Source organism: Pseudonocardia aurantiaca, from assembly GCF_039526725.1.
In the GTDB taxonomy this organism is placed as follows: domain Bacteria; phylum Actinomycetota; class Actinomycetes; order Mycobacteriales; family Pseudonocardiaceae; genus Pseudonocardia; species Pseudonocardia aurantiaca.
Genome location: NZ_BAAAJG010000010.1, coordinates 229,715 through 430,525 on the forward strand (window position 1 = coordinate 229,715; position 200,811 = coordinate 430,525).

At 71.3% G+C, this 200,811-nt stretch carries 168 protein-coding genes and 9 pseudogenes (1 of these 177 running past the window's edge); 80 read left to right on the top strand and 97 right to left on the bottom strand.

Annotated features, from left to right (window positions below):
• The 5 genes from ABD143_RS16770 to ABD143_RS16790 all read left to right on the top strand — a co-directional run.
• Positions 1 to 244 carry the 3' end of a multicopper oxidase domain-containing protein gene (locus tag ABD143_RS16770; RefSeq protein WP_343978575.1) on the top strand. 4,550 nt of this gene lie to the left of the window's left edge, so the window shows 244 of its 4,794 coding nt (coding positions 4,551-4,794); the start codon falls outside the window, past its left edge; it ends in the stop codon at positions 242 to 244.
• 124 nt (positions 245 to 368) lie between these two features.
• The gene (locus ABD143_RS16775) at positions 369 to 1,406 is read left to right on the top strand and encodes a cupin domain-containing protein (RefSeq protein WP_343978578.1); all 1,038 of its coding nucleotides are present in this window, start codon (positions 369 to 371) and stop codon (positions 1,404 to 1,406) included.
• Between the two features lies 1 nt (position 1,407).
• Positions 1,408 to 3,180, top strand: a complete 1,773-nt coding sequence (locus tag ABD143_RS16780; RefSeq protein WP_343978581.1) for a thiamine pyrophosphate-binding protein — start codon at positions 1,408 to 1,410, stop codon at positions 3,178 to 3,180.
• On the top strand, positions 3,177 to 4,718 hold the full coding sequence (locus tag ABD143_RS16785; protein WP_343978584.1) for an aldehyde dehydrogenase family protein: 1,542 nt from the start codon (positions 3,177 to 3,179) through the stop codon (positions 4,716 to 4,718). Before ABD143_RS16780 ends, ABD143_RS16785 begins: the two co-directional genes overlap by 4 nt.
• A complete protein-coding gene (locus tag ABD143_RS16790; RefSeq protein ID WP_343978587.1) occupies positions 4,715 to 6,493 on the top strand; it encodes a thiamine pyrophosphate-binding protein in 1,779 nt (592 codons plus the stop codon). The genes ABD143_RS16785 and ABD143_RS16790 overlap by 4 nt, the downstream gene beginning before the upstream one ends.
• A 403-nt stretch (positions 6,494 to 6,896) precedes the next feature.
• Here the strand turns inward: ABD143_RS16790 and ABD143_RS16795 are convergent, their stop codons facing one another.
• The 3 genes from ABD143_RS16795 to ABD143_RS16805 all read right to left on the bottom strand — a co-directional run bounded on the left by ABD143_RS16795 (position 6,897) and on the right by ABD143_RS16805 (position 10,092).
• Entirely contained in the window at positions 6,897 to 8,570 is a 1,674-nt protein-coding gene (locus ABD143_RS16795; RefSeq protein ID WP_343978590.1) for an ABC transporter permease, read from the bottom strand.
• 159 nt (positions 8,571 to 8,729) lie between these two features.
• Positions 8,730 to 9,860, bottom strand: coding sequence for an ABC transporter substrate-binding protein (locus ABD143_RS16800; protein ID WP_343978593.1), 1,131 nt, complete (start codon positions 9,858 to 9,860; stop codon positions 8,730 to 8,732).
• 64 nt (positions 9,861 to 9,924) lie between these two features.
• Positions 9,925 to 10,092, bottom strand: a complete 168-nt coding sequence (locus ABD143_RS16805) for a hypothetical protein (RefSeq protein ID WP_343978596.1) — start codon at positions 10,090 to 10,092, stop codon at positions 9,925 to 9,927.
• Between the two features lie 319 nt (positions 10,093 to 10,411).
• Between ABD143_RS16805 and ABD143_RS16810 the strand changes: the two genes are divergently transcribed.
• Positions 10,412 to 11,182 (top strand): FadR/GntR family transcriptional regulator, encoded by a 771-nt coding sequence (locus ABD143_RS16810; protein ID WP_343978599.1) that lies wholly within the window; start codon positions 10,412 to 10,414, stop codon positions 11,180 to 11,182.
• Between the two features lie 20 nt (positions 11,183 to 11,202).
• On the opposite strand, the gene phtC is transcribed toward ABD143_RS16810, so the two are convergent.
• The 6 genes from phtC to ABD143_RS16840 all read right to left on the bottom strand — a co-directional run bounded on the left by phtC (position 11,203) and on the right by ABD143_RS16840 (position 15,910).
• Positions 11,203 to 11,937 (bottom strand): 3,4-dihydroxyphthalate decarboxylase, encoded by a 735-nt coding sequence (phtC, locus tag ABD143_RS16815; RefSeq protein ID WP_343978602.1) that lies wholly within the window; start codon positions 11,935 to 11,937, stop codon positions 11,203 to 11,205.
• Complete coding sequence (locus ABD143_RS16820; protein WP_343978605.1) at positions 11,934 to 12,794, bottom strand: alpha/beta fold hydrolase; 861 nt, start codon at positions 12,792 to 12,794, stop codon at positions 11,934 to 11,936. The genes phtC and ABD143_RS16820 overlap by 4 nt, the downstream gene beginning before the upstream one ends.
• Positions 12,795 to 12,821: 27 nt before the next feature.
• Positions 12,822 to 13,655, bottom strand: a complete 834-nt coding sequence (locus ABD143_RS16825) for a 3-methyl-2-oxobutanoate hydroxymethyltransferase (protein ID WP_343978608.1) — start codon at positions 13,653 to 13,655, stop codon at positions 12,822 to 12,824.
• Positions 13,656 to 13,696: 41 nt separating this feature from the next.
• Positions 13,697 to 14,170: a hypothetical protein gene (locus ABD143_RS16830; protein ID WP_343978611.1), complete on the bottom strand. Its 474-nt coding sequence runs from the start codon at positions 14,168 to 14,170 to the stop codon at positions 13,697 to 13,699.
• 20 nt (positions 14,171 to 14,190) lie between these two features.
• On the bottom strand, positions 14,191 to 15,477 hold the full coding sequence (locus ABD143_RS16835) for an aromatic ring-hydroxylating dioxygenase subunit alpha (RefSeq protein WP_343978614.1): 1,287 nt from the start codon (positions 15,475 to 15,477) through the stop codon (positions 14,191 to 14,193).
• Positions 15,478 to 15,586: 109 nt separating this feature from the next.
• The gene (locus tag ABD143_RS16840) at positions 15,587 to 15,910 is read right to left on the bottom strand and encodes a 2Fe-2S iron-sulfur cluster-binding protein (protein ID WP_343978617.1); all 324 of its coding nucleotides are present in this window, start codon (positions 15,908 to 15,910) and stop codon (positions 15,587 to 15,589) included.
• A gap of 79 nt (positions 15,911 to 15,989) precedes the next feature.
• On the opposite strand from ABD143_RS16840, the gene ABD143_RS16845 reads away from it, so the two are divergent.
• The 7 genes from ABD143_RS16845 to ABD143_RS16875 all read left to right on the top strand — a co-directional run bounded on the left by ABD143_RS16845 (position 15,990) and on the right by ABD143_RS16875 (position 24,437).
• Positions 15,990 to 16,823 carry a 2,3-bisphosphoglycerate-dependent phosphoglycerate mutase gene (locus ABD143_RS16845; protein WP_343978620.1) on the top strand — a complete coding sequence of 278 codons (834 nt, stop codon included), beginning with the start codon at positions 15,990 to 15,992 and terminating at the stop codon, positions 16,821 to 16,823.
• A gap of 56 nt (positions 16,824 to 16,879) precedes the next feature.
• The gene (locus ABD143_RS16850; protein ID WP_343978623.1) at positions 16,880 to 17,644 is read left to right on the top strand and encodes a FadR/GntR family transcriptional regulator; all 765 of its coding nucleotides are present in this window, start codon (positions 16,880 to 16,882) and stop codon (positions 17,642 to 17,644) included.
• A gap of 133 nt (positions 17,645 to 17,777) precedes the next feature.
• Positions 17,778 to 18,911, top strand: coding sequence for a cupin domain-containing protein (locus tag ABD143_RS16855; protein WP_343978626.1), 1,134 nt, complete (start codon positions 17,778 to 17,780; stop codon positions 18,909 to 18,911).
• 106 nt (positions 18,912 to 19,017) lie between these two features.
• A complete protein-coding gene (locus tag ABD143_RS16860; RefSeq protein ID WP_343978629.1) occupies positions 19,018 to 20,619 on the top strand; it encodes an ethanolamine ammonia-lyase reactivating factor EutA in 1,602 nt (533 codons plus the stop codon).
• A 29-nt stretch (positions 20,620 to 20,648) separates the two neighbouring features.
• Complete coding sequence (locus tag ABD143_RS16865; protein WP_343978632.1) at positions 20,649 to 21,716, top strand: cupin domain-containing protein; 1,068 nt, start codon at positions 20,649 to 20,651, stop codon at positions 21,714 to 21,716.
• A gap of 1 nt (position 21,717) precedes the next feature.
• A complete protein-coding gene (locus ABD143_RS16870) occupies positions 21,718 to 22,623 on the top strand; it encodes an ATP-binding protein (protein WP_343978635.1) in 906 nt (301 codons plus the stop codon).
• A 200-nt stretch (positions 22,624 to 22,823) separates the two neighbouring features.
• Positions 22,824 to 24,437 carry an HNH endonuclease signature motif containing protein gene (locus ABD143_RS16875; RefSeq protein WP_343978638.1) on the top strand — a complete coding sequence of 538 codons (1,614 nt, stop codon included), beginning with the start codon at positions 22,824 to 22,826 and terminating at the stop codon, positions 24,435 to 24,437.
• A 53-nt stretch (positions 24,438 to 24,490) separates the two neighbouring features.
• On the opposite strand, the gene ABD143_RS16880 is transcribed toward ABD143_RS16875, so the two are convergent.
• Positions 24,491 to 24,724: a hypothetical protein gene (locus ABD143_RS16880; RefSeq protein ID WP_343978641.1), complete on the bottom strand. Its 234-nt coding sequence runs from the start codon at positions 24,722 to 24,724 to the stop codon at positions 24,491 to 24,493.
• A gap of 62 nt (positions 24,725 to 24,786) precedes the next feature.
• Here ABD143_RS16880 and ABD143_RS16885 point away from each other — a divergent pair, with 62 nt between their 5' ends.
• On the top strand, positions 24,787 to 25,161 hold the full coding sequence (locus ABD143_RS16885; RefSeq protein ID WP_343978644.1) for an acyl-CoA-like ligand-binding transcription factor: 375 nt from the start codon (positions 24,787 to 24,789) through the stop codon (positions 25,159 to 25,161).
• 129 nt (positions 25,162 to 25,290) lie between these two features.
• Positions 25,291 to 26,175, top strand: a pseudogene (locus ABD143_RS16890) (transposase).
• A gap of 24 nt (positions 26,176 to 26,199) precedes the next feature.
• On the opposite strand, the gene ABD143_RS16895 reads toward ABD143_RS16890, so the two are convergent.
• The 8 genes from ABD143_RS16895 to ABD143_RS16930 form a co-directional block, all read right to left on the bottom strand.
• Complete coding sequence (locus tag ABD143_RS16895) at positions 26,200 to 26,400, bottom strand: hypothetical protein (RefSeq protein WP_343979122.1); 201 nt, start codon at positions 26,398 to 26,400, stop codon at positions 26,200 to 26,202.
• Between the two features lie 150 nt (positions 26,401 to 26,550).
• Positions 26,551 to 27,378 carry an NAD(P)-dependent oxidoreductase gene (locus ABD143_RS16900; protein WP_343978647.1) on the bottom strand — a complete coding sequence of 276 codons (828 nt, stop codon included), beginning with the start codon at positions 27,376 to 27,378 and terminating at the stop codon, positions 26,551 to 26,553.
• Positions 27,378 to 28,706 (bottom strand): MFS transporter, encoded by a 1,329-nt coding sequence (locus ABD143_RS16905; RefSeq protein WP_343978649.1) that lies wholly within the window; start codon positions 28,704 to 28,706, stop codon positions 27,378 to 27,380. The genes ABD143_RS16900 and ABD143_RS16905 overlap by 1 nt, the downstream gene beginning before the upstream one ends.
• Before the next feature lie 53 nt (positions 28,707 to 28,759).
• Positions 28,760 to 29,926, bottom strand: a complete 1,167-nt coding sequence (locus ABD143_RS16910) for an ABC transporter ATP-binding protein (protein WP_343978652.1) — start codon at positions 29,924 to 29,926, stop codon at positions 28,760 to 28,762.
• Between the two features lie 30 nt (positions 29,927 to 29,956).
• Positions 29,957 to 31,714 (bottom strand): ABC transporter permease, encoded by a 1,758-nt coding sequence (locus ABD143_RS16915; protein ID WP_343978655.1) that lies wholly within the window; start codon positions 31,712 to 31,714, stop codon positions 29,957 to 29,959.
• A gap of 40 nt (positions 31,715 to 31,754) precedes the next feature.
• On the bottom strand, positions 31,755 to 32,861 hold the full coding sequence (locus tag ABD143_RS16920) for an ABC transporter substrate-binding protein (protein ID WP_343978658.1): 1,107 nt from the start codon (positions 32,859 to 32,861) through the stop codon (positions 31,755 to 31,757).
• A gap of 169 nt (positions 32,862 to 33,030) precedes the next feature.
• Positions 33,031 to 34,119: an ornithine cyclodeaminase family protein gene (locus tag ABD143_RS16925; protein ID WP_343978661.1), complete on the bottom strand. Its 1,089-nt coding sequence runs from the start codon at positions 34,117 to 34,119 to the stop codon at positions 33,031 to 33,033.
• 19 nt (positions 34,120 to 34,138) lie between these two features.
• Entirely contained in the window at positions 34,139 to 35,245 is a 1,107-nt protein-coding gene (locus ABD143_RS16930) for an ornithine cyclodeaminase family protein (RefSeq protein ID WP_343978664.1), read from the bottom strand.
• A gap of 82 nt (positions 35,246 to 35,327) precedes the next feature.
• Between ABD143_RS16930 and ABD143_RS16935 the strand changes: the two genes are divergently transcribed.
• Both ABD143_RS16935 and ABD143_RS16940 read left to right on the top strand, forming a co-directional pair.
• Complete coding sequence (locus tag ABD143_RS16935) at positions 35,328 to 37,724, top strand: MFS transporter (protein WP_343978667.1); 2,397 nt, start codon at positions 35,328 to 35,330, stop codon at positions 37,722 to 37,724.
• Between the two features lie 148 nt (positions 37,725 to 37,872).
• On the top strand, positions 37,873 to 38,475 hold the full coding sequence (locus tag ABD143_RS16940; RefSeq protein WP_343978670.1) for a cysteine hydrolase family protein: 603 nt from the start codon (positions 37,873 to 37,875) through the stop codon (positions 38,473 to 38,475).
• Positions 38,476 to 38,526: 51 nt separating this feature from the next.
• Here the strand turns inward: ABD143_RS16940 and ABD143_RS16945 are convergent, their stop codons facing one another.
• Positions 38,527 to 39,414, bottom strand: a complete 888-nt coding sequence (locus ABD143_RS16945) for an NAD(P)-dependent oxidoreductase (RefSeq protein WP_343978673.1) — start codon at positions 39,412 to 39,414, stop codon at positions 38,527 to 38,529.
• 187 nt (positions 39,415 to 39,601) lie between these two features.
• Between ABD143_RS16945 and ABD143_RS16950 the strand changes: the two genes are divergently transcribed.
• The gene (locus ABD143_RS16950) at positions 39,602 to 40,858 is read left to right on the top strand and encodes an NAD(P)/FAD-dependent oxidoreductase (protein WP_343978676.1); all 1,257 of its coding nucleotides are present in this window, start codon (positions 39,602 to 39,604) and stop codon (positions 40,856 to 40,858) included.
• A 90-nt stretch (positions 40,859 to 40,948) separates the two neighbouring features.
• Here the strand turns inward: ABD143_RS16950 and ABD143_RS16955 are convergent, their stop codons facing one another.
• Genes ABD143_RS16955 through ABD143_RS16970 form a run of 4 tightly spaced genes read right to left on the bottom strand, consistent with a single transcriptional unit; the run spans position 40,949 to position 44,766 of the window.
• On the bottom strand, positions 40,949 to 41,938 hold the full coding sequence (locus tag ABD143_RS16955; protein WP_343978679.1) for an ABC transporter substrate-binding protein: 990 nt from the start codon (positions 41,936 to 41,938) through the stop codon (positions 40,949 to 40,951).
• 4 nt (positions 41,939 to 41,942) lie between these two features.
• Positions 41,943 to 42,962, bottom strand: a complete 1,020-nt coding sequence (locus ABD143_RS16960) for an amidohydrolase family protein (protein ID WP_343978682.1) — start codon at positions 42,960 to 42,962, stop codon at positions 41,943 to 41,945.
• Complete coding sequence (locus ABD143_RS16965; protein ID WP_343978685.1) at positions 42,959 to 43,651, bottom strand: 4-carboxy-4-hydroxy-2-oxoadipate aldolase/oxaloacetate decarboxylase; 693 nt, start codon at positions 43,649 to 43,651, stop codon at positions 42,959 to 42,961. Before ABD143_RS16965 ends, ABD143_RS16960 begins: the two co-directional genes overlap by 4 nt.
• Positions 43,648 to 44,766 (bottom strand): zinc-dependent alcohol dehydrogenase, encoded by a 1,119-nt coding sequence (locus ABD143_RS16970; protein WP_343978688.1) that lies wholly within the window; start codon positions 44,764 to 44,766, stop codon positions 43,648 to 43,650. Before ABD143_RS16970 ends, ABD143_RS16965 begins: the two co-directional genes overlap by 4 nt.
• An 87-nt stretch (positions 44,767 to 44,853) precedes the next feature.
• Here ABD143_RS16970 and ABD143_RS16975 point away from each other — a divergent pair, with 87 nt between their 5' ends.
• Positions 44,854 to 45,801: an ABC transporter substrate-binding protein gene (locus ABD143_RS16975; protein ID WP_343978691.1), complete on the top strand. Its 948-nt coding sequence runs from the start codon at positions 44,854 to 44,856 to the stop codon at positions 45,799 to 45,801.
• Positions 45,802 to 45,835: 34 nt separating this feature from the next.
• Positions 45,836 to 46,288: an RpiB/LacA/LacB family sugar-phosphate isomerase gene (locus ABD143_RS16980; protein ID WP_343978695.1), complete on the top strand. Its 453-nt coding sequence runs from the start codon at positions 45,836 to 45,838 to the stop codon at positions 46,286 to 46,288.
• A gap of 11 nt (positions 46,289 to 46,299) precedes the next feature.
• Here ABD143_RS16980 and ABD143_RS16985 read toward each other — a convergent pair whose 3' ends face one another.
• The 6 genes from ABD143_RS16985 to ABD143_RS17010 form a co-directional block, all read right to left on the bottom strand.
• Positions 46,300 to 47,964 (bottom strand): ABC transporter permease, encoded by a 1,665-nt coding sequence (locus ABD143_RS16985; protein ID WP_343978698.1) that lies wholly within the window; start codon positions 47,962 to 47,964, stop codon positions 46,300 to 46,302.
• A 114-nt stretch (positions 47,965 to 48,078) separates the two neighbouring features.
• Positions 48,079 to 50,166: a nitric oxide reductase activation protein NorD gene (locus tag ABD143_RS16990; RefSeq protein ID WP_343978700.1), complete on the bottom strand. Its 2,088-nt coding sequence runs from the start codon at positions 50,164 to 50,166 to the stop codon at positions 48,079 to 48,081.
• Positions 50,159 to 50,980 (bottom strand): CbbQ/NirQ/NorQ/GpvN family protein, encoded by an 822-nt coding sequence (locus ABD143_RS16995; RefSeq protein WP_343978703.1) that lies wholly within the window; start codon positions 50,978 to 50,980, stop codon positions 50,159 to 50,161. The genes ABD143_RS16990 and ABD143_RS16995 overlap by 8 nt, the downstream gene beginning before the upstream one ends.
• A 43-nt stretch (positions 50,981 to 51,023) precedes the next feature.
• Positions 51,024 to 52,529 carry a hypothetical protein gene (locus ABD143_RS17000; RefSeq protein ID WP_343978705.1) on the bottom strand — a complete coding sequence of 502 codons (1,506 nt, stop codon included), beginning with the start codon at positions 52,527 to 52,529 and terminating at the stop codon, positions 51,024 to 51,026.
• Positions 52,530 to 52,578: 49 nt separating this feature from the next.
• Positions 52,579 to 53,385 carry an SDR family NAD(P)-dependent oxidoreductase gene (locus ABD143_RS17005; protein WP_343978708.1) on the bottom strand — a complete coding sequence of 269 codons (807 nt, stop codon included), beginning with the start codon at positions 53,383 to 53,385 and terminating at the stop codon, positions 52,579 to 52,581.
• A gap of 231 nt (positions 53,386 to 53,616) precedes the next feature.
• Positions 53,617 to 54,768 (bottom strand): ABC transporter substrate-binding protein, encoded by a 1,152-nt coding sequence (locus ABD143_RS17010; protein WP_343978711.1) that lies wholly within the window; start codon positions 54,766 to 54,768, stop codon positions 53,617 to 53,619.
• Between the two features lie 742 nt (positions 54,769 to 55,510).
• On the opposite strand from ABD143_RS17010, the pseudogene ABD143_RS17015 reads away from it, so the two are divergent.
• The 7 genes and pseudogenes from ABD143_RS17015 to ABD143_RS17045 form a co-directional block, all read left to right on the top strand.
• Positions 55,511 to 55,777 (top strand): annotated as a pseudogene (locus ABD143_RS17015) (solute carrier family 23 protein); the annotation flags it as partial.
• A 62-nt stretch (positions 55,778 to 55,839) separates the two neighbouring features.
• Positions 55,840 to 56,895 (top strand): annotated as a pseudogene (locus ABD143_RS17020) (xanthine dehydrogenase family protein molybdopterin-binding subunit); the annotation flags it as partial.
• Between the two features lie 21 nt (positions 56,896 to 56,916).
• Complete coding sequence (locus ABD143_RS17025; RefSeq protein WP_343978714.1) at positions 56,917 to 57,735, top strand: hydroxypyruvate isomerase family protein; 819 nt, start codon at positions 56,917 to 56,919, stop codon at positions 57,733 to 57,735.
• A complete protein-coding gene (locus ABD143_RS17030; RefSeq protein ID WP_343978717.1) occupies positions 57,732 to 58,637 on the top strand; it encodes a 2-hydroxy-3-oxopropionate reductase in 906 nt (301 codons plus the stop codon). Before ABD143_RS17025 ends, ABD143_RS17030 begins: the two co-directional genes overlap by 4 nt.
• Positions 58,638 to 58,651: 14 nt before the next feature.
• Positions 58,652 to 60,427, top strand: coding sequence for a glyoxylate carboligase (gcl, locus tag ABD143_RS17035; protein ID WP_343978720.1), 1,776 nt, complete (start codon positions 58,652 to 58,654; stop codon positions 60,425 to 60,427).
• Between the two features lie 215 nt (positions 60,428 to 60,642).
• Positions 60,643 to 61,104, top strand: a complete 462-nt coding sequence (locus ABD143_RS17040; protein ID WP_343978724.1) for a hypothetical protein — start codon at positions 60,643 to 60,645, stop codon at positions 61,102 to 61,104.
• Positions 61,085 to 61,378 (top strand): hypothetical protein, encoded by a 294-nt coding sequence (locus ABD143_RS17045; protein ID WP_343978727.1) that lies wholly within the window; start codon positions 61,085 to 61,087, stop codon positions 61,376 to 61,378. The genes ABD143_RS17040 and ABD143_RS17045 overlap by 20 nt, the downstream gene beginning before the upstream one ends.
• A gap of 50 nt (positions 61,379 to 61,428) precedes the next feature.
• On the opposite strand, the gene ABD143_RS17050 is transcribed toward ABD143_RS17045, so the two are convergent.
• The 7 genes from ABD143_RS17050 to ABD143_RS17080 all read right to left on the bottom strand — a co-directional run bounded on the left by ABD143_RS17050 (position 61,429) and on the right by ABD143_RS17080 (position 68,519).
• Positions 61,429 to 62,706 carry a YlbE family protein gene (locus tag ABD143_RS17050; RefSeq protein ID WP_343978730.1) on the bottom strand — a complete coding sequence of 426 codons (1,278 nt, stop codon included), beginning with the start codon at positions 62,704 to 62,706 and terminating at the stop codon, positions 61,429 to 61,431.
• 13 nt (positions 62,707 to 62,719) lie between these two features.
• Positions 62,720 to 64,375: an acyl-CoA synthetase FdrA gene (gene fdrA / locus ABD143_RS17055; protein WP_343978733.1), complete on the bottom strand. Its 1,656-nt coding sequence runs from the start codon at positions 64,373 to 64,375 to the stop codon at positions 62,720 to 62,722.
• Positions 64,376 to 64,471: 96 nt separating this feature from the next.
• Positions 64,472 to 65,068 carry a GTP-binding protein gene (locus ABD143_RS17060; protein WP_343978736.1) on the bottom strand — a complete coding sequence of 199 codons (597 nt, stop codon included), beginning with the start codon at positions 65,066 to 65,068 and terminating at the stop codon, positions 64,472 to 64,474.
• Entirely contained in the window at positions 65,058 to 65,489 is a 432-nt protein-coding gene (locus tag ABD143_RS17065) for a DUF742 domain-containing protein (protein WP_343978739.1), read from the bottom strand. Before ABD143_RS17065 ends, ABD143_RS17060 begins: the two co-directional genes overlap by 11 nt.
• On the bottom strand, positions 65,486 to 65,923 hold the full coding sequence (locus tag ABD143_RS17070) for a roadblock/LC7 domain-containing protein (RefSeq protein WP_343978742.1): 438 nt from the start codon (positions 65,921 to 65,923) through the stop codon (positions 65,486 to 65,488). The genes ABD143_RS17065 and ABD143_RS17070 overlap by 4 nt, the downstream gene beginning before the upstream one ends.
• Positions 65,920 to 67,971, bottom strand: a complete 2,052-nt coding sequence (locus ABD143_RS17075; protein ID WP_343978745.1) for a sensor histidine kinase — start codon at positions 67,969 to 67,971, stop codon at positions 65,920 to 65,922. The genes ABD143_RS17070 and ABD143_RS17075 overlap by 4 nt, the downstream gene beginning before the upstream one ends.
• A 113-nt stretch (positions 67,972 to 68,084) precedes the next feature.
• Positions 68,085 to 68,519 (bottom strand): hypothetical protein, encoded by a 435-nt coding sequence (locus ABD143_RS17080; protein ID WP_343978748.1) that lies wholly within the window; start codon positions 68,517 to 68,519, stop codon positions 68,085 to 68,087.
• A 710-nt stretch (positions 68,520 to 69,229) separates the two neighbouring features.
• Here ABD143_RS17080 and ABD143_RS17085 point away from each other — a divergent pair.
• From ABD143_RS17085 to ABD143_RS17110, 6 genes are all read left to right on the top strand, one after another.
• Positions 69,230 to 70,414, top strand: coding sequence for an ABC transporter substrate-binding protein (locus ABD143_RS17085; RefSeq protein ID WP_343978751.1), 1,185 nt, complete (start codon positions 69,230 to 69,232; stop codon positions 70,412 to 70,414).
• Complete coding sequence (locus tag ABD143_RS17090) at positions 70,411 to 72,522, top strand: iron ABC transporter permease (RefSeq protein ID WP_343978754.1); 2,112 nt, start codon at positions 70,411 to 70,413, stop codon at positions 72,520 to 72,522. Before ABD143_RS17085 ends, ABD143_RS17090 begins: the two co-directional genes overlap by 4 nt.
• Positions 72,523 to 72,551: 29 nt before the next feature.
• Complete coding sequence (locus ABD143_RS17095; RefSeq protein WP_343978757.1) at positions 72,552 to 73,457, top strand: siderophore-interacting protein; 906 nt, start codon at positions 72,552 to 72,554, stop codon at positions 73,455 to 73,457.
• A 574-nt stretch (positions 73,458 to 74,031) separates the two neighbouring features.
• Entirely contained in the window at positions 74,032 to 74,688 is a 657-nt protein-coding gene (locus ABD143_RS17100) for a cysteine hydrolase family protein (RefSeq protein ID WP_343979110.1), read from the top strand.
• A 17-nt stretch (positions 74,689 to 74,705) separates the two neighbouring features.
• A complete protein-coding gene (locus ABD143_RS17105; protein WP_343978760.1) occupies positions 74,706 to 74,852 on the top strand; it encodes a hypothetical protein in 147 nt (48 codons plus the stop codon).
• A gap of 20 nt (positions 74,853 to 74,872) precedes the next feature.
• The gene (locus ABD143_RS17110) at positions 74,873 to 76,273 is read left to right on the top strand and encodes a purine-cytosine permease family protein (protein ID WP_343978763.1); all 1,401 of its coding nucleotides are present in this window, start codon (positions 74,873 to 74,875) and stop codon (positions 76,271 to 76,273) included.
• Between the two features lie 68 nt (positions 76,274 to 76,341).
• On the opposite strand, the gene ABD143_RS17115 is transcribed toward ABD143_RS17110, so the two are convergent.
• A complete protein-coding gene (locus ABD143_RS17115; protein ID WP_343978766.1) occupies positions 76,342 to 77,871 on the bottom strand; it encodes a DUF294 nucleotidyltransferase-like domain-containing protein in 1,530 nt (509 codons plus the stop codon).
• Positions 77,872 to 78,160: 289 nt separating this feature from the next.
• On the opposite strand from ABD143_RS17115, the gene ABD143_RS17120 reads away from it, so the two are divergent.
• The gene (locus tag ABD143_RS17120) at positions 78,161 to 79,021 is read left to right on the top strand and encodes a hypothetical protein (protein ID WP_343978768.1); all 861 of its coding nucleotides are present in this window, start codon (positions 78,161 to 78,163) and stop codon (positions 79,019 to 79,021) included.
• Positions 79,022 to 79,215: 194 nt separating this feature from the next.
• Here ABD143_RS17120 and ABD143_RS17125 read toward each other — a convergent pair.
• Positions 79,216 to 79,338: pseudogene (locus ABD143_RS17125) on the bottom strand (hypothetical protein); the annotation flags it as partial.
• 233 nt (positions 79,339 to 79,571) lie between these two features.
• Between ABD143_RS17125 and ABD143_RS17130 the strand changes: the two are divergent.
• On the top strand, positions 79,572 to 80,699 hold the full coding sequence (locus ABD143_RS17130) for an FIST signal transduction protein (protein WP_343978771.1): 1,128 nt from the start codon (positions 79,572 to 79,574) through the stop codon (positions 80,697 to 80,699).
• Between the two features lie 18 nt (positions 80,700 to 80,717).
• On the opposite strand, the gene ABD143_RS17135 is transcribed toward ABD143_RS17130, so the two are convergent.
• Positions 80,718 to 81,569: a hypothetical protein gene (locus ABD143_RS17135; RefSeq protein ID WP_343978773.1), complete on the bottom strand. Its 852-nt coding sequence runs from the start codon at positions 81,567 to 81,569 to the stop codon at positions 80,718 to 80,720.
• Between the two features lie 674 nt (positions 81,570 to 82,243).
• On the opposite strand from ABD143_RS17135, the gene ABD143_RS17140 reads away from it, so the two are divergent.
• The 4 genes from ABD143_RS17140 to ABD143_RS17155 all read left to right on the top strand — a co-directional run bounded on the left by ABD143_RS17140 (position 82,244) and on the right by ABD143_RS17155 (position 86,026).
• Positions 82,244 to 82,549, top strand: a complete 306-nt coding sequence (locus tag ABD143_RS17140; RefSeq protein WP_343978777.1) for an STAS domain-containing protein — start codon at positions 82,244 to 82,246, stop codon at positions 82,547 to 82,549.
• A gap of 440 nt (positions 82,550 to 82,989) precedes the next feature.
• A complete protein-coding gene (locus tag ABD143_RS17145; RefSeq protein WP_343978780.1) occupies positions 82,990 to 83,253 on the top strand; it encodes a hypothetical protein in 264 nt (87 codons plus the stop codon).
• Between the two features lie 219 nt (positions 83,254 to 83,472).
• On the top strand, positions 83,473 to 85,116 hold the full coding sequence (locus ABD143_RS17150; protein ID WP_343978783.1) for a serine/threonine-protein kinase: 1,644 nt from the start codon (positions 83,473 to 83,475) through the stop codon (positions 85,114 to 85,116).
• 67 nt (positions 85,117 to 85,183) lie between these two features.
• On the top strand, positions 85,184 to 86,026 hold the full coding sequence (locus ABD143_RS17155; protein WP_343978786.1) for a hypothetical protein: 843 nt from the start codon (positions 85,184 to 85,186) through the stop codon (positions 86,024 to 86,026).
• A 272-nt stretch (positions 86,027 to 86,298) separates the two neighbouring features.
• Here the strand turns inward: ABD143_RS17155 and ABD143_RS17160 are convergent, their stop codons facing one another.
• Together ABD143_RS17160 and ABD143_RS17165 are read right to left on the bottom strand one after the other, a co-directional pair.
• On the bottom strand, positions 86,299 to 88,335 hold the full coding sequence (locus ABD143_RS17160; RefSeq protein ID WP_343978789.1) for a CocE/NonD family hydrolase: 2,037 nt from the start codon (positions 88,333 to 88,335) through the stop codon (positions 86,299 to 86,301).
• A 6-nt stretch (positions 88,336 to 88,341) separates the two neighbouring features.
• Complete coding sequence (locus ABD143_RS17165) at positions 88,342 to 89,625, bottom strand: ATP-grasp domain-containing protein (RefSeq protein ID WP_343978793.1); 1,284 nt, start codon at positions 89,623 to 89,625, stop codon at positions 88,342 to 88,344.
• A gap of 436 nt (positions 89,626 to 90,061) precedes the next feature.
• On the opposite strand from ABD143_RS17165, the gene ABD143_RS17170 reads away from it, so the two are divergent.
• The 3 genes from ABD143_RS17170 (at position 90,062) to ABD143_RS17180 (ending at position 93,412) form a co-directional block, all read left to right on the top strand.
• A complete protein-coding gene (locus tag ABD143_RS17170; RefSeq protein ID WP_343978796.1) occupies positions 90,062 to 90,235 on the top strand; it encodes a hypothetical protein in 174 nt (57 codons plus the stop codon).
• A 241-nt stretch (positions 90,236 to 90,476) separates the two neighbouring features.
• Complete coding sequence (locus tag ABD143_RS17175; protein WP_343978799.1) at positions 90,477 to 92,090, top strand: FAD-dependent oxidoreductase; 1,614 nt, start codon at positions 90,477 to 90,479, stop codon at positions 92,088 to 92,090.
• Positions 92,091 to 92,143: 53 nt separating this feature from the next.
• Positions 92,144 to 93,412, top strand: a complete 1,269-nt coding sequence (locus ABD143_RS17180) for a cytochrome P450 (protein ID WP_343978802.1) — start codon at positions 92,144 to 92,146, stop codon at positions 93,410 to 93,412.
• Positions 93,413 to 93,551: 139 nt separating this feature from the next.
• On the opposite strand, the gene ABD143_RS17185 is transcribed toward ABD143_RS17180, so the two are convergent.
• Positions 93,552 to 95,930, bottom strand: a complete 2,379-nt coding sequence (locus ABD143_RS17185) for a lysylphosphatidylglycerol synthase domain-containing protein (RefSeq protein WP_343978805.1) — start codon at positions 95,928 to 95,930, stop codon at positions 93,552 to 93,554.
• A 196-nt stretch (positions 95,931 to 96,126) separates the two neighbouring features.
• On the opposite strand from ABD143_RS17185, the gene ABD143_RS17190 reads away from it, so the two are divergent.
• The 3 genes from ABD143_RS17190 to glgX all read left to right on the top strand — a co-directional run bounded on the left by ABD143_RS17190 (position 96,127) and on the right by glgX (position 102,241).
• Positions 96,127 to 97,206: a lysylphosphatidylglycerol synthase transmembrane domain-containing protein gene (locus tag ABD143_RS17190; protein WP_343978808.1), complete on the top strand. Its 1,080-nt coding sequence runs from the start codon at positions 96,127 to 96,129 to the stop codon at positions 97,204 to 97,206.
• A 197-nt stretch (positions 97,207 to 97,403) separates the two neighbouring features.
• Positions 97,404 to 100,118: an MGH1-like glycoside hydrolase domain-containing protein gene (locus ABD143_RS17195; RefSeq protein WP_343978811.1), complete on the top strand. Its 2,715-nt coding sequence runs from the start codon at positions 97,404 to 97,406 to the stop codon at positions 100,116 to 100,118.
• Between the two features lie 5 nt (positions 100,119 to 100,123).
• Complete coding sequence (gene glgX, locus ABD143_RS17200) at positions 100,124 to 102,241, top strand: glycogen debranching protein GlgX (protein ID WP_343978814.1); 2,118 nt, start codon at positions 100,124 to 100,126, stop codon at positions 102,239 to 102,241.
• 238 nt (positions 102,242 to 102,479) lie between these two features.
• On the opposite strand, the gene ABD143_RS17205 is transcribed toward glgX, so the two are convergent.
• The 4 genes and pseudogenes from ABD143_RS17205 to ABD143_RS17220 form a co-directional block, all read right to left on the bottom strand.
• A complete protein-coding gene (locus ABD143_RS17205) occupies positions 102,480 to 103,625 on the bottom strand; it encodes an RNA polymerase sigma factor (protein ID WP_343978817.1) in 1,146 nt (381 codons plus the stop codon).
• 26 nt (positions 103,626 to 103,651) lie between these two features.
• Complete coding sequence (locus tag ABD143_RS17210; protein WP_343978820.1) at positions 103,652 to 104,059, bottom strand: YciI family protein; 408 nt, start codon at positions 104,057 to 104,059, stop codon at positions 103,652 to 103,654.
• A gap of 318 nt (positions 104,060 to 104,377) precedes the next feature.
• On the bottom strand, positions 104,378 to 104,812 hold the full coding sequence (locus ABD143_RS17215) for a histidine kinase (RefSeq protein ID WP_343979113.1): 435 nt from the start codon (positions 104,810 to 104,812) through the stop codon (positions 104,378 to 104,380).
• Between the two features lie 54 nt (positions 104,813 to 104,866).
• Positions 104,867 to 105,109: pseudogene (locus ABD143_RS17220) on the bottom strand (GAF domain-containing protein); the annotation flags it as partial.
• 194 nt (positions 105,110 to 105,303) lie between these two features.
• Here ABD143_RS17220 and ABD143_RS17225 point away from each other — a divergent pair.
• Both ABD143_RS17225 and ABD143_RS17230 read left to right on the top strand, forming a co-directional pair.
• Positions 105,304 to 106,290 (top strand): polyphosphate kinase 2 family protein, encoded by a 987-nt coding sequence (locus tag ABD143_RS17225; protein WP_343978823.1) that lies wholly within the window; start codon positions 105,304 to 105,306, stop codon positions 106,288 to 106,290.
• A gap of 34 nt (positions 106,291 to 106,324) precedes the next feature.
• On the top strand, positions 106,325 to 106,657 hold the full coding sequence (locus ABD143_RS17230) for an electron transfer flavoprotein subunit alpha/FixB family protein (protein WP_343978826.1): 333 nt from the start codon (positions 106,325 to 106,327) through the stop codon (positions 106,655 to 106,657).
• Between the two features lie 411 nt (positions 106,658 to 107,068).
• Here the strand turns inward: ABD143_RS17230 and ABD143_RS17235 are convergent, their stop codons facing one another.
• A complete protein-coding gene (locus ABD143_RS17235) occupies positions 107,069 to 108,217 on the bottom strand; it encodes a CapA family protein (protein WP_343978829.1) in 1,149 nt (382 codons plus the stop codon).
• Between the two features lie 170 nt (positions 108,218 to 108,387).
• Between ABD143_RS17235 and ABD143_RS17240 the strand changes: the two genes are divergently transcribed.
• The 4 genes from ABD143_RS17240 (at position 108,388) to ABD143_RS17255 (ending at position 112,511) form a co-directional block, all read left to right on the top strand.
• Positions 108,388 to 109,257, top strand: coding sequence for an alpha/beta fold hydrolase (locus tag ABD143_RS17240; protein ID WP_343978832.1), 870 nt, complete (start codon positions 108,388 to 108,390; stop codon positions 109,255 to 109,257).
• Positions 109,258 to 109,362: 105 nt separating this feature from the next.
• A complete protein-coding gene (locus tag ABD143_RS17245; protein ID WP_343978835.1) occupies positions 109,363 to 110,532 on the top strand; it encodes a CaiB/BaiF CoA transferase family protein in 1,170 nt (389 codons plus the stop codon).
• A gap of 195 nt (positions 110,533 to 110,727) precedes the next feature.
• Positions 110,728 to 111,624: an LLM class F420-dependent oxidoreductase gene (locus ABD143_RS17250; protein WP_343978838.1), complete on the top strand. Its 897-nt coding sequence runs from the start codon at positions 110,728 to 110,730 to the stop codon at positions 111,622 to 111,624.
• Positions 111,621 to 112,511, top strand: coding sequence for an acyl-CoA thioesterase (locus ABD143_RS17255; protein ID WP_343978841.1), 891 nt, complete (start codon positions 111,621 to 111,623; stop codon positions 112,509 to 112,511). Before ABD143_RS17250 ends, ABD143_RS17255 begins: the two co-directional genes overlap by 4 nt.
• 13 nt (positions 112,512 to 112,524) lie before the next feature.
• On the opposite strand, the gene ABD143_RS17260 is transcribed toward ABD143_RS17255, so the two are convergent.
• Positions 112,525 to 113,304: an SDR family NAD(P)-dependent oxidoreductase gene (locus tag ABD143_RS17260; protein WP_343978844.1), complete on the bottom strand. Its 780-nt coding sequence runs from the start codon at positions 113,302 to 113,304 to the stop codon at positions 112,525 to 112,527.
• Positions 113,305 to 113,386: 82 nt separating this feature from the next.
• On the opposite strand from ABD143_RS17260, the gene ABD143_RS17265 reads away from it, so the two are divergent.
• The 3 genes from ABD143_RS17265 to ABD143_RS17275 all read left to right on the top strand — a co-directional run bounded on the left by ABD143_RS17265 (position 113,387) and on the right by ABD143_RS17275 (position 117,321).
• A complete protein-coding gene (locus ABD143_RS17265; RefSeq protein WP_343978847.1) occupies positions 113,387 to 115,711 on the top strand; it encodes an acyl-CoA dehydrogenase family protein in 2,325 nt (774 codons plus the stop codon).
• Between the two features lie 130 nt (positions 115,712 to 115,841).
• Positions 115,842 to 116,561: an enoyl-CoA hydratase-related protein gene (locus ABD143_RS17270; RefSeq protein ID WP_343978850.1), complete on the top strand. Its 720-nt coding sequence runs from the start codon at positions 115,842 to 115,844 to the stop codon at positions 116,559 to 116,561.
• A gap of 58 nt (positions 116,562 to 116,619) precedes the next feature.
• Positions 116,620 to 117,321 carry a TetR/AcrR family transcriptional regulator gene (locus ABD143_RS17275; RefSeq protein ID WP_343978854.1) on the top strand — a complete coding sequence of 234 codons (702 nt, stop codon included), beginning with the start codon at positions 116,620 to 116,622 and terminating at the stop codon, positions 117,319 to 117,321.
• 1 nt (position 117,322) lies between these two features.
• Here ABD143_RS17275 and ABD143_RS17280 read toward each other — a convergent pair whose 3' ends face one another.
• A complete protein-coding gene (locus tag ABD143_RS17280) occupies positions 117,323 to 118,231 on the bottom strand; it encodes a hydroxymethylglutaryl-CoA lyase (protein WP_343978857.1) in 909 nt (302 codons plus the stop codon).
• Positions 118,232 to 118,355: 124 nt separating this feature from the next.
• Here ABD143_RS17280 and ABD143_RS17285 point away from each other — a divergent pair, with 124 nt between their 5' ends.
• The 4 genes and pseudogenes from ABD143_RS17285 to ABD143_RS17295 all read left to right on the top strand — a co-directional run bounded on the left by ABD143_RS17285 (position 118,356) and on the right by ABD143_RS17295 (position 121,387).
• Positions 118,356 to 119,378, top strand: coding sequence for an LLM class flavin-dependent oxidoreductase (locus ABD143_RS17285; RefSeq protein WP_343978860.1), 1,023 nt, complete (start codon positions 118,356 to 118,358; stop codon positions 119,376 to 119,378).
• 20 nt (positions 119,379 to 119,398) lie between these two features.
• Positions 119,399 to 119,542 (top strand): annotated as a pseudogene (locus tag ABD143_RS38215) (acetyl-CoA C-acetyltransferase); the annotation flags it as partial.
• Between the two features lie 275 nt (positions 119,543 to 119,817).
• Positions 119,818 to 120,345 carry a flavin reductase family protein gene (locus ABD143_RS17290; RefSeq protein ID WP_343978863.1) on the top strand — a complete coding sequence of 176 codons (528 nt, stop codon included), beginning with the start codon at positions 119,818 to 119,820 and terminating at the stop codon, positions 120,343 to 120,345.
• A 1-nt stretch (position 120,346) separates the two neighbouring features.
• A complete protein-coding gene (locus ABD143_RS17295) occupies positions 120,347 to 121,387 on the top strand; it encodes an LLM class F420-dependent oxidoreductase (RefSeq protein WP_343978866.1) in 1,041 nt (346 codons plus the stop codon).
• A gap of 10 nt (positions 121,388 to 121,397) precedes the next feature.
• Here ABD143_RS17295 and ABD143_RS17300 read toward each other — a convergent pair whose 3' ends face one another.
• From ABD143_RS17300 to ABD143_RS17310, 3 genes are read right to left on the bottom strand one after another with little or no spacing between them, the layout of a single operon-like run.
• Complete coding sequence (locus ABD143_RS17300) at positions 121,398 to 124,151, bottom strand: ABC transporter permease subunit (RefSeq protein WP_343978869.1); 2,754 nt, start codon at positions 124,149 to 124,151, stop codon at positions 121,398 to 121,400.
• Between the two features lie 34 nt (positions 124,152 to 124,185).
• Positions 124,186 to 124,935, bottom strand: a complete 750-nt coding sequence (locus tag ABD143_RS17305) for an ABC transporter ATP-binding protein (protein WP_343978872.1) — start codon at positions 124,933 to 124,935, stop codon at positions 124,186 to 124,188.
• A complete protein-coding gene (locus ABD143_RS17310; RefSeq protein ID WP_343978875.1) occupies positions 124,932 to 125,693 on the bottom strand; it encodes an SDR family NAD(P)-dependent oxidoreductase in 762 nt (253 codons plus the stop codon). Before ABD143_RS17310 ends, ABD143_RS17305 begins: the two co-directional genes overlap by 4 nt.
• Before the next feature lie 281 nt (positions 125,694 to 125,974).
• Between ABD143_RS17310 and ABD143_RS17315 the strand changes: the two genes are divergently transcribed.
• The gene (locus ABD143_RS17315; protein ID WP_343978878.1) at positions 125,975 to 127,177 is read left to right on the top strand and encodes an ABC transporter substrate-binding protein; all 1,203 of its coding nucleotides are present in this window, start codon (positions 125,975 to 125,977) and stop codon (positions 127,175 to 127,177) included.
• Positions 127,178 to 127,195: 18 nt separating this feature from the next.
• On the opposite strand, the gene ABD143_RS17320 is transcribed toward ABD143_RS17315, so the two are convergent.
• From ABD143_RS17320 to ABD143_RS17355, 8 genes are all read right to left on the bottom strand, one after another.
• The gene (locus ABD143_RS17320) at positions 127,196 to 127,570 is read right to left on the bottom strand and encodes a RidA family protein (RefSeq protein ID WP_343978881.1); all 375 of its coding nucleotides are present in this window, start codon (positions 127,568 to 127,570) and stop codon (positions 127,196 to 127,198) included.
• Positions 127,567 to 128,724, bottom strand: a complete 1,158-nt coding sequence (locus ABD143_RS17325; RefSeq protein ID WP_343978884.1) for a CaiB/BaiF CoA transferase family protein — start codon at positions 128,722 to 128,724, stop codon at positions 127,567 to 127,569. The genes ABD143_RS17320 and ABD143_RS17325 overlap by 4 nt, the downstream gene beginning before the upstream one ends.
• Positions 128,721 to 130,286, bottom strand: a complete 1,566-nt coding sequence (locus tag ABD143_RS17330; protein ID WP_343978887.1) for a class I adenylate-forming enzyme family protein — start codon at positions 130,284 to 130,286, stop codon at positions 128,721 to 128,723. Before ABD143_RS17330 ends, ABD143_RS17325 begins: the two co-directional genes overlap by 4 nt.
• Before the next feature lie 166 nt (positions 130,287 to 130,452).
• A complete protein-coding gene (locus ABD143_RS17335) occupies positions 130,453 to 131,640 on the bottom strand; it encodes a cytochrome P450 (RefSeq protein ID WP_343978890.1) in 1,188 nt (395 codons plus the stop codon).
• Between the two features lie 11 nt (positions 131,641 to 131,651).
• The gene (locus tag ABD143_RS17340; RefSeq protein ID WP_343978893.1) at positions 131,652 to 131,882 is read right to left on the bottom strand and encodes an FAD-binding protein; all 231 of its coding nucleotides are present in this window, start codon (positions 131,880 to 131,882) and stop codon (positions 131,652 to 131,654) included.
• 24 nt (positions 131,883 to 131,906) lie between these two features.
• Positions 131,907 to 133,016 (bottom strand): NDMA-dependent alcohol dehydrogenase, encoded by a 1,110-nt coding sequence (locus ABD143_RS17345; RefSeq protein ID WP_343978896.1) that lies wholly within the window; start codon positions 133,014 to 133,016, stop codon positions 131,907 to 131,909.
• Positions 133,013 to 134,434, bottom strand: a complete 1,422-nt coding sequence (locus ABD143_RS17350) for an aldehyde dehydrogenase family protein (RefSeq protein WP_343978899.1) — start codon at positions 134,432 to 134,434, stop codon at positions 133,013 to 133,015. Before ABD143_RS17350 ends, ABD143_RS17345 begins: the two co-directional genes overlap by 4 nt.
• The gene (locus tag ABD143_RS17355) at positions 134,431 to 135,645 is read right to left on the bottom strand and encodes a cytochrome P450 (RefSeq protein ID WP_343978902.1); all 1,215 of its coding nucleotides are present in this window, start codon (positions 135,643 to 135,645) and stop codon (positions 134,431 to 134,433) included. Before ABD143_RS17355 ends, ABD143_RS17350 begins: the two co-directional genes overlap by 4 nt.
• Before the next feature lie 194 nt (positions 135,646 to 135,839).
• Here ABD143_RS17355 and ABD143_RS17360 point away from each other — a divergent pair, with 194 nt between their 5' ends.
• Positions 135,840 to 137,279, top strand: a complete 1,440-nt coding sequence (locus ABD143_RS17360) for a phosphotransferase (RefSeq protein ID WP_343978905.1) — start codon at positions 135,840 to 135,842, stop codon at positions 137,277 to 137,279.
• 49 nt (positions 137,280 to 137,328) lie between these two features.
• Here ABD143_RS17360 and ABD143_RS17365 read toward each other — a convergent pair whose 3' ends face one another.
• The 4 genes from ABD143_RS17365 to ABD143_RS17380 are packed head-to-tail and all read right to left on the bottom strand — an operon-like array spanning position 137,329 to position 141,203.
• Positions 137,329 to 137,961, bottom strand: a complete 633-nt coding sequence (locus ABD143_RS17365; RefSeq protein ID WP_343978908.1) for an EthD domain-containing protein — start codon at positions 137,959 to 137,961, stop codon at positions 137,329 to 137,331.
• 26 nt (positions 137,962 to 137,987) lie between these two features.
• Positions 137,988 to 138,581 carry a VOC family protein gene (locus ABD143_RS17370; protein WP_343978911.1) on the bottom strand — a complete coding sequence of 198 codons (594 nt, stop codon included), beginning with the start codon at positions 138,579 to 138,581 and terminating at the stop codon, positions 137,988 to 137,990.
• A 14-nt stretch (positions 138,582 to 138,595) separates the two neighbouring features.
• Positions 138,596 to 139,507, bottom strand: a complete 912-nt coding sequence (locus tag ABD143_RS17375) for an acyl-CoA thioesterase (protein ID WP_343978914.1) — start codon at positions 139,505 to 139,507, stop codon at positions 138,596 to 138,598.
• A 7-nt stretch (positions 139,508 to 139,514) separates the two neighbouring features.
• Entirely contained in the window at positions 139,515 to 141,203 is a 1,689-nt protein-coding gene (locus tag ABD143_RS17380; RefSeq protein WP_343978917.1) for an FAD-dependent oxidoreductase, read from the bottom strand.
• A 95-nt stretch (positions 141,204 to 141,298) separates the two neighbouring features.
• Here ABD143_RS17380 and ABD143_RS17385 point away from each other — a divergent pair, with 95 nt between their 5' ends.
• Positions 141,299 to 142,840 carry an AMP-binding protein gene (locus ABD143_RS17385; protein ID WP_343978925.1) on the top strand — a complete coding sequence of 514 codons (1,542 nt, stop codon included), beginning with the start codon at positions 141,299 to 141,301 and terminating at the stop codon, positions 142,838 to 142,840.
• Between the two features lie 109 nt (positions 142,841 to 142,949).
• Here ABD143_RS17385 and ABD143_RS17390 read toward each other — a convergent pair whose 3' ends face one another.
• Together ABD143_RS17390 and ABD143_RS17395 are read right to left on the bottom strand one after the other, a co-directional pair.
• Entirely contained in the window at positions 142,950 to 143,987 is a 1,038-nt protein-coding gene (locus ABD143_RS17390) for an LLM class flavin-dependent oxidoreductase (RefSeq protein WP_343978928.1), read from the bottom strand.
• Between the two features lie 99 nt (positions 143,988 to 144,086).
• Positions 144,087 to 146,078: an alpha-ketoacid dehydrogenase subunit alpha/beta gene (locus ABD143_RS17395; protein WP_343978931.1), complete on the bottom strand. Its 1,992-nt coding sequence runs from the start codon at positions 146,076 to 146,078 to the stop codon at positions 144,087 to 144,089.
• Between the two features lie 132 nt (positions 146,079 to 146,210).
• Between ABD143_RS17395 and ABD143_RS17400 the strand changes: the two genes are divergently transcribed.
• From ABD143_RS17400 to ABD143_RS17410, 3 genes are read left to right on the top strand one after another with little or no spacing between them, the layout of a single operon-like run.
• Positions 146,211 to 148,184, top strand: coding sequence for an oxidoreductase (locus ABD143_RS17400; protein ID WP_343978934.1), 1,974 nt, complete (start codon positions 146,211 to 146,213; stop codon positions 148,182 to 148,184).
• Between the two features lie 22 nt (positions 148,185 to 148,206).
• The gene (locus ABD143_RS17405; RefSeq protein WP_343978937.1) at positions 148,207 to 148,653 is read left to right on the top strand and encodes an SRPBCC family protein; all 447 of its coding nucleotides are present in this window, start codon (positions 148,207 to 148,209) and stop codon (positions 148,651 to 148,653) included.
• Positions 148,650 to 149,102: a nuclear transport factor 2 family protein gene (locus ABD143_RS17410; protein ID WP_343978940.1), complete on the top strand. Its 453-nt coding sequence runs from the start codon at positions 148,650 to 148,652 to the stop codon at positions 149,100 to 149,102. The genes ABD143_RS17405 and ABD143_RS17410 overlap by 4 nt, the downstream gene beginning before the upstream one ends.
• On the opposite strand, the gene ABD143_RS17415 is transcribed toward ABD143_RS17410, so the two are convergent.
• Genes ABD143_RS17415 through ABD143_RS17425 form a run of 3 tightly spaced genes read right to left on the bottom strand, consistent with a single transcriptional unit; the run spans position 149,103 to position 152,425 of the window.
• Positions 149,103 to 150,281, bottom strand: coding sequence for an alpha/beta hydrolase (locus ABD143_RS17415; protein ID WP_343978943.1), 1,179 nt, complete (start codon positions 150,279 to 150,281; stop codon positions 149,103 to 149,105).
• A gap of 39 nt (positions 150,282 to 150,320) precedes the next feature.
• Positions 150,321 to 151,127, bottom strand: a complete 807-nt coding sequence (locus ABD143_RS17420) for an SDR family NAD(P)-dependent oxidoreductase (RefSeq protein ID WP_343978946.1) — start codon at positions 151,125 to 151,127, stop codon at positions 150,321 to 150,323.
• Positions 151,128 to 151,180: 53 nt separating this feature from the next.
• On the bottom strand, positions 151,181 to 152,425 hold the full coding sequence (locus ABD143_RS17425) for a CaiB/BaiF CoA transferase family protein (protein ID WP_343978949.1): 1,245 nt from the start codon (positions 152,423 to 152,425) through the stop codon (positions 151,181 to 151,183).
• 230 nt (positions 152,426 to 152,655) lie between these two features.
• On the opposite strand from ABD143_RS17425, the gene ABD143_RS17430 reads away from it, so the two are divergent.
• Complete coding sequence (locus ABD143_RS17430; RefSeq protein WP_343978952.1) at positions 152,656 to 154,665, top strand: oxidoreductase; 2,010 nt, start codon at positions 152,656 to 152,658, stop codon at positions 154,663 to 154,665.
• Between the two features lie 61 nt (positions 154,666 to 154,726).
• Here ABD143_RS17430 and ABD143_RS38220 read toward each other — a convergent pair.
• Together ABD143_RS38220 and ABD143_RS17435 are read right to left on the bottom strand one after the other, a co-directional pair.
• Positions 154,727 to 154,861, bottom strand: a pseudogene (locus tag ABD143_RS38220) (pyridoxamine 5'-phosphate oxidase family protein); the annotation flags it as partial.
• 34 nt (positions 154,862 to 154,895) lie between these two features.
• The gene (locus ABD143_RS17435; RefSeq protein ID WP_343978955.1) at positions 154,896 to 155,090 is read right to left on the bottom strand and encodes a ferredoxin; all 195 of its coding nucleotides are present in this window, start codon (positions 155,088 to 155,090) and stop codon (positions 154,896 to 154,898) included.
• Positions 155,091 to 155,273: 183 nt separating this feature from the next.
• Between ABD143_RS17435 and ABD143_RS17440 the strand changes: the two genes are divergently transcribed.
• The 3 genes from ABD143_RS17440 to ABD143_RS17450 all read left to right on the top strand — a co-directional run bounded on the left by ABD143_RS17440 (position 155,274) and on the right by ABD143_RS17450 (position 158,338).
• The gene (locus tag ABD143_RS17440) at positions 155,274 to 156,830 is read left to right on the top strand and encodes an AMP-binding protein (RefSeq protein WP_343978958.1); all 1,557 of its coding nucleotides are present in this window, start codon (positions 155,274 to 155,276) and stop codon (positions 156,828 to 156,830) included.
• Positions 156,827 to 157,591, top strand: a complete 765-nt coding sequence (locus ABD143_RS17445) for an enoyl-CoA hydratase-related protein (RefSeq protein WP_343978962.1) — start codon at positions 156,827 to 156,829, stop codon at positions 157,589 to 157,591. Before ABD143_RS17440 ends, ABD143_RS17445 begins: the two co-directional genes overlap by 4 nt.
• Positions 157,592 to 157,684: 93 nt before the next feature.
• Positions 157,685 to 158,338, top strand: a complete 654-nt coding sequence (locus tag ABD143_RS17450) for an MFS transporter (protein ID WP_343978965.1) — start codon at positions 157,685 to 157,687, stop codon at positions 158,336 to 158,338.
• On the opposite strand, the gene ABD143_RS17455 is transcribed toward ABD143_RS17450, so the two are convergent.
• The 8 genes and pseudogenes from ABD143_RS17455 to ABD143_RS17490 form a co-directional block, all read right to left on the bottom strand.
• Positions 158,330 to 158,887, bottom strand: a complete 558-nt coding sequence (locus ABD143_RS17455; protein ID WP_343978968.1) for a hypothetical protein — start codon at positions 158,885 to 158,887, stop codon at positions 158,330 to 158,332. The two genes, ABD143_RS17450 and ABD143_RS17455, sit on opposite strands and share 9 nt — an antisense overlap.
• A 13-nt stretch (positions 158,888 to 158,900) precedes the next feature.
• On the bottom strand, positions 158,901 to 159,767 hold the full coding sequence (locus ABD143_RS17460) for an alpha/beta fold hydrolase (protein ID WP_343978971.1): 867 nt from the start codon (positions 159,765 to 159,767) through the stop codon (positions 158,901 to 158,903).
• A 29-nt stretch (positions 159,768 to 159,796) separates the two neighbouring features.
• Positions 159,797 to 160,195, bottom strand: a complete 399-nt coding sequence (locus ABD143_RS17465; protein ID WP_343978974.1) for a hypothetical protein — start codon at positions 160,193 to 160,195, stop codon at positions 159,797 to 159,799.
• Between the two features lie 211 nt (positions 160,196 to 160,406).
• Entirely contained in the window at positions 160,407 to 160,598 is a 192-nt protein-coding gene (locus ABD143_RS17470) for a CocE/NonD family hydrolase C-terminal non-catalytic domain-containing protein (RefSeq protein WP_343978978.1), read from the bottom strand.
• Between the two features lie 122 nt (positions 160,599 to 160,720).
• Positions 160,721 to 161,833, bottom strand: a complete 1,113-nt coding sequence (locus tag ABD143_RS17475; protein ID WP_343978981.1) for a hypothetical protein — start codon at positions 161,831 to 161,833, stop codon at positions 160,721 to 160,723.
• 71 nt (positions 161,834 to 161,904) lie between these two features.
• On the bottom strand, positions 161,905 to 162,348 hold the full coding sequence (locus ABD143_RS17480) for a hypothetical protein (RefSeq protein WP_343978983.1): 444 nt from the start codon (positions 162,346 to 162,348) through the stop codon (positions 161,905 to 161,907).
• 70 nt (positions 162,349 to 162,418) lie between these two features.
• A pseudogene (locus ABD143_RS17485) lies at positions 162,419 to 162,553 on the bottom strand (transposase); the annotation flags it as partial.
• A complete protein-coding gene (locus ABD143_RS17490) occupies positions 162,502 to 162,843 on the bottom strand; it encodes a CoA transferase (RefSeq protein ID WP_343979115.1) in 342 nt (113 codons plus the stop codon). The pseudogene ABD143_RS17485 and the gene ABD143_RS17490, both read right to left, overlap by 52 nt.
• On the opposite strand from ABD143_RS17490, the gene ABD143_RS17495 reads away from it, so the two are divergent.
• Positions 162,742 to 163,554, top strand: a complete 813-nt coding sequence (locus tag ABD143_RS17495) for a LysR substrate-binding domain-containing protein (protein WP_343978986.1) — start codon at positions 162,742 to 162,744, stop codon at positions 163,552 to 163,554. The two genes, ABD143_RS17490 and ABD143_RS17495, sit on opposite strands and share 102 nt — an antisense overlap.
• A 36-nt stretch (positions 163,555 to 163,590) precedes the next feature.
• Here ABD143_RS17495 and ABD143_RS17500 read toward each other — a convergent pair whose 3' ends face one another.
• The 3 genes from ABD143_RS17500 to ABD143_RS17510 are packed head-to-tail and all read right to left on the bottom strand — an operon-like array spanning position 163,591 to position 166,351.
• A complete protein-coding gene (locus tag ABD143_RS17500) occupies positions 163,591 to 164,412 on the bottom strand; it encodes a 2-keto-4-pentenoate hydratase (protein ID WP_343978989.1) in 822 nt (273 codons plus the stop codon).
• Positions 164,409 to 165,440, bottom strand: a complete 1,032-nt coding sequence (gene dmpG / locus ABD143_RS17505; RefSeq protein WP_343978992.1) for a 4-hydroxy-2-oxovalerate aldolase — start codon at positions 165,438 to 165,440, stop codon at positions 164,409 to 164,411. Before dmpG ends, ABD143_RS17500 begins: the two co-directional genes overlap by 4 nt.
• The gene (locus tag ABD143_RS17510; RefSeq protein WP_343978995.1) at positions 165,437 to 166,351 is read right to left on the bottom strand and encodes an acetaldehyde dehydrogenase (acetylating); all 915 of its coding nucleotides are present in this window, start codon (positions 166,349 to 166,351) and stop codon (positions 165,437 to 165,439) included. Before ABD143_RS17510 ends, dmpG begins: the two co-directional genes overlap by 4 nt.
• 40 nt (positions 166,352 to 166,391) lie before the next feature.
• Here ABD143_RS17510 and ABD143_RS17515 point away from each other — a divergent pair, with 40 nt between their 5' ends.
• Entirely contained in the window at positions 166,392 to 167,159 is a 768-nt protein-coding gene (locus tag ABD143_RS17515; protein ID WP_343978998.1) for an IclR family transcriptional regulator, read from the top strand.
• 12 nt (positions 167,160 to 167,171) lie between these two features.
• On the opposite strand, the gene ABD143_RS17520 is transcribed toward ABD143_RS17515, so the two are convergent.
• A complete protein-coding gene (locus ABD143_RS17520; protein ID WP_343979001.1) occupies positions 167,172 to 168,215 on the bottom strand; it encodes a LacI family DNA-binding transcriptional regulator in 1,044 nt (347 codons plus the stop codon).
• Between the two features lie 150 nt (positions 168,216 to 168,365).
• Between ABD143_RS17520 and ABD143_RS17525 the strand changes: the two genes are divergently transcribed.
• From ABD143_RS17525 to ABD143_RS17555, 7 genes are all read left to right on the top strand, one after another.
• Complete coding sequence (locus ABD143_RS17525; protein ID WP_343979004.1) at positions 168,366 to 169,937, top strand: sodium:solute symporter family protein; 1,572 nt, start codon at positions 168,366 to 168,368, stop codon at positions 169,935 to 169,937.
• The gene (locus ABD143_RS17530) at positions 169,930 to 171,204 is read left to right on the top strand and encodes an AGE family epimerase/isomerase (RefSeq protein ID WP_343979007.1); all 1,275 of its coding nucleotides are present in this window, start codon (positions 169,930 to 169,932) and stop codon (positions 171,202 to 171,204) included. The genes ABD143_RS17525 and ABD143_RS17530 overlap by 8 nt, the downstream gene beginning before the upstream one ends.
• Positions 171,201 to 171,956, top strand: a complete 756-nt coding sequence (locus tag ABD143_RS17535) for a glucosamine-6-phosphate deaminase (protein WP_343979010.1) — start codon at positions 171,201 to 171,203, stop codon at positions 171,954 to 171,956. Before ABD143_RS17530 ends, ABD143_RS17535 begins: the two co-directional genes overlap by 4 nt.
• The gene (locus tag ABD143_RS17540) at positions 171,949 to 172,707 is read left to right on the top strand and encodes a sugar isomerase domain-containing protein (RefSeq protein WP_343979013.1); all 759 of its coding nucleotides are present in this window, start codon (positions 171,949 to 171,951) and stop codon (positions 172,705 to 172,707) included. The genes ABD143_RS17535 and ABD143_RS17540 overlap by 8 nt, the downstream gene beginning before the upstream one ends.
• Entirely contained in the window at positions 172,704 to 173,858 is a 1,155-nt protein-coding gene (locus tag ABD143_RS17545) for an N-acetylglucosamine-6-phosphate deacetylase (RefSeq protein WP_343979016.1), read from the top strand. The genes ABD143_RS17540 and ABD143_RS17545 overlap by 4 nt, the downstream gene beginning before the upstream one ends.
• Positions 173,855 to 175,150: a hypothetical protein gene (locus ABD143_RS17550; RefSeq protein ID WP_343979019.1), complete on the top strand. Its 1,296-nt coding sequence runs from the start codon at positions 173,855 to 173,857 to the stop codon at positions 175,148 to 175,150. The genes ABD143_RS17545 and ABD143_RS17550 overlap by 4 nt, the downstream gene beginning before the upstream one ends.
• Before the next feature lie 144 nt (positions 175,151 to 175,294).
• On the top strand, positions 175,295 to 175,888 hold the full coding sequence (locus ABD143_RS17555) for a hypothetical protein (RefSeq protein WP_343979022.1): 594 nt from the start codon (positions 175,295 to 175,297) through the stop codon (positions 175,886 to 175,888).
• Between the two features lie 238 nt (positions 175,889 to 176,126).
• On the opposite strand, the gene ABD143_RS17560 is transcribed toward ABD143_RS17555, so the two are convergent.
• The 3 genes and pseudogenes from ABD143_RS17560 to ABD143_RS17570 form a co-directional block, all read right to left on the bottom strand.
• A complete protein-coding gene (locus ABD143_RS17560) occupies positions 176,127 to 176,393 on the bottom strand; it encodes a hypothetical protein (protein WP_343979025.1) in 267 nt (88 codons plus the stop codon).
• A 122-nt stretch (positions 176,394 to 176,515) separates the two neighbouring features.
• On the bottom strand, positions 176,516 to 176,644 hold the full coding sequence (locus ABD143_RS17565; protein WP_343979125.1) for a hypothetical protein: 129 nt from the start codon (positions 176,642 to 176,644) through the stop codon (positions 176,516 to 176,518).
• Positions 176,645 to 176,742: 98 nt separating this feature from the next.
• Positions 176,743 to 176,961 (bottom strand): annotated as a pseudogene (locus tag ABD143_RS17570) (WhiB family transcriptional regulator); the annotation flags it as partial.
• Positions 176,962 to 177,536: 575 nt separating this feature from the next.
• On the opposite strand from ABD143_RS17570, the gene ABD143_RS17575 reads away from it, so the two are divergent.
• Complete coding sequence (locus ABD143_RS17575) at positions 177,537 to 178,304, top strand: sigma-70 family RNA polymerase sigma factor (protein WP_343979028.1); 768 nt, start codon at positions 177,537 to 177,539, stop codon at positions 178,302 to 178,304.
• A gap of 398 nt (positions 178,305 to 178,702) precedes the next feature.
• The gene (locus ABD143_RS17580) at positions 178,703 to 181,468 is read left to right on the top strand and encodes a helix-turn-helix transcriptional regulator (RefSeq protein WP_379659843.1); all 2,766 of its coding nucleotides are present in this window, start codon (positions 178,703 to 178,705) and stop codon (positions 181,466 to 181,468) included.
• A gap of 386 nt (positions 181,469 to 181,854) precedes the next feature.
• Here ABD143_RS17580 and ABD143_RS17585 read toward each other — a convergent pair whose 3' ends face one another.
• From ABD143_RS17585 to ABD143_RS17620, 8 genes are all read right to left on the bottom strand, one after another.
• Positions 181,855 to 182,022 carry a hypothetical protein gene (locus ABD143_RS17585; protein WP_343979031.1) on the bottom strand — a complete coding sequence of 56 codons (168 nt, stop codon included), beginning with the start codon at positions 182,020 to 182,022 and terminating at the stop codon, positions 181,855 to 181,857.
• A gap of 28 nt (positions 182,023 to 182,050) precedes the next feature.
• A complete protein-coding gene (abc-f, locus tag ABD143_RS17590; RefSeq protein WP_343979034.1) occupies positions 182,051 to 183,688 on the bottom strand; it encodes a ribosomal protection-like ABC-F family protein in 1,638 nt (545 codons plus the stop codon).
• Between the two features lie 215 nt (positions 183,689 to 183,903).
• Positions 183,904 to 184,308, bottom strand: coding sequence for a hypothetical protein (locus ABD143_RS17595; RefSeq protein WP_343979037.1), 405 nt, complete (start codon positions 184,306 to 184,308; stop codon positions 183,904 to 183,906).
• Positions 184,305 to 184,583 (bottom strand): hypothetical protein, encoded by a 279-nt coding sequence (locus ABD143_RS17600; RefSeq protein ID WP_343979040.1) that lies wholly within the window; start codon positions 184,581 to 184,583, stop codon positions 184,305 to 184,307. Before ABD143_RS17600 ends, ABD143_RS17595 begins: the two co-directional genes overlap by 4 nt.
• Positions 184,584 to 184,688: 105 nt before the next feature.
• Positions 184,689 to 185,714: an alpha/beta fold hydrolase gene (locus tag ABD143_RS17605; protein ID WP_343979043.1), complete on the bottom strand. Its 1,026-nt coding sequence runs from the start codon at positions 185,712 to 185,714 to the stop codon at positions 184,689 to 184,691.
• Positions 185,715 to 185,788: 74 nt separating this feature from the next.
• On the bottom strand, positions 185,789 to 186,070 hold the full coding sequence (locus ABD143_RS17610; protein WP_343979046.1) for a VOC family protein: 282 nt from the start codon (positions 186,068 to 186,070) through the stop codon (positions 185,789 to 185,791).
• 21 nt (positions 186,071 to 186,091) lie between these two features.
• Positions 186,092 to 186,328, bottom strand: a complete 237-nt coding sequence (locus ABD143_RS17615) for a hypothetical protein (protein ID WP_343979049.1) — start codon at positions 186,326 to 186,328, stop codon at positions 186,092 to 186,094.
• Between the two features lie 68 nt (positions 186,329 to 186,396).
• A complete protein-coding gene (locus tag ABD143_RS17620) occupies positions 186,397 to 187,155 on the bottom strand; it encodes an FAD-dependent oxidoreductase (RefSeq protein WP_343979119.1) in 759 nt (252 codons plus the stop codon).
• On the opposite strand from ABD143_RS17620, the gene ABD143_RS17625 reads away from it, so the two are divergent.
• On the top strand, positions 187,039 to 187,293 hold the full coding sequence (locus tag ABD143_RS17625) for a hypothetical protein (protein ID WP_343979128.1): 255 nt from the start codon (positions 187,039 to 187,041) through the stop codon (positions 187,291 to 187,293). The genes ABD143_RS17620 and ABD143_RS17625 overlap by 117 nt on opposite strands.
• Before the next feature lie 28 nt (positions 187,294 to 187,321).
• On the opposite strand, the gene ABD143_RS17630 is transcribed toward ABD143_RS17625, so the two are convergent.
• From ABD143_RS17630 to ABD143_RS17640, 3 genes are all read right to left on the bottom strand, one after another.
• A complete protein-coding gene (locus ABD143_RS17630) occupies positions 187,322 to 187,528 on the bottom strand; it encodes a hypothetical protein (protein ID WP_343979052.1) in 207 nt (68 codons plus the stop codon).
• Positions 187,528 to 187,776 carry a hypothetical protein gene (locus ABD143_RS17635; RefSeq protein WP_343979055.1) on the bottom strand — a complete coding sequence of 83 codons (249 nt, stop codon included), beginning with the start codon at positions 187,774 to 187,776 and terminating at the stop codon, positions 187,528 to 187,530. Before ABD143_RS17635 ends, ABD143_RS17630 begins: the two co-directional genes overlap by 1 nt.
• Before the next feature lie 88 nt (positions 187,777 to 187,864).
• A complete protein-coding gene (locus ABD143_RS17640; protein WP_343979058.1) occupies positions 187,865 to 200,773 on the bottom strand; it encodes a preprotein translocase subunit SecA in 12,909 nt (4,302 codons plus the stop codon).
• Between the last annotated feature and the right edge of the window lie 38 nt (positions 200,774 to 200,811).

Here is a 200,811-nt window from a genome sequence, read left to right on the forward strand (position 1 = left end):
AGCCTGCGACAAACCTCGCAACCACACCTTCACACTCCACGGCCTGGAGTGGAGGACCGCACCCTGGCTTCCCGAGTCGCCATACGGCTCGGCCCTGTCAGGTCTCAGCGCCGACACCACACACGACCTGGCGATCACGCCCGTCCATCCCGGAGACCACGCGTTCCGAAGCGGCGCATTCCGCTGGTCCGTCGAGCAAGGGATGTGGGGAAGCCTGCGAATCGAGGACGACCCCGCCCCGTGACCACCACAACCGGACATATAGGCCATACCCCCAGGGCGGTGGGGGACCCGGGTTGAAAGCTTGACAAGAAAGGTATGACTGATAGACCATTGCCTTCGAATGCTCTCGGCCGAAGGAGAATCCGGTGGGCGAAGACGGACGCGTGTTCGTACGTGGTCTCGAATCCGACAAGTACGAACTGGAGGCATTCCGACAACGCCAACTCGGACGGCGGCGGGTCCGGGACGAGACCGTCGTGGTCGACAGCGACAAGGGCGTCGCGCACTCCAGCGGCACCAAGCATGCACGCACGCACTGGCGGATCGGGCCGGGCGACGAGGAGTTCCTCACCCAGACCCTGCAGGTGCACTTCGTCGAGATCGACGGGCACGGCAGCAACAAGGGCCACGGGCACCAGAACGAGGCCGCCTTCTACATCCTCGAGGGCGCCGGCTACGAGATCCACGACGACCAGCGCTACGACTGGAAGAAAGACGACCTCGTCTTCGTCCACACCGACTCCGTGCACCGCCACTTCAACCCCTATGACGAGAAGGCTGTCGCGCTCGTCGTCAAGGCCAAGTGCACATGGATGTTCATGGGCCTGCTCCAGCAGGGCAGCGGTGGCCCGATCGAGCGCGAGGCGCAGTTCGGCCCCCGCGAGGACTGGTCGGCCATCTGGACGCCCGGGGTGCTCGACCGGCAGAAGGTGATCGGCGTCGAGGACACCGTCTGGGAGGACACCGAGCTCGGGCGGGTCCGCATCCTCACCAGCCCGCGCACCGACCACGCACGCCTGTTCAGCGTCGACGCGTTCGAATGGGCTGTCGACGCGGGCGGGAGGACGCCGCGCTACTGGAAGATGGCCGACGAGGTGCTCTACGCCCTGGACGGTGACGGGTACTCGCTGCACTGGGAGGTGCAGGCGGAGATCGCGGAGAAGTACTACGCCCACATCGCGCTCGAGCCGACCAGGCACGACTTCCGCAAGGGCGACGTGATCTACGTCCCGCAGAACACCGTCGCGCAGCACTTCGCCGCTGACGGCACGCCGCTGCGCATGCTGAGCTTCCAGAACCGGCTGCTCAAGCTCCTGGGTTACGACGCCGTCAAGATCCTTCCCGACGTACCGGCCGCCACGAGCGTCGACGCCTCGGCAGCGCTGGCCTCGGCGGGCGACTGAGATGCAGCTCGGCAACAGAACCGACGTCGAACTCCCGGTCGGGGTGGCGGAAGCGCCCGCCGCCTACGGCAGCGATCTCGTGGTGGACCTGCTGCGGGCGCTCGGGACCCGCTACGTACCGCTGAACCCCGGCTCGTCGTTCCGCGGCCTGCACGACTCGCTCGTCAACCACGGCGGCAACCGCGATCCCCAGCTGCTGCTCTGCGTGCACGAGGAGATCGCTGTCGCGCTCGCCCACGGCTACGCGAAGGGCTCCGGCCAGGTGGGTGTGGCGGCCGTGCACGACCTGGTCGGCCTCATGCACGCCTCAATGGCGGTCTACGACGCGTTCTGCGATCGCGCACCGGTACTGGTGCTGGGCGGCAGCGGTCCGGCCGACCCGGCCGCCCGTCGTCCGATCGACTGGGCCCACTCGGCGACCACGCAGGCCGAGCTGGTACGCGACTTCGTCACCTGGGACGCCGAGCCCGCGACGCCCGAGGCCTTCGTGACCGACGTCCTGAGGGCGCACAACCGGGCGCGGAGCAGTCCACAGGGCCCTGCCTACGTCTCGCTCGACGCCGGAGCGCAGGAGGCGCCGCTCGCCCGTCCGGTGCCGCTGCCCGACCTGACGCTGCACGCCCCTGCCCCGCCACCCGCGGCGGACGCCGACAGCGTGGAACGGGCGGTGCTGATACTCACGGAGGCGCGCTCGCCGGTGATCGTCGCCGGGTCGATGGGCTGGGACCCCGCCGCCACCGCAGTGCTGGTGGAGCTGGCCGAGCTGCTCGGGGCCGCCTACCTCGACGACCGCAACGTCGTCTCCTTCCCGACCACGCATCCGCTGAACGCCGGCGGCGACCGCACCTGGCTCGCCGAGGCCGACGTGCTGCTCGCCGTCGGGCTGCCCGACATCGGCGGGACGCTGCGCCGCGGCGGTCGTGGCCGGTCGACCGATAGCGACACCCCCGCTCCGCGCATCGTCGACGTCTCTACGGGGCATCTCGGCGACCGGTCCTGGAGCAACGCGATCGGGCCGCCCATCCCGCGCGCCGCCCAGCTCGTGGCCGACCCGCTGACCGGGGCCCGCCAGCTGCTGTCTGCGCTGCGCGGCCGGGTCGACGCCGCCAGTGCGGCAGCTCGCGGAACCCGGGTCCACGAACGGGTGCGGGCGCGCCGGGACGCCGAGGCCGAGCGGTTCCACGCGGAGCGGGACTCCACCCCCATCGCCCCGTCCCGGATGGTTGCGGAACTGTGGGCAGCGGTTCGCGAGGTTCCCCACCTGCTGTGCCTGCGCAACACGCGCAGCTGGCCGGAGGGGGTGTGGGAGCTGCCGGGTGCGGGCTCCTACCTGGGCCATTCCGGTGGCGGCGGGGTCGGCTACGGTCCCGGCGCGTTCGTCGGCGGGGCCCTGGCCGCGCGTGACCGCGGCCTGCTCGGGGTGGGGATCATCGGGGACGGTGACCTGCTGATGGCGGCGGGCGCGCTGTGGACGGCGGTGCACTACCGGATCCCGGGACTGCTCGTCATCAACGACAACGGTTCCTTCTACAACGACGAGCCGCACCAGGCCGCCGTGGCCCGTGACCGCGGACGCGAACCCGCGAACGCCTGGATCGGCATGCGGATGGCCGACCCGGCGATCGACCTGGACGCCCTGGCCGCCTCCTACGGCTGCTGGACGTCCGGGACGGTCACCGACCCCGGCGAGCTGGGCCCGAGCATCGCGAAGGCGCTGGCTGCGGCACAGGATGGAGCGATGGCAGTGGTGCACGTGCGGACGCGTCCGGCATGACCGGCGCCACCATCACATCGCGGGTGCTGGGCAGCGTCGACCGGGGCGCAGCGCCCGTGCACGCCGCGATGGCGATCGCAGGCGGCTGGTCCGCGGCCGCCTCCGGTGACCGGCTGGACTGCATCGATCCCACGACCGAGGAGGTTGTCGCCACCGTCCCGGCGGCCGGCCCCGCCGACGTCGACGAAGCCGTCCGCGCGGCCCAGGAGGCCTCACACTCCTGGCGGGCACTGCCCTGGCGACGGCGGGCCGGGCTCCTGCACGACCTGGCCGACGCGATCGAGGACGTCGCCGAACCGATCGCCCGGCTGGACGTCCTGGACAGCGGCAACCCGATCACGGGGATGCGCGGCGACGTGGTCTCGGCCGTCGCCGAGCTGCGCTACTACGCGGGACTCGCGGGCCAGACCCACGGCGAGTCCACTCCGACCGGGGCGGAGACCGTCTCCTATACCCGTCGCGAGCCCTACGGCGTCGTGGCCCGCATCGTGCCGTTCAACCATCCGTTCAAGTTCGCCACCGGCAAGTCGGCAGCGGCGCTCGCCGCCGGGAACGCCGTGATCGTCAAGCCGGGCGAGCAGACCTCGCTCTCGGCGATCGCCCTGGCCGAGATCGCCGAGGCCGTACTGCCCCCGGGTGTGCTCTCGGTTCTGACCGGCACCGGCGCGGTCGCGGGGCAGGCTCTGGTGTGCCACCCCGGCGTGCAGCGGGTGGCCTTCACCGGCTCGGTGCCGACCGGACGGCGCATCCTCGCTGCCGCGGCGCAGAACATCAGCCACGTCACCCTCGAGCTCGGCGGCAAGAACCCGCTGATCGTCTGCCCGGACGTGGACCCCGCACAGGCTGCACGCGACGCCGTCGCGAGCATGAACATCGCGCGCAGCAACGGCCAGTCGTGCGGCTCGACCTCCCGTGTCTATGTGCACGAGAGCGTGCGCAAACGGTTCACCGATGCATTGGTGGAGCGGCTCGAGGAGCTGCGGGTGGGCGATCCGCTCGACGAGGCCAACGACGCCGGTCCGCTCGCGTTCGCCGCCCACCACGCCCGCGTGCTCGAGCACATCGGGCGGGCGCGCTCCGACGGAGCGACGCTCGCCTTCGGCGGCGCACGACCGCTGGGCCTCGATCGCGGGTACTTCGTCGAACCGACGCTGTTCACCGACGTCACCGACGACATGGCGATCGCCCGGGACGAAGTCTTCGGACCCGTGATGGCCCTGCTGGGCTGGTCCGACCTCGACGACGTCGTGCGGCGCGCGAACGCGAGCGACCTCGGGCTCACCGCGAACGTCCTGACCAGGGACCTGGCGGTGGCACACCGCGTCGCGAACGAGCTCGAAGCCGGCTACGTCTACGTCAACGGGACCGGCCGACGTCCGCCCGGCTCGCCGTTCGGCGGCTGGAAACAGAGCGGCCTGGGCAAGGAGAACTCCCACGAGGAACTGCTGTCCTACACCCGCGAGAAGACCGTGACCCTGACGCTGCCCTCCGCGCTGCCGAGCTGGGCGCGCACCCGTCCGACCCGAGGTGACCGATGACCGACAGCCCCCGAGCCCACTCCCACGCCCCGTACGACAAGCCGACCTGGGGCTCCGATGTAATGGTCGACGCGCTCCGGCAGCTCGACCTGCCCTACGTCGCGCTCAACCCCGGGTCGTCGTTCCGCGGCCTGCACGACTCCCTGGTCAACTATGCGGGCGACGAGATCCAGATGATCGAGTGCCCGCACGAGAAGATCGCCGTCGGCGTCGCGCACGGCTACGCGAAGGCGACGGGACGGCCGATGGCGGTCATCCTGCACGACCTCGTGGGCCTGTTGCAGGGCACGATGGGCGTCTACTACGCCTACATCGACCGGGCACCGGTGTTGATCCTGGGCGGCTCCGGGCCGGCCGACCACACCCGTCGCCGCCCTTACATCGACTGGATCCACTCCGCGAACGTGCAGGGCCAGGTCGTGCGTGACTACACCAAGTGGGATCACGAGCCGCGGTCGATCGAGTCCGTTCCGGCGATCATCGCCCGGGCGCACCGAATCGCCACCACGGGTCCGTGCGGGCCGACGTACGTCGCACTCGACGCCGGGATGCAGGAGGACCCGCTGATCGAGCCGGTCGCGGTGGACGAGGTCGCCGCACTCGCGGCCGCGCCCGCACCGGTCGCGCCCGACCCGACCACACTGCGGGCGCTGGCCGAGGAGCTGTGTGCAGCCCATCGGCCGGTGATGGTGCTCGGCTACGCAGGCCGCGACCCTGCGTCCTTCCAGCATCTCGTCGAGCTGGCCGAGCTGGTCGGGATCGGGGCGGTCGACACGTACTGGCGGCTCAACTTCCCCACCCGCCATCCGCTCGCGGTCTACGACTCTGTCATCGACGACGCCGACTGCGTCCTTTTCGTCGACGTCAAGGACATGGTCAAGCCGACGCACCGCATCGACCGGCTCGCTCGCCGGGTCGAGTCCCGGCTCGACCCCGGCTGCCGGGTGCTCTCCCTCGGTTTCGGCGACATCGGGATCTCGTCCTGGAGCGAGGACTACGCGCAGCTGATCCCCGCGCACCAGTCGATCGTCGCCGACACGGCTGTCGCGCTGCCGCTGCTGCTCGCCGAGTGCCGGCGCCTGCTGGCGGACGAGGACGCCGGCCGGGCCGCCGCGCGGGCGGCGTGGAAGGCCGATCTCGCCGACCGCCACGAGCGCAAGCACGCCGAATGGGATGCCCGGGCCGCCGAGGCCGCGACGGAGACGCCCGTCGCCACCGCGCAGCTCGCCGCGGCGGTGTGGGAGGTCGTGCGCGAGCACGACTGGGTGCTCACGGCCGGCACCGCGTCCGAATGGGCACTGCGGCTGTGGGACTTCGATGCCCCTTACCGCCACCCCGGTCGCCAGCTCGGCACCGCAACCCAGATCGGGATCTCGCTCGGCGTCGCGTTGGCCCACAAGGGCACCGGGCGCCTCGTGGTGGACCTGCAGCCCGACGGCGACCTCATGTTCGACGTCGGCGCGCTCTGGGTGGCGAGCCGCTACCAGCTGCCGCTGCTCGTGGTCATGTTCAACAACCGGGCGTACTACAACGACTGGGAACACCAGGAGCGCCTCGCTGAGCAGCGGGGTACGCCGATCGAGCGCGCCCGGATCGGCATGGCCATCGACGAACCCGAGCCGGACTTCGCCACCGTCGCGAAGGGCTTCGGCTGGTACGCCGAGGGACCGGTCACCGACCCCGCGGCAATCACCGAAGCGGTCCGCAGGGCCGCCGCGCACGTGATGGAGTCCGGTGGGCCTGCCCTGGTGGACGTCGTCTGTCAGCCGCAGTGACCAGTACGCGGTAGCACCCGCAGAGTGACAGAACGGCTCATCCGTCCTTGGACGGATGAGCCGTTCTCGTTCGCGGGTGCGCCTTTCCGGCCGAACATCTCGCCATGCACTCGCGGGCACATCTTCACCAGCCTGCCCCGTCCCTAGCCGGGTCCCCACCCCGAGTCGCGACGATCGAACCTCGCGTCGTGCGCCGGCCGGCGCCGGTGATGCGCGCTCGCGGCCCGGGGGTTCGTACCGGAGTTCACCCTGGCCGCCACGCGACGTGACGTGCTCGAGCGACTACTCCCGCTGACATAGTTCGCGGCGTGGACGTGGGCGGCTGCGCGAGCCGCCCGCGTCCACGCCGCGGATCCTTCGTGGGTGCTGGGGTCGTGGGTGCTGGGGTCGTGGGTGCTGGGCGTCAGTCGGACCGCAGGCCGACCCGGGCGCCGACCTTGTAGGCGATCCCCACCAGAACGACGAGGATGAGCACCATGAGGACACCGAGCGCGGACAGCTCGGTGAACCGGGCGTTGGCGTACAGCTCGAAGATCAGGATCGACAGCACCTCGTTTCCCGGGCTGTAGAGCAGGATCGACGAGGAGAGCTCCCGGAACGACACGACGAAGATGTAGACCCATCCCGCGAGCATCGCCGGCGCCAGCAGGGGCAGCAGCACCCGCCGGAACGTCGCCCACCAGCCCGCCCCGCTGACCTGCGCCGACTCCTCGAGCTCCAACGAGATCGTCTGCATCCCGCTCACCGCGTAGCGCATGCCGTAGGGCATGTAGCGGGTGACGTAGGCGACGAGCAGGATGAAGATCGTGCCGTAGATCGGCAGCGGGCTGCGCAGGTAGACGAACGCGATACCGAGGCCGAGCACCAACCCGGGGATGGCGAGCGGGGAGACGGCGATGTGGTCGAGCAACTGCCTGCCGCGGATCCCCGAGCGGACGACGACCCAGGCCGCGACGGCCATCAGCGCCATCACGATCGTCGCGGCGCCCGCCCCGAGCAGGAGGGAGTTCTGCACCGCACGGCTCACCGCGGGGAGGTCGAAGATCCGCGCGAAGTTGTCGAGGCTCATCGACGCGAACGCCGCCGCCGACGGCGGCTGGTAGTAGGGCAGCAACGAGGCGTAGAGCAGCACCAGCAGGGGCGCCAGGACGGTGACGAAGAAGTAGACCAGGATCCCCGCCCCGATCACCGGCTTCCACCGACCGAGATCCATGGGCCGCGGACGGAAGCCCTTGCCGGTGATTGTCCCGCCGCCGTGCCCCGCGGACATCCGGTTGGAGACGTAGATGCCCAGCGCCGCGACCGCGAGCAGCCCGCAGGCGAGCGCGCCCGCCGCGGCGAAGTCCGTCGGGAACGACCGCAGCACCTGGTAGATCCGGCTGGTGAAGACGTAGACGCCGTTCTGCAGACCGAGCAGGGCGGGCACCTCGAAGCTTTCCAGGCTGCGCACCAGCATGATCAGGCTCGCGGCGACGGCCGCGGGGCGCACCAGCGGCATCGTCACCTTGCGGAAGGTCTGCAGGCGCGTCGCCCCGCTCACGAGCGCCGACTCCTCGAGAGACGGGTCGGTCGAGCGGAACGCCGCCACCATGAAGAGAAAGACGATGGGCGACAGGTGCAGGCCCTCGACCCAGATCATGCCCCACAGCGTGAAGATGTTGAACGCCCCTGGACCGAAGACCGGCTCGAGCATCTGGTTGATCAGCCCGATCTGCGGGCTTGCAAGGAAGATCCAGGCGATGGTGTAGAGGATCCCGGGGATGATCAGGGGGATGATCGACGCGGCGAAGAACAGCCCCTTGAACGGGACGTCGGTACGGACGTTGAAGTAGGCGAGGGCCGTCCCCACCACGAGCGACAGAGCTGCGGCGCCGACCGCGAACCCGACCGAGTTGCCCACGAGCGACCCGATCCGTTGGTCGCCGTAGGCGCGGGCGAACCCGCCGAGGCTGAAGCCGTTGTCGTCGCTGAACGCGCCCCACAGCAGGTACACCAGAGGGACGAGCCCGAGGTAGCCGACGACCACCACCGTCGCCGCCGCGATCAAGCTACGCGGGCGTAGGAGGGTCTCGCGCAACCGGACTCCGAGTGGTCGTCCGGCCCCGCCTCCCCCGGCTGCGGGCGCTCCCGGCGCCGGCTCCTTCCCGGGCCTGCTGGGCGGCGCGGTGGTGGTCACCATCGTGGTGGCTCCGATCTCTGACTGGTCGTGCGCGTGCTCGTCGGGTTTACCGGGGGGTCAGTTCGACGCGACCTGTTCGCCGCCCTGCACGAGCTGGTCGTAGCGGTCGGACCAGTTGCGGCCCTCGTCAACCAGCTTCTGGGCGTCCACCGGCTCAACCTGCAGTCCCCCGAGGGGGTCGGTGCCGTCCGGCATGACCGCGGGCGTGAGTCCGTTGTCGAGGATGAGCGCCTGGCCCTCCTCGAGGAACCAGTCCATGAACAGCATCGCGGTGCCCGGGTGCACGGCGGACCGCAGAGGTCCCCCGCCGTTGGCGCGGGCAATCACAGGCTGGACGAACGGCTGGTCGTCGACCGGCGCGCCCGCCGTACGGGCCTTCGCGGTGAGGTAGCTGTAGGAGGCCGCCACGACGCCGAACTCGCCCGCGGAGAGCAGCTCGACCTGGCCGGAGTGGCCCTTCGAGATCTTGGCCCCGTGCACCAAATCGGCGAAGTACTGGTCGATCTGGCTGTCGGACATGCCCTGCTTCTGCAGGTAGCCGTACAGGGTCATGTACCAGTCGTAGTCCCCGACCTCCAGGGAGATCAGCCCGTCGTACTTGGGGTCGGCGAGATCAAGCCAGCTCTTGGGGATCAGGTCCCCCGACACACGCTGGGTGTTCCAGGCCGGGGCGAAGATGTTGAACCGGGTCGGCGTCCACGCGTCGTACCGGAACTGTTCGTTGACCTTGTTCCGCTGCTCTCCTTCGTAGTCGCCGGTCAGGCCCTGGCCGGCGATGACCGCCATCTCGTTGGCGTTGGTCTCGACGATGTCGGCACCGGCGAAGTTCGCCGAGCTCTCCTGGAGGGTGCGCTGCAGGATGGTCTCGGAGTCCGCCCGGTAGAGCTCGACGTGGATCCCGAACTGCTGCTCGAAGGCCGGGATCACGATGTCGGCTATGTCGGCGTTGAGCGACGTGTAGATCGAGAGGGTTTTGCCCTCCTGCGCCGCGAGCTCGACGAGCCGCGCGCGGCGCTCGTCGCCGGTCATCGGGCCGACTTCGGCGTACACACCATCGGCTGCCGTGGTGCCGCCTCCCGCCGACCCGCCCCCGGACGTCGGGGAGCCACAGGCGACGGCCAGGGAGAGGGCGAGGACGGTACCTATTCCGACGAGCAGAGGTCGTCGGGACGACGGTCGGCGTGACATTGGTGTCTCCACGTGGTGGTGTCGTAACCCGGCGACCGTCGATGGCGCCGGGGTGGTGCCGCGTTCAGCTCTGCCGCGGATCGTGCGCCCGCTCGACGGTCCCGTCGCAGTCGGGCTGAACAGCCGACACGCGCTGGACGTCCGGGTCAGCGGACTTCGTGCGCATCTGCTCCAGGCCTTCTTCGGGGGAGCGCCGGCCGGCGAGCGGTTCGATGTCGTGCAGGCGCGTCATGCGGAGCAGGCCGGGGTCCTGGATCGCGAGGGAGCGCGAGGTGGCGTCGAGGTCCAGGGTGGAATGCTGGTGCCAGGCCCAGCGCGGCGGGGCAGAGAGATAGACGGGTAGTCGGCGTAGTCACGCATCCAGGACCTCCACGTCCTCCGGACCGCCCGACCAAAGAAGGGGCTAACGGCCTAACCATTCTAGCGCGGCCAACGTAGCCGCTGTCACGTCGTGCTGTAAAGCAGGGCGCGCGACTCGTTGGCGGCTCGGCCCTGCGGTCAACGTTCGCAGCCTGCGAAACCGCCGATGGGTGAGGTCTTACCATTGGCACATGCCAAAGCCGTTCGTCGCCGACGAACACCCGGCCCGGCCGGCGCGTTCCGCCGCCCCGGCCGACATCTTCAGCCGGGTGTCCGCAGGCCGCATCTCCGAGGTGATCGTGGAGCAGATCCGCGATCTGATCCGGCAGGGCCGGCTGGTGCCGGGCTCACGCTTGCCGGCCGAGCGCGAGCTCTGTGACCGGTTCGGGGTGAGCAGGGTCACCGTCCGGGAGGCCTTGCGGGTCCTGGAGGCCAGCGGGCTGGTCGACATCCGGATCGGCGTCCGCGGCGGCCCTGTCGTCACCGCGCCGAGCACGGACCGCGTCGGGGAAGGCATCACCGACCTGGTGACGATGTCGGTGTTCTCGGCCGTCGACGTGACCGAGGCGCGGCGGGTCCTCGAACTCGGCGTCATCCCGCTCGCGTGCGAGCGTGCCGATGCCGCCGACCTCGCCGCCCTCACCGAAGTCTGTGACCGCACCCAGGAGGCACTCGAGCAGGGCACCTACCGGGCCGATCTCTCCAGCGAGTTCCACTGCCTGCTCGCCGACGCCACGCACAACAAGGCGATCTCGATGCTTGCGCGCAGCTTGCGCGAGCCGATGGCCATGTCCCTCGACGAGGCCAGGACCGCCGCGCCGATCATGGGAGCGAAGGGCCTGCAGGAGCACCGGGACCTCATCGAGGCGATTCGCGCCGGGGAGGCCGACGCGGCACGGTCGATCATGGTGGACCACCTGGACCGGACCGCCTCGCGGATTGCGGGAGACCCGACGGAGTGACCGGCGCCGCGGTGGCCGCGCTACGCGCGCATCCCACCGAGCCGCCCCAGCTCGTGGCGCCAGGCGACGGAGGTGTTGAACGCCGTTCCGAGGTCGGGCAGGTCGGCCATGTCGGCGTCCGGCAGGTCGGTGAGCGTGCCGCCGGCGCCGACCACGCGCAGCGACAACCGGGCGAGCCGGTCGACACCGACCGCCTGCAGCACGGCTGACTCGACGCTCTCGCCCGCGCTGGTCAGCCCGTGCCCGCGAAGAACCACCACGGGCCTGTCCCCCATCGTGGCGACCATCTCGCCGGCGAGCCGCCGGTCGCGGATGAGAACCCCGCGCGGATAGACCGGCACCCCGCCCGCCGCCAGCCGGGTCGCCGGGATGTCGAACGCCCCGACGATCGGACGGATCGCGATCCCCGCCAGATCCGCCGCGACCACGTCGGGCGGATGCGCATGCACGACGGCGGCTACGTCGGGGCGGGTGCGCAGCACCTCCGTGTGCAGTGGCAACTCGTTCGGCGGGCCGTACCCGCCGTCCAGCTCACCCGCAGCGCCGGCCTGCCCGTCCAGGTCGACCAGCCGGATGTCCGCGCCCGTCGTGAACGCCAGCCCCCGCTCCTCCGGGCCCCGGCAACGCACCAACAGCCGCCGCTCATCGACCCGCAGGCTGACGTGCCCGAGGAACCCGTCCGCGAGCCCACGCGCGGCCAGCACCCGACAGGCGTCCGCGACCAGGGTGCGAAGCGGGGCGAGCTCCGCGCTCACCCCCGCGCCTCGCAGGCGTCGAGAAACTCCAGGATGCGGGGCGGAGCGGTCTGTGCGGTCTGCTCGGCCACCGGCACGTCCCAGTACTCCGCCCGCGGCAGGCACTCCTGCAGGTACCGGGCTGCCGACGGAGCGTGCGACTCATCCTGGCCGGGCACGATCAGCGCAGGGACCTCGAGCTGCAGCAGGTCCTCCGGCTCGGCACCCGGCACGGTGTCCCGGTCGAACATCGTGCGGGCCAGGCCGCCGACGACCACGACGTATCGATCGGGGTCGATCTTGGCGTACTCGGTGGCGAACGCGGGGTCGGTGCGGATCACGCTCACCCACGGCCCGACCCTGGGGTCGGCGGTGAAGCCCTTGTCCGAGCCCTGCACCAGGGCCACCACTTGCTCCAGGCCGTGCTCCTCGACGTAGGCCAGGTGTTTGCGGAACCGCGCGTGCTGCTTCATGCGGTACTTCACCCCGCCCGCCGGGGAGAACAGGACCATCCCGCGGACCCGGTCGGGGTGGGCGACGCCGAACGCCACGACCGTGGAGCAGCCGACGCACCCGCCCATCAGGTACGCGCTGCCGATCCCGAGGTGGTCGAGCAGGCCGCGCCCCTGGGCCACGTAGTCGGAGAACCCCACGCGCTCGACCCGGCCCCCCGAGCGGCCGGACTCACGCCGGTCGAAGGTGATGCAGGTGTAGCGCTGGCTCAGGTGGTCGAGCAGGTCCAGCCGCCGGTAGATGCCGACGGTGCGCCAGCTCTCGAGCGTCGAGTCGAAGCCCCCCGGCGAGAACATCAGCAGGGGTGGGCCGTCCCCGGCGAGCTCGTAGCGCGTGGTGATCCCGTCGACGACGGCAGTGGGCACGTGCGGTTCCTCTCGGTGGGGCGACGGTCAGGGCGCCGGTGGGACGGGGATGCCGCCGGGGAGCTGGCGGGCCGCCCGGACGTCGTCGGCGTACGCGCCGATCGCCTGCAGCGCGGTCTGCGCGACGTTGGCGTAGGTGTCGGAGGCGCCGTCGAGCGCCGACGCGGCGTACCCGATTGCCGCGTTGACCATCCGCACCCGCCCGTCGAGCCAAGGGCCGCCGCCGAAGCCGCCGAGCACCGGGATCGAGACGGCCTCGGCCACGGCGGCACCGACCACAGGCCCCGAGTTGGTGAAGTTCAGCAGGACCGCCCCCGCGTCCTCCAACCGCTTCGCTTCCGCGACGAGCTCGTCCTTGAGCTCCACGGGCACCTGGTCGGCGGCGGCCGGGATCGCCTTGTACTCGACGCCGAACCGCAGCGCTGTCTGTGGCGTGATCCCGAACTGCGCGAAGACCGGGATACCGGCGCGGGTGACCGCCTCGACAGCGTCGAGGTGGTCGGCGGCGCCGTCGAGCTTGACGAGGTCGACGCCGGCCTCCTTGACGAACCGGATCGCGGCCCGCACGGCGCTGGCGCTGCCCTCCTGCAGGGGGCCGAACGGGAAGTCGGCGCTGACCAGCGCCCGGCTCACCCCGCGCCGCACCGCCTGGGTCACGGTGAGCATCTGGTCCATCGTGATCTCGAAGGGGTTGGCGTGGCCCCACAGGTTCACGCCGACGGTGTCGCCGACCGAGACGAGGTCGACGCCGGCCCGGTCGACGATGCGGGCGATCTGGTAGTCCCACGCCACCACGCCGACGATCTTGTTTCCCTCCTGCTTCATCCGCTGGAGGGTGCGCACGGTGATCTTCTCGTCCACGTCGTCCCGTCTCTCGTCGCGTTCCTGGTCAGGTGCCCCGCTCAAGCCCGCAACGCCGTCAGCACCTCGACGACGTCGCTCTCGTCGGCGGTGGGCAGCAGCACGCGGGCGTGCGGGCGCAGCGCGGCGATGGCGTCGTCGGCCTCGTAGCCGTCACCGAGGACGAACCCCGCCGTCATCACCCCGCGCTCGAAACAGGCCCGGCCGATCGTCCGCGCGTACCGCGCGCCGGAGTCCTCGGTGGCGACCAGGAACACGGCGTCGGCACGGGCGAGCGCGTCGTCCAGCAGCGTGGGCAGGCCGTCGATGTCGCGCAGCAGCAGCCCGCCGGTGGACCCGCCCTCGCAGACGAAGAACCGGGCGTTGGCCCAACCATGCTGCGCAGCCACACGCCGGGTCACTCCCGCTGCGCCCTCGTCGAGCGCGATGATCCGCGGAGCCCGGGCAGGCGCGATCGGCCGGTCGATGCGGAAGCGCGACTCCGCCGCCGACGCCGCTCGCGCGCATTCGCTCATAAACATCGGGGCAGGCCCGGTCAGACCGACGAGATCGGCACGCCGGGCCGCACCCGGACGTCGTCGCGGCAGGCGTCGAGGAACGCCTCGGCCTGCGGCAGGACGACCGCCGCCGAGCGCACCCGGTGATGGGCCGGATCGACACCGGGCGGCGTCACACCCTCGTCGCGCAGTGCGATCACGGCCTTGCGCAGCTTCTGCCGCGCCTTGATGATGCCGCTGTCCGCGGGCACCAGCCGCTCCTTCGTGCGGTCCACGATCGGGCCCATGCTCTCCTGCAGGGACGCGTCCTGGATCGCGATGCCCTTGATCCCGGAGTAGTCCTCGCCGCGCTTCTGCGCCTCGCGGTCCATCAGATAGTCGTTGTCCATGTTGGCCGCCGGCCGGTAGGTGCCGGGGATGTTGCGGCTGTGCACCCCGTGGCCGTCGATCATCGCCTGCCGCTCTGCATCGGTCAGCGGGCGGATCGGGTGGTAGTCGAAGCTGTATGCCCAGCAGTTCTGGTCGTCGATCGGGATCCAGAAGTGGCCGTGGATCGGGTGGTCGCCGCGCGGTGGCACCATCGTGAACGCCGGCATGACCCACGGCGTGATGCGCCAGTAGTAGGTGCCCTCCTCGGCGTTTCGGCGGGCGCCGACGAACAGGCCGCCGTCGCAGTCGGCCACCTCGAAGAACGGCTTGGTGTCCTTCTGGTTGTACTCGTTGCCCTTCGCGCCCTTGAAGAGCGGATCGTTCTTCAGCCCGCCGGAGTGCAGCCAGGTGACGTGGCTGGAGTCGATGCCACCCTCGAACGCCTGCAGCCAGTTGCACTGTTGCAGCCGCTTCGACGTGTAGGTGTGCTCCGGCGGCACCAGTGCGAACTCGAACTCGGGCAGCTCGGGCTGCGTCGCAGGGTCGCCCATGTAGGTCCAGAGGACGTCGCCGATCTTGACCAGCGGGTACGCGGTGAGCTTCACGTTCTCGCAGAAGCTGCTGTTCTCGGCCTCGGACGGCACCTCGATGCACTGGCCCGTGACGTCGTACTTCCAGCCGTGGTACGGGCAGCGCAGGCCCGACTCCTCGTTGCGGCCGAACCAGAGCGAGGCGCCACGGTGCGCGCAGAACTCGTCGATCAGGCCGTACCGGCCCTGGCTGTCACGGAATGCGATGAGACGCTCGGACAGGAGTTTGACCCGCACCGGGGGACAGTCGTCCTCCGGCAGCTCCTCGGCGAGGAGCGCAGGCATCCAGTACTGCCGGAAGAGCGCGCCCATCGGCGTCCCGGGCCCGGTCAGCGTCAGGAGGTCGTTGATCTCTTTTCTGAGCACGGAGCGTCTCCCTCTTCACGTGCCGACGCGCCGCCGGGATCCGGCAAGCGAGACAGATTAGGGGCTAATGTCATACCGTTATCCCGCGACTGTCAAGCGAGCGGAGCCCTCAGGGCTGGTCCGGCGGGACGTCCACCGTCAGCCCATCGAGGTCGACCGTGACGGGGATCTGGCAGGACAACCGGCTCGTCGGCCGGCGATCCGACACACCGAGATCGAGGAGGTCCTCCTCCATCTCCCCGGGTGTCCCGACCAGGGACGCGAACTCCTCGCGCACCCAGACGTGGCAGGTGGCACAGGAGGCGTTGCCTCCGCACTCCCCGACGATGCCGGGGACCCCGTTCTTGACAGCCGCGGCCATGACCGATTCACCGACCGTCGCGTCGATGGCATGTTCCTGGCCCTCGGCGTCGACGTAGACGACCTTCGTCACGGTGTCGTGTCCTCTCCCGGAGCGGCGAGCTTAGGCTGGCCAAAGGACATCGGTCGTTTGGCCTGTCCATTAGACCATAGTGTCCACAGGAACGGCCAGACGACGGCCGGCCTGCGGCAACGAGGAGGATGACCTGCCGACACTGATCCTGCTACGACACGGCGAGAGCGACTGGAACGCGGAGAACCGGTTCACGGGCTGGGTGGACGTGGACCTCACACCACACGGCGAGGAGCAGGCGCGGCGCAGCGGCGCCATGCTGCGCGACGCGGGCCTCCTGCCGGCCGCCCTGCACACGTCCGTGCTCACCCGCGCCGTCCGCACGGGCGCGATCACGCTGCAGGCCGCAGGCCGGGCAGAAGTTCCCACCCGGCGGCACTGGCGGCTCAACGAGCGGTGCTACGGCGCCCTGCAGGGCAGGGACCGGCGAGCGGTGCGGGCCGAGTACGGCGAGAAGCAGTTCCGCGTGTGGCGCCGGTCGTACGACGGGGCGCCTCCGCCGCTGCCGCCGGGCAGCGAATGGGACGTCTCGGCCGACCCGCGCTACGCCGGCGTCCCTGTGCCACGCACCGAGAGCCTGGCCGACGTCGTCGCCCGCCTACTGCCCTACTGGACTGACGTGATCGTCCCGGACCTGCGGGAACACGGCACGGTGCTCGTCGCGGCACACAGCAACTCGCTGCGCGCCCTCATCGCGCACCTCGACCGGCTCTCCCGCGAGGAGGTGCTCGACCTGAACATCCCGACCGGGATGCCGCTCCTCTACCACCTCGGCGGCGATCTGAGGCCGCGCGTCCGCGGGGGCCGCTACCTCGACCCGGACGCCGCACGGCGGGCGGCCCTCGAGGTCGCGCGGCAGGGCCTTCCGACGGCCGGGCCGGCGGCCGAGCCGACCCGGGGCGCGCGGCTGTGACTCGCCCAAAGGTAACAAGGTCAGACCGATCGGGCGCCCGGCCGTACACTGCCATCGTGACGACACCGGGATTGCCCCCTTCCGCTGCACCCGGGGCGGGAGGCAAGGGCGACCTGCTCACCCGGGTGAGCATCGGACGCATCTCCGAAGTGATCGTCGACCAGATCCGCCTGCTCATCCGGCAGGGCGATCTGGCGGCGGGCGACCGCCTGCCGTCCGAGCGCGAGCTATGCGAACGCTTCGGCGTCAGCCGCGTCACCGTCCGGGAGGCGTTGCGCGTCCTGGAGGCGAACGGACTGGTCGAGATCCGGGTCGGCGCGCGCGGTGGCGCCTTCGTCACGGCGCCGAGCAGCCGGCTCGTCGGGGAGGGCATCGCCGACCTCATCACGCTGTCGACACTCTCCGCCGCGGAGGTCACCGAGACCCGCATCGTGCTCGAGCTCGGGATCGTGCCACTGGTGTGCGAGCGCGCGACGGAGGAGGACATCGCCGCGCTGTACGAGATCTGCGACCGCAGCGCCGCGGCACTGGAGGACGATGACTACCCGCTCTCCCTGTCCGGGGAGTGGCACACGCGCTACGCACAGGCAGCGCACAACGGTGCCGTCGCCATGCTCGTCGAGTCGCTGCACGATCCGCTGATCATGTCCCTCGAACGGGCCCGGCAGGCTGCGCCGATGCACGGCAGGCGCGGCGTGGACGAGCACCGCGCGCTGGTCGGCGCGATCGCCGCACGGGACGTCCAGCGGGCGACCGAGCTCATGCGCACCCACCTCGAGCGGACGGCGGAACGCGTCGCGACCGCCGAGCGCGGGGACTGAGTACCCCGCCTGCGTCGCACGTTCGTTGACACAGGCGAAGCAATGGGAATATGGTCTTACCATTATCGGCTATCGGCAGCGCGCTCCCAGCGCAGCCGCGGCCTGTCCCGCATCGCGATCAGGAAGGCCGCGGATGGCTAAGGACGCGCTCGTCAGCGAGAACCTGGCGAACAAATTCGCCACGGAGAAGGACTCCCCCTACACGCGCTGGGTCGCCGCGGAGGGCTTGGACATCATCGCGGCCCACTACGTGCCCAACCTGCGCACGGTCGAGCTCAAGCCGTGGGACCGGCGCGGCGGCCGCGGCGTGTTCATCAACCACGAGGCCACGCGGACGTCCAACGACTGCTACGTGTGCGAGATCCCGGCCGGCGGCAAGCTCGCGCCGCAGCGGCAGCTCTTCGAGGAGATGATCCTCGTCCTCGACGGCCACGGCTCCACCAAGGTGTGGAACGACGCCGGCGCCGAGGTCACCTTCGAGTGGCAGCCCGGCTCGTTGTTCGCGATCCCGCTCAACGCCAACCACCAGCACTTCAACGGCTCCGGCCGGCAGGCGGCCCGGTTCGTCTCCTCCACGAACCTGCCGCCGGTGCTCAACCTGTACGACGACGTCGAGTTCGTCTTCGGCACCGCCAAGGACTTCCCGAACCGCTTCAACGGCGAGCCGGACTACTTCGCGCCGAACGGCGAGCAGAAGGGTCTGCTGCTCGACACCAACTTCGTCGCCGACGCGGTGAACCTGCCGCTGATCGAGGCGAAAGAGCGCGGCGCGGGCGGCGGGCACATCCGCTTCGCGATGGCCAAGGGCTCGATGAACAGCCACATCTCGCAGTTCCCGACCGCGACGTACAAGAAGGGGCACCGGCACGGCCCCGGGGCCCACGTCATCATCCTGTCCGGCGAGGGCTACAGCCTGATGTGGCCGGAGGGCGAGGAACCGCAGCGCTACGAGTGGGGCCCGGGCACGCTCATCGTGCCGCCGAACATGTGGTTCCACCAGCACTTCAACACCGGGACCGAGCCCGGCCGCTACCTTGCGTTCAAGCACGAGGTGGTCTCGGTGCGCAACGCGCAGGGCGTGCCGAAGGCGTGGATCAGCATGCGCATCGGCGGCGACCAGATCGACTACGCCGACGAGTCCGGCTACGTCCGCGAGACCTTCCGCGAGGCGCTCGCCAAACACGGAATGCAGCCTCAAATGGAGGCTGCCTATGAGGCGGAGCTAGCCACCCTCCCGCCCGCGCCGGAGCGAGCGGTCACCGTCTGAGTGCCGCGACACGACGGTGTGCGGGTCGAGCCCCCCACGGCCCGCACACCGTCCCCGGCCGAGGGCAACCGGTCCTGCATGCCCCGGTACGGAGCAAGGGAGCACGATGACCGAGCACGGGCACGAACCCGCCCCGTCGCTGGTCTACTCGGCCTACGAGCCGGATCACGACCACGTGCACGACGACGAGGCCTTGAGCCCGCTCGAGGACAACCCGATCTGGCAGCAGGACAACGTGACCCTGCACAGCGTCGGCATGGACATCGGGTCGTCCGGCACCCAGGTCGTGTTCTCCAGGCTGCACCTGCGCCGCATCGGTGAGGAGCTGACCAGCCGCTACGTCGTGATCCGTCGCGAGACGACCTACCGCTCCCCCGTCACTCTGACGCCCTACGCGAGCGCGGAGCACATTGACGCCGAGGCGCTGGGCGGGCTCATCGACGAGGCATACGGCGCCGCGCAAGTCGACCCGGCGGTGGTCGACACCGGCGTGGTGATCCTCACCGGCGAGGCCCTGCGGCGGCGCAACGCCGAGGCGATCGCCGGCGTCCTCGCCGAGCGGGGCGGCGAACTGGTGACCGCCACCGCAGGCCATCACATGGAGGCCATGCTCGCCGCATACGGCTCGGGGGCGGCGAAAGCCTCCTACGACGGCGCAATGCGCATCCTCAACGTCGACATCGGCGGCGGGACGACCAAGCTCTCACTGCTGGACCGCGGGCGGGTCGTCGCGACGGCGGCGGTGCACGTCGGGGGCAGGCTGCAGGTGGTCGACGACGCGGGGCGGATCGTCCGGCTCGACCCGGCGGGCCGGGAGCACGCCGCACGTGCGGGCCACGCGTGGCAGCTCGGCGACCACGTCACCGCGGCCGAGATCGAGCAGGTCGCGGGGACGATGGCGGACGCGCTCGTCGCAGTCCTCACCCACGACCCGGTCCCCGCGGACGTCGCAAGTCTGCTGCTCACCGAGCCCCTCGGCGACCTCGGAGAGGTCGACGGGATCATGTTCTCCGGCGGGGTCGCCGAGTACCTCTACGGCCGCGAGACCCGCCGGTTCGGAGACCTCGGCCAGCCGCTCGGGCAGGCGATGCGCCGCAGGCTCGACTCCGGCGTCCTGCCGTTGCCGCTCCTGCCTGCGGGCGAGTGCATCCGCGCCACCGCGCTCGGCGCCTCGGAGTACAGCGTCCAGCTGAGCGGCAACACCGGCTACATCTCCGACCCGGACACCCTCCTCCCCCAGCGCAACCTGCAGGTCGTGCGGCCGGTGTACCAGCTAGGCCCGGAGGTCGACGCGTCCGCCTTGGCCGGCGCGATCCGCCGCCACCTCGTCGCGCTCGACGCCGCGGGCACCGACGCCGACGTCGCGATCGCCCTGACCTGGAGCGGGCTCCCCAGCTACGACCGGCTCCTGCCGTTCGCGACGGGTATCCGGGACGCGCTCGCAGACCGGCTCGCGCGCGGCAGGCCACTCTACGTGGTGCTGGACGGTGACGTCGCGATGACACTGGGCCGGCTGCTGCGTGCAGAGCTGGGGGTCACCGCCGAGCTGCTCGTCGTGGACGGGCTCGCCCTGCGCGACTTCGACTACATCGACATCGGCCGCGTCCGGTACCCGTCCCACACGGTGCCGGTGACGATCAAGTCGCTGGTGTTCGGCGACATGCCCGACGAAATGATCGACGACGACCTGTCGGCGATGCAGGGCTGACGTATACCAAAAGTCGGTGAGGAGTGCGCATGGCGACGAGGACGACGACCGGTGTCACCCACTACCACGTGCAGAAGAAGCGGCGGGCGGCGCTCCTGGAGGAGTGGCGGCAGTACCGCAACACCGTGGTCCGGCTCGGCGACGTGACGATGCACGACACGGCCCGCGGGATGCGCCGCGGCGTGTACGTGAGCGCCGACGGCGACCGCCCCACGCGGACGATGGACGCGCTCGCCCACGAGGTCGACCCGGGGGCCGTCTCGACGGTCCACCGCCACTCGTGGGACGCGATGCTGCTCGTCGTGGCCGGGTGGGGCTGGACGGAGATCGACGGCCGGCGCATCGACTGGGGCCCGGGCGACTCGCTGCACCTGCCCGCGTGGGCCTGGCATCGGCACGGCAACGAAGGCACGGAGACCGCACGCTTCCTGAGCTTCTCCAGCGAGCCGATGCTCGAGACGATGGGCATGGCCTTCCAGGAGGACGGCGGGCACACGCCGGTCGAGCAGCTCCCGCCGCGCCCGCCCTACGCCGCCTCGATCGACGGCGACGACCCCTACGCCCGGCGCATCCGCAGGCTCGCCAAGGACCAGGACGCCCGCCGGTCGGGCCGGCTGCACACCAGCTGGGACGACCTGGAGCTGCTGCAGACCCCGCGCGGCACCCGCACGACCTTCCTGCTCGACCGGGCCATCGGCTACCAGGCCTCCGGCATCACGATGGCGATGTTCGAGATCGGGCCCGGGCGCGGGCAGTCCATGCACCGCCACCCCGGCGAGGCCTGGCTCTACGTGCTCGAGGGCAGCGGCCACACGTTCCTCGGCACGGAGCCCGACAAGGGCGAGGTGCACCCGTGGGAGAAGGGCGACATCATCGTCGTCGACCATTTTCTGTGGCACCAGCACTTCAACGACGACCCGGAGAAGACCGCGAAGGTCGTGCGTATCCACATGTTCGACAGCCTGCTGGAGACAATGCGCATTCTGACCGACCCGCTGGTGCTCTTCGAGGAGCCGCCGGACGCGATCCGGGACGCCCAGGCCGGCGACTACTCGACGATCGAGTGGCCGCCGTTGCAGCGGCCCACGTGGCCCTGACATGCCGGCGAACGCGCTGCCGCAGGGTGTGCTGTCGGTGCACGCCCTGCCGTCGGACCACCACGACGGCCCCTGGGACCACATCATCGTCCCGTCCGGGACGAAGGAGCGGTTGCTCGCCACCGCGCTGCTGACGATGCGGCACGGCAGGCGGCTGGCCGCACTCCCGGGCCTCCCCCACGGTCTCGTCGTCATGGCCGGGCCGCCCGGAACCGGCAAGACCACCCTCGGCCGCGGCGTCGCCCAGGCCGCGGCCAGGGCACTCGCCCCGCAGGGCGCCACCACCTACATCGAGATCGACCCACACGCCTTCCCCAGCGAGATGCTCGGGGAGAGCCAGCGCGCGATCACCCGCCTCATGACCGACACGATCCCCGAGCTCGCCGCGCGGCGCCCCCACACCGTGGTGCTGGTCGACGAGGTCGAAAGCCTGGCCGTACGACGGTCGGCCGCGTCGTTCGAAACCAACCCGGTCGACGTGCACCGCGCGACGGACGCCCTGCTGGCGGGCATCGACAGCGTCGCCGAGCACCATCCCGGGGTCCTGTTCGTCACGACGACGAACTTCCCGGCGGCGATCGACGAGGCGTTCCTGTCCCGGGCGGATCTGGTGCTGCACGTCCCGCTGCCGGACGAGGTGACCATCGCCGCGATCCTGCGTGCCTCGCTCCGTGAGCTGGCCGGGCTCTGGCCGGAGGTCCGGCCGCTCGCTGAGGACGCGGCGCTGCTGGGCGAGCTCGCGTCGCGGTGCACCGGGTGGAACGGCCGACGGGTGCGCAAGCTCGTGCTCGCCGCGCTCGCCCAGCGCCTCGACGTCGCTCTCGATCCCGCGCTGCTTACCGCGACAGACCTGCTCGCCGCGGCCGACGTCGCCGGGGCCGGCCCGGCGCTGTCCGAGGCGGCCTGAGCCGGGGTTCAGGACAGCACTTCCCCATAGGCTGCGTTCTGCGGAACGCGTTCAGGTCGGCAGGGTCGGCCGGGACAGCCGGGGCTGGTCAGCCGGGAAATGTCGGTGCGTCATGACATCGTCAGAGTCGAACATGCGCTCGGCTTTGGGGGTATCTAGTGCGTCAGACGATGGTTCCGTCGCGGCTGAGCCTCGGGGAATTGGAGTCCGAGTTGTTGGGCCTGGCCGGGCACATCGCCGCGGCGCAGTGCCGGTTCCTGCAGCTGCTGGCCGAGTTCGACCGCCGCGACGGGTGGGCCGGCCCGGGCTTGCGGTCGTGCGCGCACTGGCTGTCCTGGAAGGCCGGGATGAGCCTGCGCACCGCCATCGAACAGGTCCGGGTCGCGCACGCCCTGGCGAAGCTGCCGCGGGTCACCGAGGCCTTCGCTGCCGGACGGATCTCCTACTCCAAGGTCCGCGCGATCACCCGGGTCGCCGACCACCCCGTCGACCAGCCACAACCCGAGCAGGTCGACGACGATCCGAAGATGCCCGATCAGCCGGGTCCGCGGTGGGCGCCGGCGCAGGAGGTGGAGCAGACGCTGCTGCAGGTGGCGTTGGGCGGCACCGCCAGCCACCTGGAGACGGTGGTGCGTGCGGTGCGGCGCCGCCCCGCCGACCCGGCGAAGGCCCAGGCCGCCCGGTCGCTGTCCTGGGCCTGGGCCGACGACGGCTCGCTGGTGCTGCGCGGCCGGCTCGCACCGGCCGAGGGCGCCACCTTGGTCGCCGCCATCGAAACGCTCGTCCCCGCCACCGCCACCGCCACCGCCACCGCGACCCGACCCGAGCCGCGCGAACGCCCCCCGGACTGGCAGCACCGGGCGGTCGAACACGCACCCGGCGCCGCCGCCGACCGGGTGGCCGCCCGCCGCGCCGACGCCCTGCTCACCTTGATCGACACCGCCACCGACCTCGATAGCGACGCCGATCTTGACGACCTGCACCCGGACGACCCCGACCACGGCGACGGCAGAGATATCGGCAGCGAGGCCGACGCAGCCGCCGGGGTGATCGACGCCGACACCGGTGCGTCCGTCGACGACGAGGCCAGCGCCGGCAAGGCCGGCGGGTGCGGCCAGCGTGCCCGGCCCGGCCGGGGCCGCCGCGGCGCCCAGCCCACAACCCGCCATAACCGACGCCGGCGCCACACCCCGCGGCGTCCGGTCGTCCGCCGCGGCCAAGCCAAGGTCATCGTGCACATCGACGCCGCGACCGGCACCGCTCGCATCCCCGGTGGCCCCGAACTACCTCCCGCCGCCGCCGAGCGGCTCGGCTGCGACGCCCAGGTCCAGCTGCTGCTGCCAGAGCCCCGATCCAACCGGCTCTACCTCGGCCGCACCCGCCGCCTCGCCTCCCCCGCCCAGATCGCCGCACTCACCATCCGCGACCACGGCCGCTGCCGATTCCCCGGCTGCACCCACACCCGCCACCTCCACGCCCACCACGCCCGCCCCTGGTGGGCCGGCGGCCCCACCGACCTCGACAACCTCGTTCTCGTGTGTCCGTTCCACCACCAGCTCATCCACGACCGCGGCTATCAGATCCGCTGGACCGGCCACCGCTGGCAAGCGCTGCGCCCCGACGGCACCGACGTCCCCGAGGCCGGCCGCCCGCTCGCCGGCAACCTCGACGGCCTCGTCGAGCACGCCACCCGCAGCGGCCAACTCATCACCGACCGCTCGCTCACCCCCACCTGGTACGGCGAAACCCTCGACCCCGCACCCATCCTCGACACCCTCCTCCCCCGCCACGTCCCCGCCGCCACAGCAGCCTGAACCAGCACGTTCCGCGGAACGCGTCTCGCAGCAGCAGGCGAGGCTGACGCGGTTCAGCCAGCGACGGTCGGCTGAGTCGGCCCGTGGACGTGCCCGTCGGGCCGGATCCGTAGCGGCATCCCGTCGGTCAGGCCGAGCCGTTGCCGGGCGGCCCGGCGGTGGTCGAGGAACGTGCTCGTGCGGTCGCCGCAGCGGAGGGTCAGCTCGGTGCCGGCGATCCGGAGCTCCGTGTCCCCGCAGGCGGGCAGGTTCGGGTGCAGGGATGTCGGGTGGCCGTCCGGGGTCATGAGCGGGATGTCGGGGACCCGCGCTCCGGCCGGGCTGCGCAATCGACATCGAGACCGTTGAAGTGACCTTCCGGCAGGCGCCCGCCGCTGAATCCCTCGCCGCGCTGCTGACGCGGGCCGTCGACGCCGTGGTGACCGACCCCCAGGCCTTCGCCCGGTTCGCCGACGTCGTGCTCGCCATCCCCGCACTGCGTGCGCTCTACCTGGGCATGCTCGCCGACTTCGAGGACGCGCTGCGTGACCTGATCGCCCGCCGGCTCCGGATCTCACGCCAGGGCGAACGAGCCCGGATCCTCGCCGCCGCCGCGGTCACCGGCTACTGGGTCGGACTGGAGGCCTGGATGACCATGGAGCCCCGGCCCGAGCCCGGCCCCGTGCTGCAACGCACCATGACAGTGGTCATCGAGCCGCTGACAACAGTCACAGCCGAGGGCTGAGCAAAGGCGTTCGATGATCACTGCCCGCGGCGGACACCAACCCCGGTGCGCTGCTCGGTCGCAGCGGCGGTCAATCCCAGAACGTCGATAAGAAGATCGGTGTAACTCCTGATCATGGAAGTAGCGCCGATGACTGACGTGACGGCCGAGGAGTCGGCCACTGTGGACGCCCCTGCGACTGCGGCGGGAAACCGGGCCGAGACCGGATTGGACGCGGTCGACGAGCAGCTGATCGACCGGCTGGCCAGCCGCGCCCGAGCGGGTGGGCTGCAGCCGGCCGGCGAGGGCGGGCTGCTGCAGGCGCTGACCAAGCGGCTGATGGAGTCCGCGCTCGAGGGTGAGATCACCGATCACCTCGGCTACGACCGGCACGACCCGGCCGGGCGCGACGGCGGGAACTCCCGCAACGGGCACCGCTCGAAGACGGTGCGCACCGACGTCGGGCCGGTCGAGATCGATATCCCCCGGGACCGGGACGGCAGCTTCGAACCGAAGATCGTCGCCAAACGTCAGAAGCGGCTGTCCGGAGTGGATGAGCTGGTCATCTCGCTGTCGGCGAAGGGCCTGACTACCGGCGAGGTCCAGGCCCACCTGGCCGAGGTCTACGGCGCCGAGGTATCCCGCCAGACCATCTCCACCATCACCGACAAGGTCCTCGACGGGATGGCCGAGTGGCAGAACCGGCCCCTCGACGCGAGGTCTATCCGGTGATCTTCAGGTTGTGGGAGAACGCCTGGGCCGAGTTCGTGCCATTCCTGGCGTTCGACGCCGAGATCCCGCGGGGTGGTCTGCTCGACCAACGCGATCGAGTCGATCAACGCCCGGATCCGCCGGGCGGTGAAGGCCCGCGGACACTTCCCCAACGAACAGGCCGCGCTCAAGTGTGTCTACATGGCGATCATGAGCCTGGACCCCACCGGCACCGGCCGGCGCCGGTGGATGATGCGCTGGAAACCGGCCCTCAACGCCTTCGAGATCGCCTTCGAGGGCCGCCTCGCGGCGGGACGCAAGTAACCCTGTCACCTGTAGTTACACAGTTCAGTTGACAGTCCCGGTTGATCGCCGCCGGTTGTCCGCGCGCAGGTGTGCCAGCGCGGAGTTCTTCAGGTCGGCGATGACCTGCTCGATGATGGCGTCGTCGCGGTGGGTGGCCTCGGCAGCCAGCATCGGCTCGGGGCTGTCGGTGAAGATCGCGTGGTCGCGGTAGACGGCGAACATCTCTGCCTGCCCGGCCGGCACCGTGGTCAGGTTGAGGCGCGCGCTGCTGGCCTGCCGTTGGCCTTCACGTAGGAGGCGAGGCCCGGAGCGGGCCGTCCCGAACTCACGAACCGCGCGTCGAGCGTGAGCGCCCATCGGCGAGCTCCTCCGGGCGAGATCCCGGGCCAGAGATCAGGCGTCGGGGTCGCGGTCGTCGACGATGGCCGCGATGCGCTCGACGGTGATGCCCGCCATCAGCTCGTGGACCCGGTCGGTGAGCGGCAGGTCGTAGCCGATGGTCGCGGCCACCTGCCGGGCGTTCTCGATGTCCTTGCGCCACCAGGTCAGGCGCATCTGCTCGACCTCGGCGAGGGTGCGGCTGGCCGCCGGCCCGTCCAGCACTGCGGCGCGCACCTTGGACGCGGGCACGCCGAGCCGCTGGCCCAGGAGCAGCGCCTCGTGGATGATCGCGACCTGCGCCCAGTGGCAGAGATTGTTGACGGTCTTCCCGACCTGGCCGGCCCCGAGCGGACCGAGGTGGTGCACCCCGACCGTCCACGGCTTCAGGACTGGGCGGATGCGCTCGAGCACCTCGGCGTCGCCGCCCACGAGGAGGTTGATCCGACCTGCCTCCGCGCCTCGTACGCCACCCGTGAGCGCCGCGTCGAGGACCTCGACGCCCCGGTCGCCTGCCGCCGCAGCCACCTCCGCACAGGTGTCGGGACGCACCGACGCGCTGATGAGGAGGGCGGAGCCGGGCCGGGCGCCGGCGAGCAGGCCGTCGTCACCGAGGCACACCCGGCGGACGTCCTCGTCCGACGGCACGATCACGACCACGACGTCGGCTGCCGCGGCGGCGTCCCCCAGCGTCAGGGCGGGCCGGGCGCCACCGGCCGCCAACTCCTCGACGAGCCCGCGGTCGAGATCGAACACCGTGGTCGGTGTGCCGCTCCCGACGAGGTGCTCGGCGATCGGCCGCCCCATCGCACCGAGGCCGACCACCGCAACGGAAAGGTCCATCAGTTCGCTCCTTCGGTATGGGACGTGCCCGAGGGACGGCCCGTGACGCCATCGGCTGCGGCTGGTCGCTGCGCCGCAGGCGGCTCAGGGTCGGGCTCGGGCACGGCATCAGGCACGGATGCCGACGTGTAGTCGCGGACGACGTTGGGGCGCAGCCGGAGCGCAGTCGCGACGAGCACCGGTCCGAGACCGCCGATGGTCAGGGCCGCGACCGGTCCCACCAGTCCGGCGAAGGCCCCGATGACCAGGTCCCCGAGCGCCGGCCCGCCGCGGGAGGACATCTGGTAGAAGGCGGTGACGCGGCCGCGGATCTCGTCCGGGGTGTCGACCTGCACCGCGGCGTGCCGGATCGTGGTCGCCATCGCGTCGAGAGCACCGAGCAGCAGCGCGGCGACCAGCGCGAGCGCGAACCAGCGCGACTGCGCGAGCAGGATCGCGGCGAGCCCGTAGAGCGCCGTGGCGCCCAGGACCACCCGCCCCAGCCGGTTGCTCCTCGCCACGACGCGGAAGACCAGGTACGTGGCGAGCAGCGCTCCGGCCGATGGGGCCGACGACAGCAGGCCGTATCCGGTGGGGCCGACATGGAGGATGTCGAGCGCCAGCGCGGGCAGGAGCACCCGGTAGGCGCCGAAGACGGTCGCGGACAGGTCCAGGGCCATCAGCCGGGTGACGAGCGGGCGGTGCAGCACATAACGGGCGCCCTCGGCGATCGACCCGAAGACCGACCGCGGCGGTCCGTCCTGCGTGAGCGGCGCTACCCGCAGCACGGCGAGCACACCGACGAGCACGGCGTAGGTCACCCCGTCCACCGCGTACATCAGGCCCGGCCCGGCCACCGCGATGAGGATGCCGGCAAGCGCCGGACCGACGAGGACCGCGACCTCACGGGACGGGTTGAGCAGTGCGATCGCCTGGGCGAGCTGGTGCTTGGGCACCATCGCGGGGATGAGCGCCTGGCGGGCAGGCTGGTCGAAGGTCGCCGCGGCCGTCGTGAGCAGGACGCTGACGATCACGTGCCAGGCCTGCGCCTGACCGCTGAACGTCAGGACCGCCAGCACCACCGCCACCACGAGGCTGACGACCTGCGCCCACATCAGCAGCTTGCGCCGGTCGAGCCGGTCGGCGTAGGCGCCCCCGATGGGGCTCAGCACCAGCAGCGCGACCGCCTGGCCCGCGCCGACCAGCCCGGTCTGCAGGACCGAGCCCGTCAGCGCGTAGACCTGGAATAGGTTCGCCGCGACCGTGCCCCTCGTCCCGATCTGGGACAGGACCACGCCGGCCCAGTAGAGGTTGAAGTCGCGGTTGCGGAGCACGTCCGGCACAACCACGTGCAGGGACCTCCATCGACGAGGGGGCGGTGCTGGGATCGGGGAATGCCCTGCTAGTCGACCGGGACCAGGGACAGCTGGTCGGGGTTCATGCGCAGGTAGACCGTCGTCCCCGGCTCGATGGAGACGTTCGGGTTGGAGCGGTTGCGGACCTCCGCCTTGCCGACCTTTACGACGTGGTCGACGGAATCGCCGAGGAAGGCTCGGTTGACGACCTCGCCGGTCCATTCGTTCGGCTCGGTGCCACCCGAGCCGGTGAGGCTGATCTCGACGGCCTCCGGACGGATCGAGACGATCGCCTCGCTGCCCACGGGCAGGGCGACCGCCGAGCGGACGCGCAGCCTGCCCTCCGTCGTGTCGACCGTGACGCAGTCCCCGTCGTGCCCGGCGACCCGCCCGTTGATGAAGTTGGACGTGCCGATGAACTCCGCGACGAACCGCGACCTCGGGTTGGTGTAGATCTCGCGGGGCTTCCCGAGCTGAACGACCTTGCCCTGGCGCATGACTGCGATGTGCGAGGACAGCGCCAGCGCCTCGACCTGGTCGTGCGTGACGTAGATCGAGGTGATGCCCAGCTCGCGCTGCAACCGCTTGAGCTCGAAGCGCAGCGACTCCCGCAGCTTCGCGTCGAGGTTCGACAGCGGCTCGTCGAGCAGCAGCAGGGGCGGCTGCGTGACGATGGCGCGGGCGAGGGCGAGCCGCTGCTGCTGTCCGCCGGACAGCTTGGTGGCCTGCCGGGTGGCCAGGTGGCCGAGCTCCATCACCTCGAGCACCCGGTTGACGCGCTCGGCGATCTCGGCCTTGCCCGGCCGCTGGGAGCGCTTGCGCACCTGCAGCGGAAAGCCCACGTTGTCGAAGACCGACATGTGCGGCCAGATGGCGTAGGACTGGAACACCATCCCGAGGCCGCGCTCGTTCGCGGGCATGTTCACGGTCGACGTGCCGTCGCCGGCGTGGAACATCACCCGGTCGCCGACCGAGATCCGCCCCGAGTCGGGCTTCTCCAACCCGGCGATCGAACGCAGAGTCGTGGTCTTCCCGCAGCCCGACGGGCCGAGCAGGGTGAACATCTCGCCCTGCTGGACCTCGAAGCTCACGTCGTCGACGGCGAAGACGCGCGTCTGCTCCAGGGCCTCACCGTTCGCCTTCGCCGACTTGGCCTGGCTACGGGTCTTCTTGTCGGCCTCGAACGTCTTGACGAGGTTGTCGATGGTCAGCACGTTGCCCTCCTTCGGGCGCAGTTGGTGGAGTCAGTCTTGCCGGAGGCCGACCTTCGCCCCGACCTTGTAGGCGACGGTCACGAGCACCACGAGAGTGAGCACCATGACGACACCGAGGGCAGCGAGGACCGTGAACGAGCCGTTCTCGAACTGCTCGAAGATCAGGATCGACAGCACCTCGTTGCCCGGGCTGTACAGCAGGATGGAGCTGCTCAGCTCGCGGAACGACACCGTCAGGATGTAGATGAAACCGGCGATCAGCCCGGGGCTCAGCAGCGGCAGCAGCACCCGCCGGAACGTCTGCCACCAGCTCGCACCACTGACGTGTGCCGACTCCTCGAGCTCGGCCGAGATCTGGTGCATCGACGTGATCGCGTAGCGCATCCCGTAAGGCATGTACCGGGTGCAGTAGGCGATCAGCAGGATGAACAGCGTCCCGTAGATCGGGATCGGGCTGCGCAGATACACGAACGAGATCCCGAGGCCGAGGACGAGCCCGGGGATCACGAGCGGGACGAACGCCGCATGGTCCACCAGGCCCCGGCCGGGGATCTTCGAGCGCACGACGATCCACGCCGCGACAGACATGAACAGCATGACGAGCGTGGCCGACCCGATGCCCAGGATCAGGCTGTTCTTGAGCGCGGTCCCGGCCTGCGACAGCTCGGCGAGCGCTCGGTAGTTGTCGAGCGTCATCGTGCGGAATGCCTCGGCCGAAGGCGCGACGTAGAACCTCAGCAGGGACGTGTAGATCAGCACGGCGAGCGGCGCCACCACGGTCGCCACGAAGTACAGGATGATGAGCACCCCCGCCACCGGCCGGAACCGGCCGAGATCGATCGGGCGCGGTCGGAACCCCTTGCCGGTCACGGTCTGGAAGTTCTTGCTGTCCTTGCCGACCCGGTTGCTCAGGATGACGCCGACGACCGCTATCGCGAGCAGCCCGAGCGCCAGCGCGCCCGCCCCGGCGAGGTCCGGCGGGTAGCTGCGGAGCGTGAAATAGATTTGACTGGTGAAGACGTAGATCCCGTTCTGCAGGCCGAGCAGGGCAGGCACCTCGAAGCTTTCGAGGCTCCGCACTGTCATAACCAGGATGCTCGCGACGATCGCCGGGCGGACGAGTGGAGCGGTGATCTTCCGGAACGTCGTCCAGCGGCTCGCACCGCTCATGAGCGCCGACTCCTCCAGCGACGGGTCCATGGAGCGGAACGCCGCGACCATCAGGAGGAAGACGATCGGCGAGAGATGCAGGCCCTCGACCCAGATCATCCCCCAGATGGTGAAGATGTCGAAGAAGGCGGGGCCGACGAGCGGCTCGAGGAACGCATTCAGCAGGCCGATGTCGGGACTGGCCAGGAAGATCCACGCGATGGTGTAGAGGATCCCCGGGATGATCAGCGGGATCATCGACGCCGCGAAGAACAACGGCTTGAACGGCACGTCGGTCCGCACGTTGAGGTAGGCCAGCGTGGTGCCGACGACCAGACTGAGGAGCGCCGACCCGAAGGCGAACCACAGCGAGTTCCCGATGAGCGTGCCGATCCCGTCCGCGGAGTAGACCCGCCCGAAGGCGCCGAGCGTGAAGCCGTCCGCGTCGAAGAAGGTCCCGTAGAGCAGGTAGTAGAGCGGGACGAGCGCGAGGTAGCCGATGACGGCCGCCACGCCGGCGACGATCAGCGTCTTGGGCCTGAGCAGCGAACGGCGGACCCGGGCCAGCCGGCTCGAAGCGGGCCCGGGCGGCTGCGATCGCGGCACCGTCGACGGCGGCGCCGGGGTCACTGTGGCCATGTCATCACCTCCGGTCGGGGTCGGGGAGCAGGGAACGCTGTCACGCCGAGCCGCTCCGGGTGACCTCGGCGTAGAGGTCGTCCCACTTCTTGGCGTTGTTGAGCAGCTCGGGCTCCGGCACGGTCACGATCTCGAGCCCGTCGAGGGCCTTCGCTGCCTCCGCGGTGGCGCCGATCCGGTTCGCCCCGGCGATCTTCTCCTGGCCTGCGCTGAGCTCGTAGTCCACGAACAGCATCGCCGCGCACGGGTTGACGGCGTTCTTCATCAGCCCGATCCCGTTGGGCCGGACGACGACGGGCTGGGCGGCCGCACCCTGCGCCGTCTTCCAGGCGACGTGCGCGCCCTTGTCCGCGGCGTTGTCGATGGTGTGGCTGTACGCCGAGACCGACACGGCGAACTGGCCCGCCGACAGCAACTCCCCCTGCACGGTGTGGCCCTTGGCGATCTGGGCGTTCGCGGCAACGGCCTTGAACAGGTCGAGGGCCTCCTGCTCACTGCGGCCTTGCCGGACGAGGTGCTGGTAGAGGGCGGTGAACCAGTCGACGTCGCCGATCTCCATCGACACCCGGCCCTTCCACTTCGGATCGGCGAGATCCTCGAAGCTAGTCGGCTCCTCCCCCGGCTTGACCAGGTCGGTGTTCCAGCCGATCACGAATGCGTTGAACCGGGTGGCGGTCCACCCGTCGGCTTTGCCCTCCTCGCGCACGGCGTCGCGCAACTCGCCTTCGTACGGCGACAGCAGACCCTCCTGCTGCATCACGTTCAGCTCGATCGCATTCGTGTCGACGACGTCGGTACCGTAGTAGCGGGCCGTCTGCTCCTGGAGCACGCGCTGCAGGACCGACTCCGAGTTGCCGCGGTAGACGCTGACCTCGATGTCGTAGGTGTCGGTGAATCCCTCGATCATGGCGTCCATGTCGGTGTTCGACGTGTAGGCCGAGAGCTTGCCTTCCTCCTCCGCGCACTTGACGAGCTCGTCGGTGCGCTGCTGGCCCGACAGGCCGTTGATGCGTTGGTATGTGTGGGTGGCAGCTGTGTCCTCGGGGGCGCCGTCCGCCGGGCCGGCGGTCGGCGAGCCGCCGCACGCGGCGAGGAAGAAGGCGGCCGCGGTCGAGACGGCGGCCGCGAAGGCGAGAGAGCGCGGCATCGAGTTCTCCTGCGGGGATGGCCGGCCGTAGCCGGAGGGGAGGTCGGTTCCTCAGGGGAGAAGATAACACGCATTGGTCTGACGTCATACCCTTTCGACCGACCAGCAAGTATCCAGCACGAGGACCCTGAATCGCTACGGCGATGTGCCCGCGCATGTTCGGCTCGACCTAATCGCGAATGTCCTGGAGGAACCATTCCGTCGGGAACGGCGTCCCCAGGTCCCGGTCCCGTGCCTGCCGCCATACGTGCCCTCCGACTGCCGCGAATTGCAGCCCCTGCGTCCCCGTCGTGACGAACAGCGTCACCTCGTCCGCGCCGGCGCGGGCCTGCATCCGCCCACGATGGACGTCGGTGAGGGTCGGGAAGACGCCGGTCTCCCGGCTGCCGCTTGCCGGGATGCGCGCCCGCTCGTGCGGCTGGCCCGAGACGTAGGCCGCGATGCCCCCGGCCGCCCACTGCATTCCCGGCACGGGCGTCCCGCTCGGAACGGTGTTGACGCCGAGCTGCAGTACCCGGTCGGCTCGCGCGAGCAGACCGGGCGAGAGCTCCCGGCGCGTCACGCAGGTGACGTGGGTGCCTGGGGAGAGCCATTCCGGGTCGAACGTGGGAGACATCGAGTCGGTCGCGGTCGCGACGATGCCGGCCCCCCTGACCGCCTCCTCCGGCGAGTCGACCGCACGCACGTCCAGGCCGAGATCCTCGCGCGCGGTCGCCGCGAAACGCTCCCGGTTCGCCCGCGTCGGGCTGTGCACGAGTACCGACCGCAATGTCCGCACCTGCGCGATCCCCTCGAGGTAGGTGCGCGCCATCCCGCCGGATCCGAGGAGACCGAGGGTCTCGGCCTCCGGGCGCGCCATGAGGTCCGCGCCGATGGCCGCGGCGGCGCCCACCCGCATGTGCTGCAGGTATCCGTCCTGGAGCAACGCCAGCGGCTCGCCGTCGGTGATCGCGTACAGCAGGACGATCCCCGAGTACGTCCCCGGCCGGATGCAGTACTTCTCCTGCGTCCGCCCGCCGGGCCACGAGACCACATCGGACTTCAGCCGGACGGCCACCACGCCGTAGGACCGGCTGGCGCCGGACATCGATCCCCACTGGTAGTAGTCGTCATCGCGCCCGGTCGGGGCGTACAGGTCGATCCGCGGCACATACGCCGCGTCGCCGCAGGCGAGGTCGGCGTAGCCCGTGCGCAACGCCGCGATCGCGCCTGACATGTCGAGCACAGCCGCGACGTCGGCATTGGTGAGCAGGCGCATGTCAGTTCCAGATGTCCTTTCAGTCCCGGATGTCCTGGAGGAACCAGGAGGTCGGCAGCTCGCGGCCGAGGCCCCGCTCGCGGCACTGCTCGTAGACGTGCCCTGCGACAGCGAAGAACTGGGCGCCCTGGATGTTGCCGCGCTCGGAGTAGGTGATCTCGGCGTCGTTGGTGCGCGCGCGGTCCCGGCCCGCGAGGACGTCCTCCAGGTAGACGAGTCGGGGCGCGCCGGGCCCCTGCGGCGGGCGGCGGACGCGGCCGTGCGAGTGCCTGGCCCAGACCGGGTCGCTGGGGCGGGCGGCGTAGGCAAGGAACTCGTCGGCGGGGCGCCAGGACGGCGCGGTCGCCGGAGCAGGGGCGGTGCCGAGTCGCAGCCACGCGTCGAGCCGGTCGCGCGTGCGGGCGTCGAGCCGCCCGCCGATGCAGGTCACGTGCGTGCCCGGCGCCAGCCAGTCGCCGACGATCACCTCGGCCGCGGCGTCGGTGCAGGCGGTGACGACGTCGGCGCCGCGGAATGCGTCGCGCGGTTCGTCCACCGCCACGACCTCGAGCCCGTGGCGCTCGCCCATCTCGGCGGCGTAGCGCTCGCGGTTGGCCCTCGTCGGGCTGTAGACCTGCACGCGTTCCAGCGGGCGGACGGTGAGCAGGGCCTCCAGATGCGCGCGGGCCATGCCGCCCGAGCCGAGCATGCCGAGCACCCGGGCGTCCGGGCGCGCGGCGTGTTTCGTGCCGATCGCCGAGTCGGCGCCCACCCGCATGCGCTGCAGCACTCCGTCGTTGAGCAGGGCGAGCGGCTCACCGGTGCGGGTGGACAACAGGAAGACCAGCCCGCAGAAGGTGCCCGGCGCCACGCAGTGCTTCTCCTGTGTGCGGGTGCCGCCGTACTCCACCTCGGTGAGGACGTCGGACTTCATCCGGATCGCGAAGTAACCCGACGACGCGGAGCCGCCCTCCATGGTTCCCCACTGGTAGACCGACCGGGCGTCGCCCACGGGAAAGCGCAGGTCGATCCGCGGCCGGCAGATCGCGTCCCCGGCCGCGAGGTCCTCGTAGGCCTGCTCCAGTACCGCCACGACCGCCGGCATCGTCAGGACGCTCGCTGTCGCCTCGTTGTCGATCAGCAACATTGCTCTTCCTCTTTTCTGCGTGTAGGTCATACCATTTGCCCAACGCTGGGGGAAGAGGTGAACGGGTGGAGACCATGGCGGCGTGAGCCGGCTCGTCGCGACGGCACAGGCCGCGCTCGCCCGGGTGTTCCGGTCGTTGCTCGAGGCCAACTTCCGCCGGTACTTCGCAGGCCAGGCGGTCTCGGTGATCGGCACGTGGACGCAGCGGGTCGCCCAGGACTGGCTCGTCCTGGAGCTGTCCGGCAGCGGCGTCGCGCTCGGCGTCAGCATGGTCCTGCAATTCGGACCCACGCTCCTGCTCGGTCTGTGGGGCGGCACCGTCGTCGACCGCGTCGACCGCCGCCGCCTGCTCGTCGTCACCCAGTCCGTGCAGGCGTTGCTGGCGGCACTGCTGGGCGGGCTCGCGATCGCCGGCGTCGTGCAGCTCTGGATGGTCTACGCCCTCGCGCTCGCGCTGGGCGTCGTCACCGTGCTGGACAACCCGGCGCGACAGGCGCTCGTCGGGGAGATGGTGCGGCCGGCCGACTACGTCAACGCACAGTCCCTCACCTCGACCGTGAACAACACCGGGCGGCTGGTGGGTCCGGCTGTCGCCGGCCTGCTCATCGCGACCACCGGGATCGGCGTCGCGTTCCTCGTCAACGCGGTCTCCTTCCTCGCCGTGCTCGTCGGGCTCCTGCGGATGGACCCGGGAGCGTCACGCGCCACGCGTGGCGGTCGGCGCAAGGGCAGTGCCCGCGAAGGGCTGCGTTACGTCCGGCGGACGCCCGATCTGTGGGCGACCCTGTTACTGGTCGGGGTCGTGGGACTCTTCGGACAGAACTTCCGGGTGGTCCTGCCGCTGCTCGCGCAGGACACCTTCCACGGCGGCCCGGAGGTGTACGCCTACCTCACCGCCGCACTCGGGCTGGGCGCCGTGGTCGGCGCGCTGGTCACCGCCTCTCGCGAGACGGCGACGGCCTGGGGCATGTTGTTGGCCTGCACGGCCTTCGGGGCGGTCAACGTCCTCGCGGCGGCCGCGCCGGCGTTGCCGCTTGCCTACGTCGCGATGGTCGCGCTGGGCGTCGTCAACATCGTGTTCAACACGCTCGGCCGGTCCGTCCTGCTGCTGGGCAGCGACCCGGACATGCACGGGCGGGTGCTCGCATTGCACGGTCTGGTGTTCCTCGGGACCACTCCGTTGGGCGGGCCGCTGCTGGGGTGGATCTGCGAGGCCTTCGGCGCGCGCGCGGGGTTCGTCGTCGCCGGAGCGAGCGCGCTGGTCGCGTGCGCCGCCCTGGCCCCCCGGCTCCGGGCGCAGCGCCGCCGGGCGGCAGCGCCCGCTCAGGTCCAGCAGCAATGGTATGAACATTTTCCTTTTCCTGTTACCGTGAGCGACGGACCAACGGCGGCTCCTGCGGAACCGCCGCCGACACACGCCGAACCGGCCGACGGCCGGGGAACGGGAGATCGCATGGGCAAGAAGGGACGCGTCTTCGTCCGCGGACTGACCTCGGAGACCTACGGGCTCGGCGAGTTCCGTAAGGCGCAGCTCGGCGCGGAGCGCGTGCGCGACGACACCGTGGTCGTGGACGACGCCAAGGTCGGCCACTCCGGGGACTCCGAGAAGTCGCGCACCTGGTGGCGGATCGGGCCCGGCGACGAGGAGTTCCTGACCCAGACCCTGCAGGTCCACTTCGTGGAGCTGCCCCCGCACAGCTCGAACCACGGCCACGGGCACCAGAACGAGGCCGCCTTCTACATCCTCGAGGGCGCCGGCTACGAGATCCACGACGACCAGCGCTACGACTGGAAGAAAGACGACCTCGTCTTCGTCCACACCGACTCCGTCCACCGGCACTTCAACCCCTACGACGAGACGGCCAGAGCACTCGTCGTCAAGGCGAAGTGCACGTGGATGTTCATGGGGCTGATCCAGCAGGGCCGCAGCGGCCCGATCGAGCGTGAGGACGAGTTCGGTCCGCGCGAGGACTGGTCGAGGGTCTGGACGCCCGGCGTGCTCGACCGCAAGAAGGTCGTGAGCCCGGAGGACACCGTCTGGGAGATCACACCGCTGGGCAACGTGCGCCACCTGCTGAACAAGGAGCGCAGCGATCTGCGCCAGTTCGCTGTGGACGTCTTCGAGCTCGCGATCCCGGCCGGCAGCCGCTCCGGGAAGCACTGGAAGATGGCGGACGAGGTCGACTACGTCCTCTCCGGCGAGGGCTACTCCCTGCACTGGGAGGTGCAGGAGGAGATCGCGGAGAAGTACTACGCCCGCATCGCCAAGGAGCCGACCCGGCACGAGATCAAGAAGGGCGACACGCTCTACGTCCCGCAGAACACCGTCGTGCAGCACTTCGCGGCCGACGGGTCCGAACTGCGGATGCTCGCCTCACAGAACCGCGTCTTCAAGCACCTCGGCTACGACACGGTGCACTACTTCGAGAACGCCCCGGAGTACGACGCCGCCGAACTGGGCGCATCCGCCCGGGTCTGAGCGCCGGAACACCTAGGGCGCTCATAGTGCCAAGATCGCGGGGAGCCCCACCCAGGGGCACCCCGCGATCTCGCTCCGCCATCCGTGCCATCAGCGCCATCCGCATCGTTTCGACAGCTCCCGTTGCCCGTCCCGATCGGAGTCCACGGTGAATCCTCTTGACCCCTCCCGGACCGGCGTCGTCGTCTTCGACATGCTCGAGGCCTACCGCGCCGCCATCGAGGACGCCGGTGCGGTCGAGCCGGCCCAACGGCTGATCGCGGCCTGCCGGGGCGTCGGCGTCCCCGTGTTCTACGCGCGCGCCGACCACCGCGCCGACGGGGCCGACCTCGCTCGCACCGCCACTGACACCGACCCCCGTTTCCGCCCGTGGGGCCCCGACAATCCAGTCCCGATGAAGCCGGCCCATGCGTCCGGCACGCCGGGCCTCGCGGTCCTTCGGGAGATCGCGCCTCAGCCAGGTGACTACGACGTGCCCAAGCACCGCTGGTCTGCGTTCTTCGGTACGCACCTCGAACTGTCGTTGCGGAGCCGAGACATCGACACGATCCTGCTCCTGGGCGGCTCGGTGCACGTCGGCATCGCATCGACCGCCTTCACCGCGCGCGACATGGACTTCCAGGTGACCGTCGTGAGCGACTGCTGCCACGGCTTTCCCGAACAGCGGCAGTTCTTCATGACGAAGGTCTTCCCCCGCATGTGCCACGTCTCGACGGTCGACGACGTTGTCGGGGCCCTGGCCGGTGCATAGACCAGCGGCACGGTCTGGTCACCGGGCCGCTCGCACTGGCCGCTGGTCATCTCATGCTTCGTCCTCGTACGCCGGCATCAGCCACCCGTCAGCCTGAAAGCCGCCGTCGCGCAGGACTCCCCGAGCCCTGGTCCCCTTGATCAATTCGTGAACCAGCCCGGTCAGCGGAAGGGACAGGCCCGCCTCGGTCGACGCCTCCAGGACCATCCGCATGTCCTCGTGCGCCCATGGCAGGTCGCGCGGGCGTTGCCAGGTCTCCAGCACCCACGACCGGGCACTGCTCGGGAGCAGGGCCTCGACCATCGCCGCTCGGCGCACTCCCAGCGCCTCACCGAGTTGCAGCGCTTCGACCACACTCGCGATGTTCGACCAGAGCAGCATGTTGTTCACGAGCTTCGCCGCCTGGCCGGCACCCGGGCCGCCGACGTGGACGACGTCCGAGCAGAAGGCCTGAAGTACGCCCTCGCACTCGCGCAGCGCCGTGCCCGACCCTCCCACGAGCGCCAGGAGGTCGCCCTGTCGTGCACCGTGGTCACCGCGGCACAGCGGCGCATCCAACAGCCGCGCACCGGCCACGTCGGCCGCGGCGTGCAAGGTGCGCATCAGGTCGGGCTCGACGGTGGAACAGACGAGCGTGAGGCAGTCCTTGAGTGCCGGGCGGTAGGCGCCGCCGTCGAGCACAATCCTCGCCACGGCGCGCCCCTCGACCAGGACGAGGCACACGTCCGTCCCGACCAGGTCGTCCGGACCGGCGCCGCGCTGCATGCCCGCCGCCTCGAGGTCCGCGCCCGCCTGCGGGTCCAGATCGACCCCGACCACCCGGTGGCCCATCTCGAGCAGATGTCCGGCGATGGGCCGGCCCATCTTCCCGAGCCCGACGACGCCCACGGTCCGCATCTCGGCCAGCCGTTCCCCGGTGCCGTCATGACATGGCTTCATCTCTCGTCCGCCCTCACCCGCGTCGGCTAACCGATGGCGCATAGCCTGAAGGTCTTACCATTATCCCACCGAGGTGGCAACGGGTGCCTACCGCGTCGTCCTCTGGTATAAAGGTAAGACCTTTTGCTCTACCGAAGGGAAGCTCGATGTCGTGCACGAGCCCGCGGGGGTCCCTCCGAGGCCTCCGGTGAGGACGGGCACCCTCATCGTCGGCGCGAGCCAAGCCGGCCTCCAGCTGGCCGTCTCGCTGCGCGAGCTGGGCGACACCACGCCGATCACGCTCGTCGGCGAGGAACCGCACCCGCCCTACCAGCGCCCGCCGCTGTCGAAGGAGTTCCTGTCCGGCGCGGCGGAACGCGGCTCTCTGGCGTTCCGCAAGCCGGCCTGGTACGCGGAGGCGGGGATCGAGCTCGTCACGGGCGAGCGCGTCACCGACCTGGCCTTCACCCCCGGCGGCCACCCCGGTGGCGCCGCGGTCACCACCGCAGGGCGCGAGGTGATCTTCGAGCGGCTCGCCCTCACCGTGGGGGCGGGTCCCCGGCGGTTGGCGGTAGCCGGGACCGATCTGGACGGCGTGTGCTATCTGCGCGGCCTCGATGACGCGGCACGGTTGCGGGCTCGCCTGTCCGGAGCGCGGCACGTGGTCGTCGTCGGCGGCGGTTTCATCGGCCTGGAGGCGGCGGCCGCCGCCCGCGCCCAGGGCAAGGCCGTCACCGTGGTGGAGGCGGCCGAGCGGCTGGTCTCCCGGAACGTGTCACCGGTCGTCTCGGAGTTCTGCCGGCAGGCGCACGAGCGCCGCGGCACCACGGTGCTGCTCTCGGCCACCGTCGCCGCGTTCCGCGGGGAGCGGGGCCGGGTGAGCGCAGTGGCGCTGGCCGACGGAACCGAGCTTCCCGCCGACCTCGTCGTGATCGGAGTGGGCGTGGTCCCGCGGACCGAACTGGCCGAGCGGATCGGTGTGGAGTGCGACGGCGGCATCGTGGTCGATGCCCACGCCCGGACGAACGTGCCGAGCGTCGTCGCGGCAGGTGACTGCACGGTTCGGCCGCATCCCCTGACCGGCGAAGGGAGGGTTCGGCTCGAGTCGGTCCAGAATGCGGTGGCGCAGTCCGCTGTCGCCGCCGCCACGCTGCTGGGCAGGCTCGACAATCCGCGGGCCGTGCCGTGGTTCTGGTCCAACCAGGGTGACGTGCGGCTGCAGATGGCCGGGCTCTCGACCGGCTACGACGAGCACGTGGTCCGCGGGAAGCCGGACAGCGAGCGCTTCTCCGTCCTCTACTACCGCGGGGGCCGGTTGCTGGCGGTCGACGCGGTCAACAACCCGGTCGACTACATGGTCGTGCGCAAGGCGCTCGCCCAGGGCGCCACCATCCCGCCCGACCGCGCGGCCGACACCGCAACCCCCCTGAAGAGCCTGGTCTCCGGGACCGACGTGGCTGCCTGAGAAGACGTGGCCGCCTGAGAAGACGTGGCCGCCTGAGAAGGGGAGCCGCCGGCCATGAACCCGGCCCGGCGGCTCCACCTGGGACGAGGGTCAGATGACGAAGGACTCCGTCGACTCCGGCGCGAACAGCTCGTCGGGCCGCCACAGCCGGCGCGACAGCCCCTGGTCGTGGTGGTAGCGCAGAAACGTCGCCAGCGTCTCGACGTTGGCGTCCAGCCCGTAGGACCAGTAGTCCTCGCCGAGCAGGGCCGTGGCCTGTTCCAGGTCCTGGTTGAGCCAGGGCAGCATGAAACGCAGGGCCGAGGAGTCGTAGAGGTTCGCGAACGCCTGCTGCTTGGCCTGCAGCATCGCCTTGTACAGCGACTGCGCCACCCAGGGGTGCTTCTCGTAGACGTCGCGGCGCAGTACGACGACGTGCATGATCGGGAAGATCCCGGTGGCCGCGAAGTACTCCTTCTCGGCCGCGACGACGTCGGGGAACACCCGGCGCACCCGCGCGTCGCGCGCCGCGAAGGGCGAGGGGATACGCGGGGTGCACAGCGCGTCGATCTCGCCCTCGGCCAGCATCGCCGAGAGTGTCCTGCCCTCGGGCGCGCGGCTGACCTCGATCCCGCCGAGATCGACCCCGGCCTTCTCGATGCGTCCCGGCCGCTCCTGGCCGCCGGTCACGTACCTCACCGAGTCGACGGGCACCCCGTGCCGGTCGGCCAGGATCCCCCGGGCCCACACGCCGGCCGTGAGCTGGAACTCCGGGGTGCCGACGACCTTGCCGCGCAGGTCCTCGGGCCCGGAGATCCCGGCGTCGGCGTGGCAGTAGAGGGAGCCGTGGCGGAACATGCGCGAGGTGAAGACCGGCAGCGCGACGAAGGGCGCCGGGTCGGCCTGCAGCGACAGCACGTAGGTCGAGAGCGACATCTCGGCCACCTCGAACTCCCGGTGGCGCATCATCCGGAAGAACGTCTCCTCGACGGGCAGCCGCAGGTAGGTCAGTTCGATCCCGTCAGGCCGGATCGTGCCTTCCTCGATCGCCCGGGTGCGGTCGTAGTCGCCGCAGGCGAAGGTCAGGGACAGCCGTGCCATGTTGCTACCTCCCGGCAGCTGTGAGCTGCGCGTCCAGGCGCGGGTAGACGCGCCGCACGTTGGCCTCGAAGATCTTGTGCCGCTGCTCCTCGGTCAGCTCGGCGCGGTCGACGTAGTGCTTCGTGTCGTCCCAGGGAACGCCCGTGGCCGGATCCGCACCGCGCACCGCGCCGATCATCTCGGAGGCGAACAGAACGTTGTCGGCGTCGATGACGCGCAGCAGGAGGTCGATCCCGGGCTGGTGGTACACGCAGGTGTCGAAGAAGACGTTGCGGAACAGCTCGGACGGGTCGGGACGGCCCATCCGCATCGCCAGCCCCCGGTAGCGCCCCCAGTGGTAGGGCACCGCGCCACCGCCGTGCGGTATCACGAACCGCAGCGTCGGGAAGCGCTCGAACAGATCGCCTTCGAGCAGCTGCATGAACGCCGAGGTATCGGCGTTGAGGTAATGCGCGCCGAGGGCGTGGACGCTCGGGTTGCACGAGCTGGACACGTGGATCATCGCCGGGACGTCCAGCTCCACCATCGCCTCGTACAGCGGGAACCAGTACTCGTCCGTGAGCGGCTTCGAGGTCCAGAACCCGCCCGACGGGTCGGGGTTGAGGTTGCAGCCGACGAAACTCATCGTCTCCACACACCGCCGCAGCTCCGCGACAACACCGTCGAGCGGGCCGTCCGGGGTCTGGGGCAGCTGGCAGACGCCTGCGAAGTGCTCGGGGAACAGGCCGACCACGCGGGCGATCAGGTCGTTGCACTCCCCCGCCCATGCCTGCGCGGTCGCCACGTCGGGTATGTGGTGCTCCATGCCGGCCGCCCGTGGCGAGAAGATCATCAGGTCGCCGCCGCGTTCACGCAGCAGCTTGAGCTGGTTGCCCTCGATGCTCTCGCGGATCGCGTCGTCGCTGATCGACGGGGCCGCCGGCACGAGGAGCGACGGGTCGGCGAGCGCAGCGAGCTGTCCCGCGCGGAACTCCTGGTGCCCGGCAGGCGTGGTGGTGAAATGCCCGTGACTGTCGATGATCACTGCTGCGCCGGCTCCTGGTCGAGGTAGGTCAGGCCCTTGCTCGCGAGCCTCTCGCGCATCCGGTTCACGTCGAGGCCGAGCTCTCCGCTCGCATAGCGCTCGCGCGTCGCACTCTCCTTCTCCTCGCGGGCGACGGCCGCGTCGAGCACCTGTGCCGCCCTGGCGCGGGGCACCACGACGACACCGTCGTCGTCGGCGACCACGACGTCTCCGGGCTGCACCCATTGGCCTGCGCACACCAGACCCACGTTGACGTCGCCGAGGGTCTCCTTGACCGTGCCGAAGGCACAGACGTAGCGCGACCACACGGGGAAACGCATCGCGGTCAGATCGGCGACGTCGCGGCAGCCTGCGTCGATGACCAGACCCCGCACACCGCGCGCAGCGACAGCCGTGGCGAGCAGGTCGCCGAAGTACCCGGCCTCGGACGGGGAGGTGGGAGAAACGACCAGCACGTCCCCGTCCTGGCACTGTTCCACGGCGACGTGGAGCATCCAGTTGTCCCCCGGCGGGACGCTGACGGTGACCGCCGTGCCCGCGATGCGGGCACCGGGGTAGATCGGGCGCAGGGCCGGGTCGAGCAACCCGGTGCGCCCCTGCGCCTCGTGGACGGTCGAGACGCCCAGCGCCGCGAGCCCGTCGACGAGCCCTCGGTCCGTGCGCGCGATCCCGCGGACCACCACACTCATGCCGCCACTCCCCACGGGAGCAGCGAGACGTGCACGACGTCTTCCTCGACCTCGCCGCCCACCGCGCGGATCGCCCGATCGACGTCCGCGAGCCCGAAGCTGTGGGTGCTCAGCCGCTCGAGCGGGAAGCGCCCCGAGGCGAGCTGGCCGAGGGCGAGCTCGACTGCGCGGTAGCCGTGGCCGCGGGCGCTCCTGATCGTGATGGCCTTCTCGGTGATCTTCTTGAGCGGGAAGTCGGGAAAGGCCGCCAGCTCGCCCTGCACGACCATCACGCCCTCGCGGCGCTTCAGCGCGTCGATGCCCAGCAGCACCGGAGCGGTGCCGGCGCCTGCGGTGCAGTCGAGCACCACGTCCACCCCGGAGCCGCCGGTGATCTCCATGATCCGGGTCAGCGGGTCCTCCTGCTGTACGTCGATGACCGCGTCCGCACCCAGCACCTTGGCCAGTTCGAGCCGTGCGGTGTCCCGCGTCGTCCCGGTGACGATGATCGTCGAGGCTCCGGCCTGCTTGCAGGCGACGACCTGCGACAGCCCCTGCTGGCCGGGACCCTGAATGAGCACCGTGGATGCAAAACCGACGCCGCCGGCGTTCAAGGCCCACTCGATGCCGTTGGACAGCGGCGTGACCAGGCCGGCCAGCTCGGCGGACACGCCGTCCGGAACCCGGTGCGTGACCGCGTTCCACGGCAGGTAGAGGTACTGCGAGAACCCACCCCAGAGGTGCCCCGGCTTGTCCGCGGAGGTGTAGCCGTAGCGGCGGGCGTCGGGATTGGTGCGCCAGTCGGTCAGCTCGCAGTGCCGGTACTCCCCCGCCTGGCACCAGTCGCACCGGAAGCAGCCGACGTAGTGCTCGACGAAGATCCGGTCACCTTCCGCGAGCCCCTTGCGCTCGGTGAACGCCCGCCCTGCCTTGGCGATGACCCCGACGTTCTCGTGCCCCATGATCACGGGGTCCGGGAACGGCGGCTTGGCGTACATCTTGACGTCGGTGCCGCAGATCCCGGCGACCTCGACCTTGAGCAGGGCGCCGTCCTCGGGCACGTCGGGCATGGCGAACTCGCGGAGTTCGGTGATGCCCGGGCCCGTCCTGACCGCCGCCAAGACCTGATCTGCCATTGAGTGCTCCTCCGCTCCGGGCCGTTCGCGCCGAACTCTAGCCGCCGGGCTATTGGTTTGGCCATGGTGTGGTCTAACGTTCAGACCATGCCGCCGCCGCAGCTGTTGACCGTGACGCGCACCCAGGGCAACAACGAGGCCCTCAAGACGGGCACCGTGGCCCCGCGCGACTTCCGGTTCGTCTTCGAGGAGGTTCCGGTGCTCGTCGGCGCCTTCCGGCGCATGGTCCGCGGGCTCGAGTTCGATGTGTGTGAGATGGCCCTGACGACCTATCTCGTCGCGAAGGCCAACGGCGTGCCGTTCACGGCCGTGCCCGTGTTCCTGGTGCGCGGCTTCCATCACGGCGCGATCCACCGCAGCGCAGGCTCGGACATCCGCAGCCCCAAGGACCTCGAGGGCCGCAAGGTCGGGGTGAGCCGCGGCTACACGGTCACCACCGGGGTCTGGGCGCGGGCGATCCTGCACGAGGAGTACGGCGTCGACCTCGACAAGGTGACGTGGGTGCTGTCCGGCGACGAGCACGTCCCGCAGTACCACCCGCCGGGCAACGTGGTCCCCATCGAGCCGGGGAGGACGCTGGAGGAGATGCTGAGCAGCGGTGAGCTCGCGGCGGTCGTCGGTGCAGGGATCGAAGGCCCCGACGTAACGCCGTTGATCCCCGACCCGCTGGAGGCGGGCTTCCGTGCGCTGCGGCAGGGTGGGCTCTACCCGATCAACCACCTGGTCGTGATCAAGGACGACGTGCTGCGGAGCCACCCCGATGTCGCCGTGGATGTCTTCGACGCCTTCGCCAGGGCGAAGCGGCGCTATGTCGACCTGCTGCGCACCGGCTCGGTCGAGAAACCGACGGCGACCGACCGGATGTACGCGCGGGTCATGGAGACCACAGGGGCGGACCCGCTTCCCTACGGGATCGCCCCGAACCGGGACACGCTGACCGAGCTGCTGCGGCACGCCGCGCACCAGCGGATCTTGGAGCGCCCGACGGCCATCGAGGACGTCTTCGCCCCTGCCACGCTCGATCTCGTCGGTTGATCACCCGCCGGACGCGGGTGCGGGAGGAAACGCCGTGCACATCGCGATCACCTGCGACCACAACGGCGTAGCGCTCAAGGCGCGCCTCGTCGCCTGGCTCGGCGACCACGGCCACGACGTCGACGACCGCGCACCCCATGTCGGCGCCGAGGTCGTGGACTACCCGCCGCTCTGCATCGACGTGTGCCGGCAGGTGCTCGACGGCTCCGCCGACCGGGCGATCGTCGTCGGTGGCAGCGGCCAGGGTGAGGCCATCGCCTGCAACAAGATCCGCGGCATCCGGGCCGGTCTCTGCCAGGACCTGTTCAGCACCCGCATCTCCCGCGCCAACAACGACTCCAACGTGCTCGTCCTCGGCGCCAAAATCGTGGCACCCGAGCTCGCGGAGCAGATCGTCGCGACCTGGCTCGACACACCCTTCACAGGCGGCTTGCACCAGCGCCGCCTCGACCAGATCGCCGCGCTCGAGAGGGGAGCCGACAGCTGACAGGGCGTGGGTCAGTTCGACTTCACGCCGACCTCGGCGCCGAGTCGCTGGGCGACCGCCACGATGACGCTCATGAGCACGATCATGAGCACGCCGAGGGCGGAGAGCTGCACGAAGTTGCCGTTCTCGTACTGCTCCCAGATCATGATCGAGAGCACTTCGGTGCCCGGCGAGTAGAGCAGGACCGAGCTGCCGAGCTCGCGCACCGACACCATGAACACGTAGCTCCATCCGGCGATGAGGCCGGGCATGAGCAGCGGGACGTTGATCCGCACGAACGACTTCCACCACGACGCGCCACTGACCAGTGCGGACTCCTCGAGCTCGGTGCCGATCTGGTACATCGATGCCGACGCGTAGCGCACGCCGTAAGGCAGGAACCGGGTCACGTAGGCGATCAACAGGACGAGGATCGTGCCGTAGATCGGGATCGGGAACCGCAGGTACACGAAGATCAGCGACACCCCGAGGACCAGGCCGGGGACGGCCAGGGGCAGGAAGGCGAGGTTGTCGACGATCCAGGCGCCGCGGATCCGGCTGCGCACCACCAGCCAGGCCACCAGCGCGGAGAGCACGATGACGACGGTGGCCGCGGCCAGCCCCAGGACGATCGAGTTCCACAACGCCCGGGTGGTCTGCGGGTTGTTGAAGATGTACTCGTAGTTCTCGAGCGAGGCGTTGCCGAGCGTCTCCCAGGTCGGCACCGAGTAGAAGCGCTGGGTCGAGGCGTAGACCAGCACCAGCACCGGCAGCACGATGGCGACGGTGAAGTAGGCCAGGACGAGCGCGCCGAGTGGCCGGCGCCACCGGCCGAGCGGGATCGCGCGCGGGCGGAAGCCCTTGCCGGTGACGGTCTGGAACTGCGTGGAGTTGTTCTGGTAGCGGGAGTACGCCCACACCCCGAAGCAGACGGCCAGCAGCAGCGACACCGAGTAGGCGCCCGCCTGGCCGTAGTCGGGCGGGAAGCCCTGCAGCACCTGCCAGATCCGCGAGGTGAAGACCTGGATGCCGGCCGGCGTGCCGAGGAGCGTCGGCGTCTCGAACGACTCGACGTTGCGGACGCTGAGGATCATGACCGCGGCGAGGATGGCCGGCTTGGTCAGCGGCACCGTGATCCGGCGGAACACATCGACGATCCGCCCGCCGCCGACGACCCCAGCCTCCTCAAGCGCCGGGTCCATCGACCGGAACGCGGCCACCATCAGCAGGAACGCGAGGGGGGCGCTGTCGAAGCCCTGCACGACGATCAGGCCGGGCATCGAGAAGACGTTCAGCGCCTCTGGTCCGAAGAGCGGCTCCAGCCAGGCGTTGAGGATGCCGGTACGGGGGCTGGCCAGGAAGATCCACGAGATTGTGTAGAGCAGGCCCGGCACGATCAGCGGCACGAGCGAGCCGACGAAGACCAGCCGTCGGGACGGGATGTCGGTGCGCTCGGTGAAGAACGCGAGCACGACCCCGATGACAACCGAGATCGCCGTCGCCCCGGCTGAGTAGATCAGCGTGTTGAGCGTCAGGGTGCCGAGCCCGGCCTCGGAGTACGCCACGACGAAGTTGTCGAAGGTGAGCTGCCCGTTGCGGAACATCGTGCCCCAGAGCAGGTAGCCGAGCGGGACCAGCGCCAGGTAGGCGACGATCACCGTCGTCAGGCCGAGGACCAGGAACTTGGGCTGCAGCACCGCCCGCCCCCACCGCCTCCACCGCCTCGACCGGTTGCGGCGGGCGTGCGCCGGGCCGCCGCCATCCGGACTGTCTGTCTCGGTCCGGCCTAGGACGCTTGTCATGGCGGCCCCCTAACGGGAGAGATCCTTGTAGAGCGAGACCATCCGCTGCGGCAGCTGCTCCACACTCGGGAGCAGCTCACTCGCGATCCGCGAGCCGCACATCTCGCGGACGTAGTGCTGTTCGGTGTGGTCGATGCCGAGGACCTTGACCCGGATGCCCAGGTCGGCGGCCTCCTCCAGGGCGCGGCGGGTATCGGCGACCGCGTAGGTGACGTCGGGGAACTCGTCGCCCTCCGGCGCGTAGTCGAGGTCGTAGGGCCTGCCGTCGCACACCAGCAGGAGGATCTTGGTGCTGGCCTCGTTCTTGGCGAGCTTGCGCGCGGCGTGGCGCACAGCCGGTCCGATCCGGGTCGAGTGGATCGGCTTGGCTGCGTCCAGCCGCCGGGCCACCCGCGTGGAGAACTTCTCGGCGAGGTCCTTGAGGATCACGAACTGGACGTCGCTGCGGCCCGCGCTGGAGAACCCGTACACCCCGAGCTGGTCGCCGGTGGCCGCGAGCGTCGCCAGGAGCAGCGCCATCGACTCCAGCTCGATGTCGAGTATCCGTTTGGAGCCGGCGAGCGAGAGGGGTGCCGGCGCTTGGCCTGCGCCACTGGTCACCGGCACCCGCTCGGCGGTGGAGGCGCTGAGGTCGAACAGCGCCACCATCGCGACGTCGCGCTCCATCGGCTCGCGCGAGATGTGGATGTTCGGCGACGGGGTGGCACCGGCGGCGAGGTCGGTGAGCGCCTCGAGGGCCGCGTCGATGTCGATGTCGTCGCCGGTCTTGGTGCGCCGCACCGTCTTGCGGCCCTCGTGCACCAGCCGTTCGGCCCGGCGGCGCAGCCGGGTGAGCTCGCCGCGGTGCTCGCGGACCACCCGCTGGTAGGTCTCGGTGGTGTCCTCGGGCGACGGCTGGGCGACGAGCTCCCGGACCCGGCACCAGCCGGCCCGGTAGTCCTGCCGGTAGGTGTCCCACTCCGGGTAGAGGAACGAGCGGCCGCCGACCGTGGCCAGTCGCCCCTTCGGAGGGTGGTAGTGGTGGTCGACCAGCTCGTAGTGCTCGTGCTCGCCCGGCTCGGGCCGGGAGGGCCGCTCGTCCTCACCCCGGCTCTCGCCCCAGGACGCGATCTCGGCGCCCGGCTCATCCGGGTCGCCCCCCTGGCCGCCGGGCATGAACCGGAAGATGGACGCCGATTCCATGCGGCCGGTCGTGGTCTGCGCGCTGTTCCGGAAGCCCAGGCCGTCCCGGTAACGGGGCAGCGGCACCCACGGGCTCTCCAGCTCGTCCTGGCCCTCCAGGTGGACCCTGGCCTCCCAGTGCAGCGGCACCCGCATGACCTCGGCGCGCGGCACCTCGCCCAGCGGCGCCGCGGCGGAGTAGCTCCCGCCGAGGCGCGGCAGCCGCACCAGGCGCCGGTAGATCGCCAGCGCCCACAGCACCGAGTCGGTTACCGCGGCGTCCGGGCGCTCGAGCTCCTGCGCGGCGCCCTCGATCACCCGCGCCACGCCTGCCAGCTCGGCCGGGACGTCCACCGACCGGAGGTCCTGGCCCAGCGAGCGCCTGCACAGCAGCTCGAGCGCGAGGACCTGCGGCACCGGCGTGCCGAGCTCGCCGCGCAGCTCCAGCTCCGCCCGCCGGATCGCGTCGACGTGCTCACCGAACCCGCCGTAGCGGCGGATCAGCTCCGCCTCCACCCGGATGTCCTCCAGGTCGGCGAAGATCCGCGCGGCCAGCAGCCAGTCGCTGACGTGGGCGAGGACGAACTCCAGGTCGCTCTCGCCGGCGTGCTGGTCGCGCCCGTCGGGGTCCTCCGCGCCGGCGACGTGCACGTCCGAGGGCAGGTCGCGCAGCCGGAACCGGAACGTGCCGTAGTCGTAGTGCGCCGCGCGGTGCATGAGCGCGATCCGGTACCAGTCGGCGGGCTCGACACCCTTCACCGCGTACGGCATCTCACGGGGCAGCCGGACGCGGTCGTCGGCATCGCCGACCGCTACCTCGTCCGCCGTCCTGACGAAGGTGATGCGGCTGGTGCCCGCCTCGGAGAGGGCGGCGAACACCCACTCCCAGGTCGGGACCAGCGCAGCGATCGACCGGCCGGTCGCCGGGTCAGTCATCGGCGGCGAACACGGCCGTCACCAGCTCGCGGATGGCGGTGTGCACCTCCACGTCGTCGCTGATCGCGAGGGCGACGGCGGTCTCGCAGGCCCGCCGGGCCGGCACGCCGCGGGAGATCAGCCGGCCGGCGTGGATCAGCACGCGGGTGCTCGGTCCCTCGATCATCATGTCGGTCTGGATCGCACGGACCTTGCGCCCGAGCAGTGCCAGCCGCTCGGCCACCTGGCGGTCCACCCCGGCCTCGTGGGCCACAATGTCGGTCTCCAGCGCCTCGGGCGGGAAGCCCAGCTCGATCGCGACGAACCGCTGCCGGGTGCTGTCCTTGAGGTCCTTCACCGTCGACTGGTAGCCGGGGTTGTAGGAGACGACCAGCTGAAAGTGCTCGTGCGCGGTGATCGTCTCGCCGAGCCGGGAGACCGGCAGCTCGCGGCGGTGGTCGCTCAGCGAGTGGATCACGACCATCGTGTCCTTGCGCGCCTCGACGATCTCGTCGAGGTAGCAGATGCCACCGGTGCGGGCGACCGACAGCAGCGGGCCGTCGATCCACCTGGTGTCGCCGCCCTCGAGGACGTACCGGCCGACGAGGTCACCGACGGTCAGGTCGTCGTTGCACGAGACCGTCTCCATCCGCAGCTGCTCGTCGGTCTCGGACAGGTCCCAGGACATGTACTCGAGAAACCGCGTCTTGCCGACCCCGGTGGGGCCCTTGAGCAGCACCGGCATCCGGCCCTGGTAGGCCGCTCGGAAGACCTCCACCTCGTCGGCCTGCGGGATGTAGTACGGCTTCTCGGTCCGGCTCGTCGCCACGTTCATCTTCTCCACTCCTGCCGCTCGCGCGGCCGTCCGACCGGGAGCCTCAGGCGCTCGGCTCGCCACGCAGGGCCTTCTGGACGCTGTCGACGAACTCGCCGCGCTGCTCGCGGGTGATCCAGGCGACCGGGTCGTTCGCGTAGTCCGTCCGGTAGTCGCCGGGGTGGTTGATGCCGGGGAGCGCCGGGATCCAGTCGTACTCCAGCAGATGCGGGCCGCCGAGCGAGGACGCCAGCCGGACGACGTCCGGGTCGTCGAGCGCGGTGAGCCGGCCGTCGCGGATCACGTCCTGCCACTCGCCGGTCGAGCGCTTGCGCACGGAATAGGTGCACATGAGGTTGTGCACGTGCGGGAAATGCATCGTCGGCAGGCGATGCTCCTTGGCGAACTTCAGGAAGTCCTGGTCCCAGTGCTCGGCGCCGAAGCCGAAGTGGATGACCCCGGCCATCGCGCGCTCGGGCAGGTTGGTCCAGGAGTCGGTGTAGGACCAGATGTGCTCGATGTGGCGGTAGCTCTTGGGGTTGGTGCCGATCGAGGAGTCGTTGAAGTACGCCCAGCCCTTGTACGGGAAGCCCGGGTACTTCACGTCCTTGTACCGGTCCACGACCTCGCGCCACAGCTCGCCGTAGCGGCCGCCGCCCTCGATCCTGCTGATCATCCCGCCTTCGACGTGCACCTGGATGTGCGGGAAGTACCCCGTGTGGTTGCTGGTGCCGCCGACGACGCCGTTCAGCGTGGGGAAGAGGATCTCCGCCTCGCGCTCGAACGTCTCGACCGGGTGCGCGAACCGGATGCCCTGGATCGTGGAGGCCATGATGTGGCCGGACTGCCAGGCGCCCTTCTGCCACAGCTCGCTCTGGTGCTCGGTGACCTTCCAGCCGATGTCCGTGCCCTCCGGACTGGTGATCCGCACCTCGGCGGCGTCGTCGAGCTGTTCGACGACCCGGATGTCGACCTGGCGCCACAGCTCGTCCGGCCAGCTGTGGGCGCGGGAGATGAAGTCCTCGTAGGTCCCGAAGAGCCAGTTGTTGCGGACCTTTTTGCCTGCGGCCCGTTTCCAGTGCCGGCGGCCGGCCTCGCCCGCGTACACCGCGGTGTAGTCCGGCCGGTCCTCCAGGTAGCGCTTCAGCGCGGCGGCCGAGAGGTTGAACTCCACCGACTCTTCGACCATGGGGCGCAGCCGGTCGGTGATCTCGCGCCAGCCGTCGGCCGCGCTGTAATCCTTCGTCGGGACGCCGAGGTCGGCCATGTCGATGCGGTCCACCCGCTCGGCGCCTTCCTCGAGCATGGCGCGGCGAATCGCCTCGAACACGATCTCGTTCTGGTGCGGGTAGGTGATGATGAGCAGCTTGTCGTCTGGCTGGATGTCGCCCAGACCGGAGCGTCCGTAGCGGCTGCGTACGTGGGTCCGGGCGATCGGCATCAGCTCGTCGAGGTCGTCAGTGCGCTCGGCCCGCAGGTACGCCGGGTAGCGATGGGCCGGGTATTTGAAGCCAGGAATGATCTCCGGCGCGCGAGGTCGGAAGTCGTCGATCGGCAAAGGTGCGGTCATCGAGCTCATCTCCTTGGCTTCGTGTGACGTGGGCCTGCGCTGCGGGCGTTCAGCGGCGGCCGTGGGTGCCACCATCGACGTCGAGGTTGGTGCCGGTGGTGTAGTCGACGAGGTCGGAGCAGAAGAACAGGATCGGGCCGACGTAGTCGGCGAACTCCCCGCGCCTGCGGCGCGGGATGCGGGCGGCGCTCGAGGCGGCAGAGCCACCGGTGACCACCGGCGCGGTCCCGCCCTCCTCGCCGGTGGCGCGCAGGATCGACGGGGTCTGGCCGGGGCTCACGCAGTTGACGGTGATCCCGTGCGGGCCGAGCTCGACGCCGAGCTGCACGGTCAGGCGCAGCACCGCGGCCTTCGAGGGGCCGTAGATCGTGCCGTCCTCGCGGGCCCTGGCGGCCGCCGCGCTGGCCACGTTGGCGATGCGGCCGCGACCGCGGGCCCGCATGTGCCGGGCCGCGACCTTGCAGGGCAGCAGGGTCCCGATCACGTTGACATCCAGCACATGCCTGGCCGTAGCCATGTCGAGGGTCGCGAGGGTGGCCCCGCCGTCGGCGACGGCAGCCAGGTTGACCAGGTAGTCGATCCGGCCGAACTCGTCCACCAGGCCGCCCACGGCCCGCTCCACGTCGTTCTCGTTCGTGATGTCGCCCGGGCTGACCCGCAGCCCGGGCGGGTCGCCGAGGCCGTCGGCGAACTCCTTGAGCCGGCGCTCCGATCGGCTCATCACCCCGACCGAGCCCCCCATGTGCAGGAGTTGTTCGGTGACCGCCGAGCCGATTCCGCCGGACCCACCGGTGACCAGCCCGACCGAGCCCGGTCCGAGCCCTGGCAGGACGAGCCCTGCGAAACTGACCGCCACGTCGAAGTCCTCACCTTTGGGGATGGATCGGGATGCGGTGGTGCCGGGAACGGGACGAGACGTGGGCCTAGGGCGTGTCCGGTGGATCTTGTTCGATGAGAGCCGTGATGCAGGTGGTTCCTGGCGGCGCCGCCGGATCGCCCTCATACCGGGCGTATCCGGGCGATCCGGCGGTGTCGACAGGGGCCGCCTGGGCGCGGCTATCGCGGACGAAGATCCGCCGGACACGCCCTAGCAGCCCTCGACGCAGCCGCCCGCGGTGAGCCCGTCGAGTTCCTGGTAGAGGGCCTGCCACTTGTCGGCCTCGTCGATGACGGACTCCAGGTCGATCGGGTAGACCTCGTAGCCCGGCGCGAGGGCGCCCTCGGTCACATTGGGGTTCGCGACCGTGCGGTCGTACTTGGCGATGACGCCCGCGCCCTCGTCGCTGAGCATGAACTCCGCGAACAGCAGAGCGCCCGCCGGGTTGGGCGCGGTGGCCGAGACGGCCACGCCATTGGGCCGGGCGAACACCGTCGCCGGCGGGGCGAACCAATCCATGGGCGCGCCGTCGGCCTTCCCCTGCCGGGCATTGATGTGGTACGAGGCGAGGACGATGTCGTACTCGCCGGATGCAACCATGTTGGTCACCAGGCTGTTGCCGGAGATGGCGGCCTTGCAGCCGCTCGCGGCCTTCTTGACGGTCTGGATCGCCTGGTCCTCGGACATGCCCTGCGTCTTGCCGAGGTAGCCGACCAGGGCGGCCAGCCAGTCATAGCTCTTGGCCTCCAGCACGCAGCGACCGTTGCCGAAGTTGGTCAGCACCTGCATCCAGTCCTTGGGCGCCTCGCTCGGGCTCACGAGGTTGGTGTTCCAGACCGGGGTGTAGTAGTTGACGTAGGTCCAGACCCAGGCACCGTTGTGCTCGACGGCCTCCGGCGGGTACTCCGCGACGACCGGGCTGTCGCGTATCGGCTCCAGGATGCCCTGGCGGTCGAACTGGATCAGCTCCGTCCCGTTGGAGGCGATGACGTCCGCGCCGTTGGCGTAGCCCGCCCGGACCTCCTCGGTGACGCGCTGGATGATGCCCTGGGCCGACGCCCGGTAGAAGTCGACACGGATGCCGTACTTCTGGGTGAACGCGTCGGTGAGAGCGCCGCCCTCGTCGCCGTTCATGCTGCTGTAGTTGCGGACGATGCCGCCGTCCGCCTTCGCCAATTCGACGAGTTTCTGGGTTCGCGCCTCGCCGGTCAGACCGTCGATGGCGTCGTATACCTCGTTCCAGCCGTTCGCCGCCGCCCCGGCCTCGGAGCCGCTACTCGCCGTCGGCGGGGCTCCGCAGGCCGCGAGGGCGAGTGTGAGCGGTAAGACGACGAGCCCTGCGCCACGCAACCTCAGCCTCATGGGGGGCGCCCTTCTGTCCGGCAACACTGCAGGATCACCTAATGTTTATACCTTTGTTGCCCTGGCGACAAGAGCCGGTTCGGCCCGAAGGACTTGCACCCGGTCTTTGGTTCAGGGCGCGCCAAGCCGACGTGCCGGGGTCCGGGCTCGGGCGAAGCCCGACCGCGAAGCGGCCGGAGGCCCTGGACGCCGGCGCCGCTGGGCGCACGCGGTTGAGAGCGGAGAACTCGCCGGTGGTGTGTCTCGCCTCCCTCGCGGGTGGCTCTGTCGTGGGGGCGGTGTCCCCTTCACTGCCGGATTTCCGGCAGGGGCTTCGTGTCCCTGATCTCCGACGAGGGCGTGCCTATCGAACACATCGATCCCTTCGCCGATGGCCACACCGAGCGCACCGCGAAGTCGGGAACTCCCACGCCGTCATCGGGCAGCGCCGCCCGATCCGCTGTTTCACCTGCTGAGGGTGACGATGACTCCGAGCCTGAGCTGCGATCGTGAGTCTGACCTGCACCCGGACGAGGTGGGGATGGCATGGTCGGCAGGTACGAGTTCCTGGCAACGGGCCGGCGGCTCTTCGAGCGGGCACAGCAGGGCGTTCGATGAGACCAAGGCGGTCGACGTCTCGGTGGAGACACTCCCCTATTGCAGCGTGCCCGTTGTGCGTGCGCTGGCATTGAGAATTCCGGCCCGCTGACGTCCGATTTTCCGCATTGGAAGTCTTGAAACGTCCAATCCTCGAGGTGACACAATGGGTCGATCGGTCAGCGCGCCGACTCCGCGCCGCAGACGCAACCATCCGGTCGACGAGCTCCTGCCTCCCGGCAAGCTGGCGGTGTACGGCGCCCAGCATGTGCTGGCCTTCTACGCCGGGGCGGTCATCGTGCCGATCCTGCTGGCGGGAGCCATCGGCCTCACCGACCAGCAGCTGGTGCACCTGATCAACGCTGACCTCTTCACCTGCGGCATCGCGTCGATCATCCAGTCGGTCGGCTTCTGGAAGGTCGGGGTGCGGCTGCCCCTGCTGCAGGGCGTCACCTTCACCGCCGTGTCCCCGATGATCGCGATCGGCCTCGCCGCCGGCTGCAGGCGATGCCGCTGCCACCGGAGCGGGACGCCCACGCCCCGGTGGACCTGCGCGACCTGCCCGGCGGCGTCGGCAACACCACCCACGGCGAGGGCGTCCGGCGCGGGGTCGGATACGCGGTCGGCTACAAGAACGTCGGGTTCTCCGAGGGCTACGACGACTACTCCACCGCCCGGGTCCGCCTCGAGGTGGTCGACGGCCGGCCCGCGGTCACCGTGCACACAGCGGCGGCCGAGGTCGGGCAGGGGCTGGTCACCGTCGAGCAGCAGATCTGCCGCACCGAGCTCGGGGTGGACGACGTCATGGTGCACCCCAAGGACACGAGTGTCGGTTCCGGCGGCTCGACCTCGGCGTCGCGGCAGACCTACATGACCGGCGGCGCGGTCAAGGCGGCCTGCGAGCAGGTCCGGGAACGGCTCTTCGGCCTGGCCCGGCAGCGGCTCGGCCGCGCCGCTGCCGACCTGCGACTGGAGGGCGGCAAGGTGGTCAGCGACCGGCACGGCGTGCTCTCCTCACTCGCCGACGTCCTCGGCGACGAGGCGATCGAGGAGACCGTCGAGTGGCGGCACCGGCCCACCGAGCCGGTCGACCCCGAGACCGGGCAGGGCTTCGCACACGTGCAATACGCGTTCGCCGCCCACCGCGCGGTGGTCGACGTCGACGTCGAGCTGGGCCTGGTCAAGGTCGTCGAGCTGGCGTGCACGCAGGACGTCGGGAAGGCGATCAACCCGGAGGCTGTGATCGGGCAGATCCAGGGCGGCACTGCGCAGGGCCTTGGCCTGGCGGTGATGGAGGAGATCCTGGTGAAGGGCGGGGAGATCCGGAACCCGTCGTTCACCGACTACCTGATCCCCACGATCCTGGACATGCCTCCGATGCGGATCGAGATCCTGGAGTACCCCGACCCACACGCCCCGTACGGGCTGCGCGGGGTCGGGGAGCCGCCCACGATCTCGTCCGGTCCAGCGGTCGCCGCGGCGATCCGGCAGGCGACGGGCCGGGCGCTGACCCGGGTGCCGATCCGCCCCGAGCACGTCACCGGGACTTGAGTGCGGGGGCCGCAGATGAGGATGTCCCATCAGCTGAGGTACGCGGTGAACTGCTCGATCCTGTTCACCGAACTGCCGCTCCTCGAGCGTCCGGCAGCCGCTCGCCGGGCCGTCTTCGATGCCGTCGAGTTCTGGTGGCCGTGGCCCGAGCAGCCGGTGCCCGCCGACCGCGAGGTCGACGCGTTCGTCTCCGCGGTCCGCGACGCCGGGGTGCAGGTCGTCGGCCTCAACTTCTTCGCCGGTGACCTGGCCGGCCCGGACCTCGGTGTGCTGTCGCTGCCGAAGCGCTCCGGCGAGTTCCGCGACAGCCTCGCCGTCGCCGCGGACATCGGTGAGCGGCTCGGCGTCGGCGCGTTCAACGCGCTCTACGGCAACCGGGTCGAGGACGCCAGCCCGCAGGAACAGGACGAGCTCGCCACCCAGAACCTGGTCGACGCGGCCGCGACCGTCGCCCGGATCGGTGCGACCGTGCTGGTCGAGCCGGTAAGCGGCCCGAAGCCCTACCCGCTGCGTACCGCCGCCGACGCCGTCGCGGTCGTCGACCGGGTGCGGGCCGCTGGCGGCGCGAACGTCGCGTTCCTGTGCGACCTCTACCACCTGGCCGTCAACGGTGACGACGTGGACGCGGCCATCGCCGCCTACACCAGCAACGTCGGGCACGTCCAGATCGCCGACGCACCCGGTCGCAACGAGCCGGGCACCGGTGAGTTGCCGCTGGACCGCTGGCTGAGCGGCCTGGAGCGCGCCGGCTACAGCGGCTGGGTCGCATGCGAGTACAAGCCGTCCGGCGCCAGCGCCGACGCGTTCGACTGGCTGCCCCGCGAGAGGAGAAGCGCATGACCCCGTCGAGCGCCAAGGTCGCCGTCATCGGGCTCGGGATCATGGGTGGTCCGATGGCCGCCAACCTGATCAAGGCCGGCTACGACGTCGTCGGGTACAACCGCAGCCCCGATCCGATCCGCCGGCTGCAGGACGCGGGCGGGCACGCCGCCGGCAGCGTGGCCGAAGCGGTCCGCGAGGCCGACGTCGTGATCACCATGCTGCCCGACTCCCCGGACGTCGAGGCGGTGGCGCTGGGCGAGGACGGGATCTACGCGAACGCCCGCGAAGGCACCTTGCACATCGACGCCAGCACGATCCGCCCCGACATCGCCCGCCGGCTGGCCGAGGCCGGCCGCGACCGCGGCATCCGGGTCGTCGACGCCCCGGTGAGCGGCGGCGAGCCGGGCGCGGTGGAGGGCACGCTCTCGATCATGGTGGGCGGCGACGCCGCCGACGTCGAGGACGCCCGGCCGATCCTGGACGCCGTCGGGCGCACGATCGTGCACGTCGGCCCGCATGGCGCCGGGCAGACCGTCAAGGCCGCCAACCAGCTCATCGTGGCCGGCAACATCGAGCTCGTCGCCGAGGCGATCGTGTTCCTCGAGGCCCACGGTGTGGACACCGACGCGGCATTGCAGGTGCTCGCAGGCGGGCTGGCCGGCAGCACGGTGCTCGACCGCAAGGGGCACGCCATGCTCGCCCGCGACTTCACCCCCGGTTTCCGCGTCGAACTGCACGACAAGGACCTCGGCATCCTCACCGCCGCCGCCCGCGAGGCCGGTGTGGTGATCCCCCTCGGGGCGCTCGTCGCCCAGCTCATGGCGTCGCTGAAGGCGCAGGGCGACGGCGGCCTCGACCACTCCGCGCTGCTCACGCTCGTCGAGCGGCTCTCCGGCCGGTCGTCCGGCCCTCCCAGCTGAGAAGGAGCACGCCCATGCCTCGGATGAGCGCCATCGACGCAGCCGTCGCGATCCTCGACCGCGAGGGAGTGCGCCACGCGTTCGGCCTGCCCGGCGCGGCGATCAACCCGTTCTACGCGGCGATGCGTCGGCACGGCGCCATCGACCACGTGCTCGCGCGCCACGTCGAGGGGGCCTCGCACATGGCCGAGGGCTACACCCGCGCCGCCGCCGGCAACATCGGCGTCTGCGTCGGCACGTCCGGTCCCGCCGGCACCGACATGATCACCGGGCTGTACTCGGCCGGGGCCGACTCGATCCCCATCCTGTGCATCACCGGGCAGGCGCCGGTGGCGCGGCTGCACAAGGAGGACTTCCAGGCCGTCGACATCGCCGCCATCGCCGCGCCCGTCACCAAGATGGCGATGACCGTGCTCGAACCGGCCCAGGTGCCGGGCGTGTTCGCGCAGGCGTTCCACCTGATGCGGTCCGGCCGGCCGGGTCCGGTGCTGATCGACCTGCCGTTCGACGTGCAGCTCGCCGAGATCGACTTCGACCCGGACACCTACGCGCCGCTGCCGGTCCACCGGCCCGCCGCGACCCGGGCGCAGATCGACAAGGCCCTCGACATGCTCGACCGGGCCGAGCGGCCGCTGATCGTCGCGGGCGGCGGGATCGTCAACGCCGACGCCGCCGAGCAGCTGGTCGAGCTCGCGGAGATCCTCGATGTGCCGGTCGTGCCGACGCTGATGGGCTGGGGCACGATCCCGGACGACCACCGGCTGATGGCCGGCATGGCCGGGCTGCAGACCGCGCACCGCTACGGCAACGCCACGATGCTGGCCTCGGACTTCGTGCTCGGCATCGGCAACCGGTGGGCCAACCGGCACACCGGCGGGCTCGACGTCTACCGGGCCGGGCGGACGTTCGTGCACGTCGACATCGAGCCCACCCAGATCGGCCGGGTGTTCGCCCCCGACTACGGCATCGTCTCCGACGCTCGTGCGGCGTTGGAGCTGTTCGTCACCGCGGCGCGCGAGCGGCGGGCGGCCGGGCGGCTGCCCGACCGCGGCGAGTGGGTGGCCTCGTGCCGGGAGCGGCGGCGAACGATGCAGCGGCGCACCCACTTCGACGACGTGCCGATCAAGCCGCAGCGGGTGTACGAGGAGATGAACCGGGCCTTCGGCCGGGACGTCCGCTACGTCAGCACGATCGGGCTCTCCCAGATCGCCGCGGCCCAGTTCCTGCACGTCTACGCACCGCGGCACTGGATCAACTGCGGCCAGGCGGGCCCGCTGGGCTGGACGGCCCCGGCTGCGCTCGGCGTGTGTGTCGCCGACCCGGACGCCACCGTGGTGGCGCTGTCCGGCGACTACGACTTCCAGTTCATGCTCGAGGAGCTGGCGGTCGGGGCACAGTTCAACCTGCCCTACATCCACGTCGTGGTGAACAACGCCTACCTGGGCCTGATCCGGCAGTCGCAGCGTGGCTTCGACATGGACTACTGCGTACAGCTGGCCTTCGACAACGTCAACTCCCCCGAGGTGGGCGGATACGGGGTCGATCACGTCAAGGTGGCCGAGGGCCTGGGCTGCAAGGCGATCCGGGTGATCGAGCCCGACGCGCTGCTCGGCGCGCTCGAGGATGCCAAGAAGCTGATGGCCGAGTACAGCGTGCCGGTGGTCGTCGAGGTGATCCTGGAGCGGGTCACGAACATCTCGATGGGCACCGAGATCGACGCCATCACCGAGTTCGAGGAGCTGGCCACCACCGGCGCCCACGCCCCGACCGCGATCGCGCTGCTGGACTGAGCGCGATGCGGGTGGTCGTCGGCGAGGCGCCGGTTGGCCCCGGCCGCCGATGTCCGGCGGTGCGCGAGGTGGTCCGCGCCCGAATCCAGCGACTCGCGCGCATTTATGGCGCGACTCGCGGGTGACTGCGGGAAAACCTTCCGCGAGTCGCTGGAAAATGCGCGCGAGTCGCTGAGAAAGTGCGTGTGAGTTGCTCACCCGGGGAGGAGCCTGACATGACGATCGGCGCTGCGTTCACCGAGCTGCCCGACCTCGCCTCGCGGACCCTCGGAGGCAGCGTGGTCTGGGCCAACGACGAGCTGTTCGCCGAGCGGGAGAATCTCATCCGCCCGGAGCCGCCGACGTTCTCGACGGAGAGCTTCGGGCACAAGGGCAAGGTCTACGACGGCTGGGAGACCCGCCGGCGCCGGGAGCCCGGGCACGACGAGGCCGTGGTCCGGCTGGGCGCGGCGGGCGTGGTGCACGGGGTGGTCGTCGACACCGCGTACTTCCGGGGGAACTACCCGCCGCACGTGTCGATCGAGGCCACATCCGTGGAGGGCTACCCCTCGCCCGAGGAGCTCCGTCAGGCCGGCTGGGAGACCCTCGTCGCGAAGACCGAGGCCCGCGGGGACACCGCCAACTCCTACCCCGTGGCCGACCGGCGTCGCTGGACCCATGTCCGGCTGTCCATCTGAGGAGAAGGCCGACCTCGACGACCCCGCGTCGTGGTGGGATGCCGTCCCCCGCACCCGGGTGCAGCCCGACACCCGCCACCACTACCTCGTCCACGACACCCGTCCGGCCACCCACGTCCGCCTCGACGTCTACCCCGACGGGGGGCTGGCCCGGTTGCGCATCCACGGCGCGATCACCCCTGACGCACACGCCGCGCTGGCGCGCCGCTGGTGGGATGCGCTGCCGGCGGCCCATCGAGTGGCGATCCCAGACCAGGAGCCGAGCGCGGGTTGAGCGCGGTCAGACAGGTCGGCTCCTGATCCGGTCCTGTTCGTGCGTCGACATCAGGCTGTCGGCGTGATGCCTCGAGCGTCGGCGAGGGCCTCGAGGGCCGATGTGAAGCACGGCATCGAGGCCCGGACCTTCCCGATCCCGACCATCCCGATTCCAGCCTCCTTGTGCATGACGGCCGTGGTGATCAAGGGAGCGATTCCGGTCGACACGACCTTGCGGATGTCGATTCCCACGGGCACACCCTTGAAGTCCCAGTTCGGGATCGGCATGTTCGGGTTGTGGGTGACGACGATCTCCGCCTGCTCCTCGCTGGTGGCAAGAGCTTCGGCGAAGCCGCCCTCGCCCGTGCCGACCATCTGCTGCACGGCCGGAGCCGCGACCGACACCAGGCCACCGAAGCCATAGGCCTCCACGATGGCGCTGTCGCCGGTGTCCGGGCACGCATCGGCGTCGGTGAACCCGGGGAAGTACAGCGTGTCCAGTTCCTCCTCGGGTCCGGTGAACCATCGGTCGCCGAGTCCGCTCACCCGGATCGCGAACTCCCGGCCGTTTCGCGTCATGCAGGTGACGACGCTGCCCGCATTGACCGTGGCTGCGGCGTCCAGGGTCGCCTTTCCGGATGCCATCCCGAGGGTGAGGAAGAAGTTGACGTTTCCGGCGAGGAAGTCCAGTACTGATTCGATTTGTTCCTGAGGCATCCCGACCCGCACGAGCTTCGGCGCGAGCTCTCGGAACATCAGGCTCGATGCGGCCGTGATGCGCACGTGGAAGTCGTCCCCCATGGTGACCGCCTGCGCCAGAATGGGGTTCACCGCCAGTCCGCCGTCGGGGAACAACTTCAGTGCTTCCGAGAGGCCGGCGCCGAGGACGTCGCGCATCCATACCAGGTGGTCACCCACGGCCTGGTCGTACACGCCGAAGCGCAGGACCTTGCCCTCGCCCTCGTGCATGCTCGTGTAGGCGCGGTTGCCGTCCGTGGCGTTGTCCACGACGAACACGGGGATGCTTCCGGTCAGGATGCCGCCCATCGCCCCGACTGCGCGGAAGTCGTTGTTCGGGGCGAACTGAATCTCTTCGGAGCACATCCGACGTGCCGACTCCTCGTCCTGTGCCCAGCCTTCGAACAGTGTCGCCCCGATGGCTGCGCCCTGCACCGGGTCCGGCATGTCCTCGAATGCAATCGGTGGGCCGGCGTGCAGAATGAGTCGTCCCTCCAATGCGGGAATGACGGTCTTCGCCGGTACCACGTCCACGAGTCGTGGTTGCGCGTCGATGATCCTCTGGGCGACCGCTGCATTCGCCTGGTCGATTGAACTGTATGTCGCCATGACGGGTCTCCGTTCAACTCAGGGCGTCGAGGAGTGCCTGGAGCTTGGGATCGCCACCGGCGACGGGCCTCCAGTCGTAGTGGACGACCTGCGCACCCAGGCGGAGTAAGGGATCGGCGAACTCACGCAGACCGATGTTGACGATCCGCGGCGATTCCGACAGCAGCCGACGGATCGGCTCGGGTGTGGCCGGCATGGAGACCGTCGATGCGTCACGTCGCCGCACGATCGCCGCGGCGTGACGGACCGCGGCGGCATTGCTGGGCAGCACCGCGACGCCCGCCTGTTCCAGGATCAGCGTCTGTGCACTCGAGCACTGCGGGTCCTCCTCGGTGCCGCACACCGATGCCACCACGGCGAGATCCCGGCCGTCGGCGTGGACCCTGGCCAGGCCGTCGACGATGACGGCGGCGAGCGCCCCGGCCGGATCCGGGTCGGCCCCGTGACCGAGCACCACGTCCAGGAGGAGGACCGCGTTCTCCGGGTCGTCGAAGACGGCGGCCATGCGCTCGGTGCGCAACGACGGGTCGATCATCGGATGCGGCCGCCCGCGCGTGTACACATCGTCGCCGAGGTCGATCACCTCGTGGCGGTGCTCGGTGTTCCCGGTCAGGCCGAGCGAGTCCCCGAGCAACATGGCGGCCTCCGACGCCAAGGTCCCCCCGGTGTAGAGAGCCTTGATCCATCGCTGCTCGGGGCAGAGGGCGACCGGACGGGAGGACCGGGTGCCCGCCAGTTCCACCGCCACCCTTGCCGCCTCCTCCAGCGTCCGCGCGTAATGGACGTTGCCCTCGACTTCTGCCTCGACGCGTTCCCCGAGCAGAATCGCGACAACCGGCTTGGACAGCTCGTCGGCGACCCCGATCACCTCGTCCCGCACGCTCGCGGCGGGAGGTTTGCTGACAAGTACGACGACGTCGGTGGCCGCATCGGCAGCCAATGCCCGAAATGCCTGTAGGCAGGTTATTCCGCCGACCTCGGGGCTGAGATCACGCCCGCCGAGGCCGATCGCGTGGGACACCCCACCGCCGAGCCGGTCGATATGCACCATGACCTCTTGCAGTCCGGTACCGGAGGCTCCGACGAGGCCGATCGACCCGTCGTGGACCACATTGGCGAAGCCCAGCGGAAGCCCGCGGATGCGCCCTGTCCCGCAATCAGGTCCCATTACGAGCAGTCCGGATTCGCGTGCCCTGCGCTTGAGCGCGACCTCGTCGGAGATGCTCACGTTGTCGCTGAAGATGAAGGCATGGATATTCCGGTCCAGGAGCCGATGCACCTCGGACGCCACGTATTGTCCGGGAATGGATACGAGGGCGAGGTCGGCTTGGCCGAGCATGCCCACCGCCCGTTCGAGGGAGCGGGCTGAACGCAACCCCGACCGGCCGGATACCGGCGCCCGGTAGCGGAGGAAATCGTCCACCTTCGCGAGCAGTGACTCGCCGACCGCGGCGTCTGCGACATCGGCCACGATGACGAGGTCCGTCGGCTTGGCGCCGTCCACCTCGGGGGTGTCGAGCCCGGCACTCCGGAGGATCTCTTTGTTGGTCGGCGAACCCATCATGACCGAGACTTGGTTGATGCCGGCGGTACCGTTGAGCGCGTTGCTCAACTGCATGAGCCTCAACGAGTCCTGATACGTGTTCGACTTGATGATCGAGTAGAGCATGCCGCGCTACTCCTTCACCGTTCGGCAAGTGGAGTCACGGAAGCAACTGCTTGCCCAGGATCTCACGGATCGAGACGCCGGGCGAGATGTCTCGGTCTAGGTGGCCCGGCTCGGTGCCAGCTGCTTGGCCCGAGCCCGGCTGAGCAGCATATCCAGCAGGGTGAGCACCAGGCGTTTCATGGATTCGCGGTCGCGGGCGTCGACGGCGACGACCGGGACGTCCGGATCGACGTTGGTGGCGGCCCGCACTTGGTCCAGCGGCAGGTTGTCCCGCCCCTCGAACTGGTTCACCGCGACAACGAACGGGAGCCCGATCCTCTCGAAGTAGTCCAGTGCGACGAAGGAGTCCGCGATCCGGCCGGTGTCGACGAGCGCCAGGCCGCCGAGGGCGCCGTCGGTGATGTCGTTCCACATGTACCCGAAACGGTCTTGCCCAGGCGTGCCGAACATGTAGAGCACGATGCTCGACTCGATGGTCACCCGGCCGAAGTCGAGCGCGACGGTGGTTGTCGTCTTCTGCTGGAGGGCGCCCGGGTCATCGATGCCGACGGCGGCGGTGGTCATGGCCGCCTCGGTGGTCAGCGGCTCGATTTCCGACAAAGCGCCAATGGCCGTTGTCTTGCCGACCCCGAATCCACCGGAGACGACGATCTTCACCGGCACGGGCGGCGGCAGGGAGGGCTCAGAGCGCATTGACACCGAGTACAAGCCTTTCCAAGAAGTCGACATCGTCGGCGAGACGGCGCGCCGGCGGTGCCGTTGCCGTGAGCAGACCGGCTCCGATGAGGTCGGCGACGAGCACCCGGACAACGCCGATGGGCAGGCACAGGTACGCCGAGACCTCGGCGACCGATTGCCGCTGCTCGCACAACCGGAGAACCTGCGCGGCTTCGAAGGAGGCGTGGGCGTGTCGGCCTTCGGGAGTGACGACGACCAGGCTCTCGAGCGACACGTCGGGCCCGCCGTGGGTCCGGCCGGCGGTCACGACGTAGGGACGTACCTCTTGCGCCGCGGCGGAGTCCGCCGGCTCCACCGGATGCCGCCCGGATGCGGCGAGGAACGGACGGGCCAGGGGCTCGTCGTCGGCGTCCGGCTCGTGGGATGGGGGCGTCATCGGATCATGCTGGTCTTGAGCTCGGTGATCAGGTCAGGGGTGAGCAGCGCCCCGACGCGCTGGGCAAGCATCGCGCTCGCGTAGCCCACGAGGCCGAGGTCGCTGTTCGGGTATGTGACGATGCCGAGACAGGAGCCGTCCCGAATGGCGGACACCAGCAGGAATCCCTCACCGAACTCGGTGATGACCTGCCTGAGCGGGCCCTTGCTCAGCAACCGTGACGCGCTCAGGGCCAGGCTGGTCATGCCGGAGATCATCGCGGCCAGCTTCTCGGCCTCGGCTCGGGACAACGGCGGGGAGATGGCGATCAGCAGCCCGTCAGAGGACACCCCGATCGCCCGCTCCACGCCGTCGGTGTCGGCGACGAACTTGTCGAGCAGCCAGTTCACGTCCCGTACACCCGCGCTCAGCAGGTTCTCGCCGGCGTTCGTCACGACGTCTCCTTCGGGTCGAAGCGGTGAGGCCGGCCGGCGCTCGACTGCCTGGCCAGATCGGACTCCGGCTCCTGACGCATGGCGGCGTCGGGGCGGCCCGTGTCGTTCTCACCGGCCCGGGCGGCCTCGACGCCGCGGACCAGTGCAGACAGCTGGCTGAGGACCTGGTTCGGGTCCGGAGCGTCGAAAGCGGGTGCGTCTGTGGGGCCGGGCCCGAGGTCGGGCAGTTGCGCGCCCCGGACCCGCTGCGGAATGTGCGCCCCGTTCTGCGGCGTCACCGCGCCATCCTCCCGGTGACGGCCCGGAGCGGGATCGGGCCGGCTCGGCCCTTCCGACCGGATGCCATACTGAATCCTTTCAGTGGTTGCCGCAACAGCCGGTAGCGTCGGTGAAGCCACTGGTGCCGCGGCACCGGGCAAGGCGGCCTGTGTGGCTTGGGGGCGGGCCGTGGGCAGCCCATCCGCCCGTATGAGGGGTTCCGCCTGCCCGTTCCGGGGGTCGCTGGGTGTGGCGCGGTGCTTCGGGACCGGCTGACGGGACGGTTGGGCCACTAGCTCGTTGGCCTGGGTCGGCGCGTCCGCCAGGTCGGCGAGCAGGTTCGTCGGCAACGTGACCGTGGCGGTGATGCCCGGGCCGGCCGATGGTTCCAGCACGACCGCCACCCCCCGGCGGGCGGCAAGTCGGCCGACCACGTAGAGCCCGAGCAGGGCCGAGTCGGCGCGACCAGTGGCGGCGCGCGCGATACGCCCGTTCGCCTCGGCAAGCTCGGCGTGGGTCATCCCGACACCTTGATCGATGACGCGCGTCCGGTAACCGTCCGGGATGTGCTGGCCGACGATGGACACCCGGGTCGAGGGCGGGGAGAAGTTGGTGGCGTTCTCTGTCAGCTCGGCGATCAGGTGCACCAGATCCGCCACGGCGGCACCGGTGAGCGCGGCGTCCTCGATGTGATGGAGATCGACGCGGGTGTAGTCCTCGATCTCGGACAAGGCTGCGCGCACCGCCTCGGCGATCGGTACCGGGCGAGGCCACGTGCGCGTCTGCGCGGCACCGGCGAGCACGAGCATGCTCTCGGCGTTGCGCCTGATCCGGGTCGTGGCGTGGTCGAGCCGGAACAACTTCGCCAGCGTGTCCGGTTCCCTCTCGTTGGCTTCCAGCTCGCTGATGTAACCCAAGGTGCGTTTGAGCAGCCCCTGGTTGCGTCGACCGAGATTGATCAGCATCTCGGCCGACGCGCGCTCCGCGCGGTGCTGGTCCACTGCGAGCTGCACCGCGCTGGCCTGGATCGACGTCAGCGCGCCCGCCAACTCGCCGAGCTCGTCGTGGCTGCGCACCTGGATCGGCGGAACCTGCGGAGGCTCGGCATCGGCCGGCATGCTGCGGATCTCACCGATCGTGTCGGGAAGGACCTCGTGTGCGGCGCGGTACGCCTCGCGGGTGAGCGCCCGGATCGGGCGGACGATGCCGGCGATCACGAATCCCAGCATGGTGAGCACGAGCAGCAGCGCGGCGGCGCCCACGGCGAACAGCACTTGTTGCCGAGCCACGACGTCGGACCGCTGAGCGGCGGTCTTCTGCTCGATCGTGGTCTCGATCCGGTTGACGATGCCGTCGATCCGGTCGGTCGGGGGTCGGTCCTGTCCGCGCACCGCACGGTCGGGCACTCGGGGATCCTCCGCCCCGGCGGCCACGAAGGACGCGAGCGCGGCCTCGTAGGCGTGGTTGAGATTCGCGTGCTCGGTGAGGAACTGCTGGGTCTCGGAACGGACTGAGTCGTCAGTGGTGGTCGCCGCCAGCTCTGCGCCGAGGGCGTCCACCACGTCGCTCTCCTGGTGGAACTGGCGGGTGTAGGTGGTGAGATCGTCGGGATTGAACCCGCGCAGCAGGATGTCCTTCCACTCCTGGACCTGCTTCTTGAACTCCACCTGCATCTTCCGGGCTTGCAGGCCGCTGTGGACCTCCGAGGCCAGGAGGCTGTCGTAGGTGGTGGTGACCTGCTGAAGCTGTACGAACAGGACCACCGACACCACCACCAGGACGGCGGTCATGGCGCCCATCACAACGCTGAGCTTCGTCGCGATCGTGAAGCGGCGACCGGTCGAAGCGGACACCTCGTCCCGTGGGTCAGGTCGGTCGGCGCTCCTGTGCTCATCCTGGCGGCTCACCACTCAGCCACCTCGCGCTTCCGCAGCAGGTCGGCGAGCTCAGTGGCGACCTCCGGTCGCGGTCCTGGGCCTGCAGGCTCAGCCCGAACCGCTGGCTCGGGTTCGGACACCGAGGGCCTCGGCACGACACCGTTGGTGGGATCGGGGACCAGTTCCACCTGCGGGCCTGCGCCCTCGTCGCGAATTTTCACCGCGACCCGGTACTCCGGGCCGACGGACACCATGAGCTCGCGGCCTTTGAAGCGCTGCGCCACGCCGAGCAGCGCCCGCGCCGCGGCGCGCAAGAGGCCATCGGGGTCGACCGCGCTGCGCTCCTGCGCGGTCAGTCCCTCGAGTAACCCCCGCATCGACTCGTCCACAGCGGAGACGCGGGACATCGCCGCTCGACGCCGCTCGAGCGGGGTCTGTCGGCCCGGAACGACTTCTGTCATGACTTTGCGGGATCCCTTCGGACGACGATGCACCGAGCGCCGTGGGTCATCGTCGACCCGGACTGCCCCAGCCCAGTCCCATAAGGGCGGTTCATCACTGATCTCCAATTGATCAGTGAGGGCATCAAATCCCAGGCAACCTACAACACGGCGCGAACTGCTCCTTACTAGCGCAAAGATCGTATTCTCGTTCGTCCGAGTGGCCTGACGGCGACAGGTCCGAACGCCGGTCCGTCCGCCGACGGCGCCGAGCGCCAGGGATGTTGATCGGCGAGCCGGCAAGGGGTCGGGTGCCATGATCGGGAGCTCGGCGCGTTTCCGTGTCGGGTACGCCCGTTTTTGCGCCGACTCTCCGATCAAGGCCTCGAACAGAAACCCGCCGCCCGTTCACAGTCCTTTACCGACAGTCCTTTACCGACAGTCGTTTCCGGCGACGAACGCGACAGCTCGATCCGCTCGGCGCAGCGAGTAGGCGCGCAGGTCCCGCGCGAGATCAGATTCCGCGAATAGCCGATCTTGCCGAGGGCGCCGGAGGTGTAGAGGACGAACCGGATGGTCGTGAACTCGGCTCGCCACCCGAGCCTCGCCGCGAGGCCGGGCGGCGCGGCCGAAGCGCCCGGTCCGGCCGCGTCGTGGGGTGAGGGAGCTGCGGCCTGACCGAGTTGCCGCTGCAGTTCCGCGGGCCGCTACACATAGGTTAGCCTAACCACATGTCGATCACGCCGACGTCGGCCGGCGCCGAGCAGAGCCTGCGGGGAGTCGACCTCGACCTGGGCTACCACGGCACGCCGGTGGTGCACGGTGCGGGTATCTCCCTGCGGCCCGGAACCGTGACCGCCCTGGTAGGCCCGAACGGCAGCGGCAAGTCCACCCTGCTGCGGGCCCTGGCCCGGCTGCACCCGATCGACAGTGGCACGGTGCTGTTCGCCGACGGCACCGCCGCCGCCGATCTGCCGGTCAAGGACTTCGCCCGCCGGGTCACCCTGCTCGCCCAGAGCCGGCCGGTGCCCAGCGGGGTCACCGTCCGCGACGTGGTCGGCTACGGCCGGCACCCCTACCGGGGGCGCTGGCGCACCGCCGACCCCGACGGTCCGGCCGCGGTCGCGCGGGCCATGGAGGTCACCGTCAGCCTCGGCGTCATGCCCGTCGGCGTCGCCGACCCTGAGGGATACGCGACCTGGGTGAGCGCCGCCAAGCTCGACCCGAACGTCGAGGACGTCGGCACCCGCTCCGAGCCGAGCGTCGACTCGATCGTCGCGCTCCAGCCCGACCTCGTGGTGATGGAGGACGACCGGGGCGCCAACATGGTCAGCCAGCTGGAGGAGTACGTCCCGGTGCTGGTCACCAAGGGCAGTGACGCCTCGGACAACCTCGGCCGGATGCGCTCCGACCTCTACATGATCGCCGAGGCGGTCGGCAGGACCACGGAGGCCGAGAAGCTGCTCGCCGACTTCGACGCGGCGATCGCCGACGGCAGGAAGGCGATCGCCATCGCCGGCGCGGCCGGCAAGCCCTTCGCCATCGCCGACGGATCGAAGGAAGGCAGCACCGTCAGCATCCGCATGTTCGGCCAGGGCGCGCTCGTCTCCCAGATCGGCATCCAGCTCGGCCTGACCAACGCATGGACCGGCGCGACCGACGATGTGTGGGGTCTTGGCCAGACCGACGTCGAGGGCATGAGCGCGTTCAAGGAGCCCGACCTGCACTTGTTCTACAACGCCTCGGACGGCACCGACGTGTTCGCCGACGGTCTCGCCGGCAACGCCATCTGGGAGTCGCTGCCCTTCGTGCAGCAGGGCAACCTGCACCGGATGCCCGACGGGATCTGGACCTTCGGCGGCCCGCTCTCCGGCAAGCAGTACATCGACCAGTTCGTGAAGACCTACACGGCGTGAGTCCGCCGAACGCACCCGCGCGCCCGGAACCGGCCACCCCGCCGGCCCCGGCCGCCGGGCCGCTCTCCGCCCCGCGGACCGTCGGGGTCTTCGCCGCGGCCACCGTCGTACTGCTCGCGGTGGCGGCCGCGCACCTCGCCCAGGGCACCTCGTCCGTCGGTGCCCTGGACCTGCTGCGGCTGATCGTCGGTACGGACGATGAGGCGGCCCGGGTACTGGTCGCATCCCGGGTGCCCCGGCTGCTCGCCGGGCTGGCCATCGGCGTCGCGCTGGGTTTCGCCGGCGCCGCGCTGCAGTCGATCGCCCGCAACCCGCTCGCCTCCCCGGACACCCTTGCGGTCAACGCGGGCGCGCATCTGTCCATCGTCGCCGCCGCCGCGTTCGGGCTGTCGCTGCCCGCTCTGCCGGCCGGCGGTCTTGCCTTCTGCAGCGGACTCGCCGCCGCGGGTCTGGTGATGGCCCTTTCGGCGGGCGGGCAGTCCGGGGCCACCCGGCTCATCCTGGCCGGCTCGGCCACCGCGTTGGCGCTCAGCTCGGTGACCACCCTGCTGCTGCTCCTCTTCGAGCAGGCCACCATCGGCCTGTTCGCCTGGGGCAACGGCTCGCTGGTGCAGAGCGACCTGCAGGCGCTGGCCCAGCTCGCCCCGGCGATCGGCGTCGCTCTCGGCACGCTGATGCTGCTCGGGCACCGGCTGGACATCCTCGCCCTCGGCGACGACACCGCCACCGTGCTCGGCCTCGACGTGCGGCGTACCCGGCTGATCGTCACCGTGCTGGCCGTGCTGCTCTCCGCCGCCGCGGTCACCCTCACCGGCCCGGTCGGCTTCGTCGGGCTCTGCGCGCCGGTGATCGTCCGCCTGCTGGCCTCCGTGGTGCCCGGGGTGCATCGGCACCGGACTCTGCTGCCGCTCTCCGGTATCGCCGGAGCCGTCATCGTGCTCGGCTCCGACGTGCTGCTGCGCGCCGTTATGGGCGGCCAGGCCGGGGTGGACGTGCCGACCGGCGTGGTCACCACGCTGCTCGGCGCGGCGATCCTGATCTGGCTGGCCCGGCGACACCGCGACGCCGGCCCCACCCGCCGCCCGCCCGGCGGCCACGCGGCCGTCCGCACATCGACGTTCCACCGCGTCGTGGTCGTGTGCTGCGCCCTGGTCATCGTCGCAGCGGTCGTTCTCGGCATGCTCGCCGGTGACACCTGGGTACTCCTCGGTGACATCGTCAACTGGCTGCAAGGACGCACCGGGCCCGCGTACACCTTCGTGCTGGACCAGCGGTGGCCGCGGGCCGCCGCGGCGGTGCTGGCCGGCGCGGCCTTGGCGGTCGCCGGCACCACCGTCCAGGCGGTCTGTCGCAATCCGCTCGCCGAACCCGGCATCCTCGGCATCACCGCGGGCGCCGGGCTGGGCGCGGTGTCGCTGCTCACCTTCGTGCCGCTGGCCGGTGTGTGGGCGGTGTCCGGGGTCGCCGGTGTCGGCGCGATGCTGGCGTTCGTCCTCGTCTACGGCGTCGCCCGGCGCGGCGGGTTGAGCTCCGACCGGCTCGTCCTGAACGGCTTCGGGGCCTGGCAGGGCGGGATGGCGGTGATCACGTTCCTGATCGTCGCTTTCGACCCGTGGAACACCGGCAAGGCGCTGACCTGGCTCTCCGGCTCAACCTACGGCCGTACGGCGATGCAGATGCTGCCCGTCGCGTTCGCCCTGCTGGTGCTCACCCCGGCCGTGGTGGCGGCCCGGCGGGAGCTGGATCTGCTCGCCCTCGACGACGACACCCCACGGGTTCTCGGCGTGCGGCTGGAACGCACCCGGCTGGTCGCGCTGGGCGCGGCGGCGCTGCTCACCTCCACCGCGGTCTCCGCCGTCGGCGTGATCGGTTTCGTCGGTCTGGTCGCCCCGCACGCGGCCCGGGCGCTGGTCGGCGGCCGGCACAGCCGGGTGCTGCCGGTGGCCGCGCTACTCGGGGCGGCGCTGGTCAGCATCGCCGACACCGTCGGCCGCACCGTCATCGCTCCCGCGCAGGTCCCCGCCGGGCTGGTCACCGCCATGATCGGCACCCCGTACTTCGTCTGGCTGCTGTGGCGATCGCGCGCCGTCGTGACGAACTCCCGATAACTCCACCCGCCGAGCGACCGAGAGGCACCATGACCGAGTCCCTGCCCATCGCGCCGTGGCGGTTGTTCGCCGTCGAGGTCCGCGAGGTACGCCGGCTCACCCCGTCCTTCGTCCGGGTCACCTTCACCGGGCCCGACCTGCACCTGTTCGCCGACAACGGTTACGACCAGCGGATCAAGCTGGCGTTGCCGCTGCCCGGGGAGCGTGGGGTGGACCTGCCCGGCGGCGCCGACTGGTACGCGCGGTGGCGGGCCCTGCCCGAGCATCGGCGCAACCCGGTGCGCACCTACACCGTGCGCGCGGTCCGGCCGCACCTGTCCGAGGTGGACATCGACCTCGTCCTGCACGGCGACGGCGGTCCGGCCACCCGCTGGGCGCGGCGGGCCCAGTCCGGCGACGAGGCCGCCATCGTCGGTCCGGACGCCCGCTACGGCAGCGGCCACGGCGGTGTCGAGTTCCGACCGCCGGCGACCGGGAGCCTGCTGCTGGCCGGGGACGAGACGGCCGTGCCCGCGATCTGCGGCATCCTGGAGCGCCTCCCGCTCGACGCGCGCGGCCGGGTGCTGCTGGAGGTACCCATCGCGGAGGACGCACTGCCGGTGGCCGCACCGCCCGGCGTCGAGATCGACTGGCTGTCGCGCGGCACCGGCGGGCACGGCAGCCGGCTCGTCCCAGCCGTGTCCGCGGCGGCAGGGGAGCTGCTCTCCGGCTGCGCGCCCTCGACCGGCCAGCCGGTCGTCGACGTGGACGTCGACCCGGAGATCCTCTGGGAGGTTCCCGACGAGGTGCCTTCGGTGCCGCTGTACGCGTGGCTCGCCGGCGAGGCGGGGGTGATCCGTACCCTGCGCCGCCACCTCGTCGCCGAGCGCGGCCTGGACCGGCGGGCGGTGGCCTTCATGGGCTACTGGCGGCTCGGCCGCGCAAACCTGGCCTGACCGCGACAGGGTTCAGGATGTGCCCTGCGGCCACCGCTCGTTGTCTCCGCTGACGCTGCTGCCCGCACCCGGTGCGCTGAGGGCGGGAGGTCGAGGAGACGGTCACTCCGGCCGGCGAGGTAGTAGGTCAGCGAGAAGCCGTGGTGTGGTCGAGTGCGGGTGACGGGCCGGTCACCGACGAGGGTGGGTTGAGGTACGCGTCGACTTCGGTTGGCTGAACCACGCCACAGCCCCCTGTTCCGGCGTCCTTTCGGACAGCACCCGCGCGCTGCCCGCCCCGGCCCAGGAGGACACCCGCGCAATAATTTGATTCGCCAAGTATTGAAAATGGACATAATGTGTACTTCCCGCGCGGGAATATTGCGTCCGTACTGTCGCGCCGCGCCCTGGTTCGTCCAGTTTGCACCGTTCCGGGCTCGCATGACTGTCGGTATGCCGACACTGTCAGTGCTACGGTACCGCGGTGATCCTGTGAGGCACCTGACACGCCTGCGACCTGTCGCACGAGATGCGTGACCGATCCCAGGAGGCTACGTTCCTTCCCGCCGTCGAATCCCACCGGACAGGGAGCTTTATGGACCTGCGGAAAACCGCGCTAGTCCTCATCGATATGCAGCAGGAGAGCAAGTACGGCATCGAGAACGTGGACGAGGCGGTTGCCGCCACGGTCCCGCTCATCGAAGCCTGTCGGCAACTCGCTGTACCCATCCTCTACACGCGGCACGTGAGCCGGGTCGACGCGATCGGACTACCCAACAACGAGGTGCTGGACGACGCGGGCAGGCCCATCTACTACCGGTCGGACTCTGACGCCGTGAACGTGATCGGCGAGCTGGCGCCCCACCCTGAGGACATTGTCGTCGAAAAGCACCGATGGAGCGGATTCCACGAGACGGCGCTGGACCTGATGCTGCGAAGCCTGGGAGTGAAACACCTGATCATCGGCGGTTTCGTCACCGACGGGTGCCTGATGACGACCGTGTTCGACGCCTACGCGCGCGACTACCAGGTCAACCTCGTCAAGGACATCTGCGCGGCCACCAACAGTGGCTCCCATCAGGCCGCGATTCTCATGATGGCCAACTGGGTGTATGACATCGAGATCGTCGACGCGGCCGAGATGATCAAGAAGTTGCGCGGGCAACCGCACCGGTCGTGGCGGTCCAATGCCCCAGACCAGCTTCAGTTCAAGGCCGACACCCTGGACGAGGTCTTCGCCAAGCTCGGCTGAGCCGGAGGAATCCCACGATGACCGAACAGACCGAGTCTGAGCTCGCACAGGCGTTGGCGGAGACCGACGACTCGCATGATGTCACCGCGAAGGATCAGCTCTGGCTCCTGCTCGCCGCGATAGTGCCCTTTGCGGCCGCCACCCTTTGGTACATACAGCGATAAACCACTCAGGGGCGATCTCCATGACCCACGGCGAGACCATCTTGCCGCTCGCCCGCAACGACAGACACGCGGGCTTCGTGTCCATCTTCTGGCTCTGGGCCGGCGGTAACGTGCTGCTGACCAACTTCATATCGGGCAGTTCGTACGCGCTCGGGCTCGGGTTCTGGCCGATGCTGGTGATCAGCATTACCGGTTTCTTGCTCGGGCTGGCGTTCTGCTCGTGGGATTCCCAGCGCAGCGCCCGGTATGGCATCGACGAGATGGTGTCGCTCCGCCCTACGTTCGGTTACCACGGCTCGATCTACGGCGTCGTCATCCTGGTCGGCGTGAACTTCGGCTGGGTGGGAATCCTGGCCTCGCTTGCTGGGTCTGCGATGAAGCTCGTCGTCCAGGACGTCGGAAGTGGCTTCGCCGGCGACTACACCCTCTACGCCCTTGGCGTTGGCATCGTGCTGCCGCTGATCATCATCATGTTCAGCCAGAAGGCCGCGTTCCACCTGTCGAAGATCACCGTGCCGATCCTGCTGGCGTTCGTCGTCTACATCCTTGTCCGGGTGGTCGCGGGCGGGTTCTGGACCAGGGTCGTGACCCAGCCTGGCGACGGTTCAGTGTCCTGGATGGGCGCATTCGAAATCATCTTCGCGTTCACCATCTCGTGGTTCCCCTACCTCGGCTCCTGGAACCGGTTTGCCAGCACGGAACGGATCGGCTTCTGGGGCACCTACCTCGGGCTCGCGTCCACGGGCATCCTGTTCGCCGCGGTTGGCGGCATGGCCACCCTCGCCACCGGGCAGATCGACCCCGCGCAGTGGTCGAGCCAACTCGACATGGGGCTGGTCGCGCTCGGGATCATCGCGCTGGGAACCATCACGGCGGTCACCCACCTGCTCGGCTCGGGCTCGATGGGGATCCTCAGCGTCCTCCCGAACTGGAACTACCGCTGGGTGTGCCTGCTGGTGACAATACCGTCGGCCATCTTCGTGTACGTGACCTCGCTGCAGCAGATCTTCAACCTGCTGCTCATCTTCGTCGGACTGCTCGCCGGCCCCTATTGGGGGATCGCCCTCACGGACTACTTCTTCCTCCGCAAGCAGCGGATCGACGTGCGGGCCTGCTACGAGCCGAAGGGCAAATACCGCTTCACCGGCGGGGTCAACCTGCTCGCCCTCGCGTGCATGGTCGTGGGCATGGTGGTCTGGCTGTTCCTCGGCGGATGGCTCAGCGGGTTGCCGGCGCTGACCTTCCCCGCCGGCGAGGCCCTGTTCGAGTACATCTCCGCCACGCTGCCATCCATGATCGTCGCGGGCGCCCTCTACTACGTGACCGCGAAGATGTTCTTCGCCAACCGCACCATAGGCGACTACCAGCCGGCACCTACGGAAGTCCGGGCCGAATCAGCCGACACCGCTCGCACGCGGTAGTCCCGGGGTCGACGCCGCTGCTTTATCCGAAGTGCGTCGCTGTGTCGATGATTCGCTCGCAGGCTCGCTCATCGCGCGCTCGGGTGGCTCAGCGCGCTGGCCCGCTGCCGAGTCCGCAGCTCGGCCAACGCCGCCCGCAGCTGCCGCAGGGCCACCGAGGACAGCTCCGTGAGCGGCACCGTGAGCGCCATCGGCCGGCCGGCGGCGAGGTCGGCCAGCTGGCGGGCCAGCCGGATCCGGAGCAGCACCCGGTAGGCGTCGAGCAACGACTCCCTGGCGTCGGCGCTGAGCAACCCGTCCGCCTCCGCCGCATCCAGCCGCTGTGCAGTGCCGCGAGCCGTCGTGCCGGCGGCCAGCCCGTAGAGCCGGCCGAGCAGCACGGCCGGCACGGTGCCGCGCAGCTTGAGGTCGACGGTTCCGTCCCGGTCGGTGCGGATGCGTCCGAACGGACCCAGCCGCGGGTTGAACGACTGGGCGGCGTCAGCCACGGCGGCGAGGAACCCTGGCCGGGTACGCGCGGCCACCAACGGCCGATTGAGCACGTCGATCGCCAGCTCGCCGCCCACGCGGCGGAAGTCGAGGAAGACTTGCGCGTCGAGCAACGCCCGGGCGTCCGGCTCGTCACGCCAACGCTGGAAGATGGCCCGCCAACGGGCCAGCGGGTAGCTCCAGCTGGTCGCCATGAACCCGCGTCTGCACCGCGGCAGGCCGGCGCCGGCCAGCCCATCGGTGACCTGCGCGGCGAGCGCAGCGTAGTACGCCGCGACGTCCGGCCCGGCCGCGTGCTCAGGGTCCGCGCCGTCGCCGGTGCCGTCGGCGTAGGCGAGCGCGGTGTCCTGGTCGGCGGCCAGCAACTGCTCCATCCGGCCCTGCGAGCCCATCGCGAGCCAGGCGTAACGGCACGGCGGCGGGCCAAGCTCGGCCTCGGCGAGCGCCAGCAGGCGCACAGTCAACGCGTCGTTGAGGCTCGCGACCACGGCCGTGATGCGCAGCGGGTCGACGCTGTCGGCGAGCAGTGCGCCAGCGGCCGCCGCGAGGTCGGCACCGTACCCGGCAGCGTCGGCGCGGGTGGCGATCCGCCGAACCCGGCCGACCACCAGCAGCGGGCTCGGGACCTGTCGGCGCACCACGTCGTCCTCGGTGATCACCCCGACGATCCGCCCGGCCCGCACCACCGGCACGTGCTCCACGCCCTCGTCGAGCATCAGCAGCACCGCGATGGCCAGTGGCGCCTCGGCCGGCACGGTGTGCACCGGCCTGGTCATCACCTGGCGCACCGGGGTGTGCGGCGGGCGGCCCTCGGCCAGCACCCGGGCCTGTAGGTCGCCGGCGGTGACGATGCCCGGCGGGTCCGTGCCGACGATCGCGGCACTCTGCCTGTCCTCGCGCATCGCCAGGGCCACCTCGGCTGCTGTCGCGGTGGCGGCCACCACCAGCGGTTCGCGGCTGAGCAGGCCGGCCACCGGCACGCCCAGACGGGCGCCGAGTCCAGCCGGGACAAGCGGGGTGACGTCCAGACCCGGCTCGCCCGAACCGCCCTCCGCCATCTTCGGCACCGAGGGGTCGGGCAACGTCGGCTGCGGGGTCGCAGGGCCCACCCGCCTAGTGCAGCCGCACCAGTGCACGCTGTCAACCACCCCGGAGAGGCGGCCGGCCGCGCCGGCCCTGTGGAGGGTCCGGGGTGATGCGGGCGAGCGCGCCGGTTTCCAGAGCCGCCCGCAGCCCCTGTCGATCCCACAGCTTCGGGACGTGCTGGTCCAGTTCAGTGCCCTGGCCGGCCGCGGTGAACCGACAGGTAGACGACCCGGGAGCGCCGCCGCCTTGGAGGGCGCCACTGTCCGGTTTGTTCTAGCCCCAGGGCGGGTGACCTCCGCTATCAATGGCGCCGTGACCGACGCGACCTTCATCTCCGCCAGCGAATCCATCCGGCGCGAGGGGCGGCTTTTGGAACGGCGGCTGTTCGCCACCCTGTTCGAGGGCGCTGCCCCCACCGGTGTGATAGACGCATTGCGCGGCTATCAGAACCCCGACGGTGGTTTCGCGCACGCCCTGGAGCCCGACAAACTCTGCCCCGCGAGCCTGCCCATCGACGTGGAGGTCGCCTGCCAGGCTTTGGTTGACGCCGGCACTACCGACGAGCAGATGGTCCAGCAGGCATGCGACTGGCTGCAGTCGGTCGCCGCCCCGGACGGGGCGGTCGCCCTGTCCTTTCCGATCATGGAGCAATATCCCAGGGCCGAGCACTGGAGCGAGTGGACCTACACACCAGGGCTCAATCCGACAGCCGGGCTGGCTGGTCGGCTGCATCGGCTGGGCGTCGATCACCCCTGGCTGACCACCGCCACCGCATGGTGCTGGTCGGCACTGGAGGCCGACTGGCCCGCGGAGGCCCACGCCCTGTTCGAGGTGCTGATCTTTCTCGAGCACGTCCCTGATCGCGCCCGGGCCGAAGCGCTGGCGGTCCGGGTCGGCGAGTTGTTGCCCAGGTTGTCCCACTACCGGGCCGATCCCACCGATCCCGCCTACGGCATAACCCCTCTGCACCTCGCCCCCACTCCGGACAGCCCCTGGCGTCGGCTGTTCACCGACGACCTGATCGAAGGCCACCTCGAGCGGCTCCGCCGCGACCAGCAGCCGGACGGCGGCTGGGCCATCACCTGGCAGCCACCGAGCACCGCCTCCACCCTGGCCTTCCGGGCCATCGAGACCCTCCGCGCCATACGGGTCCTGACCGCATACCGCAATTGAACGCCAGCAGCCGGCGCAGGTGGGACTGTAAGAAGATCGGAGCTCGCCGGTGAATCCGATGCGCCACAGCACGCAGTCCTCGACGCCGGCGACGGTTCCGGTTCGCACGTGCATGTAGCCGAACGCCTCGGGATCAGGTCGACGCCCTCGGTGAGCCGGCCGAGAAGCGCGCGTGAGCGCGGCCCGGCGATGTTGATGCTGGCGTAGGCGGTGGTGACCGGGGTGACGTGGACCCGCCATTCGGGGTGTTCGGTCTGCAGCCACCGCTCCACCCACTCCCACACGGTTCCCGCGCCGGAGGAGGTAATGGACATCATGTAGTGGTGTTCGCCGAGCGAGGTAGGCGGCGCGGTCGAGCCGCGCGGGCGCGTGCGCCGCCGTCCGCCGCTCGAACTGAGCCCCGGCGTGCATCTCGGTCGTCGACTGGTCACCGGCGGACCGCGTTCGGACGAGCGACCCGGTGCGGTAGGTCGCACAATGGAAGCCGAGGCTGGGAGGTGACCCGCGGATGGCCGATATCGGAGACGGCCTGGCGACCGGCACCGATTTGGTGGCGGCGGCCGAGTCGGCGGTGGGTCAGGCGCTCGAGCGCCTCGGCGGGCGGCGGCCTGACTTGCTGTGTGTGTTCGTCTGCGGTAGCAACCCGGAAACGATCGCGGACGCGGGGGCGACCGCTGTGAAGATCGCGGATGCCGGCACGACGATTGGATGCAGCGCGGGCGGCGTCATCGGCGCCGGCCGCGGCGTGGAGCACGTCGACGCGGTCGCGGTGTGGGCTGCTGTGCTTCCCGGGGTGGAAGTGCGACCGATTCATCTCGGCGTGCACCGGGTCGGCGACGCGCTGCTGGTCAGCGGGCTACCACCGGGCGCCCCCGAGGACGAGGTCGGGGTGCTGCTGACCGACCCGTACGGATTTCCGGTCGTCCCCTTCGTGGAGCACTACAACGACAGCCGGCCGGGCCTGCCGCTCGTCGGCGGGCTCGCGAGTGGGCCGCTAGGTCCAGGCTCGACGAAGCTTTTTCTCGACGATGCCGTGCTCGACGGTGCTGTCGGCGTGCTGCTGAGCGGCCCGATCGCGGCTCACATCGCAGTGAGCCAAGGTTGCCGGCCAATCGGGCCGCCGATGACGGTGACCAAGGCCGAGGAGAACGTGCTGGTCGAACTGGCCGGAATGCCGGCGTACCGCAAGCTGGCGCAGATCGTCGCCGCGCTGCCGCCTGAGCAGCACGCCTTGGCGCTTCGTGGGCTGCACCTCGGGGTCGCGATGAACGAATACGCCGAGACCCACGAACGGGGTGATTTTCTTATCCGCGGGATCCTGGGAGCCGACGAACGAACCGGTGCTGTTGTCGTCGGCGACACCGTGGACGTCGGTACGACCGTGCGGTTCCAGGTTCGTGATGCCGCTGCCGCCGATGAGGACCTCAGCGAGCTGCTGGCGAAGCTCGGGGAGAGCGGCGGCAGCAAGGGGGCGCTGCTGTTCTCCTGCAACGGGCGCGGTCGGGCGATGTTTCCCAGCGCCGATCACGACGTCGTTGCGGTCCGACAGACGCTAGGCCTGGACGCGGTCACCGGCTTCTTCGCCGCGGGTGAGATCGGACCAGTTGCCGGTCGCAATCATGTGCACGGCTTCACCGCTTCGATCCTTGCCGTGGGCTCTCCGCCCGGGAGCGGCTGAGTCGTGAGCCGCGCGCCGTCAGGCCATCTCGGGCACCCGCAGGTGGGCGAGCGCCAGTTCGAACTCGCCGACCTCGACGACCTCGCCGCTGGCTTCCCTGGCGCCCCGCTCCCGCACCACAGCCGCCAGATTGCGGGTGCGCAACATGGCCTCGCGGCTGTCGAAGGTCACCGACGAGACGGCATACCCGGATGTCCGGTCGACCATGAGGCTGGCGCTGCAGAACCCGTCGAACTCCTGGATCTCCGGCAGTAGTACCGACTTGTAGACGTCGACGACGCGCTTGGCCTGCCGGGCGTCCATCTGCACCCAGATAGCGCGGACGCACGCGCCCGGCTGCGTGGTGTGGTCGCGGTGCAACACGGCAATCTCGATCTCCCACTCGTCGACCTGCGTCCGACCGCCGAGAATCTCGGCGGCGTGGTCGCGGACGGGCCGCAACTGCTCTTCGCTGGCGCGCATGGCTTCCTCGGTCTCCCACGCGCTCGTGACGATGCACCGACCCGACGAGCGATCTACCAGCATGGACAGGCCGATACACCCGTCTATCCCCAGCAGCGTCGGCATGACCTCGTCGCGAATATGCGCGATGCCCGCGTCGATCAACTCCGATTTCGCGACGACCGTGGTGGAGCGCGCGTACACGATCCATCCCCTTCCGATCCGGGTGGCGCCCCGACGACGCCATCGGTCGTCAAACACCCTTCTCCCGCGATCTTGGTCCGGCAAGGACCCGTTCGCACCAAGGCGCGTCGGCTCGGGGTCGCGGTACTCCGCAGAACCACCCGAGGCCTCGTCCGGGCTGGGCCGACCGAGCAGGAAACGCAGGAAACGCCTTCCCGCACGCCCAAGCCCGCCGCCTTGGCTCATCAACTCAAGGGGTCGCCCAGAAACTCCCCACCGAAACGGCGAATCAACCTCTGAATAGGGCGATCCGGCCATAACACTCGATCAGCGGCTCCCGTTTACCGGTCAGACGACCCCCCGCAACCTCAAACGTCCGGTAACAGCGACATCGACTCAATCCGCCGTCTGGCGCAATGCTCAGGCCCCCAAGTCGCCGAACAATTTAGTCCTCCCAGCCCGGCGGGATCGCTACCGCAGCCGATTCCGGCTGGCCGGCGACGCATCACACCTCGTGGTCGATGGCTCCACAACGGTATGCAACTGCTTACTTCGCTGCGTCCCGGCTCCCGAGAATGATCAACAACGGTTGATTGTCGACATCCCCCGCCCCGTTATGGACAAAGCTGTGGAACTCCGGAGCGGGGACGGAATAGGCAGGTCGACTCCGCCGGAGTGAGGGGCTTGCGCCGATTTGTCGACCGTCCTAATGTCACCTCGGCCTGCGTCGGCAAAGTTGATCCAGCCGGCTGTTGACTACTGTATCCACGATCCACGTGTCGATGAACGTGAACAAGAGGGGATTTGGGAGCGCATCGAGAATGACCACTACGAGCTCGCTCGAGCCGCTGATTGCCCTGGCGAACCCGCCCGCTCCTTCCCCAGTGATCAGGTCCGTTCAACCGGACCGGGATCACGGCGTGCTCGAAGCGATCGGCGCGCTGGGCCACGACAGCGCAGCTGAGCTGCGGCAGCGGGTGGAGGGGCTACTGGTCGCCGGCGTCCGACACCTGCTCGTGGACCTCGCCGAGGCCGGCCCCTGCGACCCGGCGGTGATCGGCGTGCTCGCCGAGGCCGCCCGCCTTCTGGAGGGCCGGCAGGGATGGCTGCGTGTCAACCCGAACCGAACCCGACCCCTCGCCGAGGAGCTGGACGAGGCGACGTTGCCCGACCTGTTCGCGATCTACCGCTCGTCCCTCAGCTCCACCTCTCGGCCGGGGCGGTAAGCATGCCCGCTGACACCGACACCAGGCGCGACGAGTCCGGTGGCTCGCCGGCCGGACGCGCATTGGTGCCACTTCGAGCACGACCTGCTGCTGATCGGCTACCTGTCCGCGACGCCCGCGAGTTGCACCGGCGCGGGGGCGCCGAGAGGCTGCGGATCGACCCTCCCGACCGGCAGACCCTGTCCGGGTCGGTGGATCTGGAACCGATGAGAGCGTCGGGCTGGGCTCCGGTCCAGCTGCAGTGGACAAGACCTCCGGGTGGTCTGCCCTGGTTGCGCGACTGTCCGGCCCGAGGTCGGTCGACCGACAGCTCGTGACCGGCCCGGCAGACGCCGTACTCGCCGCCCTGGCACTCCGCGCCACAACACCCGTCGGTGCGCGCGATCCCACGCGCCGCCGCGGCCCGCCACCGGACAGCCCCGTCCAAAGGAGAACCCGCTGTGACCATCTTCCACCGCGGTCACGCCGGAGCCCCACGGCCGAACCCCAGCCTCTCCGACGTCACCGAGAAGCTCGTGGCCGACCACGGCGCCCACATCGACCTGGCCACCATCAACCGCGCCGTCCTCGACTGCCTGCACGACCTGCAAGGCTCACCCGCCGCCGCCTGCACGGTCGGCCTCGAGTACCTCGCCCGTCGCCGCCTCCTCGAACTGATCGAAGCGGACGCCTCCGCCAGGGACAACAGCCGCCACACCGGGTGAGCGGCCCCGCAACCGCCACATTCCAACGGGCCGAGCTCGACACGTGACCGGGATGCGCGTCCTGGCCGCGACTGGGCGCCCCCAGCCGCTGGCTACCGGTGCCGCACCACCACTTCGTGGATGGTGCGCTGATCGTCATCGCCGTGCCCGACGTTCACGGCGGGATAGGCGCTCCCACCACCCAGCTATGATCCCGCACGATCCGGGGGGGAGGAGCAGATGGCCGTCGCGCCACTCGAGGCTGGGGACCCCCGGCAGCTCGGCGAGTTCGCCGTGGTCGGCCGGCTGGGCGAGGGCGGCCAGGGCGTCGTCTACGACGGGCGTTCGGCCGGTGGCGAGCGGGTGGCGATCAAGGTGCTGCGCAACAGCTCGGACCCGGACGCGCGCCGCTGGCTGGCCGCGGAGCTGCAGGCCGTCCGCCGGGTCGCGCCCTTCTGCACCGCCCGGGTGCTCGACGCGTCACTCGACGGTCCCGATCCGTACGTGGTGAGCGAGTTCGTCGACGGGCCTTCACTGCACGACCGGGTGGCGCTGCGCGGCCCGCTGCGCGACGGTGATCTGGACCGGTTGGCCATCGGCACCGCCTCCGCGCTCGCGGCCATCCACGCGGCCGGCGTGATCCATCGCGACTTCAAGCCGGCGAACGTGATGCTCGGCCCGGACGGCCCTCGGGTCGTGGACTTCGGCATCGCGCGTCAGCTCGACATCACCTCGGTGACACAGGGGCTGGTCGGCACGCCGGCGTTCATGGCCCCGGAACAGTTCAACGGCAAGCCGGCGAGCCCGGCCTCGGACGTCTTCGCGTGGGGCGTCACGATCGCCTACGCCGCAACCGGGCGCTCGCTGTTCTCCGGAACGTCGGTGGCGGCGATCATGTTCAAGATCATCCAGTCGGAGCCCGACCTCACCGACCTGCCCGAGCGGCTGCACCTGACGATCGCCGCCTGCCTGGCGAAGGATCCGGCGCTGCGGCCGGAGGCGCGCGAACTGCTGATCGGACTCGTCGATCCCGCGTCGAACTCCACGATGCGCCTGGCGGGTGCGCGGCCGCTCGGCCCGGTGGGCGAGGCCACCTCGACGGTGCCCGGCGACGGCCCGCCCCCTGCCCCCGACCGGCATCCGACGCCGGTTCGGGCCCAGCACGCGGCCCCCAGCCCGACCCATGATCCGGCCCAGCAACCGACCCGGCAAGCGACCCGGAACCTGACTCAGGATCCGTACCAACAACCGACCCCGCCCCGGCCACCCGCTCCGGCTCCGCCCCAGGCGCGACCACACGTGCGGACCCTTCTGGACCACAGCCCGCCCGAGCCGCCGGCGCGGCCCGGGCGACGGTTACCGCTCGCCGCGGTTCTCGCGCTCGTGCTCGCAACGGTGGCCGTCGTGGTGACGGTCGTCATCGGGAACATCGCCGCGTCCACGTTCACGCCGGAGTCCGGCCGTGGCGCCTCCCCCACCGGTTCCGCCACCGGTTCCCCCACCGGTTCCCCCACTGGCTCGCTGCCGGCCGCCGACGCGCACCCTGCCGGATCCGGGACGCCGCAGGACTACGCCGGCACCTGGACCGGCTCGATCACCCCCTCCGGCGGCAGTACCCGCAGCTACCCCGTTGCGGTCACGTTGACGGCGGACCAGCGCGGCGGCACATGGTCGGTCCCGGACCTCGGTTGTACCGCCGATCTCACGGTCAGGACGGTCCGCAGCGACTCCCTCGACGTCACGGTCGCGGAGAGCAGCGGGCCGGGCGGCACCGTCTGCCTGGGCGCCGACGCCACGTTCACCCTCACCGGCAGCGCAATGGACGTCGTCGCCAACGACGCCGGTGGACTGGAGCACCGGGGCACCCTGCAGCGGGCGGGCTGAACTGTTACGGATTGCTGTCGGAGGCCGACGCCGGCGGGCTGGGGTGATCACCCCATACTTCGCCATCATGCGGATCATCACCCTCGCTGCCCTCGTGCTCCTGGTGCTGTCGGGCTGCGCGAACCTCAGCGCCGGCACCACGACCGGCTCCGCAACCCCGGCCGCAGGCAGCAGCACCGAGATGAGCACCGAGAATGACGCCGGGCAGACCGCGGCGCCGTCCTCCGGAACCTCGACGGGCATCGGGAAGCGGGTCGCGGCCGGGGGCACGCTCGCCGACGGCGACATCGCGTCGGGGGAGCTCCGGCGGGCGGGGCAGAAGGACGAGTTCACCCTCGATCTCGGTGACGCGCGCGAGTTCTACACCGCCGACATGACCGGCGACTCCATCCAGATCGATGTCGTGAACGCCAGCGGCGAGACGATCACCGTCGGCGGGAAGATCCTCCTGCAGTACGAGACGTATCCGTGGGCGCTGACCAGAGCCGGTCAGCACAAGATCGTGATCGAGGGCCAGGAGCAGGACGTCATCGGGCCCTACAGCTTCCGGCTCGCCACCGTGAAGGTCCGCACCTACGAGGTTCAGATCGGACAGCAGATCGGCGGCGGCACCCCGCCGGGCGCCGGTGCCATCGACGTCCCCGGCGTCATCGAGCGCTACGAGTTCGACGCGGCGGGTGCCGATCAGGTCAAGCTCGTCGGCGGGCCGCAGTCGTGCGGCGATGTGAGCTTCGAGATCCGCGACGTGAGCGACACGGACAACACCAGTGCCAGGTCGCCCGTACCGTTCTGCGCGCCGGAGTCGCAACCCATCTCGCTCGACGACGCCGGCACCGGCCGCTACGTGCTGATCGTCAGGCATGACCACGTGCGAACCGCCCAGTACTCGTTCCGGATCGTCCGCGCCTGAGCAGCACACCGACGACGATCACGTCCAGCGGCGCGAAGCCTCGGCGGTACGGACTGAACCGGCAGGCCCGACGGCCCGAACGCCATGCTCGACGAGGCCGAGACCCTCTGGGCCATCGCCGGCCTGTCGGGCTCCCTGCACCTGGAGCGCTTCGGCGCCGCCCTCGGCGGCGGCGAGGCCGAGGGCTGGGCGAGTACCTGGCGCAGCAGGGTCGTCGACGTCCGGGAGGCGTTTGCTGGCGTGACGGCCCGGAGGCCGGGCTCTCCCCGGGGTCAGACGTGGTCGCGCGGAATGGTGCGTCGCCAGCTGTCGGCGTACACCCGTTCGGATCCTTCGTAGGCGTCGAGCTGGGCATACAGGGAGAACTCCGTGGGGCTGGAGGTCAGTACGGTGCGCGTGATCGTCTCGGTCGTCCAGCCGTTGCGGGCGAAGCCCATGGTCCAGGTGCTCTCTCCGCAGACTGAGCCGAAGTCGTCGGCGATGCAGCTGTAGCGCTCGCGGGCGCGGCGGGTCACGTCCAGGTCGATGCCGGGGAAGCGCACCACGCCGAGGTCCTTGACCACCTCGAGGGTGGACTCGTAGCCGACCAGGTCGCGGGTCACCGTCCACTGCTGCCGGCCGGGTTCCAGCTGCGTGGTGGACAGGGGCGGCGCACTCTCCGGTTCGCCGAGCGATCCCACGGGCACGTCGCGGCCGGACGCCGGGGCCGGCCGCAGCGGGAGCACCAGGGCGCTGGAGCGGGGGAACACGGTGACCCGGACCGAGGCAGGCGGCGGCCACGCCAGCGGCCAGTAAGACGTCGACAGCGCCAGCCGCAGCCGGTGCCCGGGCGGCAACGACTGGGCCATGGCGTTGAGCGTCAGCGTCACCCGGTACCGCTCGCCGGGAACGAGGGCCCGGGGCCGGTCATGCCCGTCACGGTGGGTGAGGTTCAGCAGGCCGTAGCTGATGCGGGTGGCACGGCCGTCGGGTGCGACGTCGGACAGCCGGGCCGCGAGCATGGCGACCGGTTGGTCGACGGCGCACTCGAGGTCCACCGCCGGGCAGCCGAGGAGCTCGACCGGTTCGGTGAGCGTCTCGCCGTCGAAGATCAACGAGCCGCCGTCCTCCTCGCGCTGGTCGTAGGGCAGGTCGGGCGGGGCGTTGTAGGAACACCACTTGCCGGCGAACTGGCCGACCGAGAGCGGCGACTGCACGGTGAGCGCGGCCGGCGTTCCGGCCGGGGTTCCGATGCCCGGCCGCCCGATGCGGTGGTCCCCCAGCGGATGGCGCACCTGCTGCACGTTCGGGGACGGCCAGCACGGTTCGGCGACCCAGCGACCGGGTCGCTCGGCATAGGCCGTCCACGGCGGAACGGTGTCCTGCATCCAGATGCGCAGCATCGGTTCGCTCATCACGCCGTTGTCGACGTCGCGCAGCCAGTGGTCCCACCACCGGACGAGCTCCTGCAGGAACCCGATGGCCGGCCCCGGCTGGCCGAGGTGCGGGTACTTGTGCGACCACGGCCCGACGAGCCCCATGCGCGGGACGTCGAGGGCGGCAAGCAGCCGGAACACCGAGTTCGAGTACCCGTCGGCCCAGCCGCTGACGGCCAGCACCGGGCAACGGATGGCGGCATAGTCCTCGCAGACCGAGCCATGCCGCCAGTACCCGTCGCGACGCTGGTGGCGCAGCCATCGCTCCAGCCAGAGCCCGCTGCCCCGCAGCCGGTCATGCCACATCGTCCGCCACCGGTCGCCGACCACCGCGGGGTCGGGGGGACAGGAGTTGTAGGCGAGCATCGTCGAGGCCCACGACAGGTTGTCGCTCAACAGGCAGCCGCCCATGTAGTGCACGTCGTCGGCGTAGCGGTCGTCGGCGGAGGAGACGGTGACGATGGCGTCGAGGCCCGGCGGGCGGCGGGCGGCCACCTGCAGCGCGTTGAACCCGCCCCAGGAGATCCCCATCATCCCGATCCGGCCGGTGCACCAGGGCTGCGCGGCGATCCAGCCGAGCACCTCCTCGGCGTCGGCCAGCTCCTGGTCCAGGTACTCGTCGGTCAGCACGCCCTCCGAGTCGCCGCTGCCACGCAGGTCCACCCGCACGCAGGCGTAGCCGTGCCCGGCCAGGTAGGGGTGGTGCATCGAGTCGCGGACGGCGGTGAGGTCGCGCTGCCGGTAGGGCAGGAACTCGAGGATCGCCGGTACCGGCTGGGCCTCTGAGGCCACGGGGCGCCAGATCCGGCCGGCGAGGCGGGTTCCGTCCGCGAGTGGGATCTCGACCCGGGTGTCCTCTCGGACCGGATACGGGAACCGGCGCACGATGTGCATGTCGGCTCAGCCCGGCCCGGCGGCGTCGATCTCGAACGGCAGCCCGGCGACGCAGCGCTCGAACTTGCGGGTCAGCTCCTCCTCGTCGGCGGCGCCGACGTGGACGCTGGCGAGCTGGTAGCTGTAGCTGTCCTGGTCGCGCAGCTCCGAGAGCCGGTCGCCGGGGCGCACCGCGACGTCGATGGCGCAGCCCGGCACCGCGTGCCGCACCCGCTCGATCTCCGCCGCGCTGGGCACCCGCCGGACGACCCCGTCGGAGCGGTGCCGCACGAACCACTTGGCGGCCACCGCGTCCCGGCCCGCGCGGTGCGGCATCCGAGGTTCGCGGCCCAGCGCCAGCGCCAGCATGCAGTGGTGGTTGGCGACGCCGTCGACCCGCGCGAACAGCTCGGCATGTGACTGGGAGTGCCGCGGGTTCACCTCCAGCAGGGTGATCGTGTCCCGGGCGGCGTCCCAGAAGTACTCGATGTTGAACGTGATGTCGTCCAGCCCGATCCGCCGGATCACCCGGCGGGAGATGTCGGCCATCCGGGCAGTGACCTCAGACGGGAGTGCCGAGGGGTACTGGTAGCGCAGGAAGCTGGGGATGCCGGGGCACTGGATGGAGTCGACCACCCCGTACACCCGGACGTCGCCGTGGAAGCTGAACCCCTCGATCGTCACCTGCGCGCCCACGGCCGCCTCCTCGGCCAGGCAGGCGCTGCCGCCGACACCGGTCATCTCCGGTGGCAGGTCGAGCTGGTCGAGCACGAACTGGAACGGCGTCCCGACCCGGCCGACGCCCTCGCGGATCGCCGCGGCCGCGGCGCGCAGCTGTCGGTGGTTCTCGACCCGGAACGCCAGCGCGGAGCAGAACGACCGGACCGGCTTGAGCCACACGGGATAGCGTAGGCCCGCGGGCAGCTCCGCCGGGCCGTCGAGGTCGACGAGTCCGAACCGCGGGTACTCGTCGATCACCTGCCGCTGCTCGAGCCGGCACCAATACTTGTGCTCGCACTTCACCACCGACTCGAGGCTGGTCCAGCGCAGCCCGAGGCGCCGGCAGAGGATCGGCAGCATCGTGCTGACCGGGAAGTCCCAGAAGCCGATGACGGCGTGCACCGGGCCGTCGAACGACTCCACCCGGCCCTGCGCCGCGTCCAACAAATCCGGCAGCGGGATCTCCGCCCGATTCCGCAGCTGTTCGAAGCTCAGCAACGGGTGGAAGCGGTACTCCGCGGCGTCCGGCAGCTCGTGCAGGATCCGGGCGTTGTGCTCATCGAGCCCGACCACGAACACGTTCGACCTCACCCCGCTCGCCTCTGTCGTTGCGTCGGCGGTTCTAGCGGCTGTCGTCATTGTCCGGATCGAGATCGCGGAGGATCTCCTCGTCCGCGCCTTCGGTCCGGAGGCCTGAACCGTCGGGCTGTGGGCTGTCGGAGGGAGTGAGGCATCCGGGGCAGATGACGGAGCCGTCTGTGGCGGTCTCCCAGTCGATGAACTCGGAGGACTCGACCTGTACATATCTCCCGCATCGGATGCAGCGTTCGGTGTGGGGCATAGGTGGTCCTCCGATCGGTTGACGTTCGGTCGGGTGCGACGAGCCGCTGAACAATGCTGTGAGCCGGTGCCCCGATGTTCCTGCTCTGTCGATCACGTCGCAGAAGCCGATTGAGTTGGGGTGGTGGACAGAGTGGTGGACAGAATTGTCCTCCGCCCCGCGAGCCGACGAGTAGTTTCAGCTGTCATGGCCGATCAGAGTCTCAGCGAGCAAGCCCGCGAGGCCGTGCTCAAGGCGATCATCAAGTCAGCTCCGACCGTGGGCAACAGCCCGGCTGGAATCCGCGATCTCGCCGAGGCGTATGCCCTCCTGGAGCGAGACTTGCTCCCCACTGCCGGCGTTGTGAAGAACAAGACGTAGCGAGCTGGTTCAGCGCTGCCACCCCCGCTGGCTGCTGACATCGTCACCCTCAACAGCGCCGTCATCTGCATCGGCGGCGGTACATTGAGACGACCGACCCGCGGCCCGGGCAGCGCGGACCCGGCGAATGTGGTCCCCGCCGTGCCGCGCTCGGCTGAGAGAGCAGGCGTCGGCGTTACGGCGTCCGTGCGCGATGGTGAGACGAAGCAGCCGATCCGTTGGGTTCGGAAGGGGCGTCCACATGAAGATCGTCGTGGATCTCACGCGCTGCCAGGGATATGCGCAGTGCGCCTTCGCCGCGCCGGATGTGTTCGCCATGCGCGGCGACGAGGCGTTGCTGTATGACCCCGCTCCGGACGACGCGCAGCGGGACAGGATCGTGCGGGCCGCGGCGGCCTGCCCGGTCCAGGCCATCTACCTCGACCGCAAGGACGCCCGGCACCAGCAGGCCGGAGCCGGGGCGCCCGTGGCAACGGCAGGCCCTGAGGAGGCATTCAAGCGCTCCGGGCGCATCGTCATCGTCGGGGCGTCCCTGGCTGGGATGCGGGCCGGTTCGACGCTGCGCAAGGAAGGCTTCACCGGCTCGCTGACCGTGATCGGGGACGAGCCTTACCCCCCTTACGACCGGCCGCCGCTGTCCAAGCAGGTCCTCATGGGCCAGGTTCCGGCGCGGCAGACCACGTTGCCCCGCCACGACGAGTTCGACGCGCACTGGCGGCTGGGAGTCGCGGCCACGGGTCTTGACCTGAGCGGCAAGCAGGTGCACCTGGCCGACGGCGACAAGGTGGGATTCGACCGGTTGCTCATCGCCACCGGGGTGCGGGCCCGCCCGTGGCCGAACGAGGCTGAGGCCGGGCTCGACGGGTTGTTCGCGCTGCACACCCCGGACGACGCGGACGAGCTGCGGCAGCGGCTGGCAGCCGGACCCGGGCGGGTGCTGGTCATCGGTGCCGGGTTCACCGGCTCCGAGGTCGCCTCCGCCTGCTGCGAGCTGGGCGTGCCGGTAACGGTGGTCGAGCGGGGCGCGGCCCCGCTGGTCGGGGCGCTGGGCGCGGTGATCGGCGGTGTCGCGGCGCAGATGCAGCGCGACCACGGGGTCGACCTGCGGTGCGGCGTCCGAGTCGAGGCGCTGGAAGGCGACGGGAGCGGGCGGCTGCGGCGGGCCCGGCTGTCCGACGGCAGCACCCTGGACGTCGACGTGGCGGTGGCCGCGCTCGGCAGCATCCGCAACGTCGAATGGCTGGACGGGTCGGGGCTGGCGGCCGGGGTCTGGGGGGTGGCATGCGATGCGGGGTGCCGCGCTGTCGACGTCAACGGCGTCGTCACCGACGATGTGTTCGTCGCAGGCGACGTGGCCCGCTGCCCACACCCGGTCTACGACTACCAATATCTCGCCCTGGAGCACTGGGGCAACGCCGTCGCGCAGGCGGGGATCGCCGCCCACAACATGATCAGCGCCGAGAGCGGGCGCTGGCCGCACCTGGCGCTACCGGAGTTCTGGTCCACCCAGTTCGGCACCGAGATCAAGTCCGTCGGCGTTCCCACCCATGCCGACCAGGTCGTCATCGCCCAGGGATCGGTGGCCGAGCGCCGCTTCGTCGCCGCCTACGGCTACCGCGGGCGCATCACCGCAGCGGTCGCGTTCAACCAGGCCAAGTGGTTGGAGTTCTACGCGGGGTTGATCGACCGGGCGGCGCCGTTCCCGCCTGCCTTCCACACCCTCGACCAGCCCACCGACGGACGCCCGGTCGCGGCCGAGGTCCCAGACCGGCCCACCCCGCAGGCCACCGTCGTGGTGACCGGCCACGGACCCAGCGAACGGCGGGCCACGTTCGTCCACAGAACGTACCTGTGACCCCTGCCCCAGCCACCCCACGTCCAGACCTCACGTGCACGGAGGCCGCCATCATGGCCCAGACCAGCATCTGGCAGCAGATCCTCGACCAACCCAACCGGGCCGACCCGTACCCGCTCTACGCCGAGCTGCGCAAGACACCCGTGGTGGCGGCGGAGGACGGGAGCTACGTCGTGAGCACCTACCGGGACATCGTCGCCCTGCTCCACGACCCACGACTCAGCTCAGACCCGCGCCACCTCCCCGACCTCGGCGCGGACGCGCCGACGCAAGCGCCCCCGGAGGGCCCTCCCGAGCTGCCGCCCAACTTCATCCGCCTCGATCCGCCCGAACACGACCGGATCCGGCGCCTGCTGACGTGGAACTTCGGGCCGCCGCACCGCCCCGGTCGCATCGACAGCATGATTCCCAACATGCTCGAGATCGTGACGAGCGAGATCAACGACTTCGCAAGCGACGACCGGTCGGGCACCACCCGGGTCGACATCGTCGACGACTTCGCCTATCCGTTCCCGGTCACGGTGATCTGCCAACTGCTGGGAGTGCCACGCGACGACGAACCGCGATTCCAGGCAATGTCCGACGCGGTCATCAAAGCCGCCGACCCGACCACCGGAGGGTTCGCGGAGCGGCGGCGCCGACAGGCCGAGGCGAACGCCGAGCTCGGTCAGTACTTCGCCCAGCTCCTCGACGCCCGCCACGGCCAACCGGGCGACGACCTGCTCTCCGGGCTCCTCAGCGGCGACGGCCCCGACGCGCCGATGCCACCCGAAGAGGTGCTGAGCAACGCAGGCCTGCTCCTCGTCGCCGGCCACGAGACGACCGTCAACCTCATCACCAACGGCATGCTCACCCTCCTGCGGCACCCCGAGGTGCTCGACCGGCTACGCCGCGGCGACGAACCCGACCTGGCTGCCCGGGTGGTCGAGGAACTGCTGCGCTACGAACCACCCGTGCAGTTTCTGTCCAACAACCGGAACACCCTCGATGACATCGAGGTCGCCGGCACCACCATCCCCAAGGGCTCAATGGTCACACTCGTGCTCGCCGCCGGCAGCCGCGACCCGGCCGACGTCCCCGAGCCCGACCGCTTCGACCCCGACCGCGAGCACAACGAACACCTGGGCTTCGGCGGCGGTGCCCACTACTGCTTCGGCGCCCCGTTGGCCCGGCCCGAAACGCAGATCGCCCTCACCGAACTCGCACGCCGGCTCAAGAACCCCCGGCTCGTCGCCGATCCGCCGCCTTACCGCCCGAGTCCGGGCCTGCGCGGTCCCCGCCACCTCCTCGTCGAGATCGACGGCGTCAACCCCGCCTGCTGAGTACGGTGGACCCGCCGTCGCGCTCCTTCGCCGCTTACGGCGCTTCGCACTGGGCGGTCTTGATTCTGTTGGCCGCAGGTGCGGGGGTGCTCGCCTGGTTCGGCGGCAGATACAGCGGTGGGTTTGAGCGGTGCGCCGGTCAGACGATGGCGCGGTGCTGCAGATATCGGAATATCGCGATGCCGGGTAGCGCCGGCAGCCAGTAGGTGAGCAGCCGATTGGTGAGGACCGTCGCCACAGCCACGGTCGGTGCGATCCCCAATGCCGTCAGACCGCCGACCATCAGAGCCTCGGTGGGTCCGAGGCCACCGGGGATAGGCGCGATGTGTCCGAGAGTCTGGCCGATCACGAACACCGCGATCACCGCCGGCACGGGGACATGCCGATCGAATGCTGCCAGCGTGGCCGCCAGACCCAGGCCGGAGACCACCAGATACCCGGTGGCTCCGCCGAACAGTTGAAACGCCCGGAGCGGTTGGCGCAGGGCGTCCAGCAATTCGCGGGTCACGCGCAGCCCGGGATGGACGATCCTGCGGCGGCCGAACGGAGACCACAGCACAGCGGCGGCGACGACGAGCACAGCGGCCGCCGCCACCAGTACCGGCCACCCGAGCGGGATATGCGCCCCGAGGAGCAAGCGCGAGGCCCCGATCACGAAGACGCCGATCACGCACCAGAGCCCGCCGACGACGCCCGTGGCGGCCACGTTCAACATCGTCACGCCGACCGCGCTCGACCGGCGGATGCCCAGCCGCTCCATGAATGCGATGTTGATCCCGAAGAAGCCGATCCCGCCCGGGGTCGTGCGTCCGGTGAACGCGGCGGCGAGCTGCACGGCGGTGGTGCGCCAGAACGGCAACGGAGTCGAGCTCGAGCCGATGATCGAGATGCTGCTGAGCACAATCGCGATGAACCCGGTGAACGTGGCCAGGGCCAGCCAGCTCCAGTGTGCGTGCCACAGCGAGTCGATCACCGCCCGCATGCTGGAGAGCTGCGGCAGGATTGTGTATACGGCCGCGCCGAGCAGCAGCAGGCCGACAAGCGTGGCCGGCCGAACCGGTGATCGGAAGGTCGGTATAGGCCGGTCGATCTGCTCCGCGAGCGTCTCGCGCAGGTCGGTCAGCACATAGCGGTCCTGGCCGAGCTGCTTGCGGATCCGTCGCGGTAACGCCAGCGGCTGCAGGTAGGCGAGCGCCGGCTCGAGCCGGTCGGGAGGCAGGACCCGGCACGCGCTGCGAACCGTGCGCTGGACGCCGACCCGCGAGGCGATCGAGATCAGCGCCTCGGCGAGGTCCTGCGCGGCACGATCAGCTGAGGCACCGATGGTGCCGAGGGTAAAGTTGAGCAGCCACGGGTTGCCCTCGGTGTCGACGAAGACGTTCTTCGCGCGCAGATCGTGGTGGGCGATCCTGGTTTCACCGAGCGCGGCGACCTGGAGCCAGATGGCGTCCAGCAACGGATCGTCGATCTCGTCGCCGGACAGCTCCGTCAGCCGACGGCCCTCGATCTGACGGCGGACAAGCAGCGGGGCGCCGTACCGGGTCTCACATGTCAGCACAATGGGTGGGGTGCGCAGTCCAGCGCGTTGTGCGAACAGCGTGACGAGCGCCTCGTGTTCGGCCTCGTGGTACGGGGTCGACAACCGTGGTTCGGGCTCGATCTCGAGCGAGGCCAGGAGCCGTCGCAGCTTGTACCAGGCGCCGCCGCGACGATGCAGCCGTCGGACCACCTCGACACGCAGCTTGTCACCGGACTCGGTGGTCACGCCGAACTCGAGTGGTTCCCGCATGCGGGTCCGGATGGGAACCGCCTCGACCGGCGTCAGCCCAGCGCGTTCGAGCGCCCGGAACACCGCCGGCTCGGACGTCCGGCGGCCGGGCGCGCCCCACACGAGCTGGAAGATCGCGCCGATCCCCCACCCGAGGAAAACCGCGGCGAATGCGCCTAGCGGCAGGCTGTTGCCGAGATACACGTCTGCGGCAGCGACGAGAATCGCCACCGCCCACGCGGCGGCACGGTACTTCGCGTTGGGCAGGAAAGGAGCAGCTACGGCCACCATCGCCGCGGTGACGGCGGACTGGGTCGCCATGAAGGCGAAGCCCTCGGGACCCAGCAGCCGGAACCCGGCATCACCGAGCAGCTCCGCCGGCACCGGCCGTCGACCGACCATGCCGTCGATCACCTGGACCAGGCCCCAGGCGAGCGCTCCGGCCGCTGCGCACTGCAGACCGAGCTTGATCCGCTTGAGGTAGAGAGCAAGTGCGGTGACCGCCGCGATTCCGGCCCAGCTACCTGCCCAGGTGAGGACCCGCCACACCGTCGTCGACGCCGCAGGGATCTGCGCGAATTGCTGGAAGATCGCCACCTCGACCGGGTTGACGACCCGAACCCGGGCGGCCAGCGCGCACAGCACGACGACGCCGGCCGCGATGAGCAGGACGACCAGGTCGCGCGGATTCCGTCCCGTCGGCATCGGGGGCTGCCGCTCGGCCGTCGCGACCGTCGGTTGTTCGGTCACGGACCCGTCGCCCACTGTTCCTGCCCTACGCGCACTCTCGGTCGATCGTCCCAGTCTGCCTGACGGCATCGGGCACCGACGGGGATGCAGCGGCGGCATTCGGGTGGCCGCATGTGGCGACTGCTACCGGTGACGTGCTCGCCGGCCTCTCCGAATCACCGGCGTGCCCGCCTGCGCGGCTCGTACCGTTGAAGTTGTGAAAACGGTGTTGCACTGGCTGGTGGTCGTAGCGGCCTTGGCGTACGTGTCCTTCCAGGCTCCGGCGCTCGTCCGCTCGGTCGTGGCCGCTGGAGGGCAGCTGCACGAGATCCGCTGGGAGTGGGTGGCTGCGTCGCTGGTGCTGGGGCTGGCGGCGGTCGCCGTGTACGCGGAGCTGCACCGCCAGCTGCTTGCGGTGGGGGGCGCGAGGCTCCCGGTCCGGGTCGTGCAGTCCATCACCTTGAGCGAGAACGCGATCGCCAACACCGTGCCCGTCGTGGGCGGGGCGGGGTCTGTCGCTTATGCGATCAGTCGCTTCCGCCGCCGCGGTGTCGACTCCGGCCTGTCTGCGTGGGCGGTGTTGCTCGCCGGCGTCCTGGACACGTTATGCCTGATCGTGCTGGCCGCGATCGCTGTGGCTGCGATCGGGCGGATATCTGTTCAGGTCGCCGCGATAGTCGTGGTGCTGGTCGGCGGGGCAGCAGTCGGTGTGTGGACACTGGTGACGCATCCGCCCGTGCTACGAACTGTGCTCCGGCCTGTGCTGTGGCTCGACCGTTTCGTCCCCACTCGGTGCACGGATTGTCGCGATCGGCGGGTCGCAGATCTGGACGGCATGACCAACCGTGTCGTGGCCCGGCTGGGGCTGCTTCGGCCCACCCCGATTCAGTGGTCGCGGGTGGTGGGGGTGACGGTCCTGTCGTGGCTGGTCGACTTCGCCAATCTGGCCGTCGCTGCGTTCTCGATGCTCCCGTACGTGCCGTGGCCGGCGCTGGTCGTCGGCTTTCTCGTCGTGCAGGCCAGCATCGCCCTGCAAGTGCTCCCGGGCGGGGCGGGACTGGCCGAGGTCGGCCTGCTGGGCACCCTGGTCGCTGCCGGCGTCCCCACCGGTCGGGCCGCGATGGTCGTGCTGATCTACCGGGCCAGCAGCTGGCTCGTGCCTTCCGTGGCAGGCTGGGCCGCCTACGCGGTGCACATCCATGCCACGCGGCCGCGGCTGCATCGTCACCAGTCGTACAGAAGGCGGCCTGCGATCGGTTGGCCCGCGGCTGCTGCAACCGAGAACGAGCACGGGTAGGCCCCCGTATCCACCGACGGGATCACGTCCCCCGCCGGCCGTCCCGGGCGTTCAGCGCCCCGCTGTCGATGTCACCCCGCCACGAGTTGTACATCGAAGGTGGTGCCTGCTCACCCTCCTCGGATGAGGGTCCGGCCGCGCACCCGTCCATATCGTCCCCCGAGCGGCGATGGCGCATGACCGGACGGAGGACGACGGTGGGGACTGAGCGGGAACGGGCGCGCGGGTTCGGGAAGCTCGAGGACGGGCTGCGCCAGGCGGACGACTGGTACCTCTGGGGGCCGTACGTCAGCGAGCGGCAGTGGGGCACGGTCCGCGAGGACTACAGCGCCGACGGCGAGGCATGGGCATACCTCCCGCACGACCACGCCCGGTCCAGGGCATACCGGTGGGGAGAGGACGGTCTCGCCGGGTTCTGCGACGTCGAGCAGCGGCTGTGCCTCGGCCTGGCGCTGTGGAACGGGCGCGACCCGATTCTCAAGGAGCGCGCCTTCGGGCTGACGGGCGCCGAGGCGAACCACGGCGAGGACGTCAAGGAGTACTGGTGGTACCTCGACGCCGTGCCCAGCCACGCCTGGAACCGGTGGCGCTACCACTATCCGCAGGCAGAGTTCCCTTACGAAGATCTGCGCCGGGAGAACGGACGGCGGGGCAAGCTCGATCCTGAGTACGAGCTCCTGGACACCGGGGCTTTCGACAACGACCGCTACTGGATCGTCGAGGTTCATTACGCGAAGGCCGATCCCGGGGACGTCCTGATGTCCGTCCAGGTGACCAACGCGGGCCCGGATCCGGACACCCTGCACGTACTGCCCACCGCGTGGTTCCGCAACACCTGGTCCTGGGACGCCGACAGTCCTCGCCCCGGGCTGGAGGCGGCCGGGGCGGGCTCGGTCGCGGTGCATCACCCGTTCCTCGGCGAGCTGGAACTGCTGGCCGCCCCCGGCCCGGACGGCGCACCGGCGGCGCCACTGTTCTGCGAGAACGAGACCAACGACGAGCGCCTCTTCGGTGTCCGGTCCACCACCCCGTACCCCAAGGACGGGATCAACGACCATGTCGTGACCGGGGCGCCCACGGTCAATCCGGACCGGCGCGGGACGAAATGCGCGTTCTGGCACCAGATCACCGTGGCGGCGGGCGCGACCGTCGAGCTGCGGCTGCGGCTGCGCCCCGCCGGCTCCGTGGTCGAGCCGGCCACGGCGCTGGGACCGGACTTCGACGAGGTGATCGCCCGGCGCCGGGCCGAGGCCGACGAGTTCTACGCCGAGCTGACGCCCGCGAGTGCCTCCGCCGACGAGGCTGTCGTGATGCGCCAGGCCTTCGCCGGGATGCTGTGGAGCAAGCAGCTCTACTACTACGACGTGGCGCGCTGGCTGGACGGCGACCCCACCCAACCCCGGCCGCCGGACTCCCGGCTCGGCGGCCGCAATTCCAGGTGGCGCGGATTCGACGCGTTCGACATCATGTCGATGCCCGACAAATGGGAATATCCCTGGTTCGCCGCCTGGGACCTGGCATTCCACTGCGTCGCCTTGGCCCATGTCGACCCCGCGTTCGCGAAATACCAGCTGATCCTGCTCTCCCGCGAATGGTTTCAGCATTCGAACGGGGCGCTGCCGGCCTACGAATGGGATTTCGGTGACGTCAACCCACCGGTACAGGCATGGGCCGCGCTCGAGGTGTTCGTCATCGACGGCTGCCGCGACCTCGACTTCCTCAGTCAGGTGTTCGACAAGCAGTTGGTGAACTTCACCTGGTGGGTCAACCGGCAGGACGCCGCCGGGTCGAACCTGTTCGAGGGCGGGTTCCTCGGGCTGGACAACATCGGCCCGCTGGACCGCTCCCATCTACCGGTCGGTGGCACGCTTCAGCAGGCCGACGCGACCGGCTGGATGGCGTACTACGCCCTCTCGATGGGCACCATTGCCCTCTTCCTGCACCGCGGCGGGCGCCGTCCGGCAGCCGATCTAGTCCTCAAGTTCCTCGAGCATTTCGCGGCGATCCGCGGTGCCATGGCCGACCAAGGGCTGTGGCACGACACCGACGGGCTGTTCTACGACCGCCTGGTCACCCCGGACGGGGCGGCTGTGCCGGTCAAGGTCCGGTCCATGGTGGGCATCATTCCCATGCTGGCCGCCGGGGTCATCGACGAGGCGATGCTCGACCGGGCACTGCTGGTCGCCAAGAACTTCGCGAAGTTCCTCGAGCGTGAAGGCCTGGACAACCGGGAGAAGCTCGCCGATGCCGGCCTCCTCCGGGGCGCGCCGGGACAGCGGGGAATGCTGCTCGGTGTCGTCGGCATCGACCGGCTGGAGCGGCTGTTCGCCAAGCTCTTCGACGAGGCAGAGTTCCTCTCGCCCCATGGGCTGCGGGCCATGTCCGCCTACCACCGCGAGCACCCGTACGAGTTCGAGGTCGACGGCGTACGGGCGGGAATCGACTACGAACCCGCCGAATCGACCACCGCGATGTTCGGCGGCAACTCCAACTGGCGCGGTCCGCTGTGGTTCCCGCTGAACTACATGGTGATCAGCGCGCTGGAGCGCTACGACCGCTTCTTCGGCGACGACTACACGGTCGAGTACCCGACAGGGTCCGGCCGGCAGCTGCCCTTGGCCGCCATCATCGCGGATCTGCGTGAACGGCTGACCTCGATCTTCGTGATCGGTCCGGACGGGCGACGTCCGTGCTTCGGGGGTGTCGAGCGGATGCAGAACGACCCGGCCTGGAAGGACAACCTGGTGTTCAGCGAGTACTTCCACGGCGACAACGGCGCCGGGCTCGGCGCGGCGCACCAGACGGGCTGGACCGGGCTCGTGGCCGACGTGATCAGACGACGGCACGGAGCGGTGTCCTCCGTCGGCGACGCCCTCCGGGAATCGTCCGGTCCGGAAGGGCCGCAGCAGTGAGCGGCGTGAGCACCCCCTGGGCAGCGCGACCCGGCATGTGGTTCCCGCTGGGCGCCACCGTCCGGGACGGCGGCACCAACTTCGCAGTCGCGTCGGGAGTCGCCGACGGAATGCTGCTGTGCCTGTTCGACGATCAGGGTGCGGAGATCCGGATCCCGATGCCGGATCGCGACGGCGGCGTCTGGCACGCGTTCGTGCCGGGCGTCGGCGCCGGGCAGGCGTACGGGTACCGCGCGACCGGCCCGTACGATCCGGGCCGCGGGGTCCGCTGCAACCCGGCCAAGCTGCTGCTCGACCCCTACACGAGGGCGACGACCGGCGAGGTCCGGTTCGGGCCGGAGGTGCTCGGCCACGCGCCCGACGACCCCGACAAACCCAGCGCGCTCGACTCGGCCGCACACGTACCGCGCAGCCTGGTCGTGGACCCGGCCTACGAGTGGACCACGGAGCCCGTCCCGCAGCGCCGGTACGCCGACACGGTCATCTACGAGGTCCACGTCAAGGGGTTCACCGCCGCCCACCCAGGAGTTCCGGCGGAGCTTCGTGGCACGTACGCCGGGCTGGGCCACGAGGCCGCGATCGCCCACCTGCTGCATCTCGGCGTGACCGCGGTCGAGTTGCTGCCGGTGCACCAGAGCGTGCCCGAAGCCTTCCTCCCCGATCGCGGTCTGACCAACTACTGGGGCTACAACACGATCGGCTATTTCGCGCCGCACGCCGGCTACTCCGCCGCGGTGCGGGCGGGACACCCGGGCGGCCAGGTCGCCGAGTTCAAGGCCATGGTCGACGCCTTGCACGCCGCCGGACTCGAGGTGCTGCTCGACGTCGTGTTCAACCACACGGCCGAGGGCGACCACACCGGCCCGACCCTGTGCCATCGCGGATTGGACAACGAGGCCTACTACCGGCTGCAGCCGGACGATCCCCGACGCTATGTCGACACGACGGGCTGCGGGAACTCGATCGATGCCGGCGACCCGCTGGCCCTCCAGCTGATCATGGACTCGCTGCGCTACTGGCTGACGGAGATGCGGGTCGACGGCTTCCGCTTCGACCTCGCGCCCACGCTGGCGCGCCAGTACGGCAGCTTCGACCGGGTCTCGGCGTTCCTCGACCTGGTGTCCCAGGATCCCGTGGTGTCGCGGGCCAAGCTGGTCGCCGAGCCCTGGGACGTGGGCCAGGCCGACAGCTACGACGTCGGCCGCTTCCCGCCGCTGTGGCGGGAGTGGAACGGCCGCTACAGGGACACGATGCGCGACTTCTGGCGCAGCCACGGTGGGCTCCTCGGCGACGTCGCCACCCGTCTCACCGGATCCGCCGACCTGTACGGCGGCGCCGGGCAGCGGCCGACCGCGTCGGTCAACATGATCACCGCGCACGACGGCTTCACGCTCGCCGACCTCGTGTCCTACGACAGCAAACACAATGAGGCCAACGGCGAGGCCAACAGGGACGGCACCGACGACAACCGCTCGTGGAACTGCGGTGTCGAGGGCCCCACCACCGACAGCGAGGTCCTCGCCTTGCGCGGGCGCCAGAGCCGGGCCCTGCTCACCACGCTGCTGCTGTCCTTCGGCATCCCGATGATCGTCGGCGGGGACGAGCTCGGCCGCACCCAGCAGGGCAACAACAACGCCTACTGCCAGGACAACCCGATCACCTGGTTCGACTGGTCGGCGGTGGACGAGGACCTGCTGGCATTCACCCGGCGCTTGGTGGCCCTCCGGCAGTCCCACCCGGTGTTCCGGCGCCGAAGGTTCCTGGTCGGGGCGGAGGCCGCGGAGCTGTTGTGGTTCACCCCGGCCGGCACCCCGATGAGCGCGGCGGACTGGCAGAATCCCGACGCGCGGAGCGTCGCGCTCTACCTCGACGGCGCCGATGCGCCCGACGTCGCGCCCGATGGCAGCCTGATGATCGACGACGACTTCCTGCTACTGGTCAACGCCTGGTGGGAGCCGCTCGACTTCACCGTCCCGCCCACCCGGCCCGGCCAGACCTGGCAGCGGGAGATCGACACCTTCGATCCGGTGGCGAACGAGGTCTCCGTCAAGGCGGCCGCCGGCGACATGGTGGCAGTCGGGCCTCGATCGGTGGTCGTGCTCAGAGCAACGGCGACACCCTGACGGGAGCGGGCTCGTTGAAGGGTCCGGGCGGAGGTCGAGTTCGATCTTGCGTGGGACCGCTGGATAGGGTGCGCCGGTGCACGCAGGGACCATGCCGGATTCCCTTCGGCAGCTCCGGTTCGCCGTGCTCGGCCCCTTGCGGGTCTGGTGGGGCGAGGTGGACCAGCTGATCCCCTATGGCACGGATGAAAGCACGGACCGCGAGAGGGTCGCCTTGTGCAGTGGTTGACCAACAGGTTCACCCACGCAGTGCCTGACTGATCCGCGCTGCCTGCCGGGTGAGGTGGTGACGTTCGGCGAGGTTGGGGGCGGACCGGGCGGCGTCGGCATACAACCGTGCGGCGGTCCGAAGGTCGCCCACCTTCTCGTGGAGGTACGCCGAGGCGGCGGTGTGTCGGGGCAGGTCAGGGTCCACCGTGGCCAAGGCCGCGAGGCCGGCTTTCGCGCCATCGGCCTCGCCGATCGCGACGGCCCGGTTGAGCTGCACGACCGGGCTCCCGGTGAGCCGGAGCAGCTCGTCGTACCAGCCGACGATCTGCACCCAGTCGGTCTCCTCTGCGCGCGGTGCGTCGGCGTGCAGGGCGGCGATGGCGGCCTGGGCCTGGAACTCACCGAGTCGGTCCCGGCCCAAAGCCTTCTGCAGGACCGCAACGCCCTCGGCGATGAGCGAGGTGTTCCAGCGGGAGCGGTCCTGCTCGGCCAGGGGGACCAGGCTGCCGTCGCGCCTGGTCCGCGCCGGTCGCCGAGCGTGGTGCAGCAGCATCAACGCCAACAGCCCCGCGGTCTCCTCGTCATCGGTCATCGACGCCAACTGCCGGGTGAGCCGGATCGCCTCGGCCGCCAGGTCGACATCGCCGGTGTAGCCCTCGTTGAAGACCAGGTAGAGCACCCGTAGCACCGTCGCCAGGTCGCCAGGCTCGGAGAACCGCACGTCGCCGACCGTGCGTTTGGCCCGGCTGATCCGCTGCGCCATCGTCGCCTCCGGCACGAGATACGCCTGGGCGATCTGCCGGGTGGTCAAGCCGCCGGCGGCCCGCAGCGTGAGGGCCACCGCGGACGCCGGGGTCAGCGACGGATGGGCGCAGAGGAAGAAGAGCTGCAACGTGTCGTCTGCGGTCTCGGCCGGTCCGGGCGGCGGCTCGGCCTCGACCCGCTGCTCCCGGTCGCGCCGCGAGACCTCGGAGCGGCGGGCGTCGAGGAACTTGCGCCAGGCAACCGTGACCAGCCAGCCCTTCGGGTCGGCGGGCTGCCGGTCCGGCCAGGTCAGCGCGGCCTGGATGAGTGCTTCCTGCACGGCGTCCTCGGCCGTCGCGAAATCAACTCCGCGATGCACGAGGACGCCGATCACCGCGGGAGTCAGCTCCCTCAGCAGCAGTTCGTCCATCAGCCGATCTTCCCTGGCCGGCGCGGTCACTCGGTGACCGTGGGCGGTGTGCCCAGGAACGGGCGCAGCTCGAGCCATTCGTGGATCGGCTTGCCGCCCGCTCCGGGGGCTGCCGACAGCTCGCCGGCGAGCGCGAGCGCGCGCTCGTAGGTGTCGACGTCGATCACCATCCAACCGGCGATGAGGTCCTTGGTCTCCGCGAAGGGCCCGTCGGTGACCGGCGGCCGACCCTCCCCGTCGTACCGGACGAACGTGCCCTGAGGCGAGAGCGCCTGGCTGTCGACGTACTCACCGGTGGTCTCGAGCCGGGCAGCGAAGTCGTTCATGTACTGCACATGGTCTTCGACCTCCTCCGGGGTCCACTGGTCCATCGGGACGGGGTTCGCGGACTCGGGGGCGCCGCGGTAGTGCTTGAGAAGCAGGTACTTCGCCATGCTGGGTCTCCTTGGTGCGGTGCGGCCACGGTGGCTGCATCTGGCCCTGGGACGGAGCCGCCGGGCTGGTCTCGACATCCTCGGCCACATCTTCTTCAACCTCCTGACGCAGCACGGCCCGAGCCACCCTCGACGACGTCCTACCAGGACGCCACCGACACCCAGGGACACGCCCCCAGTTCGGCTCCAAGGATGTCTCGGTCGGTGGTCGTCTTGCCTGCACCGGGTGACCACCGCCTTCGGCGGACGGGCCGACCAGCCGTCAGCCTTCCGCGCCGCCGGTGCCGGCCGTGAGCAGTCCCGGCTCGGGGGAGAAATTCAGCGGGAGCGCCACCTGCAGGGCGGTGCCCGCGCCGGTTGGGCTGTGCACCGTGAGCCGGCCGCCGAGGGCCTCCACCCGGTCGGTGAGGCCCACGAGACCGGACCCGTCCGCGGCACCGGCGCCGCCGCGGCCGTCGTGCGCACCTCGATCCGCAGCACACCTTCGCCGGCCGCCGCGCCGACGTCGACAACCGAGGCTTGCGCGTGCTTGGCGGCGTTCGTCAGCGCCTCAGCAACGAAGTAGTAGCCGGCCAGTTCGATCGGCTCGGGCAGCCGCCCGTTGACGCGGACGTCGGCGGCCGCCTCGCCGGCGCCGGGTGGCAGCGCAGCCTGCGCGGTCCGGATCTGCACGCTGAGGAAGAACAGGTGCTGTTGCACGCCGTCGTGCAGATCGCGCTCGATGCGGCGGCGGGCAGCATCGGCGGCGGCCACGATCCGCGCTCGCGAGGCGGCCAGCGCGGCCTGGACCTCGGCGTTGGCGATCGCGGTGGCGACCAACTCGGTGAACCCGACCAGCCGGGACTCGGTGCCGGCCGGCAACGGCTCCCGGACGGATCCCACGACTACGACGCCCCACAGCCGACGCTCGACGCTGATCGGCACGCCGACAGCTGCGCGGAAGCCCCACTCGCGGCCGAGATCGGCGGACGCCCCCGAGGCATCGGTGTAGCGGAGGCTCGGTTCTCCCGCCAGGGGTTCCCCGATCGATCGAAGGCGGTCGGGGTCTCTTTCAGGGGTTCGGACAGGAACGGCGGCACCAACGCGGTCTCCAGGATCGCCGCGAACGCCTCATCTCGGAAGGGTGGTTCGTTCACCCTGACCGGGCGAGGTCGAACTCCTCTCGGCGCTGCACGCTGACGCGAGGCGCGCCAGGCACGGCGGCGGGGCGCGACTGCTCGACCACGGGAGAGGCGGGCTCACGAATGACCGACGAGCGTGCCGCGCGGATCGCGGAGTTCATCGACCCGCTGTGGGTGAGGCCGGGGTCGCGGGTCGACCTGGGGAAGGACTTCGACCCGGGCTACCGCGCCGACTTCCTGCGCAAGCAGGATGGCGTCGCCCTCCTCGAGACGGGCGTCACGCTGCTCGCGGACTACCAGCGACGCCTCGCTGCCCAGGGCACCCACGGCGTGCTCCTGTGCCTGCAGGCCCTGGACGCAGGGGGCAAGGATGGCACGATCCGTCACGTCATGAGCGGGGTGAACCCGCAGGGTGTGCGCGTCAGCGGCTTCAAGGTCCCGTCAACAGAGGAGCTCGATCACGACTACCTGTGGCGGTACGTGCGCAAGCTGCCGGCCCGGGGCGAGATCGGGATCTTCAACCGGTCGCACTACGAGGAGGTCCTCGTGGTGCGGGTCCACCCGGAGAACCTGGACCGCCAGAAGCTGCCGAAGTCGGCCAAGGGCGACGACGTGTGGGAGCGCCGCTACCGGGAGATCAACGACTGGGAGCGCTACCTGACCGACAATGGGATCGCGCTGGTGAAGCTGCTGCTGAACCTGTCGAAGGAGGAGCAGCGGATCCGCTTCCTCCGGCGCATCGACGAGCCGGAACGGAACTGGAAGTTCTCGGCGGCCGACGTACGGGAGCGCCGGCGGTGGGACGACTACCAGCGGGCCTTCTCGGAGATGCTGTCGGCGACGAGCACGAAGTGGGCGCCCTGGTACGTCGTGCCCGCCGACCGCAAGTGGTTCGCCCGGATCTGCTCCGCCGCAGTGCTCGCCCACACGCTGATCGGGATCGACCCCCGGTACCCGACCGTCAGCGACGAGACCAGGGCGAACCTCGCGACGGCCAGGCGTGAGCTGGAGACGGAGGCGCCCAAGGGTGCCGCCCTGGACCCCTATCTCGCGGCCCGGGACGGCCGCTCCGGCAAGAAGCCCAAGAAGGGGAAGAAGGCACACGTGTGACCGGGTCGCGTCGATCCAGCTGAAGTGGGCCGTTATGCAGCCGGGCACTTCTGCCGGCGTCCCCACTGATCAACACGGGGCCCGGCAGATAGTGGCGACCCGGTGTGGGAGCCGTAGATCCGGGTACTACCCGCACCAGTTCCAGGTCGGGCAGACCGGCAAGACCGTGTCCCCGCAGCTGTACATCGCGCTGGGCATCTCCGGGGCGATCCAGCACCGGGCCGGGATGCAGACCTCCAAGAGGATCATCGCGGTGAACAAGGACCCGGAGGCGCCGATCTTCGAGATCGCCGACTACGGCGTCATCGGCGATCTGTTCACAGTCGCCCCACAGCTCACCGATGAGGTCGTCCGCCGGCGCGCCTGAAGTATCTCTGCTCTCCGGAAACGATCAGGCGATTCAGAGATGAGCCCGATGGTTGCCCCACGAGTCAGTCGGACGGCTAGCCTCTCGGAAGGTCGAGGAATGCCGGTCTTCTTCACATCCAAGGACATGTACGACGTCTCGCACTGGCCGAGCGGAAAGTGACTGCAGCCGGACATCTAGCCAAGTTGGTAGACCTGCTGCGCGCTTTCGAACCGGCCGACGGTCGGCATCGATCATATCTGCACGCCATCGGGCGACACGATCTTGACTGATCGACAGCGAGGGCGTCGTCAGCTTCGCTGCTCCGCGGTGTCCTACGCCCTCGAGACTCAGTACGGCCCTGTGGCCCGGCGCGAGAGCCATCAGCCCACCCGCACCTGCGCCGCCCGGTTCGCGTCCGCTCCGCTCCGCCTACTTCAGGACGAGCATGCCGTCCGCTTCGAGAGCGACGCGCGTACCGAAGCCACGGCTGACACGGTGGAGCACGCCTTGCAGCCACATCGCCTCGGCATTCGAAGCGCGCCGAAGCCGCATCCGGCAGGCCCGCATCGGGGCCATCCGCACTCCGGCCAACTCACCGGTCCCCGGCCGGACGGCGACCACGTACATCAGCCGGAGGTCATGGCGGTACTCCTCGTACCCCTTGATGCCCTCGTAGTCGTTGACGAAGTCACCGCAGCCGTACAGGACCACCTTGCCGCGGTACACCTCGATGGGGCGGGGATGGTGCGAGGAGTGCCCGTGCACGATGTCCACACCGCCGTCGACGAGCCGGTGGGCGAAGCGGACCTGCTCGCGGAGGACCTGATAGCCCCAGTTGGATCCCCAGTGGATGGAGGCGATCGCGAGGTCATCCGATTCCTTGCACTGCTGCACTCGGTCGACGATCTCGTCGGCGGCCGCGTCCGACAAGTCCCGCACGAAGCCGACACCCGGCCGCCGGTCGGTCGCGGCCCAGCTCTCCGGGATGCCGCTCGACGTGGTTCCGAACGAGAACACCAGTACGCGCCCGCTTCCTGGGAGCGTCACTGCGGCGGGTCTCCAGGCGCCGGGCCCGTCGCGTCCCGCGCCGATTGGACACAGCCTTGCCCCAGTCAGCGCCTCGAGTGTGTCCTCGAGCCCCTGACGACCGAAGTCAAGGACGTGGTTGTTCGCCAGCACGCAGACATCGGGCCGCGCGACCGAGAGGGACGGTAGGTTCGCGGGGCTCATCCGGTAGTGGACGCCCTTTCCCGGCGCGAAGCGGGAGCAGGAGGTAATCGCCGTCTCGAGGTTCACAACGCGCACGTCCGGGGCGATCTCGTCGAGTACACCGAGGGCGTCCCCCCATGGCCAGGAGAAGTCGACGGGACGAGGGACGGCGCCGTTCACAGCCTCCGCGAGATCCACGTAGGTACGGGCATCCCGAACGAACCGCTCCTTCAGGGCCGGGTCACCGGGGTTGGGCAGGATCTGGTCGATGCCGCGGCCGAGCATCACGTCGCCGCAGAGGAAGATCGTCGTCAGCTCGTCGGCCATCGATGGCCCCCGCCGCCCGGCCTCCACCTGTCGTTCATCCACATCGGGGCCTCCCTCGCTCGGGCCCTCATTGTTCGGCGCGTGCCGCCGCGCGGACGGCTCAGCCGACCGCGGCGGCGGCCGTGTGCCGCAGCGCGCGGAGGGGTCGACCCAGCGACCACGGTAACCGATCTATGTATGGTAAGGCGGCACCCTCAGCCCCGAAGGACCCCATGATTTCTCCGACCGAGATCACGTTGCCCGGTGACGGCGTCCTGCTTGCCGCGGACCGGTGGGACCCGTCCGGCCCGGCCAACGGGCTCGTCCTGCTCCTGCATGGCGGCGGGCAGACCCGGCACTCCTGGCGCACCACCGGTCGGGACGTGGCCCGCCACGGCTGGACCGCCGTCGCCGTCGACGCCCGCGGTCACGGCGACAGCGACCGGGCGCCGGACGGCGACTACGGCATGGACGCGCTCGTCGCCGACCTGCACCGCACTGTCGAGTCGCTGTCCGCCCGGCCCGTTCTGGTCGGCGCCTCGATGGGCGGCCTGACCTCGTTGGTCGCCCAGGGCGAGGACCCGGGGCTGGCCCGTGGCCTCGTGCTGGTCGACATCGCCCCGCGGGTCGAGACGCAAGGCGTCGCAGAGATCACGTCGTTCATGCGCCGCGGCCTGGCCGGCTTCGACAGCATGGAGGAGGCCGTCGCCGCGGTCGTCGCCTACAACCCGCACCGGTCGACGACGCCGAACCCGGACGGGTTGCGCAAGAACCTCCGGGAGCGCGACGGCAAGCTCTACTGGCACTGGGATCCGCGGCTCGTCGAGGGTCGGGACGGGACCGGCCGCGCCGCCGCGGACGCCGCCGACCGCTACGCACGGGCGCGGGCCGCGGCATCCGCGATCACGGTGCCCACGCTGCTGGTCCGAGGGGTCCTGTCGAACGTGGTCAGCCCGGAAGGCGCCCAGGAGCTGCTGGATCTCATCCCCGCCGCACGCCTGATCGACGTGGCCGGCGCCGGGCACATGGTGGCTGGCGACGACAACGACGTCTTCACCGGCGGGCTGCGCGCCTTCCTCGACGCGGTCGACGCCACGTTCTGAGTCCACGTCGGCCCGCATGCCGGCGGTGCTTGGGGCCCTCCGCACGACACATAAATCTAACTCTGCTTGGTACTGTCGAGTTGGAACGTCCGATAGGGAGCATCGATGAGCACTCCACGACCCGACCCGGCATCTGGCCCCGACGGCCCGCTGCACGGCATCCGGGTGGTCGACATGAGTGCGCTCGGTCCAGGGCCGTTCTGCTCGATGCTGCTGGCCGACTTCGGCGCCGAGGTCATCGCCGTCGAGCGCCCCGAACGTCCGGCGTTCGACCCCGCGCGCTTCTTCTCCCGGGGCAAGCGCTCGGTTGTCGTCGACCTGCGCGCCCCTGGTGGCACCGACGTCGTCATGCGGCTCGCCGACGGTGCCGACGTCCTGTTGGAAAGCAACCGGCCCGGAACGATGGAGCGCCGCGGCATCGGCCCGGACGTCCTCTGCGCGCGCAACCCCGGTCTCGTCTACACCCGGATCACCGGCTGGGGCCAGACCGGTCCGTACCGCGACCGGGCCGGCCACGACATCAACTACATCGCCGTTGCCGGGGCGCTGGGCGTGCTGGGGGCGGCCGAGGACGTGCCGACGCCCCCGCTCGCGCTCGTCGGCGACATGGCAGGCGGCTCGCTCTTCGCGGCACTCGGCATCATGATGGCGCTGTTCGAGCGCACCGTCACCGGACGCGGTCAGGTGATCGACTCCGCGATCGTCGACGGCGCCGCGCTGCTCAACACCCCGCAGCTGGGCGAGCTGAACGCCGGCATCTGGGCCGGCCGGGGCCAGCACCTCCTGTCGGGGGTCGCGCCGTTCTACGGCGTCTACGCCTGCGCGGACGACCGCCACTTCGCGGTGGGCGCGATCGAGCCGAAGTTCTACTCGGCTTTCCTGACGGCGCTGGGCCTCGAGTCCGTCCTCCCGGCCGACCAGATGGATCCGGCCCGCTGGCCGGAGCTGCGCGCACAGGTCGCGGAGGCCTTTCGCCGCAAGCCCCGCTCGCACTGGGCCGCGGTGTTCTCCGACGTCGACGGCTGCGGTTCGCCCGTCCTCACGCTGGACGAGCTGGCCGACGACGCCCACCTGCGCCAGCGCCGGACGATCACCGACGTTGACGGGACGCTCGCGGCCGCTCCTGCGCCGCGGCTCTCCGGCGGCGGCGGGCGGCTGCGCCCGCCCCCCGCGAGCCCGGGCGCCGACACGCGCGCGGTGCTGGAGGAATCTGGATTCGGCGCGGACGAGATCGACCTGCTCGCCGAGTCCGGTACGGTCCGGCTGGCCGGGTAGCGGGCGGTTCGCGACGCCGCTCAGCGGCCCCGGAAGAGCGGAACGCTTCTCCAGGAACGCGGTGTCGACCACGCCGGGCGCGATCGCGTTCACGCGCACGTCGGGTCCGAGCTGGGCGGCGCTGCGCTGGACCCAGCTCGCGCGTCACTCTGACCACCCCTCCCTATCCAACACTGTTGGTTTACCATGCGACGCATGCGATTGGGGACGATCGGGGTCTGGGCCCCGCAGCTGCGCAGCCGCGACCAGGCCAAGGTGCGCGACCGCGCGGCGTACCTGGAGGGTCTCGGGTACGGCGCCGTCTGGGTGCCCGGCGGCGCCGGCGGCGACCTCTTCGCCGACGTCGACGCCGCACTCGAGGCGACCCGCGAGATCGTCGTGGCGACCGGCGTCCTCAACATCTGGATGCACGACGCGGCCGACACCGCGGCGTGGCACGCCGGGACGCGGCGCCGGAACCCCGGCCGGATGCTGCTCGGACTCGGCGCCAGCCACGCGTCGATCGTCGAGACGGTCGCCGGCCGGCCCTACGTCAAGCCGCTGTCCGCCCTGCGGCGCTACCTCGACGCGCTCGACGCGGCGCCGGAGCCGGTGCCGGCCGGCCAGCGCGTGCTCGCCGCGCTCGGCCCGCGGATGCTGGAGCTGGCCGGGGAGCGCTCGCTCGGGGCGCACCCCTACCTGACCGGCGCCGAGCACACCCGCCTCGCCCGGCAGGCGCTGGGACCGGGACCGATGCTCGCCCCCGAGCTCAAGGTCGTTCTCGACACCGACCCTGAGCGGGCCCGCGCGGTCGCGCGCACGCACCTCGGGCCCTACCTCGACCTGCCCAACTACAGCCGCAACCTGCTGCGCACCGGGTTCGACCAGGCCGACCTCGACGACGGCGGGAGCGACCGGCTCGTCGACGGCGTCGTGGCGTGGGGCGACGCGGAGACGATCGTGCGGCGGGCCCAGGAGCACGTGGACGCCGGAGCGGACCACGTGTGCGTTCAGGTGTTGACGGCCGACCGGCGGGACGTCCCGCTCGACGCGTGGCGCGAGCTCGCCCCCGCGCTCCTCGGCGGGGTCGCGCCGTCGCAGAGGGCGTCATGACGGTCTCCACCACCACCACCGACTTCGACCGGTGGTGGACCGACGTGCTCACGATCCGGCCACGGGGCGGGGACGCCTTCGAGGCCGGCCCGGCACCGTCGGCCTTCCCGCGGCTGTACGGCGGGCAGGTCGCGGCCCAGTCCCTGCTGGCCGGCGCGGCCACCGTGGACCCGCTGCGGGAGCCGCACTCGTTGCACACCACGTTCCTGCGAGGCGGGGACCACAGCCGGCCCGTCACGTATTCGGTGGAGCGGCTGCGCGAGTCGCGGAACCTGTCGACACGGCTGGTCAGAGCCGAGCAGGACGGGCGGCTACTGGCGACCGCGACGGCCTCATTCCACGCCCCCGGTGGCCTCCGCCGGCACCTCGAACACGAGGACGGTCCCACCGGGCCCGTCCCGGCTCCGGCGACGCTGCCCGGCCGGCCCGAGCGGCTGGCCGCGGCGTTCGGCGCCGCCGTCCCCGACGCGGGCGCGGCGGTCTGGCCGGTCGACCTGCGCTACGTCGACCGTGTCCCGTGGGAGCCCGGGCCCGCGGAGGCGCGCAACCGGCTGTGGATGCGAGCTGCGACGCGGCTCCCCGACGTCCGGGCGGTGCACGCCGCAGCGCTCGCGTTCGCCACCGACCTCCCGATGTTCGAGCCGGTCCTCTTCCCGCACGGCCTCGACTGGGCCGAGATGATCGCGGGGCGGTCGGTGTACGGCGCCAGCCTCGACCACGCGCTGTGGTTCCACCGGCCCGCCCGCGCCGACACCTGGCAGCTCCTTGTGCAGGTCTCCCCGGTGAGCGCCCGCGACCGCGGGTTCTGCCGGGCCGAGGTCAGGTCGGAGGACGGCCGGCTCGTCGCCACCGTCGCCCAGGAGATCGGCTTCGTCGACCCGCGCTAGCGACCAAGGATCGCTAGCGTCCGGGTTCGGAGCCCGCGGTGAGCAACTCGCCGCCGTCGATCGGCACGGTCACCCCCGTGATGTAGGCGGCGCGGTCGGAGACCAGGAACGCGACGAGGTCGGCCACCTCGTGGTCAGCACCGACGCGGCGCATCGGGTTGACGGGCACGCCACGCTTCTCGGTCCAGCGCAGGATCGGCTGGACCAGATCGGTCTCGATCTTCCCGGGCGCGACCCCGACGACCCGCACCCCGTCACGTGCCCACTCCAGCGCGAGCACCCTGGTCAGCATGACCATCGCGGACTTGCTGACGTTGTAGGCGACGAGCCCGCGCGAGGGGTAGTACGACGCGGTGCTGGCGTTGTTCACGACCACGCCGCCGTCCCCCATCAGCTCCTTCGCGCGGCAGGCCAGGTACCAGGGTGCGGACAGGTTGAGGCCGATCGCGGCGTCCCAGTCGGCCCAGTCGTGCTCCTCGGCGAGCTTCGCCTGCGGGAGCACGCCCGCGTTGTTCACGAGGATGTCGAGCCCGCCGAACTCGTGCCCGACGCGTTCCATGAGGGCGCGCAGGGACTCCCGGTCGGTCATGTCGGCCCGGACGGCGAGTGCCCGCACCCCGAGCTCTCCCAGCTCCTCGGCGAGCGCGTCGATCGCGCCGGTGCTGCGCGCGGCGAGGGCGACGTCGGCACCCTGCTCCGCGAACCGGCGGGCGATGGCCGCCCCGATCCCCCGGCTCGCGCCCGTCACCAGCGCTCGTTTCCCGGCGAGCGGCCCGGTCTCATCGGCACCCATGCTCTGTCCTTTCGTCGCGTTCAATCGAACAGCATATGGTTATGATCCGGGTGAGACGGATCGGCGACGAGACGAGGCACCAGTGAGCTTCACTCCCGGCGAGGACGCCGAGGGCCTGCGCGTGGTCGTGCGTGACTTCCTGGAGAAACGGGCAGCCGAGGACGAGGTCCGCCGACTCATGGAGACTGCGGCGGGCTACGACCCGGCGGTCTGGGCCCAGGCGGCCGGCGAGATCGGGCTGCAGGGGCTCGTGGTGCCCGAACGGCACGGCGGCAGCGGAGCGACGGCCGTCGAGCTGGGTGTCGTCTTCGAGGAGATGGGCGCGGCGCTCCACGGCGGGCCGTTCCTCGCCAGCGTCGGGCTCGCCACGACGGCGCTGCTGGAGATCGGCGACGGAGAGGCTGCGGCGCAGTACCTGCCAGGGCTCGCCGCCGGCACGACGATCGCCGCTCTGGCGTGGGCCGGCCGGGAGCCTGCCGCGTCCACCCTCACGGCCCGCCGGACCGACGGTGGATGGGCGGTGTCGGGTCGGGCCGGCATCGTGGTCGACGGCGCGACCGCCGGCCTCGTGCTCGTCGGGGCCCACACGGACGCCGGACCGAGCCTGTTCGCCGTCACCGCCGAAGGGGCCGGGCTCACCCGCACGCCGCTGATCACGCTCGACCTGACCCGCAAGCTCGCCGAGCTGCGGTTCGACGAGGTGCCCGCCCGGCTTGTCGGCAGCGAGGGCGGCGCCGGCCCCGCCCTGCGGCGCACCGCCGATATGGCCGCGCTGTACCTGGCCGCCGAGCAGCTCGGCGGCGCCGCCAGGGTGCTGGCGACCGCGGTGGAGTACGCCGGCACGCGGATGCAGTTCGGCCGGGCCATCGGCTCGTTCCAGGCGATCAAGCACCGGTGCGCGGACATGCTCGTCGACGTCGAGTCGGCCCGGTCGGTCGTGCAGCACGGGCTGTGGACCGCGGTGCACGACCCGGCCGGGCTGCCGGTCTCGGCGGCGCTCGCCCGGGCGGTCGCCTCCGACGTCTACCAGCAGGTCGCCGCGCACAACATCCAGATCCACGGCGGGATCGGGTTCACCTGGGAGCACTCCGCGCACCTGCACCTCAAACGCGCGAAGAGCAGCCAGCTGCTGCTCGGCTCCCCCGCGTACCACCGCGCCCGGCTCGCCGAGCTGCTCGACGTCACGCGGCCCGCGGCGACCCACGACACGGCCATCCATGACGCCGCACTCGACGACGCCGTGGCCGAGTTCCTGCGCGCCCACCCCGTACCCGACCCAGCCGACCGGGACGCCGACCGCGCGTTCCGCGAGGCCCGGTTCGACGCCGGGCTCGCTGTCGTGAACTTCGCCGAGGGCCACGGCGGGCGCGGGCTCGACGCGTCCCTGCAGCCCGCGGTCGAGGAGCGCTTCCTGCAGGCCGGCGCCGCCGACCACACGGCGCGCAACGTGATCGGCCTCGGGATGGCGCTGCCGACGATCCACGCGCACGGCACGCCGGCGCAGAAGGCCCGTTATCTGCGGCGCTGCTTCTCGGGCGAGGAGATCTGGTGCCAGCTGTTCTCCGAGCCGGGAGCCGGGTCGGACCTCGCCGCGCTGGCCACCCGCGCGGTGCGCGACGGGGACGCGTTCGTCGTCAACGGGCAGAAGATCTGGACCTCGCTCGGGCACGTCGCCCGGTTCGGGATCCTGCTGGCCCGCACCGATCCCGACGTCCCGAAGCACCGGGGCCTGACCTACTTCCTGCTCGACATGCGCACCCCCGGGGTCGAGGTGCGGCCGCTGCGCCAGCTCACCGGCGAGGACGAGTTCAACGAGGTCTACCTCACCGACGTGCGGATCCCGGTCGAGTGCGTGCTCGGCGGGGTCGGCCAGGGCTGGCGTGTCGCGATGACGACCCTGGCCAACGAGCGAGTCTCGCTCGGAGCGCGGAGCACCGGTCGCGGGGAGGGCCCGATCGCCCGCGCTGTCGAGGTCTACCGGACGGCGGTGGCGGAGGGCCGGGCCGACGCCGCGAGCACGGAACGGCTGATGCTGCTGTGGACGCGGGCCGAGGCCGCCCGGCTGACCAACGTCCGGGCCGCCGCCCGAACCGGCGAGCCCGGACCGGAGGGGTCGATCGCCAAGCTCCAGATGGCCGAGCTCAACAAGGCGATCTACGAGCTCTGCGTGGACCTGTCCGGCGACGCCGGCCTGCTCATCGACGGCTACGAGCGCACCGCGCCGGACTCGACCGCGGTTCACGGCGGGGCGGACGTGCGCAAGTCCTACCTCCGCTCGCTTGCCAACTCGATCGAGGGCGGCACCTCCGAGGTGCTGCGCAACATCCTCGGCGAACGCGTTCTCGGGCTGCCCGGCGAGCCACGGGTGGACCGAGACATCCCCTGGAAGGACGTGCGACGCTCGTGACGATCCGCTTCGACTTCACCAGCCGTACCGTGATCGTCACCGGTGCCGCGCAGGGCATCGGCCACGGAATCGCCGCACTGTTCGCCGCGGCCGGCGCCCGGGTCCGGCGCTGATGGCGGACCTCGACGCCGTGCGAGTCACAACCGACAACGATGTCGTCACCGTCCGGCTGGACCGGCCGGCGAAGCGCAACGCGATCACCAGCGCGATGTACGCCGCGCTGGCCGACGCGTTGACGGCGGCGGACCGCGCCGGGGCCGCCGCCGTCGTCCTCACCGGGACGGGCGGCGCGTTCACCGCCGGCAGCGACCTACAGGACATGGCCGCGAACCCCCCGGTCGGCGACGCCCCTCCGCCGGTCCGGTTCCTGGCCGCGCTGTCCACGCTGCGCGCGGTGCTCGTCGCCGCGATCGACGGGCCCGCGATCGGGGTGGGCACCACGCTCCTGCTGCACTGCGACCTCGTCTACGCCACCCAGCGCAGCACGTTCCGGCTCCCGTTCGTGCCGCTCGGGCTGGTGCCAGAGGCGGCGTCGACGCTCCTGCTGCCCCGCCTGGTCGGGCACCAGCGGGCCACCGAGCTGATGCTGTTCGGGGACACGTTCGACGCGGCCGAGGCGCGCCGCATGGGCCTCGTCACGGCGCTCGCCCAGGACGCGGACGAGCTCGCGCGACTCGTAGCCGAGCGGACCAGCCGGATCGCCGCGCTTCCGCGCGCGGCCGTGCACGCCGCGAAGTCGCTGCTCGTCGACGATGCCGCGACGACGGTCTCAGCCAGGCTCGACCTCGACCGCCGCGTGCTGCAAGGACTGCTCGCCACCGCCGTCCCTCCGGGGCACGACCCGAGATGATCAAACAAATCCACTGACGCTTGATATCCTCGGCTCACTCGACGAGGAAGGCCATGGCATGGCGCGCCCCAAGGTCCCGCTGATCTCGAAGCGCAAGGCGCTCGAGGTCGCGCTCGACATCATCGACAACGAGGGCATCGACGCGCTCAGTATCCGCCGGCTGGCCGACGCCCTCAAGGTCAACGGCGCCTCGCTCTACCACCACTTCGAGAACAAGGAAGAGATCGTCGTGGGGGCCGCGAAGCTCGCCCTCGACGAGGTCCGCACGCCACAGACCCACGACGAGCCGTGGCGGGTATGGATCCTGCGCAACAACCGGCGGCTGCGCCAGGCCTTCCGCGAGCACCCCGACCTCGTCCCGGTGATGCTGCGCCGTCGGCCGCTGGGCATCGGTGAGGCCCAGATGGACGCCACGGTGGCCAGGCTCGAGGAGGAGAACGTCCCGACCGGCGCGATCGCCCCGATGCTCGAAGCGCTGGAGCTGTACGCGATCGGCAGCGCGCTGCACGAGGCGGGCGAGGACCCGGCCGGCGGCCAGGGACCAGACCCGGAGAAGGCTCCGAACCTGGCGCGGGCCGTCGAGCAGCGATCCCTGTCGCCCGACGAGATCTTCGACATCGTCTGCGAGAAGATCGTCGACACCGTCGTCCTGAAGGCCATCGAGCGCGGCGGCGCCCCGGCACCGGCCGCTGCGGCGGCGCCCGCCACCCGCAAGCGCGCGTCGAGCCGCCGGGCACGGTCGACGAAGGCCTCGGCCTGAGTCACGCCGGTACCGGCGAAGGGAACCCTCCGGCCCGGGGCAGCAGCGCGGGCACGGGGCGCCCGAGCGCCTCGCCGAGGAACCTCGCGGTGTCGACCAACTGCTCCAGGTCGAGGCTGGTACGCAGGCCGCTGCGTTCGAGCAGGTAGACGAGGTCCTCGGTGGCGATGTTCCCGGTCGCCCGCGGGGCGAACGGGCAACCGCCGATCCCGCCGATGCTCGCGTCGAGGCGGGTGACACCGAGGTCGACGGCCGCCACGGCGTTCGCGTAGCCCGTATTCCGGGTGTTGTGGAAGTGCATCCGCAGCGCGGGGTCGGCGACCCCGGCCAACGCCTCCCGGACCGCGCCGACCAGCGACCGGACCTGCGCCGGGACCCCGACGCCGATCGTGTCCGCCAGCGCCACCTCGCCGGCCCCGGCCCGCGCGGCGCGCACCGCCAGCGCCACCACACGCCGCGGGTCGACCTCGCCCTCGAACGGGCAGCCGAACGCGACGGCGAAGGTCACCGAGCACGGCATTCCGGCGTCGACGGCGCGCGCGGCGACGTCCTCGGCCATCCGCATCAGGTCCTCGGCACCCGCGTTCTGGTTGCGCCTGCTGAAGGTCTCGGTCACCGGGACCACGACGTTCACCTCGTCGACGCCCGCCGCCACAGCCCGCTCGAAACCCCGGCGGTTGAGCACGAGACCGATGTAGGAGACGCCGGGCCGGCGCTCGACCCCGGCCATCACGGTCTCGGCGTCCGCCATCGCCGGCACCGCGTCCGGCCGCACGAACGAGACGGCCTCCACCCGCCGCGCACCCGCGGCGACGGCGCGCGCGATCAGCTCCACCTTCGCCGCGGTCGGCAGCAGGACCGACTCGTTCTGCAGCCCGTCGCGCGGGCTCACCTCGATGACCTCGATCACGACTCTCCCGTCAGCGTGCTGCGCGACAACCCAACAACGACAGGATACAGTGGCTAAACCAAACAGTGATTGATAGTGTGGCTGAGAACGCCACGCGGGAGGGCACACGATGAGACTGAGCCTGATGACCCTGGGCGACCAGGTGACCGATCCGATCACCGGACGCCGCGACACCGCCGCGGAACGGCACCGCGCGATCGTGGAGGCGGCAGTCGTCGCCGACGAGGCCGGCTTCCACGGCGTCCACGTCGGCGAGCACCACGGCCTCGAGTACACGACGTCGGCGCCGCCGGTCATCCTGTCCGCGATCGGCGAGCGCACCCGCAACGTCCGGCTGTCCACGGCGGTGACGCTCGCGGCGAACCTCGACCCGGTGCGCGCCGCCGAGGACTACGCCACCGTCGACGTCCTGTCCGGTGGCCGGTGCGAGGTCGTGGTCGGCCGCGGCAACTTCTTCGTCTCGACCTACACCTTGTTCGGGCAGCGGATCGAGGACTCCCACGAGCTGTTCCAGCAGGCCGTCGAGCTGCTCGTGCAGCTGTGGAGCGGCAAGACCGTGAACTGGCCGGGCTCGGCGCACCGCGCGCCGATCGAGGACTTCGTGCTGCAGCCTCCGCCCGTCCGCCCGGTGCCACTGTGGATCGGCGGGGGGGCCTCGGAGTCCACCTCGGAGCTGGCCGCGCGCCTCGGGCTCGACCTGATGCTGCCCAGCGCGTTCGGCAACCCGGAGATGTTCAAGCCCGTCGTCGAGACCTACCGCGAGCGCTTCGCCGCCTACGGGCACGCGCACGAGCCGCGGGTCGGCGCGTGCTGGCACGTCAACGTCGGCGAGACGAGCCAGGCGGCGCGGGCCCGTTGGGAGCCCCGGTACCGGGCGTACTTCGAGATGATGAAGGAGATCATCCCGCGGGTGAACCCGGACCCACCGGCCTTCATCAAGAAGGCGTTCGACTTCGACTTCCTCACCACGCGCGGGCCGGCCCTGGTCGGCAGCCCGGACGAGGTCGCCGACCGGCTGAACGGGGCCGCGGAAATGCTCAGCGCCGACACCAACCTGATCTACCTCGACATGGGCGGGCAGCCCCCCGGCGAGTACCGCGACATGGTTGAGCTCATCGGTTCGCGGGTCGTCCCCCAGCTGCACTGACCAGCCAGAGAAGGAGCCCCATGCGCGACGCCGTGATCGTCGAAGCGGTCCGCACGCCCGTCGGAAGGCGGGGCGGCGGACTGGCCGGCGTGCACGCGGTCGACCTCTCCGCCACCGTGCTGCGCGCTTCGGCCACCCAGTGCGCAGCATCGCGCTCGGGCGTGCCGTGCCTGCGCCCCCGAGGCGCCCCAGGCTCTGCACACACATACGCGTCCAGCACCGGCCAGTCGCGTCGTGAGATGCACACGAGGGCTGATCCGGCAAGATCCAACAGCTCTGATGTAGTTCTCACGCGCCGCGGCGGTGCGTATCTGTGTGCAGAGCCTGGTCGGGCGTACCCGCTCAGGCGGTGCGGGACTGCTCCTGCGAGCACCACCACGTCGTGCCGCCACCGACCTTGCCGCACCGGGCCCGGCTTTCCGAGCCAGGGGCCGGTCGGATGAGGCCCGCACGGCCGGCGGCGGTCGAGCCGCGGCACTTCCGCCGGGTGCTCGGCCACTACCCCACCGGAGTCACGATCGTGACGGCCATCGACGCCAACGGGGAGCCCGCCGGGATGGCCGTCGGGTCGTTCACGTCGGTGTCGCTCGAGCCGCCGCTGGTTGCGTTCCTCCCGGCCAAGAGCTCGACCAGCTTCCCCCGCATCCGGACCGCGGGCTCCTTCTGCGTCAACGTCCTCGGCGCCCACCAGGAGGAGCTCTGCCACGCGTTCGCGGCGCGGGGAGGCGACAAGTTCGCCGGCGTCGCGTGGTCGCCGGCCCCGTCAGGTGCGCCGCGGCTGCACGGCGTGGCGGCCTGGATCGACTGCGACGTCGAGAGCATCACGCCCGCCGGCGACCACTACCTGGTCGTCGGCCGCGTCCGTCACCTCGACGGCACCGGCGACGCGCTCCCGCTCGTCTTCTACCGGGGCGGCTACGGCCGGTTCGCACCGTCCTCCCTCATCACGGACCGGACGGGGAGCTGACATGCGGATCGCGATGCAGCTGGCGTACGGCGGCAACTTCAAGGAGTCGGTCGCCCGGATCGCGGAGCTGGAGTCGGCCGGGCTGGACATGGTCAGCGTGGCGGAGGCGTACTCGTTCGACGCGGTGAGCCAGCTGGGTTACCTCGCGGCGCGCACCGAACGGCTGGAGATCACCTCCGGCATCCTGCAGCTCTACTCCCGCACCCCCACGCTCACCGCGATGACCGCCGCCGGCCTCGACTACGTCTCCGACGGCCGGTTCACCCTCGGCATCGGCGCATCCGGGCCGCAGGTCGTCGAGGGCTTCCACGGCGTCCGGTACGACGCCCCGGTCGCGCGCACCCGTGAGATCGTCGAGATCTGCCGGCAGGTGTGGCGCCGCGAGAAGGTGCAGTACGACGGCAGGCACTACCAGGTGCCGCTGCCGGCCGGCCGGGGTACCGGCCTCGGCAAGCCCCTCAAGCTGATCAACCACCCCGTGCGGGAGCGGATCCCGGTCAGCATCGCCGCCATCGGCCCGAAGAACGTCGCGCTCGCCGCGGAGATCGCCGAAGGCTGGGAGCCGATCTTCTTCCACCCCGAGAAGGCCCAGCTGGCGTGGGGTGACGCGCTCGCCGAGGGGCTGGCGCGGCGCGATCCGTCGCTGGGCACCCTGGACATCGCAGTCGGGCTCCCGTTCGCGATCACCGAGAACCCCGGCCCCCTGCTGGACGAGGTGCGGCCGCTGCTGGCGCTCTACATCGGCGGCATGGGTGCGCGCGGCCGGAACTTCTACACCGCGCTCGCCGGCCGCTACGGCTACGAGCGCGAGGCCGCCACCATCCAGGACCTCTACCTCGACGGGCGGAAGCAGGAGGCCGCCGCCGCGGTGCCCGCCGACCTCGTCGACGCCGTCTCCCTCGTCGGCCCGCGCACCGCGGTCGCCGAGCGGATCGAGACGCTGCGGAAGGCCGGCGTGACCACACTCAAGATCGCGCCGCTCGAACCCGGCCATCCCGCTCAGCTCGCGGCCGTCACGCAGCTCAGGGAGATCCTGGGCTGAGCCGGCCCGGTCAGCTGACGACCTCGCGGACCATGACGTCGTCGGCGTCGGCGCTGTGGTCCGCGTCCGCCGGGCGGGTGCCCAGGTACGCCTCCAGCACCATCGGGTCGTCGCGGACCTCGTCGGGAGTGCCCGAGACCAGCACCGCGCCGGCCGCCAGCACGGTCACCCGGTCGCACGCCGCGAGCACCATGTCGATGTTGTGCTCGACCAGCAGGACCCCCATGCCCCACTCTGCGGCGAGCTTGCGCACCAGCCGGGCCAGGTGGCGAGCCTCGGCGTCGCTCAGGCCGGCGGCCGGCTCGTCGAGCAGCAGCACGGACGGGGACGCGGCCACCGCCCGTGCGATCGCGGCGAGCCGGCGCCGCCCCATGGACAGCTCAGCGGGCTTCTGCTCCATCTCCGCCTGCAGCTCGAACTCACGCGCCGCCGCGAGCGCGGGCCCGGTCAGGCGGACCCGGCCGGGCAGTACGAAGTCGACGAGATAGCGCCACGGGCTCCAGCGGTCGCACGCCACCGCGAGGTTCTCGCGCAGGCTGAGGTCGTCGAAGAGCTCCACCGACTGGAACGACCGGCCGAGTCCGGCGCTCGCGAGCCGGCGCGGGCTCCAGCCGGTCACGTCCGTGTCCCCGAGCCGGACGCGCCCGCCCGCGGGTGCCACGAATCCGGTCACCGCGTCGATGACCGTGGTCTTCCCGGCCCCGTTGGGGCCGATCAGCCCGTGCACCTCACCGGGGCGGACCTCGAACCCGGCATCCGCGACGGCGACCACACCGCCGAACGTGACCCGCAGCCCGTCGACCCGCAGGGTCAGGGCGGGGACGCGCTCGACCGCCGCCGTCTCCCCGGCAGGGGACTCCGGGGCGGGCACCGGGACGGGCTTGCGCGGCCGGGCAGGCAGCGCCCGGCGCATGAGCGCACCGACCCGGTGTGCCGCGTGCACGTTCACCGCCCACAGCCCGGAGGGCTCCCGGACGAGGATCCACAGCAGGATGAGCCCGCTGATCAGCGGCAGCCAGGCGTCGATGCCCTCGATCTCGGAGAGCAGCTCCGAACCGAGCCCGCCGGGGAGCAGGGTCGCGCCCATGATCCCGCCGCCGACCAGCCCGACGCCCCCGACCACCGTCACGGCGACGGCCGTGATCGACGGGAACGTGGCGAACTGGGCTGAGATGACGGCGCTGCTGCGGAACGCGAGCACGATCCCGGCCAGCGCGGCGATCGCGGCGGCGGCGGCGAACGCGAAGAGCTTGACGCCGTACACGCTGATCCCCAGCGCCGCGGCCGCGCGCTCGTTGGACCGCACCGCCAGCAGCCGCCGGCCCGCGGCCCCGCGGCGCAGGTTCAGCAGGGCGATAGCGACTGCGAAGAGCACGACCGCGGCGAACACCGCGTAGCGCTCGGGGTGGCGGATCGCGTTGAGGTCCAGCCCGAGGAGCGTGACGGCCGGGACCCGGATGCCGCTGGTCCCGCCGGAGTACTCGAAGTTGTTGAGCACGACGTTGAAGAGCACGACCGCGAGCCCGAGGGTCGCGATGGCCAGGTTGATACCGCGGGTGCGTAGCGCGGGCACCGCGACGACCAGCCCGACCAGCGTCGTCACGACGACCGCGCCGGCCAACGCGGGCAGGAAGCCCCACCGGAGCGAGGCGACGAGCCGCGCGGCGACCAGTGCCGCGATGCCCGCGAGCACGTACTGCGCGAGCGAGAGCTGACCGGCGTACCCGACGATCAGCACGACCGACAGGCACAGGACGGCGAACCCCATGGTGACGGTGAACGCGTCCGTCCAGCTCATGGACAGGAACTGGGTCAGCACGACGACGAGCAGCACGAACGTCACCGCGACGGGGACGGGCCGGATCCGGCCGAGCCCGACCTGGGGCAGCCGGTCCAGCACGTGGCTGCGCAGCGGCAGGCCGCGGCCGCGCACGACGAGCATCACGATGACGATCACGAACGGGACACTCTGGGAGAGCCCCGGCGCCGTGACGTAGCGGGCCATCAGCGACTCGATGACGCCGAGCCCCAGCGCGGCGGCGAACACCAGCGGGAAGGACCGGAAGTTCGCGACGAGCCCGATCGCGAGCGCCGGGACGACCAGCAACGCGAGCTGAGTGGGCTGCACGAACGTGATCGGCGCGATGAACGCGCCGGCCAGCGCGGCGAGCCCGGAACCGACGCCCCAGTTGATCGCGGCGATCCTGTCGGGCGAGTGGCCGAGGCTCGCTGCCGCCCGCTCGTTCTCGGCGACGGCGCTGGTCGCCCGGCCGAACCCGGTGTAGCGGTAGACCGCCCACAGCGCCGCGGTCGACACGGCGCCGATGGCGAAGAGGATCACCCGGTCCGCGCCGACAGGGGCCCCGGCGACGATCTCGATGGTGCCGGTCGGCAGCAGCGACGGGACCGAGAGGACGTCGACGCCGAACACCAGCACGGCAGCGGCCTGCAGCACCATCAGCACCGCCAGGGTGGCCACCACCCGCAGCAGCGCCGACGAGGTCTTCATGTTCCGCAGGATCACCAGGTGCACGAGCACGCCGACCACCACGCCGGCGAGCGCCGCGGCGACCAGCCCGACGACCAGCGGCAGCCCGCGCCGGACCGTGACGTCGTAGTAGGCGTACGCGCCGACCATGACGAACGCGCCCTGCGCGAAGTTCAGCACGCCGGACCCGCGGTACACGAGAACCATGCCTTGCGCGACGAGCGCGTAGAGCGCGCCCGCGCCCAGTCCGATCAGGACGAACCGGATGACGTCCATCAGTCGCTACCTCTGGTTCCGCGTTCGTGGGTGGTCAGCGCACCGGGGCGGGGCCGGTCGCAGGCTGGGCGGTCGTGTCGTCGGCGAGGTAGGCGGCCTCGATGCCCGCCACGCCCTCGGCGCCCGAGCCGCTCGCGACGAGCGTGCCGCGGCGCATCAGGTGCCAGCGGTCGGCGACCTGCAGCGCCCGCCGGGCCTGCTGCTCGACGAGGATCACGCCGAGCCGCTGCGTCTCGACGGCGTGGTGGATGGCAGCGAGCAGCCGGTCGACCACGATCGGGCCCAGCCCGAGCGACAGCTCGTCGGCCAGCAGCACCCGGGGCCGGCGGGCGAGCGCCCTGGCGAGCGTGAGCATCTGCTGCTCGCCGCCGGAGAGCAGGCCTGCCCTGCGGTGGAGCAGCTTGCCCAGCTCCGGGAACAGCTCGACCGCGGGCTCGACGCCGCCGGAGCCGAGCAGCAGGTTGTCCCGCACCGACATGCCCATGAAGACCGACCGCTCCTCGGGCACGAACCCGAGTCCCTCGCGGGCCCGCTTGTGCAGCGCGCCGGCTCCCGGGTCGCCGCGCCACTCGACCGTGCCGCCGAGCGGGGCGAGGGCGCCTGCGAGGGTGAGCAGCGTCGTGGACTTGCCCGCGCCGTTCGGCCCGAGCAGCGCGACGATCTCCCCGGGCCCGACCTCGATGTCCACCCCGTGCACGACGGCCAGGTCCCCGTAGCCGGCCACGAGCCCGCGGGCGCGCAGCAGCACGTCGGTGCGGCGGCCCTCGGACGCGGTGACGGTCATCGGCGGCCCGCCGTCCCGGTCGCGGCCAGCATCGGGCCCGCGCCCATCCCGCCGTCGACGACGAACTCCGCACCTGTGCAGTAGGAGCTCTCGTCGGAGGCGAGGAACGCGACCATCGCGGCGACCTCCTCGGGACTCCCGATCCGCGGGACGGGGAGGGCCCGGTACGCGGCGGCGCTCTCCGGACCCCGGTTCACCATCGGGGTGTCGATCCCGCCGGGGTGCACCGAGTTCACCCGGATCCCCCGGGCGCCCAGCTCCATCGCGGCGCACCGGGTGAGCCCGCGGACGGCGAACTTGGTGCTGGCGTACACCGCCAGCCCTGGCGTCCCGTACATGCCGGCGCCCGAGGAGACGTTGACGATCGAGCCGCCCTCGGGCATCCGGCCGAGCGCGGCCTTGATGCCGAGGAACGGGCCGAGCTGGTTGACCTCGAAGCTGCGCCGGAGGTCGTCCTCGGTGGCCGACTCCAGAGGCGCGGGCCGGAAGTAGCCGGCGTTGTTGACCAGGACGTGGAGGCCGCCGAACGCCTCGACGGTGGCGTCGACCGCGTGCTCCCACGACGGCGCTGAAGTCACGTCGAGCACGACGGGCGCCACCGCCGCACCCAACTCGGCCGCGACGGCCTTCGCCCGGTCGCCGTCGACGTCCGCCACGACGACACGGGCGCCCTCGGCGGCGAAGCGGGCGCTGATCGCCGAGCCGATGCCACCGCCACCACCCGTGACGATCGCGACCTTGCCATGGAGTCGTGACACGGATGCGTCCCCTTCGTTGGTGACGAGCAGTGACCGGTTTCCCGACCAGAATCCAACAGCGCTAGGCAGGTACGAGTCAAGCGCCGCTCGGCGTACACCGCCTCGTCGGACCGCCACGACAGGCTAAGGCCAGCGGCAATCACACTCAGCGAGAAAGCGGCCGCGGAAGGAGAGGTAGGCACAGCGCGCAATTCGGGCGCTCCGAGGGGTCCCGTTCCCCAATGCTGTTAGGTTACGCTCCTGTTCGGTCGGGGCTCAGCCTTAACGTGGAGGTTCTGCCAATGTCCACACGACGCGTCCGCTCGGCGGCCGCCGTCCTCGTCGCCGCGGGACTCGTGACCACGGCCTGCGCCGGCTCGCCGTCCGGGACCGGCGGCGCCGCGGACCCCATCAAGATCATGACGATCGCGTCCTTCCAGAGCCAGCAGTTCTCGGTCCCGCAGGTGCGCACGGCCGTCGAGGTCGCGGTCGAGGAGATCAACGCCGCGGGCGGTATCGGCGGCCGGCCGGTCGAGGCCTCCTTCTGCAACGACAACTTCGACCCCAACGAAGCGTCGTCGTGCGCCCGCGAGGCGATCGACGAGGGCGTTGTCGCGGTGGTCGGCGGCACGACCCCGAACGCCGGCGCGGTCATGCCGCTGCTGGAGGAAGCCGGCATCGCGTGGCTGGCCGGCAGCGGGACGGCCGGCCCGATCGAGCTGGAGAGCCCGGCGTCCTACCCGCTGCACGCAGGCGCGCCGGGCATGGGCATCGGCGCCGGCTCGCGCGCGGTGACGCTGGGTGGGCCAAACGTCGTCGTGATGGCGGGTGAGAACGAGAACGCCCAGATCGGCGGGCAGCAGGCCGCCCGTGGCGCGGAGATCGCGCACGGCACCGTCCACTCCGTCACCCTCCCGCTCAACGCACCGGACTACGCCGCCCCCGCAGCGGCTGCGCTCGCCTTCCGCCCCGACGGGATCTCCCTCGCGACGACGCCGGAGGACGCGGCGAAGGTCGTCCAGGCCCTGCGGCAGGCCGGGTACACGGGGATCATCACCGGGCCGTCCTCGCTGTTCCCGCCGTCGAGCATCGCGGCGCTCGGCGCGGCCGCCGAGGGCATCACGGTCATGTCCCGGCTGGTGCCGACGACGTCCACCGACGTGCCGGAGATCGCCGAGTTCGTCAGCGGTATGACGGCCAAGGACCCGCAGGTCCGCATCGACGACCTGGGGCTCAACGCGTGGACCGGCGTCCGGTTCCTGGCGAAGCTGCTCGACGGCAGGACGGTCGAGGGCCCGCAGAGCGTGCTCGACGCGCTGGGGAGCATCGAGACGCCGATCGAGCTGGGCACCGTGCCGCCGTACCCGGGCGTGCAGGACCCGCCCGCCGAGCCCGACTTCCCGCGGGTGGCGGCGTTCGCGACGATCGAGGCCAAGGTCGATGGCGGCAAGCTCGTGCAGCAGGGCGAGTTCTTCGATCCGCTGGAGCCTCCGGCGGCCGGCTGACCGCCCGGCGCCGGACGGTCAGGGGACGACGGCGATCGCGTCGATCTCCAGCGCGAACTCCGGGCGGGCGAGTGCGGCCGCCTGCAGGACCGTGTCGGCGGGGTACGGCGGGCGCAGCAACTCCCGCCGTACCCCGACGACGGCCGGCAGGTCGGCGATGTCCCGCAGCAGCGTCGTGAACCGCACGACGTGCGCCAGGTCCGAGCCTGCCTCGCGCAGCACAGCGTCGAGGTTGGCGAAGGCCTGGCGCGCCTGCGCGGTGACGTCGCCGACCACGCGACCCGCGCCGTCCACGCCGGGCTGCCCGGAGACGAAGACCAGCCCACCGGCCCGGACGGCCTGGGAGAACGCCAGCCGGGCCGCCACCTCGGCGCTTGGCGGTGTCTCGGTCATGTGGGTCTCCCCGAGGGCGAGACGGCCGGCGTCCACTGGGCGAGGGCCCCGGCGTCGAGAAGCCCGTCGAGGGCGACGTCCCCGCCCCAGTCGGCCAGCACCTGCGTGGTGTGCTCGCCGGCCCGCGGGCCCGGCCGGGGCGAGGCCGGCGGGTGGGCGTCGAAGCGCGGCGCGGGGGCGGTCCCGGCCGGGCCCAGCGTGCCGCGCGCGGCGACGTGCGGGTGGGCGGGCGCCTCGCCCATCGCGAGCACCGGGCTCACGCAGGCGTCGGTGCCGGCGAAGACGGCCTCCCAGTGCGCGCGGTCGTGCGCGGCGAACCGCGCCGCGATCCGCTCGCGCAACGCCGGCCAGCAGCCCGGGTCGGTGCGGTCCGCTTCCTCGGGGCTCAGCCCGAGCAGCTCGGCGAACCGCGCGTAGAACCGGTCCTCGATCGCGCCGACGGCCAGGTACCGGCCGTCGCGCGCGGGGTACACGTCGTACCACGGCCGGCCCGAGTCGAGCTGGTTGCTGCCGCGCCGGTCGACCCACTCCCCCGCCGCGGCCATCTCGTAGATCGGGCCCATGAGCGCGGCCACGCCGTCCACGATCGCGGCATCGACCACCTGGCCCCGTCCGGTGGCGCGGGCCTCGTGCAGCGCGGCGAGCACGCCGGCGACGAGGTACATCCCGCCGCCGCCGAGGTCGCCGACCAGGCATAGCGGGACGACCGGCGGGCCATCAGCCCGGCCGATCGCGTGCAGCGCCCCGGTCAGCGCGATGTAGTTGATGTCGTGGCCGGCCGACTGCGCCCACGGGCCGTGCTGGCCCCAGCCGGTCATCCGGCCGTAGACCAGCGCGGGGTTGCGGGCGTGGCAGGCCCCCGGGCCGAGCCCGAGCCGCTCGGCCACGCCCGGCCGGAAGCCCTCGACGAGGACGTCGGCCCGCTCGACGAGGGCGAGCGCCGCCTCCGCGCCGCCGGGGGCGCGCAGGTCGACCGCGACCGAACGTTTGCCCGCTGCGAGCGGGACCGGCCCGGCGTCCGGCCCGCCGACGTCCCCGACGCGGTCGACCCGCACGACGTCGGCGCCCATGCCGGCGAGCTGGAGGGTCGCGAACGGGCCGGGGCCGATGCCGCCGAGCTCGAGCACACGCACGCCCGCGAGGGGTCCCGTCACGACGGGCGTCCGGACGGTTCGGTGGCGAGCTTCTCGAAGTGCTCGCGGATCCGTGCCCGAGCGACCTTCTCGGTGGCGCTGCGCGGCATCTCGTCGAACACCAGTAGGTGGGACGGGAGCTTGTAGCGGGCCAGCCGACCCTCGGCGTACGCCCGCACTTCGTCGAGGGTGACCGATGCGGCGGGCGCGAGCACCACCGCGAGCAGGCCGGTCTCACCCCACGTCGCGTCGGGCACGCCGACCACGGCCAGCTCGACCACCCCCGGCAGACCGGCCAGGGCGTTCTCGACCTCCGCCGGGTACACGTTCTCCCCGCCCGTCCGGTAGACCTCCTTGATCCGGCCGACGATGTACAGGTGGCCGGCGGCGTCGAGGCGCCCCGCGTCCCCGGTGCGGAACCAGGGCCCGTCGAAGAACTCCTCGCGCGGCTGCCGCCAGTAGCCCGGGGTCACGCCGCCGCCGCGGACCCACAGCTCGCCGACCTCGCCCGCCGCCACCTCCGCGCCGTCCGCGCCGGTAAGGCGGATACGCAGGTGCGGCACCACGGTCCCGGACGAGCCCGCCGCCGCGGCCTCGTCGTCTGCCGCGGCGAGGATCGACACGTTCGGCCCGATCTCGCTCGCGCCGTACGAGAGCTGGACCTGGATCCCATGGGCGCGCAACGCCCGGTAGATCTCCAGCGTCGAGGGCCCCCAGCCGCCGAAGAGCACAGTCTCCAGCGCGGGGAACCGCGCCGCGGCGAACCCGTCGAGCCGGACCAGCCACTCGTAGTTCTGCAGCACCCCGCACAGGTGAGTGATGCGCAGGTCCGGGTCGGTGAGCAGGTCGAGTGTGGCCCGCGCGTCGAATCGGCGGGTCGTCGTGACCCGGCCGCCCCAGTACAGCGCCGGGTTGGTGAAGACGTTGAGCCCGCCTGCGTGGAACAGCGGGACGATGTTCAGGTGGTGGCGGCCGCGCTCGGCCATCCGGCTGGTGTGCGCGAGGTTCAGCGCCTGGGTCACCAGCGTCCGGTTCGTGCAGATCACACCCTTGGGCAAGCCCGTCGTCCCGGACGTGTACAGCACGTGGGTGGCCGCGTCCGGGTCGAGGTCCCGGCCCGGCACGGGGCGCGCGGCTGACGCGATGGCGCCGTCGTAGCCTGCTGCGGGCGTCCCCCAGCCGAGCCGGCTCGGGACTGGCACCGCGGTGAGCAGTCGGTCGGCCAGCCCGCTCCACTCCGCGTCGTGCACGAGCACCGCCGGTTCCGCGTCCGCGAGCATGGCGACCAGCTCGGCGACGGCGAGCCGCCAGTTCAGCGGCACCAGGATCGCCCCGATCCGCATGCACGCGAACTGCAGCTCCAGCACCCGCCAGTCGTTCTCGGCGACGAGTGCGACCCGGTCGCCGACCCCGACGCCGAGGTCGTCGCGCAGCACCGCGGCGAGCCGGCCGACCCGGTCCTCCAACGCACCCCAGGTGACAGTCTCGCCGGTCTCGGCGACGGCCAGCGCCACCGCCGCCGGCCGGACCCGCGCGTGCCGCGCGACCCAATCGGGCAGGATCTCGATCCCAACGGGACTCATCGGGCCCCTCCCAAGCGCGCGAGCAGGTCCGCGGGGGCAGCCGCCACGGCGTCGAGAGGGACGGGCCACCGAGGTCGGGTCGTCCTCATCGAAGTCCTCCTGGATACGGCAGCACGCATGGCCGGACCGCGTCGGCGCGGCCCGGTGACGTGCGGCGATCAGACGGTCAGGTGCGGCTGGGTGTGAAGCGCACCGGGAGTGACCGGAGGCCGTGCTGGTTGGTGCCCCCGCCCCACACCGGCGTGCCGTCGATCTCGACGTCGGGCAGGTTGTCGAGCACGTACTCCAGCGTGAGCCGCAACTCCAGCTTGGCGAGCGGCTCGCCGATGCAGCGGTGGCGGCCGATGCCGAACGTGAGGTGCCTGCTCAGGCCAGGGCGGTCGACGTCGAACCGGTCCGGCTCGGCGAACCTCTCCGGGTCGCGGTTGGCCGCGCCGTAGACGAGCATCACCTTCTCGCCGGGACACAGGGTGGCGCCACGCACCTCGGTCTCCTGGGCGACGGTGCGGCCCATGTTCCAGACCGGCGGGTGCAGCCGCAGGGTCTCGTCGATGACCGGGCCGACCAGCGACCGGTCCGCGAGCACCCGCTCGCGCAGGCCGGGCTCGGTGACCAGGCGGTAGATCATCGTGCCCATGCCGTTGACGGTGGTCTCGTGCCCGGCGACGACCATCAGCTGCACGAGCCCGAGCAGCTCCGTCGGTGGGATCGGCTTCCCGTCGATCGTGGCGTTGACGTAGGAGCCGAGCAGGTCGGTGACCGGCCTGCCGCGCCGGGCGTCGATCTCGTCCTCGAGGAACGCCTCCAGCTCCTTGGCCCGCTGCCGGGCCAGCTCCGGCTGCCCGGTGGCCTGGATGAAGTTGGCGGCCAGCTCGCGCACGCGCCGCCAGTCCGAGTCGATCCCGAGGATCAGGCTGATGGCGAGCACCGGGACGGGGTGTGCGATGTCGCGGACGAGGTCGGCCCGCCCGGCAGGCAGCAGCGGGGCGAATGCCTCGTCGACGATCTTCTCCAGGCCCGGTCGCCACCTCTGCAGCGCCTTGTCGGTGAAGTCGGCGAGCACCAGCTTGCGCAGCGACGTGTGCCGCGGCGGGTCCAGCTCGGCCGGGATGACGGGCATGCTCGCGCCCGTCGGCGGGATCATGATCCCCTTGGTCACGGTGTAGGTCTGCCAGTCGTTCGACGCGGTGACGACGTCGTCGTACTTCGTCAGCGCCCAGAACCCGCCCGAGGCGTCGCTCCACGCGACGGGACAGCGGCCCTGCATCTCCGCGAGGGTCTCGGGAAGCCGTTGCAGCAGCGCAGGGTCGGTGTTGTCGAGCGGGAACGCCGGCCGGTCGGGAGCCTGGGTCATCTCGTCTCCTGTCAACGTTGGGTCAATACGGCCGCGTTGCGGCCGGCGATCCGGCCGAACACCACGGCGTTCGCGATCGCGTTCCCGCCACCGGCGTACCGGTCGCCGAAGACGCCGCCGGCCACCTCACCCGCGGCGAAGAGCCCGGGGATCGGCACGTCGTCGACGTCGCGGACCCGCGCGTCCGGTCGATCGCCACGCCGGCGGCCGTGATCCCGCCGCGCCGGCCCCGACCGCCACAACGTCGGGCCACGGAGCGCCGGCCATCAGAAGACGATCATCCCGCGCATGATCCGGCCGGCGAGCAGGTCGTCGTACCCCTCGTTGACCTGCTCCAGCGAGTAGCGCTTCGTCACCAGCTCTTCGAGCTTCAGCTCGCCCGTGCGGTACAGCGACAGCAGCCTGGGCAGGTCGGCGTGCGGGTTGCAGCCGCCGAAGACGTTCCCGACGATCTCCTTCTGTCCGAAGATCACGTCTACGAGCAGCAGCTCGACCTTGTCGATGCCCGGGTTCGCCGTGGACGTCAGGCATGCGCGGCCGCCCTTGCGGGTGAGCAGCATCAGCGGCTTGAGCATGTCGGCGGTCGCGAGGCTGGCCGTCAGGATCGTGCGGTCGGCCATGACGCCCCTGGTCAGCTCCGTGACCAGCGGCATCGCCTCCTCCATCGACGCCACCGAGTGGGTCGCGCCGAGCAGCTCGGCCTGCTCGCGACGGAACGGGATCGGGTCGACCGCGACGATGTGCTCCGCGCCCGCGATGCGCGCACCCTGCACCGCGCTGGAGCCGACGCCGCCGGTGCCGACCACGACGACGGTGTCGCCCGGCCCGACCTGGGCCCGGTTGACCGCGGCGCCGAACCCGGTGGCGACGCCGCACCCGACGAGCGACGCGAGCTCCAACGGGATGTCGTCGTCGATCTTGACGCAGGAGTCCTGGTGCACCACCGCGTACGGGCTGAACGTGCCGAGCAGCGACATCCGCATCAGACCCTGCCCGCGGGCGTGGGTGCGCGGCTTCCCGTCGGCGATCGGCAGGCCGGACATGATGACCGCGCCGTAGTCGCAGAGCACCGAGATACCGCTCGCGCACCACCGGCAGTGCCCGCACGCCGGCATGAACGCCATGACGACGTGGTCGCCGGGCTTCAGCCGGGTGACGCCCGGCCCGACCTCCTCGACCACGCCCGCGCCCTCGTGGCCGCCGATGATCGGCAGCCCGGTCGGGATGTCGTTCTTCACGGCGTGGTCGTCGGAGTGGCACAGCCCGCTGGAGGCGAGCTTGACCCGCACCTCGCCCGGCTGCGGGTCGTCGAGCTCGACCTCCTCCACGCTCCAGGGCGTGCCGACCTCCCAAAGGATCGCCGCTTTCGTCCTCATGCCAGGGCTCCCGTTCTCTTCCGGTGCACGACCTGCGGCTCGGTGAACGCCAGCAGGCCCGCGACACCGTTCTCCTGTCCGACGCCGCTCCACTTCGCACCGCCGAACGGGACGGTGGGTGGCAGCTCGGCGTGGGTGTTGACGAAGGTCGTGCCGCACTGGAGGCGCTCGGCCACGGCCGCGGCCCGCTCCTCGTCGGCACCCCACGCCGAGCCGCACAGCCCGAATGTGGTGTCGTTCGCCCGCTCGACCGCCTCGTCGACGGTGCCGTAGCGCAGGATCGGCAGGACCGGCCCGAACTGCTCCTCCGCGACGACAGGCGCGTCGTCGCCGAGGTCGGCGAGGATCGTCGGCTCGAAGAAGAACCCGGGACCGTCAACGGGGTGCCCGCCGGCCACGACCCGCGCGCCGCGGCGCACCGCGTCCGCGGCGAGACCCGCGACCCGCTCGTACTGGGGCCGGGTGGAGAGCGGGCCGAGCTGCGCGGACGCGTCCGAGGGCGGGCCGACGGTGACCGCGCGGGCCGCGGCGCCGAACGCCTCGACGACGGCGTCGTAGGTCTGCGCGGGGGCGAAGATCCGCTTGGGCAGCGCGCATGCCTGCCCCGTGTTGAAGAACGCCGTCCCGACCAGCACCGGCACGGCGGTCGCGAGGTCGGCGTCGGGCAGCAGGATGGCGGCGTCGTTTCCGCCGAGCTCCAGCGTGACGCGTTTGAGGTCGGCCGCGGCCGACACGGCCACGCTCTTGCCGCCCGCGACCGACCCGGTGAACGTCACCTTGCGCGGCACCGGGTGGGCGACGAGGTCGGCGCCGAGCCGGTCGCCGCCGGTGACCACGTTGAGCACGCCGGGCGGGAGCACCGAGCGGCCGATCTCGCCGAGCAGGAGCGACGAGAGCGGGGTGAACGGCGAGGGCTTGAGCACCACGGTGTTGCCCGCGAGCAGCGCCGGGGCGATCTTCCACATCGCCAGCCCGAGCGGGAAGTTCCACGGGGTGATCGCGGCGACCACACCGAGCGGGCGGTGCGCCAGCTCGATCCGCGCGCTTGCGTCGTCCTGCAGCAGCTCGCGCGGGATGCCCATCCCCGCGTAGTACCGGAGCCAGGTCGCGCAGATCCCCGGCTCGGCACCGGCCACCGGCAGCGGCTTGCCGGTCTCCCGGCTCAGCGTGGCGGTCAGCTCGTCGGACGCGGCCGTGATCGCGTCCGCAAAAGCGAGCAGGGCCTTCCGCCGGGCGTCCTCGTCGGCACGCCACTCGCGCTGGGCCCGGGCCGCCGCGGTGACGGCCTGTTCGAGCTGGTCGGGCGTGCAGTCCGGGGCCTGCCCGGTGACCTGGTCGAGTGCCGGGTCGACGACGTCGAACGTCCGCTGCGCCGCGACCGGCCGGCCGTCGATCGTCAGCGGAGGTGCGCCGGTCATCGCTGCCCCTCCGCGACCGTGGCGGCAGCCGGCGTGGCGACGTGGTCGAACGCCAGGTGCATCTCCTCCGGCGCGCCGATGCTGATCCCGGCCGCTTCCTTGACCGCGGTTCCGCTCGCGATGCGGAAGTTCGTCAGCCGGGCGAGGAGCCGGTTCACCGCGATCTCCAACTGGAGCCGGGCGAAGTGCTGGCCGAGGCACCGGTGGATCCCGATGCCGAACGCAGCGTGCGGGTTGCGGCTGCGCTCGAAGTCGAGCCGGTCGGGATTGTCGAACTTGGACTCGTCGCGGTTACCGGAGCGCCAGTGCACGGCCAGCCGGTCGCCCGCCTTGAGCGGTACCCCGAGCAGGTCGTTGTCCTTCGTCACCAGGCGGCCCATCACCGAGACCGTGGACGTGAAGCGCAGCAGCTCGTCGAGGTCGCGCTTGGTCCAGTCCGGACGGCGCAGCCGCTCCTCCATGCCCGGCTCCTCGGCGAGGTAGCGGCCGATGTAGGCGAGCGCGCCACGGGTCGTGTCGAGCCCGCCGAGCAGGAGCACGGTGACGACGCCGAGGCGTTCGGTCTGGGTCAGGGGGCGGCCGTCCTCGACCGTCGCGTCGACGAGCGACTGGAGGAAGTCGTCACGCACGGCTCCGGTGCTCTCCCGCTCGGCCATCAGCTCGGCGGCGATCCCGGCGACGACCCCGAAGGACTCCGGGGAGTTGTCGACCGACACCGCGGTGACCGCGTCGATCGCGCGCCGCAGCCGGTCCTCGTTGTCGTCGTCGAGCACGACCTTCGCCAATGACCCCGCGGTGAACGGGATGGCGAACCGGCTGACGAACTCGACGCGCCCGTCCTCGACGAAGCCGTCGATCAGGTCGTCGGCGAGCTGCTCGATGACCGGCTGGTAGCGCGACAGCGACGCCCGGGAGAAGGGCCGGTTGAGGAACGTGCGGAAGTCGCGATGCAGCGGCGGGTCCAGGTCCAGCGGCGGTAGCGCGACCGGGACCTGGTTGACCCCCGGCATCGAGGAGCTGAAGACGTCCGGATGCTCGGCCACGGCCCGCAGGTCGTCGTAGCGGGTCACGACGTGCATGCCACCGTCGTAGTTCGTGTGGACGACCGGGCACTCGCTGCGGGCCCACCGGAGCTCGTCGTCCATGCGGGTGCAGTGCTCCTCGTCGAACCAGTTCAGCTCGTCGAAGAAGTGCTGATGGGAATCGACCATGAGGCAACTGCTCCTTCGCAGTCGCGGGGCGGCCGGTGGCCGCGCCTTGCCGTCCGGTGATCGTGGCGCTAACCAAACAGCGTTGTCAACCTCAAAACCGATCGGAGATTGATTATCGCCACCGGGCACCCCTGGGCTAACAGTGTTTGGCTACGCTGACCCGATCCCAGCTCCCTGAGGAGGCCGAGCCACCGATGGCGACGACGACCGATGCCTCCTCTCCCGCCCCGCCGGCCGGGCTCGACCCGGCGGTCGCGGGCTGGGTCGAATCTGTGACGTCCGGGCGGATCGTCCGGGCCCGGCCGGTGGACCGCTGGCGGCCCAACTGGACCGTGGACGTCGAGACCGCCCGCGGCGAGCGGGCCCTGTTCCTCAAGTTCCCGCGGCTGCCACCCGCGGTCGTGCGGCGCTCGGTCATGCTGAGCACCTTCGGGACGGCCCGGGAGGCGGCCGCGCTGGCCGCCGTCCAGGGCACCGGCGTGGCGGCGCCCGAGCTGCTCGGCCTGCACGAGCTGTCGGGGGCCGTGCTGGTCGGCCGGGTCGGCGGAGTGGGAGTGCTGCAGCACCTCCCGCCTGCGGTGCGGTCCGGGCTGATGCGCCAGTACGCCCGGCAGCTCGCCACAATCCACGACCTCGACCCGGACCTCGACCTCGGCCCGGAGGCACGGGCCCGCCTGGCGGCGGCAGGCGACGGCCCGGACCGGCCGGGACCGGTGGCCGCCGCGCTCGCCGACCACGCGTCCGTCACGGCCCGCGTCGGGCGCCCGGACCCGCTGATCGACCTCGCGGTCCGCTGGCTCGGGGAGAACGCCCCCGCCGGCACCGAGCGGCGGCTACTGCACGGGGACGCGGGACCCAACCAGTTCATGGCCGACGGCGGGCGCCTGACGGCAGTGCTGGACTGGGAGATCGCGCACCTCGGCGACCCCACGTCCGACCTCGGCTACACCCGGTTCCGCGAGTGTCTCTACCCGAGCGGCGCGTTCGGGGCGTTCCTCGCCGAGTACCGGGCGGTCTCCGGCCGCGGGATCGACCGGGCGGCCCTCGACTACTTCACCGTCGCGGCCGCGCTGCTGCTCGTCGCGGGGGTCGCGCGGGACGTGCAGCGGCCAAGCGCGCACAACCCCGAGGCCGCGCAGCGGTTCTGGTGGGACGCGCTGGGCCGCGTCGCGATCTGCGAGGTGCTCGGCGCCCGGACCGGCCTCCTGCCGTTGGTCTGGCCAGAGCCCGTCGACGGCGAGCTGACCCCGCTCAGCTCGCTGGTCACCGCCCGGCTCGCCCCGCGCGCCGCGGGCCAGGAGCTGCTGCTGGCCCACGCCCTCCTGCGCGCGAGCCGCACCCGGCCCGACGCAGCGCAGGCCGCCGACGCAGCGGAGCTGCTCGACCTGCGGGACCCAGACCCGGCACGGCGGCTCGCCGCACTCACCGAGATGGTCGCCGGCCCGGACCCGGACGTGCCCGCGCTGGTGACCTACCTGGGCCGGGACGCGATGCGGCGGCTCTACGCGTTCGTCCCGCTGTCCGCGACCGACACCTGGGACGGCCCGGAGACCGCAGGCCCGGACCCGGACGGCTGGGACGGCGATCGGCTCCCAGCGCTGCCGCTGCTTCCCGCGGTCCCGGACCCGGCCTGATCCTGGACGACGAAGGAACCCCCGCCCTGGGGAGCGGGGCAGGGGTTCCTCATGCCGTGCTCAGGGCACTGACCGCCACGAAGAAGGACCGGCCGTGGTCCACGAACCGCATCTCGTCCGCGGTCGCGTCGCGGCGGACCGCAGGCGTCGCCCGGACCGCCGCCATCGCGGCTTCGTGGGGAAAGAACAGCATCCCGGCACCGTCGAAACCGGCCGGCGCGATCCCGAGGCGGGTCGCGAGCGCCTCGCTCGCCGCCCGGTCGGCACGCAGCTGCCGGTAGCCGGCGCCCACAGCCGCCCGCCGGGCGAACACGACGTGCCGCTCGCGCCAGTGCTCCAGGAACTGCGGGTGGTCGAGTCCGGGGCGCCGCCGCACGAGCCCGACGGCGCGCACCGGGCCGTCACCTGCGACGACGACGTGCTCCACGCCGGCGAGCACCGCGCTGCGGGCCCGGTCGACGGCGGGGACGGCCGCCAGCGCGCCGTCCACCGCCACCACGACCGCCGGATCCCCGGCCGAGGCGGCCACTGGCACCCGGACCTCGACCAGCACGTCGAACGGCGCGTCGGGGACAGGCAGCGGTGCCCCGTCCGGTGCGGATTTCGCCAGCCGCGTGCGCATCACCGTCCAGGCCCCGGCTGGGACGCGCGCGCCCGTCGGCAGCCCGAGCCAGAGCTGCACGACGACGGACGTCCCGGTCGCGTGGGTCAGATCGCCCCCCCGGCGTCGGCGAGATCCGCGCCGTTCTCTGCGGCTTTCTCGGCCGCCCGGCGGGCCTGGTAGTGCGGCGACTTGTGCTGCACGCCCTCGTACTCGGGCACCTGCGCCGGGCTGTCGTCGGCCAGCAGCTCGCGCGCCTCCTCCTCGTCGGCCTCGGTGAGCGGCTGCGTGTCGAACGTGAACTCGACCAGCGTCCCGTCCGGGTCCTTCGTGTAGATGGAGTGGATGAACTCGTGCTTGACCTCGACGACGTTGTAGCCGTGGTCGATCCAGCGCTGCCTGCACTCCTCCAGGCCGCCGATGTCGTGGCAGTCGAACGCGATGTGGTTGATCCAGTAGGGCAGGCCGTTGCCCATCCCGCCCTGCCATTTGTCGGGCTCGACGACAACGCCCTCGATGCCCTGCAGGTCCCAGATTGCGAAGTACTGCCCGTCACCCGTGTCGTAGAAGATGTGCTTGGTCCAGCCGCCCTCCGGGCTCTGCCGCTTCACCACCTTCTTCAGGGTGAAGCCCATGGCCTCGGTGTAGAACTTGTGCGACCTCTTGACGTCCTTCGACGCCACCGCCACGTGGTGGAACATCGTCTCGCTCCTTCTCATCCATCCTCGGGTGTTCGCGGCCCGGCCGACGACAGTGCGGCCGTGGTGTGCTCCGCCACCGGCAGCAGCGCGGTCTCCTGGGAGACCGTCGCGACGAGCCGGCCCATCGACGAGAGGAACCGGCCGGTCGTGAACGCGCGGTAGTCGGCCGCAGACGGGGACTCGTGCTCGTGCAGGATCCAGTCGTCGGCCCGGAAGCCGCGGTGGAACCGGACCGACAGGTCCAGCGCGGCGGTGCGCAGCCCGCGGCCGGTCTCCAGGTCGGTCCACTCCCCGGTGGGCGGCGGCGCCACGGGCTCGACGAGCAGCAGGTCGGCGGCCCGCACGAGCGCGGCGGCGTGCAGCAGGATCTCGTCGGGGATCTCCTCGGTGAACCGCATCCAGATGCGGTTGCGCGCCGCCGGCGTGGCGGCCCGCTCCCAGCGCGGCCGGTCGACGTGCCGGACGTCGAGCGAGCCTGCGGTCACCGTGGCCGGCAGCGCGTGCGGGTCCGGGAGGTCGTCGGGCGCGGGCGCGTCCTGGTGGGTCGGGCCGCGGCCCCTGCGTGGCGTGGCGAACGTGACCGTCGCGAGCGCGAGCGGGTTCCCGCCCTGCGCGGAGCGGACCAGGCGGACGGCCCCGTGGTCGGTGTCGTGCACCCGCTCGACCCGGTGCTCGACCGGCCCGGCCGGCTCGCCCTCGCCGAGGTGGGTCACGTGCACGGCGTGCACCCAGCGCCACCGGGTGTCCACCGACCGGCCGGCGGCGACCATCGCCTGCGCGGCCAGCACTCCGCGGGCGACGCCGGCCGGCCCACCTCCGGTGCCCGCCGACCAGCGGTCGGGACCCGCCGGGTCGAGGTGCATCTGCGCAAGGAACCCGTTGACGGGCACGTCCGGCTCCTTCTCGGTCGTCAGCGGGTGCGTCATCGGTGCGTCACTTCCCGGTCGCGGCGTGCCTGCCGGCCAGGTGCCCGAACGTGAGCGCTGGGCCGAGCGTCGAGCCGCCGCCGGGGTACGCCATCCCCATCACGGATGCCGCGGCGTTGCCCGCCGCGTAGAGGCCCGGCACCGGCGTGCCACCGCGCAGCACCCGCCCCGCCGGGTCGGTGACCGGCCCGCCCCGCGTGCCGAACGCACCTACCTCGATCTCGACGGCGTAGAACGGCGGCTCTGCGAGCGGGGCGAGGTTGGCCGCCGGGCCCGGACGCGTCGGGTCGCCGTTGGCGCGCTCGAACGCCGACTCGCCGCGGTGGAAGTCCGGGTCCCGGCCGGCCGCAGCGTGCGCGTTGAACCGCTCGACGGTCGCGGCAAGCCCGGCCGTGTCCACGCCGAGGAGTCCGGCGAGGCCGGCCAGGGTGTCCGCGCTCCACATCCAGTCCGGTACCGGATCGGCCGGGCCGCAGTCGGCCACCGGTCCACGGCGCCGGAAGCCCTGGTCGAACAGCAGGAACGCGGGGATGTTCGGGTAGCCGAGCGTCGCCGGGTCGAGCACGTGGAACGCGCCGGCGATCGCGTTGTAGTTGGTGGCCTCGTTGCAGAACCGGCGGCCCGCCCGGTTCACCAGTATCGAGCCCGGCCGGCTGCGCTCGGCCACCACCGTGGCGGAGCGCGGGAACACGCCGTCACCCCTGCGCACGTCACCGGGCCTGCGGATGAGCGGGGTCCAGTAGGCCTCCTGCATCGTGCCGAGGTCGGCGCCAACCGACTGCGCCATGCGCAGCCCGTCGCCGACGTTCTCGCGCACCGCCACCGAGTTCTGCAGCGGGCCGCGCAGGTAGGCGCGCACGAGGTCGGCGTCCCAGTCGAAACCGCCGGTCGCGATCACGACGCCGGCCCGCGCCGTCACTGTGAAGGGCTCGCCGGCGTGGACGCCGCGCACGCCCGTAACGCTGTCCCCGTCCAGCACCAGCTCTGTCGCGCGGGCCGAGACCACCGGCTCGACGCCGAGTCGCAGCAGGCCTGCGAGCAGGCCGCCGACCAGCGCCTGTCCCCAGCCGCGCATGTCGCGGGCCTCCCGGTCGGCGACGACCTCGGGCGCGGGGCCGCCGGCCGCGCCGCCGTAGACCGTCTCGGCCGGGCTCAGCCGCATCCGGCTCTCCTGACCGGGCGAGAGCACCACGCGCGACGCCCAGTCGCCCAGCTCGGCGAACGGGAACAGCTCCTCGGTGAGCGAGCGCCCGCCGCCCGCCGCGGCCCCGGGGTTCTCCGAGTGGTAGTCGGGGTAGGGCAGCGCGACGAACCGCAGCGCCGTGGCGTCCTCCAGCCAGCGCAGCACCTCCGGCGCCGCGTCGACGAACGCCTCGACCAGCTCGGGGTCCTGCCGGCCGTTGGACAGCGACGCGATGTAGCGCACGGCGTCCGCGCGCGAGTCGGCGATACCGGCGCTCGCCGCGCGGTGGTTGCCGGGCACCCAGACGACCCCGGCGGACAGCGCCGCCGTGCCGCCGACGCTCGGGCCCTTCTCCAGCAGCACGACGTCCGCGCCGTTGGCCGAGGCGGCGAGCGCCGCCGAGAGCCCGGCCGCGCCGGAGCCCAGGACGACGACGTCGGCCTCGGACGGGACCGAACCGGGAACGCCAGCGCTCATACGGCCTCCTTGAGCTCGACCTAAAACTAACAACATTTGGCTGACCGTGCCAGCATGTCCCAGCCGACGCTGTCCACGCTAGCCAATCGGTGTTAGTTTTGGCACGCCGACCGACGAAGGGGTGGACGGACGTGGCCGATGCCGCCAAGGACTGGGTGCGCACGAACGCCGGGCGTTACGGGGACGACCTCGCGCTGGAGAACGCCGAGACCGGGGAACGGCACACGTGGCGGCAGCTCGACCAGCGGGCCGGCGCGCTCGCCGGCCACCTGCGCGACCGCTACGGCGTCGGGGTCGGGGACCGGGTGCTGCTGCTCGCGGAGGGCGACACCCGCACCTTCGAGGTCCAGTTCGCGTGCATGCGACTCGGCGCCATCCTCGTCCCGCTGAACTGGCGGCTCGCGGTCCCCGAGCTGGTCGAGCTGGCCGCCGACGTCGAGCCCGCGGTCGCGATCCTGGACGGGGTGTGGCACGACACCGGGCTCAAGATCGCCGAGGCCACGGGCGTCCGGCACCTGCTGGGGTGGCGCTGCCCCGGTGACTCACAGGATGTCGAGGACTACGAGGCCGCGATCGCGACGGCGACACCGGCCGAGCCGCGGACCGACCTTTCCGTCGAGCTGCCCACGCACATCCTGCACACGTCGGGCACGACGGGACGTCCCAAGGGCGCGATCACCACCGTCAAGACGCTGAGCTGGCATGCGCTCAACCTCGCGGGCCGGGTCAACGGCGGGCCGGGCACCAAGCTGCTCAACCCGATGCCGCTGTTCCACGCAGGCGGGCTGACCACAATCGCGACACCCGTGCTGATGACCGGGGGCGCGGTCACGACGATGCGCCGGTTCGAGCCCGACCGGGTGCTCGCGGTGCTCGGCGACCCCACCCAGGGCGTCACGCACTTCACCGCCCCGCCGATCATGTGGGCCTCCCTGAGCGCGCTGCCGGGCTTCGCGGACGCCGACTTCTCCACACTGCGGCTGGCCGAGGTCGCCGGCGGCGTCCCCCCGCTGCCGCTCCTGGAGCGCTGGCGCTCGCGCGGCGTCGTGCTGCAGCAGGCGTACGGCGGAACCGAGCTCGGCCCCGCCGTGACCGGCATGCCCCGCGACGCCGTCGCCGACCGGCCCTCCTCGTGCGGGCGGGCCGTCCCGTTCACGCACGTCCGCCTGGTGACGGCCGACGGCACCGACGCTGCCACCGGCGAGGTCGGCGAGGTCTGGCTGAAGGGCCCGAGCGTGACCCCGGGCTACTGGCGCAAGAACGGCCCGGTCGAGCCCGCACGCACCGAGGACGGCTGGTTCCGCACCGGCGACGCCGCCCGCCGCGACGCCGACGGCTTCTACTACCTCGTCGACCGGGTCAAGGACATGTACAAGTCGGGCGGGGAGAATGTGGCCCCGGCCGAGGTCGAACGCGTACTCATCACCCATCCCGACGTGCTCGACGTCGCGGTGGTCGGCATCCCCGACCCCACCTGGGGAGAGGTCGGGCGGGCATTCGTCGTCGTGCGCCCCGGTACGACCGTCACACTCGACGGGCTGCGCGAGTTCTGCCGGGAACGCATCGCCGGGTACAAGGCACCGCGCAGCCTGGTCGTCGTCGAAGACCTGCCGCGCAACTCGACGGGCAAGGTCTCCAAGGCGGCGCTGCGGAGTCACCCGGCAGACGGCTGAGCCGCGGCGCGCTCCGCGATCTGCGCCTGCACGGCGGCGATGATCGCCATGCTCGTCCAGACGAGGTTCAGGTGCTCCGGCAGCGCCTGACGCGTGCGGACGGACCGTGTCAGAACTGGGCGATGACCTTGTCGCCGGCCAGGTCGAGGGCGCCCATCAGGGCCGCGTCGGGCATGCCCCCCATGTCCATGTAGAGCAGGTGGGTGGTGACCCGCAGGCGCTCCGAGAGCTGCCCGATCCGGTCGACCACCTCGTCCGGCCCGCCCACGATCGCCGGGCCTGTCGTCGTGAGCCACTCGAAGTCGAACGGGCGGGACTGGTGCGCGGGCACCTCGGGGTTCACCACCGCGAGCAGCTGCTGCATCCACTCGTGGTACGCGCGGTAACGCGGCTCCCACTCCTGGCGGGCCGAGCGGCCGTCCCTGCCCACCCAGACGTGCCACCCGGCCCCGATCTCCGGCTGGTGCTGGTGCCCCGCCTCCTGCCATCGCTGCAGGTAGTGCTCGACCACGGGGACGAAGAAGTCCGGGTTCCCGAACGCGCTGGGCAGCATGAGCTTCCAGCCCAGCCGCGCGGCCAGCTCCACCGAATCGAGCGAGCTGCCCCCGCCGATCCACATCACGTCCCGCTCGGGCTGCAGGGGCGGCGGCTGCAGCCGCTCCCCGTTGACCGGCGGCCGGAACCGCCCCGACCACGTCACCGGCTCCCCCGACCACAAGCGCGAGAGCAGCTCGGCGTTCTCGCTGAACCGGTCCCGCGACTCCTCCACCGACTGCCCGAAGAGCCGGTAGGTCGAGGCGAAGAAGTTGCCCCGGCCCGCCACGATCTCCGCTCGGCCCCCAGACAGCACGTCGAGCGTCGCGTAGTCCTCCGCGATCCGCAGCGCGTCCAGGTTCGCCAGCAGCGTCACCGCGGTACCCAAGCGCAACGTCGAGGTCCGCGCCGCGACCGCCGCGAGCAGCACCGGCGGCGCCGAGTAGATGTACTCGATGCCGTGATGCTCCCCCACGTTGACGCCGTGGAACCCGGCCTGCTCGGCCCGCACGGCCGACTCCACCAGCGTCGCGTGCCGCTGCGCCGCGGTCGGCCGCACGCCGGTCACCGGGTCGGTGACGTGGTCACCGAGGGACATGATGTGGAACTTCACGAAGTCGCTCTCCCTCACAGTTCACCGAACACTGTTAGAATCGTCGCGGCCGCGGCCATTGAAACAGCCACGGCCCGGCGCTTCCAACGGTGTCGGGTATTACGTCCCCACACAGCGCCGCACGGCCGCGACGATCTCGTCCGCGCCGGGCAGCCACGCCCGCTCCAGCGACGGCGCGTACGGGGCCGGCACCGACGGGGCACCGACCCGGACGATCGGCGCGTCGAACGACCAGAAGCCCTCGTCTGCGGCACGCGCCGCGATCTCCGCACCGATGCCGAAGTCCGTGACCGCCTCGTGCGCGATCACCATGCGATTGGTTCTCGCGTACGAGCCGAGCACCGTCTCCCAGTCCAGGGGCGCCACCGTCCGCAGGTCGACCACCTCGGCGTCAATCCCCTCGGCCACCAGCCGCTCCGCGGCGGCGAGCGCCTCGTGGACCATCCGCGAGACCGACACGACGGTCACGTCCGAGCCCGGCCGGCGGATCGCCGCCCGGCCGAGCGGCACGACGTGGTCGTCGGCGAACCCCGGCCCGGACCGCTCGTAGAGCAGCCGGTGTTCGATCACGACGACCGGGCTGTCGTCCCGGATCGCCGCCCTCAGCAGGCCGTACGCGTCGGCCGGGGTGGACGGCATGACCACGCTGATCCCGGGGACGTGGGCCAGCAGGGCCTCGAGGCTCTGTGAGTGCTGCGCACCCGAGGACCGCCCGGCGCCGAACTGCGTGCGGATGGTCAGCGGCACCGTGACACCGCCGCCGGTCATGTACCGCAGCTTCGCGGCCTGGTTCACGATCTGGTCGAGGCACACCGTGAGGAAGTCGGAGTACATGATCTCGACGACCGGGCGGAGGCCGGCCATCGCGGCGCCGACGCCCATGCCAACGATCGCGGTCTCGGCGATCGGGGTGTCGCGCACCCGTCCCGGGAACTCCTCGGCCAGCCCGCGGGTCAGCCCGAACACGTTCCCACCTGCGCCGACATCGATCCCGGCGAGCAGGACGTCCGGGTCGGTGCGCAGCTCGTGGCGCAGCGCGGCGCGGATCGCCCGGCTCGTCCGGACCGGCTCGGCCCCGGGGTCGAGCAGCCGTTCGTCGGGGCCGGTCCGAGGCTCGGCGCGGACATAGTGGTGGAGCGTCGCGGGCGCCGGCTCGGACGCGCGCTCCGCCGCCGCGACGGCCGCGTCGATCTCGGCGTCGACCTCTGCGGCGACGGCGTCGAGCTCGGCGTCGAGCGCACCCCGTTCGGCCAGCCGGGCGCGGGTGCGGTCCAGCGGGTCGCGGGCGAGCCAGTGGGCGTCGACGTCGGAGTCGCGGTAGCGCTGGGGGTCCCCCTCGTAGTGCCCGCGCACCCGGAAGGTCACGGCCTCGACGAACGCCGGCGGCCCGCCGGCGCGCACCGCGGCGACAACCGCCGCCATCGCGGTGGCCACCTCCTCGACGTCGTTGCCGTCGACCCGCACGAAGTCCATGTCGTAGGCCGCGGCCCGCCTGCGCATCGCGTCCGCCCCCGCCCGCGCGACGGAGAACTCGGAGTACTGGTTGTTCTCGCACAGCAGCACCAGCGGCAGCCGCCATGAAGAAGCGAGCGTGGCGCCCTCGTGAAAGGCGCCCGTGCTCGTCGCCCCATCGCCGAAGAACGCGACGGCCACCCGGTCCTTGGAACGGAGCTGCGCGGCCGCCGCCGCGCCGGCCGCGATCGGAACGCCGGCACCCACGATCCCGTTGGCGCCGAAGATCCCGATGGCCGGGTCGGCGATGTGCATCGAGCCGCCCCGGCCCCGGCACGCGCCGGTCTCCCGGCCGAGCAGCTCCGCGAAGGCCGCGGTGACGTCCAGCCCCTTCGCCAGCACGTGGCCGTGCCCGCGGTGGGTCGAGGTGATGACGTCGTCGACGCGCAGCGCGGCGCAGGCCCCGACCGCGGTCGCCTCCTGCCCCACCGAGAGATGGACGAAGCCGGGGATGCGGCCGTCGCGGTAGAGCACAGCGGCCCGCTCCTCGAACGCCCGGATCCGCAGCATCCCGCGGTACAGCTCCAGCAGCCGGCCGGTGGCGACCCGCCCGGCGCGGGCGGGCATCTCCAGTGACATTTGGCTCCTCCGTCGGCGCCCGGCCGAGTCAAACAGTGTTGGGTAAGCGCGTCAAGGAACTTCGGGGGACACCTACCTAATCCAACGCCGTTCGCCTACGCTCGTCCCGTTCCCACCAGGAAGGACGCGACGATGCGCTTGGGCAGTGACGGGACGAACACCGACGGAACAGCTCCTGGAGAGACGGCCTTCCCCCTCCTGTTCTCCCCCGTCAGGATCGGCCGCACCGAGGTCCGCAACCGCGTTGTGCTCACCGCACACGGCACCAGCGAGGCCTTCCGCCATCCGGGGATGAGCCCCGCCTCCTACATCGAGTACCTGCGCCGGCGGGCCGCCGGCGGCGCCGGGCTGATCATCTGCCAGCCGATCCTCTCCGACCCGCTGAGCACCATCACCGACGAGACCGTCGACCGGCACGGGCGGCTCGTCGAGGCCGTCCGCGCCGAGGGCGCCACGTTCCTGCTGCAGCTCACGCACCTCGGCGCCTACGCCCGTTCCGAGGCCGACGTCCGCCGCCCGCCACTGCTCGGGTTCGAGAACACCCAGTCCGCGGCCGGCGAGACCACACACCGGATGACCCACGCCGAGATCGAGCTGATGATCGAGGGCTACCGGCGCACTGCGGCGATGGCCGCGACGGCCGGATTCGACGGCGTCGAGGTGCACGGGGCGCACGGCTACCTCGCCCAGCAGTCACTCACGCCGTCGCTCAACTCCCGCGACGACGAGTGGGGCCAGGACCGCACCCTGTTCGTCCGGCGGCTGCTCGCGGCGGCCCGCGCCGAGATGGGCCCCGACCGCATCGTCGGCTACCGCACCCCGACCGACGACCTGCGCTCGCCCGAAGACGGCGGCATCGGCTTCGCCGGCATCGTCGAGATCGTCCGCACCGTGCTCGCGACCGGCACGGTCGACGTCCTCAACACGACGATCGGCGACGGCGGCGCCAGCTACGCCCGCGCGATCCCCAACTACCGCTACGGCGAGGCGCCCAACATCCCCCCGCTCGCCCGGCTGCGGTCCGCCCTTCAGATCGACGTGCCGGTGATCGGCGTCGGGCGGATCACCGCGCCAGGAGTGGCCGAGTCGGTGCTCGCCAACGGCAGCTGCGACCTGGTCGCAATGACCCGTGCCCACATCGCCGACCCGGACCTCCTCGCCAAGACCCGGAGTGGGAACGCCCACCGGATCCGGCCCTGCGTCGGGGCGAACGTGTGCGTCAACCGGAAGCTGCAGGGCTACCCCGAGATCAGCTGCTTCCACAACCCGGAGGTGCTGCGCGAGACCGAGCTGGCGGTCCGCCCGGCGGACACGCAGCGGCACGTGCTCGTGGTCGGCGCGGGGCCGGCCGGGTTGAAGGCCGCCGACACCGCGGCCGCCGGCGGGCACCGGGTCACGGTCGTCGATGCCGGGCCGCGGCCCGGTGGGCGACTGCGGGCAGCCGAGAAGACCGCGGCGCTGGGCCTGGTCAGCACGGTCGACCACCTCGTCTCCGAACTCGGCGAGCGCGGGGTGACGATCCGCACCGGCACCGTCGCCGACGAGGCCCTGCTGCGCGAGCTCGCGCCCGACCACGTCGTGCTGGCCACCGGCGGGCGGCCGATCACGACGTCGGCGTTCCCGGACGCGGCCGACGGGGTGCTGCGCAGCCCGGTCGAAGCCCTCGCCCGCCCCACCGGCGGGCGCGTGCTGGTCTTCGACGCCGTCGGCGCCAACGAGGGCCCGCTGGTGGCCGAGGCCCTCGCCCGCGGCGGCGCCGAGGTCGTCTACGTGACGAGCAGCGAAACCGTCATGCCGTGGGGCGGGGCGCTGCACCGCTACGAGGTGCCGGCGATCCTGCGCCGCGCGTGCGCGGAGGTGATCACCGGCGGCCTGCTCGGCGACGTCGACGGCAAGCACGTCATCGTCGTCCGCCCGGACGGGGAGACGATCACCGAGCTGGACGTGGACACGATCGTCCCGGTGCTCGCCCCGCTGCCGGCACTGGACCTCGTCGAGACGGTCGAGCGGCTGGCCCTGCCGTACACGATCGTCGGGGACGCGCTCGCCCCACGCACGGCGATGCACGCGTTCAAGGAGGGCCACGAGGCCGCCCTCGCCATCTGACGACACCCCGGGAGCCCTCCTCATGAGCATCGCCTACGTCAGCGCGACCCTCGACGACGGCATCGACACGGTCTGGTCGGTGCTGCACGACTTCCACGGCATCGACCGGTGGGTCGAGCGCATCCGGTCCAGCGAGCCCGAGGACGGGGCCGGTCCGGGCGCAGTCGGCTCCACCCGCCGGCTCACGATGGAGCCGGACAGCCGCGTGGTCCGAGAACGGCTGGTGGGCTACGACGCCCCCGACCGCCGGTACTCCTACGAGTTCGCAGGCGAGCCGCCGTTCCCGGTCCGCGCGTTCCGGGGCACGGTGCACCTCCTGCCGGTGACCGCGTCGGGGACGACCTTCGTCGAGTGGTTCGCCGAGTTCGACTGCGACGCTGCGCTGATCGAGCGCCTCACCACCACGTTCCAGCGGATCTACGTCGGGTTCCTCGACGACCTCCGCAAGCACCTCATCGGGCTCACGTGAGCGGGCTGGCCGGCGCGGACCGCGCTGCGATCGACGACCTGCTGGCCCGTTACTGCTTCGCCGTCGACCTGCGCCGGTGGGACGAGCTGCGCCTGGTCTTCGCCCCGGACGCGGAGATCGTGTACTCGGGCCCGCGGGTCAGCCGGGGCATCGACGACATCGTGGCGTTCTTCCGCACCACGGCGTCAGCTGTTGCGGCGACCCAGCACCTGCTGCACACCTCACGGGTCCGGCCCACCGCGGACCCTGACGTCGCCGACGGCCTCAGCCACGTGACCGCCCACCACGTCGGGCACGGCGCGCGGCCGGCGCCGCCGGAGGCCGTCTACACGGTCACCGGCACCTACACCGACCGGTTCGAGCGCACCCCCGACGGCTGGCGGATCGGCCACCGGACGCTCACCCTGCTGACCTGCGCGGGCGACCCGAAGATCCTTCGGCCGGGCTGATTACAGCGCGGACGCCCAGTCCCGCACGACCAGCGCCGCCTCGTCCAGGTGGGAGAGCTGGTCGCCCTTCCCGCTGAAGTAGTGGTTGGCCCCGACGATCTCGTGGTAGCGCTTGGCGCCGTCGGGGAGCGCGGCGTAGAAGTCGCGCGGGTGCGCGGCCGGGACGGCGTCGTCGGCGCTGTTGGCGACCACCAGCGTCGGCACGGAGATGCGCGGGGCGGCGTCCACGGCGTCGACCTGGGCGTGTTCGAGGCTCCACTGCGAGAGCCAGCCGCGGGTCGTGCAGAACCGGGCCAGCCCGGCCGGGCCGTCGTTCGCCACCCGCGGGTCACCGAGGTAGGACCAGCCCGGCCGGCGGTCGTTCGGGTCGACAGTCGGGTCGACCCAGCGCGGGTCGGCCATCGTGCCGTGCACGACGAAGCAGCTCTCGTCGTGGTCACGCCCGGCGGCCTTCAGCGCGTCGAGCTCGGCGACCGCCCGCGCGGTGATCCGGGCGTTGCGTTCCCGCTGCGCCGCGCGGTACCGCGCGACGTACTCGGGCGAGTAGGGCGGCCGGTTCGGGTTCTCCGGGTCGTAGATGTTCAGCTCCGCGTCCCGGTCCTTCGGGCAGTCCTCGTCGGTGATCGACGGGTCCAGGAAGTCCGTGATCAACCGGTGCCGGCTGCGGTGGGCGGCCATGAGCATCAGCGCGTCCGCGGGGATCAGCTCGGTGTCCGCGAGCGGCGTCGGCTCGCCTGCCGCGGTCCGGGTGATCGTCCGTTGCTCGGCCTCGGCCTGGTAGCCCGCCATCAGTGACCCGCCGCCGCTCCAGCCGGCGAGGATGACCCGCTCGTAGCCGAGGCGCTCCTTCGCGTCCCGGACGCAGGCGGCGAGGTCCAACAGGCAGCTCTCCATCTGGAGGCCCGCGTCGCCGGTCGAGTACCGGGTGCCGCACGCGATGACGTGGAAGCCGCCGCGGGCGAGCTGGGAGAAGGCCGGCAGGTAGCCCGGCGAGCCGATCGGGTGCATCGCGACGACGACCGTGTCCGACGGCTCGTCGCCGCGCAGCAGCTGGGCCTGCCGGACGACCGAGTCGTCGATCGACCCGTAGACGTCCTTCCGTTCGTGCCGCTCATTGGTGACGACGAGGTACGGCGTGCGCGTGTAGCGGACCCGGACGACGCCGGTGCTGGTGCTCATGCGGTCTCCCTGGTAGGCGACGGTGAAGCGGCCACCCGCTCAGCCCTCCCCTCGGCTGCCGGCTGGCGAGAGCGCCGCGACGTGCGCGGCCAGGCCGCCGTCGACGCACACGACCTGCCCTGTGATGAACGCGGCATCGTCGGAGGCCAGGAAGACCACGGCGTTCGCGACGTCCTCCGCCCGCCCGAGCGACGGGGTCAGGTGGGCCAGTTCGAGCGCGCTGCGCTGGGCGGCGGGGATGCTGGCGATCGCGTCGGTCGCGACGATGCCGGGGGCGATCGCGTTGCACCGGACGCCGCCCTTGCCGTAGCCGGTGGCGACGACCCTGGCGAGGCTGTCGAGCCCGCCCTTGGAGATCGAGTACGCGGTGCGGTGCGCGCTGCCCGTGAGCCCCTTGACCGACGACGTGAGCACGATCGAGCCGCCGCCGGCCGCGAGCATGCCGGGCACGACGTGCTTGCACGCGAGCACCCCGCCGCGGAGGTTGACCGCGATGACCCGGTCGAACAACTCGACGTCGAGGTCGACGACACCCAGGTCCGCTGCGTAGGCCTCCGGCGAGGTCAGCGCGGCGTTGCTGTGCAGGACCGTGATCGGCCCGAGCTCCTCGCCCACCGCCGCGACGGTGCGCACCCAGTCCGGCTCGGAGGAGACGTCGAGCCGGTACGCGACCGCGCGACCGCCGTCCTTGCCGATCCGCTCCGCGACGTCGCGGGCCGACTCCTCGTCGAGGTCCGTGACGGCGACGGCCGCCCCGGCCGCGGCCAGTGCCCGCGCGCTCGCGGCCCCGATCCCGGACCCGCCGCCGGTCACCAGCGCGACCCGCCCGTCCACCCGTCCTGCCATGGCACTCCTTTGCGCCGACCGACCTAGAACCTAACGATGTTCGGGAAATGCCGTCAATACGGGACCACGCCGCCCGTCGCGGCGGCGACCTCCGCCGCATCCAGCCCGAGGAGGCCCGCCAGCACCTCCTCGGTGTGCGCGCCGAGGTCCGGCCCCACGCTCCTGACCGGCAGCGAAACCTCGCCGATTACCGGGACGATCCCGGGGAAACCCACCTCACGGGGCTCGCCAGCGCCGGTCTCCACCGGGAGGTACTGGATCATGTTGCGGGCCGCGTACTGCTCGTCCGCGCAGACGTCGGCGGCGGTGTAGATCGGCCCCGCCGGTACGCCGGCGGCCTCCAGCCGGCCGAGCACCTGCTCGCGGGGCAGCGTGGCCGTCCACTCCCCGATCGCCGCATCGAGCTCGTCGCGGCGCCGCCAGCGCCCGGCGTTGGCGCGCAGGTCCGAATCCTCGCCGAGGTCGGGCCGGCCGATCACGGCCATCAACCGCTGGAAGATCCCATCGCCGTTGCCTGCCACGACGACGCTCGCGCCGTCGTGGCACAGGTACGCGTTCGACGGCGCGATGCCCTCCATCCGCCCGCCGGTGCGGGTGCGGCTCACCCCGTACGCGGTGTGGTCGGGCACGAGCGACTCCAACATCGACAGGACAGCCTCGTTCAGGGCGACGTCGATCGTCCGCTCGACCAGCGACAGGGCGGCGGAGCCGGGATCGCGGCGGCGCACCTCGCGCTGGTGGAGCTGCATGACCGTGCCGAACGCGGCGTAGAGGCCCGCGATCGAGTCCCCGATCGACACCCCTACCCGCACCGGGGGCCGGTCGGGCTCGCCGACCAGCTCGCGCAGCCCGCCGACGGCCTCGGCGACCGCCGCGAAGCCGGGACGGTCGGCGAGCGGACCGGTCTGGCCGAACGCGGAGATGCGCGTGATGACCAGGTCGGGGTTGACGCCGTCGAGCACCTTGGGTCCGAGCCCCCAGCGTTCGAGGGTGCCGGGCCGGAAGTTCTCCAGCAGGACGTCGCAGTGCCGGACGAGGTCGAGGACGACGGCCCGGCCGGCCTCGCTGCGCAGGTCGAGCACGACCGACTTCTTGTTCCGGTTGATCGTCCGGTACAGCATCGACGTGGTCCCGCTGTAAAGGCGCCAGTTGCGCAGCTCGTCACCGGTGCCGGGGCGCTCGACCTTGATGACCTCCGCGCCGAAGTCCGCGAGCATCCGGCCGGCCGTCGGGGCGGCGATGTAGTTGCCCAGCTCCAGCACCCGGATGCCGCGCAGGGGCGCGATCACACCGTCCACGGCGACCCTCCCCACCGTCAGAAACCAATCGCCATACGGTATAGCGCCCGGCTGCCCCTCGCGCACGTGTCTTGACCCACATATCAAATGTCATTAGTTTTACCGCCGCCACGCGCGTGGCACGACGCGCCGCATCCGCAGGAGTCTCACCGATGACCGCTGACACTCACGTCCTCTCGCTGCCGGTGGAGTTCACGCAGTTCACCCCCGTACAGGCGAGAGGCTGACCGATGCTGGACCACGTTCTGACCCCGTTCCGGATCGGCCCGGTCGAGCTGCGCAACCGGGTCGTGCGCACGTCGCAGGGCTCCGGCCTCGCCGTCGGCCAGCGGGTGAGCGAGGACATGATCGCGTTCCACCTGGCCCACGCCCGCGGCGGCGTGGCCCTCGCGTTCGCCGACATCGGGCAGATCCACTGGAGCTCGCCGGGGATGCTCGACCTGACCACCGACGACGTCCTGCCGGGCCTGCAACGGCTCACCTCCGCGGTGCACGCGGAGGGGGCGAAGATGTTCCAGCAGATCATGCACGGCGGCCCGACCCAGCTGACCATGGACAGCTCGGCCCCGTGGGCCGCGTCGCACGTGCCCGACCCCGGTCTCGGCATGCTCCCGGTGCCCATGACGAAGGGCATGATCGACGAGCTGGTCGAGTGCTTCGTCGCAAGCTCGCTGCGGGCCCGCGAGGGCGGCATCGACGGCATCGAGCTGCACGCCGGCCACGGATACCTGTTCTCCACGTTCCTCTCGCCCGCGACGAACCACCGCACCGACGAGTACGGGGGCTCGGCCGAGAACCGCAGCCGCTTCCTCGTCGAGGTCCTCACCGCGATCCGGGCCGCCGTCGGGCCCGACTACCCGCTGGGCGTGCGAGTGTCCCCGGACGGTCCGCCCGACCAGACCACCGCGGCCGACCTCGCGGAGCTGGTCACTCGCCTGGAGCGCGATCGCCTGATCGACTTCGTGGACGTCTCGCTCGGCTCGCACTACGGCCGGGACCTCCTCATGGGCGGCGCCCACCTGCCACCCGGCTACCAGTTGCCGACCAGCGAGCAGGTCACTCGCCGGACCGGGTTGCCGACGATCGTCGCCGGCCGGTTCACCACGCTGCAGCAGGCCGACGAGGTCATCGCCGCCGGCGCCGCCGACCTCGTCTCGATGGTCCGGGCCACGCTGGCCGAGCCCGAGCTGGTCGCGAAGACGATCAGCGGCCGCTCGGCCGAGATCCGCCCGTGCATCGGCTGCCTGCAGAGCTGCGCAGGCGGGCTGAATACGCGGGCCCGCGCCATGTGCGCCGTCAACCCCGCGACCGGACGCGAGACCACCCACGGCGACCACCTGATCGCCGTGGCGGACCGGGCGAAGCGGGTGGTGGTCGTCGGCGGCGGGCCGGCCGGCATGGAGGCCGCCCGCGCGGCGGCGCTGGCCGGTCACCACGTCACCCTGCTCGAGGCCGCCGACGCGCTGGGCGGGCAGCTCCGGCTGGTCCCGCCGCGCCGCTCCGAGGTCGCGGGCCTCGTCGCGTTCTACACGCACCAGATGCAGGCGCACGGCGTCGACGTCAAGCTCGGCACGCCCGCGACCGCACCGCTGGTCCGCGGGATGCAGCCGGACGCGGTCGTGGTCGCCACCGGCGTGACCCCGCGCCGCGACGGTTTCCAGGCGCTGGCGCCCGCGGTGCCGCTGCCGGGCCTCGACGAGGTCACCCCGCACACCGGGTGGGACGTGCTCCGTGGCGCCGGACTGGGACACGTCGTGCTACTCCTCGACGAGATCGGCCACTACGAGTCGGTCGACGTCGCGCAGCGGCTCGTCGACGACGGGCACCGCGTCGTGCAGGTCAGCCGGTACGCGCTCATCGCCGCCAACCTCGAGATGCGCTGGGAGATGATGGGCGCGCCGCTCGCGGCGAGCCTCTTCGCGGGGGACTTCACCTTCCTGCCCCGCGCGGTGATCCGGCGACTCGCGCCCGGACGTGCCGACGTCGCACCCGCCGAGGCGCCCCAGCGCGCGCAGGTCGTCGAGTTCGACGACGTCGTCCTCATGTCGGGCGGCGTGCCGGACCGGGCGCTGCAGGACGAGCTCGCCGACACCGCCCCTGTCGTCCGCGTCATCGGCGACGCCTCCGCCCCGCGCCGGCTGGAGATCGCGCTCGTGGAGGCCCGGCAGTCCGTCGACTCGCTCGACGCGGGCTGGACCCGGCCCTTCGCCCGCTACGGCTGGGGCGGCAGCGCCACCTGACCGCCACCCGACCCGCTCCCCCGGCCGAAGGCCGTGTCAGGGCGTCCACCCTGGCACGATAGGTCCACATCAGCAGCTCGTCGGCGTCGAGCGCGAACCACATCGCCGCCAGGTGCGGCCGGCCGTCCGGCCCGATCGTCGCGAGCGTGACGGTGCGGTGCTCGGCGAGCAACTCCGCCGCGGCCGCCCAGGACATGGCGACCCACGATCACGCACGAGCGGACCTCCCCTCACTCCGGCAGCGCGATGGCGCTCTCCGGGCAGCTGAGCACGGCCGCCCGGACGTCGGGGAGCTCGCCGTCGGGCACCTCGTCGACGACGACCCGGCCCATCCCGAGGTCGTCGACGTCGAAGACGTCGGGGGCGATCAGCGCGCACCGCCCGTGCCCCTGGCACCGGCTCCCGTCGATCGTCGCGCGTGCCACGCGTCCACTCCTCTCGACTCGGGCCTTCTTGGATGGGGCGTTGCGCCGGTGAACAGCGCCGCGTTAACCTAACGTCATTTGGTGAAGCGGTCAAGGATGCCGCCCTTGACGCCACCCGCGTGAGCCGCGATATTCACCAATCTTCGTTTGGTAATGGGGCCGGCTGAAGGTCAGGGAGCTGAGATGGGTTTCGGCGCGCACGACTGGACCGCACATCACGCGAGCCACCGACCGGCTGCCCTGGCGTTGAGCTGCGCCGAGGACGGCCGGGCGCTCACGTGGGGCGAGCTCGACGACCGTGTCGGGCGGGTCGCGCAGGTCCTCGCCGACCTGGGTGTCGGCAGGGGCGACCGGATCGCGCTCGTCGCGGAGAACGACCCGCGGGTGTTCGAGGTCCAGTTCGCCGCGATGCGGCTGGGTGCGTTGTTCGTGCCGCTCAACTGGCGGCTCACGGTCCACGAGATGGCCGAGATCTGCCACGACGCCGAACCGGCCGCGATCGTCCACGACGACGCGTGGGCGCAGGCCGCGGGCGAGATCGCCGAGAAGGTCGAGATCACCCGCCGCCTGGCCTGGGGCGCAGCCCTGCCCGCCGGCGCCACCGACTACGAGGCCGCGCTCGCCGCAGCCGGCTACCACGGCCCACGGGCCGGCATCGAGCTGGACCATCCGACGCACGTCCTCTACACGTCGGGTACGACGGGAAAGCCCAAGGGCGCGCTCTCCACGCACTCGACCCTCCTGTGGCAGGCCTTCAACACCGCCCAGACGACCGGGTACTCCCAGCCGGGGTGCCACCACCTCAACCCGATGCCGCTGTTCCACGCAGGCGGGCTGCACGTGATGGCCAACCCGATCCTCTACTTCGGCGGCGCCGTCACGACGATGACCCGGTTCACGCCCGACGCGGTGCTCGCGAGGCTCGCCGGCTCGTCCCCACCGATCACCCACTTCGCCGCGATCCCGCTCATGTACCAGGCGGTCGCGGCCCAGCCGGGGTTCGCCGACGCAGACCTCTCGCACGCCCGCCACTTCATCATCGCGGGCGCCATCGCCACGCCGGAGCTGCTCCAGCTCTGGGCCGACCGGGGCGTCGCGCTCCAGCCGCAGTACGGCGGCACCGAGATGGGACCGATGGCCACCGCGCTGGACAACGAGGCCACGTCGCTCGCCAAGGCGAAACAGGGCTCCACCGGGCGGCGCGCCCGCCACACCGACGTCCGACTCGTCGACCCCGATGGCAACGACGTGCCCGACGGCGAGACCGGCGAGATCTGGCTGCGGGGGCCGAGCATCACCGTCGGGTACTGGCGCAAGGACCGCGCCGACTACTTCACGGGCGACTGGTTCCGGACCGGCGACGCGGCCCGCCGCGACGCCGACGGCTTCTACTACCTCGCCGGGCGCACGAAGGACATGTACAAGTCCGGCGGCGAGAACGTCTACCCCGCCGAGGTCGAGAACGTCCTGTCCCTGCATCCGGCGGTCGCGGACGTCGCAGTCGTCGGTATCCCGGACGCGCGGTGGGGCGAGGTCGGCGCGGCCGTGGTCGTCCCGGCCCCGGGAGCCGAGCTGACGCTGGACCACCTCAACGAGTTCGCGAGCGGCCGGCTGGCCCGGTTCAAGATGCCCAAGAAGCTGGTGCTCGTCGACGCCCTCCCCCGCAACGTCACGGGCAAGGTGAACCGGGCCGAGCTGGCCGCGACCCACGGCGCACCGAATCGGGAAGGGACTGCATGATCCACGAGAAGGTCGACGGGAACGGCGTCGCCGAGCTCGTCGTCGACAACCCGCCGGTCAACGCCTACAACGTCGCCGACATCGGGACGCTCGTCGGGCACCTGCGGGCCTACGCCGGCGACGACCGGGTACGGGCGGTCGTGCTGCGCGGGGAGGGGCGGGGGTTCTGCGGGGGCGGTGACGTCAAGGAGGTCCAGCGCGCGCCTGGCTTCGAGGGCATCCTCGGCCAGACCCGCGGGTCCCTCGACCTGAGTCTCGCCGTGGCGGAGTGCCCGGTGCCCGTGATCGGAGCCGTGCACGGCTACTGCATCGGGCTCGGCGTGCTCGTCGCCGGGGTCTGCGACATCCTCCTGGCCGCCCCGGACACCCCGTTCGTCCTCGCCGAGGCCGACAACGGGGCGACCAGCGGGATCGTCCAGGCGATCGGGCTGATGCCGGAGAAGCGGCTGCGCGCGGCGATGTTCACGTGCGAGCCGGTCGACTCCGCCGAGCTGCACAGGTTCGGCAGCGTCCTGCGCCTCGTCCCGGCCGCGGAGCTGCCCGCGGCGGCGCTCGCGGTCGCCGCGACGATCGCGGCGAAGCGCACCAACGTCATTCGAGGGCTCAAGGCCGCCATGGCCGGCACGCTGGGCCGGGACATCCGCACCGCCTACCGGCAGGAGCTGAGCTACACGTTCGAGCTGAACATCTCCGGCGAGGCGCGGGACGCCAGGGGCGACTTCGTCGACGGCCGGCGCACCGGCTACCTGGGCACCTCGTGACAACGAGGTTCGAGCCGCTGGAGGACGTGACCCCGCTGGCACACACTGCTGGGCGTCTTCGGCATCGTCGAACGGCGCAGCCGCGATCCGCTCATGCCGCCTCAACTGCTCGGCAATCGGACCCTCCTGATCGCGACGTCGATCGCGTTCATGTTCATGGCGACCTTCGGCTCTCTCCTCTACTTCCTGTCCATCTACTTCCAGGACGTCCGCGGATACAACGCCCTCGAGACAGGCGTTGGATTCCTCATTCCGACCGCCGTGGTCGTCGCGGGATCAGCGTTTGCAGGGAAGGTCGTGACGCGCCTCGGGCTGAGGCGCACCCTCGTCGCCGCCCTCGCCATCGGCGCGGCCGGCGCAGTCGGCCTCGGACTGGCGATGACCCCCGACAGTTCCTACGCTGCGCTCGTGCCCGGACTCGTCGCCGTCAGCATCGGTGACGGCGTCGTGTTCACGGCAATGTTCATCGCCGCGGCCACGGGGATCACTGCCAACCAGCAAGGCGTTGCCTCCGGCATCGTATCCACCGGCTCTGGTGTCGGCGCAGTCATCGGACTCGCGTTGCTCGTCCTGATCGCCAACTCCGGCACGGAAGGCCTCACAGCGGAAGAGCTGCGCATCGCCACATCGAACGGCATCAGAACCGCCGTGTACGTCATCGCAGGCGGAATCGTGTTCACTCTCTTCATCGCCGGGAGCCTGCCCACCGCACCGAATCGCAGTGGAAGAATTCACGTGTCAGGGTGACCGTTCAGGTCCGGCAGTTTGATCGTCGCGACCGGGGTCTTCGACCGACGCCGGTGATGGCTCACCGAGATGCCCGAAGGACCACCCAGAGACCTCTGTCAGCCGTCCTCGCCAGTGCATTCCGCCGGCGGGCAGAGCACTGACGCCGGGTGCGATCACCCGGGCATCCTTCAAGTGGATGTAGGTGGTGCGGTACTCCTGGGCGAGCAGGCGTCGGTACCGTTCGGAAAGGACCTCTATCACGTTCTCAGCAGCACGGTGCTCCTCGTGGTCCCTCACCAGCGACTCGCTGACGCCTCGGAACAGCCTCGCCCAACCACCGTGCTCGTCGTCGATGGAGCCGCCGGTGTGCACTGTGAAAGCAGCACGGGCCGTATGCTCGACCTCGTCGAACCACTGCCAGTCAGGAATGATCGTTCCGGCGACGACCAAGCCACCCAAGGTAAGCACGACGGTGGGGCCGCCGTCCTGCCGCTCCCGCAGAGCGTTGATCTCGCTGACCACGACTTCCAGCGCTCGGTCGATCTCCGTGCCCCCGTTGCGGGCCATCCCCTGATTTTCGTCAGCCCGTCAAGTGCGCCTCGAGTTCCCGCTTGGTGATCTGCCCCAGTACGGGCATGAGGTACTTCTTGAAGGTCACCGGGTTCTCGCACATCGGGAAGTGCCCGATCTCCTCCATGATGATGGTCTCGCTCCCCTTGATCTTCTTCCCGGTCTGGGCGGTCATCTCAGGGGTACATGCGAAGTCGTAAACGCCCGTCATGAGGTAAATCGGCACGTTGCCACTGATCTTCTCGGCGAGCTGCCGGAAGTCGTGGTCCACGCTGTAGAAGTACAGATCGCCGCGGAAGATCCCGGGGCCTCCCTGGGCGTAGTACCACCAGGTCTCCCAGCGGTAGTCCTCGGGGCTCTGCGGCGCCATCAGCCCGAACACCGAGGTGGCGCACGCCTCCCCGCCGTGCACCTCGGGGTGGTAGAGCCAGTCGATGAACCAGCCGGGCGAGTAATCGCACGCCTCGATCGCGATCAGAGCGCGCACTTTCTCCTCGAAGTTGAGCGCCAGGTGCAAACAGATGTTGCCGCCCATCGAGCTGCCCATCATGACGGGTCGCTCCAATCCGAGGGCGTCACAGAATGCCATGACGAACTCACAGTAGAACTTCGCCGTCAACCGGTACTCCTCGTTCTGGAAGCCCGGCGGAGGGATCGACTTCCCGTGCCGGGGAAGATCCAGAGCGATTACCCGGAACTGGCCCGTGATGTCGGGATCGGCGAGCTGGTGGCGGTACTCACGTGAATCGGTTCCAGCCGTGTGCAGGCACACCAGAGGAGTTCCTTCGCCGGCCTCCTCGTAGAACACCCGGTATTCTGTGCCATCGTAGGGAACGTAAACGTAACGACCGACGATGGGATCGTGCTTCGTCGCCATCTTCCTGAGCTCCTACCCTTGTACGGTGCTCATGCGGCTACCGGCTCGAGCCGGCGCATGTGATCGAGCATCCACGTCACAGACCGCAGGTGCTGCCAGAGAACCTTGACGTTGCCCTCCATCCGCAGCCGTCCGTGCAGCGGGTGCGCCATGGCCCAGATGTCGTTGTACATCGGCGGTGGGACCGGCTCGATGAATTTCTCCCACGATTCACGGGGACCGCGGAGGGTGAAATCCCAGGTGTCCTGGATGGTCCACTGATCGGACACGCGCTCGACATTGCCAGCACGGACCGAGACGAGGTACTCCGTATCCCCGAAGCCGATGACGAAGTCCGCGTCCATGAAGTGCCGCACGTATTCCATCGCCCGGTCCCGATTCACGGCCTCCTGCCAGGCCGTCATCCATTCTGGATCGAACGGCGCCATGGCGACCACCTCCGCTCGTTGGCTGCCACTGCGTGGCGAGGCCGCACAGTGGCGGGTTCCGCCGGACACCGTTGCACTCCGGCTGCACCTGCGCAATCGCCTGTTCGCCCGCATCGTTCCGAATCTTTCAGAGCCGTCCAGACGAGTTGTCGATCGGTGGTTACGACCCGAGCTGAGACGCGCCTCCAGCAGGAGGAGTGAGCCCGGCGCCTCAGGCCCGCACCGTGTCGAACCGGATCGTCGAGCCACCGGCGCCGACCAGCACCTCGACCGTCCCGGGCGGGGCGTCGCTCTCGATCTCCGGGTAGTCGTCGCTCGACATCGTGACCTGCAGGCGGTGCCCGGCAGCGAGCCGGTAGTGGGTCGGCCAGACGTGTACCGGGACCTTCCGCACGGCGATCACTGCGCCCGGGGAACACCGCCCACCGCTGCCCCCAGCAGCCACGTGGACCCTCCCAGCCTGAGCCACGGGCTCACGCAAACCAGGGTGTACTCACGCATACGTTCGCAACGCCGGTGACTTAGTTAGTTCTTCCGGGTCTTCCGGTATCGCGTGCCCCAGGTCGCACTGCGCACTGTGTCGGTCGATTCCAGGCCGGATCCGAGGGCGCCGCCGATGGTCGCCAGCGAGGAGACCAGCCAGGCGAGCCGGAAGTAGTCGGCGAAGCTCACCGGCCTTCTGATCGTGTAGGAGAAGACCTCCGGGACCACCACGAACCAGCCGGTCAGGAAATTTCCGACGAGCAGCACCACATATGACACCACGACGCCGATCGCGAGGGTCAGCAGCGTCGCTGCGTTGTAGAGTCGGATTCGATGGCGTTCCCGCGGGCCGTTGCCGCTCGGGTGCTGCCACAGGCCGTGGTTCAGGATCAGCCAGCCGATGATCGCGGCGAGGGAGACCGCCGTGGCGATCCACAGGCGGACGGTGCTCATGGCCCCGCTGACCTGCCAGACCGGGGAGGACACCAGCCCGAACGCAGCGGTGGCCAGCGCCGCGGCGAGTGCACCGCGCAATCCGAGCACCAGCCGCCACGGCCGGTTCACCCGCACCATCCCGAGCAGCATTCGCAGCTGCCCGCCCGACTTGGTCAGCCGCAGGTCGACGTCATCGTCGGCGGGCTCGACCCGATGCAGGCTCGTCACCCGTTCCTCGAGTCGCTGAAGGCGCTCGTCGGCGTCATCGCCGGCCACCCATTCGAGGATCAGTCCGGCGATGATGTCGCGGGCCTGCTCCGCCGGGTTCAGCACCTTCAACGCGGGAACGACGAGCAACGCGGCTCCCGCCTCCCGGCTCAGCTCGGCCACGACGGGACGGCCGTCCTCGTGCACCGGCAGGTCGGTCAGGCAGGTCGCGAAGTCCCAGCCTTCCAGCTCGCGCCGCTTGGCAGCCACGTCGATCAGCCGTTCCCCGCGGCTGTCCCCGCGGCGCCGCAGCGTCTCCGAGACCACAGTGAACGTGTAGCGCATCCCGTCCCGGGGCTGGTCGGCCAGCAGGTTCGGCAGCTCCCTGGCGAGCTGCTCCGCGATCTCGGTAGGAAGCCCCGGATCGGCCAGCAGCCCGACGCGCACGTTCCGCTCCCGGCTCTCCTCGGCCTCCCATCGGATCGACCTGTCGAGTGCTTTCTGCGATGCCATCGCCGCCCCCTTCCGGGCCCGGTCGGCCTCATCGGCCGGTCTGTGCACGCCGGGGCCGACTCGCCCGGCGATCAGGCCAACCTCGGCCGAGGTGAGGTCCCTGCCCCCCAGGGAACGGAGAGAATGACCCGGTCAACGTGATGGCCAGCCACAAAGGACCTGTAGCGCAGCCGATTTCCTGTGCCCGACTTCCCTGTGATCAAAACCTTCGGCACCAGCCTGCCGAACCCGACGAGGCCGGCGAGCATGCGTTTGATGATCGAGGATTTCCCGATACCGGGCTGGCCTTGCACCCAGACTCCGGTGTTGGAGACCAGGCCGGTGCGTAGCCAGTGCGCGGGGTCGAGCCCGACCGGTTCTGCGGTGTGCAGGTGTCGTTCGATGGGGACGCCGCGGACGTCGCTGCCGGAGGGGGTGGCGAAGGGGAACAGGCCGCAGACCTGGCTGGTGGTCGCGGCGAAGCGGTGCCCGGCCTCGACGTGACCGGCGCGCCCGCCGCCGCGGCTACCCACCATAAATGCCGTTGCAGTATTAGGTGGGGTGATGCGGAAAATAGTGAGCGGTCTCCGTTTCCTGGGTACCTGGCGCGATCTCCGTGGTCGTCAACCCTTTCGCACACAACGACAACACGATCGCGTCGACCTCACCGAGCCGCCGCTGCCGCTTCTTCACCGGCTGTGGTTCGAAGGTGCCCTCCCGGTCCCGGGGCACCTCGATTCGCATTCCAATTGCCAGAAGTCCTGTACCTGGTTCATGCGGGCGTTCGCGATCCCGGCCCGGTCGAGCAGCGCCGACGTCGCGTCCGTGTCGAGGGCCGCCAGCCCGCCGCCGACCAGGGCGTTCACCTCGGCGCGGTGCGCGACCCGGGCCGAGTTGCGCGCGAATCTCGGGTCCTCGACGAGAGACTCGTGGCCGAGCACGGCCGTGCACAGCGACTTCCACTCCCGGTCGTTCTGCACCGCGAGCACGACCGCTCCGTCGGCCGTCGGGAAGGGACCGTACGGCGCGATGGTGGCGCGCTCGGCGCCGACCCGCCGGGCGAGGTCACCGGCATCGTGAGCGTGGGGCTGCTGGAGAGCGTCATCGACATCCTGGCCCAGCCGCTGACCGACGACATCGCGCGCTCCCATCCCGGAATCGAGCTTCGGCTGCTGACTGCGTACTCGGGCCATCTGCAGCAGTGGCTGGACTCGGGCGAGGTCGATCTCTCGCTGCTGTACAACCTGAGCGACACGCCATCGCTCGCCGTCGAGCCCCTCCTGCAGGAGCGGCTCTGGGTCGTGGCACCCCCTGACGCCGGACTCGCCGCCGACTCGCCGGTCCCGTGGGAGCGGGTGCTCGCCCAGCGACTCGTCCTGCCGGTCAACGGGCACGGCCTGCGCGCGCTCATCGACCAGGCACGGTCCGCGGTCCCCGGGGAACCCCGCATCACCATCCAGACGAACTCGATGACGGTGCAGAAGAAGCTGGTCCTCGCCGGGTACGGGTGGACGGTGCTGCCCGCTGCGGGTGCCGCGGCGGACGTCGCGGCGGGGCGCGTCAGCGCAGCCCCGCTCACGGCGCCGGACGTCGAGCGCACGGTCGTGCTCGGCCTGCAACGAGGCGTCCGCGCCTCTCCTCCGGTGGGGGTGGTGGTGACCACGCTCGTACGGCTGACCAGGGATCTCGTCCGGTCAGGCGCGTGGCCTTCGGCGCGGCTGACCGGACCACGGCTGTGCTGACGGCTCAGCGGTACGCATCACACACTTCCCCAGTGTTCAGCCCCCGGCCGCGATCCTGATCGTGACGGATCCGATCCGGTCGAACTCCGCCCGGAAGTCGTCTCCGGGCGCCAGCGGGACGGCGGCGTGCAGCGCCCCGGTCATCACCAGGTGGCCCGGCTCGAGGGCCAGGCCGTGCTCGCCGAGCGTGTTCGCCAGCCACGCGACCACGGCGAACGGGTCACCGAGCGCGGCGGCGCCCGCACCGGTGTCGACGACCTCCCCGTTGCGGCTCAGGACCATCCCGAGCAGCCGGACGTCGAACCCCTCGACTGGGACCACCTCGTCGGCCACGACCATCGCCCCGTTCGAGGCGAGGTCGGCGACCGTGTCGGCGAGCCGGATCCGCCAGTCCTGGATCCGGGAGTCGACGATCTCGATTGAGGCCGCCGCACCCCGGACCGCGCTGCGCGCCTGCTCGACCGAGACCCCCGGACCACGCAGGCGCTCGGCCATCACGAAGCTGATCTCGGCCTCCATCTTCGGCGAGATGAACCGGTCGAGATCGAGCAGGTCGCCGTCGGCGTACCGGGTCGAGGCCAGCACAGGGCCGAAGTCCGGGGCGTCGACACCGATGAGCCGCTGCATCGGCCGGGACGTCAGCCCGACCTTGTACCCGACGACCTCGTCACCGTCGGCCAGCAGCATCGGGACGAGCTCGCGCTGGATCGCATATCCGTCGGCCATGGTGAGGTCGGGCTCGGCGTCGGTGAAGGGTGGGATCGGACGCCGCGTCCGCCGGGCCTCGTAGAGCGCACGCGCCTTCGCCCGCGCGTCCGTCGGCGCCGTGGGTGTGATCCCCCTCGTCGACCCGGTCATGAGGCGCGCTCACCCGCCAGCGTCAGGGCGACGTCGATGATCATGTCCTCCTGACCGCCGACGTAGCCGAGCTCGCCGCAGCGGCGCAGGATGTCGTGCGCGGGGACCTTGTACCGCTCGGCCGCCCGTTCGGCGTGCAGCAGGAACGACGAGTACACCCCGGCCCAGCCCTGCACGATCGCGTTGCGGTCCATCTTCGGCCAGCGCGGCAGGTACGGCTGCACCACCTCCTGCGCGGCGTCGAGCATCGCCAGCACGTCGAGCCCGGTGTCCACACCGAGCCGGTCGAACACGGCCGCGAGAACCTCGGTCGGCGAGTTACCGGCGCCGGCCCCGAGGGCGCAGAGCGACCCGTCGATGTAGCGGACCCCGACCTCTTGGGCAATCACCGAGTTCGCGACGCCCATGGCGATGTTCTGGTGGCCGTGATAGCCGACCCAGGCCTCGTCCCCGACCTCCGCCACGACGGCCTCGAAGCGGGCCCGCGCCTCGTGCATCAGCAGCGCGCCTGCCGAGTCGGTCACGTACGGCGCCTGACATCCCGCGTCCACCATGATCCTGGCCTGCGCGGCCAGGTCCTCCGGGGACGTCCGGTGGGCCATCATCAGGAAACCGACGGTCTCCATGCCGAGCCCGTGGGCCACCCCGAAGTGCTGCGGCGACACGTCCGCCTCCGTGCAGTGCGTCGCGACCCGCACCATTTCGGCCCCGGCGTCGTGCGCCCGCCGGAGGTCGTCAGCGGTCCCGATGCCGGGGACAAGCAGGACCGCGATCTTCGCGGTGGTCGCCTCCTCGCGCGCGGCGGCGATCAACGTCATCTCGTCGGTGCGGGAGAACCCGTAGTTGAACGACGATCCGCCGATCCCGTCACCGTGCGAGACCTCGATGACCTCGACCCCGGCCCGGTCGAGCGCGCGGACGGTGTCGCGGACCTGCGCCTCGCTGAACTGGTGGTCCATCGCGTGGCTGCCGTCGCGCAGGGTGGTGTCGGTGATCCGGACGTCGTGGCGCAGTTCTGGACGGGTCATGCCGTCACCTCCGTGCGGGTCGCGGCCATCAGCTCGCCGACGCGGGCGGCGGCGGCCGTCATGATGTCGAGATTGCCGGCATAGCTGGGCAGGTAGTCGGCGTTGCCCTTGACCTCCAGGAAGATCCCGACCCGGGCGTTGCCACCCCACGAGTCGCGGGGCTCGTCGAACTGGGGCTCGGCGCGCAGCGTGTAGCCCGGGACGTACTCCTGCACCTCGGCCACCATCTCGTGGATCGACGCGGCCAAGGCGACCCGGTCCACGTCGCCGTCGATCGCGCAGAACACCGTGTCACGCATGATCATCGGAGGTTCCACCGGGTTCAGGATGATGATGGCCTTGCCGCGGGCCGCCCCGCCGACCGACTCGACCGCGCGCGCAGTCGTCTCGGTGAACTCGTCGATGTTTGCCCGGGTGCCCGGTCCGGCCCCGCGGGAGGCCACCGACGCGACGATCTCTGCGTAGGGCACCGGGGTGATCCGTGAGACCGCGTGCACCATCGGGATGGTGGCCTGCCCCCCGCAGGTGATCATCGATACGTTCGGTGCCGTCAGGTGCGCCGAGCCGTTGACCGGCGGGGAGACCATCGGACCGAGGTGGGCGGGGGTCAGGTCGATCGCCTGGATCCCGGCCTCGGCGTAGCGCGGGGCGTTGGCGATGTGCGCCTTGGCCGAGGTGGCCTCGAAGACGAGATCGGGCAGCGGGTCCTGGCGCAGGAGCCAGTCGACGCCCTCGGCCGAGGCGGCGACACCGGTCTTGCGGGCGCGGGCCAGGCCGTCCGACTCCACGACGCCGACGACGTACCTCACGTCGATCAGAGCGCTCCTGCCGAGCTTCACGAGCAGGTCTGTCCCGATGTTCCCCGGGCCGACGATGGCCGCGGTCACGGGGCGCGAATCAGTGCTGGGCATGCGCTGGACAGTCCCCGGTCCGCTCGCCGAACATGAACTCGTGCGTTCCACTGAGCGAGACGACCGCGCGAATTCCGTGCTCGGCCGCGCCTTCACCCTCCTGACGGCCTTCCGGCCGGGCGACGGTGCCGTGAGCATCAGCGAGATGTCCCGCCGGACCGGGATCGCCAAACCCACCGCGCATCGGATCCTGCATCAGCTCAGGGAATGGGGGGCGGTCGAGATCGGGGACGACGGCGTCCGGGTCGGCATGGGCCTGTTCGAGCTCGGCCAGCTCGCCAGGCGGCCGCGGGACCTGCGCGACGCCGCCACGCCGTTCCTCACCGACCTGTTCGGTGCGACCGGCGAGACCGTGCACCTCGCGGTCGCCGACGGTGTCGAGGTCGTCTACGTCGCCAAGCTCGAGGGGCGGCGCGGGCCTGCCGTCGGCTCCCGCGTCGGGGGCCGGATGCCGGCGTACTGCACGGGCGTCGGCAAGGCGCTGCTGGCGCACGCGCCTCCCGACCAGCTGCGCGGGGTGCTCGCGCAGGGACTCGTCCGGCGGACCCCCCGCACCGTGGTCGCGCCGGGCCTGCTGACGAAGGAGCTGGAACGGATCCGCCGGCAGGGGTACGCCGAGGAGCACGAGGAGTCGACGCCCGGAATCGCCTGCGTCGCCGCGCCGGTCCTGGACGCCGACGGAGCAGCGGTCGCGGCCGTCTCGATCACCGGCCAGGTCCACCGGATCGACACCGCCCGTCTCGCACCCGCGGTGCGCACCGCGGCACTCGGGATCTCACGCAGTCTCGGCGCCCGCGACGCCCCGTAGGACATGGGCTCGCTACCCCTTGCGCGAGCGCCGGATCGGCGGGCCAGTGGTCGCCCGGGGGATCAACGATGACGTGAGCGCATGCCGCGGCTCCATACGGTCGTCCTCCCCGGCGTCCGCTTCCGCTCGGTTCTCGACAAGCTGCAGCAGCATCTCGACGGCGAGGCGTCCGGCTTCGCTGATCCGGCTGCGGATGGTCGTCAGGGGCGGGTAGGTGTTGACCGCGAGGATGTCGTCGCACCCGATGACCGACAAATCGTCGGGTATGGCGAGTCCGCGCTCGGCCATCCCGGACAGGATTCCCTGTGCAATGGTGTCGTCGAAGGCGATGGCCGCGGTCGCCCCGGACGCCAGGATCTCTGCCGTCGCGGCCCGGCCGGCGTCGTGCTCGGGCCGGTGGGCGCCCTGCACGGTCGCCGTGATCCCGCGCGCCGCGCTCTGCTCGAGCACCGCGCTGCGCCGCTGCTGGTTCGACCACGAGGAGTCCGGCCCGCTGACGTAGGTGATGTGCTGGTGCCCGAGCTCGGCCAGGTGGTCGACGGCCTGGCGCACCCCGGCCGCCGAGTCCACCAGCACCCGCGCGACCCCCGTGATGTCCCGGTTCACCAGGACCAGGGGACGGTGCCGCGCGTGCCGGCGGACCACGTCCTCGGGCAGTCGTGACGACACCAGCACGATCCCGTCCGTCCGCTGTTCGAGGGTGGCCAGCAGGTCGGCCTCCTTCGCGGGGTCCTCGTCGGTGTCCCCGAGCAGGGTGCTGAACCCGGCGCCGTACGCGTGCCCCTGGGCCGCCCGGATCACCGGGGGGAAGAACGGGTTGGCGATGTCGGGGACGACCACGGCGATCGTCCCCAGCCGCCCGGTGCTGAGGGCCTGGGCCGTGTGGTGCGGCACGTACCCCAGCTGGGCCGCCACCTCCTTGACGTGCACGACCGTGCTCTCCCGGAGCAGGTGCGGCTTCGAGAAGACGCGCGAGACCGTCGCGGTCGAGACCCCGGCTGTGGAGGCCACGAGCCTGATCGTCGGGGCTCCCTGCCGCCCTCCACGTCGTGCCACGACTGCACTCTACGGATGGCTCCGCGGTGGCCAGGCGCGTGCCGCTCGTCATCGGGCAGCCGGGGATCTTGACGTGTAACCGGTTGCACGACAGTATCCGTCGCCAACCGGAGGCCCGCAGCTGCACGGCCACGCAGATCAGGAGGAACGGTGGGAATTCTCGACTGGTTGGTGGTCGGCGGCTACTTCATCGTGATGGTCGGGATCGGCATGTGGGCCAAGGCCCGCGTGCACGACTCCCGCGACTTCTTCACGGCGGGAGGCCGGATGCCCTGGTGGCTCTCGGGCATCTCCCACCACATGTCCGGCTACAGCTCGGCGGTCTTCGTCGGCTACGCGGCCATCGCCTACACCCAGGGCTTCGTTCTCTACGTGTGGTGGGCCCTCGGCATCACGTTCGCCATGGTGGTGGGCGCGTTCGTCTTCGCGCCGCGCTGGCCGCGCCTGCGCCAGCGCCTGGGGATCATCTCGCCGCTGGAGTACCTCAAGATCCGCTACAACGTCCCGACGCAGCAGCTCCTCGCCTGGAGCGGCACCGCGCTGAAGGTCTTCGACGTCGGCGCCAAGTGGACGGCCACGGCCCTGCTGCTCAACGTCTTCGCTGGCGTTCCCCTCGGCGTCGGCATCCTGCTCACCGGCGGCGTCACCCTCATCTACTCCACCATCGGCGGCCTCTGGGCCGACGCGCTGACCGACTTCGGGCAGTTCATCATCCAGTTCGTCGCGGGCGTGGTCATGTTCGTGGCGGTCCTCGCCGCGATCGACGGCATCCCGACGATCTGGACCCTGTGGGACCGGCTGCCCGAAGCCAACTCGCAGCCCTTCGGTGGCCAGTACACCGTGATGTTCGTCATGGTGTACCTCCTGATCAACACGCTGTCCTACAACGGCGGCACCTGGAACCTCGCGCAGCGCTTCATCGCCTCCCCCACCGGCAGCACCGCGCGGCGGGCTGCTCTCTTCTCCGCCGCGCTCTACCTCGTGTGGCCGCTCGTGATGTTCTTCCCGATGTGGGCCGCACCCATCCTGCTTCCCGGCCTCGACGACCCCCAGCAGTCCTACGCCCTGCTCACCCAGCAGCTCCTGCCCGCCGGCCTGATCGGCCTCGTCCTCGCCGGGCTGTTCTCCCACACCATGGCCATGACGGGGTCGGACGCCAACGCCATCTCCTCGGTGGTCACGCGCGACATCCTGCCCGCGATCTGGAAGCGCGGCGGCCCCGCGGACACGAGGACCGAACTGGTCATCGGCCGGATCACCGTGTTCGCCTTCATCGCGCTGAGCATGCTCATCGCCCTGACGGCCGACAGCTTCGGCGGCGTCCTCGGCCTGGTCATCCTGTGGTTCGGCGGGCTTGTCGGCCCGATCGCCATCCCGATGCTGCTGGGCATGCTGCCCGCCTTCAAGCGCTGCGGGCCGACGGCCGCGATCGCGTCTTGGGCGGTCGGGCTCGTCGTCTTCGCGCTCACCCGCTACGTGGTCGACGACTGGATCGCGCAGCTCGCGCCCGACCAGGCCACCGCCATGTCGGTGGGCGGCCCGGTGATCTGCTCGATCATCACGTTCGTGCTGGTCGGCCTGGTCCGCCCGTGGCACGACGACCAGGCCGACGCGCTCGTCGACGCCATCTCCGAGGAGGTCGACGAGTCGACCGTGTTCGGCGACGCGGCGTCCACTCCCGCCCCGCGGGCCAACCAGACCGTCCGGGCGGACGATGTCTGAGCGGTCCGACGCCCACCGCCGCCACCTCGTCGACGACGTCCTGGCCTGGTGGGCCGCGAACGGCCCCGACGACATCCACGGAGGAGTGCTGACCTGTTGGGACAACGCCGGCACCCGGCTGGTGTCCGACCACAAGTACACCTGGTCCCAGGGCCGGTGGGCGTGGCTCACCGCCAGGGTCGCCGTCGCGGCCGAACAGGGCCTCCTCGACGTCGACGCCGGGTGGTTCCGTGAGCAGAGCGCGAGGACCGCGGAGTTCGTCCGCGACCACGCGCTGTTCTCAGACGGAACGACGGCGTTCGTGACGACCCGGTCGGGCGAGCCGTTCGAGGCCACGGCGGGCGCCGGCCTGCACACGAGCGTCTTCGCCGACCTCTTCGCCGCGCTGGGGTTCGCCGGGGTGGCCCCGCTGCGTCCCGACGAGGGCTGGGGCGAGCTCGCGGAGGAGATGCTCGTGCGGTCGGCATGTGCGATCGAGAGCGGCCGGTTCCGCTCAGACCCGTACCCGGTTCCCGCGGGCCACCTCTCGTTCGGGCTCCCGATGATCCTCGTCGGGGTGGGCGAGCAGGTCCACCGCGCGACCGGGTCGGCGGCGGCCGCCGCGATCGTGCGGGACGCCGCGGGCGAGATCGAGGAGCACTTCCTCGACGGCGACGACATCGTCGAGATGCCCGCCACCGGGAACGGGGACCCGGATGGCCTCCTGACCCGCCACCGCACCCCCGGGCACGTCCTCGAGGCCCTGTGGTTCCTCCACCACGCCCGTGACCTGCTGCCCGGCTCGGAGCTTGCTCAGCCGTCGCGGCTCGCCGGAATCGCGCTCCACGCACTGGACCTCGGCTGGGACGACGCGTACGGCGGCCTCCTGCGCTACGTGGACCGGGACGGCGGAGCGCCGGCGGGCGCGCGGTCGGACGACCCGTACGAGCGGCTCGTCGTCGACACGTGGGACACCAAGCTGTGGTGGCCGAACGCTGAGGCGCTCTACTCGACCGCGCTGCTCGCGGAGGCCGCCGCCGAACCACGGCTCGCCGAGTGGCACGCGCGGCTGCGCGACTACACCGTCGGCACGTTCCCGGAGGGGCCCGGGCGCGAGTGGACCCAGATCCGCAACCGGGACGGAAGTCCGTTGGAGAAGACCGTCGCACTGCCCGTGAAGGACCCGTTCCACATCGCGCGGGCACTGCTCATGCTGGTCGAGCTGGACACGAAGCCAGGCCGGGAAGCCCTCGGCCACGGCACCGGAGAGGAAGAAGGAGCACGGTGAGAAAGGAAGTCCCCGGCATGCCGAGGGTGCGGGTCTTCGAGGACCGCGCCGCGATGGGCCGGGCCGCGGCCGACGACGTCGCCGCGGAGCTGCGTGCGACGCTCTCCCGTCAGGAGAGCCTGCGGATGATCTTCGCGGCCGCGCCAAGCCAGCGCGAGATGCTCAACGGCCTCGCGACCGCCGAGGACATCGACTGGGGGCGGGTGACGGCCTTCCACATGGACGAGTACCTGGGGTTGCCGGCGGACGCACCCGAGCGGTTCGCGAACTGGCTGAAAGAAGCGATCTTCGATCGGCTGCCGTTCGGCGAGGCGCACCTGATCGAGCCCGGCCCGGACCCGGAGGCCACAGCGTCGGAGTACGCCGCCCTGCTGGCGAAGGCGCCGATCGACCTGGTGTGCCTCGGGATCGGGCAGAACGGCCACCTGGCCTTCAACGACCCGCCGGTGGCCGACCTGGACGACCCGTTCGACGTGAAGGTGGTGGAGCTGGACCGCACCTGCCGCCAGCAGCAGGTCGACGACGAGGCCTTCCCCTCGATCGAGCAGGTCCCGTCCCACGCGCTCACCCTCACCGTGCCACGGCTCCTCGACGCGCGCAGGCTGTTCTGCGTGGTGCCGGGGCGGCTGAAGCAGCCCGCGGTGCAGCGCACCCTGCACGCACCGGTCTCGGCGGCGGACCCGGCCACCGCCCTGCGGACCCACCCCGACTGCACCCTCTACCTCGACGCCGAGGCCGCTCCCCGTGACTGACCCAACCTTCCGCGCATACCTCGACATCGTTCACGGCTTGCTGGAGCGGATCCTGGCCGAGGAGGCGGAGCACATCCGCGCGGCCGCCGGACTGCTCGCCGACCAGATCGCCGACGACCGGCTCGTCCACGTCTTCGGCCCCGGCGGGCACTCCAACCTGGCGGCGCAGGAGGTGTTCTTCCGCGCAGGCGGCCTCATGCACATCGCGGCGATCCTCGACGAGGGCACGCTGCTGTCGAACGGCGCGCTGCGCTCGATGGCGATCGAACGAACCCCCGGCTACGGCCGGGTGGTGATCGAGGACAACGGCCTGGCCGAGGGTGACCTGCTGGTGCTGGTCAACGCCTACGGGATCAACGCGGCCCTCGTCGACGCCGCGCTCACCGCGCGCGAGCGGGGAGTCAAGCTGATCGGCATCAGCTCCCGCGGGCACGCCGAGCGGACCGCGCCGGACCATCCGGCCCGCCACCCGACCGGCGCGAACCTCCACGACCTTGTGGACATAGCCATCGACTGCAAGGTCCCCATCGGTGACGCCGTCATGGACGTACCGGGCGCGAGCGAGCGCGTCGCCGCCGTCTCGACGTTCGCGAACGCCTACGTGCTGAACTGCCTGACCCTCGCCACCGTCGAGGCGCTGGCCGCGCGGGGCATCGAGCCGCCGGTGTGGCGCAGCGGGAACGCCCCGGGCGGCGACGAGGCCAACGGGAGGTTCCTCGGCCGGTTCCGCGGCCGCGTGAGATCGCTGTGAGCGGTGCACGCCGCGTCGTCGGGCGTGATCCCGCCACGCGCCGGGTCCTCGAGGTGACCGTCGAGGACTCGGTGATCGCCCATGTCCGCCCGGTGGCGGGCAGCGACGACGGCGGCCTGCCGTGGATCTGCCCCGGCCTGATCGACCTGCAGGTCAACGGGTACCACGGCCACGACGTCAACGGCGCGGACGTCACGGCGGACGAGGTCGTCGAACTGACCAGGGCGCTCGCGCGGGCGGGCACAACCAGCTACGCACCGACGATCGTCACCGCCGCCGAGGCCGACATCTTCCGGTCCCTCCGGGCGATCACGCAGGCCCGCGCCCGCGACGAGCACACCCAGGCGGCGATCCCGTTCGTGCACGTAGAGGGCCCGCACATCTCCCCGGTCGACGGGCCGCGCGGAGTCCATCCCGCCGCAGAGATCCGGCCGCCGGACGTCGAGGAGTTCCGGCGGTGGCAGCAAGCGGCCGAGGGCCTGGTGGGCATCGTGACCCTCTCCCCACACCACGCGGGCGCCGTGCCCTACACGGAGGCGCTGACCCGGGCAGGCGTCGTGGTCGCCATCGGCCACACCCACGCCACCCCCGACGAGGTCCGCGCCGTCGTCGACGCCGGAGCCCGGCTGTCGACCCACCTCGGCAACGGCGCGCACGCCACCATCACCCGCCATCCCAACTACATCTGGACCCAGCTCGCGGACAACCGGCTGACCGCCACGTTCATCGCCGACGGCCACCACCTCCCCGGGGACACCCTCACGGCCATGGTGCGGGCGAAGGGGCTCGAGCGGTCCGTGCTGGTCTCGGACTCGGTCGCGCTGGCTGGGCTGCCACCGGGCGAGTACGTCACCCCGGTCGGCGGCGCCGTCATCCTGTCCGCCGACGGGCGGCTCGCCGAAGCAGGCACGCCGTACCTCGCGGGGGCCGCCCGCTCGCTCACGGACGGCACGGCGGAGATCTGCCGGCTCACGGGGCTCGGGCTCGGCGACGCCCTGCGGCTCGCGACCGCAAACCCGGGCCGTTTCGTCCCGGGGCGCGGACGGCTGGCGCCCGGCGCGCCCGCGGATCTGCTGCTCTTCGACCACGCCGACGGCGATGGGTCGCTGCGGCTCCGCCAGGTTGTCGCGGGCGGCCGGGTCCTCGAGTGACCGTCCTCGCCGGGGTCGCGTCCAGGGACATCACGCCGCCGGCCGGCGCGGCCATGTCCGGTTTCGCCGCGCGGGAGACCCCCGCGACAGGCGTACACGACTCGCTGCTCGTCCACGCCCTCGTCGTCGGCGACACCGCGCTCGTCACAGTCGACGTCGTCGGGCTGCACGAGGACGACTGCGCGGAGATCCGCGCGCGGTGCGGGCTCCCGCCCGACCACGTGGTCGTGCACGCGACGCACACTCACGGCGGACCGGTCAGCATGCGCGGCCGGCTCGGCGACCCGCTCGACGAGGCCTGGCTCGCCACTGTCGTCCGGGCGTGCGCCGAGTCGGTGGCCGAGGCCTCGGCCCGCCGGGAACCCGTCAGTGCCACGGCCGGGTACGGCGGGCGCCCCGCCGTCGCCCGCAACCGCCGACGCCCGGGCGGCCCGGTCGACGACGAGGTCCCGGTGGTCCTCCTCCGCCGCTCCGACGGCTCCCTACTGGCGGGCGTGGTCTCCTACGCCTGCCACCCGGTGGTGTTGGGCGCAGACAACACCCTTTTCACAGCGGACTACCCCGGCGTCGTGCGGCGGGTCATGGCCGAACGTCTCGGCGGTGGACCCGTGCTCTTCGTGACCGGATGCGCGGGCGACGCCAACACCGGCCACACCGCGGCCGCTTCGATCTCGACCGCCGCCTCGGCGGACCGCACGTTCGAGGCGTGCGAGCGCGTGGGGAAACGCATCGCCGCCGCCGGGCTCGCCCTCACCCCGCGCGACCGTGCCACGCGTCCCGGTGCCCGCCCAGCGGTCGCCGCGGTCGCCAGTGAGGTCCGGCTCGAGCTCGACGTGCCCGACCGCACCGCGCTGCTAGCCGACCTCGAGCGTTGGGAGCAGGACGCCGCGGAGGCCGACTCCGCCCACCGAGCCCTGCGGCACTGTTGGATCGGGTGGGGCCGGGGATTGCTGGACCACCCGCATCCCCGCAGCGCGGCAGGCCACCTCGCACGCGTGACGGTGCTCAGGTGGGATGAGGCCATGCTGGTCGCACTGCCCGGTGAACCGTTCGCTGCCGCTGCGCACGAGATCCGGGAGCACGCAGCGCGGAAGCAGCCGGACGCGACCGTTCTCGTCGCCGGGTACTCGAACGGATGCCCCGGCTACCTACCGACCTCCGAGGAGTACCCGCACGGCGGCTACGAGGTCTGCGACGCCCACCGCTACTACGGTATGCCGGGTCCGTTCTCCGCAGGCTCGTCCGAAGCGCTGGTGAAGCACGCCCGGCAACTGCTCGACAGAGTCCTCTAAAAGCGCGTCCACCCCGCCGGCGGCCCGGATGGCCACGTGTGAGTGGTCCATGATCGGTAGGTGGCGTCCTGTGTTGTCAGAATGACGAGCAACGGGGAAGATCTTGGTAATCGGCCTGCGTCATGATCGAGGAGGTTCTGGACAATGCTGCATGCGTTCCTATTCAGCCGCGTTGGGGTCATCGTAAGACACTGGTTCGAGATCGGCCTGAACGACGGCGTCATGGAGCACGGCGTACGGCTCGAACTCCGGCTGCTCGAGACTGAAGCGCGGCGAGGAACCGAGTCGGCAGCTCAACGATTCGTCCTCAACCGCCCGTTGTGGCGGGCCGATCTGTTCGACCGCCTCGACCGGTCCGCGGGCACGTTCGCGGCCGCCCACTACCATCCGACATTCACCGGAAACGAGCCCTGCGAGCGGGTGTGGGACCCAGCGCTGAAAGAGGACCCGTGGCACTGGGCACTCGAGCAACTCGCCGATATCGGAACTCTGTGTGAACACAACGATGTTCGGCGCGAGACCGTGGCCGAGGACATCGGTGACGTCGCCGATCAGCGTGCGCGGATCGTCCAGTTCGCGCAGGACCTCGGACCAACCGCCTGCACCTCGGTCAGCCAGTGCTTCGCGCTGACCAAGGATGTCTCGGAAACAGTGCGCCTGATGGTCAAGAGCATGGATGATCTGACCAAGCTCGACGACGAATACGTCGCTCCCTGGCTGGGAAGCGACCGGGGATAGATCCGGCGCACTCGTTCAGACCCGAGTCCACGAATAGTGGTGCGACACGACCCGTGAGATTGCGATAGATGCCCTGCCGCTGCCGGTAGGCGCGGCCGGCAGATCCGCAGTGGATTCGGCCCGCCCATCGAGTGCGCCACCCGGCCGCAGCCCTGGCACAGCCCAGTCGCCGAGCATGCCTGGTGCCCGTTCCGCACGACGCACGGCGTCGCCGGGGATGCCTGGCTGACCAGCGCGCTCAACGCCACGGCCAACTCGGTGGTGCCGCGGCGGGGGCGGGCTGGTCGAGCACGGGCCTCTCCTCGCGGACGATGGGGAACGGGTCTGCGCAGCCCTGGCACGCCACCGTGACCTGGTCGTCAGGGCCGGCGAGCAGCCACAGCGGCTGCCAGATCAGGCGGCAGCGGTCGTCGTCGAGGGCGAACCCGACCGGGCGGGCGCAGTTGAAACAGACGCGGCCGCCGTCTCGCTCGCGGGTTTCGACGGCGAGCCCTCCCAGGACCATGCGGAACACCTCGGGCAGCGACTCCCACGGCTCGGTCAGGGCAGGAGGCCAGTCGGGGGCCCCGGGGAGAGGGCGGGGTGTCGACGGCCACCGACCGGACTCCGCCGGCCTCCCGCACGACGTCAGCCATGGCTTGCTCCCAGGTCGACGGTGATCGCGATGCGCCCCTTGAGGGTGTCCTTCATGGCCTCCGGCAGGAGGGCGGCCCGGTGGGGGTCCTGCACGGCGAGCAGCCGCAGGAGGCTGGGCACGATCTCCCGTTCGCGGTCATGGCGCCGGCTCGGGACCCGTCCTGCGGTTGCGCTGCAACCCGCAGCCCACGGGGCAGCAGCAGGTCCACTTGGTCGCCTCGCCGCATCGCGCGACGCTCGTCCTCGCTCATGCCGCCCCATACCCCGGCGGCCTGGCCCGTTGTAAAGGCCCACGTCCGGCACTGGATCAGCACCGGGCATCGCCGGCACACGGACTTGGCTCGGGCCAGTTGGACAAGAGCCGGCCCATCGGTACCGACCGGGAAGAACAACTCAGGTTCCTCCATGCGGCATGCCGCTCGGAAACGCCAATCCACGGCGATCCCCTCTCTGGGAGTGGTTGGTGATGTCGTGCGGCGTCAGTGGTTCCAGGGCCTGCAGGCAGGCGTGGAACTGAGACGAGCGCATCGACAGGTCAACTGTGGTTCCGCGCAGATGCCCATCGCGCCAGGGGCGGCACCCGGCCACCCCCCGGTGCACGCCCGGGGCCCCCGTGGCGACCCCGGGGACGGCGGCGCGATGGCGGGTCACCGGCGTAGCGCGCGGGGCCTCCACAAGGTGTTAACCATGGACATCAGCTCTCGCCGGAAACTCGACGCGACACTCTCCGAGCGGGCCTGGCCGCCTCATCCGGGTAGCGGACCCGGCGGCTGGCCCCCGGCCCGTGCACCCGTCCACGTCACATCCTGTCCTGGCTACGGGGACGGCACGCCGGCCAGGCCCCCGGGCCCCACCTCCCCCGGGGTGCACGCCCGGGATACACCCGGGCCTTCGACAGGGGCGACCCGAACCCGATCCGCACGACGGTGGTCATGTCAGTCGATCGGGGCCTGGACGGCGAGGCCCCGGCCCGTAGTCCGCGCCATCGTGAGCAGGGAAGATCTCCATGCGCTTGTCCAGTGTCGACTTCGTGTCGAAGCCAGGTTCGTCGATCGTGGATACGACCGGGAACGCGACGACGTCCGTCGTTCCGGATCGGCAGATCGCCTGGACCGCGACCGACACACCGGTGGCTGACGCCGCCGCTTGCTTCGAGAGTGTTCGTTCTCGACTGTTCGGGATCGCCTACCGGATGTTAGGTGGAGTCGCCGACGCCGAGGACGTCGTCCAAGATGTGTGGGTCCGCTGGCAAGGAGCCGACCGAGCACGCGTCCGCGACCGGGTCGCGTTCCTCGTGACCGTCACGACACGGGTTGCCCTCAACGCGGCAACCTCGGCCCGCGCTCGTCGCGAGGTCAGTGTCGGCGGATGGCTACCCAAACGCGATCCCGCATCCGCCAATCCAGCGACGGGGGCAGAACGCAGCGAGGACCTCGAGCTCGCAGTCGAACTCCTGATCGAACGGCTGTCCCCCGTCGAACGCGCCGTCTACGTGCTGCGCGAGGCATTCGACTATCCGTTCCGCGACATCGCCGAAGCACTCGATCTCAGCGAAGCCAACGCTCGCCAACTGGCGCGCCGAGCGCGCAAGCACCTCGCCGAACAACGTCACAACCCGGTCGATACGGCGGAACGCGATGGCCTGCTGAGAGCCTTCGTCGACGCAGCCCGAGCCGGCGAGATGGCACGCCTCATCGACGTGCTCACCGACGCCGTCGTCCTCCCCGGCCCCAGCGAGCAGATGGGCGCACGCGGCCCGTCGGTGATGGCCGCGGAGTAGCGGGCCAGGCGCTGATCCTGCGGCAACAGGCCGGCCGAGGATCGGCGGAAGCCGCCAAGGTGACCAACAGCGGAGACGAGACCGGTCGCGCACGCACTCCCAAGAAGGCTCCCGGACGTTCCGATCCCCGCGTCCCGCGATGAGCGCTCGCTCTGACGGTGACGTCGACCTCAGGGCTCCGAACTGGCGACCGCGCTGCGCGCGAGCATGATCGAGGGCTCGGACCGGCATCGCCCGTCCCCGATGCATCCAGCAGCGTGCACGGCGTGCATGTTGACCGTTCGACCGCCCTCGCGCGATGCGGCATCAGGGCGGCGGCGGCGGCGAACGAGCGGCCCACGTTCACGAGGTGGGTGCATCATGGATGCGACCCGAGCTGACCTTGACCCGCGGTGGTGATGATGTCGAGCACCGATCCGCGGCACAGGCTGCGTGGCAGGCGTAGTGAGTGTGACGCGCTGGATCGGTTGGTGGCGGGCGCCAAGGCCGGCCAGAGTCAGGTGCTCGTCCTGCGCGGTGAGGCGGGGGTCGGCAAGTCCGCGTTGGTGGAGTACCTGGTGGAGAGCGCGGCAGGATGTCAGATCGCGCGCGCAGCCGGCGTCGAGTCCGAGATGGAGCTGTCGTTCGCCGGGTTGCACCAGCTGTGCGCGCCGATGATGGGGTATCTCGGTCGCCTTCCCGGCCCGCAACATGATGCGTTGTCCATCGCGTTCGGTCTGAGCACGGGGAGCGCGCCGGATCGCTTCCTGGTGGGGTTGGCGGTGCTCAGCCTGCTGGCCGAGGTGGCAGAGGGGCAGCCGCTGATCTGTGTGGTGGACGACGCTCAGTGGCTTGATCGGGCCTCCGCGCAGACGCTGGCCTTCGTCGCGCGGCGGCTGCTGGCGGAGCAGGTGGCGCTGGTGTTCGCGGTGCGCGGACCGGGGCTCGGCCATGGCGATGACCAGTTGGTGGGGCTGCCGGAGCTCGTGGTCCGGGGTCTGCGCGACGGCGATGCACGTGCGCTTCTGGATTCGGCGGTCCTCGGGCGGCTCGACGAGCGCGTCAAGGACCGGATCGTCGCCGAGACCCGCGGTAATCCGCTGGCTCTGCTGGAGTTGCCGCGGGGCTTGACGGCGGCGGAGCTGGCCGGTGGGTTCGGGCGTCCTGACGCGCGGCCGCTGGAGAGCCAGATCGAGCAGAGTTTCCTGCGGCGCATCGGGTCGCTTCCGATTGCGACGCAGCAGTTGCTGCTGGCGGCTGCCGCCGAGCCGCTGGGGGACGTGTTGTTGTTGAGGCGTGTGGCCGAGCGGCTCGCCATCGGGCCGGAGGCTACGACGGCGGCCGAGGCGGCGGGATTGATCGAGATTGGAGCGCGGGTGCGGTTTCACCATCCGCTGGTGCGCTCGGCTGCTTATCGCGCGGCAAGCCCCGGAGACCGCCAGGACGTGCATCGCGCGCTGGCCGAGGCGACCGATCCCGAATCCGACCCGGATCGCCGAGCATGGCATCGCGCCCACGCGGCGATGAAACCCGACGAGACCGTGGCCGGCGAACTGGAGCGCTCAGCCGACCGGGCCCAGGCCCGGGGCGGTATCGCGGCGGCAGCCGCGTTCCTGAGGCGTGCGACCGAGCTGACGCCAGATTTGGCGAGGCGCGGAGCCAGGGCGTTGGCCGCGGCACATGCCAACCTCGAGGCCGGAGCCCCCGACGCGGCACTTGAGCTCGTCGTCGCCGCAGACATGGGCCCGTTGGACGAGCTCCAGCGCGCGCAGCTGGCCCGGCTCCGCGCCCAGGTCGTCTTCGCCCGCAGGCGCAACAGTGATGCCGTGCCGTTGCTGCTCCGTGCTGCCGACCGACTCGAACGACTCGACGCCGCGCAGGCACGTGACGCGTACCTCGAAGCACTCGGAGCAGCGGTCTTCGCCGGCCGCCTCAACGGACGGGGCGGATTGCGGGAGGTGGCCGACGCCGCCCGCGCTGCCCTGCCGGGACCGCAGCCGCCACGGCCGATGGATGTGCTCCTCGATGGCCTGGCGACGCGGTTCGCCGAGGGCTACGTCGCGGGTGCGGCGCCGCTTCAGCGCGCTCTACAGGCGTTCCGGCGGGACGCCGGCCGCAACGCGGACGACATCATGCGCTGGCTCTGGCTGACGTGGCCGGTCGCCGGCGACATGTGGGACGACGAGACATGGCATGAGCTGACCACACACGCGGTCCGGACGGCTCGCGTCGCCGGCGCGCTCAATTTCCTTCCCCTGGCCCTCACGTACCGCGCCGTTGTGCACATGCACGCCGGCGAATTCGCCGCGGCGTCGGCGTTGAGCGAGGAGTCCGACGCGATCACGGAGGCGACCGGCACCGCGCCCTTGAGGTACGGCTGGCCGCTGTTGGCCGCCTGGCGCGGTGAGAACGTCGAGGCACCGGCGCTGATCCGGGCCTATGTCCGAGAGGCGACCGCCAGGGGCGAGGGACGAGCCATCGGGCTGGGCGACTACCTGACTGCGGTGCTGTACAACGGCCTCGGTCGGTACCACGACGCCCTGGCCAGCGCCGAACGGGCGTGCGAGCACGACGGACTGGGGGCCTACGGTTTCGCCCTCGCCGAGCTCGTCGAGGCGAGCGCCCGAGGCGACGCCCCAGAGGTGGCCGCTACCGCCCTGCGACGACTCGAGGAACGAACCACCGCCAGCGGCACGGACTGGGCCCTCGGCATTCTGGCCCGGTCGAGAGCGCTGCTCAGCGACGGCCGGGCCGCCGACTTGCTCTACCGCGAGTCCATCGACCGCCTCGAGCGAACCCGGGTCGCCGTTCATCTCGCCCGCGTGCACCTGGTGTACGGGGAGTGGCTGCGTCGCGAGAACCGGCGTCGCGACGCGCGCGAACACCTGCGAACCGCCTACGAAATGCTGGACGGTTTCGGCGCCGAAGCCTTCGCCGAGCGCGCCCGTCGCGAACTCCTGGCCACCGGCGAGTCGGTACGCCAACGCGCGGTCGAGGCACGTGAGGTTCTCACGGCGCAGGAGACCCAGATCGCCCGACTCGCCCGCGATGGAATGACAAACTCCCAGATCGGCGCCGAGCTGTTCATCAGCCCCCGCACGGTCGAATGGCACCTGGGGAAGGTGTTCACCAAGCTTGACGTCAGCTCGCGTAGCAAGCTCCGCGAAGCGCTGGCCGGCGTCTGACGGGCGGCCGGGTCACCGCACGAGGGTCGACTCGTGACAGTGGTCGCCCTCGGCGTCGACGTACTGTTCGCATGGGCATGCGGCTTTCGGCTTCCCCATCGCACGATCACGCCTCGCACCGACGGCCAGTTGGCGATGCACAGGCGGTCCCCGCTGCATGGGATCACACGCGCTCGCCCATCCACGCCGAGCGCACGCTATGAGTGCGTATGGATCACGTCCGCTGCACGCCCCACGACCTCCCTGCGGCCCGAGCGGTTCGTCGTGCGCGGGGCTCGCCTCACTCAGTCGTCGAACGCGAGCCATCGCCTTGATGAGAGCGCCGTTGTCCAGCAGGATCCTGTCGTCGTGCCAGCGGGATCGCAGCCATCGGTCGTGGCTGGCGATCACGATGGCGCCGGGGCTGGTGCCGAGCGCGTCTTCGAGTTCGTCGCAGAGCCGAGGTTCAGGCCGATCCGATGGCCAGGAGCTGCGCTGAGGGAGACGCCGTCGAGCACCCGCCGCGCGCCGAGGGTACGGACCAGGTCGTGGGCGAGCAGAGCCATGTCAGGCATGGATGGGTCCCGGTGGTGGTCGGCGCTGTCAGCGGGATTCGGGCGCGGCCGTCTCGACCAGCCGGCCGTCGGCCAGCCGCAGCCTGCGCTCGACCTTGATCTCGGCCAGGAAGCGCTCGTCGTGGCTGACGACCACGAACGCGCCTTGGTAGGCGTTGAGTGCGCTCTCCAGCTGGCCGACGCTGACCAGGTCGAGGTTGTTGGTCGGTTCGTCGAGCAGCAGGAGTTGCGGTGCCGGCTCGGCGAAGAGGACGCACGCGAGGGTTGCGCGCAGCCGCTCCCCTCCGGAGAGCGCACCGACCGGCAGCTCGACGCGAGAGCCCCGGAACAGGAAGCGGGCCAGCAGGTTCATTCGTTGTGCCGGCGGTATCGCGGGTGCGAACCCGGCCAGGTTGTCGGCAACCGTACGGTCGGGATCGAGCAGATCCAGCCGCTGGGACAGGTAGGCGACCCGGCCTTCGGCCCGCTTGATCCGGCCGCCCTCCGGTTCCAGCTCACCGGAGAGAACACGCAACAGTGTGGACTTGCCTGAGCCGTTGGGGCCGGTCAGGGCGATGCGCTCGGGCCCGCGGATCGCCAGGTCGACGCCGTCTCCGGCGAAGAGCGCACGATCGCCGTGGCGAACGTGCAGCCCCTCGCCGAGGAAGACCGTGCGCCCGGCGGGAACGTTGGTGTCGGGCAGGTCCAGCGAGATCTTCTGCTCGTCGCGCAGGGCACGCTCGGCCTGGTCGAGTCGCGCCTTGGCGGCACTGACCCGGGCGGCGTGCGTCTCGTTCGCCTTCCCCGCCGACTCCTGCGCGTTGCGCTTCATCGTGCCGGCGAAGATCTTGGGCAGGCCGGCGTTGCCGAGGTTGCGGGCGGCGTTGCCGGCCCGGCGCCCGGCGCGCTCGCGGGCCTGCTGCATCTCCCGCTTCTCCCGTTTGACGTTCTGCTCGGCGTTGCGGATGTTCTTCTGGGCGATCTCGCGCTCCGCGCGCACGGCGGTGTCGTAGTCGGTGAAGTTCCCGCCGTAGAACCGGATCTCGCCGCCGTCGAGTTCGGCGATGCGGTTCATGCGGTCCAGAAGCGCCCGGTCGTGGCTGACCAGCAGCAGGCAGCCGGTCCAGTCCTCGAGCACGTCGTAGAGCTTGTGGCGGGCCTCGAGATCGAGGTTGTTGGTCGGCTCGTCCAGCAGCAGTACGTCGGCCCGTGCGAGCAGCCGTGCCGCGAGACCGAGGGAGACGACCTGGCCGCCGCTGAGAGTGTCCAGGCGCCGGGTGAAGTCGAGCTCGCCGAGCCCGAGCCGGTCGAGCTGGGCGCGGGTGCGTTCTTCGATGTCCCAGTCGGCGCCGATCGTGGTGAAGTGATTTTCGTCGACGTCTCCGGACTCGACGGCCTCGATCGCCGTGAGTATCGGGGCGATGCCGAGGACCTGGGCGACGGTCAGATCCCCGGTCAGCGGCAGACTCTGCGGGAGGTAGCCCAGCACACCGTCGACGGTGATGCTCCCGCCGCCGGGCGGTAGTTCGCCGGCGATCAGCTTGAGCAGGGTGCTCTTCCCCGCGCCGTTCGGCGCGACCAGCCCCGTGCGGCCGCCGGGCACGCTGAGCGACAGGTCCTGGAAGACCGGGGTGTCATCGGGCCAGGAGAAGGAAAGGTTCGAACAGACGATGAACGCGTCGGACATGGTGAGACCTCGGGGTGCCGTGCGGGCGCACAAAAGCGTCTCCGCGGGAAGGACGGATGTGGCGAATCGACGACCTGGCCACAGCGGCGGCACACTTCAGAGTGCCGACGGGGGCTGGTCATTCCCGGGTCTCACCCGGAGATGTCGTCTTCACCTATCACGTCGAATCTCCCTGGTACCTGTTCGCTCCTCCTCGAAGATAGCAGTCCGGGACTCTATGCCCGGCGGTGGAGCGCGATGAGGGGCGTGGGCAGGCCTGAGTGCTGAGCTCGGCCGGACCCGACCTGGACCCAGGACCCACCGATCACATGGATCAGCGCCCGCTGCAGCGGGTCGAGCGGGCCGAGCTCGGCGGTCGCCAGCAGGTCGGACACCGTGGTGACAGGGGCCGCATCGAGTCGAGCACCCGCGGCGGCCAGGACGCGTGCCGCGCGCGGCTTCGGGTCCGGGCTCAGTTCCGCCGCGCGCTCGAGGAAGGAGGCGGCGGCGGACGGCCCGCCGCGGGCGAGCGCCCGGCCGGCCGAGCGCTCGAGCTCATCGGCGACCTCCTCATCGGGCCCGACCGCGGCGTGCGCCCGGTGCCAGGCTCGACGGTCGGGATCCTGGTCCGGATCGGTCACCTCGGCGAGTGCACGATGCACCTCGCGCAGCTCGGCGGCGTCGGCCGACCGCCGGCTGGCCGACCGCACCAGGGGTGGCGGAACCGGACGCGGGTCCCGAACTCGACCAGCCCCGCGGCCTCCGCCGGCGCAGCGGCCTCCAGTCCGATGCCCAGCCGATCGAGTGCGCGCCACAGCAGCGTCACGTCACCGACCAGCTCGACGGCGGCGGTGAGCAGCAGCCGGCTGGTGTCCGCGGGAAGCGCCGTGATGCGCCGCTGGAAGCCCTCCTCCACCCGGATCACCAGGGGCGTCGCGCTCTGCGTGCCGAATCCGAACGCCCAGCTCCGCCGGCGTGTATCCGTGCGGCAGCTCGAGCAGGGCGAGCGGATTGCCACGGCTCAGAGGTGGTCTGCGTCCGTGATGGCCTGCGCGAAGGCTTCCGGGGCCTCCTGTGGAACGTTGTGTCCGATTCCGGCGAAGACGCGGTGCGCGTACTTGCCCGTGAACTTGTCGCGGTAGGACATCCCGTCGGCGGCCGGGCCGTCGAAGTCACTCCCGATGGTGATCGCCGGCACGGAGATGGCCGGTGCCGTGGCCAGCTTCTGCTCCTGGACGTCGTACTGAGGCTCGCCGGGGGCCAGGCTCAGCCGCCAGCGGTAGTTGTGGATGACGATGTCGACGTGGTCCGGGTTGTCGAACGACGCCGCCGTGCGGTCATAGGTCGCGCCGTCGAAGTTCCACTGGGGTGAGACGATCTTCCAGATGAGCTCGTTGAAATCGCGCCGATTCTGGCGATAGCCGATGGCACCTCGTTCCGTCGCGAAGTAGTACTGGTACCACCAGCCGTACTCGGCGGCCGGGGGCAGCGGCTGCAGGTTCGCCTTGAGGCTCGTGATGAGGTAGCCGCTCACCGAGACGATCGACTTGCAGCGCTCCGGCCACAGCGCCGCGATGATGCCGACCGTGCGCGCACCCCAGTCGAATCCGCCGAGGACGGCCTTCTGGATCCCGAGCGCGTCCATCAGGGCGATGATGTCGAGCGCCACCGCGGCCTGCTGCGCGTTCCGCATCGTCTGCGCGGACAGGAACGTGGTCGGCCCGTAGCCGCGCAGGTACGGGACGATCACCCGGTAACCATTGGCCGCCAGCAGCGGTGCGACGTCGATGTAGCTGCCGGCGTCGTAGGGCCAGCCATGCAGGAGCAGCACCAGCTGACCGGTCGCCGGGCCGAACTCGGCATACCCGACGTTCAGCACCCCAGCGTCGATCTGCTTGATGGGGCCGAGTGTGGTGTTCTTGCCTGATCCGGCACGCAGGTTGGCCGTGGCGACGGGCGTCGGCGGGTCCTCCCTAGCGCGGGCGCCGAGCGACGTCGCCGCCACCGTCCCCGCGAGCGCCTGCGTGAATCGTCGCCTGCTGATCATCTGAAAGCTCCTATGCGAAGTCGGATCCGCTGGAACGGACCTGTCGATCAATCGGTGTCACCCAAGTTGGATGGCTACTTTCGGGCGGCGGCAAACCAGCTCTCGAAGGCGATCCCGTAGACGACGTGACTGATCCGTCCCGGCTGCCGCACGGTGACCTCCTGCAGCACGAAGCCGTTGCCGTCCGGGTCCTCGAAGGACAGGAACGAGCTGTAGGACTGCCGCTCCGGATGCGGACCGGTGACCCGGTCCTTGGTTCCGGCGTGGTGGAACACGCCCCCGGCGTCGCGGAAGAGCTCACTCACCTCGACGCCCCGCGCCACGAGTTCCTGCCGCGCCGCGACGATGTCGTCCACGACCAGGTGGATCCCCTGCGCCTAGCCCGGCGCGGCGTCGGTGACCCCGTCGCCGATGATGATCGACGCCGCCGAGCCGGGCGGGGTGAAGTGCACGACCCGGAAGCCCTCCGCGCCGGCGTAGTCGACGTCCTCCCGGAAACCGACCCTCTTGTAGAACTCCTTGGCCCGGTCCACGTCCGAGACCGGCAGCACGATGACCTCGATCTTGAGATCCACGATCGTCAGCTCCTCCCTGTGCCGGATGCCGACCGGCATCCGGCACCACCATCGGGACGTGGACCGGGTCGTCGCCCCAGGGAAGATCCCTGGCCGGTACCCGGGCGTCAGACGCGCAGTGCGTCGAACAGGGAGAACCAGATCTCACTGCGGGTGGGGAACGCCGGGACCGCGTGCCGCAACCGCCGGATCGGCACCTCCCCGACGATCGCGATCGTGGCCGCCTGCAGGAAGTCGGCGACGGCCGTTCCGGTGATGGTGACGCCGACCAGCACGTCACGATCCTCATCGATCAGGAACCGGCTGGTGCCGCGAACGCCACCAGAGAACGCCCCTCCCGCGTTCCCGTCGGTCGGCACGTCGATCACGCGCACCCGCAGGCCCGCCACCGTCGCGCTGGCCGTTGTGTGCCCCACCGCGGCGACCTGCGGCTCGGTGAAGATCACCCGGGGCGACCCGGCGCCGTCGGCGAGGTGCTCGACCGACATGTCCTGTCCCAGGATGTCGCCGGTCGCGATTGCCGCCTGGTACTTCGCCATGTGCGTGAACAGCGCCCGCCCGTTGAGGTCACCGACCACGTAGAGCCAGTCCACCGCCGGCGCCCGCATCCGCTCGTCCACCTTCACGAAGCCGTCGGTCCGCGCTCCGACGGTCTCCAGCCCGAGATCGGCCGTCTGCGGCGCCCGGCCTGCCGCGACCAGCACCTCCTCGGCGGTCAGCGAGCTGCCGTCGTCCAGGGTCACGGTCACGTGGTCACCGAGGCGCCGGACGGCGACGGCCCGCCGCCCGGCGCGGATGTCCACGCCCTGCTCGACCAGGGATTCGCGGACCTGGGCGCGCACGAAGTCCTCCTCGCGAGGCAGCAGCCCCCGAGCACCCACGACGAGGGTGAGGCGCGCCCCGAGCGACCGGTATGCGTCTACACCACGGCCGGCGGCGTCTTCTTCGTCCTGCAGGCTGTGAGCCTGGCGTGGCGGCAGCGCCGGCGGACCGTCCAGGTTTGATCGGCACATCAGCGGTAGAGAGCTGTCCTCACAGGTCCGCTCGCCATTGCCTCCAAGACGATGCGGCAGCGTGCTCGCCGACCCCGTGCTCCAGCCGCTGTTCGGCGCGGGCCGACTGGTTCCCGAAGTAGTCCCCGTACGGGACGGCCGGCAGGCCTGCGCCCACCGGGAGCGCCTCGACGCCCAGGGCCGCCAGCACCGGGTGACCGGCGAGCACACCCTCCACCGCTCGCATCAGCTCGGCTGCCAGCGGGGCGGCGTTCCGCTCCGCAGCGTCGACATAGAACCCGAGCTCGTGGCGCAGCAGCCGGGCCCACCAGTCCGCGAATGCCGGATCGCCACGATCCAGCGCTCGACCACACGCACCACCAGGGCCGGAACCATGATCACCCCGGCCGGAGCAAGCACGGGATCGCACAGGCCGAACGCGACCAGCGAGCCGCCGTCACCGAGGTCGGCCTCGGTGACGCGGACCAGTGCCACACCCTCGGACGGGCGCCCCGCGCCAGGTGCGGGAACTCCTCCCCGGACAGCGGACGGGCACCCGGCAGGACGTCCGGCAACCGAGCGATCACCTCGCCACGCGTCCGGCCGTCCAACCACCCACGGCGACCGGCCGGACACCACCGCGCATTGCCGCTCGTTCGGCGGCGTGCAGCTCGTGCAGGAGCGCAGCCGCTACCGCGGCACGCTCCTCGTCCATGGCCGGGTGCAGGTGCCCGGCGATGCGGAACCGATGTTCGTACTCGCGCAGCCGCCGGAACCAGGACTGCGCGAGGTGGCCACGGGCGACCAGCGCGTCCAGCTCGGCGAGCCGGTGGCGGAACATCACAACCACTCCGTGGGCGGCGATCGCGGCGGTGGGGTCGACCCAGCCGAATGCCCGGAACGAGCGCAACGGGTCGACCAGGCCGGCCCGCTCCAGCGCAGCAACCAGCGCAGGCTCGGCGTCCAGAACGACAACGGGGGCCTCGGCCTGCGGCGGGCCACGCGCCAGGTGCGGGAACTGCGCCGTCGACAGCGGGCGCATCGCCCCCGCCCACCGGCGGAGCACGGCCAGCACCGCGTCCCGCGCGGGACCCGGCAGGTCCTCGACCGCCAGCATCCCGCCCGAGGACGCCGGACCGTCGGTGCGCCCCTCCTCCCGCGCCTGCGCGCGCGCCGCCCGCCGCGCCTCGCGTTTCGCCTGCTTGTTCGAGATCGGGCCTTGCTCGACGCCGAGGAGCGCGACCCGCCGGTGCACGCCCTCGATCACCTCCTGGCGGATCTCCGCCGCCGTCATGGCGATCTCGTGGCGCGGCCTGCCAGGCCCCTGCGGGGAGAGCAACTCGATCGCGATCTCGCCGACGCCCCCCTGCACCCACACGGCCCGGAAGTCCGCCAGCGCGGTGCCGCGCTCGTTGCCCGTCCACACCACGAGCACGCCCTCGGCGTCCAGCCGCGCGTCGCTCACCTCACGCTCCTGGCCGAGGAACGTCCGCAGGCCCTCCTCCCGTGTGGTCGGCATCGCGTCGAACAGGTGCGCGATGTCCTTGTCGTCGGACTCCGGGGTGAACCGCTTCGGGTTGTTCTTCGCGCTCACGTAGCGGACGAACCCGTCCCGGCCGACGAGCACGTAGTCCAGCTCGATCAGAGAGCCGAGCTTGGCCCCGCCCGGCCCGGTCGCGTACACGATGACGTTCCGCAGCAGGGTCTCCCCGCGCTCGCGGCCCAACGCGGCCATCATCGGCGCGCCGAACTCCTCGACGACCGGCCCGATGAGCTTGCCGAACCACGGCGCGCGCACCGTGTAGCCCTCGGGGTCGGCGAGGAAGGCCAGCCGCTCGGCAGCCCGCTTCGTGAAGAACTTGCCCTTCTCGATGATCAGCCGGTCGATGATCGCGCGCCGCTCGTGCACGGGCGGCGGGGCTCCGACGCTGAACGGGCCGGTGCGCTCGCCCGCGCGGACCGGCGGGGCGCGCGGGGCGATCGGCAGCGCCACCCCGGGCGGCCCGGTGCGCTGAGCTGCGGGCATGGTGCGCGGCGCGAACGGCGCGGCCGGAGCGGCCACCGGCTGCACCGGGGCGAGCCCGTCCGTCGCGGAGCTCGCGCTCTGGTCATCGGTGCCCGCGCGGAGCGGTGGACCCCGCGGGGCGTACGGGAGCGTGATCCCGGGCGGCCCGAGCCGCCTGGTCCCCTCGGTCCGGAACGGCCGGATCAGTGCCTCGGGACCGGGCACGACCTGCACCGGCGCCAGGCCGTCGACGCGCAGCCAGCGGCCCTTGGCCTTGACCGAGGCCCCGTGCGGGCCCGGCCGCATCACCTGCACGGTGCCGGTGGGGCCGACCACCGGTAGCCCGGTGCGCATGGACAGGCCGCGCAGGAGGTTCTCCGGGTCGGCGGCTGCCGCGCACGCGCAGAGCACCACGTCGGCGGCTGGGGCGGCCAGCCCGCGCCCGGACAGCACCAGCCGGTCGAGCAGCCCGGCGAGCTGCTCGGTGCTCAGGCGCACGTCGACCTCGCCGAGCGGGTAGTAGGCGCCGGCCGCGTCGGCGTGGACGACCACGACGATCTCGTCGGCACCCACCCGCAGCTCCAGGGCGACCCCGCGGAGTTCCTCACCCGTCGGGACCAGCACGACCCCGGCGCCGTCCGGGTTCACGATGGCCTCGGACTCGATGAGCGCCAGGTCGGCCTCGGTGGCCGGGCGCTGCGCCCGCTCGGGGGCCGCGACCGGCGCGGGCTCGGGCATGGCAAGGGCGTCGTCAGTCAGCAGCCCGGCCGCGTCGGCGTGCCGCCGGACGGCGATCGCCACGACGTCGCGAACCTGGTCCAGCGTCAGCTCGATCCGGTGGTCGTACCAGTCGGCATCCCACGTGATGAGCAGCTCGATCGGCACCCGCTCGATCGGCACGGTCGACGGGATCCGGAACATCTCGCGGAACTGCGCGAGCGACGCCGAGTACTGCCGCCCGCCTTCCTCCCAGCGCACCACGACCTTGGCGACCGCGGAGGAATCGCGGTTGAAGTAAGGGCTGTCGTCCAGGTAGCGGCGCAGCGCGCCGCGATCGGTGCCGTCCGGAACGTCGCGGAACAGCTTCGCCAGCTTGTCGCGGTCCTTACCCTTCTTGAACAACGACAGATTCGCCTTGGCGCTGACGTAGCGGGTCAGCCGGCCGTCGTGGGTGACCATCAGGAAGTCGAGCTCGTCGAAGTTGCCGAAGCCCCTGCCCTGCTCCGGCATCATCTCGATCCAGACGTTCGCGAGAACCCGCTCCCCGTTGGCTCGCGCCTGCGCCTCCAGGACCGGCCGGCCCAGCTCCTCGACGACCTTGCCGACGATCGAGCCGGTCCAGTCCCCGGTGCGCACGTAGTCCCGCGGCGCCGCCAGGAACGCCCTGGCCCAGCCCGTGCGCTCCCTCATCACGTGGGCGTTGAGATCGACCAGCCGGTCGACGAACGCCCACTGCTCGGCGGTCAGCCGCTGCTCGAGGTCGCCTCCGGTGCCCGCGCGGACCGGCGGGGCCCGCGGGGCGATCGGCAGCGCCACCCCGGGCGGCCCCAACCGCCGGGTGCCGGGCGTGGTTCGGGGAGCCACGAGTGCCTGTGGGCCCGGGACGTACTGCACCGTGCCGGTCGCGTCGACCTGCAGCCAACTGCCCGACGCCGTCATCCGGGCGCCACGCCGGCCCGGCCGATGCACCAGCACCTCACCGGCCTGAACCACAACCGTGCGACCGGCGCGCGCCGACAGTTCCTGGATGCGCCGGGTCGGTGCGGCCCCGATCGAGCACGCACACACCGTCAGTTGCGTCCGGTCGGGGGCGGGCGGCAGCAGCTGCGCGAGCAGGTCCCCGACCTGGGCGCCCGACACCCGGATGTCGGCCTCTTGCGCCGGGTAGATGAACCCGTCGCGGTCGCCGTGCATGACCAGCACGACCTCACCGGACCCGACCCGCAGCTCCAGCCCGAACGCGCGGAGCCGGTCACCCGGCGGGACCAGCACCACACCCAGCCCGTCAGGGTGGACGATCGCCTCCCCGCGGATGCGGTTCAGGTCCGCGCGGGTCGCCGGGCGCTGCGGGCGCTGGGCCGGGGGCCCCCGGATCCGCCGGGCCCGCCAGGTATCGCTCTTCGACAGGCCCAGCAGCAGCCCGGTGCCGCCCGCGAGCCCGAGCACGACGACGGGCCAGCTCGCGGGGATCAGCCCGATCACGCCGAACGCGACGAGGCCGCCCGCGAGCCAGGCGCTGGCCCAGGCGCCCTTGCGCGGTGCGATCCGGCCCAGCCCGAGCTCGACGACCACCCCAAGCTTGGTCAGATAGCCAGTCGCATAGGTGAGCACCACCGCCGGCACCACCGACAGCCACTCGTGCTCGAGCAGCAGCTGCCAGGTCAGCAGGGCGTTGGCCACCGTGATGATCGGCATCCCGAGCAGGTGCACCAGCTTGCGCGAGATCGGGTGGTGCCCGGCCACGTCCTTGCCCGCGAACCCGGTGACCACCGAGGCGATCGCGGGCAGGAAGAACAGCACGTCGGTGACCGCGTAGACGGCGTTCACCCAGAACTCCAGCGTGCTGGTCGCCGCGGCGGCCTGCTGCCAGTGCCAGGAGAAGTGCAGCGCGTAGGTCGCGGCGAGGACGGTGTTGACCGTCCGGCCGAGGAACCCGGCGTCGGCGGAGATCGACGGGTAGGACTGGTACTGGGTGCCCGAGTAGACGCCGACCTTGTCCAGCAGCACCGAGAACGCGGTCAGCGCCTGGTCCCGCGCCAACTGGATCTGCGCGGCGGTGGCGGTGCCACTGCGGGTGATCGCGTCCCACTCCTCGCCGATCCGCTGGACCTCGGCCTGGTACCCCTTGGTGGTCTTGTCCAGGAGGGCGAGGCGGGCCCGGCCGGTCCCGGACAGCACCGCGTACTTGCGGGTCTTGGCGATCAGCACGTCGATCGTGTTCGGGTCGAACTGGCCGCGCTCCAGGAACGACTCGATCATCACCCGCATCTGGTGCGAGTACGCCGTGCGGTAGAGCATCAGCGCCCCGCGCAGCGCGAACGCCGCGTAGCTCACCGTCGCGGTGACCTGCAGCAGCGGGGCACCGACGGCGATCACCACGCCGACGACCGCGGCGCCGATCGCCGTCCTGATCAGGAACCGCTTGCGCTGCAGGGCCATCGAGCGGTCGGCCGCGTCCTGGGCCAGCTGCGTGCGCTGCACCTCATCCAGCACCCCACGCGTGGTCGCGCTGTCGTCGAGCGCCCGGCCGGCCTGGTCGGCGGCCACCAGCGCGTCCACGGTGAAGGGCGCGCCGCCGGCGTCGACCAGGCCCAGCCCGGCAGTGTCGTGGGCCCGGTCGAGCCCGCGGCCCTCCAGGCGCTGCGCCGCACGCCGGGTTCGGGCCCGCTGGTGGTCCTCCACCGAGGCCTGCAGCGACGCGAGCACCAGCTTCCAGGTGATCAGCCTGGCGGCGCCGGCCACCTTCTCGGTGACCGCGTTGTGCCAGCGCAGCAGGTTGCGCGCCTGCGCGGTCGCCTCGTCGGCGGGGTTGCGCCAGTCACCCGGGCCGACGACCGGCACCGCGGAGTCGGGCCGGGCCAGCGCCGCCTCGTCGCGCTCGAGCGCGTAGCGCAGCATCCACCGCTCGATCACCGCGCGGTGCTCGGGGCCGGCCTCGGCCAGCACCTCGTCCCACAAGCCGGACCGCAGCTGGACGTAGGCCCACTGCTGCACGTCGCGGCGCGCGGCGGCCAGCAGCCGCTCCAGGTTGGCGTGCCGGATGTTCGACCAGGCCCGGACCCCCACCTCGTTGCGGACCCGGTCGAGCACCGGGTCGAGGTCGTAGATCTGGCGGAAGTACTGCGCGAGCGACTCGGGCTTCACGGAGTCGGTGCCGTAGATGATCCGGTCGCTGTGGTGGCGGACCAGGTCGATGAACGCGTCGGTGATCTCCCGGGTGCTGCGCAGGTGGCGCGCCACCTCGTTCCAGGAGATGTCGGTCGACACGTGGCGCAGACCCGGGTCGGACAGGATCCGCCGCCACATCCGGACGTAGCCCGGGGTGGGATCAGTGAACTTGCCCATCCCCATGTGCGCCAAGATCACCTTCGCGCCCGGGTACTGGCGCAGCAGCGACAGCAGCGGCATCCCGTACCGGCCGTCCGGACGCTCCGCCCCGTAGCGGAAGTCCTCCAGGATGCGGGCGAGCCCGAAGTCGTTGTGCACGACGATCAGGTGGCCCTGCTCCTGCACCGCCTCGAACAGCTCCCGCAAGTGCGGGTTGTAGACGTCGAGGCGGCGCAGCTCCTTGGCCGGCAGCAGCGCCCGGGCCGCGTCGCCGCGGCCTGCGGCGTCCAGCAGTGACCGGACCGCGTCGACGTGGCCCAGCAGCACCGGCAGCAGCTGCGCGGGATCGCGCTCGGCACCGCCGGTGACCATCGCCCGCAGCGCGTCCGGGAGGTCGGTAGCGGCGAGCCTGCCGTCGGAGACGGCCGCGCGGAGCAGCCCGGCGGCCGCGACCAGGCGGTCGATCTGGCCCCGCCACACCGGGTTGACCGCGTGGATCGCCTGCGGGCCCAACATCCGGGTGACCGCTTCCTTGGCGATCGTGGTCTCGCCGATCATCCCGGCCACGTCCGGGTTGAGCAGGGTGAACAGCCGCAGGTAGACCAGCGCGCCGCGGATGTCCATCCGCGCCCCGGTGGAGCCCACCACGGCCCGCCACCGCAGCTCCGGGGCAAGGTGCCGGACCTCGTAGGCCAGCCGGACGTCGGAGAACACGCCCCACATCTGCAGCATCGGCGTCTTCGCCCACAGCGCCACGTTCAGCACGCTGTTGACCAGGTAGTAGAACGTCGCCCCCAGCGGGGCGAAGCCCTTGCCGTGCTGCGGGATGAAGTGGAACGTCACCACGCCCTGGTGACCGGCGGCGCGGAGCCACTCCAGCAATCCGGCCACCCGCGGCGGGCGGGAGTGGTCGTAGCCCGCCGGGTGGAAGTGCCCGTCGGACAGGTCGTAGTGCGCCGTCCGGTTGCGTCCGACCAGCGTGAACGAGCCGTCGTCGCCGACCATCACCACGAACCGGCCGGTGTCGCCCAGCTGCTCGCGCAGCCAGCCCACCGTCACCACGCCGCCGTCCGGCAGGCCGTACTCGGCGCCGCGGTTGAACCAGCGCATCAGCCGGCTGTTCACCGCGTCGACCACGGGGAAGCGCTCGGGGTCGCCGCGCCACGGACCGGTCAGCATCGAGACCGTGTCCCCGGCCAGCCCGGTCACCCGGGTGAGCAGCGTGTGCTGCATCCCGGCGGCGCTCGCCGCCCGCACCGCGCGCGCCAGCTTCGCGGCCAGGTCGGCCTCCACCCGCCGGCGCGTCTCCAGCGCCGTGATCAGCTGCTCGTTCGACTGCGCCAGCTGCGCGGCCAGCTCGGCGGGCACGGCAGCGGCGGAGCCGTCCACGACCGCCCGCAGCCCGCCGGCCTGCTCCTCGAACCGGGCTCGCAGCTCGCGGTTCTCCGCGAGGGCCTCCTGCAGCCGGCCGTCCGCCTCGGCGAGCCGCACCCGCGACTCCTCCTGGGCGACGAGTGCCGTGCGCAGCGCGCGACCGGCGCCGAACCGGCGCAGCCCCTTGAGTGACGGAGGACCGCGGATCGGGTTGGCCTCGGTCGTGCTGCGCACCGCGGGCGCGGTTGCCGGCCGCCCGGTCCCCGCCGCGACAGGCGCCGAACCCGACGGGCCCTCGGCCGGGACACCGACCGCACCCGAGGTGCCGCCGCCACCCGAACCGCCACCCGCCGCGGCAACCTGGCCGACCCGCCGCGCGGCCCGCGACGACACCGGGCCGCCACCGATCGCGGCCAGCTGCGCCAGTGCATGCCGCACAGCGGCCTCCCGGGCGCCGGGGACGGCCGCGATCCCGGCCTGCTCGGCGGCGATCGCCTGGGCCAACTGCCGCTCCGCGTTACCCAGCGCCCGCCGCAGGCTCGCGATCTTGGCGCGCACCACCCCCGCGTCGGTGCGGAAGCCCTGGAACCGGTCCGCCTCCCCGCCCACCGCGGCCGGCGTGTCCGGCCAGATCCCCGGATCGTGTCCCATCGAGTCGACGAGCGCGCGCGGCACACCCAGCACCGTCGCGACCGCCGCCCGGTACCGAGGACCGCGCACCGTCCCGTCCGGCGGGTTGAGCAGCCACCGGATGCTCTCCCGCACCGCACGGCCGAGCTGGGCCTCGTAGTCGGACACCAGCGCGCGGAGCTCCACCACCTGCTGCCGCGCCGCCGTCACCGCGCCACCCGCGGCCTCGACGTTCGCTCGCAGCTCGCGCATCACCCGGACCCGAGCCGCTACCCGCCCCGGGAACCCGCCACGACCCGCCAGCCCGGCATCGGCCAGCAGCCCGGCGACGAGCGCACCACGCTGCCGCACACCGCGGACCACGTCCGGCAGGAACCGCACCACGGCGCTGCCGATGATCGCTCCACCCATCGCCGTCGCCACGACGGCCGGGCCAACACCGATCTGCACCAGACCGGTGGTCAGCACCACGAACGTGCCGACGAGAGTGGAGGAGACCGGCGGCGGCCCGCGGCTCTCCCGGAGATACCGGTAGGTCCCGACGGCCACCGAGACCACCGCAGCCACCGCCGCCCCTGCCGCCAGCGCCGCCGGGGTCACCCAACCCAGCAGCGCGAACGCCCCACCCGCCAGCCCGCCCGTCGCCGCCGTGACGAGGGCGGTGCGCAGCCAGCCCCGGCCGGCGTCCCGCGGGCCGGGCTGCTGCGCCGTGGGTCCGGTGCGGTGCACGTATCCGACCGGCTTGCGGCTTACCGTGCGCTCTCTGTAGCGGAACCCGTTGACGCCGTTCTGCTTGATGCGCTCCGCCACCGCGTCCCGCAGAGCCTGGGGCATCCACCACGGCAAGCCCGCCATGACCGCGGCCATCGTGCGCCGCTGCTGGCCGCCCATCGCCCGCAGCACCAGCGCCTCCAGCGAACCCGCCGCGAAGCCGGCGCCCGCCGGCGCCGCCGCGCGCGTCGGACCCGGAGTCGACCCGGGCTCGTCCGTCAGATCCCGCAGCGCCTCGCGGAACCGCTGCTTGGTGCCCCTGCTCCAGTCCAGCCCGTGCTGCGCGGCGAACCGGCTGATCGCTTGTGCGGGGCTGACGTCCCGACCGACGGCGAGCAGGCCGCGCAGTTGCTCGGCGCTCAGCTCGCCGCGGACGGCGAGGTCATGGATGTCGTTCACGACCTGCTCGGGGGCACTGCTGCCCAGCAGCCGCTCCAGCTGGGCGCGCAGCGCCGGGTCGTCGATCGCCTCGACCCGCTGGGCCGGGTCGAGGGTGGTGAGCAGCCCCTCGACCCCACCCCGCTGCTTCTGGATGGCCTCGACGGCTGCCCCCGCGGGCCGGGTGCGCACCAGGCCCGCCAGCCTCGCCAGCGCCCCCGTGTACTCGCGGACCTCGAAGCCATCCGGCGGCCGCTTGGTGTCGGCGACGCGCTGGAGGGCGGCGGCGGCCTGGTGGGCCGCGACCGCGGCGTGCTCGGCGGCGCCCCAGCCATGCTCGGCGAACCGTCCGATGATCAGCGCTCCGCTCGCGATCTCCTGCAGCGTCGCGACTGCCCTGGCGTAGTCGCCCGCGTCGATCTGCTCGTCGACGCGGGCCACCGCCTCGTCCGACACGCCGAGCTGCGTCGCCGCGCCGCGGTCCGCCTGCGCCGTAGCGCGCGCGACGGGCTCCGCAGCGAGATCCACGGCGTTCGGTTCGGTCAGCGCCTGGTAATCGCGCAATGCCAGCGTCAGGTCGTTCTCGACCCGGCACACCGCCGCGCAGGCGTCGGTCACGCGCGCGGCACGAGCACCCCTCGCGAACCTCGTTGCGGCGGCGGCGAGCTCCTGCCGGGCTGTTGCCACGTCGCGCTCCAGCCCCCGGATCCGCCCGACGGCGTCGTCGATCGCGGCGTCGAGGCCTCGTACCGGGCCGCTGGCGGCCGGCCGGGCAGCGCCCGCGGCATCGGTCTGCCGGGTGATGCCGGGGAGCTCGGCGTCACGGCCGCGCACGGCGTTCGCGAGCTGCCGCTCCTGGGCCTTCGTCGCCCGCGCGACCGCCCGGCTCACCAGGTCGGCGACCGCCGCTTCCGGCAGGCGGCCCCGCTGCCGGGCGAAGTCCTGCTTCAGCCGGGCAAGCGCTGCCGGGTTGGCGTGCTGCGCCAGGATCGGGTCGTCGAGGGAGATCACCTCGCCCGCGGACCCCGGCTCGCTCTGGCGCGCGGCCCGCCCGAACGCCTGTTGGGTGGCCCGCCTCGACTCGAACAGGCTCGCGACCGTGACCCGCAGCCCGCCGGCCTCGATCACCGCACGCTGCGCCCTCGGGTACGCGCGGCCGCCGCCGAGCAGGATGTCCGTGCCACGGCCCATGATGTTGGTGGCCACGGTCACCGCGTGCGGTCGGCCGGCCGCGGCGATCACCGCATCCTCGAAGCCGATGCGCTGGTCCAGAGCGTTGAGCACCTGCACCGCCACACCGCGCTCGTCCAGGATCGCGGCGAACACCTCGGACTCGGCAGCAGTCCGGAAGATCATTAGCTCGGAAGCGGGGCTGGCCTTGCGCGCGACCACCCCGTCGGCGAGCGCGTTCAGCCAGGCCTCCGTGGAGGCGTACACCTCGAGCGGCCGTTCCTCCAGCCGCCGCGCCTTGTTCGTCGGGACCTGCTTCACGTTCATCCGGTAGAGGCTGCGGAACAGCGGACGGGCCTCCGCCCCGGTGCCCGTCATCCCCGCCAGGTCGCGGTAGTTCCGCAGGAGCTCCTGCACGGTGACCTGCGCGATGGTCCGCTGCGGCCGTCCGATCGGCAGCCGGTGCTTTGCCTCGATCGCCTCGTGCAGGCCCTGGCTCCAGCGCTGGCCGTCCAGCGCCCGACCGTTCGGGTTGTCCAGGATCTCCACCCTGGCGCGGTCCGCGATCTTGTAGTGGACGTTCTGCTGGAGCAGCTCGGCCCGCTTTGCGTTCACCAGATCCGTGCGCTGCTGCTCGGACAGCGGGTGCCCGAGGCGGTCGCCGATCCGCTTCGCCTGCTTGGCGCTGATCGTCACCGACTCGCCGGCGACGGCGCGCACCTCGTCGGCGCGCAACCCTGCGGCCACGTCGCGTGCCCAGGTCAGCTCGGCGTACCGCGCCCGGCCCTGCAGCGCCTCCGCGAGGCGGTGCGGGGTGCCGCCCCAGTCGAGCAGGATCATGTCGGCCTCATCGACCAGGGCGTAGTCGTGCCGCCGCTGCAGCCGGGCGCCGCCGGCCCGCTGCCCGTCGTCGAGCAGGTCGAACAGGAAGTCACTCGCCGACCCGATGGTGACGTCGGCCCGGTAGGCCGCCTGGCGCGCGTGCGCCGGCTCGCCGTGCCCGCGCAGGCGTCCGACATCGAGGCCCAGCCGCTCCGCCACCGGGCGATAGGCCGCCGCGGCGTCCTTGGCCAGCTGGGTGCTGCTGGTCAACACGTGCACCCCGCCGCCGCGGTGCTGGTAGGCGCGCTTCAGCGTCGGGAGCATGCCGGTGACGGTCTTGCCCTCGCCGGTGAGCATCTCCACGACGGTGCCGCGCAGCCGGCCCCGCAGCGTCAGGAACCCGAGCGCACCGCTCGCTCCTCGGTCCAGCGCGATCGCACCGGCCAGCTGCACGTCGTGCAGCCGGACCTCGAGCGACAGCCGGATCTCCTCGGCGATCAGCGCGAAGTACTCGCTCCTCGTGAGCGTCTGCCCGCCGAGCGCCCGCTCACGCAGTGCCGTGTACGCGTCGTCATCGAGCCGGGACCACACCTCCTTGATCTGGTTGATCTGCTTGCGCACGCCACCCCGGAGGGCGCGCTCGTTCGACACTGCGTGCTGGGCCTCCCGCACGCGCTCGCGCGCAGAAGTGATCGCAGGGTCGTCAGTCAGCATCCGGTCGCGGGCGTCGAGCAGCTCGCTCCGGTAGCCCCGGTCGGCCGTCTGCCGGACGGCCGCGTCCAGCCGCTCCAGGCGGGCGTCGCGGGCCTGCTCGGCCTCGGCCAGCTGCTTCCTGGCCTCGGCGAGCTGCGCCTTCAACGCGCCCCGGTTCGGCGCCTCCGCTCCCGTAGGCCGCGCCGGCGGCTCACCGGCCGTCCGCGCGCCCTTGCCGAGCGGTCGAGTGTTGTCGATCTCCGCGTGCGGGGGATCGCCGCTGCGCACCTTGCCGTCGTGCTTACGCGTGCCGGCCGGCGCTGACGGCTGGGGCCGAGCACCGCCGCCCGCCTCGTCACCGCGCGGCGGGCGCGGTCCGGCTCCGGGGTCGCCGGGCGGCCCGCCGGCCCCGCCGGACGTGTTCTTCTGCGGGCGCGCGCCGCCGGCCGACGACCCCGCGGGCATCCCGTCCGGCTGCTGCTGGCCGGGTGCAGGCCCGGGCGGGCTCGATGGCGCGTCGCCGCCGTCGCCTGTGCCGTCGCGGTCGGGGCGCTGCACCCGGCCCGTCCCGTCGCGGTCGTACACGACCTCGGCGCGTGGACCGGTTCCGGCGGCCGCCCGGTCGCCTGCGTCCGCGCGGAGGGCATCGCGGATCTGGTTCTTGCGCACCCCCAGCTCGCGCGCGAGCGAGGCAAGGGTCACCGGTCCATCGCCGCGGGCGGACAGTGCCGCGTCGATCTGCTCTGCGAGGGCCTGCTGCGCAGGCGTCCCGCGGACAGGCCCCCTGCCCGGCCGGGGAGCGCTGTCCGGCAGCGCGGCGAACGGGTCCGGTCGCTGCACCCAGACCGTGCCGTTGCCGTCCCGTACGACCTGTGTCCGCATCCCGGCGCCCGCGTCGCCCCGCGCCACCGCGTCCTGGTTCAGGGCGGTCCGGATCGCGGACTTCTTGACGCCGAGCTCGCGGGCCAGCGACGCGACCGTCATCGGGGCGTCGCCGTTGTCCGCCAGCCGCGCGTCGATCTCGTCGGCCAGGAAGCGGTCGAACCGCGCCGCCGCCGTCTCGCCACCCTCGGGCCGGACCACCGCTGGGGCCCCGCTGCGGTCCCGTGCGAGGCCGATCCGGGGACCGGAGCCCACGCCGGCCCCCTCCGCCAACTCCCGGCTCAGGGCGCCGCGCACAGCACGCTTGCTGACCCCCAGCTCACGGGCGATCGACGCGACCGTCTGCGCAGTGTTGCCGCGCAGCTCCAGCAGGACGTCGATCTCCTCCGCGAGCTGCCGCTCGCGCGCGGCCGTGCCGCCCTGGCGGGCCGCGACGGCGACCCTGCGCTGCTCCACCATCTGCAGCGAGCGCTCCAGCCGGTCCAGCCGTGCGGCGCGCACCGGGTCGCCCGCCTTGCCGCCCGCCTTGATCCGCGCGGCGCGGGCGGTGTAGGCGTCGCGCACCACCTGGTCGGCGGCCGCCCGGCTGGCACCGATCTCCCGGTACGCGGCGCCCTCGCCGCGTTTGCCGAACAGGCCGTAGCGGGTGGTGGCGCGGCCCCAGTCGGCCGCCCGCCCGAGCCGGCCGGCGGCCCCGTCCAGCGCGCTCGAGGTCCGCATCCAGGCGCCGGCCGTGGACCGCCCGGTGAGGCTCCCGA

Bases quoted from the DNA above. Each gene is read 5' to 3' on its own strand.
- ABD143_RS16780 (WP_343978581.1), top strand. From the start codon at position 1,408: ATGCAGCTCGGCAACAGAACCGACGTCGAACTCCCGGTCGGGGTGGCG.
- ABD143_RS16785 (WP_343978584.1), top strand. From the start codon at position 3,177: ATGACCGGCGCCACCATCACATCGCGGGTGCTGGGCAGCGTCGACCGG.
- ABD143_RS16790 (WP_343978587.1), top strand. From the start codon at position 4,715: ATGACCGACAGCCCCCGAGCCCACTCCCACGCCCCGTACGACAAGCCG.
- ABD143_RS16800 (WP_343978593.1), bottom strand. From the start codon at position 9,860: ATGTCACGCCGACCGTCGTCCCGACGACCTCTGCTCGTCGGAATAGGT.
- ABD143_RS16805 (WP_343978596.1), bottom strand. From the start codon at position 10,092: ATGACGCGCCTGCACGACATCGAACCGCTCGCCGGCCGGCGCTCCCCC.
- ABD143_RS16810 (WP_343978599.1), top strand. From the start codon at position 10,412: ATGCCAAAGCCGTTCGTCGCCGACGAACACCCGGCCCGGCCGGCGCGT.
- ABD143_RS16830 (WP_343978611.1), bottom strand. From the start codon at position 14,170: ATGAGCGAATGCGCGCGAGCGGCGTCGGCGGCGGAGTCGCGCTTCCGC.
- ABD143_RS16855 (WP_343978626.1), top strand. From the start codon at position 17,778: ATGGCTAAGGACGCGCTCGTCAGCGAGAACCTGGCGAACAAATTCGCC.
- ABD143_RS16860 (WP_343978629.1), top strand. From the start codon at position 19,018: ATGACCGAGCACGGGCACGAACCCGCCCCGTCGCTGGTCTACTCGGCC.
- ABD143_RS16865 (WP_343978632.1), top strand. From the start codon at position 20,649: ATGGCGACGAGGACGACGACCGGTGTCACCCACTACCACGTGCAGAAG.
- ABD143_RS16870 (WP_343978635.1), top strand. From the start codon at position 21,718: ATGCCGGCGAACGCGCTGCCGCAGGGTGTGCTGTCGGTGCACGCCCTG.
- ABD143_RS16880 (WP_343978641.1), bottom strand. From the start codon at position 24,724: ATGACCCCGGACGGCCACCCGACATCCCTGCACCCGAACCTGCCCGCC.
- ABD143_RS16900 (WP_343978647.1), bottom strand. From the start codon at position 27,378: ATGGACCTTTCCGTTGCGGTGGTCGGCCTCGGTGCGATGGGGCGGCCG.
- ABD143_RS16915 (WP_343978655.1), bottom strand. From the start codon at position 31,714: ATGGCCACAGTGACCCCGGCGCCGCCGTCGACGGTGCCGCGATCGCAG.
- ABD143_RS16920 (WP_343978658.1), bottom strand. From the start codon at position 32,861: ATGCCGCGCTCTCTCGCCTTCGCGGCCGCCGTCTCGACCGCGGCCGCC.
- ABD143_RS16925 (WP_343978661.1), bottom strand. From the start codon at position 34,119: ATGCGCCTGCTCACCAATGCCGACGTCGCGGCTGTGCTCGACATGTCA.
- ABD143_RS16930 (WP_343978664.1), bottom strand. From the start codon at position 35,245: ATGTTGCTGATCGACAACGAGGCGACAGCGAGCGTCCTGACGATGCCG.
- ABD143_RS16945 (WP_343978673.1), bottom strand. From the start codon at position 39,414: ATGAAGCCATGTCATGACGGCACCGGGGAACGGCTGGCCGAGATGCGG.
- ABD143_RS16955 (WP_343978679.1), bottom strand. From the start codon at position 41,938: ATGGCACGGCTGTCCCTGACCTTCGCCTGCGGCGACTACGACCGCACC.
- ABD143_RS16965 (WP_343978685.1), bottom strand. From the start codon at position 43,651: ATGAGTGTGGTGGTCCGCGGGATCGCGCGCACGGACCGAGGGCTCGTC.
- ABD143_RS16970 (WP_343978688.1), bottom strand. From the start codon at position 44,766: ATGGCAGATCAGGTCTTGGCGGCGGTCAGGACGGGCCCGGGCATCACC.
- ABD143_RS16975 (WP_343978691.1), top strand. From the start codon at position 44,854: ATGCCGCCGCCGCAGCTGTTGACCGTGACGCGCACCCAGGGCAACAAC.
- ABD143_RS16990 (WP_343978700.1), bottom strand. From the start codon at position 50,166: ATGACTGACCCGGCGACCGGCCGGTCGATCGCTGCGCTGGTCCCGACC.
- ABD143_RS16995 (WP_343978703.1), bottom strand. From the start codon at position 50,980: ATGAACGTGGCGACGAGCCGGACCGAGAAGCCGTACTACATCCCGCAG.
- ABD143_RS17000 (WP_343978705.1), bottom strand. From the start codon at position 52,529: ATGACCGCACCTTTGCCGATCGACGACTTCCGACCTCGCGCGCCGGAG.
- ABD143_RS17010 (WP_343978711.1), bottom strand. From the start codon at position 54,768: ATGAGGCTGAGGTTGCGTGGCGCAGGGCTCGTCGTCTTACCGCTCACA.
- ABD143_RS17025 (WP_343978714.1), top strand. From the start codon at position 56,917: ATGTCCCATCAGCTGAGGTACGCGGTGAACTGCTCGATCCTGTTCACC.
- ABD143_RS17030 (WP_343978717.1), top strand. From the start codon at position 57,732: ATGACCCCGTCGAGCGCCAAGGTCGCCGTCATCGGGCTCGGGATCATG.
- gcl (WP_343978720.1), top strand. From the start codon at position 58,652: ATGCCTCGGATGAGCGCCATCGACGCAGCCGTCGCGATCCTCGACCGC.
- ABD143_RS17040 (WP_343978724.1), top strand. From the start codon at position 60,643: ATGACGATCGGCGCTGCGTTCACCGAGCTGCCCGACCTCGCCTCGCGG.
- ABD143_RS17045 (WP_343978727.1), top strand. From the start codon at position 61,085: ATGTCCGGCTGTCCATCTGAGGAGAAGGCCGACCTCGACGACCCCGCG.
- ABD143_RS17050 (WP_343978730.1), bottom strand. From the start codon at position 62,706: ATGGCGACATACAGTTCAATCGACCAGGCGAATGCAGCGGTCGCCCAG.
- fdrA (WP_343978733.1), bottom strand. From the start codon at position 64,375: ATGCTCTACTCGATCATCAAGTCGAACACGTATCAGGACTCGTTGAGG.
- ABD143_RS17060 (WP_343978736.1), bottom strand. From the start codon at position 65,068: ATGCGCTCTGAGCCCTCCCTGCCGCCGCCCGTGCCGGTGAAGATCGTC.
- ABD143_RS17065 (WP_343978739.1), bottom strand. From the start codon at position 65,489: ATGACGCCCCCATCCCACGAGCCGGACGCCGACGACGAGCCCCTGGCC.
- ABD143_RS17075 (WP_343978745.1), bottom strand. From the start codon at position 67,971: ATGACCGCCGTCCTGGTGGTGGTGTCGGTGGTCCTGTTCGTACAGCTT.
- ABD143_RS17080 (WP_343978748.1), bottom strand. From the start codon at position 68,519: ATGACAGAAGTCGTTCCGGGCCGACAGACCCCGCTCGAGCGGCGTCGA.
- ABD143_RS17085 (WP_343978751.1), top strand. From the start codon at position 69,230: ATGTCGATCACGCCGACGTCGGCCGGCGCCGAGCAGAGCCTGCGGGGA.
- ABD143_RS17095 (WP_343978757.1), top strand. From the start codon at position 72,552: ATGACCGAGTCCCTGCCCATCGCGCCGTGGCGGTTGTTCGCCGTCGAG.
- ABD143_RS17100 (WP_343979110.1), top strand. From the start codon at position 74,032: ATGGACCTGCGGAAAACCGCGCTAGTCCTCATCGATATGCAGCAGGAG.
- ABD143_RS17105 (WP_343978760.1), top strand. From the start codon at position 74,706: ATGACCGAACAGACCGAGTCTGAGCTCGCACAGGCGTTGGCGGAGACC.
- ABD143_RS17110 (WP_343978763.1), top strand. From the start codon at position 74,873: ATGACCCACGGCGAGACCATCTTGCCGCTCGCCCGCAACGACAGACAC.
- ABD143_RS17135 (WP_343978773.1), bottom strand. From the start codon at position 81,569: ATGAGCCAAGGCGGCGGGCTTGGGCGTGCGGGAAGGCGTTTCCTGCGT.
- ABD143_RS17150 (WP_343978783.1), top strand. From the start codon at position 83,473: ATGGCCGTCGCGCCACTCGAGGCTGGGGACCCCCGGCAGCTCGGCGAG.
- ABD143_RS17155 (WP_343978786.1), top strand. From the start codon at position 85,184: ATGCGGATCATCACCCTCGCTGCCCTCGTGCTCCTGGTGCTGTCGGGC.
- ABD143_RS17160 (WP_343978789.1), bottom strand. From the start codon at position 88,335: ATGCACATCGTGCGCCGGTTCCCGTATCCGGTCCGAGAGGACACCCGG.
- ABD143_RS17170 (WP_343978796.1), top strand. From the start codon at position 90,062: ATGGCCGATCAGAGTCTCAGCGAGCAAGCCCGCGAGGCCGTGCTCAAG.
- ABD143_RS17175 (WP_343978799.1), top strand. From the start codon at position 90,477: ATGAAGATCGTCGTGGATCTCACGCGCTGCCAGGGATATGCGCAGTGC.
- ABD143_RS17180 (WP_343978802.1), top strand. From the start codon at position 92,144: ATGGCCCAGACCAGCATCTGGCAGCAGATCCTCGACCAACCCAACCGG.
- ABD143_RS17205 (WP_343978817.1), bottom strand. From the start codon at position 103,625: ATGGACGAACTGCTGCTGAGGGAGCTGACTCCCGCGGTGATCGGCGTC.
- ABD143_RS17210 (WP_343978820.1), bottom strand. From the start codon at position 104,059: ATGGCGAAGTACCTGCTTCTCAAGCACTACCGCGGCGCCCCCGAGTCC.
- ABD143_RS17225 (WP_343978823.1), top strand. From the start codon at position 105,304: ATGACCGACGAGCGTGCCGCGCGGATCGCGGAGTTCATCGACCCGCTG.
- ABD143_RS17230 (WP_343978826.1), top strand. From the start codon at position 106,325: ATGCAGCCGGGCACTTCTGCCGGCGTCCCCACTGATCAACACGGGGCC.
- ABD143_RS17240 (WP_343978832.1), top strand. From the start codon at position 108,388: ATGATTTCTCCGACCGAGATCACGTTGCCCGGTGACGGCGTCCTGCTT.
- ABD143_RS17245 (WP_343978835.1), top strand. From the start codon at position 109,363: ATGAGCACTCCACGACCCGACCCGGCATCTGGCCCCGACGGCCCGCTG.
- ABD143_RS17250 (WP_343978838.1), top strand. From the start codon at position 110,728: ATGCGATTGGGGACGATCGGGGTCTGGGCCCCGCAGCTGCGCAGCCGC.
- ABD143_RS17255 (WP_343978841.1), top strand. From the start codon at position 111,621: ATGACGGTCTCCACCACCACCACCGACTTCGACCGGTGGTGGACCGAC.
- ABD143_RS17260 (WP_343978844.1), bottom strand. From the start codon at position 113,304: ATGGGTGCCGATGAGACCGGGCCGCTCGCCGGGAAACGAGCGCTGGTG.
- ABD143_RS17275 (WP_343978854.1), top strand. From the start codon at position 116,620: ATGGCGCGCCCCAAGGTCCCGCTGATCTCGAAGCGCAAGGCGCTCGAG.
- ABD143_RS17285 (WP_343978860.1), top strand. From the start codon at position 118,356: ATGACCCTGGGCGACCAGGTGACCGATCCGATCACCGGACGCCGCGAC.
- ABD143_RS17290 (WP_343978863.1), top strand. From the start codon at position 119,818: ATGAGGCCCGCACGGCCGGCGGCGGTCGAGCCGCGGCACTTCCGCCGG.
- ABD143_RS17295 (WP_343978866.1), top strand. From the start codon at position 120,347: ATGCGGATCGCGATGCAGCTGGCGTACGGCGGCAACTTCAAGGAGTCG.
- ABD143_RS17300 (WP_343978869.1), bottom strand. From the start codon at position 124,151: ATGGACGTCATCCGGTTCGTCCTGATCGGACTGGGCGCGGGCGCGCTC.
- ABD143_RS17305 (WP_343978872.1), bottom strand. From the start codon at position 124,935: ATGACCGTCACCGCGTCCGAGGGCCGCCGCACCGACGTGCTGCTGCGC.
- ABD143_RS17315 (WP_343978878.1), top strand. From the start codon at position 125,975: ATGTCCACACGACGCGTCCGCTCGGCGGCCGCCGTCCTCGTCGCCGCG.
- ABD143_RS17320 (WP_343978881.1), bottom strand. From the start codon at position 127,570: ATGACCGAGACACCGCCAAGCGCCGAGGTGGCGGCCCGGCTGGCGTTC.
- ABD143_RS17330 (WP_343978887.1), bottom strand. From the start codon at position 130,286: ATGAGTCCCGTTGGGATCGAGATCCTGCCCGATTGGGTCGCGCGGCAC.
- ABD143_RS17335 (WP_343978890.1), bottom strand. From the start codon at position 131,640: ATGACCCAGGCTCCCGACCGGCCGGCGTTCCCGCTCGACAACACCGAC.
- ABD143_RS17345 (WP_343978896.1), bottom strand. From the start codon at position 133,016: ATGAGGACGAAAGCGGCGATCCTTTGGGAGGTCGGCACGCCCTGGAGC.
- ABD143_RS17350 (WP_343978899.1), bottom strand. From the start codon at position 134,434: ATGACCGGCGCACCTCCGCTGACGATCGACGGCCGGCCGGTCGCGGCG.
- ABD143_RS17355 (WP_343978902.1), bottom strand. From the start codon at position 135,645: ATGGTCGATTCCCATCAGCACTTCTTCGACGAGCTGAACTGGTTCGAC.
- ABD143_RS17360 (WP_343978905.1), top strand. From the start codon at position 135,840: ATGGCGACGACGACCGATGCCTCCTCTCCCGCCCCGCCGGCCGGGCTC.
- ABD143_RS17370 (WP_343978911.1), bottom strand. From the start codon at position 138,581: ATGTTCCACCACGTGGCGGTGGCGTCGAAGGACGTCAAGAGGTCGCAC.
- ABD143_RS17375 (WP_343978914.1), bottom strand. From the start codon at position 139,507: ATGACGCACCCGCTGACGACCGAGAAGGAGCCGGACGTGCCCGTCAAC.
- ABD143_RS17380 (WP_343978917.1), bottom strand. From the start codon at position 141,203: ATGTTGTTAGTTTTAGGTCGAGCTCAAGGAGGCCGTATGAGCGCTGGC.
- ABD143_RS17395 (WP_343978931.1), bottom strand. From the start codon at position 146,078: ATGTCACTGGAGATGCCCGCCCGCGCCGGGCGGGTCGCCACCGGCCGG.
- ABD143_RS17400 (WP_343978934.1), top strand. From the start codon at position 146,211: ATGCGCTTGGGCAGTGACGGGACGAACACCGACGGAACAGCTCCTGGA.
- ABD143_RS17405 (WP_343978937.1), top strand. From the start codon at position 148,207: ATGAGCATCGCCTACGTCAGCGCGACCCTCGACGACGGCATCGACACG.
- ABD143_RS17415 (WP_343978943.1), bottom strand. From the start codon at position 150,281: ATGAGCACCAGCACCGGCGTCGTCCGGGTCCGCTACACGCGCACGCCG.
- ABD143_RS17420 (WP_343978946.1), bottom strand. From the start codon at position 151,127: ATGGCAGGACGGGTGGACGGGCGGGTCGCGCTGGTGACCGGCGGCGGG.
- ABD143_RS17430 (WP_343978952.1), top strand. From the start codon at position 152,656: ATGCTGGACCACGTTCTGACCCCGTTCCGGATCGGCCCGGTCGAGCTG.
- ABD143_RS17440 (WP_343978958.1), top strand. From the start codon at position 155,274: ATGGGTTTCGGCGCGCACGACTGGACCGCACATCACGCGAGCCACCGA.
- ABD143_RS17445 (WP_343978962.1), top strand. From the start codon at position 156,827: ATGATCCACGAGAAGGTCGACGGGAACGGCGTCGCCGAGCTCGTCGTC.
- ABD143_RS17450 (WP_343978965.1), top strand. From the start codon at position 157,685: ATGCCGCCTCAACTGCTCGGCAATCGGACCCTCCTGATCGCGACGTCG.
- ABD143_RS17455 (WP_343978968.1), bottom strand. From the start codon at position 158,887: ATGGCCCGCAACGGGGGCACGGAGATCGACCGAGCGCTGGAAGTCGTG.
- ABD143_RS17460 (WP_343978971.1), bottom strand. From the start codon at position 159,767: ATGGCGACGAAGCACGATCCCATCGTCGGTCGTTACGTTTACGTTCCC.
- ABD143_RS17465 (WP_343978974.1), bottom strand. From the start codon at position 160,195: ATGGCGCCGTTCGATCCAGAATGGATGACGGCCTGGCAGGAGGCCGTG.
- ABD143_RS17475 (WP_343978981.1), bottom strand. From the start codon at position 161,833: ATGGCATCGCAGAAAGCACTCGACAGGTCGATCCGATGGGAGGCCGAG.
- ABD143_RS17480 (WP_343978983.1), bottom strand. From the start codon at position 162,348: ATGGTGGGTAGCCGCGGCGGCGGGCGCGCCGGTCACGTCGAGGCCGGG.
- ABD143_RS17500 (WP_343978989.1), bottom strand. From the start codon at position 164,412: ATGACCGGGTCGACGAGGGGGATCACACCCACGGCGCCGACGGACGCG.
- dmpG (WP_343978992.1), bottom strand. From the start codon at position 165,440: ATGACCCGTCCAGAACTGCGCCACGACGTCCGGATCACCGACACCACC.
- ABD143_RS17510 (WP_343978995.1), bottom strand. From the start codon at position 166,351: ATGCCCAGCACTGATTCGCGCCCCGTGACCGCGGCCATCGTCGGCCCG.
- ABD143_RS17530 (WP_343979007.1), top strand. From the start codon at position 169,930: ATGTCTGAGCGGTCCGACGCCCACCGCCGCCACCTCGTCGACGACGTC.
- ABD143_RS17555 (WP_343979022.1), top strand. From the start codon at position 175,295: ATGCTGCATGCGTTCCTATTCAGCCGCGTTGGGGTCATCGTAAGACAC.
- ABD143_RS17560 (WP_343979025.1), bottom strand. From the start codon at position 176,393: ATGGTCCTGGGAGGGCTCGCCGTCGAAACCCGCGAGCGAGACGGCGGC.
- ABD143_RS17580 (WP_379659843.1), top strand. From the start codon at position 178,703: ATGATGTCGAGCACCGATCCGCGGCACAGGCTGCGTGGCAGGCGTAGT.
- ABD143_RS17585 (WP_343979031.1), bottom strand. From the start codon at position 182,022: ATGCCTGACATGGCTCTGCTCGCCCACGACCTGGTCCGTACCCTCGGC.
- abc-f (WP_343979034.1), bottom strand. From the start codon at position 183,688: ATGTCCGACGCGTTCATCGTCTGTTCGAACCTTTCCTTCTCCTGGCCC.
- ABD143_RS17605 (WP_343979043.1), bottom strand. From the start codon at position 185,714: ATGATCAGCAGGCGACGATTCACGCAGGCGCTCGCGGGGACGGTGGCG.
- ABD143_RS17615 (WP_343979049.1), bottom strand. From the start codon at position 186,328: ATGCCGGTCGGCATCCGGCACAGGGAGGAGCTGACGATCGTGGATCTC.
- ABD143_RS17630 (WP_343979052.1), bottom strand. From the start codon at position 187,528: ATGCGAGCGGTGGAGGGTGTGCTCGCCGGTCACCCGGTGCTGGCGGCC.
- ABD143_RS17640 (WP_343979058.1), bottom strand. From the start codon at position 200,773: ATGCGGACCTCGAGCGCGCTGGACGGGGCCGCCGGCCGGCTCGGGCGG.